Here is a 225,638-nt window from a genome sequence, read left to right on the forward strand (position 1 = left end):
TCACGGATTTCCGCCAGGACGTCGGCAAGGGCTTCCTCGTTTTCGGGGTCTGTGGTGGCGATCAGGGAGTGGTTGTCCTTGCTGTACAGCTCGGCTGGAGTGAGGCCGCCGGGCGGGGCATAGACGTGTTTGTCGAAGGCAGGTTCCCGCATGGGATAGTTTTCCCCCACCAGCCCCATAGTCTCGGCCGTGAGCAGGATATCCGGATAGGTGTAGCTGGTGTAATCGGTGCCTGGCACAGGCGTCCAGGCAGGCGGCATGGCGGCACCCGACAGGGCAATGAGCTTGTTGAACCTGGCGCCTTCCATTTCTGCACCGGTCAGGTTCCGAAGGCCCCAGCTGTGACCGATGCCGACTGCTTGTGCCTGGACTGGCAACTCCAGGGCAACGGCCTGCTGGAAACCGGCGAGGACGGGCGCTGAGCGGGCCACGAAACCGTCGTCCTTTGCTTCCACCAGGAATGCTTCCACAAAACCGCCGTCCGGGAACTCGGACCCCTTGTAGACGAAAGCGGCCGTGCCGCCCGACTTATCCGCCGTGACCAAACGACCCGGTACGTCCTGCAACCGGCCTGCGTAGAACGACGCCTCATTGGTGGTGGTTCCAGGAACGTAGGTGACAACCGTCGTCGTATCCGCGGTGTAGTTGCCAATGAGCTCAATGATGGAACTGTGGGCAGGGTCGTAGGCGGCTAGCTGCACCTTGCCCTCCACAACCTTGTGCAGGTATCCGATACCCTCCTGGCGCTTCCGCCACGCTTCGTGTTCGGCAGCGAAGCGTGCGGGGTAGCTTGAGTCGAAGATCCAGGGGTTCAGCTTGGGTTCCGGATCATTGTTCCGCAGCCAGTCGATCCGGCTTTGCGCGTTGGCGCGGTTCGCTTCGATCCGCGCAGAGAAGGGTATGCCGTTGGTGTTCCCGGCCAAAATAGGATAGCGCCGGATGAAGGCTTGCTGCTGGGAAGCTGTCAGTGCCAGCCACCAAGCGCGGACTTCAGCAGCGGACTTGCCGCTGACGTCGCCCGGACCAGGAGTCGATGCCTGCAGTCCTGCACCTGGACCACCGGCAATAAGACCTCCACTTCCGCCACTCGCCGACTCCTGTTCGTTTGCCTGCCGCACCAACTCCTCGGCCGCCTGCTTGAGGAACAGAGCTGCGGCGGACAGGGAACGGCTATGGCTGGATTTCCACTCCCCGCGGAACCTCTCGGCGTCAGGCCCGGGCCAGAGCGTGCCGTCCACGCCCGCGGCGAGCATTTGTCGTTGTCCATCAAGGCTCCGCCCTGCCGACCGGATGCTGGCAGCCAGTAGCCGCAGCTGGGCGACGTCCGCCCCATAGAAAGTGCCTGCCACTGCTGCCCCCAACCCGCAACGATATTTCTCCAACGACTATAGTAAGTAGCGCCAAAAAATTGGGATGGGCAGAAATGCCCATCCCAATCGGGGTTCTTTAGCGCGAGCCGTAGTTCGGCGCCTCGACGGTCATCTGGATATCGTGCGGGTGCGATTCCTTCAGCCCGGCAGAGGTGATCCGAACGAACTTGCCGCGGACCTTCAGTTCGGGAATGGTGGGCGCGCCGGTGTAGAACATGGTCTGGCGCAGGCCGCCGACCAGCTGGTAGGCCACGGAGGACAGCGGGCCGCGGTAGGCAACCCGGCCTTCGATGCCTTCTGGGATGAGCTTGTCATCGCCGGAGACATCGGCCTGGAAGTAACGGTCCTTGGAGTAGGAGGTGTTCTTGCCGCGCGACTGCATGGCGCCCAGGGAGCCCATGCCGCGGTAGGACTTGAACTGCTTGCCGTTGACGAAGATCAGCTCGCCCGGGGACTCGTCGCAACCGGCGAGCAGGGAACCGAGCATGACCGTGTCGGCTCCGGCAACGAGCGCCTTGCCGATATCGCCGGAGTACTGCAGGCCGCCGTCGGCGATCAGCGGCACGCCGGCCGGAATGGCGGCTTTGGCCGATTCGTAGATGGCGGTGATCTGCGGGACGCCCACGCCGGCAACCACGCGGGTAGTGCAGATGGATCCCGGGCCGACGCCCACCTTGATGCCGTCGGCACCGGCGTCGATCAACGCCTGTGCGCCCTCACGGGTGGCAGCCTGGCCGCCGATGATGTCCACGTGGGCCGCGGCGGGCTCCGACTTCAGGCGGTGGATCATGTCCAGCACGCCCTGGGAGTGGCCGTTGGCGGTGTCCACGAAGAGGGCGTCGACGCCGGCGTCCACCAGGGTCATGGCGCGCTCCCAGCCGTCCCCGAAGAAGCCAATGGCGGCACCGACCCGGAGCCGGCCTTCGTCATCCTTGGTGGCCAGCGGGTACTGCTCGGCCTTGGTGAAGTCCTTGGTGGTGATCAGGCCCTTGAGCCGGCCCTGGTCGTCCACGAGCGGGAGCTTTTCGATCTTGTTGGTGGCCAGCTTGTGCGAGGCTTCCTCGCGGCTGATGCCCACGTGCCCGGTGACCAGGGGCATCTTGGTCATGACGTCGCTGACCAGTCGCAGCGGGAAGTCGGACTCCGGGACGAAGCGGGTGTCGCGGTTGGTGACGATGCCCAGCAGGCGGTTGTCCTCGTCAACGACAGGCAGGCCGGACACGCGGTAGTGGGCGCAAAGATCGTCCAGTTCGCGCAGCGTCGCCTCGGGGCGGATGGTGAGCGGGTTGGTGATCATGCCGGACTCGCTCCGCTTGACCCGGTCAACCTGGTCCGCCTGGTCTGCAATGGACAGGTTGCGGTGCACCACGCCCAGGCCACCCTGGCGGGCCATGGCGATGGCCATGCGGGACTCCGTGACGGTGTCCATGGCGGCGGAGAGCAACGGAGTCTGCACGCTGATGCGCTTGGAGATCCGGGAGGAGGTGTCTGCCTCGGACGGGATGACGTCGGTGTGGCCCGGAAGGAGGAGGACGTCGTCGTAGGTCAGGCCAATGAAGCCAAAGGGGTCGTGTTCGGGCTCGGTCATGAGTGCGCCTCTTACCTTGGTTGCTGGGTCACGGGTAGGGGTTGCAGCCGATGACCAGCCCGTTATTACGGAACTGGCCTGTGCAGACGATCCTGCGGGAGCACCGTGCAACACGGCATTCCGGGGGCAGAAAGTGTTGAGTAAATATTAGAACCTCGGCGCCGATCCCCCTATTCCAGGCTCCGGATGTGAGCAACGGCACTTCCCGCGACTGGCCCGGGCTCAGCTCCAGCCCGTGGCCGCCAGCAGCCGCTGTTCGAACATGGGGATCATGGTCTCCACATACGTCCGGGTCAGGTGGTTGTCGTCCTTGTAGACGTAGACGTTTCCCACCACCGCCGGGCAGACGCCGCGGGCACAGATGAAGTCGCTCATGTCCATCAGGTGCAGCCCCGGCAGCTTGCCGCGGTAATTCTCCAGGGGCGACGGTTCCACCAGGGACTCAGCCAGCGCCGGATTGCAAGCCGGCGCAGTGGCACCGTGCCGCTGGGAGCACTGCGGCATGTTGAACGTGAACCGCGGGTTGTCCCGGATTCCCACCACCTCGATTCCCGCGTCGGCGAATGGCCGCACGCCTTCGAGGTATCCCGGCACTTCGGTTTCGAACGGAGCTTCCTCATGGGTCAGCGACGCCACCGTGAACACAGCATCCGGCATGTGCTCCAGGACGTAGGTGGAACTGGCGCGGTTGTAGGCGTTGCACTCGGCACTCCGCGCCTCCGATTCGGCACCAAACCGGCAGGCCGGCATCAGCAGTGTCACCAGTTCCCAGCCGCGGGCAGCAGCAACCGGGGCCAGCGCGGCGAGGTACTGCTGGGCATGGGAGTCGCCCAGCACCACGATGCGCTTGGAGGAAGGTTCCTCCGGGAGCTCCTGCCGGCAGCCTTCGAGAATTGGATCGCTGGTGGCGTTGGCGCCCGTGCAGGCTGAGTCGATGCCGGCCCAGTCGTTGTCCAGCGCGGTGGGCCCGGGGATGGTCCGGGCCCTGGGGGCGGGAGTGTTTTCGTTCTCCGGGGTGAGTGCCAGCGCCCCTGGCGTCAGCTCCCTCGGTTGTGCCGCCGTCGCGATTTCCTCCTTGCTGAGCGATGTCTGCCAGACGGCAACGGGCCCTGCCAGCAGGGCTCCACACGCAACAATAACGACGGCGGTGCGCCAGGCGCGGAGCTTGGGCCAGTGCCAGTCGCGCAGGGGCTTTTCGACAAAGCGGGTGGTCAGGATGGCGAGCACGATGGAGGCCGCGACGATGCCAAGGCCCTGCCTGAGGTTGGGCGCCTCTACTCCGGTGGCCGCAAGGGCCAGCACCAGGAGGGGCCAGTGCCACAGGTAGAGGGCGTAGGAGTTATCGCCCAGCGCGACGGCGGGCCGGCTGCTGAGGAGGCGGTCCACCCCGAACCTGCTGCCGTTCTGCCCCGCAACAATGATCGCGGCCGCCGACAACGTTGGCCACAGCGCCACGTACCCGGGGAAGGAGCGGTCAACGGTCAGGACCAGCCCGCAGGAAACCATGCCTGCCAGTCCGGCCCAGCCCAGCACCACCCGGAAGATGCGGCCGGGTTTCAGGTACGGCAGCACCAGGGCCAGCAACGACCCAAGCGCAAACTCCCATAGCCGGGCCCGGGTATCGAAGTAGGCGTAGGCCTGGTTGGTGGCGGTCTGCTCCATGGAATAGGCCAGGGACAGCACGAACACGGTCCCGAACACGGCGGCAAGCAGCCCGCGGTAGGTCAGCCCGCGCAGGCGGGGTACCTGGCGCAGCCCGGCCAGCGCAAAGGCCGCGGCGGCGAAGATCAGCGGCCACAGGATGAAGACCTGGCCCTGGATGGACAGCGACCAGAAGTGCTGCAACGGGCTGGCGCCCGCGTGGTCCTGCGCGTAGTAATCAACGGCGGCGTCTGCCAGCAGCCAGTTCTGGCGGTAGAGCAGGGACGCCCACGCCTGGTCGAGCACCTCCGGCCAGCGCCCCTGGGGCAGGATCAGCCAGGTGCCGGCCAGGACTCCGAGGATCACCACGACGACGGCGGGCAGCAGGCGCTTGAACAGGTGCAGCCAGTGCGCCAGGAGTCGGAAGGGCTTGCCTGACTCCGCCTTGCGGATGAAGGAGAGGGTGAGCAGGAAAGCTGAAATCAGGAGGAAAATGTCCACACCGCCGGACACGCGGCCCAGCCAGACGTGATAGGCCACCACCATCAGGACAGCCAGGGCGCGCAGGCCCTGGACTTCAGGGCGGAAGGAGGGCTTTCTGGGCTTCGAAGGCGCCGGGTCTGCTGAGGGGGCTTTGGTGCCTGCTGCCTGCGGCATCAGCCCGCCCAGCCCGCAGCTGCCAGCAGCCGCTTGGCGAACTCGTCCGCCATGCTGGCCGCATATTCGGCGCTTAGGTGGTTGTCGTCCAGGTACACATACACATTGCCCACCACGGCAGGGCACTCCGTCGGGGTGCAGATCCGGTCTGTCAGGTCCACCAGGGACAAGCCGGGCAGACGGGACATGTCCAAGGTCTCGAAGGGGCTGCTGGCCGGAAAATTGTTGCTGACCGGCGGGCGGCAGGCCTGGGCCTCGGCGCCTTCCCGCACCACGCATTCGGCCATGTTGAAGGAAAAACGGGGGTTGTCCCGGAGGGCAACAACCTGGATCCCCTGGCCCAGCCACCCGGAGACCATTTCCTCGAAACCGGGCGTCAGGGCCTCGGCAGGACTCGAGGGCGCCGCCGCAGTTCCCACCACGATGATGGCGTCGGGCTTCAGCCTGGTGATTTCCTTCTGGACGTCCGCATTGAAAGCGTCGCAGTCCGCGCTTCCTCCCAGGTCCCGCGGTGTGGCCTTGCAGGCGCCCTTCAGGATGGAGTACAAAAGCCAGTTCTTTTGGGCTGCCAACGGTTTGACGGCGCCGGACCACTGCTGCGCATGGCTGTCCCCCAGCACCAGGACGCGCTTGGATGGCTCACCTGCGGGGCGCTGTTCGAAGCACGATCCCTTCAGCAGGCGGCTCTCCGGGGCGATCTCCTCCGTACACGGTCCATCCAGGGATACCCAGTTCTTGGTGAGATCCGCCGCCAGCGGCAGGAGGGCCGCATCCGCGGCCGGTGTTCCGGCCGCGTAAGCGGTGTCAAGGACGCGGGAGCCGGGGTTGTTGGCGATCTTCTGCGCCTCCACCGCGCGGCGTTCCATCTCGAGCTGGAAGTTCCAGCCGGAGAGGGGCGCGGCTGCCACAGCCACAGCCAGCATGATGGCCAGGACCGCCCTGCGCTTCCGGACTTCCGGCCATTTCCATTCCCGCCAGGGCTTTTCGATGTAGCGCGTCGTCAGGTAGGCGAGCGCCAGGGCCACCAGGATAATGACTAAACCGGACAGCCAGCCCGCGTGGTCCTTCCCGCTCCAGGCGAGAGCGAGTACCAGGAGCGGCCAGTGCCACAGGTACAGGGCATAGGAGATGTCACCGAGCTTGACGAGTGGCTTGGCGGAGAGGACGCGGTCTATCCCTGCGGCGCTTTCCGTTTGGCCTGCCACGATGACCAAGGCCGCGGCGACGGTGGGCCACAGCGCGGCAATACCGGGGAAAGCCCCCTGCACATCAAGGACAATGCCGCACGCCAGCATGGCCAGGACGCCCACCCAGCCCATGATGACGCGGGTCCGGCGCCGGAAACGCAGGCCGGGGAGGATCAGGGCCACGAGCGTGCCCAAGGCGAATTCCCACAGCCGGGCGCCCGTGTCGAAGTAGGCCTGCACCTGGTTGGTGGCGGTGAAGATGATGGAGTAGCCCAGCGAACCGAGGAAGATGGCGAAGAAAATGTAGGCGAGCAGGGGACGGTAGGACAACCGGTAGCGGCGCGCCGTCCAGCCGGCCAGCGCGAAGATCAGGGGCCACAGGATGAAGACCTGCCCCTGGATGGACAGCGACCAAAAGTGCTGGAAGGGGCTGGCCACGCTGTGGTCGTTGGCGTAGTAGTCCACCGCGTCCCGCTGCAACAGCCGGTTCTCGGAATAGGACAGGGAGGCCCAGCCTTGCGCGATGAGGTCCAGCCACCGCGTCGGTGGAAGCACCAGGGCAGACACGGCCAGGGTTGCCACGATGACCGTGACGGCTGCCGGGAGGAGCCGGCGGAACAGGTGGAGCCAGTGTTTCGCCAAGGCGAAGGGCTGGTTCCGGTCATGGCGTCCAAGGAACTGGAGGGTCATCAGGAAGGCGGAAACGAAGAGGAAGACATCAACCCCGCCGGACACGCGCCCGAACCAGACGTGGTAGGTCACCACCATGAGGACAGCCAGTGACCGCAGGCCCTGGATCTCCGGCCGGAAAGACGGTTTCCGCTGTCTGGGGACAGCATGGGACCTGGGTTCGGGTGCCTTCGGGGTTTCCGTTATCGACACAAGAACCTCTCAAAATCCCGCCAGCCAAAGCAGCAAGCCTAGTCAACCCCGCTGGTAACAGCTAATCAACGCGCCCGTCCGGACTATGCTGGCCACAACCGGCGAAGGGAGCGGGCATGGTTGTCCAGCTGCGGATCTGTGTGCCCGGGGAGCTGTCCGCGGTGACGGTACAGACCTGCCGCGACCAGCGGGGCGTGGCGGAAGTCACGGTGGCCAAGGGGGTGGCTGTGGTGCCTCCCGGCGACGTGATCGAGGTTCTCATCGCCCGGGAGTCGGTGGAGGAACTGCTCGAAAAGCTGGAAATCCTGAAGATCCGGGACGCGGGCTCCATTGCCATGACCACGCCGGAATTCGTCCTTTCCAGGAAGGCAGACCGGGCGGAACGAGCCGCCCCGGGCGACGGGGCCGACGCGGTCATCTGGGACGACGTGACACGGCAAACCGGCGAGGATTCCCGCCTGACATGGAACTTCATCGCTTTCCTGGTCCTGGCCACCCAGCTCGCAGGAATTGGCATTGTGACCGATTCCCCGATTGCCATTGTCGGCGCCATGGCGGTGGGCCCCGAGTTCGGGCCGCTGGCCGCCCTGGCCGTGTCGCTGGCCACCCGGCAGTGGAAGCTTGGCCGGCGCGCCGCCGTCGCGTTGGGTGTCGGGTTCCCCGTTGCCATGCTGCTGGCAGCACTCACTGCGTGGCTTTCGGTGCCGCTGGGGCTGTTCCCGCGCGATGCCCTGGACAAGGGGTCGGCCGTCGAATTCATCTACCACCCCGGGCCGTATTCACTGATTGTCGCGGTGCTGGCCGGGATCGCGGGCATGCTGTCCATCATCGGCCGGCGTTCCGCCGCGCTGATCGGCGTCTTCATCTCCGTGACCACCGTGCCGGCGGCCGGGTACGTGGCGGTGGCCTTGGTGTTGGGCGAATACCAAAAGGCGGCAGGCTCCGCCCTGCAACTGCTGCTCAACCTCGTGGGCATCGTGGTGGCAGCCTTGGCAGTTCTGCTCTTTTACCGGGTGGTCGCCAGGCGCCTGCCGGACGGCGTGGCGCGCAGGCTGCAGCGCCAGCGAAGCGGAGCGCGCCGCTAGCCGCCGAGCTCTCCCCTATGGGCGCAGCAGGCCCCGCAGGGTCTGGATGGTGTCCGCTTCGGCCGGAACCTTGTCATCGCGGTAGCGCTTGACGCGCGCGAAACGGAGCGCGATTCCACCGGGGTAGCGCGGCGACTGCTGCACGCCGTCAATGGCAATTTCGACGACGGTGACAGGCTCCACCCAGACCGTCCCGGCAGTGCGCCGCACCTCAAGCTCCTGGAACCTTTCGGTCTGCCAGCGCAGCAGTTCATCGGTAAGGCCTTTGAAAGTCTTGCCCACCATGACGTAACCGCCGGGTTCACCGAACTCTCCAGCAGGGTCCAGGGCCCCCAAGTGCAGGTTGGACAGCATCCCAGTGCGCCTGCCGGACCCCCATTCGCAGGCCAGCACCACCAGGTCATAGGTCAGGACCGGCTTCACTTTCACCCAGTTCGATCCACGCCGGCCTGCCGCGTAGGCGGACCCGATCGCCTTCACCACAACACCCTCGTGGCCGGCGGCAAGCGCGTCCTGTGAGACACGTTCCGCAACCGCCGGGTCAGCCGTTACCTCCCCCGGGATCCGGTGGGCAGGGGCAATGCGCTCAAGCACCTCGATGCGGTCGGCCAACGGCTCGTCCAGCAGGTCCCTCCCATCGATGTGCAGCACATCGAAGAACCAGGGATGCAGGAGGGTTTCGCGCACTGCATCCGCGCCAAACCGTGCCATGGTTTCCTGGAAGGGCCGCGGGCCGCCTTCCTCATCGAGGGCCAGGGTCTCGCCGTCCAGAATTACGTGCCGCAGCGGCAGGCCACGGACCACTTCCACCACTTCGGGCAGCCGGTGGGTGACGTCGGCCAGGTTGCGGGTGTAAATGCTGACCCGGTCGTCCGCGCGGTGGACCTGGATGCGCGCGCCGTCGAGCTTGTATTCCACGGAGGCCTCCCCCGTGGTTTCCAGTGCTGCACTGGGACTGGCTGCGGTGGAAGCGAGCATGGGCAACACGGGGCGGCCCACCACCAGTCCGACGGCGTCAAGCTCGGCCTGGGTGCCAGTGATGGCCAGGAGGGCTGTTTCGCCGAGGTCTCCGGAGAGCATGGCGGCACGCCGGACGGCTTCCACGGGCTTCCCGGCAGCGCGGGCCACGGCATCAGTCAGGACTCCTTCCAGCGCACCGGTGCGCAGCTCGCCGAGCAGGACTCCGGTGATGAACGACTGTTCCGGCCCGGTGGCCGCCGACAACAGTTTCCGCAGGGTTGCTGTCCGCCCCGCCGCCGATCCCGTACCGCCCGCAGCGAGCAGGCCGTCCAGCGCCGCATCAAAGTCGGCCACCGTCAGGCTCGGCTCCACCGCGGGCTCCTCCTTTGCCGCTGCCACCGCGCTCCATCCCACGCCCACGCGGCCCTGGCGCGGTTTGGCAGTGAGCAGGCCCACCGCCGTCGGGATCTCGGCCGGCTCCAGGCGGCGCAGCAGGCCGGCCAAGGCGTCAACTTTCGCCAGCCGGGAGCGGGTCGACGCAACGGACGCGCTGGTTTCCACAAGCTCAAGGAGCAACATGGGACCATCCTGCCACGGCTCTGGACAGCCTTCCGAAGCTGCTCCACAATGGGCGCGTGGGGATCATTGTCGCGAATTTGTTCATCACCCTCGACGGCGTGTACCAGGCGCCCGGCGGCCGGGAAGAAGACACCGAAGGCGGCTTCGAATTCGGCGGCTGGCAGGCACCTGTGTCCGACGACGAAGCGGGCGCCGCAATTGCTGCCGGGATTAGCCGCATGGATGCCTTGCTTCTGGGCCGGGAGACCTACGACATCTTTTCGTCGTACTGGCCCCACCAGTCCGGTGACATCGCGGACACCCTCAACCGGGTGCCCAGGTTCGTCGTATCCAACACCCTGCACGATCCCACCTGGGCGGGCACCACTGTGCTGCCGGATGCCGCCGCCGCGGGACGGCTGCGGGAGGACTACGGGCAGGTGCACATGTTCGGCAGCGGGGTCCTTATCCGGTCCCTCCTGTCCGAAGGGGTGCTGGACCGCCTTCATCTCTGGCTTTATCCCGTCACGCTCGGACAGGGGAAGCGCCTCTTCGACGACGGCACTGTACCCACCACTTTCCGCCTGGCCGAGCCCGCAGGCAGCTTCCCCAAGGGCGCCGTGTCTTTGGTTTACGAGCCGGTGGGCGGAGTCGAAACGGCAGAGATGACGCCCTAGCCCCACGTCGTCCCCACCGTCCCTAGCCTCGCTACGCTCGGCCAGGGAACCCTGACGCCGTGGGCCCACCCACCGTCAGACATACAAAAAACCGGCCCAGCGGATGCTGGACCGGTTTCTTGTTGCAGCTGGTGCAGCTGGACTTAGCCGCTAGTGGCTGTGGCCTGCGTGCTCGTCCTCTTCGGCCGGCTTCTCCACGACCAGGGTCTCGGTGGTGAGAACCAGTGCGGCGATGGAGGCCGCGTTGCGGAGGGCTGCGCGGGTGACCTTGACGGGGTCGATTACGCCCGCGCCGATCAGGTCCTCGTACTCGCCGGACTTGGCGTTGAAGCCGTGGTTGATCTCGGCGTCGGCAACCTTGGCGGCGACAACGTAGCCGTCGAAGCCGGCGTTCTGGGCGATCCAGCGCAGCGGCTGGACCAGCGCGCGGCGGACGATGCCTACGGCTGCCGCGGCGTCGCCTTCCAGGGCCTTGACCGAGGCGTCCTCATCCAGTGCCTTGAGGGCGTGGACCAGGGCGGAGCCGCCACCGGAGACGATGCCTTCTTCAAGGGCAGCGCGGGTGGAGGACACGGCGTCCTCGATGCGGTGCTTCTTTTCCTTCAGCTCAACCTCGGTGGCCGCGCCGACCTTGATGACGCCGATGCCGCCGGCCAGCTTGGCCAGGCGCTCCTGGAGCTTTTCGCGGTCCCAGTCGGAGTCGGTGCGGGTCAGCTCGGCGCGCAGCTGGGCAACCCGTGCCGCTACGTCCTCGGCCGAACCGGCGCCGTCCACGATGGTGGTGTTGTCCTTGGTGACGGTGATGCGGCGGGCAGTACCCAGCACCTCCAGGCCAACGGAGTCCAGGCTCAGGCCCAGCTCCGGGGAGACAACCTGCGCGCCGGTGAGGGTGGCGATGTCCTGCAGCATGGCCTTGCGGCGGTCACCGAAGCCCGGAGCCTTGACGGCAACGACGTTCAGGGTGCCGCGGATGCGGTTGACGATCAGCGTGGACAGGGCCTCGCCCTCAACGTCTTCGGCAATGATGAACAGCGGCTTGGAGGCCTGCAGCGCCTTTTCGAGCAGCGGCAGGAATTCCTGGATAGAGGAGATCTTGCCCTGGTTGATCAGGATGAGTGCGTCCTCGAGGACAGCTTCCTGGCGCTCCGCGTCGGTGACGAAGTACGGGGACAGGTAGCCCTTGTCGAACTGCATGCCCTCGGTGAGGACCAGTTCGGTCTGCGTGGTGGAGGACTCTTCGATGGTGATGACGCCATCCTTGCCCACCTTGCCGAAGGCCTCGGCGAGGAGCTCGCCGATTTCGTCGCTCTGGGCGGAGATGGCGGCAACGTTTGCCACCTGGGTGCCTTCAACCGGCCGGGCGTTCTCCAGCAGGCGGGCAGCCACGGCTTCAACCGCAACTTCGATGCCGCGCTTGATCTGGCCGGGGGCAGCGCCGGCTGCAACGTTGCGCAGGCCTTCCTTGACCAGGGCCTGGGCCAGGACCGTGGCGGTGGTGGTGCCGTCGCCGGCAACGTCGTTGGTCTTGGTGGCTACTTCCTTGGCCAGCTGGGCGCCAAGGTTCTCGTAGGGATCGTCCAGTTCCACTTCGCGGGCGATGGTGACGCCGTCGTTCGTGATGGTGGGGGCGCCCCACTTCTTGTCCAGGACGACGTTGCGGCCGCGCGGGCCGAGCGTCACCTTGACGGTGTTCGCGAGCTTATCGATGCCGGCCTCAAGGGACCGGCGGGCAGCGTCATTAAACGCAAGCTGCTTTGCCATGGTTTTGTCCTTTCAAAGACAGAACCCCGCACTGCCGGCCAGCATGAGCATGGCCGGCGGCACGGGGATCCGGAAGAGTTACTTTACGACGATCGCCAGGACGTCGCGGGCGGAGAGCACAAGGTACTCGGTGCCGCCGGTCTTGACTTCGGTTCCGCCGTACTTGGAGTAGATGACAACGTCGCCAACGGCTACGTCAACGGGGACGCGGTTGCCGTCTTCGAAGCGGCCGGGGCCTACTGCGACAACTTCGCCTTCCTGCGGCTTCTCCTGTGCGGAGTCCGGGATGACCAGGCCGGAAGCCGTGGTCTGCTCGGCTTCGAGCGGGCGGACAACAATACGATCCTCAAGAGGCTTAATAGAGACCGACACTCGGACCTCTCCTTTTCGTCAGCAAATTCGTGGACTGGAAAGCTTTCCGCCGTAGCTGGCAAACCGTCGTCGCGGTGCCGGCAGCAGCCTGGCTGGCAGCTCTTCATGTGTTAGCACCCTCCTAGGGAGAGTGCTAATGAAGACTCTATGTAAGGGTTAGCACTCGGTCAAGGTGAGTGCCAACGTTTCGTCACGGGCGTACGCCATTAGCAGGACGTACGACGCCGGGTGGCGGGGCCGAAGCCGCAGCGCACCTACCGGCCCAGGTCGTCGAAGTCCACGTCTTCGCCGCCGTCGGAATCGCCGCCACCCTGCTTCCGGCCCCGATAGAGGAACCACCCGGATCCCGCTGCGGTGAGCAGCGCAATAACGAGGAAAACGATGCTCCCCGCCCGGGCGCCGTCGTACAGCCCGCGGATGTCCTTGGCCTCCTGGGTGTTGTCCTGGATGTCGTTGCCGCCCACGGAGTAGACGGTGGCGTTAAAGGTGTCCAGCAGGAAGATGATCACCAGCAGGGCGATGCAGACCACGGCCACCACGGCAGCGGCGATCAGCACGGGACGGGCGAACCTGGCCGGCCCGCTGTGGCGGGGCTCGTGGTCCGCGGTCTCTCCGGGGGCTGCGCTCTCATCCATGGTTTCAACAGTATCCGCATCCCGGCCGCGCGCTCCTCCACTACGCTGGAACCCATGGCTCACGCTCCCCAGGACCAGATTGCACAGGACCAGATCGCACCGCTGTTGACCCCCGAGGGCTGGGAGCTGCTGGCGTCCCTGGGCCCCTACCGGGACGAGGATTCGTTCGAGCTTAATTCCGCCCTCCGCAAGGCCGGGCACTCTCCCGAGCTCGTATCCGCCGTGCTCACGCAGTCCCGGCTGCGGACCCGGGCCGAGGCGAAATTCGGCGAGTTTGCCCGGCAGATGCTCTTCACCCAGGCCGGACTGGAGCAGGCCACGCGCCTGAATGTCGCCGCCCACCACGCACGCAGGTTCGCGGCTGCGGGGATCAACCACGTGGCGGACCTGGGCTGCGGCCTCGGCGCCGACTCACTGGCCCTGGCTTCCCTGGACATCAACGTCACCGCCGTCGAAATGGATGAAACCACCGCGGCCTGCGCCACAGTGAACCTCATCCCGTTCCCCAACGCCACGGTGGTCCACGCGGACGCGGCGGCGGTCCCGCTGGAAGGGATCGACGGCGTCTGGCTGGATCCGGCCCGCCGCGTCACCTCCACCTCCGGCACCAAACGGATCTGGGACCCCGAGGCGTTCTCGCCGCCGTTGTCCTTCGTGGAGTCGCTCGCCGCCGGGGGGAAGGCGGTGGGAGTGAAGATGGGCCCGGGCATGCCGCACGAATCCGTTCCCGCCGGGTGCGAGGCGCAATGGGTGTCGGTAGGCGGCGACGTCACCGAAGTGACCTTGTGGTTCAACGCCGTGCGCAGGCCCGGTGTCCGCCGCGCTGCCCTGGTCCTGGGTTCCCAAGGGCCGGCCGAGCTCACCAGCGGGGAGGACTTCGGCGCCGGCCCGACAGCGCCGGTGGGAGCCGTGGAGGGGTACCTGTACGAACCCGACGGCGCCGTGATCCGCGCCGGGTTGGTGGCGGACGTGGCGCTGGAACTCGGCGGACACTTGGTGGATGAGCACATCGCCTACATCTGCGCCCCGGAGCTCCTGGACACCCCCTTTGCCAGGGCCTACAAGGTCCTGCAGGTCATGCCCTACAACGTCAAAGCGCTGAAGGCGTGGGTGAAGCAGGAGGGAATCACCGTGCTGGACATCAAGAAACGCGGCACCGCGGTGACCCCGGAAGAGCTGCGGAAGCAGCTGCTGCCGGGCGGGAAGAACACCGGCGGCAAGGGCGGAGCCAGGAAGGGCGGCAAAACGGCCACCCTGGTCCTGACCCGCATCGGCGAGGACCGGGTGGCTATCGTGGTGGAACCCGTCTGACTGCCTGGCCGGGAGCCCCTCGCGCAGCTACTGGGCGCGCATGAATTCCTCGGCGGCCCGCACCTGCTCTCCCGTCGGCCTTACCCCCGTGTACAGGACGAACTGCTCCAGCGCCTGGATGGTGGCCACCTCCGCCCCGGTAATGACTGGCTTGCCGGCTGCCCTGGCAGCGCGGATCAGCGGCGTTTCGGCAGGCAGCGCCACCACGTCGAACACCACGCGGGCGGCCTCGATGGCTTCGGCAGGAAAAGCCAGGCTGTCCGCTTCCGCCCCTCCCGCCATGCCGATGGGGGTGACGTTGATGATCAGGTCGGCCGTCCCGCCGTCGAGCGCTGCACGCCACTGGAAGCCGTACTGGTCGGCGAGCGCACGCCCGGCGCCCTCGTTCCGGGCGATGACGGTGACGTCCTTGAAGCCGGCGTCCCGCAGGGCAGCGACCGTGGCCTTCGCCATCCCACCCGCGCCCTGGACCAGCACCGAATAGTCGGTGGGCACCGCATTGGCGGCCAGCAGCTGCTCGATGGCCGTGTAGTCGGTGTTGTACGCCTTGAGGTGCCCGTCCGTGTTCACGATGGTGTTCACGGAGTCGATGGCCTTGGCAGACGGATCCATCTCGTCCACCAGCGCGATGACGTCTTCCTTGTATGGCATGGAGATGGCGCAGCCGCGGATGCCCAGCCCGCGGACACCGGCGATGGCCTGCTCCAGGTTGGTGGGCGCGAACGCCTTGTAGATCCAGTTCAGGTCCAGCTGGCCATACAGGTGGTTGTGGAACCGGGTCCCGTTGTTGCTGGGCCGGGCCGAGAGCGAGATGCAAAGGGTCATGTCTTTATTCAGAATGGGCACCAGACCATTAAACCCGCGTTCGCCCGGCGCCGTGGTGCGGTCAGGGGCAGCCGGTTCCCGCAGGGAAGGGCCCGACGGCGGCGGGAAGCTTCCCAGGGGCGGGCGCCTTCCCAGCCAGGACGGCGGCCAGTGCATCGAAAGCGGCGTCCGTGTGCCCATAAAGAGCCAGCTTCACCGGCGCAGTGGAGCCCTGGAGCGGCCACGGGGCATCCAGGGCCACCGCGATGTCGCCCCCGGCCGGTTTTCCGCCGAAACCGATCAGGTTGACCAGCGGTCCCGAACCGGTCTTGACGCCGGCGCGGGCGGCTGCGGCTTCGAACCGCTCCCGGTCCCCCGGTCCCCCGCCGGCCACACGCACGGAGCCGGGCACCAGCGGTCCGGCGCAGGGGCCGGACACCACCGTGACGGCAGACGCCGACACCTGGGCCGACAAGGCGGCAGCACTTCCGGCCGGAGCACCGGCGCCCGGCGTTCCGGGAGCAGGCTTGGTCCGGGCATGCCAGATCATCATGGTGGCCACCCGCTGCGCTGCCTCATCCAGCCGGGCGGCGGGAAGGGTGCCCGCGGCGACGGCCTGGACGATGGCGGCATGGGCCTGTGCCACGTCCGCCGGCATCAGCAGCAGGTCGGCGCCGGCGGCGAGCGCCTTCACCGCGGCAGCCCCAGCCGGGTATTGGTTGTCCACCGCGCCCATGTTAAGGGCATCAGTCACGGCCACCCCCTTGAAGCCCAGCCCCCTCAGTGCCGCGTAACTCGGGGCAGAGAGCGACGACGGCACGCCGGGTTCCAGCGCAGGCACGGCGATGTGCCCGGTCATGATGATCGGCAGGCCTGCGCCCACGGCGGCCTGGAAGGGCTTCCAGTCCCGGGCCCTGAGAGCGTCGATGCCGGCCGGCTGCACGGGAAGGCTCAGATGCGAATCTGCAGTCACGGATCCGTGTCCCGGGAAGTGCTTGACGCTGGGAAGCACGCCGGCGTCCAGCATGCCCTGCGAAAAGGCCACGCCGTGGGTGGCCGCTGCCACGGGGTCGGCGGACATGGAGCGGGCCCCGATGGTGGGGTCGCTGGGACCGATGGTTACATCGGTGTCGGGGGCGAAGTCCAGATCGAAGCCCAGCGGGGCCAGCTCAGCCGCCAGTCCCTTGCCGCCTTTGCGCGTGAGGTCCGGGTTTCCGGCGGCACCGTAGCTCATGGGAGTGGGCCAGTCGGTAAGGGGCGCCCCGAGGCGTGCCACGGCACCGCCTTCCTGGTCCACCCCGATGATCCCCGGCCAGCGCCGGCCGTCGGCCGCAACAGCCTGCAGCAGCCGCTGGTTCACGGCTCCCATGGCGGCCACGTCGACGTTTCCCTGGCCGTCCAGCGGCACGTTGTCGCCCATGATGATGGACCCCGCAAGATGCAGGCGCTGGATGAGCGCGGCGTGGGCCTCCACCTGATTGCCCTTGAAGAACGGCAGCAGGACCTGGCCGGCCTTTTGCTCCGGCGACATCGCCGCCACGGCCGCCGCGGCGGCGTCCTGGTCCCGCTGCTCCGGTCCCCACCCCAAAGGCCGGGAACCCGGATCGGGTGACGGAGAAGCTGAAGGAGGTTCCGGCGTCGTACTTGCCGGTGCCGCTGGGGACGCCTCGGTGGGCGGCGCGGAGGACGACGGCGGGGCCGCGTTCGGGGATGGGGAACACGAGGCCAGGGCGAGGGCTGACAAGGCCAGGAGGAGGGGGAAGAATTTGGCAGGGCTGTGACGCAGGGGGAATGGTGCCATCAATAGGATGCTACCCCTGCCCTATAGACTTGAAACACCCGTTCGCCTGCCGGCAGCAGCCTGTGAGCGGCATCAGCCAGCGGCAAACCGGAGAGTAAGGAAACGTGTGAAGATCGACTTCGCGTCATCGAGGCAGTCGACCCTCGGTGTTGAGTGGGAGCTTGCCCTGGTGGACGGAAAGACGGGCGAGCTCGCCTCCGTGGCCAACCAGGTGCTCCGCGGCGTGGCCTCCCGCCACCCCGAGCTCAACGAAGACGACGAACATCCGCACATCAAGCAGGAGCTGCTGCTGAACACGGTGGAACTGGTCACGGGTATCTGCGAGACAGCGGCCGAGGCCAAGGAGGACCTCAGCCGGTCCGTCGCCGCTGTCCGCGAAATCACAGATCCCATGGGCGTGGAATTGTTCTGCGCCGGCAGCCATCCCTTCAGCCCGCCGCAGCTGCAGCCGGTCACCGACAAGGCGCGCTACGCCAAGCTCATTGACCGGACCCAGTGGTGGGGCCGGCAGATGGTCATTTACGGCGTCCATGTCCACGTGGGGCTGGACCGCCGGGACAAAGCCCTCCCCGTCCTGGACGGCCTGGTCAACTACTTTCCGCACTTCCAGGCGCTCTCCGCGTCCAGCCCGTTCTGGGGTGGCGAGGACACCGGATATGCGTCCCAGCGGGCCCTGATGTTCCAGCAGCTCCCCACCGCGGGCCTGCCGTTCCAGTTCAGGTCCTGGGAAGAGTACGAGTCCTACGTGCAGGACATGTTCACCACAGGCGTCATCGACACCATCTCGGAGATCCGGTGGGACATCCGGCCTGTTCCGGCCCTGGGCACCATTGAGATGCGCATCTGCGACGGCCTGGCCACGCTGGAGGAAGTGGGCGCCATCGCGGCGCTCACCCAGTGCCTGGTGGACGAGTTCTCCACCATCCTGGACAACGGCGGCACCATCCCCACCATGCCACCGTGGCACGTCCAGGAGAACAAGTGGCGTGCTGCCCGGTACGGCCTGGACGCCATCATCATCATCGACGCCGCAGGCCGCGAGCAGCTGGTCACCGACCACCTGCTGGAAACGCTGAACCGGCTGGAACCGGTGGCGGCCAAGCTGCGCTGCTCCGACGAGCTTGCCGATGTGGAGAAGATCGTCCGCCGCGGTGCCGGTTACCAGCGCCAACGCCGCGTGGCCGAGGAAAACGGCGGAAACCTGCAGGCCGTAGTGCTGGACCTGGTCAAGCAGATGCGCAACGGCCCCACCGCCTGACTTGCCCTATCAAATATGGCTCCCAAACCGCCGGTTTGGGAGCCATATCTGATAGAGCAACTGGTGTTTGAGGGGTTTGATGTGCCTTTGGGCCCTGCCCGGCCCCGCAGTACGGGGCAATTCTTCTTGTAGGCGTGTGAGTTCCTGCGGGAAGGAGGCTGGGTGTCCCCTACGGTTCCTGTGGGCAGCCGGACCGGCCGGCTCCTTCCCCTCATAGGCGTGCTGCTCGTGCTCTTCGCCGTGGCGGCGCTCTGGCCTTTGCTGGCTGCTGCCACGGAGCAGGCCCAGCCTCCGGTTCAGATCGCCGCCAGCCTTGCACCCTTCGTGGTTTCCTTCGGGTCCGTTGCCCTGGCAGGCCGGGCTGAGGGGATCAGGTTCGCCGCCGCCGTCGGGTTCTCCACGCGGCATACCGGGCTGCAGCTTCTGACTGCCCTTGCGCTCCTGGCCGTCACGCTGGCCGTGACCCTGGCCTTGGCTGCGCTGGGCTTCCACATGTTTGGCGAAGGCCAGACCGGATTGCTGCCCTTCCTGTACGCGGCACTGCGCAGCTTTCTGCTGGTGGGGTTTGGCGAGGAGTTCATTTGGCGCGGCTACGTCCTGGGCGCGCTGCGCCGGAACCTGCGCTCCGGGGCAACCGGCGTGCTGCTGTCCTCGGCGCTCTTCGGACTGTGGCATTACCCTGGCGGCCAGGACGTGCTTCAGGTCCTGGTAACCATGTTCTTCGGTGTGCTGTGGAGCGCTGCCCGGATGAAGATCCGGCACTGCTCAACGTTCGCCACCGGAACTGCCCATGGCCTGCACGACGTGGCGTTGCTTGTCATCGCCACTCTCACCGCCTGAGTTGCTCTATCAGATATGGCTCCTAAACCGCCGGTTTGGGAGCCATATCTGATGGAGCATCTGGCGGGTTGAAGGGCTCAGGCCGGAAGGGACACTGCGGTGACCGGCATCGACGAGTCCGGGGCGAACCCGATCCCGCTGGGCTCGACGCCCGCCATCACCAGCTGGGCACCGAGGGCGGCCACCATGGCGCCGTTGTCCGTGCAGAGGTCCAGCGGCGGAACATGCAGCCGGATGCCGGCGGAGGCGCAACGCTGCCCGGTGAGTTCCCGCAGGCGGGAGTTTGCGGCCACGCCGCCGCCCAGCAGGACGTCCTTGATGCCGTGCTCGCGGCAAGCCAGGACCGCCTTGGACGAAACCACGTCCACCACCGCCTCCTGGAACGCCGCCGCGATGTCTGCCACGGGGATCTCTTCCCCGCGCGCCTCGAACTGCTCCACGCACCGGGCTACCGCCGTCTTAAGCCCGCTGAAGGACCAGTCGTACCGGTGCGGCCCGGGCTCATCCGCCGTGCCCATGTACTTGGGCTGGGTGAGGCCGCGGGGAAAGCGGATCGCCTTCGGGTTGCCGCTGCGGGCCATTTTGTCGATGGCGGGTCCGCCCGGGTAGCCGAGCCCCAGGATGCGTGCCACTTTGTCGTATGCCTCGCCGGCGGCGTCGTCGATGGTGGAGCCGAGGAGTTCCACGTCGCTGGTGATGCTGTTGATCCGCAGGATTTCGGTGTGGCCGCCGGACACCAGCAGGGCCCCCAGGTTTTCCGGCAGCTCCTGCTTCCGGCCGCTCGCGCGGTCATCCAGGAGCCCCACGCCGACGTGCGCCACCAGGTGGTTGATCGCGAACAGGGGCTTTCCGGTGGCTACGGCGAGCGCCTTGGCAGCGCACACGCCCACCATCAACGCGCCGGCAAGCCCGGGTCCGGAGGTGACCGCGATGGCGTCCACTTCCTCCAGGCTCACCCCGGCGTCCGCCAGGGCCTGCTCGAGGGTGGGGACGAAGGCGTCCAGGTGCGCCCGGGAAGCGATCTCGGGGATGACCCCACCGAAGCGGACGTGCTCGTCCATGGAGGACGACACCGTGTTGGTCAAGAGTTCAGTGCCACGGACGAGGCCCACGCCGGTTTCGTCGCAGGACGATTCGATGCCCAGTACCAGGGGCTGCGTACGGTTCATGCCTGGCCTGCTTCCGTTGCTTCGTGGCCTTCGGGGTGCGGTGCGGTCAGCTGGAGGCGCATGATGAGGGCGTCCACGCCGTCGCGGTAATAGCGGGGCCGGATATGGATCTGTTCGAAGCCAAACCGCACATACAACTGCTGCGCCCGGGGATTGTCGGCACGGACTTCGAGCAGGACGTCGGCCGCGCCCCGCTGGCGGGCCTCGTCGATCAGGTGCGTGAGCAGCGTGCTGCCGATGCCGCGCCCCTCATAACCAGGGACGACGGCGATGGTTTGGACGTCCGCGATGGGCTCGATGCACATGAGGCCGGCGTACCCTACGATGCCGTCGCTGCCCTCCGCCACCAGGTAGTGGCGGGTCTCCGGCTGGGAGAGCTCGTCCAGGAACATTTGCACGGGCCAGGCGTCAATCGGGAAGAGCTTGTGTTCGAGAACGCCGACGGCGGGCACGTCGTCCAGGGTCATGTCGCGGATGGTGATTCCGGCCATGCGGGGGTCCGGGATGGTGGTCACAATGCCCGCTTCCGTGGTCCGGGAACCTGCGCGTCCGATTCGCGCAGGTAGAGGGGGGTGGAGTCCAGCAAGGTATGTCCGGAGGCGAGCCGCGCGAGGGCGAACTGGCCAAGGTACAGGGCGTCCGGCTGCTCGCCGGCGAACTCGGGGTGGGCCTGGAGCGTCTCGGCGTAGAGCCCGGCACCTGCACCGAAGGCTGGCAGGTCCGGCAGGTCTGCCGCGAACCCGACGTGCGGGCCGTCCTCCAGTTGGGGCAACTGGGCATCACTTAGGCTGTAGCGGGCCCAGTAGACCTCCTTGCGGCGGGCGTCCGTGACCACCAGGAACTCGGAAGGCGCCGCCGTGGACTCGGCAACTTCAAGGGCCACGGCGTCCAGGCTCATCACGCCGTGCAGGGGCTTGCCCCAGACGAATGCCAGGGTGCGCGCCGTGGCAATGCCCGAACGCAGCCCAGTGAAGGGGCCGGGCCCCACGCCCACCACGATGGCGTCGACGTCCTGCCCCTTGACTCCCGCCTCGGACAGCATGGTGTGGATGCCCGGGGCGAGCACCTCCGCGTGGCTGCGGGTGTCCTCCGTGGCGAAGCTTGCCACCACGCTTTCCGGGGCATCGTCCGACACCAGCGCGGCGCTGGCCACGGCCGACGTATCAATGGCGAGGATCAGCACGGGTTGCTCCCTTCCGGGCTTCCGAGTTCGGGAGCGGTTTCCCACCGGGGCCCATAGCCGCGCATCACGATAGTGCGGGGTTCGTCAGTGTCCTCGCCGTCGAAGTCCAGGTTCACGGAGGTTCCCGGCCGGGTGGTCCCCAGCCCGATGCCACCCAGTCCGATGGCACGGTGCAGGTCGATCTCCAGCCGGCTCTCGCTCAGGTGTTCCACCCGTTCGTGCCCCCACTCCACCACCGTGACGGAGGAGTCCATGGTGTTTTCAAGGTCGATGTCATCGATCTCCGCGGCCGAGCCCAGCCGGTACGCATCCACGTGGACCAAGTCCGGGCCGCCGGGACGCGGACCGCCCGGCAGGTTGGGATGGATCCGGACCAGGACGAAGGTGGGCGAGATGATGCCCGGGCGAACCCCCAGGCCCTCGCCCAGCCCCTGCGTGAAGGTGGTCTTCCCGGCACCAAGCTCGCCGGAGAGCACCAGCAGGTCCCCGGCCCGCAGCACCCCCGCCAAGCGGGTACCGAACGCGTGGGTCTGTTCCGCCGTCGTCGCCGTAAACGTCTTTTCCCAGTTGGCCGCCAACTGCCCGGGCGCGCTCATGCGGCTCCTGCCTTGCCGGGCACGCCCGCCAGGCCCTGGCTGTTGTCCGCCGGCTGGTCCTCGTTGATAAAACGGCGGGGAACGCGTGGGCTGATCCGCGTCACCACCTCGTAGTTGATGGTTCCGGCGGCGCGCGCCCAGTCGTCAGCCGTGGGCCCACCGTCCGCGCCGCTACCGAACAGTTCCGCTTCGGTGCCCTGCAGGCCGGCTCCAGAAGTTTCCGGCCCCAGGTCAATAACCATCTGGTCCATGGCGATCCGCCCCACCACGGGGTAGGTCTTGCCGGCGATGCGGACGGGACCGCCGGTGGCGACGCGGGGAACGCCGTCGGCATAACCCATCGGAATGAGCGCGAGGGTGCTGGCTTCCCTGGTGCGGTAGTGCAGCCCGTAGGAGACGCCCTGCCCCGCGGGAACGGCCTTGCACTGCGACACCAAGGTGCGCAGGGTCATGGCCGGGCGGAGGCCCAGCTCAGCGGACGTGGTCCCATCGAACGGCGAAAGCCCGTAAATGCCCAGGCCAACGCGCACCAGGTCGAAGTGGGTGTCCGGCCGGGACAACGTGGCCGGGGTGTTGGCCAGGTGCCGGACCTCAAGGTCCACGCCCGCATCCTCGGCGATAGCGAGCGCCTCACGGAAGGCTGCCACTTGCTGGTCTGTTTCGGGCCGCTCCGGTTCGTCGGCGACGGCCAGGTGGGAGAAGATGCCCACCACGCGCAGCAGTCCCTGGTCCTGGTATTCCACGGCCTCCCCCACCAGCCGGTCCCAGGTCTCAGGGGTGGCGCCGTTGCGGCCAAGCCCGGTGTCCACCTTCAGGTGGATGCGGGCGGGGCGTTCCTGCTCACGTGCCGCGGCAACGATGCGTTCCAGCTCCCAGCCGGAGCAGCCGATGTCGACGCCGGCAGCCACGGCCGCGCCAAAGTTACTGTCCGTGGTGTGCAGCCAGGCGAGCAGCGGCGCATCGATGCCGGCGGCACGCAGCGCGAGGGCCTCGGAAATGTGGGCCACGCCAAGCCAGGAGGCGCCTGCCTGCAGGGCTGCGCGGGCCACTGGAACGGCACCATGCCCGTACGCATCGGCCTTGACGACCGCCATGACTTTTGCGGGGGAAGCAGCGGCGGCAAGCCGGCGGACGTTGTGCCGGATGGCGTCCAGGTCGATTACGGCGGACCGCTCATGGCGGGGGTCCGGCCCGGAGGCAGCACTGAATTCACCGGTTGTTGCGGGGTAGGTCACCTAATTGATTCTAGTGCGGGCACTTCGCGCCGAATAATCAGGGCCTCCAGCATCACTCAGGCATCCGAGAGGTGCGCGATGGTGGCTGAGGCCCGGCGCTGGGCAGCCAACGGCACGTCCTCGATGATGTCCGCCAGGAACCCGAAGCGCCGCAGCCACTGGCTGGTCTGCCGTTCGGGCCGGGCGTTGGCGCGTTTCCACCAGTCGGCGATGTCCCCCCAGCCCGGTGCTGCCAGGGATCCGCCCACCTCCTGCACGGCCAGCGATGCGCACAGGTTGGCAAACCGCAGCCTGTCCCCCAGTGGCCACCCTGCGAGGGTGCCCACGATGAATGCGGCGTCAAAACAGTCGCCGGCTCCCGTGGGGTCGTGGGCCTTGACCGGCAGGGACGGCACCCATTCCTCCTCACCCGTTTCCGAGTCCACCGCCATGGCGCCCTGCGCTCCGAGGGTAACCACGGCCACGGGTACGCGGTCAGCCAGTGCGTAGAGGGCGTTCCACGGGTTGTCCTTGCCGGTGAAGGCCATGGCCTCGCGTTGGTTGGGCAGGAAGGCGTAAAAGTACTGCAGGTTGTCCAGCCGCACCGGCGCCCACTCACCGCTGGGGTCCCATCCCACGTCCCCGAACAGCTTCACTCCGGCCGAATGCGCGGCCCGGGCCCACGGTTCCATCTCCAGGCCCACCTCGGCTATGCCGGCGAGCGTGTTGGGCGGGTCTCCGATCAGTTCGGAGTTTGTCACCGGGGCGGAGTGCCCGTGGGTCACCAGGGAGCGGTCCTGGTCCACGCAGAGGGACACGGTGACGGGCGAGTGCCAGCCCGGGACGCGGCGGGACAGGCTCAGGTCCACATGCTCCTGCCCGGAGAGGATCTTCCAGTTGAAGTCCCCGTAGCCGTCGTCCCCAAATGCAGCCGCTAGACCGGTGCGCAGCCCCAGCCTGGCCGCGGCGATGGCCTGGTTCGCCACCCCGCCGGGGCAGCTGCCCATGCCGTCGCTCCAGATTTCGGTGCCCGGTTCGGGCCCGTGCGGCAGTCCGGTGAAGATGATGTCCTGGAAAACGGTCCCGGCGAGCAGGAGGTCGAACCCCGGCTCGGCGTGCGATCGGACGGCAGCCAGCGGATCGAAGGGGCGGGCTGGCATCGCGTCCATAGTGCGCAGGATACGCCGCACCGCCGTGCTGCGGTAGGGCCTTTGGAACGGCCTGGACACGGTGTCAGAGGCCGGTCCTAGACTTCATGCATGCGGCTGATGATTGCCGGCGGCGGGGGTTTCCGGGTGCCGCTGATATACCGGGCTTTGGTGGCCGGGCCCTTTTCCGGTCTGGTCACCGAGCTGGTGCTGTACGACGTCGATCCCGCCCGGCTGCAGGCAGTCACCTCGGTGCTGCAGAGCATGCCCGCGAGCCAGGGTGCGCGGCTTCCCGTGCGTGCCGCGGCCGATCTTGCCTCCGCCCTTGACGGTACCGACATGGTATTCGCGGCGATCCGCCCGGGCGGCACGGCAGGGCGGGTCGCCGATGAGAAAGCTGCCCAGGACCTTGGGCTGCTGGGGCAGGAAACCACCGGCGCCGGCGGGATTTCCTACGCCCTCCGGACCATTCCGCACATGCTTGTCCTTGCCCGGCTGATGCGGGAGCGCTGCCCGGACGCCTGGCTGATCAACTTCACTAACCCGGCCGGCATGGTTACGGAGGCGCTCCTCCCTGTCCTGGGCAACCGGGTCGTGGGGATCTGCGACTCGGCGGGCGGTCTGGTGCAGCGGGCCGCGCGTGCTGCGGGCGTCCCCTTGTCTAAGGATCGGCTCGACGGCGTGGGCTACTACGGGCTGAACCACTTGGGCTGGCTGTACCGGCTGGAGTCCGGCGGGAGGGATGTGCTGCCTGGCCTGTTGGCAGACGCCGCTGCCCTGCAGTCGTTCGAGGAGGGCAGGCTCTTTCCGCAGCCGTTCCTGGCCGCACTGGGGCTGCTGCCCAACGAGTACCTGTATTACTACTACCAGCAGGGCACCGCCCGGCGGGCGATGCAGGCCATGGCGCAGACCCGCGGTGAAACCATCCACAGCCAGCAGCAGGAGCTGTATCCGCGTCTGGCCGCGGCAGGGCCTGATGCCTACCGGCTGTGGGAGGAGGCCCGGCGGTCGCGGGAGGAGGGGTACCTGGCCGAGGCACGGCGTGACGGCGAACGCCGGACCGAGGAGGACCTTGCCGGTGGCGGGTATGAGCGGGTGGCGCTGGCTGCCATGCGTGCTCTGGCCGGTGGCGGGGAGGCCCAGCTGATCCTGAACACCCGGAACGCACTGCCTCCCTTGGCTAATCCGGAAACGCGGGCACCCGAACCGACCCCGGCCGGCCCAGGCCCTTCCCAACCCGCCATTCCCGGCCTTCCCGCGGACGCCGTCGTCGAAGTCCCCTGCACTGTCACCAGCGCGGGCGCCGTCCCGCTGCCGCAGCAGATGCCCGCCGGCGCGCAGCTCGAGCTGCTTCAGCGGGTCAAGGAGGTGGAGCGGTCCACGGTCCGGGCCGCCACAACCGGGGACCGTGCCGCGGCCCTCGCGGCCTTCGCCCGGCATCCGCTGGTGGATTCGTCGGACCTGGCCGCCAGGCTCCTGGCCGGCTACGAACAGGAATTTCCGGATCTGGGGAAGATGTGGGAGGGCGGTGGGCGTTACGGGAAGGAGTAGTGTTTTACCGAATGCGCACTGAACCGGCTCCGCTCACACGCGCCGGCGCCCGGAAGGAGGTTCCATGGCACTGATCCGCAGGGTCGCTTTGCTCTCCCTCCACACCTCCCCCATGGAACAGCCCGGTTCGGGCGATGCCGGCGGAATGAACGTCTACATCCGCGAGCTGGCGTCCGCGCTGGCCGAGGCGGGTGTTGAGGTGGAGATCTTTACGCGCGCCACTTCCGTCGACCAGCCCGCCGTCGAGCATCCCGACCCCGGGGTGTGCGTGCACAACGTGCTGGCCGGGCCGCCCAGGAAGATCCCCAAGGAGGAGCTGCCAGGGCTGCTGCACGCCATGGTGGCGGAGATCGAGCAGATCCGCCGGCGCCAGCCGCACGGGCGCTATGACGTGATCCATTCGCACTACTGGGTGTCTGGGATCGCGGGGCTGGAGCTGTCCCAGCTGTGGGGCGTCCCGCTGGTGCACACCATGCACACCATGGCCAAGGTCAAGAACCTTCTGTTGGAGTCCGGCGAACAGCCGGAGCCGCGGCGGCGTGAGCTGGGCGAGCACCGCATTGTGGAGGGCGCGTCCAGGCTCATCGCCAACACCAGTTCCGAGGCCGCCGAGCTCGTCTCCCACTACGGGGCCACCTACGACCGCATCGATATCGCGCCGCCGGGCGTGGACCTCGCCACGTTCACCCCGGCGTTCCGGGCACGGTCCAGGGCGGAGCACGGCGTCAGCCCGGACACCTTCCATCTGGTCTTCGCTGGCCGGATCCAGCGGCTGAAAGGTCCGCAGGTGCTGGTCAAGGCCGCCGCGCTGCTGCGGAAGCGCCGCCCCGACATCGACCTGCGCGTCACCATCCTGGGCGCCTTGAGCGGCAACAAGGAATTCAACCTCCGTTGCCTGATTAAGGAGGCGGGAATGGACGACGTCGTCACGCAGCTTCCGCCCGTCAAGGCACCTGAGCTTGCGTCCTGGTTCCGCGCGGCCGACGTTGTGGTGATGCCTTCCTTCAGCGAATCCTTCGGACTGGTGGCCCTCGAGGCCCAGGCCTGCGGCACGCCCGTGGTGGCCACCCGCGTGGGCGGGCTGTCCCGCGCCATCTTCCACGGCCGCACCGGGCTGCTGGTGGACGGCCACCACGCTGCCGACTGGGCCGACGCACTGGAGGCCCTGTACGACGACCCCGCCACCCGCGAGGACCTGGGGCGTGCCGCCGCCATCCGTGCTCAGAACTCCGGCTGGCAGCGCACTGCCGCCATTACGCTGGAAAGCTACCATGCCGCCGTCGACAACTTTGTGGTCCGCCGCCTGGCCCCGGTGGTTCCCGCTTCCTGACGTTCCTTCGTCCTCCGCCCTGCTCCTGTTAGCTTAGGGGCAGGTCTCCGGCGCGGGCCGGTGCAGGAAAGGACAAGGATGTCAGCGTTTCCTTCTGATCTTGAAATAGCACGTGCTGCCCGGATCCGGCCCATTGGGGACATTGCGGCTGCCGCCGGGGTCAATGCCGACGCCTTGGAGATGTACGGGCGGTACAAGGCGAAGATCGATCCTGGCCGCCTCGCTGCCCCCGCTCCGCACGGCAAGGTGGTGCTGGTGTCGGCCATGTCGCCCACTCCGGCGGGCGAGGGCAAATCCACCACCACCGTTGGGCTGGCGGACTCGCTGGCACGGGCGGGGCACAAGGTGATGATCGCGCTGCGGGAGCCGTCGCTGGGCCCGGTCCTGGGCATGAAGGGCGGCGCCACCGGCGGAGGTTATTCGCAGGTGCTGCCCATGGACGAGATCAACCTGCATTTCACCGGGGACTTCCACGCCATCACGTCAGCCAACAACGCCCTGATGGCGCTGGTGGACAACCATATTTATCAGGGCAACGCGCTGAACATCGATCCACGCAGGATGACGTTCAAGCGCGTCCTGGACATAAACGACCGGTCCCTGCGGGAGGTGGTCATTGGCCTGGGCGGTCCCACGCAGGGCGTGCCGCGCCAGGACGGGTTCGATATCACCGTGGCATCGGAGATCATGGCCGTTTTCTGCCTTGCCACGGACCTTGCAGACCTGCGCTCCCGGCTGGGCCGCATCACCTTTGGCTACACGTATGACCGGGCGCCCGTGACCGTGGCGGACCTTGGGGTGGAGGGTGCCTTGACGCTGCTCCTCAAGGAGGCGGTCAAGCCCAATCTGGTGCAGACCATTGCCGGCACTCCTGCGCTGGTGCACGGCGGTCCCTTTGCGAACATCGCGCACGGCTGCAACTCGCTCATCGCCACTCAGACCGCCCGGCGGCTGGCGGACATCGTGGTGACGGAGGCCGGTTTCGGTGCGGACCTGGGCGCCGAGAAGTTCATGGACATCAAGGCGCGGTACGGCGGCCTGGCCCCATCCGCCGTCGTGGTGGTGGCTACCGTGCGTGCCCTGAAGATGCAGGGCGGGGTGGCCAAGGACCAGCTGACCCGGCCGGATGTTGCTGCCCTCGAGGCGGGCGTGGTCAACCTGCGCAGGCATGTGCGCAATGTGGAGAAGTTCGGGGTCACGCCGGTGGTGGCCATCAATCAGTTCTCGTCCGATTCGCCCGAGGAACTCGACTGGCTGCTGGCGTGGTGCGCCGCGGAGGGGGTACGGGCGGCCGTTGCGGACGTGTGGGGCCGCGGCGGCGGTGGCGACGGCGGTGACGAGCTCGCCGCATTGGTGGCCCAGGCAGTGGAGACGCCCAGCAGTTTCCGGCATCTGTACCCGCTGGAGCTGCCTGTGGAGGACAAGATCCGGACCATTGCCCAGGAGATCTACGGTGCCGACGGCGTGGACTTCTCCGTTCCGGCACTGAAGCGCTTGGCCGATATCGAGCGGAACGGCTGGGGCTCCCTGCCGGTCTGCATGGCCAAGACGCAGTACTCGTTCACGGACGATGCCTCCCGCCTCGGCGCACCCAAGGGCTTCACCATCCACGTCCGGGACCTGCTGCCGAAAACCGGTGCGGGCTTTATCGTGGCCCTGACCGGCGCGGTGATGACCATGCCCGGCCTCCCCGCCGCCCCGGCAGCCCTGCGGATGGACGTGGATGCGGAAGGCAACCCCGTGGGCCTCACCTAAAACCCCCGCTCACCTTTGGCGGGACTTTTAGAAACGCCCGCTCACCTTTGGCAAGTCTTTTAGAAACGCCCGCTCACGTTCTACCGCTTGCTGGTCGCCTGTGGATAACCTCAAACAAGCGCCTTCTGTTTGTATGAGAATGCAGTATGCGATTCCGCCCGCCCCTACCCGGTCGATTGGCCAGCAGCCCTTTCACGCTCGAGAATTCCAGGAGTGCAGGGCTACACCGCAACCGCTTGCGGCGCGGGGATATTCAGCACATCAGCCGGGGACTCTACCGTCCGGCCGGCTGGGATTTCTGTCTGGAGGACGCTGCCCGTGCACTATCGGAGGCGACGCCCGGAGCGTGGATTTCACACGTAACCTCAGCCAGGCTCCGAGGTTCCCTCCTGCCCGCATGGCTCTCAGACTCCAACGAGCTGCACCTCAGCAAATCCACTGCCCTTCCCGGAGCACGGAGAAAAGGAATCCATGGCCACCGGGTCATAGTGAAGCCTGGTGAGGTCGAGTTCGTCGAGGGGATTTGGCTCAGCACCAGGGCGCGAACGTGGTTGGACATGGCACGGCAGCTGCCTCTGAACGACTTGGTGGCCATGGGAGACGAACTCGTCCGGAAACCCCGCCTGGAACTCGAGGGCAGGGATGGCGCGTACTCAACAGTTGAGGAACTGCGGTCTTTGGTCGCCCAACACCCAAATCTTCAGGGTGTTGTTCGTGCCAGGCAGGCGCTGGACCTGATGCGGGTCGGATCGGACTCTGCGCCGGAAACGTTCCTTCGATTGTCCATGCTGGAGGCAAGCCTGCCCGAACCCGAGTTGCAGGTTCGGCTTCGCCCGGAGGACGCGCGATCGCCGTCTGCTGACCTCGGTTTTCGACGACGGAGAGTTGCCATCCAATACGACGGCGGCCATCACCTGTTGGAACCGCAGCGCATGAGCGATCGGCGCCGGGACAAGGCCTTCGAAGCGGCTGGGTGGACCGTCGTCATTATCGATAAGGCCGATCAGGAAGATGATTTCGCGGCTGCCATCAAGAAGATCAAGCGGGCTTTGAGTAGTTCAACGGTCGATCCCTCAATCAGCTCAGGGTTCGCCAGCAAGTGATTCAGCAGCTCTTGCCTTTCGCACCTCTGAACATTATTCTCGGCCCTTTTGCGCCTGCCAGAGGACAATACGTTTAGTCACCCGAGCAAGGCCACCGAATGTGAGGGCGTCCAGGCAAGACATGCCAAACGTGAGCGGGCGTCGTCAAAATTCCGGCCAAAAGTGAGCGGGCGTTCCTGGAAGACGCGTCAGAGTTGAGCCGGGGTTAGTAAAAAACATGCCAAATGTGAGCGGGCGTGTTAACGGAGGACGCTCCCCCACAGGTGAACTGGTGAGGGAGCGTCCTAAAGCGGTGCGTAAGGGTTAGCGCTCTACGTCGCCGCGGATGAAGGCTTCGACCTTTTCGCGGGCGAGGTCGTCGTTGAACTGCTCCGGCGGGGACTTCATGAAGTAGCTCGACGCCGACAGCAGCGGGCCGCCGATGCCGCGGTCCAGGCCGATCTTGGCGGCACGGATCGCATCGATGATTACACCGGCGGAGTTCGGGGAATCCCACACCTCCAGCTTGTACTCCAGCGACACGGGGGCGTCACCGAAGTTGCGGCCCTCCAGGCGGACAAAGGCCCACTTGCGGTCATCGAGCCACTGGACGTAGTCGGACGGGCCGATGTGCACGTCCTTGGCAGCCAGTTCGGCCTCAACGTTGGAGGTCACGGCCTGGGTCTTGGAGATCTTCTTGGACTCCAGCCGGTCACGCTCCAGCATGTTCTTGAAGTCCATGTTTCCGCCGACGTTCAGCTGGTAGGTCCGGTCCAGGGTCACGCCCCGGTCCTCGAACAGCTTCGCCATCACGCGGTGGGTGATGGTGGCGCCAATCTGGCTCTTGATGTCATCGCCCACGATGGGCACACCGGCGGCGGTGAACTTGTCAGCCCACTCCTTGGTCCCGGCGATGAAGACCGGCAGGGCGTTCACGAAGGCAACGCCGGCGTCGATCGCTGCCTGGGCGTAGAACTCGGCAGCCTGCTGCGAACCGACCGGCAGGTAGCAGACCATGACGTCAACCTTGGCGTCCTTCAGGGCCTGGACCACGTCCACGGGCTCTTCGGTGGACTGCTCGATGGTCTCCAGGTAGTATTTCCCCAGCCCGTCCAGGGTGTGGCCGCGCTGCACCGTCACACCGGTGGGGGGAACGTCGGCGAGCTTGATGGTGTTGTTCTCGCTCGCCGAGATGGCATCGGAAAGGTCAACGCCGACCTTCTTGCCGTCCACGTCAAACGCGGCGACGAACTCAACATCACCCACGTGGTACGGGCCAAACTCAACATGCATCAGGCCCGGAACGGTATCCGCGGGATCGGCGTCCTTGTAGTACTGGACGCCCTGCACCAGCGAGGCGGCGCAGTTACCCACGCCAACGATTGCAACACGAATGGGATGTGAAGACACAGAACTCCTTTGGGGACAAACGTCAGCCTGCCTGGTTTGCCGCCATGGAATGGACGACGGCGGCCGGCTGGCTTGGCGCCGCGCGGCGCCTTTTCATACTACCCAACACAGCGGGACCGGCAGTTGTTCCGCCGGTCCCGCTGTGTAGTGAAAACAAAGCGCGTCAGGCGTTCTGCTTCCAGAGGTTGATGTCCGACTCCACCGCGAATTCGTCGATGGCGGTCAGTTCGTCATCAGAGAAGCTGAGGTTGTTGATGGCGGACAGGCTGTCCTCCAACTGGCGGACACTGGAGGCACCGATCAGCGCGGACGTGACGGGTGAGCCCTTGGGCTGGTCACGCAGGATCCAGGCGATGGCCATCTGGGCCAGTGTCTGTCCGCGGCCTTCGGCGATCTTCCGCAGCCCACGTACGCGGTCCAGTTTCTCCTCGGTGATGGACTCTTCGGAGAGGAACCGGGCCTTGGCTGCGCGCGAGTCGGCGGGAATGCCGTGGAGGTAGCGGTCCGTGAGCATCCCCTGCGCCAGGGGCGAGAAGGCGATGGATCCGGCCCCGACCTGGTCCAGCACCTCGTACAGGTTGGGCGATCCGTCTTCGGTCCAGCGGTTGAGCATGGAGTAGCTGGGCTGGTGGATCAGCAGCGGCGTGCCGAGTTCCTTGAGGATGCGGGCGGCCTCGAGGGTCTGCTCCGGGGTGTAGGAGGAGATGCCTGCGTACAGGGCCTTGCCGGAGCGAACGGCGTAGTCCAGGGCGCCCATGGTTTCCTCCATGGGCGTCTCGGGATCCGGGCGGTGGCTGTAGAAGATGTCCACGTAGTCCAGGCCCATGCGCTGCAGCGACTGGTCCAGGCTTGAGATCAGGTATTTGCGGGAACCCCATTCACCGTAGGGGCCGGGCCACATGTAGTAGCCGGCCTTGGTGGAGATGACCAGTTCGTCGCGGTAGGGCTTGAAATCGTCCCGCAGGTGCCGGCCAAAGTTCGTTTCCGCGGACCCGTCCGGCGGACCGTAGTTGTTGGCCAGGTCGAAGTGGTTTACACCGAGGTCGAAGGCACGGCGGAGGATGTCGCGCTGTTCCTCGAAGCGCTTGTCGTCGCCGAAGTTGTGCCACAGGCCCAGGGAGATGGCCGGGAGCTTGAGGCCGCTGCGGCCCACCCGGCGGTAGGGCATGGATTCGTAGCGGTTGTCCGCTGCAATATATGTCATACGTTCCATCCTGCCAGTTGTGACCCGCGCTACACGGGAAGTTGTTAGCGCTAAGAGGAAAAGTTACGCCGGGGGCGCATACCCCCGGCGTAACCGCTGATTCAGGACTTGAGGACGGCGGCACTCCACGGCGCCAGGGCGAGGGACCCGCCGTCCAGAGCGTTCCCTTCGTCCGTGGCCAGAAGGAGGTCGCCTGCCGCATCATCCAGCCGTACCTTGGCGTCTGAAAGGTTCACGAGCACCTCCACGGAGCCGCGCCTGAAGCGCAGCCAGCCGGCGTCGTCGTCGAACGATACCTCCGTCTGGCCAAAGCCGGGATCTGCCAGGTCCGGATGCTCGCGGCGCAGCGCCGTCAGCGACTTGTACAGCTCCAGCAGCCGCGCATGGTCACCCGTGGAAGCCTCGGACCAGTCCAGCTTGGAGCGGTTGAAGGTTTCCGGGTCCTGCGGGTCAGGCACGACGGCGGGGTCCCACCCCATGCGCTCGAATTCCTTGATGCGCCCTTCCGCGGTGGCCTTACCAAGCTCCGGTTCGGGGTGCGAGGTAAAGAACTGCCAGGGCGTGGAAGCGCCGTATTCCTCACCCATGAACAGCATGGGCGTGAACGGCGAGGTCAGCGTAAGCACCGCCGCCACAGCCAGCTGCCCGTAGGACAGCGACTGCGACAGCCTGTCCCCCGTGGCCCGGTTGCCGATCTGGTCATGGTTCTGGTTGCAGACCACCAGCGCCGCCGGGTTGGCCAACGATGGGTTGATGGGCCGGCCGTGGTGCCGTCCGCGGAAGCTGGAGTAGCTGCCGTCGTGCAGGAACCCGTCCTTGAGCACCTTGGCCAGCACGCCAAGGGATTCGAAGTCCGAGTAGTAGCCGGTGGTTTCGCCGCTGACGCTGACGTGCACCGCGTGGTGGAAGTCGTCACTCCACTGCCCGGCCAGACCGTACCCGTTGACGTCGCGGGGGTAGATCAGGCGCGGGTTGTTGAGGTCCGATTCCGCGATGAGGGTCTTGGGCAGCCCGGTCTCAGCCGAAATAGCGTCGCCCAAGGCTCCCAGGTCCTCCAGGATGTGCACGGCCCTCTCGTCCCGCAGCGCGTGCACGGCATCGAGTCGCAGCCCGTCCACGTGGTAGTCGCGCAGCCACAGGGCGGCGTTGTCCAGGATGTATTCGCGGACCACATCGGAGCCGGCCCCGTCCAGGTTCACCGAGTCACCCCAGGTGTTGGCGTCGCCCTGTTTCAGGTACGGGCCGAACTTTGGGAGGTAGTTGCCGCTAGGTCCCAGGTGGTTGTACACCACGTCCTGGATGACGCCCAGTCCTGCGGCGTGGGCGGCGTCGACGAACCGCTGGTACGCAGCAGGGCCGCCATAGCCTTCGTGGACGGTGTACCACTGGACGCCGTCGTAGCCCCAATTGTGGGTTCCGTTGAAGCCGTTGACCGGCAGCAGTTCGATGAAGTCGATGCCCAGGTCCACCAGGTAGCTGAGCTTCTCCCCTGCGGCGTCCAAGGTCCCATCGGGCGTGAAGGTGCCCACATGGAGCTCGTAGATGACGGCTCCCTGCAGGTCCTTGCCGCGCCACCCGGAATCCTGCCACGCGTAGGCGGCGGGATCGTAGGTCCGGGACTGCTTGTGGACGCCGGCGGGGAGCCGGCGGGAGCGGGGGTCCGGGACAGGGGTGGTGTCCCCGTCCAGCAGGTAGCCGTAGTCCACATCACCGTCAGCCGGGGCGTCGGACGCCGTCCACCATCCTTCAGAGCCGGGCGCCGTTTCCTTTTTCTGCATGGGGTACTGCCGGCCGTCAGCCACCAACACCATCGACGAAACATCCGGCGCCCACACATCAAAGCGTTCGGGTCCAACGTTGACCAAGGTCATGCCTTTTCTCCATCCACAGGTGCCAGCAGGGCCACCGGGTAGGTACCCAGGACCTCCGCGACCGAAACCTGGCCGGGTCCGTAGCTGGCCCCGGTGAGTTCGTCGCGCATGGCAGTGGAAAGGTCGACGGCGGTGTCCCGCCATCCGCCGCCGGCCTGCAGTCCGGCGGGGAGCCGGGTGGCCAGCGTAAGGGCACCGGAGTCAGCGTCGGTTCCGCGGCTGAAAGCGAGCAGGTGCTCCGCAGCTGCACCGGCGGCGTTCACCGGAGAGTACCCCTGGAACAGCTCCGGCCGGTCCCGGCGCAGGCGCAGTGCCCTCGAGGTGACCAGAAGCTTGCTGGCCTCTGTGCCCGCGTCCGGCAACGCACCGGCGTCGAGCTTTGCCAGTTCCTCCTGCCGGGCACCGAAGTCCACGGGCCGGCGGTTGTCCGGGTCCGTGAGCGAGCGTTCCCAGAACTCGCTGCCCTGGTACACATCAGGCACACCGGGCATGGTCAGCTGGACCAGCTTGGCGGAAACCGAGTTGGCCGCGGAGAAGGCATCAATCTGGGCCACGAAGTCCGTGAGAACCTTGGCGACCTTGGCGTCGTCGAAGACTGCATCGACGGCGGCCTGCACCTTGGACTCGAAGTCCTCGTTGGGGTCGGTCCACTTGGTGGAGTTGCCGGCCTCCCGGGCTGCCTTTTCGGCGTAACCCTGAAGCCGTTCCCGGCTTGCCGGCCAGGCGCCGACGATTGCCTGCCACAGCAGGTTCTCGTACGGGCCGTCCGGGATCGGCGCCAGTTTACGCAGTTCCTCCAGCGTTTCCGCCCACTCCTCCGGCAGCTCGGCGATGACCGAGATCCGGGCCCTGGCATCCTCGCTGCGCTTGGTGTCGTGGGTGGACAACGTGGTCATGGACAGCGGCAGCTCCTGCTGACGGCGCTCCATCCGCTGGTGGAACTCCTCCGGAGACACGGCGAACTCGGTAGGCTCAGCACCCACTTCGGTCAGCGTGCCCAGCCGCGTGTAGCGGTAGAACGCGGTGTCCTCCACGCCCTTGGCCATGACCATGCCGGAGGTCTGCTGGAACCGGATGGCGATGGGGTTGGCGGGATCCAGCAGCAGCGGCAGGAGGGTTCCCACCGCCACTTCCAGGTCCGGCCGGTGCGCGGCGGCGGACTCGCACGCCTCCTTGAGGACATCGGCGCCCACCGGCAGGTAGGAACGGTACACCGGGAACGATGCGATGATTTCCGCGATCGCATCCGCTGCCTGGTCAACGCTGAGCCCGTGGGATTCAGGTACCAGCCGGGCCAGCCGCAGCACCTCGGAGCGCAGGATGCCGTCGGCGATCATGCGCTTGGTGCCGCGGATCATTTCGGCGTAGTCGGCGGGTTCGGAGGTACCCCGCAGGGAAGCATCCAGTGCGTCCAGCGCCTGCTGCCCCGCCGGGTCAACGAAGACCCGGTCCACGTCAGCCAGTGCGTCATATCCGGTGGTGCCTTCGCAGGCGAAGTCCTGCGGCAGCACTTCGCCCGGCTCCAGGATTTTCTCCACCAGGACGTATGCGCCCCCGCTGAGGTCCTTTAGCCAGCGGAGGTAGCCGGCGGGATCGGCGAGTCCGTCCGGGTGGTCTACGCGGAGCCCGTCCACCAGGCCTTCGGTGAACCAGCGGCCCACCTCGGCATGAGCCTTTTCGAAGACAGACGGTTCCTCCACCCGGATGCCGGCCAGCGTGGTCACCGCGAAGAAGCGACGGTAATTCAACTCAGCGTCGGCGCGGCGCCAGTCCATCAGCTGGTAGTGCTGGCGGCTGTGCACCTCCTGCGGGGAGTCACCTTCGCTGTACGTGCCCTCGGCCAGCGGGAACCGGTGGTCGTAGTAGCGGAGTTCGCCGTCCTTGACCTCCAGCTTGTCCAGGTCGTCGTCCGAGCCCAGCATGGGCAGCCGGACCTTTCCGCCGCCCAGGTCCCAGTCGACGTCGAACGCTTCGGCGTAGGGCGATTCGCGGCCCTCCTTGAGCAGGGACCACCACCAGGGATTCTGCACGGGAGTGGCCACACCGACGTGATTGGGCACGATGTCCACCAGGACGCCCATGCCGTGTTCGCGGGCCGCCTTGGACAGGGCCTGCAGGCCTTCCGGCCCGCCACGGTCCGGGTCCACGGCGGAGGGATCGGTCACGTCGTAGCCGTGGTCCGAACCCTTCTCCGCGGTGAGGATGGGCGAGAGGTACACCCAGTCGACGCCGAGGTCCTTCAGGTACAGGACCTGTTCAGCGGCGTCGAACAGGGTGAAGCTGCTGCGGATCTGAAAGCGGTAAGTGGAGACCGGAGTCCTCATGCCTTGGCGTCCTCGTCGGCGCCCGTTGCCCTTGCCTCGCTGGCTTCCGCAGCCTTGGTCTGGGCTTCCACCATCTCCTCCTGGGCTTCCTCCTGCTCGGCCATGGACGCAATGGAGGCCGCTGCGGAGTAGTCGACCTCTTCCTCCGGGCCGGAGTACGCGCGCAGGACCACCATGGACTTCGCGTCCAGCTTCAGCGTGGCACCGGCCTTGAGCGGCTCGTAGTCGTCCGCCTGGGCGGCGGTATCGAACTGGACCTCCCAGTACTGGGAGTACTCCTCGGCGGGAAGGCAGAAGTCCACGGCATCGTCATGGGCGTTGAAGGCCATGATGAAGCTGTCATCGGTGATCCGGCGGCCGCGGGAATCCTGTTCCTGGATGCCGTCACCGTTGTAGAACACGCCGATGGTCCGGCCGAAGCCACTCCCCCAGTCCTCGGGCAGCATCTCGGTGCCGTCGGTCTTCAGCCAGACGATGTCCGGCAGCTTCTCGCCTTCACCACGGCGGACCGGGCGGCCGTCGAAGAAGCGGCTGCGGCGGAACGTGGGGTGGTCGTGGCGGAGCTTGTTGACGAACGCGGTGAATTCCACCAGGGGCTGGTCCATGGCTTCCCAGTGGATCCAGCTGAGCTCCGAGTCCTGGCAGTAGGTGTTGTTGTTGCCCTGCTGGGTGCGGCCCAGCTCGTCGCCGTGCAGCAGCATGGGGACACCCTGGGACAGCAGCAGCGTCCCGATGAAGTTCCGCTGCTGGCGGGCGCGGAGTGCCAACACCTTCTCGTCGTCCGTGTCGCCTTCAACGCCGCAGTTCCAGGAGCGGTTGTGCGATTCGCCGTCGTTGTTGCCTTCGCCGTTGGCGTCGTTGTGCTTCTCGTTGTAGGACACCAGGTCCCGCATGGTGAAGCCGTCGTGGGCGGTGACGAAGTTGATCGACGCCACCGGGCGGCGGGCCGAGCTTTCGTACAGGTCGGCGGAGCCGGTGAGGCGGGACGCGAACTCGCCCAGGGTGGAGGGCTCGCCGCGCCAGAAGTCGCGGACGGTGTCGCGGAACTTGCCGTTCCATTCCGTCCATTGCGGCGGGAAGTTGCCCACCTGATAGCCGCCCGGGCCAACGTCCCACGGCTCGGCAATCAGCTTGACCTGGGAAACTACCGGGTCCTGCTGGATGAGTTCGAAGAAGGTGGAGAGCTTGTCCACGTCATAGAACTCACGGGCCAGGGTGGAGGCGAGGTCGAAGCGGAAGCCGTCCACATGCATCTCGGTGACCCAGTAGCGCAGGGAATCCATGAGCAGCTGCAGGGAGTGCGGGTGGCGGACGTTCAGCGAGTTGCCGGTGCCGGTGTAGTCCATGTAGTGCTTGCAGTCGTTGTCCACCAGCCGGTAGTAGGCCTGGTTGTCGATGCCCTTGAAGGACAGCGTGGGGCCAAGGTGGTTGCCTTCGGCCGTGTGGTTGTAGACGACATCGAGGATCACTTCAATGCCGGCGCGGTGCAGGTCGCGGACCATGGCCTTGAATTCCTGGACCTGGTGCCCCACGTCGCCGGTGGCGCTGTAGGTGTTCTGCGGCGCGAAGAAGCCGATGGTGTTGTAGCCCCAGTAGTTGTTGAGGCCCTTCTCCACCAAGGTGCCATCGTTGACGAACTGGTGGACCGGCATGAGCTCGATGGCGGTGGCGCCCACCTTCTTCAGGTGCTCAATTACGGCGGGGTGTGCCACGCCTGCGTAGGTGCCGCGCTGCTCTTCGGGAATCTCCGGGTGCAGCTGGGTGAGGCCCTTGACGTGCGCTTCGTAGATAACCGACTGGTGGTACGGGATCTTGAGCTGGCGGTCGCCGTCCCACTCGAAGAACGGGTTGATGACCACGCCGTGCATGGTGTGCGGCGCGGAGTCGGCGTCGTTGCGGGAATCGGGGTCGCCAAACTCGTAGGAGAAGAGCGCGGGATCCCAGTCGATCTGTCCCTGGATGGCCTTGGCGTAGGGGTCCATCAGGAGCTTGTTGGGGTTGAAGCGGTTGCCGCTTGCGGGATCGTAGGGTCCGTGCACGCGGTAGCCGTACTTCTGGCCGGGCTGGATGTGCGGCAGGTAGCAGTGCCACACGTAGCCGTCCACCTCGGTCAGCTCGATCCGGGTCTCGGTCAGGTCATCGGCCAGGAGGCAGAGTTCAACCCGCTCTGCCCGTTCGCTGAACAGGGCGAAATTGGTGCCGGTGCCGTCAAAGGTAGCTCCCAGCGGGTAGGCATTTCCAGGCCAGACTTCCATCGTGCTCCTCATTTGTTGGTCAGCAGCAGACGACATTGGAACGCCCCTGCTGCTGGTGCGAACTAATGCCTACCGTAGTGGTTGGCTGTGACTATTACGTTTCCACGCTCCATAGTTACTAAGCATGCTTACTTTACCCCAAGTTTCGGGTAAGGCATCCGCAACGCGGCCTGCGGTGATCGGGCCACCGGACACAGCCTCGGATGCGGCCCGCCCCGCCTGGCCGTGCAGGGCCGCGCCAAGTGCGGCGATAGCGGCCCACCGCCCGTCCGGTTCGACGCCCAGCTGGCGGAAGCGGCCGACGTCGGACCCTGCCTGGGCGAGCAGCGCGCCGATGACGCCGGCCAGGACGTCCCCGCTGCCGGCAGTGGCGAGCCATGGCGTGCCGTCCGCCTGGCTGTAGGTGGCGCCCCAGGGCGCGGCCACGAGCGTCGTGGCGCCCTTGAGCAGGACGGTAGCCCCGGTACGGTCGGCCGCATGGCGGACGGCACCTAGCGTTGCGGCTTCCACCGATTCCCGGTTCTCCCCGCGGCCCAGGCGATGGAACAGCGACGCAAGCTCGCCGGCGTGCGGCGTCAGCACCACATGCGGGGCCAGGATGGCAGGCAGTGCCGGCAGCGCGCCGGCGTCGGCCACCACGGGAAGGTCCGACGCGATCGCGTCCCTGGCGCGGGTGAGTTGTTCGTGGTCATGCGGGCCCATGCCCGAGCCCACCAGCCAGGCCTGCACCCTGCTTTCGGCCACCGTTCCGGTGCTGCAGACAACCTCGGGGCAGGACTGGCGGACCAGGTCGGCCACGGACGGCGGGCCGAGGTACCGGACCATGCCAACCCCTGCGGCCAGCGCACCCCGGCAGGCGAGCACTGCGGCACCGGGATAGTCCTCCGATCCGGCCACCACACCCAGCACGCCGCGGGAGTACTTCTGGGCGCGTCGGGCCGGCTGCGGGAGGAGGCGGGCCAGGTCGGGGCCCTCGAGGCGGCGAAGGGCAGGCTCGGGCAGGTGCTCCTCGATCCCGATCGGCACCACCAGGACCCGCCCGGCGTAGTCCGCGCCGGGATCGGCAAGCAAACCTGACTTTGCACCGCCGAACGTGACGGTCAAATCAGCTGGCAGGACCGGGGCGGCAGCCTCGCCGGTATCAGCGTCCACTCCGCTGGGAAGGTCGCAGGCCACCACAAAGCCGTGGAGGTGCGCGTCCGTGATGGCCTGTATGAGGTCCGCGGCGCTCCCCCGCAGCCCGCCCTTGGCGCCGGTCCCCAGGACGGCATCTATCACGACGTCGGCCGCGGCGGCTTCGGCGGCAAGTCCCGGCAGTGCCGCCTCGGTGAGCCGGTGCACCCTGCCGCCGGCACGCTCAAATGCGGCCAAGCCGGCCGGGTGGGCCGCATCTCCGGTGAGTACCGCCGTCGTTCGCATCCCACGGGACGCGAGGAAAGCGGCGGCATACAAGCCGTCCCCGCCGTTGTTGCCCTTGCCCGCCAGCACCACAACGCGGGCACCGCTCAGGCGGGTGCCGCTGTCCTTCAGTTCATGGACGACGGCGTTGGCCAGCCCACGCGCGGCGCGCTGCATGAGCGCGTCCCCCAGCCCAGCGGCCAGGAGAGGTTCCTCTGCTGCTCGGACCTGCGTTCCGGTGTAGGCGCTGATCATGGCGGCCGCCCGGGTCAGCCCTCGGCCAGGACCGTAGCCGTGGCAATGCCGCCGTCGTGGCTGATGGACAGGTGCCAGCGCTTGACGCCCTTGGCCTCGGCCACCGCCAGGACCGTCCCCTTCACCTGGACGGTGGGTCCGTTCTGGTCGAGGCCGATCCAGCAGTCCTGCCAGTTCATGCCGGCAGGGGCGCCCAGCACCTTTGCTACGGCCTCCTTCGCGGCGAACCGGGCAGCCAGGGAACGGGTGTTCAGGTCCCGTTCCGCAGGTACGAACAGGCGGTCCCTCAGGCCCGGCGTCCGTTCCAGCTGGCGGCCGAACCGCTCGATGTCTACTACGTCTACCCCAATGCCAACGATCATGCGGTTCATTCTACGGTTGTGCCCCTCGGCCGGAAGCCGGTCCACGCCGCTGGCCGCCGCTGTCCGCCATCAGCGCAAAAGCTGGACTTTAACGCGCAAACCCCGGGCCATTGGGGCCCGGGGTTTGTGTCTCACAGCGGTTATTCGACGGTGACGCTCTTGGCGAGGTTGCGGGGCTGGTCCACGTCGTAGCCCTTGGCTGCTGCCAGTTCCGCGGCGAAGATCTGCAGCGGGACGGTGGTCAGCAGGGGCATCAGCAGGGTTGGGGTTTCCGGGACGTAGAAGACGTACTCGGCGTAGGCCTTGACGGCTTCGTCGCCTTCCTCGGCGATGACCAGGGTCCGGGCGCCGCGGGCACGGACTTCCTGGATGTTGGAGACCACCTTGGAGTGCAGCGAATCGCGCCCGCGCGGGGACGGAACCACCACGAACACCGGCTGGCCTTCATCGATCAGGGCGATGGGGCCGTGCTTGAGCTCACCGGCGGCGAAGCCCTCGGCGTGGATGTACGCGATTTCCTTGAGCTTCAGCGCACCTTCCAGGGCCACGGGGTAGCCCACGTGCCGGCCCAGGAACAGCACGGACTTCTCGTCCGCCATGGACCGGGCCAGTTCGCGCAGGGGGCCGGCGTTGTCCAGGATCGTCTGGATCTTGGCGGGGATCTTGTTCAGGTCCGCCAGGACGTCCTTGATCTGGCCCGAGAAAATGTTCCCCCGCAGCTGCGCCAGGTACAGGCCCAGCAGATACGCGGCGGTGATCTGGGCGAGGAACGCCTTGGTGGAGGCCACCGCGATTTCCGGGCCGGCGTGCGTGTACAGCACGGCGTCGGATTCACGCGGGATGGTGGAGCCGTTGGTGTTGCAGATCGAGATGGTCTTCGCGCCCTGTTCCCGGGCGTACCGGACGGCCATCAGGGTGTCCATGGTCTCCCCGGACTGGGAGATGGAGACCACCAGGGTGTTCTCGTCCAGGATCGGGTCCCGGTAGCGGAACTCGTGCGCGAGCTCCACCTCGGTGGGGATCCGGCACCAGTTCTCGATCGCGTACTTAGCCACCGTGCCGGCGTAGGCGGCGGTGCCGCAGGCCAGCACGATGATCTTGTTGACCTGCTTCAGCAGCTCCGGGTCGATCCGCAGCTCATCCAGGGTCAGCTTGCCGTCCAGGTCCGACCGGCCCAGCAGGGTCTGAGCCACCGCATCGGGCTGGTCATGGATTTCCTTCTCCATGAACGAGGAAAAGCCGCCCTTTTCCGCCGAGGCCGGGTCCCAGTCCACGTGGTATTCCTTGCCGGAGGCCGGGTTGCCGAAGAAGTCGGTGATCGCCACGGAGTCCGCGGTGATGGTGACGATCTGGTCCTGGCCCAGCTCCACCGCGCGGCGGGTGTAATCGATGAACCCGGACACGTCCGAGCCCAGGAAGTTCTCCCCCTCGCCCAGGCCCACCACCAGCGGTGAGTTGCGGCGGGCGGCCACGACGACGTCGGGCTGGTCCGCGTGCACGGCCAGCAGGGTGAAGGCACCCTCCAGGCGCTGGCAGGCCAGCTCCATGGCCCGGGTCAGGCCACCGTTGGCCGGGTCCCCGCCCAGCTGGTTGCGGAGGATGTCCGCCAGCAGCGCGGCAGCGACCTCGGTGTCCGTCTCGGACAGGAACTCCACACCCTTCTCCAGCAGCTCCAGCTTGAGTTCGGCGAAGTTCTCGATGATGCCGTTGTGGATCACGGCGAGCTTGCCGCCGTCCGCCAGGTGCGGGTGCGCGTTGCGGTCCGTCGGGCCGCCGTGCGTGGCCCACCGGGTGTGCCCGATCCCGGTCAGGGTCTCCGGCAGCGGCCGGGCCTCCAGCTCACCAATCAGGTTGCTCAGCTTCCCGGACTTCTTACGGGCGTCGATGGTGCCATCAGACACCACAGCCACACCGGCAGAGTCATAACCGCGGTACTCCAGGCGGCGCAGTCCCTCAAGGACAACGTCCAACGCACTGTGACCATTAATTGCACCGTCAACTGAACGGCCTACATACCCCACGATTCCACACATAGGCTCAAGACTATCGGCAGCGTGCCAGTTGCTCTAAACCGGCAGGCCACGCTGCCGGGCGTCTGTGACCTACGCCGCGCTGAGCAGGGGCGTCATTTCGCGATGGGCCGGGCGCGGGGCAGAATCTTTAGGTGACTTCGCAACGCAACGACGCGAACGGGGAGGGTGCCTCGCCGTTCGTGGAGCTGGACCGGCACACCTGGTCCCGCCTCGCCGCCCAGATGGAACAGCCCCTTAATGAAGAGGACGTGCTGCGCCTTCGCGGGCTCGGCGACCCCCTGGACATCAACGAAGTCAGGGACGTTTACCTGCCACTGTCCCGGCTCCTGCACCTGTACGTCGAGGCGGCAGGGCAGCTGCACGCAGCCACCACCACGTTCCTGGGTGAGCAGACCCAGCGCACGCCGTTCGTCATCGGTGTTGCCGGGTCCGTTGCCGTGGGCAAGTCCACCATCGCCCGCGTGCTGCGGGAAATGCTGCGCCGCTGGCCCGGCACCCCCAACGTGGAGCTCATCACCACCGACGGTTTTCTCTATCCCCTGGCTGAGCTCAAGCGCCGGCAGCTGCTGGACAGGAAGGGTTTCCCGGAGTCCTATGACCGCCGGGCGCTGCTGCGGTTTGTGAGCGAGATCAAGGGCGGCGCCGAGGAAGTGCGCGCACCCTGGTACTCCCATGTCACGTACGACATCGTGCCCGGCAAGGAAGTGGTGGTCCGCCGCCCCGACGTGCTCATCGTGGAGGGCCTCAATGTACTGGCCCCGGCGCGGCCCCGGCATGACGGCCGGCAGGGCCTGGCACTGAGCGACTTCTTTGACTTCTCCATCTACGTGGACGCCAAGACCTCCTACATCGAGGAGTGGTACGTGGACCGGTTCCGGAAGCTGCGGAGCACCGCGTTTGCACAGCCGGAGTCCTACTTCCACCGCTACGCCACGCTGTCCGATGAGGAAGCCGAGAGCACGGCCCGGGACATTTGGAAGCGGATCAACGAGCCCAACCTGGAGGAGAACGTGCTTCCCACGCGGGGCCGGGCCCAGCTGGTGCTGACCAAAGAGGCGGACCACTCCATCCGCCGCATGCTGCTCCGGAAGGTGTAGCACAGGTGTGCTACGAATGCGGTTCCACCAGCCGGCGCAGCTTCGCCCAGTTCCTCGCAGCGGGGGCCGGGCTGACTGTCCTGGCAGCCTGCACCCCGGAGGCACCCAAGGCGGCGGCGCCGTCGTCGTCCACTGCTCCCTCCTCGGTTCCCCCCTCCCCTGAGGCGGTTACGGCTTCGGCGGGCGCGACGGCGGATGCGGCCACGGTGGGCCAGTCCCCGGCGGCGCCGTCCCCCACGCCGCCCCCGTCAGCCACCCTGGCGCGGCAGTTCTCGCTGGATGACCCGGCCAGCCCGTGGGTGATCGTTAACAAGCACCGGCCGCTGAAGCCCGCGGACTACGTGCCCGCTGATTTAGTGCGTCCCGCCGTCGCCATTTCTGCCGCCGGTGAGGCCGAGGCGATGTGCGCGGCGGCCGCACGGGATGGCGTTGGGATTGTCCTGGCGAGCGGCTACCGCTCGTACAGCACGCAGGTGACCACCTACAACGGGTACGTCGCGGCGCGCGGACAGGCCGACGCCGACACCGCCAGCGCGCGGCCCGGCCACTCGGAGCACCAGACGGGCTGGGCGTTCGACATTGGTGATGGCGGCGGCGCGTGCAGCTTTGAGCCGTGCTTCGCCGAACAGGCGGCGGCGGCCTGGGCGAAGGCGAACGGGCACCGGTTCGGGTTCGTGGTCCGGTATCCGTGGATGCTGCATCCCATCACGGGGTACTTCTACGAGCCGTGGCACCTGCGGTATGTGGGAGTGGAGGCGGCCACGGACATGCTGAACCGCGGCATCGGCACGCTGGAGGAATACTTCGGTCTGGAAGCGGCGCCCGCTTACTTGTAATGCCGGTGCGCTAGGTTGGTGACCATGCTTACTGGATTCAAGAACTTCATCATGAAGGGCAATGTGGTTGACCTTGCGGTCGCCGTGGTCATGGGTACTGCGTTCGGCGCGGTAGTGACGGCGTTGGTGAACAAGGTGCTGATGCCCTTCGTTTCCGGCCTGGTGGGTGCGCCCAACTTCGACAGCTTCGCCCGCGTGGAACTGAACGGGAACGCCATTGAGTTCGGGGTGCTGCTGACCGCCGTGGTGAACTTCCTGCTGATCGCCGCCGCCATCTACTTTGTGGTGGTGATGCCGATGAACCTGATGATCGAGCGCCGCAACCGCCGGCTGGGAATCAACAAGGATGTGAAGAAGGACGCTGCCGAGGACCCACAGGTGGCGCTGCTGACCGAGATCCGGGACGCGCTGAAAGAGCGCACGCCCTGAGCTTGCCTTGAACGCAAAGTGGCCCGTCTTCCTGCTGGGAGGCGGGCCACTTTTCTTGCTGGGTCTAGTTGTTGGCGAGTTCCAGCGCGAGCTCGGTCCGGACGACCTGGGCCAGGTGCTCGGCGATGGACTGGGCCGTCTCTTCGTCGGCGGCCTCCACCATGACACGGACAACAGGCTCTGTGCCGGAGGGGCGGAGCAGGACGCGGCCGGTTTCACCGAGCGCTGCTTCCGCCGCTGCCACCGCCTGGGCCAGGACGTCATTGCTGCTGACGCGGCTGCGGTCCACGCCCTTGACGTTGATCAGGACCTGCGGCAGCTTGGTCATGACCGTGGACAGCTCCTTGAGCGGCTTTCCGGTCAGGGCCACCTGCGCAGCGAGCTGGAGACCGGTGAGGAGGCCATCACCGGTGGTGGCGTGGTCGGAGAAGATGACGTGGCCGGACTGTTCGCCGCCCAGGTTGTAGCCGCCGTCGCGCATGCTTTCCAGGACGTAGCGGTCCCCCACCGCGGTTTCCACGATGGTGATGCCGGCTTCGCGGAGGGCGATCTTGAGGCCCAGGTTGCTCATGACGGTGGCCACCAGGACGTCGTCCCTCAGCTTGCCGGACTTCTTGAGCGCGACGGCGAGGATGGCCATGATCTGGTCGCCGTCCACCTCATTGCCTTCGTGGTCCACGGCAAGGCAACGGTCCGCGTCGCCGTCGTGGGCGATGCCCAGGTTGGCGCCGTACTTGACCACGGCTTCCTTGAGCGGGCCGAGGTGGGTGGAGCCGACGCCGTCGTTAATGTTCAGGCCATCCGGATCGGCGCCGATGACGATGACCTCGGCGCCGGCGTCCTTGAAGAGCTGGGGCGAGCAGCCGCTGGCGGCACCGTTGGCGCAGTCCAGGACCACCGTGAGGCCGTCTAGGCGGTGCGGCAGGGTGCGGAGCAGGTGGACGATGTAGCGGTCCTCGGCGTCGGAGAAGCGCTGGATGCGGCCAACGTCGGCGCCGGTGGGCCGGACGGCTTCCTTGCTCATCTGGGCCTCGATGGCGTCCTCCACCTCGTCGGGCAGCTTCTGGCCACCTCGGGCGAAGAACTTGATGCCATTGTCCGGCGCCGGGTTGTGGGAGGCGGAGATCATGACACCGAAGTCGGCGTCCAAGTCTGCCACCAGATAGGCGGCGGCGGGGGTAGGCAGGACGCCCGCGTCATAGACGTCGATGCCTGAGCTGGAAAGGCCTGCTTCCACAGCGGCGGCGATGAATTCGCCACTGGCGCGGGGGTCACGGGCCAGCACGGCGCGGGGCCGTGCGCCGTTTGCGGCGCGGTCATGACCAAGCACGACGGCGGCCGCCTGGGCCAGCTGCAGGGCCAGTTCTGCTGTCAGCAGGCCGTTGGCCAGCCCCCGGACACCATCTGTTCCAAATAATCTAGACACCGGTCAAGTGTAGAGGATGGGTGGTCACCCGACCTGCCTAGCCCAAGTGTCAACGCCGGTTCTACGTGTTAAGTACCTACGTGCCGGTTAGAGCAATTACTAGGACTACTTGGTCTATCTCGTTGTTACCTGTCTTTGCCCGAAACCCTCGCCACGCCTATTTGAAGGCCTCTACGATCCATGCATGACACCTAGCTATGGGGGCTTGGCGCTCGAAATTGTAGTACCGGTCTACAACGAAGAAGCGGTACTCGAAAGCAGCATCACAAGGCTCGCCGAATACCTCACGAACGAAATGCCGTCGACGTGGAAAATCACCATCGCCGATAATGCAAGCACCGACAGGACACCGGTGATTGCCGCTCGACTCAGCGAGCACCTGCCGAATGTTGAGTATCGGCGCCTTGACGTCAAAGGACGCGGGTATGCATTGAGGGATGCCTGGACCGCGTCGGAGGCAAAAGTCCTTGCCTACTTGGATGTCGATTTGTCTACGGACCTCGCAGCCCTTCCGCCGCTCGTGGCCCCGTTGCTGTCTGGGCATTCTGACATTTCCATTGGTACACGATTGGGTCAGAGTTCAAGGGTGAGCCGCGGGCCCAAGCGGGAGTTCATTTCCCGGTCATACAACTTTTTGCTTCGGCGCACGATGCACGTCCAGTTCTCCGACGCACAATGTGGATTCAAAGCCATTCGATCAGACGTCGCCAGGCGCCTGCTCCCCCATATTGAGGACAATGGTTGGTTCTTTGACACTGAACTGCTGATCATTGCGGAGCGCTCTGGACTGCGCATTCACGAGATCCCTGTGGACTGGGTGGATGATCCTGACAGTCGGGTAAACATCAAGCAGACGGCCATGGATGATCTGCGAGGAATGGTTCGGGTGGCTGGCTCCCTGTTCAAGGGTGCCATTCCCGTGCAAGCCATCTACGCGGAACTCGGTCGCCGGCCCATTGTGCCCGTGAGCCGGCCGAGTTTCTTCGGACAAGTCCTCCGGTTCGGGCTCGTCGGCGTCGCGTCGACCTTGGCGTTCGCTTTACTCTATCTCTTACTTCAGGGCCCCATCGGTGCACAGGAAGCCAATTTCACGGCGCTCCTATTGACAGCAGTCGGCAACACTGCAGCCAACAGGAGGTTTACGTTTGGCATCAGCGGGCCGGGAAGGCTTTTCACACAGCAGTTCCAAGGATTTGTCGTTTTTCTCCTTGCCTGGGCGCTTACGTCCTCCTCGCTGCTGGTACTCCACACGGTGCACGCTGACGCGGCACCCAACATCGAGCTCCTAGTCCTAAGCACAGCCAACGTGTTGGCCACGCTAATGCGGTTCGTCCTGCTGAGGCTTTGGGTTTTCCGGAATAATCGCGACCATGAGGATGCCCGGCTTCGGCTAGTAGGCAAGGTTGCCGCCAGTGGACGTGTCCTGTGAGTCGGCTTCTGTCTCCCTCCCGAGACTCCACTGGCGACCGCACGGAGAATGTCAGCTGCATACGGGGGCTAACACTCTTTGCGCGATTTCGATCCTTCGTATGCCGACGAAGCGAGGAACCCAAATGGGAGCGTTTTGCTTACCTATGCCTTCTTGCCGCTACGTCAATTAGCTACTTTTGGGCACTGGATGAGAATGGCTGGGCTAATCCCTATTACGCTGCTGCCGCCCAAGCCGGCAGCCAAGATTGGAAAGCCTTCTTTTTTGGATCCCTTGAATCAGGCAATTTGATTACAGTTGATAAGACTCCTCTTAGCCTTTGGGTCATGTCCCTTTCGGTACGCTGTTTTGGTTTGAATAGCTGGAGTCTTCTCGCTCCTCAAGCCCTAATGGGCGTCCTATCTACGGCTTTTCTCTACCACATTGTGCGCCGTAGCTTCGGTGCGCGGACTTCGCTTTTCGCGGCAGCTGCATACGCCAGCACTCCTGTTGTCGTTCTGATGTCAAGGTTCAACAATCCCGAGCCACTTATGGGCCTCCTAACTATCGTTTCAGTTTGGGCAGCCCTAAAGGCGATGGAGTCCGGGCGTCTCCGGTCTTTTGCGGTAGCAGGCTTCCTCCTGGGTTTGGCATTCATGGCCAAACAGGTTCAGGCACTATTGGTGGTGCCCGCGTTGGTCGCTGCTGTGCTCGCGTTCAGCCAAGGAAGTGTTATCGCGCGCATCCGTCAACTGCTGGTGTCAGCCGCCGCCCTGGTCGCTACCGGGAGTGCATGGCTCATTGCAGTGCAAATCATCCCCGCAGCAGCTCGGCCCTATATAGGTGGTTCGGTCACGAACAGCGCCATCGAGTTAACGTTGGATTACAACGGTCTTGCACGTTTCGTACACATTCCGATGAATTCAGCCGGGAATCGAACGAGCGTCAAGGACGATACCGCGCCATATAACGGCGGCCTCACCCGACTCTTTAATGGTAACTTCGCGCCGGAAATCGCTTGGCTCCTATTTGCCGGAATGACGTGTTGCATAATTCTGGTTACTCTTGGCAGGACGGTGAAATTTTCCCAGCGGCAACGCAACATTACCGCTCTAGCTACCGTGTGGTTTTTTACCGCCCTTCTGGTTCTTTCCTTCATGGGAACCATGATTCATACCTATTACACATATTCTCTCGCTGCACCTTTAGCGTTGGTCGTTGCAGTCGGGCTGTCAGTCCTGTGGCAACTCAGGCAACGCTTGGTACTCCGGATCTTGGGAGCTGTCTTGGTGGGTTCAAGCAGCTACATGACAATTAGGATCATGCAGTACGGCGATGAGTGGCCCGCATGGGTGGCGCCAACGATCCTGCTCATGGGATCCATTGCTGCTGTCTTTTGGCTGCTAGCGCCCACTCAAGGACCGATTCCAGCGGTTGGTGCCATCATTTTAGCGGCGGTCCTTTTGGGAGCACCGTCGGCATCCGATATGTTTACCCTTTCAACGCCGCAGCATGGTACCAACCCACTCTCCGGACCGGTGGGAAGTGACCCAATGTCCATGTCGAGACTCATGCTCGCAATCAAAGACGGCAGGCCCCCTTGGGCGCAGCAGACCGCACTTGGAGCGGAGCCCTCAAAGGAGGTTGTGACCTTACTTCGTGACCAAACCGTCGGCCAGACCTGGGGCGCTGCCACCTACTCCGCACAGAACGCGGCCCTATACCAGCTTGAATCGGGCAGACCAGTTATACCTCTGGGCGGCTGGCTCGGAACCGATCCTGCCCCAACGCTTTCGGAATTCCAGGACCTCGTCTCAAAACACCGCATCGGGTTCTTCATCTGGCAGCAAGCCCTTTTGGACCGCGGTGAACTAAGCCCCGAGACCACCAGCATCTCCGAATGGATTCGCGACAACTTCCAAGAGCAGGTGATCGACGGTGTCCATCTTTACGACCTCCGCGGTTAAACCTCAGAAAACCCTCCCAGTAGTTTCACCCCTACTGGTTAGCGCCAGGCTGCGTCGTGCAGTGGCACGCCTGTGGCGCGGATCCAATGAAGATCCGCGCTGGGAGCGACCAGCTCTGCTTCTCATCTTGGCAATGAATACTGTGCTGTACTGCTGGAACCTGGGCATAAATGGCTGGGGAAATTACTTCTATAGTGCCGCCGTGCAGGCAGGCACGATGGACGCGAAGGCATTCTTCTTTGGCTCCTCAGACTGGGGCAATTCCATAACCGTCGATAAACCGCCGTTGAGCCTTTGGATTATGGGCCTATCTGTCCGTATGCTGGGTTTAAATTCGGTAGGCCTTCTGCTTCCACAGGTAGTTATGGGCCTCTTAACGACCCTGTTGATCTATGCGGTTCTGCACCGAACAGTTTCCAGTTGGGCTCGTCTCTTTGGATCCGTCGTCTTTTTCACGACACCAATCATCACGCTTATGTCAAGGTATAACAATCCAGACCCCTTGATGCTCCTCCTTATGGTAACCGGGTTATGGTTCGCAGTTCGGGCCATAGAGACTGGGCGCGACAGGTTATTTGTTTCGACCGGGGCGCTGCTCGGCCTGGCCTTCATGGCCAAGCAGCTGCAGGGCCTGCTTATCCTCCCAGCACTGGGCATGGCGTTCCTTCTCTTCACCCGCCAGAGGTGGCCCAAGCGCATCGCAACAATCGCCTCTGCGGCAGTAGCTATGGTTGTTACCGGGGGATTGTGGATGACCGTCGTGGACCTAGTTCCCGCGAACCAAAGACCGTATGTGGGCGGGTCCGCAAGCAACAGCGTTCTGGACCTAACCTTCGGCTACAACGGCATCGATCGGATTGCTGGTGGCGGCGAGATCGCCGAGGCCATGCAAATACCTGATCAGTACCGAACAGTAGACAGTGATGCCGGTTTGTTTCGGCTGTTAAACGCCAACTACAACCAAGAAAGTTCTTGGCTTCTTTACGCTGCTGTTCTTGCAGTCCTGCTGCTCGCCATCTCATGGAAAGCATTGCCGCGTAGCCGCGCAACGCGTTCGCTGGTTTTCATCTCTTCCGTTTGGCTACTCACTGCGTTCCTGCTTCTCAGCTTCATGGGAAATCAAATCCACACCTATTACACAGCAGCCCTAGGTCCCCCCCTTGCGCTGGTCCTCGGGCTGACCGTTGACTTACTGATTCGCCAAAGGCGCCGCACATGGATTCGCGTAACAGGGACTATTCTGGGGTTGACCGCATTGCTCTCATCATGGCTGATATGCTCCGGAACTACTCTGTGGCCGGAATGGCTGCCGACAACCATCCTGCTAAGTGGCATATGCGCGCTTGCGGCATTGGCAGTCAAAGCACCCAGCCCAAAGATCCACAGAGGAGCTGCGACTTTTCTCGCAGCAGCGCTTCTTACTGGACCGGTTGTAACTTCCGTGTACAACGTGACCGTGGAGTTTACAGGCTCCAACCCTGTTTCAGGGGGGCTGTCTCGGAACCCCGCCTCTATCAATCACCTGTTGCAATCCCTGCGGAACAACGAGTTAGCGCGGGGCCACGACATCGCCTTCGGGAGAGATCCAGACGGCGAGCTGGTCAATGCTGTCGCCAACGCGCAAGGTTGCACCTGGGCAGCTGCAACCTTTGCTAGTCAGACTGCGGCGAGGCTACAACTAGAGTCGAAGCGCCCTGTGATGCCAATTGGCGGCTTCGCTGGAAGCGACCCATCCCCTTCTCTCGACGCGTTCAAAAAGCAGGTCGCGGATGGGGGAATTTGTTACTTCGTGCAGCAGGAAGCCTTCCTTGACGTGCAGGACCAGAACTCCGTTGCGGTCCAGATTTCGAACTGGGTACGAAACAACTTTGAACCGCGTTTACTCGGAGGTACCACAGTATTCCATCTTGTGAAGGGCTGACGAGTACAGAAAAGCCCGCCCCGCCAAACGGCGGGACGGGCTTCTGTGTAAGCGGATTTAGCGCTTGGAGTACTGCTGGGCCTTGCGGGCCTTCTTGAGACCGGCCTTCTTACGCTCGATGACACGGGCGTCGCGGGACAGGTAACCGGCCTTCTTCAGCGTCGGGCGGTTGTTCTCGACGTCGATCTCGTTCAATGAACGGGCGATGCCGAGTCGCAGGGCGCCGGCCTGGCCGGAGATACCGCCGCCGTGGATGCGGGCGATAACGTCGTAGGCGCCTTCGAGATCAAGGATCTTGAAGGGCTCGTTGACGTCCTGCTGGTGCAGCTTGTTGGGGAAGTAGTTCGCCAGCTCGCGGCCGTTGATGGTCCACTTGCCGGAGCCGGGCACGACGCGAACGCGTGCAACGGCTTCCTTGCGGCGGCCAACAGCTGCGCCGGCAACGGTCAGGGCCGGGCGTTCCTTCTTGGGAGCAGCTTCAGTAGCTGAGCTCTCAGAGGTGTAGCTGGTCAGGTTTTCCTCGGCCTCGACGACCTCGGTGGTCTCTTCGTTCTGAGCCACGATTCTCCTTGTATAGATAAGTTGTTTGGTGGCCAGGACTACTGGGCGACCTGGGTGATTTCGAAAGTCTTGGGCTGCTGGGCGGCGTGCGGGTGCTCAGCACCGCGGTACACCTTCAGCTTGCCGAGCTGCTGGGCAGCCAGGGAGTTCTTGGGGAGCATGCCCTTGATGGCCTTCTCAACGGCGCGGACCGGGTTGGTTTCCAGCAGTTCCGCGTAGTTGACCGAGGTCAGGCCGCCCGGGTAGCCGGAGTGGCGGTATGCGCGCTTCTGCTCCAGCTTGGCGCCGGTCAGGGCTACCTTCTCGGCGTTGATAATGATGACAAAGTCGCCCATGTCCATGTGGGATGCGAAAGTGGCCTTGTGCTTGCCGCGCAGCAGGATTGCGGTCTGGCTTGCAAGACGACCAAGGACAACGTCGGTGGCGTCAATGACGTGCCACTGGCGGTTGATATCGCCGGGCTTCGGGGTGTACGTACGCACGGTGTTTGCCTCGTTCTTGTTCTGGCGTTCTTGTTTAGGTGTCGCTAGCTCGCGCACCTACTGTCTGCGCGCTACCGGAACAGAGGTGAGGGCTCCATGTAACCAGTCATCCTGAAGTTCCGAATGTGCACGTTGAGTAGTTATCCTGCAACCGGATTCTCAAGCGGGCACGCACCATCGGAATAGGACACGCACAACGACTACCAAGATTAGCGCGTTAGGTGGTTCAGGGTCAAAATGAGGTAGCCGGAGGTCGCTGGGGCCATGCCGGCCCAATCAGTGCAGGGGGCCGAAGTGGTGTCAGCGGCAAACGGGGAGCCCGTGAGCGTGCTCATAGTCCTTGGCGCCGCCCTATTGGGGGTCATCCTCTCCTCCGTTGCCGAGACCCTCATATCCACGCTGCTTCCCCGCCTCGGTGAAGTGCCACGCCTGCAGGCAAGAATTACGACGGCGGCACTCACCGGCCTCGTCTGCACCGCCTTTGCCCTACATCTTGGAAATACTTTCAGTCTTCCGGCCTTCCTATTCCTGGCCATATTAGGCGTGCAGCTAGCGCGGATAGACGTAGCCCTCCATCTGCTGCCCAATCCCCTCGTATTAATGCTGCTGGCCGGCGGTCTACTACTGCTTTTATTGCCAGGAGTATTTGGTAAGCAATCTGATGATTTGCTTCGCGCAGCCCTCGGAGCCGTCATTTTGTTTGTCAGCTACCTGATTTTGGGACTTATTTCGCCCGGCAGCATCGGAATGGGCGACGTGAAGCTCGCCGCCCCCGTTGGCCTTTACCTGGGGTACCTAGGTTGGAGCCACCTCCTCTACGGAGGCCTGCTGGGCTTCATCCTGAATGGCGTAGTAACAGTGCTGCTAATCAGCAGAAAAGGGCGGAATAAGGCCAGCGAGGTGCCCCACGGACCCTCCATGCTAGGCGCCCTCGCAGCCGTCACGCTCTTCATTGGCTAGTCAGCACGGGGGACTTCTTCCTCGCACTGGCCGCCCCTTCCAGTAGCAGCCCAAGTAGTCCTCCGCGCACCTGCAGGCGCAGCTAAGTACTCACCCAAGTTTCCGAGTACGCACTTTTGGTGTTCCTTAGAAAAGTCGAGTACCACTACGCATTGTTGCCCTAGACCCCCCAGTGACAATCTCTTCTTAGCGAAGTCCAGCCGCTAAAGACTTATGGGGGCAGCTGGAAATTCGTTGAAATCAAATTAGTTCCATTTCACCGAATTAAGGAAAATACAATGACTTCTCTCATGGTCTCGATGATGGCTTTTGTTGCCGGCGTCAAGGATCGCTTTACTTCCGAAAAGGGCGCGACTGCAACCGAGTACTCCCTGCTGGTGGGTCTCATTGCCCTGGTCCTCGTGGTCGGTGTCGGTTTCTTCGGCACCAAGCTGAACACCTGGTTCAGCACCCTTGGTACCACGGTTGCTGGCTGGTAGGTCTAACAAAGTCTGGGGTTTAGAAATGAACAGCATTCGAACCGCATTCCTTGCACTCGAAGCCTGGATTCAGTCCGGCCTCAAGTCCGAAAAGGGCGCAACAGCAACGGAATACTCGCTCCTCGTCGGACTCATCGCGTTGGTTCTGGTTGTTGGCGTCGGCGCCTTTGGTGGCGCACTCAACAGTTGGTTTAGCACTCTGGGTACCACCGTCTCTGGCTGGTAGTTCAAGGTCACAGGTGCGCCGCGCCGCACGGCGCGGCGCACCTTTCTTTTTCAGGCCGTAAAGCTGCAACTACCGAGGGGGATCCTTTGAAACGCAGCAACAGAACGTCAGGCAACGGTGAACGGGGTGCGGTTGCAGTCGAATTCGCTCTTGTCGCCCCGATTCTAGTTGCCTTGATCGTCGCCATCGTCGAGTTCTCGAATGCATACAACATCCAGGTCTCTGTCACGCAGGCGTCACGTGAAGCCGCCCGAACCATGGCTATAACGCATGATGCTGCCAAAGCGACCGCTGCCGGAAAAGCCGGGGCGCCCTCCATCAACACAAGCTTGCTTACTTTCGATTACTCCTCGGCGAGTTGCCCGGTGGCTACGCCTCCTTCAACGGCCAGTGTCACGGTCACCTATACGGGAACGTCTTTGACCGGATTTTTCGGTTCCTCACTAGTCCTCAAAGGCAAAGGAGCCATGCAATGCGGCGGTTAGTCAGGTCCCGACCCAAGAACTCTTCGGAACGCGGTGCTGCCGGCGTTGTCGTCGCCGTCATGATGCTCGTCCTGGTCGGCGCTGGGGCTTTGGCCGTCGACACCGGTCAGATCTACGCTGAACGAGCACAGCTTCAGAATGCCGCCGACTCGGCTGCTATCGCTGTCGCGCAAAGCTGCTCGGTAGGTGCTTGCAAGACAGATTTAACCGGTGCGGGCTCCATCGCTAGACCCCTTGCGGACGCGAATTCTAACGACGGCGCGTCCAAAGTTGTAGCGATCGATACCAGCATCGCTGGTGAAGTCACCGTAACGACCTCAACGCAAAATGGGACAACAGGTGCTGGCTTCCTGTCCAAAATGTTTGCCAGTGCTTTTAGCGCCGCGCCGGCGAAAGTGGGAGCGACCTCAACAGCCGCCTGGGGGTCACCGGGCTCGGGTCCGGCCACCTTGCCTATCACCTTCGCTCCATGCCAGTTCGATGTCGACGGAACTGTTCACACAATTCTGACTCACGGCAGTGAGACCTGTGTCAGTGACAGCCCGTCGGGTGCGGCGATACCAGGCGGATTCGAATGGCTGATGCCGGACCCGGGCAAGTGCCAAGCCACCGTGTATCCGGACGATCCGACAACAGCCGGCGTCACAGACCCATACGCCAAAACGAACACCGGCCTTAGCATCCCGTCGGAGTGTAAGCCACTCATTCCCACGTATTTGAACAAGGTAGTTCTGTTTCCGGTCTTCACGCCCGCCAGTGGCACCGGCGCGGGCGGCAAGTACTACATCAAGGGCTATGCCGCGTTCCTTCTTCTCGGATACAGCTTTCCCGGAGCCGAAGGCGGCGACCTGACAGGCCTTGGCGGCAGTAATCGCGGTGTCCGAGGCAAGTTTGTCGAATGGGTAGCCGATCCGACGCTTTACGGCGGCGGCGGCTATGACGGTGGCGGCGTCGATCTGCCGCCACACCTGGTCAAGTAAAAATCTAAGGGGAAAGTAATGAAAGCACGCCTACTGGGAGGCATCGCCGCGCTGGTTGTCGCAGTCATAGGCACAGTCCTCCTTTTCAATTACGTCCAGGGCGCCGACCGACGCGCGTTGGCCAACACCGAGACCGAGGACGTGTTGGTTGTAAAACAAAACGTTCCGGCTGGCACACCCGCCAGCCAGCTGGCGCAGTACGTCACCACTAAGACCGTGCCTCGCACCGCTGTAGCGGCTGATGGGGTCCACGATCTGACTTCACTTGGCTCCACGGTAACTTCAGTAGCTTTGGTCCCTGGCGAACAACTCCTCAGCAGCCGCCTCGTTGATGCGAATGCCTACCTCGGCCCCTCCCGGGTTGCTGTCCCTGCCGGGCTTCAGGAGATAACTCTTCGCTTGGGTATTGAGAGGGTAGTGGGCGGTAAGATCCAGGCCGGCGACACAGTGGGCGTCTTCATCTCCATGGCCGATCCCGCAGGGGGCAATGGAACTCAGTTGACGTTCCACAAGGTTCTTGTCACCGCCGTTCAATTCAGCTCCGGGGCTGCTGCGCAAACCCAAGCACAGGCAACCCAGGGCAGCTCGTCGGGTGCGTTGAACGCAGCCAGCGAGACAAAACAAGCGTCGAGTGATTCGTATCTCATCACCTTCGCAAGGAACGCCGTCGACACCGAAAAGCTGGTTTACGCAGCTGAATTCGGAAAGGTCTACCTCTCGAAGGAACCGGCTGACGCAACCGAGGGCACCGCTGGCGTCGTCAATCAGACAAAGGTATTCAAATGAGCCGCTTCATATTGATCTCGCCGTCGACTGACTACGAACGGAAAGTTCGCGCGTCAGTAGCGCCCCTCAGCGGCTCATTGCAGTATTTCCAGGCCGCATACCTTCCCGAGTCCCCTGACGATATCCTCCGGCAACAGGCAGGCGAACCACCGGAGGTGCTGATTCTCGGCCCTGGCCTTCCGCAGGACGAAGCTCTCAAATTCGCAGCGGTGATGGATCTCCAATACCCGGAAATCAGCATCGTCCTGGCAGCAGATGATGACGGCGAACTGGCCCTCAACGCCATGCGATCTGGTATCCGCGACCTGATCCCGCCGTCAGCCGATATGGACCAGGTTCGAGCGCTGGTGGAACGGGCAAGTCTAGCCGCCGCTGGTCGTCGCCGCGGTTTGGCCCCCAACACGGCTGAGCGCCCTGCCGCTGAAGGAGGGCGAGTCATCGCCGTTATGTCTCCAAAAGGCGGCGTAGGCAAGACAACGGTCGCCAGCAACCTGGCAATCGGTCTGGGACAGGTTTCACCCATGAGCGTGGTGGTCGTCGACCTTGATCTCCAGTTCGGCGACATCGCAAGCGGCCTGATGCTCGAGCCTGAATTCACCATAACGGACGCTGTGGTTGGTGCAGCGAGCCAGGACGCAATGGTGCTCAAGACATATTTGTCTCTGCACCCCAGCAACATCTACGTCCTGTGTGCGCCCCGTAATCCCATCGACATGGATCGGATCTCCGGCGAAAACATCAGCCATCTCCTGCGCCAGCTGCGGGCTGAGTTCCAATATGTGGTGGTTGATACCGCACCCGGCTTGGGCGAACACGTGCTGGCCACTCTGGAGCAGGCGACAGATGCTGTCTGGGTCTGCGGCATGGATGTGCCCAGTATTCGTGGATTGCGAACCGGGTTCCAAATCCTTTCGGAACTCGACCTGCTTCCCGATAACCGGCACGTTGTACTCAACATGGCTGACCGGCGAACTGGCCTCACGGTCCAGGACGTGGAGGCCACTATTGGTGCTCCGGTTGACGTTGTTTTGCCTAAGTCCCGCGCCGTGCCGTTTTCAACTAACAAGGGAGTCCCCCTTCTTCAGGACGGTAGCCGAGATGGGGTGGCCAAGGGCCTGCGACGGCTGGTGGAGCGTTTCAAACCCAACTGGGAAGCACCACGCAAGAAGGTTCATAGAAGGGCGGTAGTACAGTGAGTCTCTCAAACCGTTTTGCCAAGATGCGCGGCGAGTCCGAGCCCGATGCTCCCACAACCTCCCCGCATGCCGCATCCACCTTGGGAACCATCCAGCAAGCTCAGGCAGCAGAGCAGGCCCAAGCCCCGGTCACAGTTGAAATTATCGGCGGGATTGCGAGTGAGGCACTAGCAGGCCTTAAAGAACGTGCCAGCCAGGCGCTCTACGAGAGGCTAGGTTCTCGTATCACCGACTCATCCCTTGAGGAGGCCGAACTCCATCAGTTTGTGAAGGATGAACTCAAGGTAGTCGTTGATGAGGAGCAGGTACCTCTGTCACAGGGAGAGCGCCAACGACTTACACGGGAGATCATCGACGACGTCTTGGGACACGGGCCGCTTCAGCGGTACCTGGACGACCCGTCAGTCACGGAAATTATGGTCAACAGGGCAGACCAGATTTATGTAGAGCGGAACGGCCACCTGTTCCTCACTGACACTAAGTTCAGTAATGAGGAAGCTCTTCGGAGGGTTATCGAACGCATCGTCACCCGGATCGGTCGGCGGATCGACGAATCCTCCCCACTTGTGGATGCCCGCCTGGCTGATGGGTCGCGCGTAAACGCCATTATTCCTCCGTTGGCCGTCAACGGCGCGTCTCTGACTATTCGAAAGTTCGGGCGGGAGGCGTTGACGGTACAAAAGCTGATCAGTTTCGGAAGCCTGTCTCCGGAGATGGCCGAACTGCTCCAGGCCTGTGTCCTGGCCCGGATGAACATCATCGTCTCCGGCGGTACGGGCACCGGTAAAACGACAATGCTGAATGTTCTTTCGTCCTTTATCCCTGCCACAGACCGCATTGTGACCATTGAGGATGCGGTGGAACTGCAGCTCCAGCAGGACCACGTGGTCAGGCTGGAAAGCCGGCCGGCGAACATTGAGGGCAAAGGTGAAGTGTCCATCCGTGACCTGGTCCGCAACTCCCTCCGCATGAGGCCGGACCGGATCGTGGTTGGTGAGGTCCGCGGTGGCGAATCGTTGGACATGCTGCAAGCCATGAACACCGGTCACGACGGCTCGATTTCAACAGTTCACGCCAATTCACCCCGTGACGCAGTGGCCCGATTGGAAACCCTCGTCCTGATGGCCGGAATGGACCTTCCGCTCAGGGCGATCCGGGAGCAGATCGCATCAGCGGTCAACCTGATCGTGCATATCTCCCGCCTCCGTGACGGAACCCGCCGGGTGACGCACATAACTGAAGTGCAAGGGATGGAAGGCGACATCGTTACGCTTCAAGATGCCTTCGTCTTCGACTACTCTGCGGGCATCGACGCCAACGGCAGATTCCTAGGGAAGCCCGTTCCCACCGGGGTCCGTCCGCGGTTCACGGACAGGTTCGAAGAACTGGGAATCAGGATCTCTCCCTCCGTGTTCGGAGCCCAAGGGCCAAGGAGTCGGTAGATGGAAACTCCTGAAACCCCGCTCGTGATCCTGGTCGCAGGGGTACTGATGATCTTCGCCTCGATCATCGTACTATTTGTTGTCGTGTTGAAGCCCCGACATGCGATCCCGCTGTCAAGGCGTCGGCCGGATGTTCCGTCGGGCGCATCCAAACTGACCGTCCTCACCGATACTGCCGTTGGCGCCATCAACAAGCGCCTCAAAGGAAGAACCGACTTCCTGGTCACCCGTGAAAAGCTGGAACGGGCGGGGCTGAAGGCCCAACCCGCCGACTTCCTGCTCATGATGGGCGCGGGTGCACTGGCTGGCAGCGTCTTGGGCTTCCTTCTCGGAGGACTGTTCTTCGCGATCCTTATGATCGCCGTCGTTCCAGCCGGTATGCTCGCTTACCTTTCGATGCTTAGTTCCAGGCGCAGGAGCAAATTCGACGAGCAACTTCCAGACACTCTGCAGATGCTGACTGGGAGCATGCGAGCCGGCCATTCGCTCCTTAGGGCCATAGACGCCTCCGCCCGGGAAACGGACGCCCCAATGTCCGAAGAGCTGAGCAGGATCGTCAACGAAACCCGGATTGGCCGCGACCTGGGCGAGTCAATGATGGAAGTGTCTGCCCGCACCGGAAGCGAAGACTTCGGCTGGATTTCCCAAGCCATCGAGATCCACAGGGAAGTAGGCGGAGACCTTGCGGAAGTCCTCGACCACGTTGGTGAAACCATCCGCGATCGCAACCAGATCCGTCGCCAAGTAAAAGCCCTGAGTGCAGAGGGAAAGATGTCCGCTGCTGTTCTCATGGGCCTGCCAGTGGTTCTGTTCTTCGCACTCATCCTGATCAACGGTCAATACGCCAAGACATTTACGAGCACGGTTCCCGGGTTCCTGATGCTTGGCGCCGCCGCTGTGATGCTCACTGCCGGCGGGTTCTGGCTCAGCCGGCTGATCAAGCCGAAGTATTAGGAGCGCGATATGTCACCCATAGCACTCGGGGCGATACTGGCCATCGTTCTACCCGTCTCATACCTGGTCTGGTCTGTGGTGGCTACGGACAGGGTTGCCATCCGGAACATACAAGCCAACCTGGGCCAGGGTGCCAGGAACGCTGCCCCACAAACTCTGTCGCTCGAATTCAGCGCCTTCACCCGCAGGGTCACGCCAGTCCGTTACGTCGCCTGGCTGGACAAACAGCTCGCTGCCTTAGGACGCCCCAAGGAGTGGCCCCTCGAACGCCTCCTGGCGGTAAAACCGCTGCTGGCGCTCGGAGCCGCGCTCCTCGGCTTGTTTTACTTCCTTGCCTCGCCGGAGCCGTCACGCTTCGTGATCCTTCTTGCCGCTATTGCTTTTGGCTATTTTGCTCCAGACCTGCTGATACGCACTAACGCTGAGAAACGGAGAGACAAGATTCGGCAGGAGCTGCCGAACACGCTCGACCAGATGCTGATCTCGGTACAGGCGGGGCTCGGGTTTGAAGCTGCCATGGCCCGTACGGCCCAAAATGGCGGCGGCCCCCTCGCGGACGAAATGACGCGCACGCTTCAGGACATGCAGGTGGGGCGTTCGCGGAAGGAAGCGTACTTGGCCATGTCCGATCGCGTTGACGTCCCAGATCTGCGCTCGTTTATACGCGCGATCGTTCAAGCGGATGCATATGGGATTGCGATCGCCAAGGTATTGAAGGTCCAGGCCCATGAAATGCGGATGAAGCGACGCCAACGGGCGGAAGAACACGCAATGAAGATCCCCGTGAAGATTCTTTTCCCGCTCATCTTCTTCATTTTCCCGACCCTCTTCATCATCCTTTTGGGGCCGGCAGTCATGAACATCATCGCTGCGTTCTCCTAGGAGGAGTCATGAGGAATCTGATACGGGCTTTGTCCCTGGTCCGAAACACCATGCGGCAACTGACAGGTGAAGAAGACGGTGCAACCGCCACGGAATACGCGATCACAGTCGGGTTCATAGCAATCGTGGTTGTGGCTGGAGTTGGCTTTTTTGGCCTCTCCTTAAATGGCTACTTTGACCACCTCACCACCGGGGTAAAGACCGCGCTCGGTATCCCCTAACAAAGGCTTGCATCTGCAACGTCCTTTGTCACCCAAAGACCGGACCCCCTCGGCACCCAGAACCGAGGGGGTCCTTTGGTTTAAAAATACTCAATTCCAGATGGCCCGAACAGCGAGCGGCTGACAATGCCGGGTCCATCTACCGCCGATGTTCCTTGGAGGTCAAGATGAAGGTTGTCAGATTCCTTGTGGCACTCCTTGCAGCCAGCGCGTTAACCGGTTGCCTGCCCCAAGGGGCCGACGAGCAAACTCGCCCGCCGGAGAAGCCTCGTTCTACGGAAACTTCCTCAGCGGCCCAGACCCCGCTGTCTCTGCAGGGATCCTTTGGTTTATTCCACATCCTCGACAGCAACGGCCGCGCCTTCGACCTCGCATATGACTACGAGCCCTCGCGAATTAAGACCCGTCCAGTGGACTATGGCGGCGCCGAATTAACAGAGGTACAAGTCGAGGCGGCGTACAGGATGAAAATACTGAACACGTCAGAGACCCAAACCCTGTCCTTCCAACCAACCTCTGTTTGGGAGGCAACTTTCGGGCTTTACGCGCTTTGGGAGTCGCCGAATACGCTTTGCGACGGCCTGCTTGGGCCGGGTCGAAAAGGTAACTGGTGCGGGGTGGAACTAGCTCACTTCCACATCGAACAGAATGTCCTTCCGGGCACCTCATTGCAGCTCACACCGCACCCCGGGTTTTCGGACTCCTACCCCGTGCAAGGTGGGACAGTCGCGGTTGACCCCTCCCACCTGCCAGGAATCAGGAATGCGTTGGCTCGGCCCTACAACATTGCCATCACATACCAGGGCAAGGACGGCGGCCGCTTCGTCAACTCCTGCTATCGGGAAGCCAACCAAAGGTACAACCCACAGCATGCGGCAGACGGCAGACCTGCGGGACTGGGATCTCCTGGTGGCCGCACGCGACGGGGTGTGCCGCCCGTTCATGGACAAGAGCATCTTCCCAGGCATGTCCACCTCCGCGGATCCGGATGGCGGGTACACCTACCTCGACTAAACCGCTGGTCCGGACTCAGGGTAGGCATAGAAAAGACGCAGTGAAAGCGCAGGAAACGTACAAGGCGTAAAGCCTTTGCGCAGGATGTTGCAAGATCGGGTCAACTCCGGATCAAGCGTTGCTAACTTCGATTCAGTGCTGGTGCAGGGCCAGCCAATCCGTCTCGCACAGGAGTCTCAGATGCTTTCTCTCTACACCAACATCATGACCCGCTTCCGCAGCGAAAAGGGCGCAACCGCCGTTGAATACGGCATCATGGTCGCCCTCATCGCGGTCGTCATCATCGTCGCCGTCAGCACCCTCGGAGGCCAGCTCGGCACCCTCTTCACCGGCGTCACGACTGATATCGCACACCCGAGCACTACCGCCGTTCCTTCCCCGTAGTGAACCGCGACCGCCGTTCCGGACCCCATATCGAAACGGCGGCGCTCTGCCCGGCTGAAACAAGCAATCCAAGAGGAGGTGCAGCAGGTGAAACGTGATTCGGAGCGCGGCGCGGCCGCCGTCGAATTCGCGATCCTGCTGCCCCTCCTCTTGATGCTTGTGCTGGGAACCATCGAATTTGGCCGGGCGTACAACGCCCAGATCACCCTGACCAACGCAGCCCGCGACGGGGTACGGGTCATGGCGATCAACAATGATCCAACCGCCGCCAAGAAAGCAGCGCAGAACGCGGCGGCATCGGTCAGCACTATCCCCGTCTCGGACATCACGCTCAGCAGCCCCACCTGCAGCACGGGGAACCAGGTAACGCTGACCATCAAGTACACGCTGTCCACCATCACCGGTATCGCCGGCCCGTTCCCGATGACAGGCAAAGGGGTAATGCTGTGCGGCGGCTGAGTAGGAACAACCGCGCCACTGAGCATGGCGAGCGCGGCGCCATCAGCGTCATCGTTGCCATCCTCCTGGTGACCCTCCTCGGCTTCGTGGCCATCGCAGTCGACGTTGGGGTGATCTATTCCGAGCGTGCGCAGCTGCAGAACGGCGCGGACGCTTCCGCAATCGCCGTCGCACAAAAGTGCGCGCGCAATCCAGCAGACCCGCTGTGTTCGACGACGTCCACGCTCGCCGGCAGCCTGGCGAACCAAAACGCGCTGGACGGCCTGAGCAACGTCAACAACATCCAGTTAGACACAACGGCCAGGACTGTTTCGGTCACCACCACATCCAGGGAAAAGGGAGCTCCGGACAATTCGGTCTCCCTCTTCTTTGCCGGAGTGCTGGGCATCCCCTCCAAAGAGGTTGGGGCGAAGGCGTCGGCTGTTTGGGGCAGCCCCAAAGCCGGACGCACTGCTTTCCCGCTTGCCTTTTCCATCTGCCAGGTCAAGGGCTACGTCGACGGCGGTCTGCAGCTTCTCCAAGACCATGGCCAGAATGCCAATGCCTCCTGCAACTACGGACCCTCCGGAGCGGCGGTATCCGGCGGCTACGGATGGCTGGTCCAGGACGCCGGAAAATGCGGCGGCACCATCGACCTGGCAGTGAGCGAGGGCGGCAGCGACCCGGGCAACAACGCGCCTGGCAACTGCGATGCCACACTTAACGGCTGGGGTGCAGACATCGCGGCCGGCAAGAAGGTCATCGTGCTGCTTCCCGTCTTCAACAAAATCACCGGCACTGGATCGGGAGCGATCTACAGCCTGGTCTCCTTTGCAGCCTTCGACGTCACCGGCTGGAAGTTCAGCGGCGGCACAGGCCTGCCCTATGAATTCCAAAGCACCAAGTCCACCGCTACAGGGGTTACCACGGCTACCCAATGCACCGGAAACTGCCGCGGCATCATCGGCAAGTTCGTCACCTACGTTTCCCTCGCCGACGGCTACACGCTGGGTCCCGTTGACCCTTATGGCGCCACCATCGTCCGTCCTACCCTTTAGCGCTACCCCATCAGGAGAACAACGTGAAGTCTCGCATGCTCGCCGGCACGGCCGCCGTAGCCTTGGCGCTTGTGGGAGCCCTCCTCATAATCGTCTACGCAAACGGCGCGGACGCACGGGCGATGGCCAGCACCAACCCCAAGAAAGTGCTGGTTGTTCAAAAAGCCATCCCGGCCGGAACCCCGGTGAATGACATGACGGCCTCCCTGGTCATCGAGGACGTTCCCGCCGCCGGTGTAGCCACCACCGCACTCACCTCTTTGGACGGCAAGGGCGGAACGGTCGCCGCCGTCGACCTGGTCCCCGGCGAGCAACTACTCGCCGAACGCCTCGTCTCACCAGCAGATGTCAAGAGCAGCAGTGCGGCCAAGGTGCCCGCAGGCATGCAGGAAGTCACGTTTGAGTTGGAGCCGAAAAAGGTAGTGGGCGGCCGTCTCGAAGCTGGAGACCATGTGGCCATTGGATTCAGCTTCCCGGCCGGCGCGGACAAGAGTAAGCCGGGCGAGCCTACCTCGCAGCTCGCTCTTCGCAAGGTCCTGGTCACGGCGGTCCAACGGGCGCCGCAATCCAGCGACGCGAAAAAGACAACCGACGGCACCAACCCCCAGGACACCACCCTTCCCCAAGGCTCCTTCATGATCACTGTGGCGGTGAGTGACGTGGACGCCAACAAAATCATCTTCACCACAATAAATGGCAGCCTCTGGCTCACCAAGGAACCCCTCGATGCCCAGGACAACGGCGGCTTCATCGCCAGGAAGGACAACGTGTACAAATGAGCCGTTTCGTCCTCCTCTCCCCCAACGCCGAGTTCGACCAGAAGCTGCGCGCCGCCGTCGCCCACGGCCTGCGCGGCACCGTGCAGACCATCGCCAGTGACATCCTCCCCGCAGGCCCGGCGGAACTGTTCGGCCTCCTCAACCAGGAACAGCCCGAAGTCCTGATCATCGGCCCGGATGTCCCTTATGAAGAGGCACTGCGGTTCGCCAAGGTCTTTGACGTCCAGCTCCCCGGCCTCAGCCTGGTCCTGGTCAGCGACGTGGACCCGGATTTCCTGCTGCACGCCATGCGCGCCGGCATCCGGGACATCCTCAGCCCGCAGGCCGACCCGGCTGAAATCAGGGTGCTGCTGGAACGCGCCTGCCAGTCCTTCGCCACCCGCCACCGCGGTCCCGAGCAGCAGCAGGCAGAAAACGGCAGGGGCCTGGTCATCGGCGTCTTCTCCCCCAAGGGCGGCGTGGGCAAAACCACCCTGGCCACCAACATTGCCATCGGCCTGGGCCAGATCGCACCCATGAGCGTGGTCATCGTGGACCTCGACCTGCAGTTCGGCGACGTCGCCTCCGGCCTCTACCTCAACCCGCAGCACACCGTCACGGATGCCGTCACCCCCGCAGCTGCCCAGGATTCCCTAGTCCTCAAGGCCTTCCTGACCGTGCACCCGGCCGGCATCTACGCCCTGTGCGCCCCGCCCAACCCGGTGGACGCGGACCATATCACGCCGGAACAGGTCAGCCACCTGCTGGAACAGCTGGCGCAGGAATTCCAGTACGTGGTCGTAGATACAGCCCCCGGCATGCCGGAAATCGGCCTCGCCGCCATGGAACAGTGCACCGACGTGGTCTGGGTCAGCGCCATGGATATCCCCAGCCTGCGCGGCCTCCGCTCCGGCCTGGAGGTCCTCCGCCAGCTGGACATCATGCCCGAATCCCGCCACGTGGTCCTGAACATGGCCGACGCCAAAGCCGGCCTGAACGTCCAGGATGTCGAATCCACTATCGGCGCCCCCGTGGATGTCAGCGTCCCCCGCTCGCGCGCCGTGGCACTGTCCACCAACCGCGGCATCCCCGTCCTCCAGGAATCGAAGAAAGACCCCGCCGTCAAAAGCCTCCGCCAGCTGGTGGAGCGCTTCAACCCGGCGTGGCGCACGCAGACCCAGCGGAAGCTTCACCGAAGGGTGGTTATCTGATGAAACTCTCCGAACGCATCAACGCGGCCCAAAGCCGCCAGTCGTCCGGCACCGCACTGCTCGAGCCCCCGCGCCCGGCGCCGTCGCCGACCCCGGCGGAAAGCACGGAGCGGCACCTTCCGGCGCATGCCGCCGTCGTGCATTCAGCGCACGACGGCGGCACCCAGCAGGTGCCCACGGCACCCAAGGTGGACGTCTTCGCCGCCATGAAGGACAGGGCGGCCACCGCGCTGTTCGAGCGCATGGGAACGCGCTTCAACGATGCCGCCGTCACCGAACAGGAACTGCGGAGCACCGCCAAGGAGGAGCTGACCCGCATCGTCGACGCCGAGCAGGTGCCGCTGACCCCGGAGGAACGCACCCGCCTGGTCCAGGACGTAGCCGACGATGTGCTGGGCTATGGCCCCCTCCAGCGCCTGCTGGACGATCCCGCCGTCACCGAAATCATGGTCAACCGCATGGACCAGATCTATGTGGAACGCAAAGGCAAGCTCACGCTCACCGAGTCCCGGTTCAGCTCCGAGGAACACCTGCGCAAGGTCATCGAACGCATTGTGTCCAAGGTGGGCCGCCGTATCGACGAGTCCTCCCCGCTGGTGGACGCGCGCCTGGAAGACGGCTCCCGTGTCAACGCCGTCATCCCGCCGCTGGCCGTGGGCGGTTCCTCGCTGACCATCCGAAAGTTCAGCAAGACCCCGCTGACGGTCCGCAACCTGATCGACTTCGGCACGCTGACGCCGGAAATGGCCGAACTGTTGAACGCCTGCGTCAAAGCCAAGCTGAACATCATCGTCTCCGGCGGTACCGGCACGGGAAAGACCACGCTGCTGAACGTCCTGTCCTCATTCCTGCCGCACGACGAACGCATTGTGACTATCGAGGACGCCGTGGAACTGCAGATCCAGCAGGACCATGTGGTCCGGCTGGAAAGCCGTCCGCCCAACACTGAGGGCAAGGGCGCGGTGACCATCCGCGAGCTCCTCCGCAACTCCCTCCGAATGCGCCCCGACCGGATCGTGGTGGGCGAGGTCCGTGGCGGCGAGTCCCTGGACATGCTGCAGGCCATGAACACCGGCCACGACGGCTCCCTCTCCACCGTGCACTCCAACTCCCCCCGCGACGCCGTGGCCCGCCTTGAAACCCTGGTGCTGATGGCCGGCATGGACCTTCCGCTGCGCGCCATCCGAGAGCAGATCGCCTCCGCCGTGAACCTCATTGTCCAGATTTCCAGGCTCCGTGATGGCTCCCGCCGCATCACCCACGTCACCGAGGTGCAGGGCATGGAAGGCGACATCGTCACCCTCCAGGACGCTTTCGTCTTCGACTATTCCGCAGGCGTGGACGCCCAGGGGCGGTTCCTTGGCCGACCCGTCGCCACGGGCATCCGGCCGCGGTTCATCGACCGGTTCGAGGACCTGGGCATCCACGTGTCGCCGGCAGTGTTCGCCACTCCGCTGGGCCCCGGCGCGAAGTAGGGACTGAGCCATGATCATCGCCATCGGAAGCGTCATCCTCCTGGCAGCAATCGTCCTGCTCGGGGTCGCCGTGCTCCTGCCGAGCGCACCCTCGGTGCCGCTGGACCGCCGTCGTCCGTTTGAACCCGAGCCGCCGTCCTCCCTGTCCCGCCTGGCGCTGTCCGGCGTCAGGTCCTTTGAGCGGCTGCTCGCGGGCCGGAACGTCAAGCTGTTCTCCCGCGCGGAACTGGAGAACGCGGGCCTGCGCCTCAGCCAGGCCGAATTCTTCCTGCTGGTGGGCATCGGCGCCTGCGTTGGGATGCTGGTGGGCACCGTGACAGTGGGTCCCCTGGTGGGGCTGCTGCTTGCCCTGCTGGCTCCGTTCGTGGGCAAACTGGTCCTCGGCTTCCTGGCTGGCAAGCGCCGCACCGCCTTCGACGGGCAGCTGGGCGATACGCTCCAGCTGCTCTCCGGCGGCCTCCGGGCAGGCCACAGCATCCTGCGCGCCATCGACGCAGCGGCGGCTGAATCCCAAAAGCCGACGTCGGAGGAGATGCGGCGGGTGATCACCGAAACCAGCCTGGGCCGTGACCTGCTCGCCGCCCTCAATGACACCGCCGACCGGATGAAGAACGAGGACTTCATCTGGATCTCCCAGGCAATCCAGATCAACCGCGAAGTGGGCGGCAACCTGGCCGAGGTGCTGGACCAGGTCAACGAGACCATCCGCGAGCGCGCGGAGATCAAGGGCCACATCAAGGCCCTCGCGGCCGAAGGCAAGTTCTCCGCGTACATCCTGATCGCCATGCCCTTTGGCATCGTGGCCATGCTGCTCGCGGTGAGCCCGAACTACATGAACTCGATGTTCACCCATCCCCTGGGCTGGGTGATGATCGGCGCCTCGTTTGTCCTGATGACCATCGGCGCGCTGTGGATGCGCAAGATCATCGACCTGAAGTTCTGAGGAGACCATGAACCTGATAGTCCTCCTCTCCGTCCTGCTGGTCTGCGTCCCGGTGGCGGCACTGGCATGGTCCGTCCTGACCGTGGACAAGCAGGGGCGCGTGGCTGTCACCGAACTGCTCTCCCGCGGCGCACCACCAGTCGCGGTTGCTCCTACCGGAGCGCCGGCGCGTCTCGAAGCCCTGGGCCGGCACCTCACTCCCCCGGCATACGTCGCGCTTCTGGACCGGCTCCTGTCCCTCGCCGGCCGGCCCGCCTCCATGCCGCTGGGAAAGGTGCTGGGATCGAAGATCGGCCTTGGCGTCGCCGGTGCCGCGGCTGGCCTCTATCTGACCTCCATCGGCAGTTCACCGATGATGAAACTAGCCGGGCTCTTCGTCCTGGTCCTCGGCTACTTCATCCCTGACCTCCTCCTTTACAGCAAGGGCCAGGAGCGGCAAAAGGCGATGCAGCTGGAGCTGGCCAACACGCTGGACCAAATGCTCATCTCCGTGGAAGCCGGACTTGGCTTCGAAGGCGCCATGGCCCGCGCCGGCGAGAACGGCAAGGGCCCGCTCGCCGAAGAACTGGTGCGCACCCTGCAGGACATGCAGGTGGGACGCAGCCGGCGCGAGTCCTACATCGCCCTGGCTGAGCGGACCAATATCCCGGAGTTGCGCAGCTTTGTGCAGGCCGTGGTGCAGGCCGACACCTACGGCATCGCCATCAGCCGGGTCCTGCGCGTCCAGGCCAAGGTCATGCGGGTCAAGCGGCGCCAGCGGGCCGAGGAAAAGGCCATGAAACTGCCCGTCATGATCCTTTTCCCGCTGCTGTTCTTCATCTTCCCGGTCCTCTTCATCGCCATTCTGGGACCGGCTGTTATCAATGCGGTGATGACTTTCAGCGGGCAGTAGCGCCTACGCAGGCCGACGGCAAGTTTGCCTCAAGGTTTACACAGAATGATGACAAATAGGCCAACGGCGGATTTCCAGGAAGTAGCCTTGAACAATGCACAGTACCGATCCCGGTCCCGGCGGAAAGAGCCCCGCTGCGGACTCGCCGCTGCCCGGGGTCGCTCTACCTGCTCCTGCCGTTCCCGCTCCCAGCGTGGGACCTTCACTCGAGGCGGCGAATCTGTTGCCACTGATTGATGCCGCAGTCCTTGACGAGCTTGAAGAGGAACTGGCCGGTACCGGACTGGCCCAGCGCTTCGCCCGAGACTATGCCGCCATGTGGGATCTCCGGCTGACCCGGCTGGGAACAGCGGTGGACAGGCGGGATGAGGACTCCGCCCTGGACGCTGTCATCAGCCTCAAAATCAGCTCCGCCATGGTGGGCGGCCTCAGGCTGGCAAGGCTCGCCGAACTCCTGGAAGGCCTGATCCGGCAGGGCGACTTTGCCCAGGGCCAGGCCATGATGGCCGGTGTGGCCCGGGACGGGGCACGCACAGTCTCCGAGCTCCAGGCAACCTACATCCTGGAGAAGGGCTGACCCATCAGTTCCGGGAGTCAGCACCTTGAGGATCGCGGTTAGGCGTCATCAGGACGACGCGGCGCCAACCGGTAGCCGACACCGCGGACCGTCTGCAGCCAGCGTGGCGAGAGCTGGTCCTCCTTGAGCTTGCGCCGCAGGTTTCCCACGTGGACCTCCACGGCGCGCTCGTCCGCTTCGCTGATGTAGGTTTCGCGGTCGTAGAACTCGCCCCGCACGGCCCGCACCAGGTCAGCCCTGGTGCACACGGCACCGCCGCCCTTCAGCAGCACGTGGAGCAGGTCGAACTCACTGCGGGTCAGTCCCAGCGGCTGGCCTTTGATTTCCACGGTGCGCGTCCGGTGGTTCAGGAGGAGTCCGTTGTGCTGCAGGACTCCGGGCTCTGCATGGGCAGCAGGAGCCGGGGCCTGGCCCCAGGACGGGGACGGGTTCTGCCCGTCCGCCTCATGCCGGGGCCTGCGCATCATTGCCGCCACCCGCGCCCGGAGTTCCCTGGGCCTGAAGGGTTTGGCGATGTAGTCGTCCGCGCCCGCATTTAGTGCTGACAGCAGGTCCGGTTCCTCCGTGCGGCCGGTCAGCATCACCACATAAGCGTTGCTGAAATTCCGGATCCGCCGCAAAACCTCAAACCCGTCAATATCCGGCAGGCCAATATCGAGCGTCACGACATTTGCCTGCTTGCTGCGGACAACGTCAACCCCGGTCCGCCCATCTACCGCTGAATGCACTTCGAAGCCCGCCTGGGTCAATACACCTTCCAGGAGGTTACGCACATCGGCGTCATCCTCGATTACTACAGCTACACCAAGATCGTCCATTGCTATCCCTGCGCCAGGCGAAGATGGCCCCCCATTGGCCCAGCGCCAATGCCAATCCCGCTCCAACCATTTATACGCTACTAGTAAGCCTTGCTGATGACACCCGTAACGGCGCCGGAAATTGAAAAGTCAATTATTATGACAAGACGTGTGCAATATCCATGGGAAAGGGTGGTTGCCCAAGGTAACTGGGGGGAATTGATAGACCTTGGCGGCACCTGCCTTCCAAATGCGAAGGGGTACGAGTCAGAAACATGGCTGAGCCGTTGTTCCAGCGTGGACCCGGCCGCATCTTCCGCCGGTTGGGACCCCGTGCCCAAGTGGCGTTGTGTCAGCTCCCCCTTACCTTCCTTGTGGCTGTCATTGCCGTGGCCACACCGTTCGCCTGGCCTTCCCTGACATACAGCCCCCTGTATGTGGCCGGAATTGTCCTGCACGCAATCCTGTTCCTTGGCTGCTTCCTGGTCCCCTGGGAACGGCTGGCACACCGCCCCTACCTGCTGATTCCCGTCCTGGATTTCGCCGCCATCGGTTTCCTCCGCAATGGCGCGGCGCCCCTCTTGCCCGGGCTTGCGGTGCTGGTAGTCTTCCCGGTCATTTGGCTCTCCGCCTCCGGCATGCTGGCCCGCAGCAGCCTGGTGCTCAGCTTCCTCGGGCCGCTGCTGATCATGCTTCCTTCAGCCGCGGCCGACTTCCCAGCTGTCACCGCCTCCGACTTCACCATCGTCGTCCTCTTTCCCGTCATGATGCTGGCCGTGTCCCTGGCCATCCGCTTTGCCAGCGTGAGCCTTCGGCAGCAGCAGGCCGAACTGGCGGACAAGGACCGCGAACTCCGGGACCTGCTGGCCGCAAGCCGGGAACGGGAGAAGCTGCTGGAAACCGTGCTGGACGCCACCGACGTCGGTATTGCCGCCGTCGACCGTTCCGGGCACTTCCTGGTGTCCAACAGCCGGCAGCGCAATTTCCGCCGCGCCACGGGGGCCGACGAAGCCATTCCCGGGCAGGGGCACCAGCTGATCTTTGGGCAGGACCGCCGCACCCTGCTTCCGCGGGACCGCAGGCCTATCAGCCGGGCCATGGCCGGTGAGTCGTTCGCCGACTATCTGGTGTGGGCGGGCGAGGGACCGGAGCAGCGTGCCGTATCCACGGCCGCCCGCCCCCTGGTCAGCGAGGACGGCCGGCTCACCGGCGCCGTGGTGGTCTACAGCGACGTCACCGGTTGGGTGGAATCCCTGGCGGCCAACCAGGAGCTCATCTCCAATGTCACGCACGAATTCAAGACCCCGCTCAATTCGATCCTGGGCAACGTGGACCTGGTGCTGGAAGACCTCGATGAGCTGCCCGCGCACGTCGCCAAGCGTCTGCTGGTGGTGCAGCGCAACGCCGAACGGCTGCTGGACCTGGTGGCCGACCTGACCGCTTCCGCCTCCACCACCCTGAACGTCCATCCCAAGCGGACCGACCTGGCCAGCCTGGTGGAGACCAGCCTGAGTTCCGCCCAGGCTTCGGCCCTGCGGTCCCACGTGGAGATTGCCGCCGATGTCCCCTCGCCCCTGTGGGCCTACGCGGACCCGCTGCGGATCGGGCAGGTGCTGGACAACCTGGTGTCCAACGCCATCAAATACAGTCCCGACGGCGGCAAGGTCAGCATCAGCGCCCAGGCGGACCGGCAGTGGGTCCGCCTGAGCGTCACGGACACCGGGATGGGCATGTCGCACGAGGACGCTGCCAGGGCTTTCAACCGCTTCTTCCGCGCCGAGTCCGCGCAGAAGGCCGCCATTCCCGGGGCAGGACTGGGGCTTTCCATCACCCGCATGATCGTGGAACGGCACGGCGGCAGCATCATGTGCGAGAGCGGCGAAGGCCAGGGCAGCACCTTCACGGTGACGCTGCCGGCAGAAGGCCCGCCCCCGGCGTTCTAATCAGTACTCGCGGACGGCCCTTGTCTGCTCGGCGCGCGCCAGCAACTGGCTGTCCGACGGGTAGGCCACTTCCTCCAGCACCAGGGGGTGCGGAGCGGCCAGGACAGACTTGGCATCGCGCTTCTGCAGCAGCAGCCGCTCGTACAACCAGCCCGGTTCCACCGCCCCCTCCCCCACGTACAGGGCAGAGCCGATCAGGGCGCGGACCATGTTGTGGCAGAAGGCGTCGGCCTGGACGGTGGCCACAATGACGCCGTTCTCGCCTCGCCGGAACTCAAAGCGCTGCAGTTCCCTGATGGTGGTGGCTCCTTCGCGTGGCTTGCAGAAAGACAGGAAGTTCTGCAGGCCCAGCAGTTGCGAGGCGCCCTCGTTGAGCAGGTCAACGTCCAGCGGGCTCTTGTGCCACAGCGTAAAGTACCGCTCCAGCGGGTCCCAGAGGGCGGGCCCGTCCGCGATCCGGTAGCTGTACCGCCGCCAGAGCGCGGAGAAGCGGGCGTCGAAACCCTCAGGCGCCAACCCGATGGAATGCACCTCCACCGCGCCGTGGAGGTCGCCGAGGGCCCGGTTCAGGGCGCCGCGGAGCCTGCGCAACATGGCGACGGCGGGATCCAGCTCATGTCCGCGCGGCAGCCCCAGCCACTCGGCTACGGTGAGGTCCAAGTGCACCACCTGCCCTCGGGCGTGGACTCCGGCGTCGGTCCGCCCCGCAACGGTGACCCGGACCTGGCGGCGGACCAAAAGCTCGATCGCTTCCTCAAGCACGCCCTGGACAGTCCGCAGTCCGGGCTGCACGGCCCACCCGCTGAACGGGCCGCCGTCGTACGAAAGATCAAGCCGGATACGCAAAAACCCGCCGCCCCCTGAAACGGGGGCCGCGGGTTCTTGGTGGTTCACAGACCTAAGTCTATGCGAAGGAAATCAGCGAATTACTTCGCGTCCTTCTCCTCGACTGCGGGAGCCTCGGCAGCTTCCTCAGCGGCCGGAGCCTCTTCGGTTGCAGCTTCCTCAGCAGCGGGTGCCTCTTCGGTTGCAGCAGCTTCCTCAGCGGCCGGAGCCTCTTCAACGGGAGCTTCCTCGGCGGCCGGAGCAGCCTTGGCGGCAGCCTGGGTAGCCTCGGCTACGACGGCCTGCTTGGCGGAAACCGGCTCGAGGACCAGTTCGATGACAGCCATGGGAGCGTTGTCGCCCTTGCGGTTGCCGATCTTGGTGATGCGGGTGTAGCCGCCGTCGCGGTTCTCCACAGCCTGGGCGATGTCGGTGAACAGCTCATGGACGACGCCCTTGTTGCTGATCAGGCCGAGAACGCGGCGGCGGGAAGCGAGGTCGCCACGCTTGGCGAAGGTGACCAGGCGTTCTGCATACGGCTTCAGGCGCTTGGCCTTGGTCACCGTGGTGGTGATCCGCTTGTGCTCGAACAGGGATGCTGCCAGGTTCGCGAGCATGAGGCGCTCGTGAGCCGGGCCGCCGCCGAGGCGCGGACCCTTAGTGGGGGTAGGCATAATTGTTTCTCCTCATGTGGAAGCCGTGGGCGGCACACCATGGTGCTGCCCGCCGGCCAAGGTCTGGTTTAGAGTTCGTCGTCGCCGAACGCGGCGTCGTCCTCTTCGATTGCTGCGGCGCGTGCTGCGAGGTCAAAACCGGGAGGCGAGTCCTTGAGGGACAGGCCCAGTTCAACCAGCTTTGCCTTGACCTCGTCAATGGACTTGGCACCGAAGTTGCGGATGTCCATCAGGTCAGCCTCGGAGCGGGCAACGAGTTCACCCACGGTGTGGATGCCCTCACGCTTGAGGCAGTTGTAGGAACGGACGGTGAGGTCCAGATCCTCGATCGGCAGTGCCATGTCAGCTGCCAGGGCAGCGTCGGTGGGCGACGGGCCGATCTCGATACCTTCAGCTGCGGTGTTCAGCTCACGGGCCAGACCGAACAGTTCCACCAGGGTGGTGCCTGCGGAAGCAACGGCATCGCGCGGGGCGATGGCCTGCTTGGTCTCGACGTCGACAATCAGCTTGTCGAAGTCGGTGCGCTGCTCAACACGGGTTGCTTCCACGCGGAAAGTAACCTTCAGCACCGGCGAGTAGATGGAGTCGACCGGGATGCGGCCGATCTCTGCGTCGCCGGACTTGTTCTGAGCTGCCGAAACGTAGCCGCGGCCGCGCTCGATGGTCAGTTCGAGTTCGAACTTGCCCTTCGAGTTCAGCGTGGCGATGTGCAGATCCGGGTTGTGGAATTCGACGCCGGCCGGCGGAGCGATGTCCGCGGCGGTGACGACTCCGGGGCCCTGCTTGCGCAGGTAAGCCACGACAGGCTCGTCGTGCTCGGAGGAAACCGACAGGCTCTTGATGTTAAGGATGATCTCGGTGACATCTTCCTTGACACCCGGAACCGTGGTGAACTCGTGCAGCACACCATCGATCCGGATGCTGGTTACGGCAGCACCGGGGATGGAGGAGAGCAGGGTACGGCGGAGGGAGTTTCCGAGGGTGTAGCCGAAGCCCGGTTCCAGCGGTTCAATGATGAAACGCGAACGGTTTTCGGAGACGACCTCTTCGGAGAGGGTGGGGCGCTGTGCAATGAGCACTTAGGTTTCCTTTCGGCGAGCATCCGCTATATGACGCAACACAGGTGGTGGAAATTCGGTCTGAAGACTTAACGCGCTGGGCTTGCCCGGACCATCGCTGGTCCGGGCAAGCTCCTGCTGCGGAAAAGAATTAGACGCGGCGGCGCTTCGGCGGGCGACAGCCGTTGTGGGCTGCGGGGGTGACGTCCTGGATGGAGCCAACCTCGAGGCCTGCGGCCTGCAGCGAACGGATGGCGGTCTCGCGTCCGGAACCCGGTCCCTTGACGAAAACGTCTACCTTGCGCATGCCGTGCTCCTGCGCACGCTTGGCAGCGGCTTCGGCAGCCATCTGGGCAGCGAACGGGGTGGACTTACGCGAGCCCTTGAAGCCAACCTCACCGGAGGAAGCCCAGGAAATAACAGCGCCGCTCGGATCCGTGATGGAAACGATGGTGTTGTTAAAGGTGCTCTTGATGTGCGCCTGGCCAAGCGCGATATTCTTCTTGTCCTTCTTACGCGGCTTGCGAACCGCGCCACGAGTCTTCGGGGGCATTTTTTCTCCTACAGAAAGTTATTGGGGAAAGTCCGTAAATCCCGGGCGGGGATTTTAACGGGCCTTCTTCTTGCCGGCGACGGTACGCTTCGGGCCCTTGCGGGTACGTGCGTTGGTCTTCGTACGCTGACCGCGTACGGGCAGGCCCTTGCGGTGGCGCAGGCCTTCGTAGCTGCCGATTTCAACCTTGCGGCGGATATCTGCTGCTACTTCGCGGCGAAGGTCACCCTCAACCTTGTAGTTGCCTTCAATGTAGTCACGCAGCTCAACCAGCTGGGCGTCAGTCAGGTCCTTGACGCGAACGTCAGCGCTGATGCCCGTGGCAGCCAGGGTTTCGTGTGCACGGGTCTTGCCCACGCCGTAGATGTAAGTAAGCGCAATTTCCAGCCGCTTTTCGCGGGGAATGTCTACGCCAGCGAGACGAGCCATAGTGGCAGTACTCCTTGATAAACCGGAGGTCGTAGGCAGTACACCCGCACAATCCGTGCGGCCCCAGCCTCCGACCGGGGGTTAGCTGTCCGGACTCTTTCGAGCTCAATGTTCCAGATCAGCTTGTGCTGCCTTTATTTACTTGCGTGGGTTAGCAACCCAGGATTTCCTTCAGGGAAGGAAATTAGCCCTGGCGCTGCTTGTGGCGCGGGTTCTCGCAGATCACCATGACCCGGCCATTACGGCGGATCACTTTGCACTTTTCGCAGATCTGCTTGACGCTCGGCTTGACCTTCATGGCATTCCTTTGCGTGTAGCAGTTTGGTCAACTGGAGCGGCAGCCAGTTTGTCCTGACGCCGCCCAGCAATTTACTTGTAGCGGTAGACGATACGACCACGGGTGAGGTCGTACGGGCTCAGCTCCACCACTACGCGGTCCTCAGGGAGGATTCGGATGTAGTGCTGACGCATCTTTCCAGAGATGTGTGCCAGAACGATGTGCTTGTTGGTGAGCTCAACGCGAAACATCGCGTTAGGCAGCGCCTCGGTCACAACGCCTTCGATCTCAATGACCCCGTCCTTCTTGGCCATACCCTCCGCTAACTGTTGTTGCCGCGGCCCCGCCGGATTGCACCGGGCATGACCACGAACGTTTTTGTTGGATCGATTGCCGTCTCCAGGCCCAAAAGGGCGTGGCAGTCCAGACAACCAACAAACAACACTACCCCGTCAGCCGGTAAAAGTTAAATCGGCCATAGTAGCCTACGCGGAGCGGTACGCACCATATTCACCCACGGGGGTGGTGATAGTTTCAGCGCTGGCCACGCCGTCAAGGATGGCCAAGCGTACGACGTCGGCTGCCGCACTTTGCAGCGTCATTAGGCTCAGCTGCCGGGCAGCTTCGTCCGAGCGGTCGAGTGCCACGGCACCGGTTGCCAGGCAGAAGACAGTGTCCCCGTCGGCCAGGGTGTGTGAGGGGTTGAGAGCTCTCGCGATCCCCGCGTGAGCCGCCGCGGCAGTCCGCTTACATTCGGCCACATCAAGAACGGCGTTGGTAGCCACAACGACCAAAGTAGTGTTGAAGGGCGGCGCAGCGGCACCCGCTTGAGGTGAATCAGGAACCCGGAAGCGCGCGTCTAAGGTGGGCCCACGCGAGCCGGGTTCCCTGGCCGAGCTTGCGAGGTTAGGGGGCTCGTGGGGAGGAACGACCGAGCGCGCGGAGGGTTCGTGATTCCCCGACGGGGACACCGGCAATCCCAACGCATTCACCACTGCGATTGCCCCCACAACTACACCGTTATTGAGCGTGACCGACGCTGTTCCTACGCCACCTTTGTACTGCCCCCTGCCGATGAGCGCCCCGGTGCCGGCGCCCACGTTGCCGCGTTCGACGTCGTGCCCTTCCTTTTGCCCTGCTGCGGCGGCCGTTGCCGCGTAGCCCATGTCGGGCGTCGGGCGTGCGGAGAAGTCGCCTCCCCTGCCCAAATCGAAGATGGCGGCGGCGGGAACAATGGGCACCACTCCCCCGGGGACGGCGAAGCCGCGGCCGTTTTCCTCGCACCAGCGCTGGGCTCCTGCCGCCGACGTCAGCCCGTACGCACTGCCCCCGGTGAGGACCACCGCGTCGACGCCGCTGACCAGCGTGGTGGGGTCAAGGGCGTCTGTTTCGTGGGTGGCAGGCCCGCCGCCCTGGACATCCACCGAGCCCACCGTCCCCGGCGGCGGCAGGACCACGGTGACCCCCGTCAGCCAGCCGTCGCCGTCGTTCTGGACATGGCCCACGCGAATGCCCGCGACGTCGGTAATGGTTCCCATGCCCCTATTGTCCCCTCTGCTGGCGCGCCCCTGCCGCAGGAGCAAACTTTATGCGAGACTGCAAACAACACAGGGTTAATGGGCAAGGAAGCCTTTGTTAACTATTTGAGGAGAAGGGCTTTTTCAGGGGTTTCGCCCACCGACAATGTGGTGAAGTAATGGCTTGATTCCCCTTACCCGCGAGACCGGCCACAAGCCGGCTCCGAAACCCGTGAGAGATCCGCATGACACGTCAACTCTCCCCGCGGCCCTCCACCAGGCCCGCTGACCCCGCGGCCGGTGCCGCCAAGATACCCCGCAGGCGGTGGACAGCCAGGAGCCGCCGGGACTTCTTCGTTTTCCTTGCCATGGCGTTGCCCAACCTGGTGCTGATCGCCGTCTTCACCTACCGTCCGCTGTTCAGCAACATGTACTACTCCACGCTGGACTGGACGCTGGGCTCCCCCACCGCCAGCGTCGTGGGCCTTGCCAACTACGTCACCTTCTTCAGCAGCAACGATGCGCCGAAGGTCCTGGGCACCACTGCCGTATTCACCCTGGTCACGGTGGGCGGATCCATGCTGCTGGGCCTGCTGGTAGCACTGGCGCTGAACGCGAAGGTCCGCGGCACCACGTTCGCCCGCTCCGCCGTCTTTGCGCCCTATGTACTCTCCGGCGTCGGCGTGGGCCTGGTATGGCTGTTCATCTTCGACCCCGGCTACGGCGTCCTGGCCTGGCTGCTGCGGGGCCTCGGGCAGCAAAGCCCGCAGTGGATCAACGATCCCCAGCTCTCGCTGGTCATGGTGATCCTGGTCTACGTCTGGAAGAACCTGGGCTACTGCGCCGTGGTGTACCTGGCCGGGCTGCAGTCCCTCCCCACGGAGGTCATGGAGGCTGCCTCCCTCGACGGTGCCAACGGGTTCCGGCGCTTCATGAGCATCTCGCTGCCGCTGCTGTCCCCCACCACGTTCTTCCTCCTGATCACCACCATGCTCAGCTCCCTGCAGGCCTTCGACCTGATCCGGATCATGACGCCGCTGGGCACCGGCACCAGCACCCTGATTTACGAGGCCTACCTGCAGGCCTTCGGCGCGTACAACAGGGCCGGCTACTCGGCAGCCATTTCCGTGGTGCTGTTCGCCATCCTCCTGGTCATCACCGTGCTGCAGCTGCGGTTCGTGGAACGAAAGGTGCACTACTCGTGACCTCCCTGTCACCGGTCAACCCGGACCCCGCTGCCCCTGCCGTTCCCGGCCCCGCCCAGGACCTCCGCCGCGACCGCCCGTTCTCGCGCCGCAACCTCATCCAGACGGTGGTGGGCGGCTACCTGCCCCTGCTCATCGCAACACTAGTGGTCTTCCTGCCGCTGCTGTGGATGGTGTTGAGCTCCTTCAAGCAGTCCGGCGAAATCGTCACCACGGACCTGAAGATCCTCCCCGAGAGCCTCAATCTGGAGAACTACCGGACTGCCATGACCACGGTTCCGTTTGGGCAGTTCTTCCTGAACAGCACCATCGTCACCCTGGCCGGCGCCACCATCAAGGTGATCCTGGCGATCCTGACGGCGTACGCCCTGGTCTTTGTCCGCTTCCCGTTCCGGAACTTCATCTTCCTGCTGATCCTGGTAGCCCTCATGGTGCCGCCGCAGGTCTCCATCCTGCCCAACTTCATCCTGATCGCCGGGATGGGCGGCAAGAACACCCTGTGGGGCATCATCCTTCCCGGCCTGGGCACCGCGTTCGGCACCTTCCTGCTGCGCCAGCACTTCCGCACCCTGCCTAATTCGATCCTCGAGTCAGCAGAGATGGACGGCGCCGGCCACTGGCGCCGGCTGTGGCAAATCGTGGTCCCGGTCTCGGTGCCGTCCATCGCCACAGTGGCGCTGGTGACGATCGTGACCGAGTGGAATGACTACATCTGGCCGCTCATCATCACCGACCGCCCGGAAACCATGACCCTTCCCGTGGGGCTGACCCTGCTGCAGAACAACGAGAGCAACGCCGCTGGCTGGGGTGTCCTCATGGCCGGCGCGGTCCTGGTCATCGTCCCCATCCTGATCATCTTCGCCGCCCTGCAGCGCTACATCGTGGCCGGCCTCACCCAAGGGAGCGTGACGGGCTGAGCTGCCAGCCGGCGTCGTACTTTCCAACCCAACTTTCACATTTTCAAAGGCAACAACCGAAAGGAACTGTCATGACACTTCATCTGGACCGGAGGCATTTCCTGGGCCTGGCAGGGGTAACCGCCTCTGCCGCTGCCCTGGCCGCGTGCGGCGGACCCTCAACCACCGGCGGCGGGCAGGCCACCTCCCAGGCGGCCGACATCGACTTCAGCGGCGTGAAGCCGGCGGCCAAGATCGACTTCTGGTCCAGCCACCCCGGCCAGTCGCAGGATGTTGAGAAGAGCCTGATCGAGAAATTCCAGGCCAAGAACCCCGGCATCACCGTCAACCTGGTGACGGCCGGCGCCAACTACGAGGAAATCGCGCAGAAGTTCCAGACGGCGCAGGCCGCCAAGTCGGGCCTTCCGGGCGTGGTGGTCCTCTCGGACGTGTGGTGGTTCCGCTACTACACCAACGGCAGCATCATCCCCGTGGACAGCCTCACCAAGCAGCTGAACATGAAGATGGATGATTTCCAGCAGTCGCTGGTCAACGACTACAAGTACGACGGCAAGCAGTGGGCGCTCCCCTACGGCCGCTCGACCCCGCTGTTCTACTACAACAAGGACCACTTTGCCGCTGCCGGAATTCCGGACCGCGCGCCCAAGACCTGGGACGAATTCGGCCAGTGGGCGCCCAAGTTGAAGGCAGCTTCCGGCGCCCAGTACGCCTACATCTACCCCGCCCTTGCCGGCTACGCGGGCTGGACGCTGCAGAACATGCTGTGGGGCTGGGGCGGCGGCTGGTCCAAGGAATGGGACATTACCTGCGACTCCGCCGACTCCGTTGCCGCCCTGCAGTGGGCACAGGACTCGATCTATAAGGACAAGTGGGCAGGCGTCTCCTCCAAGGAAGCCGCGGACGACTTCTCGGCCGGCCTGACTTCCGCCACCATCGCCTCCACAGGTTCGCTGCTGGGGATCTTGAAGTCGGCCAAGTTCAACGTGGGCGTCGGCTTCCTGCCGGGCGGTCCCAAGGCCACCACCAACGTCTGCCCCACGGGCGGCGCGGGCCTGGGCATCCCCAGCGGGATCACCAAGGAGGAACAGCTCGCCGCAGGGATGTTCCTCGATTTCGTCACCCAGCCGGAGAGCACCGTCGAGTTCTCTGCGGCCACCGGCTACATGCCCACCCGGAAGTCGGCGGACATGAGCGCGGTCCTGGCCAAGACGCCGCAGATCCAGACTGCCGTGGACCAGCTCGCGGTCACCAAGGTCCAGGACAACGCGCGTGTGTTCCTGCCCGGTGCAGACCAGGAGATGGCCAAGGCCGCGGCGAAGATCCTCACCCAGCAGGGCGACGTGAAGTCCACCATGACGGACCTGAAGAACACGCTGCAGAGCATCTACGACCGCGACGTGAAGCCGAAGCTGAAGTCGTAAGAGTTTCTGACCCGCAAAAGCGCTGGCGATACGCAAAATCCCTGTCGACCCCTCTATATGGGGGTCGACAGGGATTTTCTGCGTCGCAAGCGGATGTGCGTGTGCCTTACGGGATCGGCACCGGGGTGACGCCGAGGGGCACCAGGTGCTCCGCGCCGCCGTCGGACGCTGAAAGTACCCAGATGCCCTTCTCGTGCACCGCCACGGAATGCTCCCACTGGCAGGAGCGCTTGCCGTCCGTGGTCACCACAGTCCAGTCATCTTCCAGGACAGCGGTTTCGATGCCGCCGCGGACCAGCATGGGCTCGATGGCGAGGCAGAGGCCCGGCTTGATCTTGGGGCCGCGGTGGTTGGTCCGGTAGTTCAGGACGTCCGGGGCCATGTGCATCTCGGAGCCGATGCCATGGCCCACGTAGTCCTCCAGGATGCCCAGCGGCTTGCCGGGGACGGACGAAACGTAGTCGTCGATCGCCGCGCCGATGTCCCCAACGTGCGAGCCGTTGGCCAGCGCCGCGATGCCGCGCCACATTGCGGCCTGGGTGATATCGGAGAGCCGCTGGTCCTCCGGGTCCGCCGTGCCTATGATCACCGTGCGCGCGGAGTCCGAGTGCCAGCCGTTGACGATGGCCCCGCCGTCGATGGAGATGATGTCCCCGTCCTGCAGGACCCGGCTGCCGGGAATGCCGTGCACCACTTCCTCATTCACGGAGGTGCAGATGGTGGCCGGGAAGCCGTGGTAGCCCAGGAAGTTGGACTTCGCGCCAGCCTCGTTGAGTACAGCGGCGAAGACGTCGTCCAGGTGCTTGGTGGTGACCCCCGGCACCGCGGCGGCAACGGCGGCGTCCAGTGCACGGCTGAGGACCAGGCCTGCCTCGTGCATGGTGCGCATCTGGGCGTTGTTCTTGTATTCGATGCGGGGCTGGCCGAAGGCCATGGTGTTTCCTTTCAAATGGCTGAGGCTCCTCCCGGATGCCGGGAGGAGCCTCGATAAAACCGGGGCCGCCTTTGGTCAGGCTGCCTGTGCTGCCTTAATGGCCTGCATCACGCGGTTGGTGACTTCGTCGATGGGACCGATCCCGTCAACCTGGGTGAGGATGCCGCGCTCGGCGTACTTCGACACCACAGCTTCGGTCTGCTCGTGGTACAGGTCCAGGCGGTGGCGGATGACGGCTTCGTTGTCGTCGCTCCGGCCCGTTTCCTTGGCCCGGCCCAGGAGGCGGTGCACCAGTTCCTCGTCATCGGCGGTCAGCTGGAGGACCACGTCGAGCTTCTCGTCGCCGTCGGCGAGGATCTCGTCAAGGTAATCCACCTGCGCGGTGGTGCGCGGGTAGCCGTCCAGGAGGAAGCCGTTGTTCACGTCGGACTCGCCGAGGCGGTCGCGGACCATCTTGTTGGTCACGCTGTCCGGAACGAAGTCGCCGTTGTCCATGAACTTCTTGGCCTCGAGGCCCAGCGGCGTTTCACCCTTCACGTTGGCACGGAAGATGTCGCCGGTGGAGATGGCCACAACGCCGAGGCGTTCTGAGATCCGCTCCGCCTGCGTTCCTTTTCCGGAACCGGGAGGTCCAATAATCAGCATTCTCGTCATCGCAAAAGCCCTTCGTAGTGACGTTGTTGTAGCTGCGCATCAATCTGCTTTACGGTCTCCAAACCAACGCCCACCATGATCAGGATCGAGGTGCCACCGAACGGGAAGTTCTGGTTCGCGTTGATCAGTACCAGTGCCACCAGCGGAATCAGTGCCACGAAGCCCAGGTAGAGGGCGCCGGGCAGGGTAATCCGTGAGAGCACGTACTGCAGGTAATCAGCGGTCGGCCTGCCGGCGCGGATACCTGGAATGAAGCCGCCGTACTTCTTCATGTTGTCTGAGACTTCTTCAGGGTTGAAGGTAATCGCGACGTAGAAGTAGGTGAAGAACACGATCAGGACGAAGTAAACCGCCATATAGATCGGGTGGTCACCGCGGGTCAGGTTGTTGTTGATCCACTCAACCCACGGCTGGATGGGCTCACCGTTCCGGGGCTGGTTGAACTGTGCAATCAACCCGGGAATGTAGAGCATGGAGGAAGCGAAGATCACCGGAATGACACCGGCCATGTTCACCTTGATGGGAATGTAGGTGCTGGTGCCGCCCACGGTGCGCCGCCCGATCATGCGCTTGGCGTACTGCACGGGGATGCGGCGCTGGGACTGTTCCACGAAGACCACCAGCGCAACGGTGAGCAGGCCCACGGCGAGGACGATGAAGAAAGTCCCGGGACCCTGGGAGGTCCAGATGGCGCCCAGCGAGGTGGGGAACTGCGCGGCGATGGAGGTGAAGATGAGCAGCGACATGCCGTTACCCACGCCCTTCTCCGTGACGAGCTCGCCCATCCACATGATCAGGCCGGTACCGGCCGTCAGCGTGATGATGATCAGGATGGTGGTGATGATGCTGGAGTCCGGGATCACCGGCAGCTGGCAACCTGGCAGCAACTGCCCGGAGCGGGCCAGGGACACCAGGGTGGTGGCGTTGAGCAGGCCAAGGGCGATGGTGAGGTAGCGGGTGTACTGGGTCAGCTTGGACTGGCCCGAGGCGCCCTCTTCATAGAGCTGCTGGAACCGGGGAATGACCACCCGGAGCAGCTGCACGATGATGCTCGCCGTGATGTAAGGCATGATGCCCAGGGCGAAAATGGACACCTGGAGCAACGCGCCGCCGCTGAAGAGGTTAACGAGCTGGTACAACCCGCCGGCGGTCTTACCGCTTTGCAAGCATTGCTGGACATTCTGGTAGTTCACACCTGGCGAGGGGATGAAAGCACCCAAGCGGAAGATAGTGATGATTGCCAGCGTGAACAACAACTTGCGTCGCAGATCAGGCGTACGAAAGGCCCGGCCAAATGCGCTAAGCAAGCGTCCTCCTGTGGTGTCAATAAGGGTGGGGTGGCGGAATTTGATAAATCCCGACAACCGAGTCTAACGGTTGAATGCGCCCTGCGAACAATCCACGGCAGCGCACATGCGCCGGATGGCGGGAATAATTCGCCCGGCGGATATGAAAAACTCCCGGTATCCGGGGCCAAAGCCCACGGATACCGGGAGTTAAACAGCTGGCGCCGTCCCTTACAGGGCGGTGGTGCTTCCGCCTGCTGCAGCAATCTTTTCAGCGGCGCTGGCCGAGAATGCGTGGGCGGTGACGTCAACCTTGACGGTGATGTCGCCGGTGCCCAGCACCTTGACGGGCTGGTTCTTGCGAACGGCACCCTTTTCGACCAGGTTCTCCACGGTGACTGCGCCACCTTCCGGGAACAGCTCGTTGAGCTTGTCCAGGTTTACAACCTGGAACTCGACCCGGAACGGGTTCTTGAAGCCACGCAGCTTAGGCAGGCGCATGTGCAGCGGCAGCTGGCCGCCGGCAAAGCCAGCCTTAACCTGGTAGCGGGCAGCCGTACCCTTGGTACCGCGGCCGGCGGTCTTACCCTTGGATGCCTCACCACGACCAACACGGGTCTTGGCGGTCTTGGCACCCGGGGCGGGACGCAGGTGGTGAACCTTCAGGGCGTTCTGCTTCTCAGCAGCCTGTGCCTTATCAGCAGTGTTCTCTGCCATTTACTTCGCCTCCTCTACCTTTACCAGGTGCGGAACCGTGTTGAGCATTCCAACAGTCACGGCGTCGGCGGTGCGGACAACGGTGTGTCCGATCCGCTTCAGGCCGAGGGACCGCAGGGTGTCGCGCTGGTTCTGCTTGCCGCCAATGGCGGACTTGATCTGAGTGATTTCCAACTGAGCGTCGGAAGGAACCAGGTTCTTAGCCATGACTAAACACCTGCCTTCGGAGCCAGGAGTGCCTTCACCAGTGCCTGGGGAGCAACCTCGTCCAGCGGCAGGCCGCGGCGTGCTGCCACTGCTGCCGGCTCTTCGAGGCGCTTCAGGGCATCAACGGTCGCGTGAACGATGTTGATGGCGTTGGAGGAACCGAGCGACTTGGAGAGGATGTCGTGGATGCCCACGCACTCCAGTACTGCACGGACCGGACCACCGGCGATAACACCGGTACCGGCGGAGGCCGGACGCAGCATAACGACGCCGGCAGCGGCTTCACCCTGAACACGGTGCGGGATGGTGTTGCCAACGCGCGGAACGCGGAAGAAGGACTTCTTGGCCTCTTCAACGCCCTTGGCGATAGCAGCGGGAACTTCCTTGGCCTTGCCGTAGCCCACGCCGACCATGCCGTTACCGTCACCAACGACGACCAGTGCGGTGAAGCTGAAGCGACGACCACCCTTGACGACCTTGGAAACGCGGTTGATGGTGACAACGCGCTCTACGAACTGGTTCTTTTCGGCTTCACGTCCACCGTCGCGGCCACCACGGCCACCGCGGTCGCCGCGGCCCTGGCCGCGGTCGCCACGCTCGCCACGACGGGCGCCACCACGGCGGTCGTCGGCAGCGGGGGCAGTGGTCTCAGCAGCTGCGGCTTCGGGAGCCTTCTGATCTGCAGACACAGTGTCCTTTTCCTTGTTTGCTTCGGTCACAGTGACAGCCCACCTTCGCGTGCACCGTCAGCGACGGCGGCAATCCGGCCGTGGTACTTGTTACCACCACGGTCGAAGACAACAGCCTCGACGCCGGCAGCCTTGGCACGTTCGGCAACGAGCTCGCCGACGCGCTTGGCCTTGGCAGTCTTGTCACCGTCGAATGCACGAAGGTCAGCTTCCAGAGTGGACGCGCTTGCTACGGTCTGGCCAATGGTGTCATCGACAACCTGGACAAATACATGGCGTGCGGAGCGGTTGACCACCAGGCGGGGGCGGGCAGCCGTACCGGAAATGCGCTTGCGGATACGAAGCTGGCGGCGGCTGCGACCAGCAGCCTTGCTCTTGTTCGTACGCTTCTTGTTAATGGAGATGGCCATGGTTACTTACCAGCCTTTCCGACCTTGCGGCGGATGACTTCGCCGGCGTAACGGATGCCCTTGCCCTTGTACGGGTCGGGCTTCCGCAGCTTGCGAATGTTGGCAGCAACTTCGCCGACCTGCTGCTTGTTGATTCCTGAGACAGAGAGCTTGGTCGGTCCCTCTACTGCAAAGGTGATGCCGGCCGGAGCCGAAACGCTGACCGGGTGGCTGTAGCCGAGAGCGAACTCAAGGTCAGAACCCTTGGCCTGAACGCGGTAACCGGTACCGACGATTTCAAGCTTCTTCTCGTAGCCTGCGGTGACGCCCTGGATCATGTTGGCGATCAGGGTGCGGGTCAGGCCGTGGAGCGAACGGGAGGCGCGCTCGTCGTTCGGGCGGGTTACGGTCAGGGTGTTCTCGTCCAGGGCAACCTCGATGGGGCTGGCCACAGTGTGGGTCAGTTCGCCCTTGGAACCCTTGACGCTGACGACAGAGCCGTCAACCTTGACCTCAACGCCGGCAGGAACGGTGATGGGGAGACGTCCAATACGTGACATTATTCTCTTCCTTTCCCGTTACCAGACGTACGCGAGGACTTCGCCGCCCACGCCCTTCTTGCCGGCCTGCTTGTCAGTCAGGAGGCCGGAAGAGGTGGACAGGATTGCGATACCCAGGCCACCCAGCACGTGCGGCAGGTTGGTGGACTTCGCGTAAACGCGGAGGCCCGGCTTGGAGATGCGGCGTACACCGGCGATGGAACGCTCGCGGTTCGGACCGAACTTGAGTTCGAGGGTCAGCTTCTTGCCAACCTCAGCGTCCTCTTCCTTCCAGCCGGCGATGAAACCTTCGGCCTTGAGGATGTCGGCAACGCGTGCCTTGAGCTTGCTGTAAGGCATAGACACGGAGTCGTGGTATGCCGAGTTTGCGTTACGCAGGCGCGTAAGCATATCTGCGACAGGATCTGTCATTGTCATGTGGGCTCATGCCCTTCCTCGTAACGGTTTCCGCCGTTCCGTCCCTTGCGGGGCGCAGCGGCCGGACCTTTTACGTAGTAAATTAAGCTTCGGTTTTGAACGGGAAACCAAGCGCCTTGAGCAGCGCGCGGCCTTCGTCGTCGGTCTTGGCGGTGGTCACAACCGTGATGTCCATACCGCGGACGCGGTCGATCTTGTCCTGGTCGATTTCGTGGAACATAACCTGCTCGGTCAGACCGAAGGTGTAGTTGCCATTGCCATCGAACTGCTTGCCGCTGAGGCCGCGGAAGTCGCGGATACGGGGCAGCGCCAGGCTGACCAGGCGGTCCACGAATTCCCACATGCGGTCGCCACGCAGGGTTGCGTGTGCACCGATGGGCATGCCTTCACGCAGCTTGAACTGTGCGATCGACTTGCGGGCCTTGGTAACCTGCGGCTTCTGGCCGGTGATCTGGGTGAGGTCGCGGACAGCGCCGTCGATCAGCTTGGAGTCCTTGGCGGCATCTCCAACACCCATGTTCACAACAACCTTCACCAAGCGGGGCACCTGGTTCACGTTCTGGTACTTGAACTCATCCTGGAGCTGGCCCTTGATGGTTTCGGCGTACTTGGTCTTCAGACGAGGAACGATCTTCGTTGCCGGAGTCTCGAGAGTCTCAGTCATTAGATGTCCTTCCCGGAGCTCTTGGACACGCGGATACGGACGGTCTTCTTGACACCGTTCTTCTCCACAGTGTCGAGGCGGAAGCCCACGCGGGTCGGCTTCTTGGTCGACGGGTCAACCAGGGCCACGTTGGAAATGTGGATCGGGGCCTCTACGACCTCGATGCCGCCGGTCTTGGTGCCGCGCTGCGACTGTCCAACACGGGTGTGCTTGGTGACGCGGTTGATACCCTCAACCAGCACGCGGTTGGTGTCGGTGAAGACGCGCAGAACCTTGCCCTGCTTGCCACGGTCGCCGCCGCGCTCAGCCTTGGCGCCAGTGATGACCTGAACCAGGTCACCCTTCTTGATCTTTGCAGCCATGGACTAGAGCACCTCCGGAGCCAGAGAAACGATCTTCATGAACTTCTTGTCACGCAGTTCACGACCAACCGGTCCGAAGATACGGGTACCACGGGGGTCACCGTCGTTCTTCAGGATCACAGCTGCGTTCTCGTCAAACTTGATGTAGGAACCATCCGCACGGCGGCGTTCCTTCTTGGTACGGACGATGACGGCCTTGACCACATCGCCCTTCTTTACGTTGCCGCCCGGGATTGCATCCTTGACGGTGGCGACAATGACGTCACCGATGCCTGCGTAGCGACGGCCGGATCCACCGAGAACGCGAATGGTAAGGATTTCCTTAGCACCCGTGTTGTCGGCGACCTTCAGTCGCGACTCCTGCTGAATCACTATTTACTCCTTGCGTCGCGCCGGTTCTCAGGCCGTGGTCTTGCTACGGAATGAGCCTTGCGGAACGGTTGATCGGGGTGTCTCTTGACCTGCCTGGATTTTGCCAGACCAGGCCTAAACGCCCGTGCCAGAAGCAGTTGCTCCCACCCGGTCCGGGACGAAATCCCGGGCGCACAGGGGCACTATGCTGTGGCACGCTTGTTTACGAGGTTGATGATGGCGCGCGAAAGGCGCCATACAAACTCAATATCCTAGCACGTTTTCCGCCGGTTCCCCTATCACCGCTGTCCCTGCTGCCGCAAGCAGGAAGAACATACGAGGGCGTCACGCAGGGCGGCCTTTCGCCGCACCCAGGGTGCCACTCCCCCGCCGAGCCGGGTCCCGCCGTCGAACGCCCGCTCACCTTTGGCGTGTCCCAACACATCGCCCGCTCACCCTTGGCACGTTCCACCACAACGCCCGCTCACTCGCTTGAAGACAGTGAGCGGGCGTCCCTGGAGAAGTTGCCAAAAGTGAGCGCGCGTCGCAAGAAAAGCGGTCAAAAGTGAGCGGGCGTTGGGGCGGGGCGGACGACGGCGTCACGCAGGGCAGCCTTTCGCCGCACCCAGGGTGCCACACCCCCGCCAAGCCGGGTCCCGCCGTCGTCCGCCGAGGCGAAAAGGTGTCTGGCGTGACGCGCAAGTTAAACGAGGAGGCCCCCGCTCCATAAGGAGCAGGGGCCTCAGCTAAGCAGCAGGTGCTACTTGGCCTTCTCGAGGATTTCCACGAGCCGCCAGTTCTTGGTGGCGGACAGCGGACGGGTCTCGGCGATGACAACGAGGTCGCCGATGCCGGCGGTGTTCTCTTCGTCGTGTGCCTTGACCTTGGAGGTACGGCGGATGACCTTGCCGTACAGTGCGTGCTTCACGCGGTCCTCAACCTCGACAACGATGGTCTTTTCCATCTTGTCGGAGACCACGTAGCCGCGACGGGTCTTGCGGTAACCGCGCTGCCCAGCCTTGGCTTCGGTAGCAGTTTCGGTCACGTTCTGGTCCTTTTCACTCACTTGGCGTCCTCCTCGGTCTCAGCCTTTTCAGCCTTGTCGGCCTTCTTGGTTGAAGCCTTCTTGGACTTCTTCTCTTCCTTGGCTTCCACAACCGGTGCGGCAACCTCGGCACGAATGCCCAGCTCGCGTTCGCGGAGAACGGTGTAGATGCGTGCGATGTCCTTCTTTACCGCGCGCAGGCGACCGTGGTTCTCCAGCTGTCCGGTGGCGGACTGGAAACGCAGGTTGAACAGCTCTTCCTTGGCCTTGCGGAGTTCTTCAACGAGACGCTCGTTGTCGAAACCGTCCAGCTGTGCGGGAGCCAGATCCTTGGATCCTACTGCCATTTCTATTCACCACCTTCGCGACGCACAATGCGTGCCTTCAACGGCAGCTTGTGGATTGCCAGGCGCAGGGCCTCGCGAGCTACCTCTTCATTGACACCGGAGAGTTCGAACAGAACCCGGCCCGGCTTGACGTTGGCGACCCACCATTCCGGCGAACCCTTACCGGAACCCATGCGGGTTTCGGCAGGCTTCTTGGTCAGCGGACGGTCCGGGTAGATGTTGATCCAGACCTTACCGCCACGCTTGATGTGGCGGGTCATGGCGATACGAGCGGACTCGATCTGACGGTTGGTGACGTATGCCGGGCTCAGCGCCTGGATACCCCACTCACCGAACGAGACCTCGGTGCCGCCCGTGGCAGCGCCGGAACGACCCGGGTGGTGCTGCTTACGGTGCTTGACTCGACGTGGGATAAGCATTTAAGCCTGTCCTCCTTCTGCTGCTGCAGGTGCAGCTTCAGCTGCCGGTGCTTCGGCAGCAGGAGCTGCGTCAGCGGCCGGGCGGTCGTTGCGACGGCGGCGGTCACCGCGGTCAGCGCCACCCGGGCGGCCGGGACGGTCGCCACGGCCACCGCGGGACGGTGCAGCGGCGGCCTGTGCGGCCAGTTCCTTGGCGGTGACGTCACCCTTGTAGATCCAGACCTTCACACCGATGCGGCCGAAGGTGGTCTTGGCTTCGTAGAAGCCATAGTCGATGTTCGCGCGGAGGGTGTGCAGGGGCACACGGCCTTCGCGGTAGAACTCCGAGCGGGACATTTCAGCGCCACCCAGGCGGCCCGAGCAGGCGATACGGATGCCCTTGGCACCTGCACGCTGTGCGGACTGCATGGCCTTCTTCATCGCACGGCGGAAAGCCACGCGGGAAGTCAGCTGCTCTGCAACGCCCTGGGCAACAAGCTGGGCTTCCATCTCGGGGTTCTTGACCTCGAGGATGTTCAGCTGGACCTGCTTGCCGGTGAGCTTTTCGAGCTCGCCGCGGATGCGGTCTGCTTCTGCTCCACGGCGGCCGATAACGATGCCGGGACGGGCCGTGTGGATGTCCACGCGGACGCGGTCACGGGTGCGCTCGATCTCGACCTTGGCGATGCCGGCGCGCTCCATGCCCGTGGACATGAGCTGGCGGATGCGGATGTCTTCGCGAACGAAGTCCTTGTACCGCTGGCCGGCCTTGGTGCTGTCAGCGAACCAGTGCGATACGTGATCGGTGGTGATGCCGAGTCGGAACCCGTGCGGGTTTACTTTCTGTCCCACTTAGCGAGCCTCCTCTTTCTCCGGGGTAGCGACTACCACGGTGATGTGGCTGGTGCGCTTCTTGATCTGAAATGCACGACCCTGGGCACGCGGCTGGAACCGCTTCATGGTCGGGCCTTCATCAACAAACGCTTCGCTGATGATGAGGTCGCCTTCGTCAAACGCCACGCCATCGCGGTCCGCGAGGACCCGGGCGTTGGCGACTGCCGACTGTACTACCTTGAATACCGGCTCCGAAGCTGCCTGCGGGGCAAACTTCAGAATTGCCAGAGCCTCATTCGCTTGCAATCCACGAACAAGGTTGACGACGCGCCGGGCCTTCATAGGCGTTACGCGGATGTGGCGCGCAATTGCCTTGGCTTCCATTGCTTTCCTTCTCTCGTCTTTGACGTAAACGCAGGCGCCTAGCGGCGCTTGCCCTTACGGTCGTCCTTGACATGGCCGCGGAATGTCCGCGTGGGAGCGAATTCGCCGAGCTTGTGCCCGACCATCGACTCAGTGACAAACACCGGGATGTGCTTGCGTCCGTCGTGTACGGCGATCGTGTGTCCGAGCATGTCGGGGATGATCATCGAACGGCGGGACCAGGTCTTGATGACGTTCTTGGTGCCCTTTTCGTTTTCCCTGGCTACCTTCACAAAGAGGTGCTGGTCAACGAAAGGACCTTTTTTCAGGCTGCGTGGCATGTGTCCAGGCTCCTATCGCTTGTTCTTGCCAGTACGACGGCGACGCACAATAAGCTTGTCGCTCTCTTTGTTGGGGCGGCGGGTGCGGCCTTCACGCTTACCGTTCGGGTTCACGGGGTTACGTCCACCGGAAGTCTTACCTTCACCACCACCATGCGGGTGGTCAACCGGGTTCATGGCGACACCACGGACGGTCGGGCGGACGCCCTTCCACCGCATACGGCCGGCCTTGCCCCAGTTGATGTTCGACTGCTCGGCGTTTCCAACTTCGCCGACGGTTGCGCGGCAGCGCACGTCAACGTTGCGGATTTCACCTGAGGGCAGACGCAGCTGGGCGAAACGGCCTTCCTTGGCAACAAGCTGGATGGATGCGCCGGCGGAGCGGCCCATCTTGGCGCCGCCGCCCGGACGCAGTTCAACTGCGTGGATGACGGTACCCACCGGGATGTTGAGCAGCGGCAGGTTGTTACCGGGCTTGATGTCAGCACCGGCACCTGCCTCTACAACGTCACCCTGGGAGAGCTTGTTGGGAGCGATGATGTAACGCTTGGTGCCATCAACGTAGTGCAGGAGGGCGATGCGAGCCGTGCGGTTCGGATCGTACTCGATTTCGGCAACGCGGGCGTTGACGCCGTCCTTGTCGTGGCGACGGAAGTCGATCAGACGGTACTGGCGCTTGTGTCCACCACCCTTGTGACGCGTGGTGATCTTGCCGGTGTTGTTACGGCCGCCCTTCTTGGGCAGCGGACGTACCAACGACTTTTCCGGCGTCGACCGCGTGATTTCGATAAAGTCCGCTACGCTCGAGCCACGACGGCCCGGGGTAGTCGGCTTGTATTTACGGATTCCCATAATTTATTTCCTCGTTAAAGTGGTCTCCGCTACGCGAGCGGACCGCCGAAGATGTCGATGGTGCCTTCTTTGAGGGTGACAATCGCACGCTTGGTGTTCTTGCGGGTACCCCATCCGAATTTGGTGCGCTTGCGCTTACCGGCACGGTTGATGGTGTTGATCGATTCGACCTTGACGGAGAAGATCTTCTCCACGGCCAGCTTGATCTCGGTCTTGTTCGAACGGGGGTCCACCAGGAAGGTGTACTTGCCCTCGTCGATCAGGCCGTAGCTCTTTTCCGACACGACGGGTGCAAGCACGACGTCGCGGGGATCCTTGATGGTGGCTGCGCTCACTTGGCATCCTCCTCGTTCTTTGCTGCCTTAGCGGCAACGAATGCGTCGTAGGCAGCCTTGGTGAAGACAACGTCATCAGAGACGAGAACGTCGTAGGTGTTCAGCTGGTCTGCGTACAGAACGTGAACGCCGTTGAGGTTGCGCACGGACAGTGCGGCAACATCGTTATCGCGCTCGATGACGACCAGCAGGTTCTTGCGGTCGGAAACGCCGCGGAGCGTTGCCAGGGCAGTCTTGGAAGACGGCTTGTCTCCTGCAACCAGCTCGGAGACAACGTGGATGCGACCGTTGCGGGCCCGGTCAGACAGTGCACCGCGCAGGGCAGCAGCAATCATCTTCTTGGGGGTCCGCTGGCTGTAGTCACGCGGGGTGGGACCGTGGACAATGCCACCGCCGGTCATGTGCGGAGCACGGACGGAACCCTGACGGGCGCGGCCGGTACCCTTCTGCTTGAACGGCTTGCGTCCTGCACCGGAAACTTCAGCGCGGGTCTTGGTCTTGTGGGTTCCCTGGCGGGCAGCAGCGAGCTGGGCAACGACAACCTGGTGCAGCAGGGGCACGTTGGTCTGAACGTCGAAGATCTCTGCAGGCAGGTCAACCTGGACAGTGTTAGCCATTGAACTAGGCTCCCTTCACGGCGGTACGTACGAGTACGACCTGGCCGCGGGCACCGGGAACGGCACCCTTGATCAGGAGCAGCGACTTCTCGACGTCAACCGCGTGAACCGTGAGGTTCAGTGTGGTGTGACGAACGGCGCCCATGCGGCCGGCCATTTTCATGCCCTTGAAGACGCGGCTCGGGGTGGATGCGCCACCGATTGAACCGGGCTTACGGTGGTTCTTGTGGGCACCGTGGGAAGCTCCAACGCCGTGGAAGCCGTGACGCTTCATAACACCGGCGAAGCCCTTACCCTTGGTGGTGCCGACGACGTCGATCTTCTGGCCGGCTTCGAAGAGCTCTACGGAGAGTTCCTGACCCAGCTCGTACTCGGCAGCATCTGCGGTACGGAGTTCGACGACGTGACGGCGAGGCGTGACGCCTGCCTTTTCAAAGTGACCAGCCAGCGGCTTGGTGACCTTGCGGGGATCGATCTGGCCGTAGCCGATCTGAACGGCGACGTAGCCATCAGCGTCTGCATTGCGCAGCTGGGTGATGACGTTCGAGTCTGCCTGGACCACAGTGACGGGGATGAGCTTGTTGTTCTCGTCCCAGACCTGGGTCATGCCGAGCTTCGTGCCCAGCAGGCCCTTTACGTTACGGGTTGCGGTCATAGTTTCTCAGCACCTCCCTACAGCTTGATTTCGATGTTCACGTCAGCCGGCAGGTCGAGACGCATGAGCGAGTCAACAGCCTTCGGCGTGGGATCGATGATGTCGATAAGACGCTTGTGCGTGCGCATTTCAAAGTGCTCGCGGCTGTCCTTGTACTTGTGCGGAGAGCGGATAACGCAGTACACGTTCTTCTCCGTAGGCAGCGGCACGGGGCCAACTACCGTTGCGCCTGCGCGCGTGACCGTCTCAACGATCTTCCGTGCTGAAACGTCAATGACCTCGTGGTCGTATGACTTCAGCCGGATGCGGATTTTTTGTCCCGCCATGTCGCCTGACTCTCTTTCAGTCTGTGCTTCCCCGGTTTAGGGCTGCCCTGTTCACTTACACGTTGTATGGCTGCCGAAGCATTTGAGGTCGTAACCACCATCCGCCGCACAAGCTGAATCCGGATAAATCCGGGTTCCTCAACCTGCCGGCGCAACCGACCCCCGCGGTCGGGCGTGTCGCGCTGAACACGCATACAAATCCGCAATTCCATTGGGGTGGGTTATGTTTGGTCTTCCACTTGGACCCTGCACCCGGCATTATCCGGATCGGGACGCGAAGAAGCGCTTGAACAACTCATCTAGTATGCCGGAAATACGCGGCAGATGCGAATCGGCCCTGGATCGTCGCCGGTCAGGACCATTGCAGCCGGCAGGAACCGGCTGGATGATAGGGGCATGACCCTGGAGAGCACTGAAGCGGTGACGGAACTGGCCGGGCGCGTGCCGCCGTCGTTCATCCTTGGCGTCGCGGCAGCGGCGTTCCAGATTGAAGGCGCACTCAAGGCCGGAGGTCGCGGACCGTCTGGATGGGATGCCTTTGCGGAGAAACCGGGAGCCATCCTGGACGGGCACTCCCCCGCAGTTGCGTGCGATCACTACAACAGGCTTCCCGAAGACGTGGCGCTGCTGAAGGAACTGGGCGTTGATTCCTATCGGTTCTCACTCTCCTGGCCACGCATCCAGCCTGACGGCCGGGGCGGTTTCAATGCCGAAGGCCTGGACTTCTACGACCGCCTGATCGACCAGCTGCTCGAAGCCGGCGTCTCCCCCATGGCAACGCTCTACCACTGGGACACCCCCTTGCCCCTGGAACACCGCGGCGGCTGGCTGAACCGGGACACCGCCGAGCGGTTCGGCGACTACGCCAGGGCCGCCGGCGAGCGGTTCGGGGACCGGGTGGCGCAGTGGGTCACGCTCAACGAACCGGTCTCGGTCACCCTCAATGGGTACGCGCTGGGGGTGCATGCGCCCGGACGCCGGCTCTTGTTCGATGCCCTTCCGGCCATCCACCACCAACTCCTGGCGCATGGACTCGGCGTGCAGGCGCTGCGGGCTGCGGGAGTAGCCGGCGGCATTGGACTGACCAACCTGCACTCCCCCGTCAGCCCCGCCACCCGGAAAATCGGGGACCGGCTGGTGGCGCACCTCTACGACCTGCTGATGAACAGGATCTACGCGGACCCGGTCCTGCTGGGCCGCTACCCATCCCTGCCGTTGTACGCGAAACCCTGGCTGCGCTCCATCGGCAGGATCTCCGACGCCGACCTCAAAACCATCCACCAACCGCTGGACTTCTACGGACTCAACTACTACTTCCCGGTCAAGGTGGCCTTGGGTCCTGGCATCACACCCCTGCCTGCGGACATGCACCAGGAGCTCGCCAAGCTGCCCTTCCACGAGGTGGGCTACCCGGAGTACGGCAGCACGGGCTTCGGCTGGCCCGTGGCGCCGGAACACCTGGGCATACTGCTGCAGGAAATGCGGGACCGGTACGGACAGGCCCTGCCCCCGGTGTACATCACCGAGGGCGGCGCCAGTTTCCCGGAACCTGACCGTGTGTCGGAAACGCTCGAGGATGCCGACCGGGTGGAGTACCTGGCGGGACACCTGGGGGCCGCGCTTGAGGCCACGGCCCCCGGAGGCTTAGCGGAGGGCGTGGACCTGCGCGGCTATTTCGTGTGGACGCTCATGGACAACTTCGAGTGGGCCGCTGGCTATTCGCAGCGCTTTGGCCTGGTGCACGTGGACTTTGAGACGCTCCAGCGGACCCCGAAAAGGTCCTTTTACTGGTACCAGGCGCTGTCACGCGCAAGGCGCGGCCGATCAGACTAGCCTGCCTGGCCCTGCCGGTCACGCGTGCCCGGTGACAGTCAGGAAGATCAGCACGCAGTTCAGTCCCACTATCAGGGTGGCACTGGTCCACCCGGCGATGCGCAGGGGCTTGGAATCAACATGGACACCCATCACCTTGCGGCTTCCGGTAAGCCGGATCAGCGGAATCAGAGCGAACGGGATACCGAAACTCAGGAGGACCTGACTGAGGACCAGAGCCACCGTGGGTTCAATGCCCGCGCCCAGAACCAGCAACGCAGGGATCAGGGTCACCGTCCGGCGGACCAGCAGCGGAATCCTCATCTTCAGCAGGCCGCCCATGATGGTGGCACCTGCATAACAGCCCACGGAGGTGGACGCCAGCCCGGAGGCCAGCAGGCCTACAGCGAATACGACGCCGATGACCGGGCCAAGTGCGGACGTTACGGCCGCATGGGCACCGGCAATGGTGTCAGTGCCTTCCACCCCCCGGAGGCTGGTGGCGGCCAGGAGCAGCATGGCGATATTCACGACGCCGGCAAGCAACAGGGCGCCGGCGACATCCACGCGGGTGGTGCGGATCAACCGCGTCCTGATGGCGGGGTCCTTCGAGAAGCCGTGGCGGTCGCGGGCAAGGGCTGAATGCAGGTAGATTGCATGCGGCATGACGGTTGCCCCGAGCATGCTTGCAGCGAGCAGGACGGTATCAGTTCCCTCGAAGCGGGGCACAAGCCCGCCCAGGGCTCCCCCCGCGTCCGGCGGAGCGACGAACAGGCCCGACACGAACCCCACGGCAATCACACCCAGCAGGGTGAGGATGGCAAGCTCGAAGGATTTCTGGCTCCGGCGGGACTGTAGTGCCAGCAACAGCATGGATGCCAGGCCGATAACGACACCGCCCGCAAGCAGTGGCAGGCCGAACAGCAGGTTGAGCGCCACTGCCCCACCGATGACCTCAGCCAGATCCGTTGCCCCGGCAACGACCTCGGCCTGCACCCAGTAGGCGCGCCGGCGGCGGGTTCCCAGCCGTTGGCCGAGGATTTCCGGCAGGCTCATGCCGGTGGCAAGCCCAAGCTTGGCGGACTGGTACTGGATGAGGACGGCCATCGCGTTGGCCGCCACGAGGACCCAGACCAGCAGATACCCAAAGCTCGCCCCGGCCGTGAGGTTGGCCGCCACGTTTCCGGGGTCCACATACGCAATGGCTGCCACGAAGGCAGGCCCCAGCAGCAGGAGCCGGGACCAGAACCCTGGGGTGGCAGTTTGCGCCGTCATAGTCGATACAGCCCTCACACGTCCTCGTCGTTGCGGCGTCACTAAGACGAGGATACCAAGAATTTAGGTGTACCGAAAAGTAGTTATAAGGGCAACCGGCAGATCGTTGGGCAGCCTCTCTGCTACTGGTTTTTGTTAGCCCTGTTGATCCGCTTGGCCCGGTCGATTTCGTGCCGGAAGTTCCTTCTGACCCAGAACACCCCGCCCACCACCACAACCGCGATGATCAGGATAATAAGCCATCCCATGATGATCTCCTTTCAGTGCTGCAACAGTATCAGTGGCACTTTAACGAAAGAACGACCCCGCTGCTTGAAGCAGCGGGGCCGTCCTAAGAGATCAGTAAGTACTACTTGATGATCTTGGTAACGCGTCCCGAACCAACGGTGCGGCCGCCTTCGCGGATTGCGAAGCCGAGGCCCTCTTCCATGGCGATGGGCTGGATGAGCGCAACGGTCATCTCAGTGTTGTCGCCGGGCATAACCATTTCCGTGCCCTCGGGCAGGGTGATAACGCCGGTTACGTCCGTGGTACGGAAGTAGAACTGCGGGCGGTAGTTCGAGTAGAACGGGTTGTGACGTCCGCCTTCGTCCTTGGAGAGGATGTAGACGTTGGCCTCGAAGTCGGTGTGCGGGGTGATGGAACCCGGCTTGACGACAACCTGGCCACGCTCGACATCGTCGCGCTTCAGACCGCGGAGCAGCAGGCCACAGTTCTCGCCGGCCCATGCTTCGTCGAGCTGCTTGTGGAACATCTCGATACCGGTAACCGTGGTCTTCTGGACCGGGCGGATACCGACGATCTCGACCTCGGAGTTGATGGCGAGGGTTCCACGCTCGGCGCGGCCCGTAACAACGGTGCCACGACCGGTGATGGTGAAGACATCTTCGATCGGCATCAGGAACGGCTTGTCGCGGTCACGTACGGGGTCCGGAACGGACTCGTCGACAGCAGCCATCAGGTCCTCGACGGACTTGACCCACTCGGGGTCGCCTTCCAGGGCCTTCAGGCCGGAAACGCGGACCACCGGAGCGTTGTCGCCATCGAAGCCCTGCGAGCTCAGGAGCTCACGAACTTCCATTTCGACGAGGTCGAGGAGCTCTTCGTCATCGACCATGTCAGCCTTGTTCAGCGCGACCAGCAGGTAGGGAACACCAACCTGGCGGGCGAGCAGAACGTGCTCGCGGGTCTGAGCCATCGGGCCGTCAGTAGCGGCAACCACGAGGATTGCGCCGTCCATCTGAGCAGCACCGGTGATCATGTTCTTGATGTAGTCAGCGTGGCCGGGGGCGTCAACGTGTGCGTAGTGACGCTTCTCGGTCTGGTACTCCACGTGGGAGATGTTGATGGTAATACCGCGCTGACGCTCTTCGGGTGCAGAGTCGATCGACGCGAAGTCACGCTTCTCGTTGAGATCCGGGTACTTGTCGTACAGCACCTTGGAAATGGCGGCCGTCAGCGTCGTCTTACCGTGGTCAACGTGACCAATGGTGCCGATGTTGACGTGCGGCTTAGTCCGCTCGAACTTTGCCTTTGCCACAGGTTCCTCCTAGAACGTTTACAAATAGCTTGCCCTCCAGCCGCGCTTGTCGCGGTAGAACTCAGGCAAGTCTACTTGGGGGGCTTTGGATTGGTGAAATCGCAGATTCAGGAACTAATACTAGTCCCCTGAGCCTGTTCGTGCAGGCGGCCGGCCTGGACCGGCCGGCCCCCTGCACCGGATTCGTTGACCTTGGAGGCCGCCGTACCCGGGGTGTTCGCTTTGAAAGTCCGGAAAGGACTACTCGCCGCGGGACTTCTGGATGATCTCGTCGGCGACAGCCTTCGGGACCTCGGCGTAGCTGTTGAACGTCATGGAGTACACAGCACGGCCCTGGGTCTTGGAGCGCAGGTCACCGATGTAGCCGAACATGCCGGACAGCGGAACGTGCGCACGGATGACCTTGACGCCCTGTGCATCTTCCATGGACTGCATCTGGCCACGACGGGAGTTGAGGTCACCGATAACTTCACCCATGTATTCCTCAGGGGTGCGGACCTCGACATCCATCAGCGGTTCGAGCAGAACCGGGTTCGCCTTGCGTGCAGCTTCCTTGAAAGCCATACGGCCGGCGATCTTGAACGCCATTTCCGAGGAGTCAACATCGTGGTATGCGCCGTCAATCAGCGTTGCCTTGATGCCGACAACCGGGTAGCCAGCCAGGACGCCATCGTTCAGTGCGTCCTGGATGCCCGCGTCAACGGACGGAATGTACTCGCGCGGAACACGGCCACCGGTGACCTTGTTCTCGAACTCGTACAGCTCGCCCTCGGCGGTGTCCAGCGGCTCGATGGCGATCTGGATCTTTGCGAACTGGCCCGAACCACCGGTCTGCTTCTTGTGCGTGTAGTCGTGGCGTTCGACAGCGCGCTTGATGGTCTCGCGGTAGGCAACCTGGGGCTTGCCCACGTTTGCCTCGACCTTGAATTCGCGGCGCATGCGGTCCACCAAGATATCCAGGTGGAGCTCGCCCATGCCGGCGATGATGGTCTGGCCGGTGTCTTCGTTGAGGGACACCTGGAAGGTGGGGTCCTCAGCGGAGAGCTTCTGGATGGCCGTGGAGAGCTTCTCCTGGTCACCCTTGGTGTTCGGCTCGATGGCAACCGAGATCACGGGCTCCGGGAAGCTCATGGACTCAAGCACGATCTGGTTGTTGGCATCACACAGGGTGTCACCCGTGGTGGTGTCCTTCAGGCCGATGGCTGCGTAGATATGGCCGGCGGTAGCGCCCTCAACGGGCATTTCCTTGTTGGCGTGCATCTGGAACAGCTTGCCGATGCGCTCCTTCTTGCCCTTGGTGGAGTTGACCACCTGGGCGCCTGCTTCCACGTGACCGGAGTACACGCGGATGAAGGTGAGCTGACCGAAGAAGGGGTGTGCTGCAATCTTGAACGCCAGAGCCGAGAACGGCTCCTCGGCGGAAGGCTTGCGCGTCAGTTCCTTCTCTTCGTCGCGGGGATCGTGGCCGACCATCGGGGGGACGTCGAGCGGGTTGGGCAGGTAGTCCACAACTGCATCGAGCATCGGCTGAACGCCACGGTTCTTGAAGGCGGAGCCGCAGAAGATCGGGTAGAGCTCAGAGTTGATGGTCATCTTGCGGATGCCGGCCTTGAGCTCGTCGATCGAGATCTCTTCGCCCTCGAGGTACTTCTCCATGAGTTCTTCGGAAGACTCGGCGACGGTCTCAACGAGGTTCGACCGGTATTCCTCGGCCTTTTCCTGGAGGTCGGCCGGGATCTCGCGGATCTCGTACTTGGCACCCATGGTGACGTCACCCTTGGCATCGCCGGGCCACACCAGGGCACGCATGTAAAGCAGGTCGACGACGCCGATGAAGTCGTTCTCGGCACCGATGGGCAGCTGCATGACCAGCGGCTTGGCACCGAGGCGGCTGATGATGGTGTCTACGGTGAAGTAGAAGTCAGCACCGAGCTTGTCCATCTTGTTGACGAAGCAGATACGGGGGACGTTGTACTTGTCAGCTTGGCGCCACACGGTCTCCGACTGCGGCTCAACGCCTTCCTTGCCATCGAAGACGGCAACTGCACCGTCGAGGACGCGCAGGGAGCGCTCAACCTCAACCGTGAAGTCCACGTGGCCCGGGGTGTCGATGATGTTGATCTGGTTGTTTTCCCAGAAGCAGGTCACGGCGGCAGACGTGATGGTGATGCCGCGTTCCTTTTCCTGTTCCATCCAGTCGGTGGTCGAAGCGCCGTCGTGCGTTTCGCCGATCTTGTGGTTCACACCCGTGTAGAACAGGATGCGCTCGGTTGTGGTGGTCTTGCCGGCATCAATGTGGGCCATGATGCCGATGTTGCGGACCTTACTAAGGTCGGTAAGCACGTCCTGTGCCACGGGGTCTCCTTTTGGGATGGACTACACGTTCGCCGCCGGCTCTGTTGAGCCGGCGGCGCCCGGGGAGTATTACCAGCGGTAGTGTGCGAAGGCCTTGTTGGACTCGGCCATCTTGTGGGTGTCTTCGCGACGCTTCACAGCGGCACCGAGACCGTTGGACGCATCCAGGATTTCGTTCTGGAGGCGTTCGGTCATCGTCTTTTCGCGGCGGGCCTTGGAGTAGCCAACCAGCCACCGCAGAGCGAGTGCGGTGGAGCGGCCCGGCTTGACCTCAACCGGAACCTGGTAGGTTGCGCCACCGACACGGCGGGAGCGGACCTCGAGGGAAGGCTTGACGTTGTCCATGGCCTTCTTGAGGGCTGCAACGGGGTCGCCGCCGGACTTGGCGCGGGCGCCTTCGAGTGCACCGTAGACAATGCGCTCTGCCGTGGACTTCTTGCCGTCAACGAGCACCTTGTTGATGAGCTGGGTTACCAGCGGGGAACCGTATACCGGATCCGAAACGAGCGGCCGCTTGGGGGCCGGACCCTTGCGAGGCATATTACTTCTTCTCCATCTTTGCGCCGTAGCGGCTGCGGGCCTGCTTACGGTTCTTCACACCCTGGGTATCGAGGGCGCCACGGACGATCTTGTAGCGGACACCCGGGAGGTCCTTCACACGACCACCGCGAACGAGCACAATGGAGTGCTCCTGCAGGTTGTGGCCAACACCGGGGATGTAGGCGGTAACTTCCACGCCGCCGTTGAGGCGCACACGTGCCACCTTACGCAGAGCCGAGTTCGGCTTCTTCGGGGTGGTGGTGTAGACGCGGGTGCAGACACCGCGGCGCATGGGGCTGCCCTTAAGCGCGGGAGCCTTGGTCTTTGAGACCTTAGGCGTGCGGCCCTTGCGGACCAGCTGGTTAATCGTAGGCACTCTCGTGTTCTCCGTTTTATCCGGAGTGGCTGTTTCCGGCCACTCTCCTGTTGCGTTGCCCCGCCGCCCGGGCCCTGAAGGGAATCTCCATGGCGGCGAAGGCGAAGCCTTAATAGTCGGATCGCATACCGGGACGAAACGTACATTCCTGCAGTTCCCTAGGCATGCAAAAATGTGGCATACGTTGCACAAGAACCCTGCAAACCGGAAACGTCGCTCTGGTCCAGCCTTTCAGCTGATACCGGCGCTCTCATCCACTGCCACAATAACAATTGGTAACAAGTCTAGCACGGACAGGCTCCATGCCTTAATCGGGGCACTCCCCCGGCTTAAACGGGGATGGTCCCCCACCTTGCGGTGCGGGACCATTCCTCTACGTCCTAAGGCGGGGCGGAGGGTCCCTACGTGGCGCGGAACGCGACACGAAAGGGACCGCCCTGCCCGTTACCGGAAGTCGTTGCCCAGGTCGTAGTCATCCAGGGGGATGGCGTGGAACTCGGGAGCTCCGTCACCGCCCAGGGTGTCGTACGAGAAGTCACTGAAAGCGCTGGGGCCGGTGAACAGGTTGGCCTTTGCTTCTTCAGTGGGCTCGACGGTGACCTCGGTGTAGCGCGGGAGGCCCGTGCCGGCCGGGATCAGCTTACCGATGATGACGTTCTCCTTGAGGCCCAGCAGCGGATCGCTCTTGCCTTCCATGGCCGCCTGCGTCAGGACGCGGGTGGTCTCCTGGAAGGAAGCTGCGGACAGCCAGGACTCGGTGGCGAGCGACGCCTTGGTGATGCCCATGAGTTCAGGACGCCCGGAAGCCGGAGTCTTGCCCTCGGACACAACACGGCGGTTGGCTTCCTCGAACCGGCTGCGCTCGGCGAGCTCGCCGGGCAGCAGGTCGGATTCGCCGGACTCGATGACCGTGACGCGGCGCAGCATCTGGCGGACGATAACCTCGACGTGCTTGTCGTGGATACCGATGCCCTGGCTGCGGTACACGCCCTGGACTTCGTCCACCAGGAACTTCTGCGCCGCACGCGGACCCATGATGCGCAGGACCTGCTTGGGGTCCACAGGGCCGTTGATCAGCTTCTGGCCGACGGAGACGTGGTCGCCGTCTTCGATCAGCAGCCGTGAACGGCGCAGCACCGGGTAGGCGATCTCTTCCGAGCCGTCATCCGGGGTGATGACCAGGCGCATCTGGCGCTCGGACTCTTCGATGGTGATGCGGCCGGCTGCTTCAGCAATCGGTGCAACACCCTTCGGAGTGCGGGCTTCGAAGAGCTCCTGGATACGGGGCAGACCCTGGGTGATGTCGTCGCCACCACCGGCGGAAACAGCACCACCGGTGTGGAACGTACGCATGGTCAGCTGGGTACCGGGCTCACCGATGGACTGTGCGGCGATGATGCCCACGGCCTCGCCGATGTCCACGGTCTTGCCGGTGGCCAGCGAGCGGCCGTAGCACAGGGCGCAGGTGCCGACGCTGGACTCACAGGTGAGTACGGAGCGGACCTTGACCTCGGTGATGCCTGCCTTGAAGAGCTCGTCGATAACCACGTCGCCGCAGTCGGTGCCGGCGGCTGCGAGGACGTTGCCCTCGGAGTCCACGACGTCGACAGCCAGCGTACGTGCGTAAGCGCTGTTCTCGACGTTCTCGTCCAGGACCAGCTCACCGTTGGAGTCGGCGACGGCGATGGGCGTGACCAGGCCGCGCTCGGTGCCGCAGTCCTCTTCACGGACGATGACGTCCTGCGAGACGTCCACCAGACGACGGGTCAGGTAACCGGAGTTGGCGGTACGCAGAGCGGTATCGGCGAGGCCCTTACGGGCACCGTGCGTGGCGATGAAGTATTCCAGCACCGACAGGCCCTCACGGTAGGAGGACTTGATGGGGCGCGGGATGATCTCACCCTTCGGGTTGGCCACCAGGCCACGGATACCCGCAATCTGGCGGACCTGCATCCAGTTACCACGTGCACCGGAGGACACCATGCGGTTGATGGTGTTCATCGGGGACAGGCTCTCACGCATCACCGAGGCGATGTCGTTGGTGGCCTTGTTCCAGATCTCGATGAGCTCCTGGCGGCGCTCGTCGTCATCGATCAGGCCCTTGTCGTACTGGCCCTGGATCTTGGCGGCGCGCTCTTCGTACCCGGCAAGGATTTCCGGCTTGGCAGCAGGAACCTCGATGTCGGAGATGGCAACGGTGACGCCTGAACGGGTGGCCCAGTAGAAACCGGCATCCTTCAGGTTGTCCAACGTTGCAGCGGTGACAACCTTCGGGTAGCGCTCGGCGAGGTCGTTGACGATGCGGGACAGTTCGCCCTTGTCGGCAACAGCCTCAACCCACGGGTAGTCCTCGGGCAGGGTCTCGTTGAAGATGACCTGGCCCAGGGAGGTTTCAACCAGTGCGGGCTGACCCTGCTCCCAGCCTTCGGGAGCTTCCCAGCCGGCGTACGGGACGAAGCCTTCAAGGCGGATCTTGACCTGCGAGTTCAGGTGCAGCTCGCGGGCGTCGAAGGCCATGATGGCTTCCGAGACCGAACCGAACACGCGGCCTTCACCAGCTGAACCCTTGCGCTTGGTGGTCAGGTGGTACAGGCCGATGATCATATCCTGCGAAGGCAGGGTGACCGGGCGTCCGTCAGAGGGCTTCAGGATGTTGTTCGAGGACAGCATCAGGATGCGGGCCTCAGCCTGCGCCTCGGGGCTCAGCGGCAGGTGGACTGCCATCTGGTCGCCGTCGAAGTCGGCGTTGAACGCGCCACAAACCAGCGGGTGCAGCTGGATTGCCTTGCCTTCAACAAGCTGCGGCTCGAACGCCTGGATGCCCAGGCGGTGCAGGGTAGGTGCACGGTTGAGCAGCACCGGGTGTTCGGTGATGATCTCTTCGAGCACGTCCCAGACCTGGGGGCGGTAGCGCTCCACCATCCGCTTGGCGGACTTGATGTTCTGGGCGTGGTTGAGGTCAACCAGGCGCTTCATCACGAACGGCTTGAAGAGCTCCAGGGCCATCTGCTTGGGCAGGCCGCACTGGTGCAGCTTCAGCTGCGGGCCGACGACGATGACCGAACGGCCGGAGTAGTCGACGCGCTTGCCGAGGAGGTTCTGGCGGAAACGGCCCTGCTTGCCCTTGAGCATGTCGCTCAGGGACTTCAGCGGACGGTTGCCCGGTCCGGTGACCGGACGGCCGCGGCGGCCGTTGTCGAAGAGGCTGTCAACAGCTTCCTGAAGCATGCGCTTCTCGTTGTTGACGATGATCTCCGGAGCACCCAGGTCAAGCAGGCGCTTGAGGCGGTTGTTGCGGTTGATCACGCGGCGGTACAGGTCGTTGAGGTCCGAGGTCGCAAAGCGGCCACCGTCCAGCTGGACCATGGGGCGCAGTTCCGGCGGGATCACCGGGACGGCGTCGAGGACCATGCCAAGCGGGCTGTTGTTGGTGGTCAGGAATGCATTGACCACCTTCAGGCGCTTGAGGGCACGGGTCTTGCGCTGGCCCTTGCCGTTGGCGATGACGTCGCGCAGTGCCTCGGACTCGGCCTGCATGTCGAAGTTCTCAAGGCGCTTCTTGATGGCTTCGGCACCCATGGAGCCTTCGAAGTACATGCCGTAGCGGTCGCGCAGTTCGCGGTACAGGCCTTCGTCACCTTCAAGGTCGGCGACCTTCAGGTTCTTGAAGCGGTCCCAGACCTGCTCGAGGCGTTCGATGTCGGCGTCGGCACGCTTGCGGACGTTGGCCATCTGGCGGTCGGCGGAGTCGCGGGCCTTCTTCTTGTCCGCAGCCTTGGCGCCTTCGCCCTCAAGGCGGGCGATTTCGCCTTCGAGGTCGCGGGCGATCGCGGCGATATCGGCGTCGCGGTTGTCGATCAGCTGCTTCTTCTCGATGTCGTGCTCAACCTGCAGGTTGGGCAGTTCCTCGTGGCGGGCGGCCTCGTCAACGCTGGTGATCATGTAGGCAGCGAAATAGATGACCTTTTCGAGGTCCTTCGGAGCCAGGTCAAGGAGGTAGCCCAGGCGGGACGGAACACCCTTGAAGTACCAGATGTGCGTGACCGGGGCGGCCAGTTCAATGTGGCCCATGCGCTCACGGCGGACCTTGGCGCGGGTGACTTCGACGCCACAGCGCTCACAGATGATGCCCTTGAAGCGCACGCGCTTGTACTTGCCGCAGTAGCATTCCCAGTCGCGGGACGGGCCGAAGATCTTCTCGCAGAAGAGGCCGTCCTTCTCGGGCTTAAGCGTGCGGTAGTTGATGGTTTCCGGCTTCTTAACCTCGCCGTACGACCAGCCGCGGATGTCTTCCGCGGTGGCGAGGCCGATCTGCATGAGGCCGAAGGAGGATTCGCTGGACATATGGTCCCTGTTCTCTCTTGTTCTCTAAATTCTGAAGTCTTGGTGCGGGATGAGGGAGGCGGCGTACGACGGCGGGTTCCCACCCGCCGTCGTACGGGCGCCTGCTAGACCTCTTCTACGGAGCTGGGCTCTGCGCGAGACAGATCGATGCCCAGTTCCTCCGCAGCCGTGAAGACTGCGTCATCAGAGTCACGCATTTCAATTGTGGTTCCGTCCGTAGAAAGAACTTCCACGTTCAGGCACAGCGACTGCATTTCCTTGATCAAGACCTTGAAGGATTCGGGAACGCCCGGCTCGGGGATGTTCTCGCCCTTGACGATCGCTTCGTAGACCTTCACACGACCGTGGATGTCATCCGACTTGATCGTGAGGAGTTCCTGGAGCGTGTAGGCGGCGCCGTAAGCTTCGAGGGCCCACACTTCCATTTCACCGAAGCGCTGGCCACCGAACTGTGCCTTACCACCCAGCGGCTGCTGCGTGATCATGGAGTACGGACCGGTGGAGCGTGCGTGGATCTTGTCGTCCACCAGGTGGTGGAGCTTCAGGATGTACATGTAGCCGACCGAGATCGGATCCGGGAACGGCTCGCCGGAGCGGCCGTCAAACAGGCGCGTCTTGCCAGACGAGTTGATCAGGCGGTCACCATCGCGGGTTACGTTGGTGGAATCCAGCAGGCCCGTGATTTCCTCTTCGCGGGCGCCATCGAACACCGGCGTTGCAACAGTGGTGGGACCACTCTCACGCGGCAGGTTAGGCAGCTGCTTGACCCATTCGGGCTCGCCTTCGATCTTCCAACCGGTCTTGGCAACCCAGCCGAGGTGCGTTTCGAGCACCTGGCCCACGTTCATACGGCCCGGAACACCCAGCGGGTTCAGGACGATGTCAACGGGCGTGCCGTCGGCAAGGAAGGGCATGTCCTCGATCGGGAGGATCTTGGAGATAACACCCTTGTTGCCGTGGCGGCCGGCGAGCTTGTCGCCGTCGGTGATCTTGCGCTTGGCGGCCACGTAGACGCGGACCAACTGGTTGACGCCCGGGGGCAGTTCGTCGTCGTTGTCGCGGTCGAAGACGCGCACGCCGATAACGGTGCCGGACTCGCCGTGGGGCACCTTCAGGGACGTGTCGCGCACTTCGCGGGACTTCTCGCCGAAGATGGCGCGCAGCAGGCGCTCCTCCGGGGTCAGCTCGGTTTCACCCTTCGGGGTGACCTTTCCGACCAGGATGTCCCCTGCTTCAACCTCGGCACCGATGTGGATGATGCCGCGCTCGTCCAGCCCAGCGAGGACTTCCTCGGACACATTGGGGATGTCACGGGTGATTTCCTCGGCACCAAGCTTGGTGTCGCGGGCATCGATCTCGTGCTCCTCGATGTGGATGGAGGAAAGGACATCCTCGGCAACGATGCGCTGCGAGAGGATGATGGCGTCCTCGAAGTTGTGGCCTTCCCACGACATGAACGCCACGAGCAGGTTCTTGCCGAGTGCCAGTTCACCCTGGTCCGTTGCCGGGCCGTCGGCGATGATGCCGCCAACTTCCAGGCGCTGGCCTTCATTCACCAGGACTCGGTGGTTGTAGCAGTTGCCCTGGTTGGAGCGGGCGAACTTGTTGATGCGGTAGTTGGTCTCGGTGCCGTCGTCGTTGAGCATGATGACGAGCTCGGCGGAAACCTCGGTGACCACACCGGCCTTCTTGGCGATGACAACGTCACCGGCGTCGACGGCGGCGGCGCGCTCCATGCCGGTACCCACAACGGGTGCCTCGGAGCGGACCAGCGGCACAGCCTGGCGCTGCATGTTGGCGCCCATGAGTGCACGGTTGGCGTCGTCGTGCTCCAGGAACGGGATCAGGGCGGTTGCCACGGACACCATCTGGCGCGGGGAAACGTCCATGAACTCAACGTCCTCGGCCGGAACCAGGACGGGCTCGCCTCCACCACCACGGGCACGCACGAGGACAGTGTCTTCGGCGAACTTGTTGTTCTCGTCCAGCGGCGCGTTGGCCTGGGCGATCAGCACCTCGGCTTCGTCGTCGGCCGTCAGGTACTGGACGTCGTCGGACACGACGCCGTCCTTGACCAGGCGGTACGGGGTCTCGATGAAGCCGAACGGGTTGATGCGTCCGTAGGATGCCAGCGAACCGATCAGGCCAATGTTGGGGCCTTCAGGGGTTTCGATGGGGCACATGCGTCCGTAGTGGGACGGGTGCACGTCACGGACTTCCATGCCGGCGCGGTCACGGGACAGACCACCGGGGCCAAGGGCCGACAGGCGGCGCTTGTGGGTCAGGCCCGAGAGCGGGTTGTTCTGGTCCATGAACTGCGACAGCTGGGAGGTTCCGAAGAACTCCTTGATGGCTGCAACCACGGGGCGGATGTTGATCAGGGTCTGCGGCGTGATGGCCTCGACGTCCTGGGTGGTCATACGCTCGCGGACAACGCGCTCCATACGGGACAGGCCGGTGCGGACCTGGTTCTCGATGAGCTCGCCCACGGCGCGGATGCGGCGGTTGCCGAAGTGGTCGATGTCGTCGATTTCGACGCGCAAGTCCACTTCCTGGCCATCGCGGGTGCCCTTGATGGTCTTCTCGCCGGCGTGCAGCGCGACGAGGAACTTGATCATGGCAACGATGTCTTCAACGTGCAGAACCGAAGCTTCCTTGTCGCCAAGGGAGCGGTCGATGCCCAGCTTGCGGTTGATCTTGTAGCGGCCAACCTTGGCCAGATCATAGCGCTTGGAGTTGAAGTACAGGTTGTCCAGCAGGGACTGGGCAGCCTCGACGGTGGGCGGCTCGCCCGGACGCAGCTTGCGGTAGATGTCCAGCAGGGCGTCTTCGCGGGTTTCGGTGGCGTCCTTCTCCAGGGTTGCCCGCATGGAGTCGTACTGGCCGAACTCTTCGAGGATCTGGCCTTCGGTCCAGCCAAGTGCCTTCAGCAGGACGGTGACGGACTGCTTGCGCTTGCGGTCGAGGCGGACACCGACCTGGTCGCGCTTATCGATTTCGAGTTCGAACCAGGCACCGCGGGACGGGATGATCTTGGCGGTGAAGATGTCCTTGTCGCTGGTCTTGTCAGCGGCACGCTCGAAGTAGGCGCCCGGCGAACGGACCAGCTGGGAGACGACGACACGCTCGGTGCCGTTGACGACGAAGGTGCCCTTCTCGGTCATCAGCGGGAAGTCACCCATAAACACGGTCTGCTGCTTGATTTCGCCCGTGTTGTTGTTCATGAACTCGGCCTTGACGTACAGCGGAGCCGAGTAGGTGGCGTCCCGGTCCTTGCACTCAGCCATGGTGTACTTGGGGTCAGCGAACTCCGGATCGGAGAAGCTCAGGGACATGGTGCCCTGGAAATCCTCGATCGGGGAGATCTCTTCGAAGATGTCCGACAGGCCGGACGTGGTGGCGACGCTGAGATCGTTTTCTTCGACAGCCTTTGCCACGCGTGCCTGCCAGCGCTCATTGCCGACCAGCCAGTCAAAGCTGTCCGTCTGCAGGGCAAGCAGATTCGGAACGTCAAGAGGTTCGTGAATCTTTGCGAATGAGAGCCGGCGAGTGGCACCATCAGTGCTGTCGGCAGTGTTAGCGGTTTCGTTATTAGAGGTGCTCGAGGCGACCAAGAGGGATCCTTCCACAGACCTTCAGGCGTTTTCAGATCTCCCCCGCTGTGCACCCTGCGAAGTGACTCCGCAGCGCTACCATCCGGTTCCGCTATATGACCCGGGACCCGAAACTAGCTATGCTGTGACCGTTGTTACGGCACGTTGATTGCCAGCTGCCGGGCGAAGCCCACCGCTATATGAAGGCTGAAGGTAAACAGGGAAGACGCAAATATCTACGATACGGCAAAACAACCTTCGTTGTCTACCCCACATCCGGTCGGATTGCAAGCACCGGATATCCGGCTCCCAGCACAGGCCTCCCGGGCCCCCGAGGTCAAAGCCGGAGCGTTACACCGGCCGCAGTGCACGCCGCGGAGTTGGCGAAGACGGCATCCCTGACTGCGTCCTGGGATTCCTTCGCCGGCTTGCCGCTGGACTCCGCTGCCGAGGACTTGTCCAGCGCCAGCAGGCCGAGGGAACTGAACAGTCCCCGAAGGTCACCGGACACCGTGTCCTTTGCGTCCTGGGCCTTCAGGTACACGTCCTCGTAGCCGTTGGAGTCGGTGGGCGACACGGCGCCATAGTCCGCCACCAGCTTGTTGAAGAGCTCGCAGGCTTCCCGGGTGGCGGCCGCGTTGGCGCCCTGGCTTGCCGTGCCGGTACCTGAAGGGCTGCTGCCCTTCGTTTCGAGGGCCGGGGCCGAAGAAGACGGGCCGGCCTGGGACGATTCCGCCGGGGCGGGCGTGGACACGGAGCAGCCTGCCAGCGCGCAGCCTGCGACTACCGCGACCGCTGCCGTTATCACTGTCTTCTTCACGATCCCCACTCCGTCCGTCCCGCCTGCCGGCCGGTTTCCCCGCAAAGCGCGTCCCCCGCAAGCCTCGCCATCCACCCTACGCAAGCGGCCGCCGTCGTGCACAATGCGCCATTGGGGACCGCTCCCCGGCCAGGAATGCACATAGGCCGGAATGCACATAGGCGTTCCAGCGTTTGAATAGATGGGTGACCAGGCTCACGATAGCCTTGGTGGCCTACACCGGAACCGGATTGAAAGTGGTAACCATGGTCAACTCTCCTGACAGCAGCGACGTTGTCATCCTCGGGGCGGCACGGACTCCGCAGGGCCGGATCAACGGCCAGCTCTCAAGCCTCACGGCAGTGGACCTCGGTGCCCACGCCATCAAGGCCGCGCTGGAAGGCAGCGGCGTGGAGGCCGCCGACGTGGAGGCGGTCATCATGGGGCAGGTGCTCCAGGCGGGCGCCGGACAGAACCCCGCACGGCAGAGCGCCATCGGCGCCGGCATCGGATGGAACGTCCCGGCGGTAACGGTCAACAAGGTGTGCCTTTCCGGCCTGACCGCGGTGATCGACGCCGCCCGGATGATCCGCGCCGGCGAGGCCGCGGTGGTGGTGGCAGGCGGGCAGGAGTCGATGAGCCGGGCCCCGCACCTGCTGCCCGGATCGCGCCAGGGCTGGACCTACGGATCCATCCAGGCGCTGGACGCTGCCGCCCACGACGGCCTGACCGACGCCTTTGACGGACAGTCCATGGGCCTGTCCACCGAGACGCGGAACCTCACGCTGGGCATTGACCGCACGTCGCAGGACAACGTAGCGGCCCAGTCGCACCAGCGCGCGGCGCTTGCGGCAAAGAACGGAACGTTCGACGGCGAGATCGCACCTGTCAGCGTCAAGCAGCGCAAGGGCGATCCGCTGGTAGTTGATACAGATGAAGGCGTCCGCCCCAATACGTCGGTGGAGTCGCTGGCCCGCCTGCGCGCGGCCTTCGTCACCGACGGCACCATCACGGCAGGCAACTCCTCTCCCCTGTCGGACGGGGCTGCCGCCTTGGTCCTCGCGTCCCGCGGCTACGCGGAGGAGCACGGGCTGGAGTACCTGGCGGTGGTGGGAAAGCCCGGGCAGGTTGCCGGTCCTGACAATTCCCTGCACTCGCAGCCCTCGAACGCCATCATGAATGCCCTTGGCAAGGCCGGCTGGAGCACCTCCGACCTTGACTTCATCGAGATCAACGAGGCCTTCGGCTCCGTTGCCGTCCAGTCCCTCAAGGACCTGGACTACCCCCTGGAAAAGTGCAACATCCACGGCGGTGCCATCGCACTGGGGCACCCCATCGGCGCCTCCGGAGCCCGACTGGCCGCCCATGCCGCCCATGAGCTGAAGCGGCGCGGAACCGGCAAGGCTGCCGTATCCCTTTGCGGCGGGGGCGGGCAGGGCGAGGCCCTCCTGCTGTACCGCGACTGATGGCGGGCGCATCCGGAAGCCGAGCGGACGGCGTTGGACAGGAACGGTTCCTGGCCGACGCCGAAGCCCGTGGCCTGCAGGTCGAGGTGGTGGAGCGGCCCGCAGCGAAGAGCCTCGAAGAGGCCGCGGGCATCTTGGGCATCACCCCGGCGGACATCGTCAAATCCCTGGTGGTCAAGCACAAGGACGGGACCTTCCTGTTCGCCCTGATCCCGGGCGACCGGCAGATCTCCTGGCCCAAGCTGCGCACACTGGTTGGCGTGAACAAGCTGTCGCTTCCACCGGCCGAAACGGCGCTGGAGGCGACTGGCTACGAGCGCGGAACCATCACGCCCCTGGGCAGCACCACCGCATGGCCCGTCTACGCGGATGCCACCATCACCGGACGCCGCATCTCCATGGGGGCCGGCGCCCACGGCTACAGTGCCTTTGTCGATGCCGACGCGCTGACCGCCGCCCTGGGTGCCGTGGTGGCTGACATCAGCGAGCCCGGCTAGCGCCGAAACCGGGTTAAAGCAGGAAACCCCGCCCAACTGCTTCGCAGTGGGCGGGGTTTCCGAAGGAAAAGGCGTTGTTACTTGAGGGTAACGGTGGCGCCTGCAGCCTCGAGCTGCTCCTTGGCCTTCTCGGCAGCTTCCTTGTTGGCGCCTTCGAGGACAGCCTTGGGGGCGCTGTCAACCAGGTCCTTGGCTTCCTTGAGGCCGAGGGAGGTGATGGCGCGAACTTCCTTGATGACTGCGATCTTCTTGTCACCGGCAGATTCGAGGATGACGTCGAAGTCGGTCTTCTCTTCAACCTCTTCAGCAGCTCCGCCACCGGCGGGGCCGGCAACGGCTACAGCAGCAGCGGTAACTTCGAAGGTCTCTTCGAAGAGCTTGACGAACTCGGAGAGCTCGATGATGGTCAGTTCCTTGAAAGCTTCAATGAGCTCTTCGTTGCTGAGCTTCGCCATGGTAGGCGTCCTTCCTGTTGTGGTGCCGGAACGGCGCGGGGCCGCACCAACACCGGAGTCTGGTGGGGGTAAGAGAATTAGTTCTCTTCGGCAGCGGGAGCTTCAGCGGGAGCTTCAGCTTCAGCGGCGGGCGCTTCGGCAGCTGCCGGTGCACCGTTCTCTTCTTCAAGCTTGAGGCGCAGTGCGTCGATGATGCGTGCAGCTGCGGCGGCAGGGGCCTTGAGGACGCCTGCAACCTTGGCGAGCTGCAGCTCGCGGGACTCGAGGGCAGCCAGTGCGGCAACCTCGCTGGCGTCCAGCGCCTTGCCCTCGAAGTAACCGGTCTTGATGACCAGCTGCTTGTTGGCCTTGGCAAAATCCGTCAGGCTCTTGGCAGCGGCAACTGCGTCACCCTTGATGAACGCGATTGCAGTGGGGCCGGCAAGCTGGCCGTCGAATGCTTCGACGCCGGCTTCCTTGGCTGCAATGGCGGTCAGGGTGTTCTTGACGACCGCGAACTTGGTGTCCTGGCCGAGAGAAACACGCAGCTGCTTGAGCTGTGCAACGGTGAGCCCGCGGTATTCGGTCAGGACAGCGGCGTTCGATTCCTTGAAATCGTTAGTGATCTCAGCTACTGCTGAAACCTTGGTAGGCGTTGCCATAACCCTCCTTCCGGGGATAGTGCCGGTATTCGACGGTCCCCGCTCAAGAGAGCTAAAACTAAAAACGCCCCGCGCAGATGCACGGGGCTTGGCTCAACACGGCTTTACCGCGGAGCTTTGCTTCGTTCACCTGCGCCGGCCGCCCTGCGTTGAGGGTCCTTCGTCCGGAAAGCCACTGTGGTCCCCAGCGCACGACTACAGAGTTGAGCCATGTTCAGGAGAGTGGATTTCCAACAACCGACGGTCTTTGGTACCCCCAGCTTACGCGAGGCGCCGCCCGTCCGCCAAATCGGCGCTCAACTGGTGCTGGTTCGCAGGGTTGGAAGCTCTTTTTGCCAGATTCCCGTTACCCCCGCCGTCCGGAAACCGAGCTGCTTGTTGACCGTCAGGAGGTACCGGTTCTCCGGCGCATTCCAGGTGTAAATAATGCGTGCATCCGGGAACTGCTCGCTGAGCCGTTCCATATTGGCCACCTTGATCAGCAGGCCCAGCTTGTTGCCGCGGTGCTCCTGCAGGATCAGGGTATCGTCCTGGAACACGACGTCCGCCCGGTGCGCCAGCACCGTGATGGTGGTCAGTCCCACCAGCGTTCCCGTGGCGATGTGCTCCACGGCGGTGACCACCGTCCGCCTCCCCTGCGCGATGGCGACGTCCTCCGCCTCCCGGAGGATGCCGGCGTCGAACACCATGTCCTGCTCAATCGGCGCATCCAGCGACGGGTCAACGTCCACTCCGGCCTGGTTTTCAAGGGCCGCCACGGCCTCCAGCCAGCGTTCCGGGCAACGGTCCGTCCAGTGGTGCAACCGGTACCTGCCGTTGTTGGCCTCCTCCGCTTCGGCCTGGAGGTCAGCCACCAGCTTGGTGTCCAGGGGCAGGAGGCAGGAGCTGAACTGCTCGATGTGCTGCAGTGTGTATCCGGTCTTCCGGGCGAACTCCACTTCCCGGCTCTCCAGCGGCACGAACCCCTGGCCTGACCCGGGGACAAGCTGGGCCTGCTCGAACTCGTGCAGTGACGCGCCGGGGTGGTTGGTGTCCACCAGGATCATGGTGCGGCCTTCGCCCCGGGCCAGGTGTTCGGCCGCCTCCAGCAGCCGGCGCCCCACCCCCTGCCGCTGGTACTCCGGCAGGATGTCCAGGGTGAGCTCGGCCAGGTCGAGGTGGTCGGTCAGGGGCAACGCGATGTCCACCGTACCTACGATGGCGCCGTCCACCTTTGCCACCAGGATCAGCTGGCGCTCATACGGGTCCGCGAACTCCAGCAGCTTCTCGAGCGGACCGTAGGCGAGATCGTCACTTCCCCAGGTCTGCATCCGCACTTTGCGGCCCACTTCCACGGCCGCCAGGAAGTCGGCAGCGTCCGGGGTGTCCAGTGAGTCAGGAATCCAGAGCTGCTCGATCTTAACGTCTATTGCCATTCGGGCATCATCCCAGCCGTTTGTGCCACTCACCTTCATAGCCAGCAGGCTTGAATCCAAGTGCGGTATTTATCGCCAGCATATGCTGGTTTCCGCTGGCATTCCATGCCGGGACCGAGCGCGCCGACGGCCCTTTTTCTCCCCGGGCAGACGGACGGACGACGGCGGCAATCACCATCAAAGGGTCCAAAAAGAAGACCGTCCCGGCGCTGTTGCGCCGGGACGGTCTTCGGGTGCTCCGGAATCAGTCCAGGGCGGGAACTTCAATCAAGGATTACGCCTCGGTGAGCACCTTGGTGACGTTGGGGTCCACGGAGATGCCCGGGCCGAACGTGGTGGCCACGGTGGCCTTCTGGATGTAGCGGCCCTTGGCAGCGGACGGCTTGAGGCGAAGAACCTCTTCCAGGGCTGCTGCGTAGTTCTCGGCCAGCTTCGCGGTGTCGAAGGAAACCTTGCCGATAATGAAGTGCAGGTTGGAGTGCTTGTCGACGCGGAAGTCGATCTTGCCACCTTTGATGTCGTTGACGGCCTTGGTGACATCGGGAGTCACGGTGCCCGTCTTCGGGTTCGGCATCAGGTTACGCGGACCCAGGACCTTACCGAGGCGGCCAACCTTGCCCATGAGGTCAGGGGTGGCAACGGCTGCGTCGAAGTCGGTCCAGCCACCGGCGATCTTTTCGATCAGGTCGTCGGAGCCAACGAAGTCGGCGCCGGCTGCGATTGCGGCCTCTGCCTTGTCGCCCGTGGCGAAGACCAGGACGCGGGCGGTCTTACCGGTGCCGTGGGGCAGGTTGACGGTGCCGCGGACCATCTGGTCAGCCTTGCGGGGGTCGACGCCGAGGCGGAAAGCAACCTCAACGGTGGCGTCGAACTTGGACGGGTTGGTGTCCTTAGCCAGCGTTACTGCCTCGAGCGGTGCGTAGTGCTTGGTTGCATCGATCTTGGCGGCTGCTGCCTCATATGCTTTGCTGCGCTTTGCCATGCTGCTTGTTTCTCCTTGTGCAGTTGTGGTCTGCGGACCGCGCTGGGCCCTGCCACAGTCGCCCAATCCGGTTCGTTATCCGGCCGGATGGCCAACATTTGAATTTTATTGGTGCCGGTTTCCCGGCGGTGCCGCCCGTCGTCGTCAATTACCTGACGCTGGACAGCGGTAAGGGCTACTAGCCCTCGACGGTGATGCCCATGGAGCGGGCGGTGCCGGCGATGATCTTCGCTGCGCCTTCGAGGCTGGTGGCGTTGAGGTCTTCCATCTTGGTGGAGGCGATCTCGTTGACCTGGGCCTGGGTCAGCTTGGCAACCTTGACGGTGTGCGGGGTGGATGAACCCTTGGCAACGCCTGCAGCCTTCTTGATGAGCTCTGCAGCCGGCGGGGTCTTGGTAATGAACGTGAAGGAGCGGTCCTCGTAGACCGTGATTTCCACGGGGATGACGTTTCCGCGCTGGGCTTCCGTTGCAGCGTTGTACGCCTTGCAGAATTCCATGATGTTGACACCGTGCTGGCCAAGCGCAGGACCGATCGGCGGGGCCGGGTTGGCGGCACCTGCCTGGATCTGCAGCTTGATGAGGCCGGTGACCTTCTTCTTGGGAGCCAATGTAGGGTCCTTCTCTCAATAACGTCCTGGGGCACAGGAGCGTGCCTCAGGTTTTTGGCCGCCATGGCAAGGCGGCCGGCCGTTCCGGTGCCGCTAAGCGGGCGGCGCCGGGACGAATTCTAGGATTCTCAGATCTTGGTGACCTGGTTGAACGCGAGGGTGACAGGCGTTTCGCGCTCGAAGATGGAGACCAGCACCACGAGGGTCTGGGACTCGGGCTTGATCTCGGAGATCGTGGCGGGAAGGGTCTCGAACGGGCCTTCCTTGACGATGACGGACTCGCCGACCTCGAAGTCCACGGCCACGGGAGCCTGGTTCTGCTTGTTGACCGGCTTGCCCTTCTCGGCCTGCTCTTCTTCGAAGACAGGAGCGAGCATGGAGAAGACCTCGTCTAGGCGCAGCGGGACCGGGTTGTGTGCGTTGCCGACGAAGCCGGTGACGCCCGGGGTGTGCCGGACGGCGCCCCAGGAAGCGTCGGTCAGGTCCATGCGGACCAGGACGTAGCCGGGGATGCGGACGCGGTTGATCACCTTGCGCTGGGCGTTCTTGATCTCCACGACTTCTTCCATGGGAACCTGGATTTCGAAGATGTAATCTTCCATGTCCAGGGTCTGGATGCGGGTTTCAAGGTTGGCCTTTACGCGGTTTTCGTAACCGGCGTAGGAGTGGATGACGTACCAGTCACCTTCCTGGCGGCGCAGCTTGGCCTTGAATTCCTCGGCCGGGTCTGCAGCTGCAGTGGCGGCCGCGGCGGCAAGGGCGTCGGTCTCTTCGTCGCCGGCTTCTGCGTCTGCGTCGGCAACGTCGGAGGCGGCGTCGTCGGATTCGGGCGCGGAGGACTCAACCTCGGACTCTTCGCCGGCTTCTGCCGTGACGTCCGGGGATTCTTCCAGCCCAGTCTCGGTTACCTCGAGCTCCTGCTCAGACACTTGGTCTCCTGCTTCCTCATTGCCTAACATGCCTATTTAAATGGCTCAATTCCGCACACCGGTGCATCCTTCCCGGTTTCCCGGGCGGAACACGCGGCCTGCGGACCGTGCAGCCTTAGCTGTCCTTGGAGCCGGTACCGCCGAAGATCCAGCTGACAGCGGTTCCAAAACCTATGTCCAGCAGGCTGACGATGACCATCATGATGGCCACGAACACCAGCACCACGAGCGTGTAGTTGATCAGTTCCTTGCGGGTGGGGGCAACGACCTTCTTCAGTTCGCCGATGATCTGGCGGACGAAAAGTGCAATGCGGGCGAAGAAGCTTGCCTTGGCTTCCTTCTTAGCTGGGCGGCCCTTGGAGCTGCTGGCAGCTGTTTCGGTCACCTGGTCCTCGCTCATCTTTGCAATGGTGGATTACCCGGCCCTGATCAGAACCATGGTTGCTGCGCCTGTTCCGGGCTTTCGCCCGGAACAGCTTGCGCAGGGCAGACAGGACTCGAACCTGCAACCTGCGGTTTTGGAGACCGCTGCGCTACCAATTGCGCCACTACCCTATGGAGTGAATGCCACTCTTTGACGACCCAACACCAGTTCGAACTGGGGCACACGTCATCATCCGTGTTTCAACACCGGTGAACCAGTCTACGCAAGAACTTCGCGTAGGTAAAACCAGCCCGTTCCGGCCCGTCCGAACCACCGGCCTGAAACCTGCTGCGCGGGGCAGTCATAAATCAAAACCGGCACCCCGGAGGGTCCGGTGAACAGCATAGAGTAGAAATCGTCGAATCCACATTCCAGCCTCCGGGCTGCAAGCGAAGAACGGACCTGCCATGTCTGCCGCCCGCGTTTCCCAACGCATTTCCGCCATTGCCGAATCCGCAACCCTGGCCGTTGATGCCAAGGCCAAGGCGCTGAAGGCAGCTGGCCGGCCGGTGATTGGCTTCGGTGCGGGCGAACCGGACTTCCCCACCCCGGACTACATCGTCCAGGCAGCCATTGAGGCTGCGGGCCAACCCAAGTTCCACCGCTACTCCCCCGCCGGCGGGCTGCCCGAGCTGAAGAAGGCCATCGCCGAAAAGACCCTGCGCGATTCGGGCTACAAGGTTGACCCGTCACAGGTGCTGGTGACCAACGGCGGCAAGCAGGCCGTGTACAACACGTTCGCCACCCTGGTGGATCCGGGCGACGAAGTCCTTGTGCCTGCCCCGTTCTGGACCACCTACCCGGAAGCCATCCGGCTTGCCGGCGGCGTCCCCGTGGAGGTCTTCGCCGGTCCGGAACAGGACTACCTGGTGACGGTCGACCAGCTCGAAGCAGCCGTGACTGACCGCACCAAGATCCTGCTGTTCGTCTCGCCGTCGAACCCAACGGGCGCTGTCTACTCCCCGGAACAGGTGGCGGAGATTGGCAAATGGGCCGCCGCCAAGGGCCTGTGGGTGGTCACGGACGAGATCTACGAGCACCTGACCTACGACGGCGTCCCCTTTACCTCCATCGCCACCGCTGCCCCGGAACTGGGCGACAAGGTGGTCATCCTCAATGGCGTGGCCAAGACTTATGCCATGACCGGCTGGCGCGTGGGCTGGATGATCGGCCCCACCGACGTCATCAAGGCGGCCACCAACCTGCAGTCGCACGCCACCTCCAACGTGTCCAACATCATGCAGATAGCCGCCCTCGCCGCTGTCTCCGGGCCGCTGACCGCCGTCGACGAGATGAAGGTGGCCTTCGACCGCCGACGCAAGGCCATCGTCGCCGGCCTGAACGCGATCGAGGGAGTGGAATGCCCGACGCCGAAGGGCGCCTTCTACGTGTACGCGGACGTCCGCGCGCTGCTGGGCAAGGAATTCCCGACGGCGTCCGGCACCGCCACGCCGCAGACCTCCGCCGAGCTGGCCTCGCTGATCCTCGACGAGGTTGAGGTGGCAGTGGTTCCGGGCGAGGCCTTCGGACCCTCCGGCTTCCTGCGCCTGTCCTACGCCCTGGGCGACGACGACCTCGCCACCGGTGTGCAGCGCCTGCAGGACTTCCTCGGCAAGGCACAGTAGGACGCCCGCTCACTTTTGGCAGGGACAAACCAAACGCCCGCTCACTTTCTTGGGGAAAGTGAGCGGGCGTTTGGATTTAAGCCGCCAAAGGTGATGGGGCGTTGGGAAAATGGCTGCCAAAAGTGATGGAGCAACTTTGGTTTAGAGGAGGCGGCGCTCCGCGGCCCACTTGGTCAGTTCGTGGCGGCTGGAGAGCTGGAGCTTGCGCAGCACTGCTGACACGTGGGTTTCCACGGTCTTGATGCTGATGAAGAGTTCCTTGGCCACTTCCTTGTAGCTGTAACCGCGGGCTATGAGCCGCATCACCTCGAGTTCGCGGGCGGAGAGCTTGTCCAGTTCATCGTCGGCGATGTCCGCCGGGGCGGTTCCGAAGGCGTCCAGGACGAACCCGGCAAGGCGGGGCGAAAAGACGGCATCGCCGCCGGCCACGCGGAACACGGCGTCTGTGATCTCGGCGCCGGAGATGGTCTTGGTGACGTAGCCCCGGGCACCGGCGCGGATCACGGCCACCACGTCCTCGGCCGCATCGGAGACGCTCAGGGCCAGGAAGCGCGTGGTGGACAGCAATGCCGCGGAACCGGCGATGACTTCCCGGCCGCCGCCGCCAAGGCCGCCGGGCAGGTGTACGTCCAGGAGGACGACGTCGGGCCGCTGTTCCGCGATCACGGCGATGGCCTGTTCAACAGTGGCGGCCTCCCCCACCACCTGGATGCTGGCGTCGAGGTCGGCTTTCAGGCCGGACCGGAAGATGGCATGGTCATCCACGATGACCACCCGCACGGAATTAGCGGGGCGGCCGCTTCCGGCACCTGTCCCGGGTGCACCTGTCCCCTGGGTCGTGTTCATGATTTCCCTTCCGCATGTTCTGCTGCAGCCGGCAGCTTGAGCCGGACCTCGGTGCCGTCCCCCGTGCTGAGGATGGCAGCCGAACCACCGTGGCGTTTCATCCTGCCAACAATCGATTCCCGCACACCGAGCCGGTCCGCCGGTACGTCGCCCAGCTCGAAGCCGGGCCCCCTGTCCTTGATGAAGATCTCTGCCTGCCCGTCCGAAGCCTCAAGGTAGACCGAGACGGTGCCGCCGCCGTGGCGTGACGCGTTGAGCATAGCCTCGCGGCTGGCCTGGACCAGGGCTTCGTGTGCCTCCGTCATGGCCGCATCACCAACGGTGACCACCTCCACGGCGTTGCCCAGCAGGTCCTCCACCTCGGCGGCAACCGCCTTGATGCGGTCTGAGAGTTGCCCGCTTTCGCGGCCCGGGTCCTGGAACAGCCAGCCCCGCAGCTCACGTTCCTGGGCGCGGGCCAGGCGGACGACGTCGTGCTCATTCCCCGCCCGCCGCTGGATCAGGGCGAGCGTCTGCAGCACGGAATCGTGGAGATGGGCAGCGATCTCCGCCCGTTCCGTCTCCCGGATCCTGCCGGCCCGCTCAGCCTCCAGGTCGCGCCAGAACTTCAGCGCCCACGGCAGCAGGACCAGCACCACCCCGCCCAGCACGGCCACGGAGGCAAGCAGCGCGAGCCACGTCTGTTCCCACGATCCGGAGCCGGAGACCATCACCAGCACGCCGGCCACCACCAGGGCCAGTCCGGCGGCGAGCCGCCCCCATCCGCCGGCTTGGTCCGCCTTGGTCTTGTCCACCAGTCCGGCGCGCCGGGTTTCGTCCAGTTGCATCCAGGCGATGGAGGCGCCGCCCAGAACGGCGGCGGCGGGGATCAGCGTGCCGAGGGAGACGTCCACGCCCAGCAGCTGGGCAATCATGATTCCGGCCACCAGCAGGAGCCCGCAGCCCAGGAGGATTTCCTTGCCGTACCGCATGCCGCGCACCCGGAACCATGGTGGGGCGGCGGATGCCGGGCCGTCAGGGACGGAACCGTCGGCTCCTGTTGGCGTCCCGGCGTCGAGCGCTGCTCCCTGCGCCGGATAGCCCGGGGTGGCCGGGCCCTGAATCGGCTGGCCCGGCATTGGCTGGCTTACGGCCGGGGCAATGGGCGACGCCGGGCGGCGGGCATTGCGGCGGGCGGCCTCATCCGCCGTGGGAACCATGATCCACAGCCACGCGTAGAAGACCAGGCCTGCACCGCCAGCGAAGGAGGCGAGAACCATGCCCAACCGGACGTTCTTGACCGGCCAGCCCAGGTGAGCGGCCAGGCCCGAACACACCCCGGCGATGACACGGTCGCTGCTCCGTGCCAGGGGCGGGCGTGCCGGGAGGGTTGTCATGGATCAATCCAAGCACGGATCAGGGTGGCCCGGACCGCATCCGGCCTGTTCCCGGGGACAGCTCAGGGACGGTTCAGGGTTTCCCCCAGTAGAGCGGCAACGGGCCCGGACGGGAGGATCGAGGTATGAACTCGCAGACTCCCTCCCCCGACGACGAACACCCTGCCGAACCTCTCCCTGAAGGGCCGCGAGGTACGGGCAGCGAGCGGCCCACCGAGCCGCTGGCATCTTCCGATTCGACGCCCTCTGCGCCTGCGCCGGATCCCTCCGCTGGAGATAGTGCAGGTTCGGGCCCTGGTGCTGATGCGAACCCCGGCGCTGCTCCCGGCAACGGATACGCCTTCCAAAACAGCCCGCCTCCAGCCCCTTCCACGGACTTCTTCGGCTGGATCCGCAGTCACGGTATCTACCGGGGCAACGACCGGTGGATCGGCGGCGTGTGCAGCGGCATCGCCCACCGGCTGAATGTGGACCCCATCATCATCCGCGGCGTCTTCATCGTCCTGACCCTCTTGGCCGGCATCGGCGTGCTGCTCTACGGCCTGGCATGGGCCTTCCTTCCGGAGCCGGATGGCAGGATCCACGTGCAGGAAGCCGGCGCCGGGCGCTGGTCAAGCGGCATGACGGGCTCCCTGATCGCCACCGTCCTGGGACTAACGGGCCTGGGTGGAGGGTTCTGGGGGTGGAGCCACAACGGGCTGAGCGGCCTGCTGTGGACCGTCTTCTGGGTGGGCGGCGCGATCTACCTGGTCTACTACCTCTCCCAGCGCAACAAGGCCCACCCCACTGTGGCCGGCCACGGACCAGTCCACGGTACGACCCACCCCATGGGACACTCCGGCAGGGGCTACACGTCATCCTTCTCCGCCGGCACGGTTCCGGCACCGGCACCTGGCCAACCTTCGGCGTCCGGCAGCGGTGCGCCTACCTACGGCGGGGCGCCTACCTATGGCAGTGCGCCCACCTATCCCGGTGGCACGGGGTCCAGCCAAGGCGGCTACGGCACCACAGGCGCGGGAACCGGCAGCGGGTATGCCGGCACCGTTCCCCCGGGCAGGGTCCCCGGCGCAGGTGCACCCGGCGGTGGCTCACCGGGCGGCCCCGGCAGCGGAGTACCCGGCGGAAGCAGCTACCCCGCCCCGTGGGTCCCGCCGCGGCCGCCAAAGCCCCGGCCGTCCGGTCCCGGCGCCCCGGCCGTCGCCATCGCAACCGGCTGCGCCCTGCTGGTGGGCGGCGGGCTCAAGGCACTGGACGCCGCCAACCTCATCCACCTGGGCGGGTCCGCAAACGCCATTGTGTGGGCCAGCGCGGCCGCGGTCCTGGGCCTGGGCATCCTGGTGGCGGGCTTCCGCGGCCGGACCGCGGGCATCCTAAGCCTCTTCGCCGTCATCGCCCTTGTTACCGGTGGCGTCTACAACACGGTGGACGACGGCCGGATGCGCTTCCAGCAGGTGGACTGGAACCCGGCAAGCATCGAAGAGGCGCGCGGGGGCATCGACATCACCGCTGGCCGCGGAACCGTGGACCTCACGGGCCTCTCCCCAACCGCCCCCCTGACGTCCGACGTCGTGGTTCCCCTGGACATCACCGCCAGCAACGTGACCGTGGTGATCCCGCAGAACCTGCCCGTTGATATCAAGGCGGACATGACCATGGGCAACCTGAACGAAGGAAGCGGCCAGCGCGGCGGCACCACCACCCGCGAAAGCAGCTACAACACGGACAGGCCGGGCAACCACCTGGTGGTGCAGATCGACGGCACCTTCAGCAACGTCACCATCCAGGAAGGGAACTGACATGGACAGCAGCAACATTACGACGACGGAACCGGGCACCGGGGGCCCGGCACCTGCCAGGGTGGGAACGGTGGTGTGGGGACTGATCGTCCTGGCACTGGCGGCACTGATCATCGTGGCGCAACTGGGCATCGTCACCCTCAACGGCACCTACGTCCTGATCGGCCTCATGATCGGGGCGGGCGTGGCCTTGGTGGTGGGCGGCCTGCTCTCCGCGCGGAAACGTGACAACGAACCAACTACAGGGAAGTCTTGAACCATGGATAAGTTCTTCAGCATTGTCAGGGGCTTTGGCCTGAAGCGCGGCCCGCAGCGCTGGCTTGGCGGGGTGCTGGGTGGCATCGCGGCGCAGCTAAACGTGGACGTAGCCTACGTGCGCATCGCGTTCCTGCTGTTCTGCCTGCTCCCCGGACCCGCCGTGATCTTCTACCTCCTGGCATGGATCATCATTCCGGACCAGCGCAACGAGATCCTGCTCCAGACGTTCCTGGACCGCCGGTCGCTCAACCGGCCCTGACCAGCCCCTGACCCGGCGCTGAAACAGACCCGGCTTCCACCGACCGGACCAAGGCCCCTGCCTGACGCGGATGTTCCGCCCACGCAGGGGCCTTTCGCTGTTCTCCGGTTCTTGACAGCGCACCCTTATGTAACCGGTTTGTGTCGTACCCCACACACCCCACTACACTTCTAGGTGAGCTCAGCGTGGCGCTCTGCCTGTAAACCTTCTCCCAGGATTTGAGCCGAACATGAAAATTGGAATCCTCACCAGCGGTGGCGACTGCCCCGGATTGAACGCCGTCATCCGAGGCGCGGTGCTGAAAGGCATCGCCGTCCATGGCCAGGAATTCGTCGGCTTCCGCGATGGCTGGCGCGGCGTGGTGGAGGGCGACATCATCGACATCCCCCGCACCATGGTCCGCGGCATCGCCAAGCAGGGCGGCACCATTTTGGGCACCTCCCGCACCAACCCGTTCGAAAACGGCGGCGGCCCCGAGGCCATCAAGGCCCATATGGACCGGCTGGGCATCGACGCGATCATCGCCATCGGTGGTGAGGGAACCCTGGCTGCCGCCAAGCGCCTGACCGACGCCGGCCTGAAGATCGTCGGCGTCCCCAAGACGGTGGACAACGACCTTGACGCCACCGACTACACCTTCGGTTTCGACACCGCAGTCCAGATTGCCACCGAGGCCATCGACCGCCTACGCACCACCGGTGAATCGCACCACCGCTGCATGATCGCCGAAGTGATGGGCCGGCACGTGGGCTGGATCGCCTTGCATGCCGGCATGGCCGCCGGCGCCCACGCCATTCTTATCCCGGAGCAGAAGGTCAGCATCGAGCAGATCACCGAATGGGTCAAGGAAGCCCAGCACCGTGGCCGTGCGCCCTTGGTGGTGGTGGCCGAAGGATTCGTGCCGGAACACATGGAGAGCCCGCACTCCGAGCGCGGCCTGGACACCTTCGGCCGGCCGCGCCTGGGCGGCATCGCCGACCAGCTCGCACCCGAACTCGAAGCCCGGACCGGCATCGAAACCCGCGCCACCATCCTGGGCCACATCCAGCGCGGCGGCGTCCCGTCCGCATTCGACCGTGTCCTCGCGACCCGGTTGGGCATGGCCGCCATCGACTCCGTGGTGGAGGGCTACTGGGGCACCATGGTGGCGCTCAAGGGCACTGACATCCGCCACGTGGCCTTCGAGGAGGCGCTGGGCCAGCTCAAGACCGTCCCGCAAAACCGGTACGACGAAGCCGCGGTCCTGTTCGGCTAAGCCTGTCCTGTTCGGCTAAGCCTTCGGGCCGCCCTAGGCTGGGACCATGACACTCGACCCCGGCTCTGCGGCCATCATCCAGCTGGCGTGGGCGCGCCGGCTGGGCCTTGACGACGACGCTTTCGGTGACGCTTTGGTGTCCGGGAAAAGGATTGTCCGCGCCGACGAATCATGCCGCGCCGTGGAGTTCGTTCGGTTGTTCGGGAGTTCGGCGCTGGTGGGCCCACAGAGCGTGATCGATGCCGCTGCGGGCATTCCTGATGAGGAGATGGCCCAGCATGTCACGCTCCTGAAACTGACCAGGGAACGCGGCGGCCACGGGCTGGGTGCAGCTGCCCTGTTCTTCGCGGACGACCTGCCGCTTCAGCAGCCGTCCGAGGAACTGACCGTCTCGCACGGCAACCCCGAGGCGATCGAGCTGGAAGGACGCTGCCCGCCGGACGACGTCAACGAAGTGGGCCTTTCCGACCTGGAGAACCGCTTCACCATCGTGCATCAGCTGGACGGCAGGCGGGTGCCCCTGGCCTGCGGTGCCTACGGGGAATGGGAAGGCCTGCTGGCCAACATGGGCGTGCTGGTGGATCCTGAGTGGCGCCGCCGGGGCCTGGGCGCACTGGCTGGGTCCATCGCGGCCCACGAGGCACTCGCCGCCGGGCTGACCTTGCAATGGCGCGCGGATGTCAGCAACACCGGATGCCTGGCACTTGCCCGGAAACTCGGCCTCTCAGCCGGCGGAATCCAGACCAGCGTCCACCTTCGCTGACGCCTGGCCACCGTCCTGGCCCTGGGCCCCGGCGCCCAGCCGGCCCTGGCTGCTCCAGCCCTGGACCGGCTGGGGCTTGGCGAAGAACAACGCAACCGCCGCCCCCACCAGGATCACCCCGGCGGGCAGCAGGATGGACTGGCCCATCGCCGTCGAAAATCCACTGTGGAGGAACTCGGGCAGCGAGCCGCCCATCGCAAGGCCTTCGCCGGCCGCCCCGCCGGGCCCTCCCTGGGGCAGCTCGGCGGCGAGCCGGGACTGGATCAGCACGGCAATGGCGGCGCTGCCCAGGACCGCGCCGATCTGGCGGGTGGTGTTGTAGACGCCTGACCCGGCGCCGGCCTGGCGCGGGGGCAGGTTCCGGGTGGCCGTGGTGCTCAGCGGAGCCCAGATGCCGGCGTTGGCGAAGCCCAGGACAGCGCTGGGGAGCAGGAACATCAGGATGGGTGTGTCGGGCTGCATCAGTGCCGAGTTCCAGAGCAGCGCCACCGCCATCAGCACCAGGCCGGTGGCCGTAATGAATTTCGGGTTGACCCTGTCCACCAGCTTGCCCACCACCGGGGCAAGTCCGCCGGAGATCAGCGCCATGGGCACCATCATGAGGGCCGATTGCGTGGGGGTGAGGCCACGGACCAGCTGGTAGTAGAAGATCAGCGGCAGGCTGAAGGCCGTCACCGTGAAGCCCACGGTGGTGATGCCGATGTTGGCGAGGGAGAAGTTCCGGTCCCGGAACAGGCCCAGCGGCAGCAGCGGCTCGCCCTTGTTGAACCGCTGCCATGCGACGAAGGCGGCCAGCACCACGATGCCGGCAATGATCAGGCCCCACACGCTGATGGGACCGGCGATGGTGCCCCAGTTGTAGGTTTCGCCCTCCTGGATGCCGAACACCAGCAGGAACAGCCCGACGGCGCTGAGCAGTACGCCGGGGATATCGAACCGGTGCGGGTGGGTGCTGAGGGCCGGCACGTTGCGCAGCGCCAGGATGAAGCCCACGACGCCGACGGGAACGTTGATGAAGAAGATCCACTCCCAGCCAAGGCCGTCCACCAGGACACCGCCGAGGATGGGGCCCACCAGGGTGGCCATGCCGGCAGTTGCGCCCCAGACGGCCATGGCTGAACCGCGGCGGTCCGGCGGGAAGATCCGGGTGATGACGGCCATGGTCTGCGGGGTCATCATCGCCGCGCCAAGGCCTTGCAGGACGCGGGCGGCAATCAGGATCCGGACATCACCGGACAGGCCACACCACAGTGAAGCGAGGGTGAAGACAACCAGGCCGGTGAGGTAGAGCTTCTTCGGACCGAACCTATCGCCCAGGCGGCCGGTGATCAGCAGCGGGACGGCGTATGCCAGCAGATAGGCGCTGGTCACCCAGATCACCGCGTTGATGTCGGCGTGCAGGCCTTCCATAATGCGGGGGTTGGCCACGGACACGATGGTGGTGTCGATCAGGATCATGAAGAACCCGATCACCAGGGACCACAACGCCGGCCAGGGCTTTTCTACGTTTTCCACTCGGTCATCCTTTTGAAGTTGTGGCTGTGCCGCGGGGGGCACGGGGTGAGGCTAGCCCAGCAGGTCCAGGATCTCCGTGCGGGCAAACATTTGCGCGGCGGCACGGGCCGACGGCGCACCGGCGTCCGGATCGGCTCCGGCGCCCAGCAGGACCCGGGCCACGTCCGTGTAACCCTTGAATGCCGCACCGGCGAGGGGTGTCTGCCCCCGGTCATTGGCGGTGTTGGCGTCGGCCCCGTGCTGCAGGAGCAGCTCAACGGTGCCGGCGTGGCCATGGTACGCGGCCAGCATCAGCAGGGAATCCCCCGCAGCGTTCGTCATGGTGGCGGGGGCGCCGGCGTCCAGGTAGGCACCCAGCAGCGCACTGTTGCCCTCCCGCGCAGCCTGGAAGAGCGCATGCGCCAAAGCCAGCGCGTCGTCGTCGGGCCTTTCCGCTGCCTCTGTCCCAACGTGGACGGGCGTGGTGTTTTCGGTCATCAGCGTGGCCCCCTCAGGAATCCGGTCTGGCGCCCCACAACCTGGCCGGCGTCGGGGGCGACGATGAGTTCCTGGGCGGCTGGATACGGCTCGTCGCCGTCCAGGACCGTCAGTATCTCATCGGGGGCAACGGAACGCTTTATGACCGCCAGGGCCACGGGCCCCATCTCGTAGTGCTGCCCCACGGAAGTCACGGTCCCTACTTTCCGCTCCCCCGCCAGGACCGGGCTGCCGGCGGCGGGCAGGGTGTGCTGCGAGCCGTCCAGCTGCAGGAAGACCAACCGGCGCGGTGGATGGCCCAGGTTGTGGACGCGGGCGATGGTTTCCTGCCCCTTGTAGCAGCCCTTGGCCAGATGCACGGCGGTGCGCAGCAGGTCCAGTTCGTGCGGAATGGTCTTGTCATCGGTTTCGGCGCCGATCCGGGGGCGCCAGGCGGCGATGCGCAGGGCCTCGGCGGCGAGCACGCCTGCCAGCGGGCGGCTGGCAACGGCGTCCTCCAGTTCGGCGGCAGGGACGAGGTACTCGAACCAGGGCCGGTCCACGCCTGGATGGTTCTCTTCGGAAACAGTTGCGTAAGAGTAGCCGCCGGCGCCCACGTGCGGCCACGGGTCCTGCCAGGCGAGGTGGCCGGACCATTCGGGCACGGCACGGGTGCTGCCCACAACGGCCCAGTCCGCCGAAACGTCGGCGATCTCCACCCGCAGCATGAACTTCATGCGGTTGAGGTACTCAGCCAGCGGCGCGGCCTCGGCGGCCTCCACGATCAGCCAGGTGGTCCCGCCGTCGTCAACCACCCGGGCGTCGAAGTCGATGCGGCCCTGGACGCTCAGGAGCAGCAGCTCGCTGGACTCGCCGGGCTTGAGGGCTGCCACCTGCTGGGAGGACAGGGTGTTGAGCCAGCTCAGCCGGTCCGGTCCGGTGACGGTAACCACGCCGCGGTGGGAAAGGTCGACGACGGCGGATCCGGCTGCGAGGGCGCGCTGCTCGCGCAGCGGCTCACCGTAGTGGGCGGCGACACCGGCGTCAGGGCCGGCGGCCTCGACGGCGCCGGGTCGCGACAACAAAGGGCTGGGCGTAGTCATATGAAGTAGAAGTCCTCACGGGTCTGCGGTATTCCGGGTTCCCTGGAATTAGGGTGGAACCCTGCTCAGGAAACGCGGTGCAGGAACGCGGAGGCGTGGGCCTCCAACCCCTTACCGGCTTCACCGCCGGTGGCAACGTCCCACCGCCACAACAGGTTGCCGTCCACCAGCCCGAAGATCCGGGTGGCCGCGCTGTAGTCCTTGGAGTGGCTGCCGCGCATCACCATGTCGGTGGTCAGCTGGATCTGCGGGCCCTTGATCTGCCCGTAGTACAGCTCCGAGATCCCGCCCGGGTGCGAAATTGACACGGAGATGTCGAAGCCGCCGTCCTTGTTCCGCAGCGCTTCCACTTCGTCGGCGCTCTTCAACACCGGCACGATGTCTGCCGGCACCAGGCCGGGACCGCCGTCGGCATCCAACTGCTTGCGCTCCAGTGCCCAGAAACCTGTCTCGACGGTCAGCGGCCGCAGCCGCGTCCCTTCGTCGTCGGTCAGCCAGCTTTCGGCGCGGTACTGAAGGTACGGCAGGCCGTTATGGGTAAACGAAACGTGCTGCAGGAAGTGTTCGGAATCCTCGTCGCCGCTGCCGAGGCGGCCGCGGCCCTCCCACTCACCAATGAGCCAGGAAAGGGGGACGAGTTCTGGGGTCAGGTCTGTAGGAATCTCAATAGGCATTGGTCTTACCTCCAGATGCGGCTGGCTCCGGAAAGGGGGTGGCTACTTCTGGCCCTTGAAGAGGCGGTAGACCACGAAACCGGCGAACCAGGCCATGGACAGGCTCGCGATGCCGAGCAGGACAAGGAAGAAGATTTCAAAAGCAAGTACGGACATGGTGCCATCCTAACCCGTTAGTAGATGAGTAGTTTGTCGATGAAGTAGGCGAGGGACCCCACGGCCGAAACCGGGGCAAGGCCCATGCTCAGTGCGGCGGGGATGTTCAGTGGGGCGCCGCGGAGTGTGGCAAGGCGGCGGAAGCTGGCCAGGACCGCGCCGACCACCACGCCGAAGACGGCGGCCGGCAGGACGGCGATATCGGACAGGACCAGTCCGGCCAGCGGACCTGCCAGTCCGGCCAGCACCACTCCCAGCGGCGCCACGATGCTGTCCGGCCAGCGGATGAGCCCGGCAAGCAGGGCCACGGCCGCGCTGATCGCCGCCACCAGGAGCATCTCGCGGACGCCGTTAAAGCGGGCGCCGGCGATCCAGCCCGCTCCCAGGCAGGACAGCAGGACGCCTGCGCAGCATCCGAGGGTGGATTCCAGCCGCTGCGCCTGGCCGGTGCCGCGGATCAACTGCACTACGAAGACGGCCATCATCCCCAGCGCCACAAATGTCGGTGTCCAGTCCAGGTACCCCGGGGCCGGGGCCAGGCCGGCGGCTACTGCCGAGGCCGCGCCGGGCAGGGCGATCACGGCGGCAAGGGTCTTCTTGGCGGGGATGCGCAGGAAGTGCGGCCAGCCAATACCCACAGCCGCGGCGATCAGGATGCCGACGGCCACGAGCGCCTCCGGTGAGGCATAGACCCCGGCGATGATGGCGATGAGCCCGGCGATCCCAACGACGCCGACGGTCCATGAACCAAGCGAACGCGCGGGTGCCTGCAATTCAGCCGTCATGCGCGGCCCGGCCTGTGCTTCGTCGGTGCACTCACTGCGCTGGTTTCCCATCCTGGCGTTCGGCCGGAAGGCTGGTCCGCCCCCTCATGGCAGGGCTGGTCAGCCCTGGTTCAATCCTGCCTTATGTGAACCGGATATGTCGCAAATCGAGCCTGTTCATGGCCGCAATCTGTGGCCGGAAGGGACCCGCCGGGTATACTCAAGGATCAGCTACGCTCCCTGCTGAGGTGGCTGGCCGGCGGCGTGCTGACGGTCCAAAAACCTCCTGCAGGAAGCCAGTACCGGCCGGTGAGAAACCGGTTCAGTCGCCCAATGATGCGCGGACGGCCCTTGGAGGAACAATGTCGCACATCCTGTTACTGACCAACAGCACCGGCTCTTCGGTGGACATCCTGCCTGCCCTCGAATTGCTGAACCACCGGGTCCATATCCTGCCCGCCGAACCCACCGCCCTGCTGGAAACGGACCCCTGCGACATCGTCCTGCTGGACGCCCGCAAGGACCTGGTGGGCGCCCGTTCCCTCACCCAACTCCTTAAAGCCACCGGCCTCAGCGCCCCGCTGGTGCTGATCCTGACCGAAGGCGGCATGGCCGCAGTCTCCTCAGCCTGGGCTGTTGACGATATCGTCCTTGATTCCGCCGGTCCCGCCGAGGTGGAGGCCCGCATCCGGCTGTCCGTTGCCCGTGCCGTCCCGGAACAGGAAGACGCTCCAAGCGAAATCCGCGCCGCCGGCGTCATCATCGACGAAGCCAGCTACACCGCCCGTGTGAATGGGGCGCCACTGAACCTGACCTTCAAGGAGTTCGAGCTCCTGAAGTACCTTGCGCAGCACCCCGGCCGCGTCTTCACCCGCCAGCAGTTGCTCACCGAGGTCTGGGGCTACGACTACTACGGCGGCACCCGCACCGTGGACGTCCACGTCCGGCGCCTGCGGGCCAAGCTTGGGGCGGATCACGAGAACCTCATCAGCACTGTAAGGAACGTCGGCTACCGGCTCACCCTGGTCCGGCAGCAGGAAGACGAACTCACCGAAGCCTGAGCCGCGGCCCGCGTCGACGTATAGCCTTGGCTCATGACTCCAGCGCATCCGCAGAAGTGGCCCGTCCATGTTGTCCGTGGCGGTGTTGACCAGCAACTCCTGAAAGACTGCCGGGATCTCCTGGCCGCCGCCGAGGAATCGGACGGCAACCCCTCCATTTCCGAGCAGACCCTGGTGACCATGCGTGCCGGGGATTCCGCGGAGCACACGCTGCTGACACTGGCCCTGTACGCGCCGGACGAGGACTCCGATCCCGCCACCGCCCAGGACCTGGCAGGTTTCGCTGTGGTGGTCGAAGAGCCGGACGGCAACGGCATCCTGGAAATTGCCGTCCACCCCTCCTACCGGAACCAGGGAGTAGCGGACCGGCTGGTGGGCGCGCTCAAGGAAGTCCGCGGCTTCGACGGGCTGAAAGCCTGGTCCCATGGGAACCATGAGGCCGCTGCCGACCTTGCCTCCCGCTACGGTTACGCGCCCGTGCGCGAGTTGTGGAAGATGCGGATGACGACGGCGGGAGCGGACCTGCCCGACGCCGGCCTGCCGGAGGGTGTGGCCATCCGCACCTTCGTGCCGGGCAAGGATGAGGATTCCTGGCTGGCCGCCAACCGGGCGGCGTTTGCCCACCACCCGGAACAGGGCAACCTGACCAGGGCCGACCTCGAGGCGCGCATGGCGGAAGACTGGTTTGATCCCGCCGGGTTCTTCCTGGCCGAGGACCGGGATGGCCGGCTGCTGGGCTACCACTGGACGAAGGTCCACCCGCGGCATGGTGCGCATCCGGCTATCGGCGAGGTGTATGTGGTGGGAGTGACACCGCAGGCGCAGGGCATGGGCCTGGGCAAGGCCCTGACGATTGCGGGCATCAAGCACCTCCGCGACACGGGATTGAATGCCGTCATGCTCTACGTCGATGCGGACAACACCGCGGCGGTGGCCCTGTACCGGCGGCTGGGTTTCACCCGGTGGGACATGGACGTCATGTACGGCCCGGCGGCGGGTTGAAGAGGGCGGCCCCGACTGACGCCGTCACCGCGCAAAACAAGGGCCGTGGCGCCAGTGAATGCTTGTAAGGTTGAAAGGGAGCCGCGCGGGGCGGAAGCGCCGGCACCAGAGCGCCAGCAAAAGGAGCAGCCATGAACCCGGAACCTTCCGGAACAGCCACGTCCCAGGATGTTGCGGTGCCTGTCAGGGCACGCTTCGGCTCCTCCGAGGTACCGGCATCCAGGGCAACCCAGGACCGGATCGACATCCCGGAGTTCGCGCCGAACCTGCAGCCGGAGGGTGACATCCGCCCGGACCGGTTCCTGGACCGGGAGCTGAGCTGGCTCGCCTTCAATTCCCGGGTGCTGGAGCTGGCCGAGGACCCCACCCTGCACCTGCTGGAGCGCGTCAATTTCCTGTCCATCTTCGCCTCCAACCTGGACGAGTTCTTCATGGTCCGCGTGGCCGGCCTCAAGCGCCGCATCGCCACCGGGCTCGCCGTCCCCTCCCCGGCCGGGCTGAGCCCCGTCGAGGTACTGGAGAGCATCAGCGAGGAAGCCCACCGGCTCCAGGCGCGGCACGCCCAGGTCTATGCGGACCAGATCCGGCCAGCGCTGGCGTACGAGCACATCCACCTCATGCAGTGGGGCGAACTGGACGGTGCCGCCCAGCAGCAGCTGAGCGCCATGTTCGCGGAAAAAGTCTTCCCCATCCTCACCCCCCTGGCCGTTGACCCGGCACATCCCTTCCCTTACATTTCGGGCCTGTCGCTGAACCTGGCCGTGGTGGTCCGGAACCCCGTCAGCGACAAGGAACTCTTCGCCCGCGTCAAGGTCCCGGACCAGCTGCCGCGACTGATCTCCATCGATGGTCCCCGCGCCGGTGCGGTGCCCGGCCGGGTTGCCCGGTTTATTGCGCTTGAGGAAGTCATTGCCGTCCACCTGGACAAGCTGTTCCCGGGGATGGAGGTCCTGGAGCACCACACCTTCCGCGTCACCCGCAACGAGGACGTGGAGGTGGAAGAGGACGACGCCGAAAACCTCCTGCAGGCCCTGGAGAAGGAACTCCTGCGCCGCCGCTTCGGCCCGCCGGTTCGGCTTGAAGTCACCAATGACATCAACCCCAACATCCGGGCGCTCCTGATCCGGGAACTGGGCGTGGAGGAATCCGAGGTGTACTCGGTGCCGGCTCCGCTGGACCTCCGGGGATTGTCGGTCATTGCCGGCATCGACCGGGCCGACCTGCACTACCCCAAGCACGTCCCGCACACCTCCAGGTACCTGAACGAGTCCGAGACCTCCAAGGCCGCGAACGTGTTCGCCGCCATGAGGCGCCGGGACATCCTGCTGCACCACCCCTACGACTCGTTTTCCACCTCGGTGCAGGCGTTCCTGGAACAGGCTGCGGCGGACCCGAAGGTCCAGGCCATCAAGCAGACCCTGTACCGCACGTCCGGCGACTCCCCCATCGTTGATGCCCTGATCGACGCTGCCGAGGCCGGCAAACAGGTCCTGGCCCTGGTGGAGATCAAGGCGCGCTTTGATGAGCAGGCCAACATCTCCTGGGCCCGCAAGCTGGAGCAGGCCGGCGTGCACGTTGTGTACGGCATCGTGGGCCTGAAGACACACTGCAAGCTGTCGCTGGTGGTCCGCCAGGAAGTGGACGGGCTGCGCCGCTACTGCCACATCGGCACGGGCAACTACCATCCCCGCACGGCGCGGTACTACGAGGACCTGGGCCTGCTGACCGCCAACGAGCAGGTGGGCGAGGACCTCTCCAAGTTGTTCAACCAGCTCTCCGGCTACGCACCGAAGTCCACCTTCAAGCGGCTCCTGGTGGCCCCCCGCTCCGTCCGGTCGGGACTCATCGACCGGATCGAGACCGAGATCCGCAACGCCCGTGCGGGAGTGCCGGGGCACGTGCAGATCAAGGTGAACTCCATGGTGGACGAAGCCATCATCGACTCGCTCTACCGCGCATCGCAGGCGGGGGTGAAGGTGGACGTGGTGGTCCGCGGCATCTGCTCCCTGCGCCCCGGCGTTCCCGGCCTGAGCGAGAACATCACGGTCCGTTCCATCCTGGGCCGGTTCCTGGAGCACTCGCGGGTGTTCGCCTTCGCCAACGGCGGTGACCCGGTGGTGTACATCGGCTCCGCTGACATGATGCACCGGAACCTGGACCGCCGGGTGGAGGCCCTGGTCCAGTTGGCAAGCCCGGACGACATCACCTACGTCCTTGACCTCATGCGGCGCTACATGGACCCGGAAACCTCCAGCTGGCACCTGGACAACGAGGGCCACTGGACCCGGCACCACCTGTCCGAGGACGGCAAACCGCTTGAAGACGTCCAGTCCTGGCTGCTGGCATCCCGGCCGCGGCAACGCAGCCTGAGCCGGCGATAGGCAGCCGCGTGTCGAGCGATGCACTCGTAGCTGACCAAACTGACCACCCGGGGGAACCTGTAGCCGTCACCGCTGCGGGGGCCGTCCCCTGGCGGATCAACAAGGACCGCCTTGAAGTCCTGCTGATCCACCGGCCCCGCTACGACGATTGGTCCTGGCCCAAGGGAAAAATCGACGCCGGCGAGACAGTCCCCGAATGCGCTGTCCGTGAAGTATGGGAGGAAATCGGCCTCCGGGCGCCGCTGGGCATACCGCTGCCGCCCATCCACTACCACGTGACGTCGGGCCTCAAGGTGGTCCACTACTGGGCGGTCAAGGTCAACGGCACCACCCTGGTGCCGGACGGCAAGGAGGTGGACAGCGTCATGTGGTGCGCCCCCGAAAAGGCCGCCCGCCTGCTGTCCAACCCGTCCGACGTCGTCCCCCTTGAATACCTGCGGGACGCACACGAACGGGGCGCGCTGGACACCTGGCCGCTGCTGGTTCTGCGGCATGCAAAGGCCAAACCGCGCTCATCCTGGAGCAAGGCCGAGGGCGAGCGTCCGCTCGCAGCCACCGGCACCCGGCAGGCGCAGGCTGTCGGCAGGCTCCTGCAGGCGTGGAAGCCGATGCGGGTGGTCACCAGCCCGTGGCTGCGCTGCGTCGCCACCGTTGCTCCGTACGCACGGGCCACGGGTGCCAAGGTGAAGCTGGCCGAAGGCCTGACCGAGCACAAGCACCAACGCAGTCCGAAGAAGACGGCCGCCGTCATTGAGTCCCTGTTCGACAAGCAGCGCCCGGTGGTGGCCTGCACGCACCGGCCTGCCCTGCCGACCGTGCTCAAGCAACTGGCGGAACACATGCCGTCGCACCTCGCAAAGCTGCTGCCGGCGCACGAGCCGTACTTGTCACCCGGCGAAGTGGTGGTGTGCCACGTGGCCTTGGGCGGCAGGAAACGTGTTGTGGCAGTGGAGCAGTTCAAGCCCTTCGATGACTAGGTCCTGCCGGTCCGGGTTGACCTAACGGTTCTGCCAGCCTTGACTTAGTAAACGACGCACACTTTTGGGGGAAAAGTGCAGGCTGCCACGACTTTAGTTTTCCAGGATATTCCGCCAGTGGCCCTTTTCTGGCCGTTCCTGCTCAGCGGTGCCGTCTTCCTCCTGCTCCGTTACCTGATTCGCGGTACACGCGGCCATGATGTCACCACGGCAGTATCCCGGCATGCGTTCTGCGTCGGACTGATTGGCTGGCTGGTTAGTTCACTGCTCCCGGCGGCCAACGCGGGGATTCTTCCCGTCCCGGGAACCGCCAATCGACCGGTTGAGACTTTGCCGGCGCTTGCGTGGCCGGTTCTCGGTTGCCTGATTGTGCACATCCTCGGCCAACTGAGCTACCCCAGGGCCCAGTTGATGCCCGTGCGGCCTGGGGCTGGCCGAGGCATCCGGCAATTCCTGCCCCGCCGCCTGTTTTGGACCGTTACGGCCATCCTCATGCTTTCCGCCGCGCAAATCGGATGGACATCCACGCTGTCCGGCTTCGCCGCCCGTCGCTACGGCTCACGTCCGGACGGTTCCGGTGGCTATGTCACCTTCGGCGGGGAAGGCCGGATTCCCGGCGTCGAACTCGCGGCCTACCTTGGCGGGGCGCTGCTGGTGCTGGCCGCTGGAACCTTGGCTGTGCTGGCACTGATCGCCCGCCGGCCGCCGTTGGCTGGACTGGCCGCCCATGCTGATGGGCTGCTTAGAACCATTTCCATGAACCGGCTCCTGCGGACGGTCGCAACAGTTGCTGCAGGCCTGGCGGCCATCGCGGGCAACCATTCAGCCCGCCCCGATCCTGCCACCGGACCGGCTAACTGGTTCAACCCTGCCGGGGCCCTGAACCTGGCCATCCTGCTGTTGATGCTGTCATGGGCCCCGCCCAATCTTTCCGGGATATCGCCGGCCCGGAGACATGGCGGCGCCGGGACGCAGCCGGCCACGAAACTGACTGTCTCCGTAGGTGCGGTCATGGGACTGGCCGCATTCCTGCCTGTACCCGCAGCAATCTTTGTCCCGGGAGCGGCAACCGGGCATCCCGCCCTTTTAGTGGCCGCTTCAGCTACCTCGGTCCTGGCGGCTGTATCCCTCGGCGAGCTACTGATGCACCGGAATTACGGGACCGCACGCGAGCCCCGCCACTGGCCGCGCCAAACGGTTTCGCGCACCATGACCGGCACTTTCGTTATTGCTGTGGCCATTCTTGTGGCTGTCATTTCCGTTGTGGCCTGGCGACAAGTTGAGTTGGAAGCGGAGCAGTCGTGGGAAATGACTGCCTGGACCAGCACGGTCATTGCGCTCGTATCCGGGCTTCCCCTGGTGCTGGCCCGCCGGCGCGGAAGTGTTCCGGGACCGCTCCAGGGGCTCGACAGCGCACTCCGCGCGATCACCACGCACCGTGTGGTCCGGACTGTTGCCGCGTCCTTCGCCGCCCAGGCAGGGGTGCTTCTGATGACCGCAGGTCCAAAGCTGCACCGGGCATCGCCAATTGGTCCGGAACCGTGGGACGTCGTGTGGCAGGCGGCCCCTGCCGTCGGGGTTCTTCTGGCCACGGCGGCAGTGGTGATCGCGGTGATCCCAGTTGCAGGAGTTCGCTCCCGCGGAGACGCGCCAGTGCCGCCGGCGAGCAAACCCCAGCAAGTAGACTTGAGGCGTGAGCATCCCAACGCCTTATGAAGACCTCCTGCGCGATGTCCTGGCCAACGGCACCCATAAATCGGACCGCACGGGCACCGGAACCACCAGCGTTTTCGGGCGCCAGATCCGCTTTGACCTTTCCAAGAGCTTCCCGCTGATCACCACCAAGCGCGTCCACTTCAAGTCCGTGGCGGTGGAACTCCTGTGGTTCCTGCGCGGCGAAACCAACATCAAGTGGATGACGGACCAGGGCGTCACCATCTGGAACGAGTGGGCCGATGAGGACGGCGACCTGGGCCCGGTGTACGGCGTGCAGTGGCGCAGCTGGCCCACCCCGGACGGCGGCCACATCGACCAGATCGCCGAACTCATGGAGAACCTGAAGTCCAATCCGGACTCGCGCCGGCACATCGTGTCCGCGTGGAACGTCTCCGAACTGAACGACATGGCGCTCCCTCCCTGCCACGCGTTCTTCCAGTTCTACGTGGCCAACGGCAAGCTCTCCTGCCAGCTCTACCAACGCTCCGCGGACATGTTCCTGGGCGTGCCCTTCAACATCGCCTCCTACGCGCTGCTCACCTGCATGATCGCGCAGCAGTTGGGCCTGGAACCGGGCGAGTTCGTGTGGACCGGCGGGGATGTGCACATCTACGAGAACCACATGGACCAGGTCCTCAAGCAGCTGGAACGCGAGCCCTACGAATACCCGCAGCTGAAGATCACCCGCAAGCCGGCGTCGATCTTTGACTACACGCTGGAGGACTTCGAAGTGGTGGGCTACAAGCACCACCCCACAATCAAGGCACCGATCGCCGTATGAGCACCGAAAACTACACGGATCCCCAGTCCTTCACCGAGGAGCTCGCGGCGTCGATCACAGGCGTCGGGCTGATCTGGGCGCAGACCTCCGACGGCGTGATCGGCAAGGACGGGGACATGCCCTGGCACCTGCCCGAGGATCTCAAGCACTTCACCCGTCTTACCACCGGGCATCCTGTCATCATGGGACGCAAGACCTGGCTGTCCTTCCCGGACAAGTACCGTCCCCTGCCCGGCCGCACCAATATTGTGATCACCCGGCAGAAGAGCTGGGCCGACACGCCTGAGGCGGAGGGCGCCGTCGTGGTTCCCTCGCTGGATGATGCGCTCCTTGAGTCGCAGTTTGTCGACGGCGGCGAGACGGTGTGGATCCTGGGCGGCGGCGAGGTTTTCCGCCAGTCCACCGAGCTCGCCAACGTCGCGGTGGTCACCACCATCGATGTGAAGGCCGACGGCGACACGTTCGCTCCCGAGCTTGGCCCCAGTTGGGAGGCGTCCGCCTCCGTCCCGCCGGACGGATGGCTCACGGCCGCCAACGGCACACGCTACCGATTCACCAAATGGTCACGGACCGAGGGCTAGGAACATGCTGAAGAAACCGGAAACCCTGTTCGTCCTGGGCTACATGCTGCTGCCCCTGCTGGCGCTGCTGTCCGCGATCGTGGGGCTGACCATGATCCTGGGCGGCAACAAGATCGCCGGCGCCATCGTGCTCGTAGTGGTCACGCAGGTCTTCACCTTCGGCGCGTTCTTCGCGCTGCGCGCCCGGAAGGCAGCCGTGCTGGAGCAGTCCGACCAAGGCTAGCTGCGGCCGGTGTGTAGGTTGCATGGGGAGGCCACCCCATCGCGGCTGGCTGTGTCCTGGCCTAGGCTGGGGCACGCAGCACTCTGGGGGCTGTTGAATGAATATTGGGGGGAATCCTGGTGGCAGGAACTTTGTGGGGCGCCGACGTCGAGCAACTGCGGGCCCTCGCGCAGCAGTTCAACAAGACGGCGGATCTGCTGCAGCAGCAGTCGACGCAGCTGAGCAGCCAGATCAACAACAATCCGGCCTGGAAGGGCGCAGATGCCCAGCGGTTCCGCTCTGACTGGAACGCCAGCCACCGCACCCTTCTCCAGCAGACCGTCTCGCGGCTGAAGCAGGAATCAAAGGTGTTGCTCAAGAACGCAGATGAGCAGGAGAAGGCCAGTACCACGGGCCCGGGCGCCGGTTCGCCCGCCGGCAACAACGGTCCGCTCCCGCCAAGCCCGGGGCAGGGCAGCAACGATCCCTGGGGCCCGGACTGGCTCGCTGATCCGGATTCGCCGTTCCGGGACGGCTGGGACATTTATGGTTTGACCAAAGCCCTGCCGAACCTGCGTGCAGGGTTGTTCGATCTTCCCCATTTCATCAGCAAGGCAGACAACCTCGGCGAGTTCCTCTTCTCCAGGGACTTCCGGAGCGTGGCGAAGGCGTTCCAGGACTCGAACATCCTGAGCCAGTATTTCAACACCTCTTCTGAGCTGTTCGACGGCAGGTGGGACACGGCCTTGAACCTTGCCGAGGGCGGCAAGGCGGCCAAGTTCTTCGAGTTCGGCGGTAAAGCCTTGGGCGGAATAGGGGCTGGCCTCGATGCCCTCGACGCTATAAACAACTTCGCCAATGGAAACCCCGACGACAACGGCCAAGCCTGGTATTCGGTGGTCAAGGCAGGCCTGGGCGCGGCCGGCTTCATCCCACCACCAGTTGGGACCGTTGCCATGGTTGCATCCGGAGCGTTGGCCATCTATGACAACGTGCCGATAGTTAAGGAAACCGTCAATGCCATTGGGGGGTCCATAGCTGACGGCGCCAAGGAAGTCTGGGAAGGCGCTGGGGACGCCGCCGAAAAAGTCGGCGACTTCTTTGGATTCTGAGCCCAAAACGAGAGGTATCGACGATGACTGAGATAACGACGGAAGCCGCCACCATCCCCGATGCAATCGGATACGGCTTTGCCGAGATGGTTACTCTCGCAAGCCTTGAGGGTGGGGAAGCCGCGGTCCTCAGCGCTGAAGCACTGAGGGTGGACGGCTATCTGGACAACACGGACATGGTGAGCGCAGGCGCGTCGTCTCTGGTGGCCCGAGGCCTGGCCAAAGCCGAAAACGACGGGCTCCTTTCCGTATCAGGTCCCACTGCCGCCGTGGCTGCCCTGCTCTCCTCCGCCATCCGTCGCATTGAGATCTCGCTGCTGACGGCCGAAGGGGGCGACAGCGTAGTCTTCATGGAAAATGATGACATCCATCTGCTGTTTCAGCCCCGAGCCTACTTCACGTGGTGGGCAATGGCTCAGCGACCGGACGTTACCGCACCCGAGGCCAACCTCATGGTTATCAAGCAGCACCTGGACAGCAACCCCGGGGGCGGCGCCACTCTTCGCCGCCGCGAGGATCCCACCGGACAGACCCTTTACGTGAAGAAGGGTGGACACGGAACATGGACAACCGGCACGGCCGACTCCCGGCAAGAGAACATTGCTGAAACCAAGGACGTCAATGAGGCTTTCCTTCTTGACCAGATCCGCGCCATCCGTCAGGACTGACTGTGACCTTCGACCGAGACCGTGAACGCCGCAACGACGAAGTGTATGCCGAACACAAGGCAGCGCTGGCACGGGGCGAGAAGCGCGTTCTGCGCAGGACAAATACGGGTGAACTGCACAGCTATCCCGGGGACGAGATCGGTTTTTCTCCGGGCCGTGGCCAGGCACAGGTCCGGAGCTGGTGGGGCATGGGTATTGTGTCCGCCTTTCTGGGGCTCATGTTCGTTGGCTCCATGGTGCTGTTCCTCGCCTCGTTCAGGCAGGGCACGAGCCCCGAGTGGGGCGCGCTGTTCGCAATCGGCCTGGGTGGCTTCGGGGCTTGGTTCACCTTTGGCTTGGCAAGGGACGAGTACCGAGCCAAGAAGCTGCGCAAGGAACGAAATGCACCGGAACCTGGAGCAGGACATGTCAACCAGTGATTCTCCGCACAGGCTCCGACCGCCTGCGGCTTCCCGATGAAGCGCGGAAATTGATGGACAACTCCGTTTCTGGACCGACAGGGCCGCGCTCCCGAAACGGCTACTACCGGCAGCAGGTGGAGGTGGAAGCCGAGAGGCAGGGGCTGACGCCCGAGGAATATGGGGTCTACAAGGGCTCAACCGGCAGCGCCATCAGGCCCATCAATTCAGCTGGCGGCCTACTGTTTCTTGCTATTTTGATCTCAGTGTTTTCGGCTGTTGTCTGTGGAGCGGCCATCATTCTGCTCACTGGCGAAGGGGTCACCAACTGGGTGCAATTCGTCGTCGGCTGCGCCATTGTCATCGTCCTGGTGCCCGCCTCATGGGCTTACCACTTCAAGGAGCGCAAGGCTGCACGCCTCCGGAAGGCGGCCGGGAAGACCCTTGAACCTCCTACCCGCCGCTCAAGCCGGCCGGACTGGTAACGGCAGCTGACAGCGCAAACCCGCCTAACGCCGTCGTACTTTATGACCGAACCCCGGCGCGGGGCGTGACGTAACCGACTGCGACCTTCCGGATGCGAAGTCTAAACTGGACCAATGACTACAGCAGCTACCCCTTCCGTCGGCCTGGTCGGATGGCGCGGCATGGTCGGTTCCGTCCTGATGCAGCGCATGCAGGACGAGGGCGACTTCGCCAACATCAACCCGGTGTTCTTCTCCACCTCCAACGCGGGAGGTGCCGCGCCGTCCTTCGCTGACGGCGCCGGCAAGCTCGAGAGCGCGTTCGACCTCGACACCCTGGCAAAGCTGCCCATTATCGTCACCGCGCAGGGCGGCGACTACACAAAGCAGGTCCATGGCGAACTGCGCAGCCGCGGCTGGGACGGCCTCTGGATCGACGCCGCCTCCACCCTGCGCATGAACGATGACTCGATCATCGTGCTGGACCCCATCAACCGGGACGTCATCGACAAAGGCTTGGTCAACGGCACCAAGGACTTCATCGGCGGCAACTGCACCGTCTCCTGCATGCTCATGGGCCTCGGCGGCCTGTTCAAGAACGGGCTGGTCGAATGGGGAACCTCCATGACCTACCAGGCAGCCTCCGGCGGCGGCGCCCGACACATGCGCGAGCTCCTCAGCCAGTTCGGCACGCTCAACGCCGAGGTCAGCACGGAACTGGATGACCCGGCATCGGCCATCCTGGACATCGACCGCAAGGTCCTGGCACACCAGCGCACCGACATCGACGCCACCCAGTTCGGCGTCCCCCTGGCCGGCTCCCTGATCCCCTGGATCGATGCGGACCTGGGCAACGGGCAGTCCAAGGAAGAGTGGAAGGCCGGGGTTGAGACCAACAAGATCCTGGGCACCTCCGAGGAAAACCGCGTGATCATGGACGGCCTCTGCGTCCGGATCGGTGCCATGCGCTCCCACTCCCAGGCCCTGACCCTGAAGCTCCGCGATGACCTGTCCATCGCCGAGATCGAGAAGCTGCTGGACGAGGACAACCAGTGGGCCAAAGTGGTTCCCAACAACAAGGAATCCTCCATGGCCGAGCTGACCCCGGTGGCTGCCTCCGGCACCCTGGACATTCCGGTGGGCCGCATCCGCAAGATGGAGATGGGCCCGCAGTACATCAGCGCGTTCACCGTTGGTGACCAGCTCCTCTGGGGCGCTGCCGAGCCACTGCGCCGCATGCTCAACATCGCCACCGGCAACCTGTAACCGTTACAGCAGAAGAAGGGGCCCGGCCTGCACAAAGCATGCTTGTGCGGGCCGGGCCCCTTTTGGCATTCACTGCTGAAGGGCGGCGGTGCTGGCCGGCGGTGCTGCATTCGGCGAGGTCTGGGCGCTGGCACCCTGGCGGACAGTAACCATTGGCAACCCGCTGTTCTTCACTGCCGCCATATGGGAATCAAGTACGGCAGTGCCCGTATGGTAAATGTCCTGGCCTACGCTCGCTCCGACCTCGTGGTAAACCAATACCAGCCATGTGTTGCTTGCTTTGGCGGTATTGATCCAGCGCTGAACCGTGGCGGTGGAGGTGCTGGAATCGACGTTCTGGACGAGGATGTTGTACGGGTTGAACCCGGGTTGGGCATTGAAACCGTCATCGGTGTTGCGCTGGGTGGCGTAGTGCTTGTGGACGGCCGCAGTGGTGGTCGGGTTGTACGCCCCGTAGGGTGAGGCGAAATCCACTGCCGCGGAGGGACCGAACATCTGTTGCAGCGTGGCTTTGCTCTGCGCAAGCTCATTTTCGAGCTGGGCGGCGGACAGGTTGGTCAGGTCCGGGTGGGTTACCGTGTGGGACGCGATCTCGTCACCCCGGCCCGCGAAGGCCTGGATTTGGGCCTGCGACATGTAATCCGGGGTGTTGATGGATCCCGGGAGGACGTACATCGTGGCCGGAACTCCGTACTTCTCCAGGACGGGCAGTGCATTGTCGTACTGGCTGGCCCAACCGTCGTCGAACGTCACGCTCACCGTTGCGCCTGCGGCATGGGCGGCCGGGGCACCCCCAAGCGAAGCGGCGCACAGTACCAAGGTGACCGAGAAGGAGGCAGCCAACCATTTGAGCGCGCGCCCGCTGTGCAGTAATGCGGCCCCCATCACCCGAATTCGATTCCTGATGTCCATCGTGTCCCCGCCCTGCAGTGTCAGTGGAGACACGGTAAACCCGTCTGACCCGCACGGATAGGGTTGCCACTACGCGAATTGGACGTGGCCGCCCCCATAAACCAAACCCAACCTCGGCGGAATGGCGAACAGGAGGCCCTTGGCCCCTGTGTCAGTTGCCCAGGAAGGCAAGGTAGCGTCTGGCAGCACGGGCGAGGGCGGCCTGCGCTGCGGGGCCCATTGGCTGGTTTCCATTGAAGAGTTCGGGTACGACGACGGCACGCGGCCCCGTGCCCTGCAGCACCCAGGTGCCAACCACCTCCCCCGCGGCAACCACTGTCCTCTTGAAAACGCCGTTTCCGCCGGGCACGATCAGGTCGGCATGCGCGGGGTCCAGGACGTGGATCCGGTCTGTGTAGCCCAGGACGAACTCGTCGAAACCCGGCAGCAGGTACAGGGACCGCGCCCCTGGAAGGCCCGTGTCCAGGAGGGCGGCCACATCCGGTGAGAGCCAGTAGGAGGTGCCCTCGAACTCCAGCTCCACCAACTCGTGGCGGACGTGCTCGAACGCGCTCCGGACCTCGGTCAGCGGCAACTGCGTCCACCAGGCGAAGTCGCGGAGCGTGGCCGGCCCGTGGCTACGGAAGTAGCGGAGGAGGAACCCGGCCAGAGCCTCCTCGCGTGCCGGGGTGCGGGACGCCGGGATCCATTGATCGAGGGCCACGATCAGTTGCTGGTTGCCGGCGAGGGGCCCCAGCACCAGCCACCCGTGCCGGCACAGCGAACCCAGGAGATGGATCCCCCGCTGGCCCTGCGTCGGCTGGCTGCCTGCGTCGAACACCTTGAACAGCTCGGAGCGGCTGATGGGACCGTCAGCCAGGATGCGGTCCAGCGCCAGGTCGCGTGCCTTCTCCACGTCGGTCCATGCGATGTCCAGCTGCCGGTGCCGGGCCGCGATGCTCCTGGCCAGCCGCTCGGCCGTGAGCTCCAGCATCCAGCGCAGGTCCTCGGGAGCCACCAGATGCAGCGTTCCGCGCATGGGCCAGGAGCGGACCACCTCACCATTGTTGATCGCACCCCTGACGTCTGCGATCCCCGCCCCGGGCACCCGGACACCTACCGCCCACAGTGCTGCTTGCAGGTCCTGCGCCTGCATGGCAGTCATCCACCGGACCAGCTCCGCAGCGGACGTGGCACCATTATCGCCAAGTCGTTGGGACGCGAGCCTCAGCCGCCCCACCACCCTGCGGTCGCGGAGAACACCCTGTGCAGCCATGCGCCCATCCTAGGCCCGCTGACGGCGGTGGGAACACGCTGAGTGGTTAGAGCTCCAGGCCGATCAGCAGCGGCTCCGGATGGAGCGAAATGGCAAAGCGGCGTTCGACGCCGGCCCGCACCTCCCGCGCAACGGCCACCATGTCAGCGGCGCTGGCGGAGCCGCGGTTGGTAATGGCCAGGGTGTGCTTAGTGGAGAGCGAGGCGCGGCCACCGGCCACGCCTTCCTGACCCAAACCAAAGCCCTTGCCGAACCCTGCCTGGTCGATCAGCCAAGCTGCCGACAGTTTCACCAGCCCGTCCTGCCCGGCGGGGTAGCGGGGCGCCGTCTCAGGGAGCGTGTCCGCAACCTCAGCCGGAACGATGGGGTTGGTAAAGAACGAGCCGGTGGAGTAGGTGTCCCTGTCCCCGGAGTCCCACACCATGCCCTTGGAGCCCCGCAGCCGGAGCACTTCACGGCGGACATCGTTGGCGTAGGCACGCTTGCCTACCTCCACGCCGAGGGCGCGGGCCAGTTCGGCGTAGCGGATGGGGGCGCTCATCCGCCCCAGCGGCAGCTGGAATTCCACAGTGAGGACCACGTACCGGGGCGAGCCGTTGACGGTGGTCTGCTTGAGGATGGAGTCCCGGTAGCCGAACTTCAGCTCCGAGTTGGTGAAGGTCTGCACGGCATTCCGCTGCCGGTCCCAGGTGCGGACGGCGGCAATGGTCTGGGAAACTTCCGCACCGTAGGCGCCCACGTTCTGGACGGGAGTGGCGCCGGTTGAGCCTGGGATGCCGGAGAGCGCTTCGATGCCGGACCAGGCATGACGGACGGTGTGCTCCACCAACTTGTCCCAGTTATGGCCGGCCTGCACCACCACGGCCACTCCCCCGCAGGAATCCTCCGCGTTGACCGTGAACCCCTCGGAAGCGATCTTGATGACGGTGCCGGGGAACCCGTCGTCGGACACCAGGAGGTTGGATCCGCCGCTGATGATCAGGACCTGTTCACCGGCCGCGTCCGCGGAACGGACGGCCTCGATGATCTCCGCCTCGGTCCGCGCCTCGATGAACGTTCCGGCGGGGCCGCCGACGGCGGAGGTGGTCAGGGAGGAAAGCAGGGTGGGAGTCACCCGTCAACAATACTAGGGAAACCTATGCGGCCTTCCGGGCCACCGGCGACAGCACGAAGCTCACGGCCAGCATCACCATCACGGCCAGGAGTGAGTGCAGGATGCCCACGTGTTCGGCGAGCAGGCCAAGCAGCGGCGGCCCGCACAGGAATGCGCCGTACCCGATGGTGGACACCACCGATACCCGGGCCGCGGCCTTGGCGGGGTCGTCGGCCGCAGCGGACATGCCCACCGGGAAGCCCAGGGAGGCGCCCAGGCCCCATGCCGCCAGCCCAACGTACGCGAGCCACGGCACCGGAGCGAAGACAAACACGGCCAGGCCCAGGACGGCGGCGGCAGCGCACCAGCGCATGACCGGCACCCGTCCGAACCGGTCCAGCAGCGGCGTTCCGGCGAACCGCCCGATGGTCATGAACGTGACAAAGAGGCCATACCCGGCAGCACCTGCGGCGTCGCTTTGCCCGTGGCCGTCCGCCAGGGCCAGGGCCACCCAGTCCCCCGCGGCACCCTCCGCCAGGGCGAGCCCCAGCACCAGGATGCCCAGCAGCAGGGTCCGCCGCTCCCGCCAGGCCTGGGCGATCCTTCGCTTGTTGTCCAGCGGCGCCTCCGCCGCGCCCACGGCAGGGATCACGGGAATGGGCCCTGTGGTGGGGTCCTCGAAGTTGTCCGGGGAGTAGCTGCGCTCCCCCGGCACCGGGATGGCATCGGCACGGAACCAGGACGCCGCCGTCGCCACCGAAACAGCAACCACCGCCCCTGCTGCTGCCAGGTGCCAGAACACGGGCAGGGACACGGCCGCAGCAAGGGCACCCAGTCCGGCACCGGCCACGGTTCCAAGGCTGAACGCGCCGTGGAGCCGGGGCATGATGTGCCGGCCAACGGCCCGTTCCACCGCCGCGCCCTCCACATTGGAGGCAGTGTTCCAACTCCCGGTGCCCAGGCCGATGATGGCCAGACCTATGGCTGTTGCTACGGGGTTTGCCAGCACAGTCGTGCCAAAACCCGTGGTCAGCAGCCCGGCACCCACCATGATGCTGCCGGTGCGGATGGTCCGCTTGGAGCCCAGCCGCAGCACGATCAGTCCTGACATGGAAACGGACGCGAACGAACCCAGCGTCATGCACAGCAGGATGACGCCCACGCTGCCCGGGGTAAGATCCAGCGCGTCCCGGATGGCCGGCAACCGGGAGACCCAGGAGGCAAAGGCAAGTCCGCTGGCGCCGTAGGCAACGACGACGGCGTTGCGCCAGGCAGTGACCTGGGCAGCCGAGGCGGTGGTTCCTGCAGGAGTGGTCAAGGGGTGCAGCTCGTCGTCAGGAACACTCAGGACAGCTTGACGAGTGCCTGGGCCTTCATCAGGACCTTCTGCCCGGCGGAAACCACCGTGAGGTCGATGCGCGCCGTGTTGGCTTCGGCGTCGAGCTTTCCAATAATGCCGCTGACCTCGATGCTGGCTCCAGGCTGGTCCGTGCCGGTGGTGTCGGTGACCAGGACGGGCTTGGTGAAGCGGGTCTGGAAATCGACAACGGCGGCGGGGTCGCCTGCCCAGTCGGTCACCAATTGGACGGCTGAGCCCATGGTGAACATGCCGTGGGCGATCACGCCGGGCAGTTCCACGCTGGTGGCGAAGGCTTCGTTCCAGTGGATGGGGTTAAAGTCTCCGGAAGCGCCGGCATACTTCACCAGGTCTGTCCGGGTCACCTCGATGGTGCGGCTGCCGATCTCCTGGCCGGGGCTGAGTTCATGGATGCTGAGGCTCATGGCTACTGTCCCTCTCCGCGGACCAGGATGGATGACGTGGTGGTGGTGACGGGTTCCCGGGAGTCGCCGGTGCCAAAGGCGAAGATCTCCGAACGGGTGGTGATCATGGCACCGCCGCCCATGGCCCGGACGCCGTCCACGTGCAGTTCCGCCACGAGGCGGTCGCCGGCAACGATGGGCCGGTGGTGGGTGAAGCGCTGGTCGGCGTGGACCACGCGGGAGAAGTCGATGCCCGCTTCCGGATCCTGGATGAGCTGGGCGTCGGCGCGCTGGGCGATGATGATGGCGAAGGTGGGGGGCGCCACCAGGTCACTGTGACCCAGGGCCCTGGCGGCCTCGATGTCGAAGTGTGCAGGGTGGGTGGCCTTCACGGCGCGGGCGAATTCGCGGATTTTCTCGCGGCCAACGTCATACACCTCTGCGGCAGGGTAGCTTCGGCCCTGCAGATCCGGATTGATAGTCATGGATTCCAGCCTATCGCCCGCTTGTTGGCGGGGAGAAAAGGCCCGCCGCGTTTGCTGTCTCCCGCTACCGGCGGAGGTTCCTGCGGATGGCCTGGCCGCGGACCACGAGGCCGACGACGTGCAGGACCAGGCCGAGTCCGATCAGCGGCAGGGAGGCCATGGCCAGTCCCTGGTTGCCGCTGGTGTTGCCGATGAGGGTGAGGATGATGCCGACGGCGATGAGGCCCATCGCGCTGAAAACCAGGACTTTGTAGCGGGTTGGCGCGGTGGCCCAGAATTCGTTCAGCACGATCCAAGTCTACCGGCCGCGGCCGGCTTGGCCCCTGGGAGGGTCAGAACAGGGCTTCCTGCACGGCGGGGACGTCGGAGGCGAAGTCGCCCAGGACAATCGTCCGGGCGGCCAGTTGGGACAGGTTGACCACGAAATCGGTATCCGAGCCGTCCAGCCGGGCCAGGGCGTTCGCGCCGCTCATCGCGGCAATGCCGAACCCGTGCCGACCCGCCTCGAGGGCGTGCGGGTACGCGTGGCGGGGCTTGTTGCCGTAAAGGGCATTCCCGTACAGGGCGTCAGCATGGGCCGGTCTGGCCCACTGCTCCTCCACAGTTTCGAAACCGTCGACGGCGGTGCGCGCCAGGAGCCCGCGAACGTTAGCGGCGGCGCAGGCATTGACGGTGTCCAACGCCGTGGCCAGGCGCGGCTGCAGCAGCGCGTCCGCCTTGGCCGCCGAGCGCACCTGCTGAGTCAGCCCGACGTCGGCCGTCACCAGGTCCTCAAGGATCCGCACCACCCGGCCGTCCTGAGCCCGGGCAACATAACGGGCCACCGCGGCCCCCTGCTCCGCGAGCCGGTTCCACTTCCGCGGGCCGGACGCCGTTCCCACCTTGGTGGCGCCGCCGGCGAAGGTCGCCACATAGAGCCAGTGCTCCTGCATCAGGTAGTCCCGCAGGCCGGGAGTGGTGCGGCCGCCGCGATGGAAGTCATGCATCAGCCGCGACTCGTCCAGCACGAAGCACCGCTCGCACTGCTTTCCCCGTATGGCGGGAGCCCCGGAGGCACAGAGGACGTGGCTACGCGAGCCGGCCTGCTGCATCTGTACATGCCCCAGGCAGAACCTGCCTGGCTCCACCACCTCGAAGCCGAGCCGTTGGCCCCGGCTGAGGGCGATCTCCCGGAACTCCCCCTCCGGTGACTGGAGGCGCAGAACCGGGCGTCCGCCGTCGTCCGGCCGCCCATCCCAAAAGACCCCGTGGACCAGATAGCGTGTATCGGTCAACGGGGTCTCCTGACGTGGTGGGTGGCGCTACAGCGCCGGCTGCACCCCAAAGGCTACCGCGAGCTTCATGATCTTCTCGGCGCGGCCCAGGCGCGGCAGGTCGGAGCCGTCACGGATGACGCGGCCGTTGGCCTCGAAGTCGTTCATGAAGTCCGTGGCCCAGGCGACGTCGGACGGCGTGGGGCTGATGACCTCGTTGATCACCGGGGTCTGGTCGATGGCCAGGCAGAGCTTGCCGGTCATGCCCATCATCACGGTGATGCCGGTCTGCTCGCGCAGGATGGGGTGGTTGGTGCCCACCGTGGGGCCGTCGATGGGGCCCGGCAGGTTGCCAACGCGGCTGGCGACCACTAGCTTGGCGCGGGGATAGGCCATGGCTTCAGGGGTGGCGGCCATGCCGGTGTCGCGGCGGAAGTCGCCGGAGCCGAAGGCCAGGCGGAACGCGCCCTGGGCCTTGGCGATGTGGTTGGCTTCCTCGATGCCGAGGGCGGATTCCACCAGTGGGATGACGGGGGTCTTGCCGTCCATGCGGTGGAAGCTTTCGGTGACCTGGTCCGCGGATTCGGTCTTGGCGAGCATGACGCCCAGCAGGCCGGGGGTGCCGCGAAGGCCGGCAAGGTCATCGGCCCAGAAGGGGCTGGTGGCGTCGTTGATCCGGACCCAGGCCTTGCCGCCGGCGGTCAGCCAGTTGATGACGTTGTCCCGGGCCTGGTCTTTCTGGGACGGGTCCACGGCGTCTTCAATATCCAGGATGATCGAGTCGGCGCGGGACACGGCCGACTGGTCGAAGAGTTCCGGCTTCATGGCATTGACCAGCAGCCAAGAGCGGGCGATCTCTGCGGGGATATTGCGTTCCGGCCTAACAGTTTCGGCGGCGATGGTAGACGTCATGCTTTCTACAGTATCCGGCCCGGAAGCGGCACGGCGAAGAAAACGGCCAGCTTGTGAGGTTCAATACGAACTAAACGCGATGTGACTGGCTTGGTGGGGAAACCAGCTGGCAGTTGTTGCCGTTTTGGAGCTTCAAAACGACAACTACTGCCAGTCAGTTGGGAGGGTCAGGGGATGTTGCTGCCCCGCGCGGTGACCCAGAGTTTGTACCAGTCTGGGCGGGTGAGGGCACCGGCCACGCGGGCGGCATCGCCGCAGGCCCGGATCCGGTCCGGGTTCACCGTGCCGATCACCGGCGCGATCCCGGCCGGATGCTTCATCAGCCACCCCAGGAGGACGGCCTCGCCGGAGGTGCCATACTCCCCGGCCAGCTGGGCCACGAGTTCGGCGGTGGCTGCCTCCGCAGACGTGGGGCTCTCCTGCTCGGCGCCGGTGAAAACGCCCTTGGCCAGCGAGCCGTAGGCCTGCAAAGTGATGTTGTTGCGGGTGCAGTACTCCACGGTGCCGTGGGGGAAGCTGTAGTCCAGGTGTTCCGGGTGGTTGACCAGGACCTGGCTTTCCAGCCACGCCCGCTTGAGCAGGCTCATCTCCAGCTGGTTGGCCACGACGGGCGTCTCCAGCTTGTCCTGCAGCACCTCGATTTGCGCCGCGGACATGTTGGACACGCCCAGTTGCCGGACCTTCCCTTCGGCTATGAGCTGACCGACGGCGGATGCCACCTCCGCAGGGTCCGCCAAGGGGTCCGGGCGGTGCAGCAGGAGGACGTCCACGTAGTCGGTCCGGAGCCGTTGAAGGCTGCCGTTGACCCGCTCCAGGATGGCGTCCCGGCTCAGGTCGTAGTGGGTCTGCAGGCCGCGTTCGTTCAGCCGGATGCCACATTTGGTCTGCAGCCGGATCCGCTCCCGCAGGCCGGGCGTGCCGGCCAGCACCTCGCCGAACACCGCCTCGGACTTGCCGCTGCGGTAAATATCCGCGTGGTCGAACAGCGTGATGCCGGCATCCAGGGCTGCCTGGACGGCAGCAGCAGCCTGGTCCACATGGTGCGTGCCATGCGGCTCATCAGACCAGCTGCCGCCCAGGCCCATGCAGCCGTAAATGACTTCCTGCATCAGTCCCGCAGCCAGGCGGTGGTGTTGGCCGGCAGCTTGCCGTCCTCCAGCGGAGCGCTGCTGACCAGCACCTGGCCCGCGGGAAGGTCCACGGTGGTGGTGCCGAAGTTGGTCACGGAGTGCCAGCCGTTGGGGCGCTTGAAGTGCAGGACGTCCGCGTTGCCGTTTTCAACCCATTCGAGGTCCTCGTCCGTCAGCAGTTCCCGGCGGAGCTTCAGGGCTTTGCGGTAGAGCTCCAGCGTGGAACCGTCGGTGCCGTCCTGGGCCTCGACGGCGTACTTGCTGAACCAATCCGGCTGCGGCAGGTGGGAGCCGCCGTCGCCAAAGCCGAAGGAGGTGCCTTCCAGCTTCCAGGGCAGCGGCACGCGGCAGCCGTCGCGGCCGATCTCGACGCCCTTATTGCGGAAGAAGGACGGGTCCTGCCGCTCCGATTCCGGAATCTCGGCCACTTCCTGCAGCCCCAGTTCCTCGCCCTGGTACAGGTAGGCGGATCCGGGCACGGCAAGCATCAGCAGGGTGGCTGCGCGGGCACGGCGTTCGCCGAGTGCAACGTCCAGCTGGTCCTTGGGGCCGCCGGCGAGGAGCCAGTCCTTGCCATCCTGGCCCTTGGCGCCGGCCTTTTCCTTGGCCACCTGGGGCAGGCCGTAGCGGGTGGCGTGCCGCACCACGTCGTGGTTGGAGAACACCCAGGTGGAGGAGGCGCCGGTGGCAGCTGCCTCGGCAAGGTTGCGGGTGATGATCTCCTTGTATTCGGCGGCATCGAAGTCGGCCTGCAGCAGGTCGAAGTTGAAGGCCTGGCCCAGTCCCTGGGGGCTGGCGTAGCGGGCGCGGCGGGTGGCGTGCACCCAGGCCTCGGCCACGGCAGTGCGGGGCGGGTTGTACTCGTTGAACACCTCGCGCCATTCGGCGTAGATCTCGTGCACTTCGTCGCGGTCCCAGAAAGGGTGCGTGCCGTCATCGAAGCCGTCCACGCCGGTGTTGGCGGCGCTCAGTTCCAGCTTGGACAGCAGCGGTTCGGTGAGGTCCTTGGTGAGGGCGTGTGCCACGTCCACGCGGAAACCGTCAACGCCCCGGTCGGACCAGAAGCGGAGGGTCTTGAGGAAGTCGTCGCGGATTTCGCGGTTGGACCAGTTCAGGTCCGGCTGCTCCTTCGCGAAGATGTGCATGTACCACTGGCCGGGGGTGCCGTCCGGTTCGGTGATGCGCTCCCACGCCGGCCCCCCGAAGACGGAGTCCCAGTCCGACGGCGGGAACTCGCCGTTGGGGCCTTTGCCGTCCCGGAAGATGTAGCGGTCGCGGGCGGCGGAGCCCTTCGGCGAGGCCAGCGCTTCCTGGAACCACTGGTGCCGGTCCGAGGAGTGGTTGGGGACGATGTCGGCAATCAGCTTGATGCCGGCGCCGTGCAGGGTCTTGGCCATCTCGTCGAAGTCGGCCAACGTGCCCAGCTTGGGGTCGACGTCGCGGTAGTCGTCAACGTCATAACCGCCGTCGGCGAGCGCTGACGGGTAGAACGGGCTCAGCCAGACGGCGTCGATTCCCAGCGACTTCAGGTACGGGACCTTGGCGGTGATGCCCTTGAGGTCGCCGATGCCATCGCCGTTGGAGTCGGCGAAACTGCGGGGGTAGATCTGGTAGACGGAGGCCTGGCGCCACCAGTTGGGGTCGGCCAGACGGTCAGAGTCGGACAGGGTTGCCAGCGTGGCAGTGGTGGACAAGGACTAACCCTCTTCTTCAGTGCGGTTATATTTATATTGAGCCTAAATTTACTTCCTCAAGTATTATCTGGTGCTTTGTACAGGAAGGTCAACACCATGCCCGAACCGGTTCCGGCAACTCCCCAGTTGCTGCGGCGCGTAAGTGCCGGCGCGGTACTGGAATTCATGCGCACCGCGGCTGCGGTGACGGTCACGGACGTCATGGCTGCCACCGGGCTGACCCGCGCTACCACCATCGCCGTCTGCGAGGACCTGGTGCGGCGCGGCTGGCTCCTGGAGCTGGAGAACCAACGCGAGTTTGGCGGGTACCAGAAGGGCCGCCCCGCCAGGCGGTTCGAGCTCAACGGGCAGGCGGGCGTGGTCCTGGGAATGGACATCGGCTACTCCAAGGTCACCGTGGTGGTCTCCGATCTACGGGGCAGGACCCTTGGCCGTTCCAGCCAACCGTTCCAGGCCGGCGACGTGGGCTCGAAGGAACGCATCGCCTATATTGACGGCGTGGCCATGGCGGCGCTGCGCTCCGCGGAGACCGGGTCTGAACAGGTGCTGGCCGTCTGCGCCGGGGTGGCGGCGCCCGTGGACCGGCACGGTGATGTGGTGGCCACGCAAAAGTTCTGGGGATTATTCGACCTGGGGTTGGCGCCGGCCCTCAAGGAGACCCGCGGGTGGACAGTGCTGCTGGAGAACGATGCCAACCTTGCCGCCCTTGGCGATCGGTGGCAGGGGGCGGCTGCCGGCGTGGACGACGTTGTGGTGATCCTGGCCAGCGAACGGCTGGGGTCAGGCATCGTGGAGGGCGGCCGGCTGGTGCACGGAAGCCGCGGCAGCGCCGGGGAGCTCGCCTACCTGGACCTGGTGGAAGGCGTAGGTGACACCTACGGCATCGCCCACCTGGCCCGGACGTGGGCAGCCGAGGCACTGGCCACGGACAGGCCCACTGCCCTCCGCGACTTCCGGCCAGGGCGGGTGGAGGCCGAGCAGGTCTTCGCCGCAGCGGCCCGAGGTGATTCTGTGGCCCTGGGCATCCTGGACCGGCTGGCGGACAGGATGGCACGGGTGGTGGGCACTGTGGCAACCCTGCTCAACCCCGAACTGGTGGTGATCGGCGGCGGTGTGGCCGATTCAGCGGACGTCCTCCTGGCGCCGATCAGCGAGCGCCTGAAGGAGTTCACTGCCACCCCCGCACGCGTGGCGGTGTCGCCGCTGGGTGACTCCATCGTGACGGTGGGCGCGGTACGGTGCGCGCTGGACTACGTGGAGAAGAACTCCCTGGACTTGGAGCTGGCGGCGCCCGCTGCTCCGGCCTAGCATTCGCTGCTCCAGTCCAGGGCCGGCTACTCCGGCATAACCATGGTGCGCAGGTCCAGCTGCCGCAGCACCCTGTCCGCCACCTCGGGATCCATGTCCGGTTCGTTCCGCGCCGCCACCACTTCCTGCCGGGCTGCGTCCAGTGCGATGGTCTGCACGGCGATGGCCAGTTCGCGTCCGCGCTGGCGCTTCTCGGCCAAGGGCTCGTTCCGCAGGCTGCCGTCCGTCAGTTCCGCGTGCAGGCGCCGCATCCTGTCCTTGACCAGCGCCACTTTCTCCGGCGGCAGGTCCGTCATCAGGTCGTGCTGTTTCAGGGCCGCCACCGCGGCCGCCTGGGCCCTGGTGGCCAGCAGCCGGACGGCGTCGCGCTCGGCCGTTCCGTCCTCGGAGGCGTTGAGGACCCGCATGAGCCATGGCAGCGTCAGGCCCGGTAGGACCAGCGTGGCAAGGAGCACCGCGCAGGCGATGACCAGCAGATAGTCCCTGCCGGGGAACGGCGTGCCATCGGCCAGGGTCAGCGGCAGCGCCAGGGCCAGCGCCAGGGTGGCCAGGCCGCGCATGCCGCACCACGTCAGGATGAGGACTTCCTTCAGGGATGTGGGCTGCAGCAGGTTCCTGCGTTTCCTGGCGCCCAGGGCCAGGACGCCAAGCCACAGGAACCGGACCGCGAAGACCAGGACACAGACCACAAGGGAAGCCCCGATCATGCCGAAAATTTCCGTTCCCTCGTCCCGGATGACATGGCGGATTTCAAGCCCCACCAAACCGAACGCCAGCCCGGTGGCCAGCAGCTCCACCACATCCCAGAAGGCGTTCCGGGTGACCCGCTCGGCGGCATCCTGCGGGCGGGCGTGGCGCTGCATTTCCAGGGCGGTGACCACCACGGCGATGACGCCGGAGGCATGCACCTCCTCCGCCAGGATGTAGGCGGCGAACGGCACCACCAGGGTCACGGCACTCCGGGCCACCATGGACGTGACCAGCCGGGTGATGAGCGCGATCAGCCAGCCCATGGCGACGCCGACCACGACGGCAAGCGCCGCTCCCACCAGGAACTGCAGGACGACGTCGGGCCCTATCTTGGTGCCGCCCACGGCAGCGGCCACAGCTGCCTGGAAAATGACGATGGCGGCAGCGTCGTTGAACAGGCCCTCACTCTGCAGGACGGTGATCAGGCGGCGCGGCATGTGCACCCGGCCCGCCACGGATTCCACGGCCACCGGATCCGGCGGGGCCACCATGGCTCCGAGGGCGATGGCGGCGGGTATTCCGATGCCGGGGATCATCAGCCAGGCGGCGCCGGCCACCACGGCGGTGCTGATCACCACCAGGGCAACGGCCAGCATAATCAGGGTCCGCCACCGGACGCGGAACACGGCCCACGAGCTTCGCTGGGCGGTGGCGAACAGCAGCGGCGGCAGGAAGATGGGCAGGATCAGCTCGGGTTCAATCTCCAGGTCCGGGAAACCCGGTATGAACGTGAGGGCCACCGCCAGGAGGAGCATCAGGACCGGGTACGGCAACCGCAACCTGTCCCCCAGGCCCACGGCCACCACCGTGGCCAGCAGCAGTCCGACTATTAGTGCGAGCTGATCCATAAGCCTCTTTCCTGCCGGCGTCTACGGGCGCGGTTCCAGGGCAGCGGCCACCGGCAGGGTGCCGTCGCGGAACTCGATGGTCCGGCCTGCGGTCTGCGGCAGGTCCAGCACCGCCGCCGCCACGATCGCCACATTGGCCCGGGAGGTTTCCCTTTCCCCTTCCGGCGAGGGGTCGACGTCGATCCGTCCCGTTCCAGGGTTGTCCGTCAGCGCGCCGGGCCCCAGGATGGTCCACGCCAGCCCGGTGCCGCGCAGGTACTCGTCCGCAGCTGCCTTGGCTTCGGCGTAGGCAAAGAAGCTGCTGTCCTCCGGCACGCCGTGGTCCTTGCCGGCGCCGAAGTAGGACACCATGACGTAACGGTTCACCCCGGCCTGGGCAGCGGCATCCATGGACCGGATGGCAGCATCCTTATCCACGGCGTAGGTGCGGTCCGGGTTGCCGCCGCCGGCGCCTGCCGACCAGACCACGGCGTCGTGCCCGGCGAGCGCCTCGGCGATGGCCGCCGTCGTGGAATTTTCCACGTCCAGGACGGACGGCGTGGCGCCGGTGGCAGTGACGTCGCCGGCATGATCCGGGTTTCGGATGAACGAGGTCACGGAGTGTCCCTCGCCGGTGAGCAGTTCGGACAGGAGGAGGGCCACTTTCCCGTGGCCGCCAAAGATGGCGATGCGTGTCATGCACCCATTCTGCCCGCTATGGCAGACATTGGTAGCGCAGGTACACCACGCCGTTGCCGAACCGGCGCTCCTCCAGCAGTTCCAGCTTCAGGTCCAAGCCGTCGGGCAGGAAACGCAGGCCATCCCCTATGGCTACCGGATTGATGAACAGCTGGCACTCGTCCACGAGCCCGGCCCTAAAGGCGTGTGCGGCGAGGGTGGGGCCGCCTATGCTGATGTTCCTGTCGCTGGCGGCCTTCAGGTCCTGCACGGCTTCCGGGACGAACTGCCGCTCCAGCCTCGTCCTTGGCGTTGCGACGGTGTCCAGGGACGCCGAGTACACCACCTTGTCCGCCGCCGCCCACAAGCGGGCGTAGTCCTGGATCACCGGCGGGTCTTCGGGTGTGCCCATGGTTTCCCAGACCGACATCACCCCGTAAATCCGGCGGCCCATGAGGTAGGTGCCCACGTCCCGCTCCAGGTCGTTGATGAAGGCGTGGATTTCCTCGTCCGGCGCCGACCAGGCGAAGTTGCCGTCTGTGTCTGCCGTATAGCCGTCCAGGGACATGATTGCGGAGTAGATCAGCTGCGCCATGGGCCCATTCTGCCGGTGGGCATCAGTTCTGGATAGGTTTTCGGGACACCAGGAACTGCTGCCCCAGGGTCCAAAGGTTGGAGACCGTCCAATAGACCAGGACACCGATGGGGAAAAAGATCCCGCCAACACCGAAAACCACCGGCAGGACGTAGAGGAGGACCCTCTGCTGGCGCATCAGGGGGCTTTCGCTGTCCTGCCCGGCTAGGCTCCGTGCCGCCACCAGTTTCTGGGTCAGCAGCTGCGCGGCGATCAACACCAGGATCATGACGAAGGCAAGGACGGCCACCGCGGTGCTGTCACCGCCGCCGTGCAGCACCGAGGCGGACAGCGGAGCGCCAAAAATACTGGCGGAATCGAACTGGACCACCTGGTCCCGGCCCAGCGCGCCGATACCTTGGCCCTGCGGCGCGGCGCTGGAAATTCCGGACAGTACCTGGAACAGGGCCAGGAAGAACGGCGCCTGGATCAGCAGCGGCAGGCAGGCGGAGAACGGATTGGTGCCGTGCTTTTTGTACAGGGCCATCTGCTCCTGCGCCATGGCCTGCCGGGATGCCTGGTCCGTCCTTCCCTTGTACCTGTCCTGGACCTCCTTCAGCTCCGGCTGCAGGAGGCGCATCCGGCGCTGGGTGCGGACCTGCGCCAGGAAAACGGGGATCAGCGCGGCGCGGATAACCAGGACCAGTCCGACGATGGCCAGCGTCCACGTCCAGCCACCCGCTGCCGGCATGCCCGCCGCAGCCAGGCCATCATGGAAAGCCACCAGGATGACGGACACCAGCCACCGGAACGGCTCCATCACGGCCGTGAAAAAGTCCACCGAATCCCCCATCCGCCAGTTGCTGCAAAGCTACCGGGCATCAGGGAAACAGGAAAGCCCCCGGAATCTCACGGATTCCGGGGGCTTAGCCTGTAGCGGTGGGGAGGCTCGATCTCCCGACCTCACGATTATGAGTCGTGCGCTCTAACCAACTGAGCTACACCGCCACGAATGAGAAGAACCTGCGTCAAGCCGGTCAAACCGCCTTGACGCAGGCCCTCATTCAGAGCCCCCCACCGGAATCGATCCGGTGACCTCGTTCTTACCAAGAACGCGCTCTACCACTGAGCTAGGGGGGCAACGAGTAAATACTCTACCGGAAGATTTCCGCACCAACAAATCGGCATCCGGCGGGCTCGCGGAGCCGGGAAGTGCCCCCAGTTCCGGGGCCCGGAAGGCCCGTTTTCCGCGGATTTCCGGGGCTGGAGGGGCCATCGACAACAGGGCTTACGACGGCGGGAGGCACCCTTCGGACGACCCACGGCTCCATGCCGGGAGCGGAATGTGTCCATCCCCACACTCGATTGCTTAAAAGCCGATGGGCCGGCTCGAAAGCCGGCCCATCGCCGTCGTCAATCATTCAAACCTGCGAAAGGTTTACCACTTGCCCTTGCGGTTGAAGTCGCCCTGGCGGGGCTTGCGGGAGCCGTCGCCGTGGCCGCTGAAGGAACGCTCGGAACGCTCGCTGTACGAACGGCCGCCACGGTCAGCCGAGGACCGCTCGCCGTCGTTCTTCCGGAATTCCTTCTTGAAGCCGCCGTTACCCTTGAAGTTGCCGCCGCGGTTGCCCTGGTAGCTGGGGCGGTCGCCGGAGGGACGGCGGCCGTTGTCCAGTTCCAGGTGGATCAGCTCGCCGCCGATCCGGGTGCGGGACAGTGCGCGCAGCTGGTCCTGGCTCAGGTCCGCGGGCAGCTCCACCAGGGAGTGGTCCGAACGGATGTCGATGCCGCCGATCTGCGCGGAAGAGATGCCGCCCTCGTTGGCGATGGCGCCCACGATCGAGCCGGGCATGACCCGCTGGCGGCGTCCCACCGCGATGCGGTAGGTGGCGTTGCCTTCGGTCAGCGTGCGGCTGGGGCCGCGTGAGCCGAAGCCGTCCTTGGAGCGCTCGCGCTTCTGGAACTCGGGAGCAGCAGGCAGTTCCTTGACCAGCAGCGGCTGCCCGCCCTGGGCCATGACGGCCAGTGCCGCAGCGATTTCTGCTGCCGGCACCTTGTGCTCTTCCTCGTAGGAAGCGATGAGGTCGCGGAAAGCGGCAACGTCCTCGGAGGCGAGGGTCTCGGTGATCTTGTCAGCGAACTTGCCCAGGCGCAGGGTATTCACGGTCTCCGCGGTGGGCAGGTGCATCTGCTCCACCGGCTGGCGGGTGGCCTTCTCGATGGAACGCAGCAGGTACTTCTCGCGCGGAGTCATGAACAGGATTGCTTCGCCGGAGCGGCCGGCACGGCCAGTGCGGCCGATGCGGTGCACGTAGGACTCGGTGTCGTGCGGGATGTCGTAGTTGATGACGTGGCTGATGCGCTCCACGTCCAGGCCGCGGGCGGCAACGTCGGTGGCTACCAGGATGTCGATGCGGCCTTCCTTCAGCGCGTCAACGGTACGCTCACGCTGCTGCTGCGGGATGTCGCCGTTGATGGCGGCAGCCTGGAAACCACGGGACTTCAGCTTGTCAGCCAGGTCCTCGGTTGCCATCTTGGTGCGCACGAACGCGATGACACCGTCGAACTCTTCCACCTCGAGGATGCGGGTCATGGCGTCCAGCTTCTGCGGGCCCATGATCTGCAGGTAGCGCTGGCGGGTGTTGGCACCGGTGGTGGTCTTGGACTTGACCTGGACCTCGGCGGGATCGTTCAGGTACTGCTTGGACATCCGGCGGATCTGGCCCGGCATGGTGGCCGAGAACAGCGCCACCTGGCGGTCCTCGGGGGTCTGCTGGAAGATCTGCTCCACGTCTTCGGCGAAGCCCATGCGCAGCATCTCGTCAGCCTCGTCCAGCACCAGGTACTGGAGTTCGGACAGGTCCAGGGAGCCCTTGGAGATGTGGTCGATCACGCGGCCGGGGGTACCGACGACCACCTGGGCGCCGCGGCGCAGGCCGGCCAGCTGGGGACCGTAGGCGGAGCCGCCGTAGACGGGCAGCACGGTGAAGTCATCGATGTGCTTGGCGTAGGAGGTGAAGGCCTCGGCGACCTGGAGGGCCAGCTCGCGGGTGGGGGCCAGGACCAGGGCCTGGGTCTTGCGGGACGGTCCGTTGAGGTCGTGGAGTTCGGCCAGGCGGGACAGCGCCGGCACTGCGAATGCTGCAGTCTTGCCGGTACCGGTCTGTGCCAGGCCCACGACGTCGCGGCCTTCGAGCAGCAGCGGGATGGTGGCTGCCTGGATGGGGGACGGCTTTTCGTAGCCGACATCCTGGAGGGCGGCAAGGACGCGGGCGTCGATGCCGAGGTCGGTGAACTTCACGGTGTTCTCGTCAGCGTCCGCGGCAGGTGCCTCAGCTGCGGGAGCCTCTGCGGCGGCCACGGGGGCGTCCTCGATAACGGCGGTGGTTTCGTTCTGGTTTTCGGGCATAGGGAGATTCCTCATCCATAGGGGGCCAGGCGGCACTACCCAAGGTGAGCGGAGCCGCAGTACACGTGCCGATGGTGCCGGGCAAACGTTGACCGGCCGGTCACAGAAGTCCGGCGCTTTCGCAATCCCATGGCAGGACTTCGCGCTGCATCTCTTGGCTGCTATCCCAGCAGTCTGTACAGCGTTTCTCTTTAGCCGGCTCTCCCTATGAAAATGCCCGCATCGCTTGCGCGGGCCCCAACACTTGCCAGTCCTGCCTCAAAAATTGGGCAGGAATAAGGGATTTCCGGAGTGGGGGATGTTTCAAGTGTAGGGCACGCAGGCGCCGCGGCGTTAATCGAACGGGCGACGGCGGCGGTGAGCTTGCGCACACAGCTCACCCTGGGCGGCACCCGGGGTAGCCGGGCTACCGTGCCAGCCGCCGCAGCAGCACCTCAAACCTGGCGTGGTACTCGTCCTGGAGCCGGATCTCGCCGTCGGCCTCTGCACAGCGGAGGGCCTCGATGGCCTCTGCGTCGGGCGCACTGAACCACCTGCCTATGGTGATGCCGTGGCGCGGGACAAAGGTCCGCTCGATGGTGTCGCCGGCCCGGATGCTGCCGGTGCGGATGACGCGCAGGTACGTCCCCACGCGTCCCTCGTCCGTGAACCGCTTGACCCACTGCGGCTCCTTCATCCGGCGCTGGAAGGTGGCGCAGGGGGTGCGCGGGGAGGTGACTTCGAGTTCGACGCCGGACCCCACCTTCCAGCGCTCCCCGATCACGGCGTGCGTGGCTTCGATGCCGGTCACCCGCAGGTTCTCGCCGAAGATGCCCGGCGGCAGCTCCCGGCCCAAGGTGCCGGCCCAGTAATCGGCGTCGGCCTGGGAATAGGCGTAGACGGCCTGGTCCTCCCCGCCGTGGTGTGCCCGGTTGGCCTGGATGTCCCCGCGCAGGCCCAGCTTGTGGACCTTGACGGCACCACTTGCCGGACGCTTGTCGATGGCGGTGACGCCGATGCTTCCCTGGTCCCCCACGAGCTGGTGGACGCAGCAGACGGCAAGGACAGAACCTGATTCCATGGCATCAGTCTAGGGTTCCCCGGGACGCCGTCCCCGACCGCCGGCCATGGGCAGTTCTCCCCTGCTGCCGCACTGCGTTCCTACTCGCAGGCGGCACCGGCAGGGACTACGCTGATTCGAGACTTGCATTGGGGGGCAGTGCTGCGCCCAAATCGTGCGGACAACTGAGGGGGACGCCGTGGACTCGAACCAGAAAAACCCACAAGGGGAATCGGAGGACGGGCCGCCGAATGGGGCGGACAGCGCCGGGGGCAGCAGTGGTGCGGGCAGCAGTGCCAAGCCGCCGCCCTGGCAGGTGCCCAAGCCTGAACTGCGCCCCGACCTCCTCAACGAACCCGTCACTCCCGTTGACCCGTTTGCGCGCGAGCGGGAAAAGCAGCTCAACAATGCTGCGGCGCGGAAGAAGCGCTCCCAGCGCCGCGCGGTGGTGGTGGGCCTCGGCGTGACTGCCCTCCTCGCCGGCACCATTACCGCCGTGGTGGCCAGCAACGAGGATGATCCCGAGTATGCCCAGGTGTGCTTCAACGATGAAACCGGCGAGCGCGTTGAGGACAGGAACTGCGACAGCTCGGCCGGCCGCGGCGGCGGCATCTACGCCTGGTACTTCTACTCCCGCGGAGCCAGCGTCCCCTCGATTGGCCAGAACCGGTCCACCGCACCCAACTACACGCGGACTGTTCCCAGCGGGGCCAAGGCCTCCACGGGGTACAGCAGCAAGGGCGGCACGGTGAGCCGTGGAGGTTTTGGGTCAAGCGCCAAGAGCGGCTCGAGCGGCGGCGGAAAGGTTTCGGGGGGCTGACGGATGAAGAGAATGTTGTCTGAGCCAAGGGCGGACTGGAAGCAAAAGATTGAAGAGCAGGGCCTGGTCTTCTCCACCACCACGATGGATGACGGGCGCCGCATCGAGTACTGGAACGAGTCGGCGTACTACGAGTTCACCATGGACGAGGTGGAGACCCTCGAGGTGGTGGCCGAGGACATGCACCGGATGTGCCTGGAGGCCGCGAAGTTCCTGGCCACCGGCGCCATGGGCAGCATCGGCATCGGTCCGCAGGCCCTGGAGCTGGCGGCAGAATCCCTGCAGGCGGGCGACGTGGATGTCTACGGCAGGTTCGACTTCATCTATGACGGCCAGGGCGGGCCGGCCAAAATGCTGGAATACAACGCCGACACCCCCACCGGGCTCATCGAGGCCGCGGTGGCCCAGTGGTTTTGGCTGCAGGACGTCCACCCGGAGAAGGACCAGTGGAACGGCATCCACGAGGCCCTGATCCGGCAGTGGAAGAAATTCCAGTACCGCACGGGAATGAGCACTTTGCACGTCGCCCATTCGGAGGTGGAGGAGTCCGGCGAGGACTGGATGACCGCCGCCTATATGCGGGACGTGGCCAGCCAGGCCGGGTGGACCACCATCGGCATCAATATGTCCGATATTGGGTGGGACCCCAACCTGAACCGCTTCGTGGACCTGGACAATTTCATGATCAGCACCATCTTCAAGCTCTATCCCTGGGAGCTGATGGTGAAGGAGGAGTTCGGCCCGCGGCTGCTGCAGCGTGCCCACAACCCGCGTTGGGTGGAACCTGCCTGGAAGATGCTGCTCTCCAACAAAGCCCTGCTGGCCGCCCTCTGGCACCTCTACCCCAACCACCCCAACCTGCTGCCGGCCTACCTCACCGATCCGGGACCGTTGAAGGAATGGGTGGCCAAGCCGCTGCACGGCCGCGAAGGCGACAACATCCGCATCCACGCGGACGGCATCAACCTGGAGCAGCCCGGCGGGTACGGCCGCGAGGGTTGGTGCTACCAGCAATACCACCCGCTGCCGGATTTCGACGGCAACCGTCCCGTCCTGGGGCTCTGGGTGGTGGACGGCGAGTCCGTGGGCTGCGGCATCCGGGAATCCGACGGACCGGTCACGGACTACTTCTGCCGCTTCGTCCCCAACACGATTGATGCACCGGCGCCGCTTTCAGCGGTGGCCGACTCCACCAAGGCAGGTATCACCCTATGAGTACGGACATGACGACGACGGGCGCCTCCGGAGGCGGACCGGGCACCCCGGTGCCGGCCAAGGGGCTGCGGGCCGGGATCCTGGACCTGGGCGACTCGGTGATGCTGGGGCTGGCCTCCACCGCGCCGGTGTACTCGCTGGCCGCCACCCTGGGCCTGATCGTTGCTGTCAACGGCAACTACACTCCCCTGATCCTCCTGCTGGGCTTCATCCCGGTCCTTTTCATCGCGTACGCCTTCCGCGAGCTCAACAGCGCCATCCCTGACTGCGGCACCACGTTCACCTGGTCCCGCCAGGCCTTCGGCCCCTGGGCGGGCTGGCTGGGCGGGTGGGGCGTGGCGCTTGCCGGAATCGTGGTCCTGGCCAACCTGGCACAGGTGGCCGGGCAGTACCTGTGGCTGCTGGTGGGCGACGGGTCACTGGCGCAGAACAAGGTTCTGGTCACCGGGACGGGCCTGCTGTTCATCGTGCTGATGACCGTGGTGAACTACCGCGGGATCCGGCTGGGCGAGCATGTCCAGCGGGTGCTCACGTACGTCCAGTACATTGCGCTGGGCATTTTCGCGCTGGCCATCGTGGTGCGGATTGTTGGTGGTGCCCCGGAGGGCCAGGCCTTCGACTTTGAGTGGTTCAACCCGGTAGGTGCCTTCACCGACCCCGGCGCCGTGGTGCACGGAGCCCTGCTGGCGCTGTTCATCTACTGGGGCTGGGACACCTGCCTGGCTGTGAACGAGGAAACCGAGGAGCCGTCAAAGACCCCCGGCCGCGGTGCCGTGATCTCGGCCTTCGTCCTGGTGGCGATCTATGTTTCCGTGGCGCTCCTGGTGATGATGTACGCCACGGTGGGCTCGGAGGGCATCGGCCTGGGCAACGAGGCAAACAAGGACGACGTGTTCCTGGCCATGAAGGACGTGGTGCTGGGACCCTGGGGCTGGCTGATCGTCGTCGCGGTTCTGGCCTCTGTCTTGTCCTCCACGCAGACCACCATCCTCCCCACCGCCCGCGGCACCCTGTCCATGGGGGTCCACGGCGCCCTGCCATCCAGGTTCGCAGAGGTACACCCGCGCAACCAGACTCCCGGGTTCTCCACACAGGTGATGGGCGGGGCTGCGGCAGCCTACTACGTGGCCATGAGCTTCCTGAGCGAAAACCTGCTGGCAGACTCCATCAGTGCCATCAGCCTGTTCATCGCCTTCTACTACGCCCTCACCGGCTTCGCCTGCTTCTGGTACTTCCGGGGAACACTTCGGGAATCCGCCCGCAACCTCTGGTTCCGCGGGATTCTCCCCCTGGTGGGCGCGCTGCTGTTGACCGCCGCGTTCTTCATTTCCGCCGTGCAGATGTGGGACCCGGCGTACGGCGATACGCAGATCTTCGGCGTCGGTGGGGCGTTTGTGAGCGGTGTGGTGCTGCTGGCACTCGGAGTTGTGCTGGCTGCCGTATGCCGGTTCCTGCCCGCCACCCACGGCTACTTCGAGGTTAAGCGTTGAGCACCAACCCATCCGACATCCTGGACCTCGATGCCCTGTTATCAGCGGAGGAGCGGGAACTCCGGCAGAAGGTCGGCGACTTCACCCGGCAGCGCATCAAGCCGGACATAGCCCGCTGGTACGAGGACGCCGTCTTTCCCCTGGAGCTGGCGCCGGAACTGGGCGAGCTGGGCGTCCTGGGCATGCACCTGGAGGGCTACGGCTGCCCGGGCCGGTCCGCCGTCGAATACGGCCTTGCCGCGATGGAACTGGAAGCCGGCGACTCCGGCATCCGCACGTTTGTATCCGTCCAGGGTTCGCTGGCCATGACCGCCATCCACACTTGGGGCTCGGAGGAGCAGAAGCAGGAATGGCTGCCGCGGATGGCGGCGGGCGAAGTCATTGGGTGCTTTGCCCTGACCGAGCCCACCGCGGGTTCGGACCCGGCGTCCATGGCCACCTTTGCCCAGCGCGACGGCACCGGGGACGACGCCGGCTGGGTCCTGAACGGGGCAAAGCGCTGGATCGGCCTGGCGTCGGTGGCGGGCGTAATGGTGGTGTGGGCCATGACGGATGACGGCGTCCACGGCTTCCTGGTGCCGGCCGGAACCCCCGGCGTGACCGCCACACCCATCACACAGAAGCTGTCCATGCGTGCGTCCATCCAGTGCGACGTGGTGTTCGACGACGTCCGGCTGGGTCCCGAGGCCCTCTTGCCGGGAGCGCGGGGGCTGCGCGGCCCGTTCACCTGCCTGAACGAGGCCCGGTACGGCATCGCGTGGGGCGCCATGGGCGCGGCCCGCGATTCCTATGAGGCGGCACTGGCGTACTCGCAGGACCGGCTGCAGTTCGGCAAGCCGCTGGCCGGCTACCAGCTCACGCAGGAGAAGCTGGTGAACATGCTGGTGGAGATCCAGAAGGGCACGCTGCTGGCACTGCACCTGGGCCGGCTCAAGGACGCGGGGACCATCAGGCCGGAGCAAATTTCTATGGGCAAGCTCAACAACGTGCGGGAGGCCATCGCCGTGGCGCGGGAGGCCCGCTCCGTTCTGGGCGGCAACGGCATCACCACCGACTACTCCCCGCTGCGGCACGCCGCTAATCTCGAATCAGTGCGGACCTATGAGGGCACCGACGAGGTGCACACCCTGATCCTCGGCAGGCACATCACCGGACTGGGCGCTTTCCACTAAGCGCGGGTTGGCCCGGCTGGTCAGGCCGAGAAGCCGCCGTCGGCCTTGATCAGCTGTCCCGACACCCAGCGGCCGGCCGGCGAGAGCAGGAAGGCAACGGTTCCGGCGACGTCGGCCGGGGTGCCCAGGCGGCCGGTAGGCTGCTGCGCGGTGAGCTCCTCGCGGACGTCCGTGGTCATCCAGCCCGTATCCACCGGGCCCGGGTTCAGCACGTTCGCCGAGATCCCCTGCGGGCCCAGTTCGCGGGCGGCGGCAATCACAATCCTGTCCAGCGCCCCCTTCGAGGCGCCGTAAGGAAGGTTGAACGCTGTGTGGTCGCTGGTCAGCGCAACGATCGCGCCGCCGTCGTCCGTTGCCTGCCGTGCGAACGCGGCAATCAGCTGCCAGCTGGCGCGGGTGTTCACCGCGAAGTGCCGGTCAAAGGATTCGATGGTGGTGTCCAGCACGCCCGAATCCACCGACTCCGCGTGGCTGAGCACCAGGCCCTGCAATGGTCCGGCCAGCTGCGCGGACTCTGCAACCAGCCGGTCCGGGACGCCGGGGTCCTGGAGATCGGCCGACAGGACGTGGACCTTGGCGCCGATGGCTTCCAGCTCGGCGGTGAGCCGGACCACGTCCTCCGGTTCGCTTCCCCAGGGCATGCGGGCGTCGTAGTCTGCCCAGTAGGACAGGACCAGGTCCCAGCCGTCCGCAGCGAGCTGCCGGGCGATGCCGGCGCCGATGGCGGCCAGGCGCCCCACTCCGGTGACCAGGGCAACGGGGCGGGTGGGGACGGGTGCGACGGATTCCATCCGACCAGCCTAGCGGCGGCTGGTGCCCGCGCTGTTCAGGCCGCTGCCGGCTCTGCCCCTGCCGTCGTCCCCGCTGAGCCTTTGTGCCGGCGGATGGTGGCGCTGATGACGGCGGCAATGGTGCACATAGCCGCGGCCCCCAGCCACGCGTAGGTGTAGTGACCGGTGGCGTCGCGGAGGGCGCCGGCAGCGATGGCGGCCGCGGCAGCCCCGAGCTGGTGGGCGGCGAAGACCCACCCGAAAACCACGCTGCCGTCAGCCCCGAACGTCTCCCGGCAAATGGCGGCCGTGGGCGGGACGGTGGCTACCCAGTCGAGGCCGTAGATCACAACGAACACGATCATGCTGGGCTGCACCTCGGCGTTGAGCAGCAGCGGGAGCACCAGCAGGCCGATGCCGCGGAACTGGTAGTAGACGGCCAGCAGGATGCGGGGGTTGAAGCGGTCCGTCAGCCAGCCGGAGGCGATGGTGCCGATGATGTCGAAAATCCCGACGACGGCGGGCAGCCCCGCCGCGGTGGTTTCCGGCATGCCGTGGTCATGGGCGGAGGGGATGAAGTGGGTGCCGATCAGGCCATTGGTGGTGGCGCCGCAGATGGCGAATCCGGATGCGAGAGCCCAGAAGGTCCGGACCTTGCTGGCGCGTCGGAGCACCTGCAGGGCACGGATGGCGGCGTTGGTCCGGGGGCCATTGTCCGGAACCGTGGCGGTTTCCGGTTCCGGGGCTTCCAGGGCCGCTGGCTCCGCCCCGTACGGCAGGACCCCGACGTCGGCAGGCGAGTTCTTGAGGAACTTCAACACCAGCGGGACAACGGCGAGCGCGCCGGCGGCAATCAGCAGGGAGGCCTGCCGCCAGCCCGGGTCCTGGGCCAGCATGGCGATGAAGGGCAGGAACACCAGCTGTCCGGCCGCGCTGCCGGCGGTGAGGATGCCGATCACCAGGCCGCGGCTCCTGGTGAACCAGGTGTTGGCGATGGTGGCGGCAAAGACCAGGGCCATGGAACCGGTACCCAGCCCAATCAGCAGCCCCCACGTTAGCAGGATCTGCCAGGACTGGTTCACCAGCACGGTCAAGGCGCTGCCCATGCCGATCAGGACCAGTGCCGTTGCGGTGACGGCCCGGACGCCGAACCGTTCCATCAGGGCGGCGGCGAACGGGGCGGTCAGGCCGAAGAGCACCAGGTTGATGCTCACGGCCGCGGACAGCACGGTGGTGGACCAGCCGAACTCCTGCTGGAGCGGGACCATGAGGACACCCGGGGCGGCCCGGAACCCGGCTGCCCCGACGAGGGCCAGGAACGCGACGGCGGCCACCGTCCAGGCGGGGTGCAGGTGCCTGCGCTTACGGGGCGGCGAGGCGAGGGCAACAGAGTCCGCGGGAATTTGGGAGGCCTCTTCAGGCAGGATGCTCATGCGGCTGATCCCTTCGCGGAAGCAGTGGACAACGGAATGGGCTGCTCAGACCTGGCCCGGCTGTGCCAGCTGGTGTTAGCCGCGGTCAGCCTTTCCCCGCATTCCGTGCAGGTGTCCGCCGAGGTGGTGGGATTCCCGCACCCGGCGTGGATGACGTAGAGGTGCGCCTTGTCCGAGGGCGCCGGCAGGTGCTTCTCCGCCCAGATGGTCACCGCGTTCAGGACCGGGAGCGCGTCCTCACCCATGGGAGTGAGGACGTACTCCTGGCGGGAGCGGCCGCCGTCGTCATATGCCTTTTTCCCCAGCAGCCCCGACTCAACAAGGCCTGCCAGGCGCTTGGTGAGGACCGAGTCCGCCACCTCCAGCCGGTCCTTCATGGCATCAAAGCGGCCGTTTCCGAAGAAGACCTCGCGCAGCACCAGGATGCTCCAGGGGTCGCCCAGGATGTCCAGGCCGCGGGCCATGCTGCAGTTGCGTTGGGACCAGTCGGATCGAAGAGGCATACGGAAAAAGCTAGCTGACTTTCTTTAAGAAAGCCAGGGTTTCCGGAGGGATGTTAAGAGATGTTGGAGAACGCCCGGTCCAGGTCCGCGATCAGGTCCTCCGCGTCCTCGATGCCGCAAGAGAGGCGCAGCAGGTTCACGGGGACGGCCAGCTCGGTGCCCTTAACCGAAGCGTGGGTCATCTCGGAGGGGTAGTTCATGAGCGACTCGATCCCGCCCAGGGACTCCGCCAGCGTGAACACGGACGTGGACTCGGCCACCTTCCTGGCAGCAGCTTCACCGCCCTTGAACTGGACGGACACCATGCCGCCGAACTTGCGCATCTGGCGCTTGGCCAGCTCGTGGCCCGGGTGGTTTGGCAGGCCCGGGTAGAGGACGGCCTCCACCTCGGGGCGTTCCAGCAGCCATTCGGCCACGGCCTGCCCGTTCTCGCTGTGCCGGTCCATCCGGACGCCCAGCGTCTTCAGGCCGCGGGTGGTCAGGAACGCATCCATCGGCCCGGACACGGCGCCCACGGCGAACTGCACGAAGCCGATCTTCTCGGCCAGCTCTGCGTCCTTCACCACGACGGCGCCGCCCACCACGTCGGAGTGGCCGCCGATGTACTTGGTGGTGGAGTGGACCACCACGTCGGCACCCAGGGCGAGCGGGTTCTGCAGGTACGGGGACGCGAAGGTGTTGTCGACGACAAGGAGGGCCCCGGCGTCGTGCGCAATGTCGGCGAGCGCCACGATGTCGGTGATCTTCATCAGCGGGTTGGACGGCGTCTCCACCCACACGAACCGGGTCTTGTGGGCTTCCACCGCGTGGCGGACCCGGTCCAGGTTGGCCATGTCCACCGGGGTGTTGCCGATCCCCCAGTCCCCCAGAACCCGGCTGATCAACCGGTACGTGCCGCCGTACGCGTCGTTGCCCAGCACAATGTGGTCCCCGGGCCGGGTCAGCGCGCGGATGAGCGCGTCCTCCGCAGCAAGGCCCGAGCTGAAGCTGTAGGCGTGGGTGCCCAGTTCCAGCGCGGCGAGCTGTTCCTGCAGCGCATCCCTGGTGGGGTTGCCGCCGCGGCCGTACTCGTAGCCGCTGCGCAGGCCGCCGATGCCGTCCTGCGCATACGTGGAGCTGAAGTGCAGCGGCGGCACCACGGCACCGGTGCGGGGCTCGAAGTCCTGGCCGGCGTGCACGGCACGGGTGTTGAAACCCTGGTTTTCAGAGGCAGGCATGATGCTCCTTATCGGGGTTGGCTGATCGGGGTCAGGCAGTTCAGTTGCTGAGATAGGCCAGCAGGTCGTGCCGGGTGAGGATGCCCACGGGCGCGCCCACGAAGGTGACCATCAGGGTGTCCGAGTCCGAGAGCAGTTCCCTGGCCGCGGAAATGGTTTCCAGTGACCCGATGACGGGAAGTTTGGGTCCCATGTGCTCGGAGATCTTGTCCGTGAGCTTGGCTTCGCCGCGGAACAGCTTGGCGGTGAGGGTGCGTTCGTCCACGGCGCCCAGGACCTCGCCCATGACCACGGGCGGTTCCTGTGACAGGACCGGGATGTGGCTGACGCCGAACTCGTTCATGATGTTGATGACGTCGCGGACGGACTCGTTGGGGTGGATGTGCACCAGGTCCGGCAGCTCGCCGTTCTTGGATTTGATGACCTCCCCCACGGACGTTTCCTCGCCACCGGAGAGGAACCCGTAGGAACGCATCCACTGGTCGTTGAAGATCTTGGCCAGGTAGCCGCGGCCCGAGTCGGGAAGGATGACCACGACGACGGCACTTTCCGGCAGGTCCCTGGCCGCCTGGAGCGCGGCTACTACGGCCATGCCGGAAGAGCCGCCCACCAGCAGCCCCTCTTCCCGGGCCAGGCGGCGGGTCATGGCGAAGGAATCGGCGTCGGTGACCGCGATGACGTCGTCGGGGATGGTCTTGTCGTAGTTCGCCGGCCACATGTCCTCGCCGACGCCCTCGACAAAGTACGGGCGGCCGGTGCCGCCTGAGTAGACCGAACCCGCGGGGTCCGCGCCGATGATCCGGACCACCCCGCCGTCGGACTCCGGCCTGTCAGCCGAAACCTCCTTGAGGTACCGCCCGGTGCCGGTGATGGTGCCGCCTGTACCGGCGCCGATGACGACGTGGGTAACCTTGCCGTCGGTGTCCCGCCAGATTTCGGGGCCCGTGGTCTTGTAGTGGCTGCCCGGTGCCGCAGGATTGGAGAACTGGTCCGGCTTGAAGGCGCCAGGAGTCTCGCGCGTGATCCGGTCGGACACACCGTAGTAGCTTTGCGGGCTGTCCGGCGGGACGGAAGTTGGCGTCACCACCACTTCGGCGCCGTAGGCCTGGAGCACGGCACGCTTGTCCTCGCCCACCTTGTCCGGGACCACGAAGACGCACTTGTAGCCCTTCTGCTGCGCCACCAGCGCCAGGCCCACCCCGGTGTTGCCGGACGTGGGCTCCACAATGGTGCCGCCGGGCTTCAGCTTGCCCTCGCGTTCGGCGTCCTCGATCATCTGCGCCGCGATGCGGTCCTTGATGGAGCCGCCGGGATTCAGGTACTCCAGCTTGACCAGGACGGTGGCTTTGATGCCTTCGGTCACGTGGTTGAGTTTGATGAGCGGGGTATTGCCGATGAGGTCCAGGATGGACTGGGCGTACTTCATAGGTACAAAACTACCGCTTCCTGTGAGCCCTTCCCTGCCGGGGGTGCGAGGATAGCCCGGTGAAGCAGTTCGCATGGCTCGAAGCCGCCCGGAGTTACCTGCTGCCCGGCGCCATCCTGGCAGCAGGCGTGGCCACCCTTGCATGGGGCGTACTCCCCCTTCCCGCGTTCGGGGAGCTGGCCACCCGCACCATTCCCATCCTTGCCTTCGTGCTGGCCATGTCCCTGGTCACCGAACTGGTGGACGAGGCTGGGCTGTTCCGGGTGGTGACGGACCGGCTTGCTGCCCTGGGCCGGGGCCGCGTCTTTCTCCTGTGGCTCCTGGTGGTGGCGGTCGCGACGATATCCACCGTCTTTCTGTCCCTGGATACCACCGCCGTGCTGGTGACACCCGTGGTGGTCCTCCTGGCGGTCCACGCCCGGATCCCGCCGCTGCCGTTTGCGCTGACCAGCATCTGGCTGGCCAACACCGCTTCCCTGCTGCTGCCGGTCTCCAACCTGACCAACCTCCTGGCCCAGGACCGGCTGGGCCTGACCCCCTGGCGCTTTGCGGGTCTGGTCTGGGCCCCTGCCCTGGTTGGCCTGCTGGTCCCGCTTGCCCTGCTCTGGCTCGCGTTCCGCCGGGACCTGCGCGGCACCTACGGGCCGCGCACGGCGCATCCCGTCCGGGACAACACTCTGTTGAAGGCCGCGGCCGTCACGCTCCTGGTCCTGCTGCCCGCGCTGGTGTCCGGGATACCCGTCCAGTACCCGGCGCTCGCCGCGGCCGCCGTCCTGCTGGCGGTCTTCCTCCGCCGCAGGCCCTCCGTGCTGCGGTGGTCCATGGTCCCCTGGCGGCCGCTGATGCTGACGGTGGGCCTGTTCATGCTGATGGAGGCCCTGCACGCGCACGGGCTCACCACCCTGCTGGCGGGCGTGGCCGGGTCCGGGTCCGGGGACACCCTGCCCGCACTGCTGCAACTGGCCGGCGTCGGGGCGGCCGCGGCCAACGCAGCCAACAACCTTCCCGCCTACCTGGCACTGGAACCGGTGGCGGGATCGCCGGCCAGACTGGCCGCCCTGCTGATCGGAGTGAACCTGGGCCCGCTGGTGACCCCGTGGGCCTCGCTGGCCACGCTGCTGTGGCACGAGCGGCTGCGCGTCCTGAACGTGCCCATCAGGTGGGGCGGGTTTGCCGCCGCGGGCCTGGTGGCCGTTGCGCTGACCGTCCCGCTGGCCGTCCTGGCGCTGTGGGCGGCTGCCGGGATGCCCTGAGTTTTGGGGTGCCTTGCGTTGCGGCGGCCGGCGCCCGGCTCCCGGCTCCCGATCAGCTGCCTGCGCCCGGCCCCTCGCCGGGAAGGTTCTGCCAAAGACCCATGACGTTGCCCTCGGGATCCTTGAAGTACGCCGTGTAGCCCATTCCGGGTATCTCGTTCTTCGGCATGACCACCGAGCCGCCCAGCTCCTCGACGCTCTTGAGGGTGGCGTTAATGTCCGGAACGTCGACGGTGATGACCGGGGCGGTGATCCGGCCGTCCCTGGCCATCATTCCCCCGTTGATGGCGCCCGCGGCCGCCGGCCGGCCGTCGTCGTCCATGTCCGTGGTGATGACCATGCTGTAGTCCATCCCCGGCACTGCTTCGATCCGCCAGCCCAGTGCCTCCTGGTAGAACTTCCTTGCCCGCTTCTGGTCGTCCGCGGGGATCTCGAAATGCACTACTCCGCCCATGGGGCCCTCCGAATCTTGTGATGCGCGGTCTATTGGCTTGCCCGGTCCCGGGTTCCTGTGCTGCTTGCCCGAGTGCCACGCGGCGATCGTAATCCGGGCCCGGAAGGCGCAGAAGGGCCGATGGTCCCGCCGGTGTCGGTGGTCCATGGGACGATGGAAGGCATGACGATCGCAGAGGCACCTCCCCGGCTGGCAGCCGCGGCGGACATGTCCCTGCGGTGGTATCCGGAGGCTCCCTACAGCCTTTCCCGCACTCTTGCACCGCTCCTGCGCGGCAACAGCGATCCTTCGTTCAGCGTCCAGGGGGACGTCATCTGGAACGCATTTACGACGCCGGCCGGCCCGGCAACCCTGCGGCTCGCCCCGGCGGGCGGCGGCGAAGCAGGCGGGCCGCTGGTGGACATCCAGGCGTGGGGCCCCGGGGCTGCGGCCGCCGTGCAGGCGGCACCCCGGCTGCTGGGTGCGGAAGACGACTGGGGCGGTTTTGACGACCCCTCCTTCCACGCCACCCTCCCCCGCATGGTGCGGGAGGCGCGGCGGCGCTGCCTGGCGGTGCGGCTGCCGTCCAGCGGCCGCATGGTGGACCAACTGGTGCCGATCATCCTGGAGCAGAAGGTAACGGTGATCGAGGCACGGCGCGCCTACCGCTACCTGGTGCACCGCTATGGAACGCCGGCTCCCCCGGCCGGAACGTCCACACCGGCTGGCCTCGTCGTGCCGCCGACCGCGGCGCAGTGGCTGCAGGTTCCCAGCTGGCAGTGGCACAAGGCCGGCGTAGGACCCCAGCGTTCGGCCACGGTCATGCGGGCGTTGCGTTCCGCCGTCGCGCTCGAACGCCTCGCCGCCCTGCCGGCCGGGCAGGCAGCCCAAAAGATGCAGGTAATCCCCGGCATCGGGGTGTGGACCGCGGCGGAGGTGGTGCAGCGCACCCATGGCTGCCCGGACTCGATTTCGGTGGGCGACTACCACCTGGCGGCCTACGTGGGGGCGGCACTGACCGGACGCCGGACGGACGACGCCGGCATGCTCCGGCTGCTGGAACCATGGCGCGGGCACCGGCAGCGCGTGGTCCGGATGATCCAGAGCACCGGCTTCCGCAAGCCCACCTTCGGCCCGCGCATGACCATCCAGGACCACCGCGGGCACTGACCTGCGGACCGTTATCCGAGCCCGCACCACGGGGTCCTTCTTTTCCATCAGGGCGCTTGATCCGCCGGGCAATGGGTACGGCCATGGGTGAAAGCCGCCCGAGAGGCGGAGGGCTGCAACAGGACGGAAGGGACCCCATGAGCACCAACCCAGTCAGCATGAACCGGGCCAGCAGCGAGCGGCAGGCCGCGAATCCCGCCGCCTTGGACCCCGAGGCGCAGGACCCCACCGCCAATGACCCGGCCGCTGATGATCCCACCGTCGCAGACCCGATGGGGGACGAGAAGGTGCGGCTTCAGCTGGCCATCTTCGAGGTCACCCGGGACGCCGACGGCAGGAGCCTCGGCGACATCCAGGAGATGCTGCGCGCTGCCTTCGCGCGGCACGGCGTCGAGACACCCCCAGGCACCTGGCTGGAATCGGTGGCATCCTCAGCCTTTTACGGTGAGCCATATATTGTGAACCTTCCTGCTGCCGTGGTCGCAGATACGATCGTGCCCGCCCCGAATCAGGAGGTCCGGGACCGGCTGGCCGCCCAGCGTGAGCTCCAGCAGGAGAAGCTCCCGGCCGGCATCTTCCCATCCCAGGAAGACTGGAACATCCCCGGCAGCGGGACGACCGGCGGCAGCACCCGCACGCTGTCGCTGCCGCAGTGGGAAAGCGGGGCGGTCCTGGCCCTGGCGGCACTGGCAGCGGTTGCCGTTGCCGCCGTCGTGGCTGTCCGGGCGGGAACCCGCCGCCGGCGCCGCGTCAACGCCTAGAGGCCCAGCCGGGCCACGGCTTCCTCGCGCATCTGGACCTTCCGGATCTTCCCCGAAACCGTCATGGGGAAGCTCTCCCTGACTTCCACATAGCGGGGGATCTTGTAGTGGGCCAGCTGCCCGCGGCAGAACTCGGTGAGGGATTCAGCAGTCAGCGGCCCGGCCCCTGGCTTGAGGATGACGCAGGCCATCAGTTCCTCGCCGTACCGCGGATCCGGGACGCCGATCACCTGCACGTCCTGGATGTCGGGGTGGGTGTACAGGAACTCCTCGATCTCGCGTGGGTAGATGTTCTCGCCGCCCCTAATGACCATGTCCTTGATCCGGCCTTCCACCACCACGTACCCGTCGTCGTCCATGCGGGCAAGGTCTCCGGTGTGCATCCACCCGTCGGCGTCGATGGCTTCGGCCGTCTTGTCCGGCTGGTTCCAGTACCCGGCCATCACGGCATAGCCGCGGGTGCAGAGTTCGCCGATCTGCCCGCGCTCCAGCTCCTCGCCGGTGGCAGGGTCCACGATCCGGCTCTCCAGCTGCGGCATGGTGCGGCCCACTGTCTCGGTGCGCTGCTGGAGCGTGTCCCCCTTGCGGGTCATGGTGGACACCGGCGAGGTCTCGGTCATGCCGTAGCAGATGGCCACATCCACCATGTTCATCTCCGAAATCACCCGGTTCATCACCTCGATGGGGCACAGCGAACCCGCCATCACTCCGGTGCGGAGCGTGGACAGGTCATAGCTGCCGAAGTCGGGCAGGGCCAACTCGGCAATGAACATGGTGGGCACGCCGTACAGCGACGTCCCCTCAAAGTCCTGGACAGCCTCAAGTGCGGCAGAGGGTGAAAAGCCGCGTCCCGGGATGATCGTGGCGGCACCGTGGCTGAGCGCGTTGAGGTTGCCGATCACCATGCCGAAGCAGTGGTAGAACGGCACGGTGATGACTACCCGGTCCCGTTCCGTGTAGCCCAGCAGCTCGCCGATCGCGAAGCCGTTGTTCAGGATGTTGTGGTGCGTCAGCGTGGCACCTTTGGGGAATCCGGTGGTGCCGGAGGTGTACTGCAGGTTGATGGGGTCGTGCGGCGAAAGTTCGGCCATGCGGGCTTTCAGAACCGAATGCCCGACGCCGTCCGCCCGGGTGAGCAATTCGCCATACGTAAGTTCCGCGTCACTTTGGGGGCTGCCGACCTTGAGGGAGTCCAGTCCGTGGTCCGGGAGGAAGACGAGCTCCCGCAGGTCCGGGCAGGTAAGGAGCGCCTGGCGGGCCATGTCCACGTAGGCGCTGTTGCTGTCAGACGGCGCGGTGACCAGCATGCGCATGCCGTTCTGCTTGACCACGAATTCGAGTTCATGGCTGCGGTAGGCAGGGTTGACGTTGACCAGGATGGCGCCCACTTTCGCGGTGGCGTACTGCAACAGCGTCCATTCGGCACAGTTAGGGCTCCAGATGCCCACCCTCTCCCCCTTGTCGACGCCCAAGGCGAGGAGCGCGCGTGCCAGCCGGTCGACGTCGTCGTTCATCTTGGTGTAGCTCCAGCGGCGGGCGTCACCGCCTGGCACCGGGGCGGCCTCGATCAGGGCGTCATGCAGCGGAAACTGCGCCACCACCCGCTCAAAGTTGGCGCCGATGGTTTCCCCCAGGAGCGGGACGTCAGTGTCCCCGGCTGTGTAAGCACGCATGAAGGCACGCTACCAACAGGATCACGGCAGGAGAAGGACGACAGGCGGGGAAACGGACGCAACAGAACCGGCAGGCCGGAGGCGCCCGGTATTGTGAAAACCATGAGTGCACCCATTGACCTGATAGCAACGTTCATCCCCAACGAGGGCGAGTTCCACCGCGTGAAATTGGCCCTGGATATCGCGATCGATGAGGTGGTGAAGGAGCCCGGCTGCATCCGTTACGAGCTGACCGAGGCCACCGAGGAAAAGCTGGTCCTGACCGAGCAGTGGGCGTCCCAGGAGGAGCTGGACAAGCATTCCAAGGGCACCGCAGTGCAGGACCTGAACGAGTCGCTCAGCGCGCTGCTGGCCGAGCCGGTTAAGGTGGAACGCGTCTAGCGCTGACTCTTAAACGCAGAATGCGGGACCTCCCATGGGAGGTCCCGCATTTGCTTTAAGACGAGTCTTAGAAGTCGGGGATCTGCGTGCCGTCCTGCGTGCCGCCCTGGGATCCGGCGGGCTTGCTTGCTGCCGCTTCTGCTTCCTCCCGCTGCTTGGCGACGTGGGCGTGGACCTCTTCCATGTCCAGCGCCTTCACGGCGTCCACCACCTGTTCCAACTGCTGGGCGTTCAGCGCGCCGGGCTGGGAGAACACCAGCACCTTTTCGCGGAAGGCCATCAGCGTGGGGATTGAGGTAATGCCTGCCTCCGCCGCAAGCTGCTGCTCGGCTTCGGTGTCCACCTTGGTGAAGAGGACGTCGGGGTGCTTCTCCGAAACCGCGGAGTACGTGGGGCCGAACTGCTTGCAGGGACCGCACCATTCTGCCCAGAAATCGACCAGGACAATGTCGTTGCCTTCGATCGTGGATGCGAACTTTTCACCTGTGATGTCAAGGGTAGCCATGTGTCCACGGTACGCGCCCGGCCCGTCCCTGTCGCGCCTGTTCGCTCCCCGCGTCATTGGGAACAACAGGGAGTACGACGCCGGCACCCGGCCTTTAGGCGCCCGTCTTCCATAGGTGCGGCGCGGGTGTGCGGCTGCCGGGGAGAGCGCTGGAGGCGCGCCATTCGTGGATCCATTCGGGGAGCATGAGGTCCGCAGGCGGGGTGCCGAATTCGGCGAGGATGTCCTCCTGGCCCACCGGGCCGGCCTTGGTGACCAGCCGGGTGGCGATGTAGGCACGTGCGTAAATCTCGCCGTCGGCCACCATGCGCTGCTCGAAGAAGATCGCCTTGGTGTCCAGCCCGATGATGCGGGTCTCGATGGTGTACTCCTGCCATAGCTGGAGTGACTTGCGGAAGGAGATGGTTTCCGCGGACACCACCGGGCTCCACCCGCGCCGGCGCATCCGCTTCCAGACGCCGCTGCGCACCATCAGGTCGAACCTGCCCAGGTCCATCAGGGACAGGTACATGCCGTTGTTGACGTGCATGGCGATATCGATGTCCGTTGGCAGGACCCGCAGCGGCAGCGACGACGCTTCCCAGACAGCGAGCGGCGGGCGCCGGGACGAACGGAAGAGCAGAAGAAGGGTTCTCAGGAGCAAGTGCATGTACCAATGTTACCCGCCAGTAACATCTTGCGGCCTGCCGGCCGGGGCCATCCGCCGTAGGATTTTCTGCATGACGCAGCAACGCTACCGGGCCCTGGCGGAGTGGCCCCTGATGGCTACGGCGCTGGTGTTCCTGGCCGCCTATGCGTGGCAGGTGATCGGCCGGGTTGAGGGCACCGGCGCCGACTGGCTTGAGGCCATCATGTGGGTGACCTGGTGCATCTTCGTCCTGGATTATGCGGCGAACCTGTGGCTGGCAGAGAACCGCCGGCAATGGTTCGTCCGGAACCTGCACGAGCTGGTGATCGTGGCGCTGCCGTTCTTCCGGCCCCTGCGCCTGCTGCGCCTGGTGACGCTGTTGTCCGTGCTGCACCGGACCGTGGGCGAAACACTGCGCGGCCGGGTGGTCACCTATGTCGCGGCGTCCGCGGCGCTGCTGGTCTTTGTGGGGGCGCTGGCGGTCCTGGATGTGGAGCAGTGGGCGCCTGATGCCAAGATCACCACGTTCGGCGACGCCCTGTGGTGGGCCACCGCCACCATCACCACGGTGGGTTACGGGGACATGTATCCGATCGGCCGCTTGGTGGCCACGGCGCTGATGATGAGCGGGATCGCTGTGCTGGGTGTGGTCACCGCCTCCATCGCGTCGTGGCTGGTCCAACGCGTGGAGGACACCGCTGAATCTGTGGCTGAGGCAGTGGAGGAACCGGTCCGGGTTGAGGTGGCGGAACTGGTGGCGGAGATCGCCCTGCTGCGGCGGGAAATCGCTGAACTGCGGGAACACCGCCCGCTGTAACGGCAAGTATCGGGCCTTCGGGGGTTGAGTAGCGGGTCCCGCGCGGGCGAGTACCGGGCCGGAAAAGTCGGGTAATTCCTACTGGTGCGTGCCCCTTGGCGTGATTTCTAGACTCGGGATTCCTAGGACCAACACGCACTGGCAGGTCCCCCGGGTGGCTTCCGGGAGTTTTGCCTTCATGCGGAGCTCTGCATTTTCTGGGTGTGCGGATGCCTCCAACCTGTACCGCCAACCGCCCCGTCGTTCGCCGGGGCCGGCGGTGCAATGACATCTCGCTCCGTCCAGTCCTGGCCTGCACCGCATGCCCGGACGGGACCGCACCTGATGGGCAACCCATGAACAAGCCTTCCCTCACCTCCCCCGACGGCACCAGCCGAAGCTTCGCCACCGACGAACCCCGCACGGACCTCAGCACCGGCCATCCGGTCATCAGCAACAAGCTGTGGGCCGGCATGGCCACGGCGGCAGTGGTAGCGGCCGTGGGCGTCGGCGCCCTGGCGGCACCGCCCGCCTCCCTCAATGGAAGTACGACGGCGGCCGCCCAGGTCGCGGAAGCCGCCTCACCGCCGTCGCCCGGCACGCCCGCCGAAGCGTCTTCCGGCGCCGCGTCCGGGCAGGGGGACCAAGGCGCCGTTGCCGCGGTGGCGGCCCAGGCAGCCGCCCCGGCTGCGGAGGCGCAGCCTGCCCCTCCCACGGAACCTGTGCCGGCGGCCGAACCCGTGCCCCCTGCTGAGCCCGCGCCCGCACCAGCCCCCGAACCTGCCGGTGATCCCAACCTCTACACCGTGGTACCCGGCGACACCGTGGGCGCGATCGCCGCGGGCCATGGCGTGGACATGAATGTGATGCTGGCAGCCAACGGACTGAGCGCCTACAGCATCATCTACCCGGGCGAAACGCTGCTGCTGACCGGGCCGCCGGTAGCGGTAGCCGCCCCTGCACCGGCACCAGCTGCCGCACCTGAGCCTGCCGCGGCACCGGCACCAGCCGCCGCACCCGCTCCTGCTCCCGCACCCGCGGCCGTGCCGGCAGCGCCTGCCGTCCGCACCATCTACGTTGCGGGCTCCGGCGGCCAATCGATGGTGGACGCCTGCATCGGGCCCATCCACTACACCCCGAACGACGGCTACTCGCTGTTCATCACCGAGCACGACTTCTGCGGCGGGTGGGCCCGGTTCTCCGGGATCGGGGTGGGCGAGACGGTGAGCATTCCGGGCTACGGCACCTACACGGTGACGGGTCGCGGCACGGTTCCCAACCCGGGAACCACCAATGACGTCATCGCGGTGTTCGGCGGCTTCCCCCGGGCCATCCTGCAGACCTGCATCCCGGGGACCAGCACGATGCTCCTGATCGCGCTGAACTGAACCTGTCCCACGGCAGGTCTTCCTAAGCTTGTCCGCGGGTCCTGGCCTTCAGGGGCTGGATCCGCGGACAAGGCCATGATTGCCTGCGCTAGATGCCGTGGCGTTCTGAGATGTGTTCCACCAGTTCGCCCACGCGCTGTTCGGAGTAGTTGCGCGCAATGTCGCCCTGGCTGATGATGCCCACCAGCTTGTGGTCCGAGATCACCGGGAGCCTGCGGACCTGGTGCTGTTCCATCATGTCGATGGCTGCATCAACGTTGGCGTCGGCCTCAATGCAGTACGGCTTGCCGGAGGCAAGGTCACGGGCCATCATTTGGCCCGGGTCCCGGCCGGCGGCGACGCACTTGAGCACAATGTCACGATCGGTGATCATGCCCTTCAACTTGCCGTCGTCACCGCAGATGGGAAGAGCTCCGCAATCGAGGTCCCGCATCATCCGGGCAGCCTCAAGAAGGGACTCATTTTCCCCGACACATCGCGCATCAGTAGTCATGAATTCGCGTACGGCACTCATTGAATCCTCCTTCATCGATATTGGATATCGACGCAGGGCATCGGAGCACATGCGCCGATGCTGCCAGATTACGCCCGCCCCAACATCGTGTCGACGGCGCGGTATCACCTCCCGGGGCCCGACGGGTGTGCACCGGCGCCCGGACGATGCACCCCCGCACCCGCGGGTGCGTCGTCCGGACCGGGGTGCAACCCGAGGGTGGTGCCGAAGCACGAAAAAACCTCCGGAACCTGATGGTTCCGGAGGTTTTCCTTGGGTGGCAGATGAGGGATTCGAACCCCCGTAGGCGTTGCCAGCTGATTTACAGTCAGCCCCCTTTGGCCGCTCGGGTAATCTGCCGAACTTCAAAAGAAGTACCCGCCGATGCAGTGTTCGGAAGGGCCGTTTCCGGTCCGTTCCGCTTCAGTAACCGCGGGCAAGACAACTTTACAGAACTTCGGGCGAAGAATCGAATCGGGCCCTACGGCACCTCAAAAGCCCCGAAAATACGCCAAAACCCGAACCTAGGCCTGGCCCAGGATGCGCCCCGCCAGCTTGGCCTCGAAGCTGAGCGCCTGTTCTTCGGTGATCTGGTTCAACTGGACTGCGCGCTGGAGGTCTGCGCGCACGCCGTCCATCCGGGATGAGGCGTCTGCCGCCGGGCTGAGGACAATGGAGGCCGCCACCGCTGCCGCGGCCACTGACGTTGCGGCTGTTGCCACCGCCCCGGCTGCTGCCGTGGTGGTGCGGGTGACGTAACGGGCGGCTTTGCGGTGCATCGTGGTGTTCCCTTCAACTGCTGTACATCTGGTCCAACTCTGGCCACCCCTCCTTCGTTCCGCCGGTGCTTCCGCTGAGAGGGAACTGTGAAATGCGCATCCCACCGGGCGGGGCATCCGTATTAGGCTGGAACGCAGGAATCCAGGCCCTGTCCTTCGCGCAGGGCTCCCATCAGCAAAAGGAGAGTCATGGCAGGCGAGTCAACGTTCGACGTCGTAAGCAAAGTGGACAAGCAGGAAGTGGCCAACGCGCTCAACCAGTCCCAGAAGGAAATCGCCCAGCGCTATGACTTCAAGGGCGTTGGCGCCGAGATCGACTTCAGCGGCGAAAAAATCCTCATGAAGGCCAACTCGGAGGAACGCGTCAAGGCCGTCCTGGACGTCTTCCAGTCCAAGCTGATCAAGCGCGGCATCTCGCTGAAGTCCCTGGACGAGGGCGAGCCCTACGCCTCCGGCAAGGAGTACCGCCTGGAGGCCTCCATCAAGGAGGGCATTGCCCAGGACCTGGCCAAGAAGATCAACAAGCTGATCCGCGACGAAGGCCCCAAGTCCGTCAAGTCCCAGATCCAGGGCGACGAACTCCGTGTCTCGTCCAAGTCCCGTGACGATCTGCAGGCTACCATGGCCTTGCTGAAGGACTTCGAGGAAGCCGACCTGCAGTTCGTGAACTTCCGCAGCTAGCCCTCCGGCGTCTTTTTCGACGCGCGAGAGGATCCTCGCTGCGCAAAAAGGCCGGCGCACCCGGGATTTGGGGTACGCCGGCCTTTTTGCGCGTCACAGGCGAATTCGCGCGTCGGCAGAACAGGGGCGCGTCGCAGGCGGCAGGGGACGCGTCCGACGGCGGGGTCCCGGCTACAGCTGCCGGCCAGCCATCCGCTCCAGCCGGACGATCCGGTCCCGCATGGGCGGGTGCGTGGCGAAGAGCTTGTTCATCGCCCCGCCGCGGAACGGGTTGGCGATCATCAGGTGCGAGGCGTTCACCAGCCGCTGGTCCTGCGGCAGCGGCGCAAGGCTGACGCCGCGCTCGATCTTGCCCAGGGCTGAGGCGAGCGCCAGCGGATCTCCCGTAAGCTGCGAACCGTCCTCGTCGGCGTCGTACTCCCTGGTGCGGGAGATGGCCATCTGGATGAGCGACGCCGCGAAGGGTGCCAGCAAAGCCATGGCGATCATGGCCAGCGGGTTGGCGTTGCGCCGGTCGCCGCCGCCGAAGAACAGCAGCATCTGGCCCACCGAGGTGATCACGCCGGCAACGGCGGCCGCCACAGACGAGGTGAGGATGTCGCGGTTGTAGACGTGCATGAGCTCGTGTCCCAGGACGCCGCGGAGTTCTCGCGGGTCCAGCAGCTGAAGGATGCCCTCCGTGCAGCAGACGGCGGCATTTTGCGGGTTGCGGCCGGTGGCGAAGGCGTTGGGGTTCATCGTGGGCGAGACGTAGATGCGCGGCATGGGCTGGTTGGCGCGCATGGAGAGCTCGCGGACGATCTGGTAGAGCTGCGGGGCCTGGGCTTCGGTCACCGGGAAGGCCTGCATGGACCTGATGGCGATCTTGTCGCTGTTCCAGTAGCCGTAGAACGTGGTCCCGACGCCGATCAGCGCCATGATCCAAATGGGCGCCGAGCTGCGGGTACCGACGCCGATCAGGCCGCCAAGGCCGAGCAGCACGGCCCACAGCACGCCGAACAGTGCCGCGGTCTTCAGGCCGTTGTGATGGTTGTGCACGTTTCCTCCTTACTAAGGGAACGGCTTGCTAGGGCACCGGGTTCCGCGCATCGTACTTCCCGAAGCCCGGCTGCAGTTTCGCCGCCAGCCACGCCACCGCGATGCACAGCACACCGCCGAACAGCAGGACCCAGCCCTCACTCAAAATTTTAGTCGCGCCGCCCGCCAGTAGGTCCCCGATCCGCGGACCGCCGGCCACCACCACGATGAACACGCCCTGCAGCCGTCCGCGCAGGTGGTCGGGGGCTGCGGCCTGGAGGATGGTGTTCCGGAAGACGCTGCTGATGGAGTCCGCGATGCCGGCGAGGGCGCAGCACACGGCGGCGGGCAGCAGCCACACGGTCACCGCGCCATCCGGTGCCGGGCCGGCGAGCAGCACCACCAGGCCGAACGCCCCGATGGATGCACCCCAGCCCATGACGGATACGACGACGGCGGTCCCCTGGCGGCGGACGCTGCCCAGAGGTCCGGAGAACAGGCCGGCCAGGAAAGCCCCGACGGCGGTGCACGCCAGCAGGATGCCCACGGTTGCCTCGCCGCCGCCGATCATCAGCGCCGCGACGGCCGGGAGCAGCGCCCGCGGCTGGGCAAGGACCATGGCCAACAGGTCGATGATGAAGGTCATGCGGAGGTTGGGACGGGTACCCAGGAACCGGAAACCCTCGATCACGGAACGAATCCCCACTTTGCTGCGGGTTCCGGCAGGAGGCATCGGCGGAAGCTGGTACACAGCCCAGAGAACGAAGGCAAAGCTGACGAAGTCGATGGTGTAGGTCCAGCCGAACCCGAGGCAGGCCACGAGCACGCCGGCCAGCAGGGGCCCTGCGGTCATGGCCAGGCCCATGGACAGCATGCTGAGCGCGTTGGCCGCGGGCAGGAGTTCCTTGCGGATGAGCATGGGGATGATGGCGCTGCGGGCCGGCTGGTTGATGGCCTGCGCCCCGCTCTGCAGTGCCACAAGCAGGTACAGCAGCCAGACGTTGCCCAGGTGCAGCCAGGCCTGCAGCGCGATCAGGCCGGTGGTCAGCCACAGCACCGCGGAAGCGAGCAGGGCGATGCGGCGGCGGTCATGGGCGTCGGCGATGGACCCGCCCATCAGGCCGCTTATCACCAGCGGAACCAATGCGAAGATGCCCAGCAGGCCCACGTAGAAGCTGTCCGAGGTTAGCCGGTACACCTCCAGGCTCACCGCCACCAAAGTCAGCTGGCTGCCGACGGCGGACACGGCGGATCCGAGCCAGAGCCGGCGGAATGCGGGGCTTTCCTTGAGCGGCGTGACATCGGCAAGTAATTTCCCCACTCCGTAACACTAGCGGGACACGTGGAGAGGTTAGCCAAGCCTTATTGTGAGTTGCTCAAAATAAGTGTTTCAATGGAGCCATGACGGAGCACTTTGACGGCCAGGAAGCATGGGCTGCAGCCCTGCGCGCCCACGGCCGCAGGGTGACCAAGCAGCGGCTCGCTGTCCTCGCCGCCGTCGAACGCCACCCGCATTCCCCTGCCGAAAGCATCCTTGCCGCAGCCCGCGCCGAGCTTCCCGAACTGACGGCCCAGTCCGTGTACGTCGTCCTCGGCGACCTGACGGACCTGCACATGCTGCGCCGCTTCGAGCCGCCGCACTCCCCCGCCCTGTATGAAACGCGCGTAGGCGACAACCACCACCACGCCATCTGCATCAGCTGCGGCCGCGTGGAAGACGTGGACTGCGCCGTCGGCCACGCCCCCTGCCTCACACCGCACTGGAATCCGGACGCCAAGCCCATGACCATCCAGATCGCCGATGTCATGTACCAGGGCATCTGCCAGGAATGCCAGCAGGCCCAGCAACTTCCTCCCCACAGTCCCTCGCAAGAAAAAGAGAAATAGGAGAACAATGACTGCCGTTTCCACAACCCAGTCAGGTGCGCCGGTTACATCCGACGCACACTCGAAGTCAGTTGGTGCCGATGGTGCCATCATCCTGACTGACCACTACCTGGTGGAGAAGCTCGCCCAGTTCAACCGTGAGCGGGTTCCGGAGCGCGTAGTGCACGCCAAGGGCGGCGGTGCATTCGGCACGTTCAAGACCACCGAGGATGTTTCCAAGTACACCAAGGCCGCATTCCTGCAGCCGGGCGTCGAGACCGAGATGCTGATCCGCTTCTCCTCCGTGGCCGGCGAGAACGGCTCCCCGGACACCTGGCGCGACCCGCGCGGTTTTGCGGTGAAGTTCTACACCAGCGAGGGCAACTACGACCTGGTGGGCAACAACACCCCCGTCTTCTTCATCCGCGACGGCATCAAGTTCCCGGACTTCATCCACTCGCAGAAGCGCCTCCCGGGCACGCACCTGCGTGACGCCGACATGCAGTGGGACTTCTGGACCCTGTCCCCCGAGTCCGCCCACCAGGTCACCTGGCTGATGGGTGACCGCGGCCTGCCCGCCTCCTGGCGCGAAATGCAGGGCTACGGCTCGCACACCTACCAGTGGATCAACGCCGAGGGTGAGCGTTTCTGGGTCAAATACCACTTCAAGTCCAACCAGGGCGTGAACTCCATGACCTCCGAGCAGGCCGAGCAGCTTGCCGGCTCCGACGCGGACTTCTACATCCGCGACCTGTCCGAGAACATCGAGGCCGGCAACTTCCCGTCCTGGGACCTGCACGTGCAGGTCATGCCGTACGAGGATGCCAAGACCTACCGCTTCAACCCGTTCGACCTGACCAAGGTCTGGCCGCACGCGGACTACCCGCTGATCAAGGTGGGCACCATGGAGCTGAACAAGAACCCGGAGAACTACTTCGCGCAGATCGAGCAGGCCACCTTCGCGCCGTCGAACTTCGTCCCGGGCATCGCCGCTTCCCCGGACAAGATGCTGCAGGCCCGCATCTTCTCCTACGCGGATGCGCACCGCTACCGCGTGGGCACCAACCACGCCCAGATCCCGGTGAACCAGCCCAAGAACCAGGTCAACAACTACAGCCAGGACGGCCAGGGACGCTTCCTGTTCAACGCGCCGTCCGTTCCGGTCTACGCCCCCAACACCTTCGGCGGCCCGGCCGCGGTTGAGCCGCAGAACGCGGCAGGCGGCTGGGAGAACGACGGCGAGCTGACGCTCGCCGCGCACTCCCTCCACGCCGAGGACGGCGACTTCGTCCAGGCCGGCGCGCTGTACCGCGAGGTCTACAACGAAGGTGAAAAGGCCCGCTTCCTGGAGACCATCACCGGCGCCGTGGGCGGCGTGAAGCGCTCCGACATCAAGGAACGCGCCATCCAGTACTGGACCAATGTGGATGCCGAACTCGGCGCCAAGCTGCGCGCCAACCTCGGCGCCGGCGCTGCCCCGTCGGCTCCGGCCTCCGATGCAGAGTCCGCCAACAAGATCGGCTAGCCAGGCTTCCTGCAGGCTGAACTGAAAGACCACCCCTCCACGGGCTTTTCGTGGAGGGGTGGTCTTTTTGCACATACGGTCCTGGTCCCCTGGCGTGCTCCCCGTGGGCCCTCCTAGGCTCCGTTCATGGACACATTTGCAGGCATTCCCCCGGAAGCCTTCCGGTTTTATGCGGAGCTGGAAGAGAACAACAACCGCGAGTGGTGGCTTGGCCACAAGGACGTGTATGACGCCGCAGTCAAGGAGCCGCTGGGGGCACTTCTGGCTGGGCTGGAGCCGGAGTTTGGTCCCGCCAGGCTGTTCCGCCCATACCGGGACGTCCGCTTTTCGCAGGACAAGTCTCCCTACAAGACCGCCCAGGGTGTCTTTGCCACCCGGCAGGAAGGGGTGGGCTACTACCTCCAGGTCAGCGCCGACGGGCTGCTGGTGGGAGGCGGTTACCGTTCCCATACGCCTGCGCAGCTGGCCAGGTTCCGGGCGGCAGCAGACGCCTCGGGGAGCGGCACTGCCCTGCAGGAGATCGTGGATGCAATTGCGGCGGCCGGCTTCCTCACCGAAGGCGAGAAGCTCAAGACAGTCCCCCGCGGCTTCGACCGGGACCATCCGCGGGCTGAGCTCCTCAAGCACAAGACCCTGTATACGGGAGTGGACCTGGGCCAGCCGGAGTGGACGGCCACGGAGGCTGCCGCGGAGGAGATCGCCGGCAGGTGGCGGCAGCTGCGCCCGCTCGTCGAGTGGGTGGGGAGGTACGCGGCACCGTGAACAGGATCGGATCTGCCGGCGGAAACGCGACTGCCCGCCCGGCAGAGGCCGGGCGGGCAGTTCAACAGCTGGGGAGGCGGGCCGTCAGGTGCGGCTCAGCTCGTCCTCGTCATCGGGCTCAGCTGCCGTGTGCGAAGCCTTGCCGGCGGTGCCGTTGACCGTGGCGTTGGCCTCGGCGAAGCGCTCGTTGAGCCGCGAGTGGCGCTGGCCGTAGGCGAAGTAGATCGCCAGGCCCAGGACCAGCCAGAACGCGAAAAAGATCCAGGTCTCCACGGCCAGGTTGGTCATCAGGTACAGGCACAGCACGGCAGAGACCACCGGCACCACCTTGCCGAACGGGACGCGGAAGGCAGGCTTCAGGTCCGGGCGCTTCTTGCGGAGCACCAGGATGCCCAGGCTGACCACCACGAACGCGGACAGCGTGCCGATGTTGATCATCTCCTCGAGCAGGTCCACGTTGGTGAGGCCTGCCACCAGGGCAACCGCGGTGCCGCAGATGATCTGGAGTCGGACCGGAGTGGAACGTTTGTCGCTGGTCTTGGACAGCGCGCGCGGCAGCAGGCCGTCACGGCTCATGGCCAGCACCACGCGGGACAGGCCCATGAGGAGCACCATGATCACGGTGGTCAGGCCCACCAGGGAACCAAAGGCAATGACCTTGGCGGCGGACGTGTCGCCCACGGCTTCGAAGGCGGTGGTGAGGGTGGGGCTCTTGGCCTCGGCCAGCTGCGTGTAGGACACCATGCCGGTCAGGGCCAGGGAAACCAGGATGTAGAGCAGCGTCACCAGGGCCAGGCCGCCGAAGATTCCGCGGGGCAGGGTCTTCTGCGGATTCTTCACTTCTTCAGCCGAAGTGGCCACCACGTCGAAGCCGATGAAGGCGAAGAACACCAGGGCCGCACCGGCAAAGATGCCCATGGTGCCGTACTGGGCGGGAGCAGCGCCGGTCAGGAAGCCGAAGAAGGACTGCTTCAGGACGTCCGCGGCACCGGTGCCCGACGTGGGCTCGGCTGCGGGAACGAAGGGGGTGTAGTTTTCGAACTTCACGTAGGTGAAGCCCACCACGATCACGAACAGCACCACGGCGATCTTGATCAGCGTGAAGATGTTGCCCACGCGGGCGGAGAGCTTGGTGCCGAGCACCAGCAGCACGGTGAAGATGGCCACGATCAGGAACGCGCCCCAGTAGAGGTCCACGCCGCCCAGCGAGATGGCCGGCGGGATGTCCAGGCCCGTCAGGGCAAACACCTTGCTGAGGTAGATGCCCCAGTATTTGGCGATCACGGCCGCTGCCGTGAAGAGTTCAAGGATCAGGTTCCAGCCGATGATCCAGGCAAGGAGTTCGCCCATGGTGGCGTAGGTGAAGACGTAGGCCGATCCCGCCACGGGGATGGCGGTGGCGAACTCGGCGTAGCACATGATGGCCAGCGCGCACGTGACGGCGGCGATGGCGAAGGAGAGCGTCACGGCGGGACCGGCAAAGTTGGCCGCGGCCTTGGCACCGACCGAGAAGATGCCGGCGCCGACAGCAACGGCGACGCCCATGATCATGAGGTCCCAGGTGCTGAGGGAACGCTTAAGTTTGCGTCCGGGCTCATCGGCGTCGGCGATCGACTGCTCGATGGATTTTGTCCGCAGAAGGTTCATTTGGGGGTCACAATCCTGGTTTGTGAGGGAAACAGACCTATCAACGATACTGTCCATCCACTGGACGGTCCCAATTGTCCCGAATAGTGAGACGCCCTTACGGCCGAACATTCTTCTGTGAACGACCTCGGGGCCCTCCGATTGGAGAGCCCCGAGGCGTTGTTGGTCGAACTTCCTAGGACGGCCAATCCATCAGCATTGACCGAATCAGGAAGCGTTTACCCTCAGGCGCTTCAACGGAAAATCCGCTGCCCCGGCCCGGTACGACATCGACGGTCAGGTGGGTGTGGCTCCAGTAGTTGAACTGCTCCCGGGACATCCAGAATTCCAGTGGCCGGGGCTGCAGCCCGTCCGCCAGGTCGAACAGCCCCAGCAGCACGTCCGAGTCACCCGTGATGAAGTCCCCTGCCGGATAGCACATGGGCGACGACCCGTCGCAGCAGCCGCCGGACTGGTGGAACATAAGCGGTCCGTGCCTGTCCCACAGCATCCGGAGCAGGTCCACGGCAGCCGGCGTGAGCGCCACCCGGGAAAAGTCTTCCCCGGGCAGCGTCACGGCGGCAGCCAACCCTTCAGCGGGCATCAGAACCTCAGCACCACGCGGCCGTCGATCTTGGCGTGCTTCATCTCATCGAAAACCGCGTTGACCTCGGACAGCTCCCGCACGGACACCGTGGGATGGATCTTTCCGCGGGCATAGAAGTCCAGGGCTTCTTCAAGATCCTGCCGGGTGCCCACGATGGAACCGCGGACGGTCAGTCCCTTGAGCACTATCTCGAAGATCGGAGCCGGAAAGTCCCCCGGGGGCAGCCCGTTGAACACGATGGTTCCGCCGCGCCGGGCCATGCCGATGGCCTGTCCGAACGCCGACGGGTGCACCGCCGTAACCAGCACTCCGTGGCAGCCTCCCGTTTCCCGCTGGATCACTTCGGCCGGGTCCTCGTGCAGCGCGTTGACCGTGAGTTCGGCGCCATGGGCCTTGGCCAGGGCCAGTTTGTCGTCGGCGATGTCCACGGCGGCGACACGAAGCCCCATTGCCACGGCATACTGCACGGCTATGTGCCCCAAGCCGCCGATGCCCGATATGGTGACCCACTGCCCCGGCCGGGTCTCGGTCATCTTCAGGCCCTTGTAGACGGTGACGCCGGCGCACAGCACCGGCGCCACCTCGACGGGGTCGGATCCCGCCGGTATCCGGGCCGCGAACCGCGAGTCCACCAACATGTATTCGCCGAAGGAGCCGTCCACGCTGTAGCCGCCGTTCTGCTGCGCCTCGCACAGTGTTTCCCACCCGGTGCGGCAGTACTGGCAGTCGCCGCAGGCTGACCACAGCCAGGCGTTGCCCACCAGGTCACCGATGGCGAGGTCGGTGACACCCTCGCCGAGGGCCACCACTTCGCCCACGCCCTCATGGCCGGGAACAAATGGAGGGGATGGTTTGACCGGCCAGTCGCCTTCCGCGGCGTGGAGGTCGGTGTGGCAGACGCCGGTGGTCAGGACCTTGACCAGCGCCTGTCCGGGCCCCGGCTGGGGAATGGCGATGTCCTTGACCTTCAGGTCGGTGCCGAATTCGGTTACTACTGCTGCTTGCATTGTCGTCGTCATTGGCGAAATCCTTGCGTCGTTGTAGTGGTACGGGCTGGCCTAGAAGAAGCCCAGCTTGTTTTCGTCGTAGCTGACCAGCAGGTTCTTGGTCTGCTGGTAGTGGTCCAGCATCATGGCGTGGTTCTCACGCCCGATGCCCGAGGACTTGTAGCCGCCGAAGGCGGCACCTGCCGGGTAGGCGTGGTAGTTGTTGATCCAGACGCGGCCGGCCTGGATTTCGCGGCCCGCCCGGTAGGCAACGTTGCCGCTGCGGGACCAGACCCCCGCGCCAAGTCCGTAGAGCGTGTCGTTGGCAATGCCCATGGCGTCGTTGTAGTCGCTGAACCGGGTCACGGCCACGACGGGTCCGAAGATCTCCTCCTGGAAAATGCGCATCCGGTTGTGGCCCTCGAACACGGTGGGCTGGACGTAGAAGCCCCCGGCTAGGTCGCCCGGAAGCTCGGCACGGGCACCGCCGGTGAGTATCTTGGCACCTTCCTGCTTTCCGATGTCGATGTAGGACAGGATCTTCTCCAGCTGGTCGTTGGAAGCCTGGGCGCCCACCTGCGTTTCCGTGTCCAGCGGGTTGCCCTGGATCATCTTTTCCACCCGGGCCACCGCGTCCGCCATGAAGGATTCGTAAATGTCCTCCTGGACCAGCGCCCGTGACGGGCACGTGCAGACTTCACCCTGGTTGAAGGCGAACAGTGCGAAGCCTTCCTGTGCTTTGTCGTAGAAGGCGTCGTTTTCCTGGGCGACATCGTTAAAGAAGATGTTCGGGCTCTTGCCGCCAAGTTCCAGGGTGACGGGGATGAGGTTCTGGCTGGCGTACTGGCTGATGAGCCGGCCCGTGGTGGTCTCGCCGGTGAAGGCGATCTTCCGGATCCGGGAACTGGACGCCAGCGGCTTGCCGGCCTCCACACCGAAGCCATTGACCACGTTGACCACACCGGCGGGCAGCAGGTCCGCGATGAGCTCCATCAGCACCAGGATGGACGACGGCGTCTGCTCCGCGGGCTTGAGCACCACGGTGTTGCCGGCAGCGAGCGCTGGCGCGAGCTTCCAGACCGCCATGAGGATCGGGAAGTTCCAGGGGATGATCTGGCCCACCACGCCGAGGGGTTCGTGGAAGTGGTAGGCGGTGGTGTTGTCATCGAGCTGGGAGAGGCTGCCCTCCTGTGCCCGGACTGCGGAGGCGAAGTAGCGGAAGTGGTCCGAGGCAAGGGGCAGGTCGGCGTTGAGGGTTTCCCGGACCGGCTTGCCGTTGTCCCAGGTTTCGGCGACGGCGAGCATCTCGAGGTTCTCGTCGATGCGGTCGGCGATCTTATTCAGGATGGCGGCCCGTTCTGCCACGGACGTCTTGCCCCACGAAGGTGCGGCCTTGTGTGCCGCGTCCAGGGCCAGTTCGATGTCCTCGGCGGTGCCGCGGGCCACCTCGCAGAACGCCTTGCCGGTCACCGGGGTGATGTTCTCGAAGTACTGGCCCTTCACGGGGGCCACCCATTCGCCCCCAATCCAATTCTCGTACCGGTCCTTGAAGGTGACCTTCGAACCGTCGGTTCCCGGCTGTGCGTAAACGGTCATGTGCTTAGCTCCTTTGCTGTGCAGAAGGCTGGCCCATAAGGGCGCTCGCCGATGAAGCCAGCGTAGGAGCGGGGAGGTTGCAGCAAGGTTGCAACGATGCGACGCAGGTCACAACAGGTGCCGGTGAGCCGGCTTTCAGGCGCGGAGTTCGGCTTCCAGCCGTTCCAGGTCGGCCACGACGGCGGCCCGCTTGGGTGAGCGCGGCGGCAGGAGGCGGAGCGCGGCACGGCGGATGACGACGTCGTCCCTCGCCTCCGGAAGCGCAGCGTACTTGAGCAGGGACTCCGCGTTGCCGTCCGTGAGGACCGCTTCCCGGAGCAGGGAGGACACCCTGTTCCGAAGGTCGAGGATGCCCGGGGCCTCCGAGCGCGGCAGGACCGCGCCGCGGTAGATCTCCAGGGCTATCCGATGCGCACCGCGCTGCAGGCAGCTGAGCACCTGGCCGGTGTCCGGCACCAGGTCCAGCGGGAGCCGGTACGGGCGGGAGCCTGGGACGGCGTCGGGACTCAGCTGCTGGACGACCTTGCGGAGCCGGACCATCTCCGCCCGCAGCGTGATGGTGGAGCCCTCCCCCGGGTACAGCAGCGAACAGAGTTCCTCGGCGCTGAGCCCTTCCGGATGCGCGCTCAGCAGGGCCAGGATCTCGCTGTGCCGGGCGGACAGGGAAACGGTCCTGCCACCCAGGCTGAGCAGGGCCTGGTCGCGCCCCAGCAGCTGGAGGCTGTTGCGGTAGAGGCTGCCTTCCGTGGCACCGCCGCTGCGTCCGGCGGCATCCGTAGACCGTCGCCGGACAGGTTTCCTAGCAAGCTCCGCCGCAAGCTGCAGCCGCTCCACCCGCAGCTGCGCCTGGGCGGCGGCCACGGTGGCCTCCACCAGCGACAACGTGTGGGGAGCCACCGCGGTGGCCGTTCCGGTAATGTCCACGACGCCGAGCACGGCACCGGAGTCGGGGTCGTGGAAGGGGACGGCGGTGCAGCTCCAAGGATGGACTGTCCGCTGGTAGTGCTCGGCGCCGGCGATCTGGATCCCCCGGCCCAGGGCAAGGGCGGTGCCGGGTGCGCTGGTGCCCACGCTGGCCTCGGACCAGTCCGCGCCGGGAACGAACATCATGCCTTCGGCGCGGCGCTGCAGGGTGGGGTCGCCATCCACCCACAGCAGCCGGCCCACCTCGTCGCCCACCGCAACCAGGAGCCCGCTGTCATGGCTGGGCTGGACCAGCAGTTTGTTGATGACCGGCATGATCGCTGCCAGTGGGTGCTGGCGGCGGTAGTCCTCCAGCTCGTCCCAGTCGAGGGCCAGCGGAGCCGCCGCATTGTCAGGGTTGGCCTTGAAGCCCGCCGAGCGCTGCCAGGACTCCCTGATGAGGTTGCGCAGCCCGGGGATCTCGGGGGCCGGCGCGCCCGGGTCCGATCCCAGGCGCTCGTGGCCGGCCAGCGCGGCACGCTGGCGCGGTTCTGGGTGGAGCAGGTTCGTCATCGAACTCCCGTTCCGGAGTCTTGTCCGGCGAGGCAGGGCTGGAGGGTGGCCCAGCCAGCATAGCCGGACAGCACCCCCGTGTCACAGGCACACCCGGATCAGTTCCTCCAGTGCATCCGCCCCTGCCGCCGCTCCCCCGGCAGCGGCGTAGCCGGCGGCCACCCGCCGCGCGCCCGGCGCCTTGCCCAGGGCCCGGTGGACGGCTGCCCGGAGCCGCTCCGGGGTGAGGTTTTTCCGGCTCAGCCGCACCCCGGCGTCGGCTGCTGCCACCCGGGCTGCCACCTCGTGCTGGTCGCGGCCGAACGGAACCACCACCACGGGCACTCCTTGTGCCAGCGCCTTCTGTGTGGCCCCCATGCCGCCGTGGGTGATGGCGACCGCCGCCCGCTCGAGGACAGGCCCGTGCGGGACGAAATGCTCCAGCCGCGCATTGGCAGGCGGCGGCCCGAACTGGTCCGTGCCGGCGGCTTTGGCGGCGCCCGCCGAGCCCGCCTGGGCTGCAGGGAGGGTAGCGACGACGGTGAAGGGCTCCCCGGCAAGTCCGGCCATGGCGGTCCGGACAATGGCTTCGTCCGCCTGGTACTCGGAGGACGTGGTCACCAGGACCACGGGGTGGGTGGCCTCGACGAGCCAGGCGGGAGGTTCGGCCGGCGGCTCCCATGCGAGTGCGCCGATCATCCGCACATCCGGGCCCCAGTCCGGATGCGGGTACTCGAACGGCTGCGACGTGGCCACGAGCATCAGCGGCGAGGTCCGGAACATCTCGTCGGCACCGCTGACCGGCGAAAGCTTGCCGCCGGACAGTTCAGCCCGCAGGGAGTTGATGTTCGGCAGCATCAACTTTTCGACGGCGCCGATCACCAGCCGCCGGGCCAGCGCGTCCCGGGCCCTCCCCAGCGGCCCGGGCATGGGTGCGAGTCCGGGACCAAACGGAGGCGTGCCCTTCGACTGCAGCGGCGGGGTGTAGGGGCTGAATGTGGCCCACGGCAGTCCCGATGCCTCCGCCTGGATGCGCGCCCCCCACGCGTTGATGTCGATGAGCAGCAGGTCGGGGTCCACATCATCGATGGCTTTCTGGAGGTCAGGGGCGTCGAAGCGGGCGCGGGCAGTGAAGGTCTCCACGCTGGAAGCCAGGGCCGCTTTCGCGCTGCCGGCCTGATAATCCGCGGCCTCCACCGCGAGGATCCTGTCATCCAGCGGCCGGGCCTGGAGTCCTTCCGCAAGGAGCACGGGAACCTGCCGGCGGAGAGTGCGGACATGGACCTCGTGCCCGCGGGCCTTCAACTCCTGAAGCAGCGGGACCATCGGGAAGAGGTGGCCGATGGCGGGTGAAGTGTAGGCAAGGACAGTGGACATCAGGACCTCCGCGTGAAGGGTTCCAGCATTTCGAGCAGGGAATGTGCCACCTGGTTCCGGCTGAGCCCAGCGTCGAGGCGGAGCAGCTTCCAGGTGTAGACGTCGCAAAGCGCGACGAACTGGGCCAGCCGGCGGTCGTGCTCGGGGCTGTCCTCCAGGGGTTCCAGGAACGGGGCGAAGACCATGGCGCACCACTGGCGGTGCAGGCGGCGGCCCCCTTCGGTGATCCGGCCCAGTTCAGGCGAGGAGTGTTCCTCCGCGAGCAGCTTCAGGGCCAGGCTGCCGGTGGTTTCGTAGTGCTGCAGGAGATTGTCGACGGCGGCCGGCACGTCGCCGGGAGGAGCAGCGTTGCGCTCGCTGCCCACGCGGTCCATGGCGGCCGCGCTGCAGGCCCCGATGAGGCTTGCCCGGTCTCCGAACCTGCGGATGACGGTCTGGACCGTCACCCCGGCCCGCGCTGCAACGGCGCTCAGCGTGACGTCGGCGAGCGGGCCCTCCATGAAGAGGTCCTCGGTAGCCTGCAGGATGCGGCGCCCCGTTTGGGCGGCGGCGGAAGTCCGCTTGGGCGAATCGTAGGCCCGGCTCCTGGCCGCCGCCGTATTCATGTTAATCAGATTAACTCGAATACGGCCCGCGGGACAGGGCCCAAAGTCCCGGGATAGGGTCAGCTGCGCGAGATGCGGATCATGTCCTCGCGCGGCACCACCTTGATGCGTTCGCGCACCACGTGGTCCAGTTCTTCAGGGCCGGTCCAGGCCGCGCCCAGGCCTGCCTCGTGCGCATCGAGCTTGTTCCACCCTTCCCAGGTGGTGTATTCGATGCCGCGTTCCTCAAGGAGATCGATGATGGCCTGCGGATCCGGGTTGCTGGCCGCCGGCAGGTTCAGCCGGTCCTCCAGCAGGAAGCCGATGGTCTCCAACGCGTCACCCTTGGTGTGCCCGATCAACCCGACGGGACCGCGCTTGATCCAACCCGTGGTGTAGACACCGGGGACCGGGTTGCCCTCGGCGTCCAAAACGCGGCCGCCCTCATTGGGGATGACGCCGCGCTTGGCGTCGTATTCCAGTTCGTCCAGGGCCGAGCCGTGGTAGCCAATGGCCCGGTAGACGGCCTGGACCGGGTACTCGACATACTCCCCCGTCCCCTTGGCGTTGCCTGTCCCGTCCAGCTGCATGCGCTCAAACTTGATGCCGCCCACCTTGCCTGTGCCGTCGTCGAGCACTTCAACGGGGTTGTGCAGGAAGTGCAGGTGCAGCCTGCGGGAGGAGGGGTTTTCGGATTCCGTGTGCTCCTCCACCAGCCAGTTGGTGAGGGTGTTCACCATGGTCTTAACCTGGTTGTTGGTGCGGATGGCCTCGTCCGAGGCATCGTCGAATTCGAAGTCCTCGGGGTACAGGACGATGTCCACGTCGTCCATGTGGCTGAGCTCGCGCAGCTCCAGCGGCGTGAACTTGACCTGGGCCGGCCCGCGGCGGCCGAAGACGTGCACGTCGGTGACGGGTGAGGACTTGAGGCCGCCGTAAACGTTGTCCGGGATCTCGGTGGTAAGTAGTTCCTCGGGGTGCTTGACCAGCATGCGGGCCACGTCCAGGGCCACGTTGCCGTTGCCGATGACAGCGATTTCCCTGGCTTCAAGGTGCCACTCGCGGGGGACGTCCGGGTGGCCGTCATACCAGGAGACGAAGTCGGCGCCGCCAAAGGAGCCCTGCAGGTTGATGCCCGGGATGTCCAGGTCAGCGTCCTTGACGGCACCCGTGGAGAAGATGACGGCGTCGTAGAAGGCGCGGAAATCGTGCAGCGTGAGGTCCCGGCCGTAGGTCACGTTGCCCAGGAAGCGGATGTCCCCGCGGTCCAGGACCTTGTGCAGGGCGTTGACGATGCCCTTGATGCGCGGGTGGTCAGGGGCCACCCCGTACCTGATCAGGCCGTAGGGCGCAGGGTAGGCCTCGAAAAGGTCGATGCTGACCTGGAAGTCCCCGTCCTTCACGCCGCTGGACTTGGTGAGGATGTCCGCAGCATAGACTCCTGCCGGTCCCGCGCCGACGATGGCAACGCGGAGGGGACGGTTGGCTGGGGTTTCGCTGTGGTTGGACACCGGGAGCCCTTCTGACTGGTCCTGCTCATGATCCATGAGGGTGCGCGGCATGGTGCAGCGCACAGTCCCCCATTCTAGTTGGCGGCCAGGGGCACAACCTTGCCTTCGCGATACAGTAGCGCGCGCAGTTCGGCTTCCGCAGAGTCCGGCCGTTTCGGGTCGATGGTTTCGCCGTCGTGGTAGTGGTCCACCACCCGCGGATCCACATAGCTCTTCCGGGCGATGGAAGGGGTGTTGCCCAGCGTCTGCGCGGCGTCGTACATGGCCCGGCTGATGGCTCGCTTGCGTTTGGCGGCGGTGCGCTGCGGGCCGGTGCGGGCCAAACTTTCGGCGGCCGCTACCGTCCCGCGCAGCGTCCGGAAGTCCTTGGCCGTGAAATCGTCCCCGGTGCGCTCCTTCACGTAGGCATTGATGTCCGCGCTGGTGACCGGGCGCCAGGTCCTGCCCTCCTTGTAGGCCAGGAGCCTGGCGTTGGAGCCGCGGCGCTTCAGCAGGCGCAGCAGGACAGCGAGATCGGGGTCGCGCATTTCGGACTCCCAGTCCTTGCCGCTCTTGGCCGGGAAACGCAGCACGATCCGGTCCTTGCGCACCTGGACGTGGGCGCACAGGAGCGTGGCCAGGCCTCGGCTGCCGTTCTCATTGGTGTACCGCTCGGAACCCACCCGGAGCGATCCGCTGTCCAGCATCCGGAAGGCTGCTGCCAGGACGCGGTCGCGGGTAAAGCCGTCGCTGCGCAGGTCCATGGTAACCCGCCGCCGGGCTGCCGGCAGCGACTCCGCAAGCTGGAGCGAGCGGTCGAACTTCACCCGGTCCTTACGCTCGCGCCACTCCGGATGGTAGATGTACTGGCGGCGGCCTACCCCGTCCACGCCGGTGGCCTGGATGTGCCCGTTCTCGAACGGTGCGATCCAAACGTCGGTCCATGCCGGTGGGATGCCGATGCTTTCCAGCCGGTCGCGGATGGGACCGGGCGGAAGCGTGGAGCCGTCCAGGTCCCGGTAACTGAAGCCCTTGCCGGCGGCCACCCTGCGGTAGCCGCGGCCCGAGGCATTGCTGCGCCGGAGCCTCATGGGGCGGGCTTCGGCAGAGGCGCACGTGTCATGAAAGCAAGCCTACTGACTATTTTCCGGATTGCCGCCTGCCTGCTGGAATACCTGCCGTCTGGATGCTGTTATTGAGAGCGTGCCCACGCCAGAAGGAACCTCTCCAGCCACGCCCGTCGCCACCCCAGCCGCCGCTCCCCCGGTGGCGAAATCCACCGCAGGTGCACCGGCAGGCCCCGGGCCTGTTGGCAAGGACACGACGGCGGGAATGCTGTTCGGCATCGGCGCCTACGTTTTGTGGGGGTTGCTCCCCCTGTACTTCTTCATCCTCATGCCGGCGGGCGCCGTCGAAATTGTCGCCAACCGCGTGGTCTGGTCGCTGCTGTTCTGCGCACTCCTGATCACCGTCACCAGGACGTGGCGGGTGCTTGCCGCGGCCTTGAAGGACCGGCGGGTTTTCGGCTCCCTGGCGCTGGCAGCGTTCCTGATCGCCATCAACTGGCTGACCTACACGTACGGCGTAACCACGGGGCAGGCCGTGGAAACGTCCCTGGGCTACTTCATCAACCCGCTGGTCTCGGTCCTGCTGGGCGTGCTGGTCCTGAAGGAAAAGCTGCGGCCGCTGCAGTGGGCTGCGGTGGTTGTCGGCTTCGTGGCGGTGGGTGTCCTCACCTACTCCTACGGGAAGCTGCCCTGGATCGCCCTGACGCTGGCGTTCAGCTTTGGCCTGTACGGCTTCGTGAAGAACCGGGTGGGCTCGAAAGTGGATGCCATCACCAGCCTCAGCGTCGAGACCATGGTGCTCGCCCCGCTGGCCGCGGTGGCCATGGTGGTCCTGGCAGCCGGCGGCGGTTCGACCCTGACATCCCAGGGTGCGGGACACTTCTGGTTGCTGCTGGCCTCCGGCGTGATCACTGCCGTGCCGCTGCTCTTCTTCGGCGCCTCCGCACGCCGGCTGCCCATGACAACCATCGGGCTGCTCCAGTACTTCGCCCCCGTCCTGCAGTTCCTGGTGGCCCTGTTCGTGTTCCGTGAAGCGATGACCATTGAGCGCTGGATCGGGTTCGGGGTGGTGTGGCTTGCCCTGGTGCTGCTGACCCTGGACATGCTTCGGGCGGCGCGAAGGAACTCGCTGGCCCGGAGGGCGCTCCGCAAGGCCGCCTGATCAGCCGCCCAAGGCCCGCTTCGCGGCGTCGTACGCGGGCGTAGGCTTCCCGTCGTTGAACAGGTGGTCGTGGCCTTGGCGGAGGCTCCCGTCGTCGTCAATCCACCAGTCGTAACGGTCGTCAACGCCCCAGGTGGTGTAGGAGACGCAGGTCCGCGAGCGCAGGCAGGTGGCCAGGACCGTGGCGTACTGCTTAGCCTGGGCGTCCGTCCCCTGATCGTCCGTGACGTCGTTTTCGGAAATGCGGACGTGCAGCCCGGCGTCCCCAAAGGTTTTGAGCGTTCGACTGAGGTCATCGGCGGAGATGGCGTCGGTCTTGAGGTCGTAGACGTGCGCCTGCAGGCCTGCACCATAGATGTGGCCGCCCTGCGCATTGGTGTCGAGGATGAGCTTGAGCAGGGCGTCCTGGCGCCGTCCCGGCACGTCGGCGCCGTTCTCGTTGATGTACTGCTTGACCTGCGGGTCGGCGGCGTACACAGCCTTGGAGACCACCGCGGGATACCCGGGCCCGAAGGCGCGGTACCAGATGTTCTGCTGCATGCTGGTCCCCTGGTTGACGTCGAACGGCTCGTTCACCACGTCCAGGGAAGCCAGCCTGCCCTTGAAGTGCGCCACCACGGTGCTGACGTAGTCCAGCAGTGCGGCGCCGGTGGCCTGTCGTTCCGCCTCGGAGCCGGTGGGCAGCTCCTGCATCCAGCGGGGCATGGCCTCCGTGAAGGCGATGGTGTGGCCGTGCACCGCCATGCCCTTGCTTTGGGCAATGGCCAGGATGGCATCGGCCTCTTCGAAGGTGTAGACGCCCTGCTGCGGGGAGAGGAACTGCGGCTTCATGGCGTTTTCCGGGGTGAGCGCCCCGAAGTTTCCCACGAACTCCCGCGCGTAGTCCTCGTCGCCGGTGAGGGGTCCAAGGGCCACGGCTGCGCCGACCAGGAAGTCGGGACGGATCTTGGCGGCCAGGGCCTGGAGCCCGTCGGCCGACCGCTGTGCGTCTGCCGCCGCGGCCCCCGACGTGCGCAGTCCGGTACTTCCCGGGGCCACGGCCGTCAACGAGGTGATGTCAAAGTCCCCGGAGTCGCTGGAGAACCCCAGCCACAGTTGCCCTGATGAGAAGACCTTGCCCAGGGGCAGCGAGGAGAGCGTGTCACTGCCGCTGGCGACGGCCAGTGTGTCGCCGGACCGGCGAACCGTGAGCGGAGCGGCCGCGTCTTTCACCGTTACGTGCTCGTCATGGACGGGCACCGGCTGGGTCACGTCCTTCTTCTGCGCCCCGTCAAAGACTGCGATCCTCAACCCGTTGCCCTGGAGCGTAAGCCGCACGCCGGCCGGCTCCACGCGGAACTCATCCGCAATGACTGGCGGCTGGTTGTATATGGCCCAGGATGCGTCCGCGGTGACATCCGCGAACGTGGCGCTCAGCGAAAAATCCCCGCCCACCACAAGGTGGGTGCCGGCCAGGTTGAGCGGAGGGTTCGGCTGGCCCCCTTGCCCGCTTTGCTCCACGATCCGCCTGGCAGTGGGCGTCACCTGCAGGCCGCTGCTGCCGGCCCGGACGCCCGGAACGTCCTGCCAGTCCACATGCAGCAGGTCCAGCGTCACGTCCGGTTTGGGCGGGGAGCAGGAAGCGAGGATGACGAGGAGGGCGGACGCCAGCACCACCGTCACTGCGTGCAGGCGTCCGGCCATCCTTCGTCTTCTTCCCTGTAACCAGGACTTGGTGCGGCTACGACTTGGTCCAGCGGACGTCGTCGAAATACGCCTGCAGCCCTGAATTGCCCTGGACGATGACCTGCAGACTCGCCTTGGCCACCGCGGTGCTGCTCGGCGAGTACGTCAGGTCCACATTGGTCACGCCGCCGGCCGAGACACCGAGTTTCCACTGCCCGGAGATCCACTGCCCGGCGGAGTTGTATTCGTCAATGTAGAAGCCCATCTCGCCGCTGATCCGCGCCGTGATGTTGAGGTAGCTGGCAATCCTGTAGCTGCCGGCGGCCACCGCCACCTGCGGGGAGAACAGGTGCCTGTTGGCCGTGGTGGCCGCCATCTTGACCGAGTTCACCGGGTTGGCCGGGCTCCCGTGGTTCCCTCCGTCAGCCAGTATGGTGGACGCCGAGTCCGTCCTCCAGCCCGAGCCGATGCCGGCGTCAAACGTGCCGTTGGCCACCAGGTTCGGGGACTGCGTGGGAGGGGCTGCCGCCCCAAGGGCCATCATCTGCATGTTGTCCAGGTAGGCGGTGATGCCTGTGCCAGTCACGTAGACCTGCAGGCTGGCAGACGCCACAGAGGTGGAGCTGGGAGTGTAGGTGAAGTTCATCGACTCCACCCAGCGGCTGTTTTCCCGCTTGCGGAACTGCCCGGAAATCCACTGCCCGGCCGCATTGTATTCGTCCACGTAGAAGCCAACTTCGCCGGAGGAGATTGAGGCGACGTTGAGGTAGGCCTTGTACAGGTAGCTGTTGGCTGCCGAGACCGGAACCTTCGGCGAGAACAGGTGGCCTGCGGCGGAACCGGACACCAGCTTCACGGATTTGGCTGGGTCGGGGTAGCTGCCATGGTTCCCGGAGTCAGCGGTGACCGCTGCCGGGGCGTCGGTCCGCCACCCGTCGGCAATGCCGTTATTGAACGTCGGGTTCGGGAGCAGGTTGGGGCTGCCGTTCACCAGGCCCTTGCTGACATTGACGTTCCTGATCTGGCCGGCCGCCACCTTGGTTTGCACATAAGCAGCCAGCTGGTCCAGCTCCGCCGTCCCGTACTGGTAGTCGTCCGGGGTCTTGCTCGGCGAAGGCCTGATGTCATGGAACGTGAAGATCGCCCAGGTCTTGTTCGCGATCGCCTCGTCCACCTTGGCCTTCAGGGTGGCCACCGGGGTGGTCACCTCCTGCACGGGGGTGTTGTGGAGCAGGAGGTCGCCCAGCGGCCAGATGTTGTTGCCCACGTCGGCGAAGCCACGCATGGAGCTGTAGTACTTGGCGATCTGGGCAAGTGTCGACATGTCGTAGTCGCCGTATGGCGTGGCGAGGGCTGTGGCGGTAAAGCCATGCGCCGCCAGCGCTGCCCGGCTGTTGGCCAGTTCGGCATCCACCTGGGCAGCCGTCAGTTTGGTCGCCTGGCAGTCATTGCCCACGCTCACAAGGCACTGGTGGTCCACGGTGTGCGAGCCGATCTCCCAGCCGTAAGTGTTCTGCAGCTGGGTGATCTGGTCCCACGTCATGTACGGAACGTCCGTGTTGGCGCGGCAGTTGTTCGGCACCGTGGTCATGCCCACGCAGTTGGTAATGATGTAGCTGGTCCCGGTGAGTCCATACTTCTTGAGTGTGGGGGCCGCCTGCGTCAGGGCATTCTGCATGCCGTCGTCGAAGGTGAAGGACACGAGCGGAGTTGGGGCGGGATTGTCCACCGCGGCATTGGCGGCCGCAGGGGACAGGAGTGCGGCCGCTATGGCCCACACCGCCGCCCCAATGGTCAATAGCTTGGCGCGGTGCCGCGCCAGGCTGGATCTTGATCTGATCATGACTTTCTCCTTCTTTCGGATGGCGAAGGCGCCGCGTTTCACCGCCTGGTGGTGGTCACGGGCCCTGCAACTGCTCGAACGCCTGGGCGACCGGTTTAACCTGGATGCCGCTTTCGTCGATGAGCTGCAGCTGGGTTGCGAGGACGGTGCTGGTGATGGTGCTCCTGTCCGCCGCAATAGTGTTTTTCTGGGTACCCGACGAGTCGGGGGCCGCGATCTGGTGGTACACGAGGATGAGCCAGCCATTGGACCGGGAGGTTTCGGCGAGCGCTTCCTTGAGGATCTCCGGCGTGGTTGTGTCCGTCACGTAGAGGACCTTCAGATCGCGCGGGTTGATGTTCTGCCTGGTGTTGATGCCGTCGCCCGTGCCGCGGACCATCTTGAAGTACTTGGCGGCGTACCAGTCCACCTGCGCGTCGGAACGTCCGTACGGGGGTGCCAGGTCATCGGTGGGCAGGCCCGCTGCTGCCAGGGCGTCCTCGCTCTTGCGCAGCTCGTCGTCCAGCCTCCCGGTGCCCACGGAGGTGAGGTCCACGTGCTGGAAGCTGTGGGCGGCAATCTCGTGTCCTGCCTGGTTCATCTGCTGGACCTCAGCCGCGGTGATGAAGTTCGGCGTCTCGATGGAACTGGGATTGACGTACTGGGTGGACTTGAAGCCGTGCTTGTCCAGCAGCGGCAGGGCGCGATCGTACACCGACTGCCAGCCGTCGTCGAACGTGATCGAGACCATGGGCTGCTGCCAGCGCAGCGCTCCCGGCCTGGTGACATCCATCAGCGAGAAGTCGCGGACGGCGGTGGTGCCGTTCCCGTGGGAAATGACGGTGACCATCGCGGTCTCCGCCCCGTCCGGGACCTGGAACGATTCCCTGATGGTGGTCCACTCCCCCGCCGGGGGCACCGTCTCCAGGTTCCGGAATTTCCGCCCGCCGCCGGCAAGCTCAAACTCGGCCACCACATCCGCCTTGGAATCCGACTTGTAGGCCGCGCTGAAGGTGAAATAGCGGTCGGCGGCCACCGGGATGGGCTCGTACTGCCACTTCGCTTCCCCGTTCTGGTAGTTGCCCACGCGGGTCCACAGGAAGCTGCCGCGCCCGTCCTCGCCGCGCCCGGACTCAACCGTCGATGTCCCGGACGAGTACGGGGACCAGAAGGCGGGCCGGGCCGGATCGGTACCGGCAAACCCCGGGTTGGGGATCACGTTGGGGCCACCTGCTCCGGATGCGGGAAGCTGGACGTCCTCGGCTGCTTCCAGGTACACGCCCTCCACCTGGAATGTGCCCGCTGAGGCGAAGCGGAAGACGTACTGCACCGCCGTCGACGTGTCCCCGCTGTTGAACGCGTCGCTGACCGTAAACGCCGAGGTGCCCGGGCGTTCCAGCGGATTCCGCAACTGCTCCAGGGTGGTGCTGCCGTCCTTGTGGTACTTCCGGGCCAGCAACCGGAAATCGGGGTCGGTGGTGGTGAACGCCTTGAAGAAGTAATTCTTGCCGGGGGCGAGGTCCACCCGCGGGCTGCTGAGGGTGACGTCGCCTGAGGCGTACTGGCTGATCGTGAGCTTAAGCGCCTGCCCGCCCATCTGCCCGGCCGCCAACTCAAGAGAAGTCTTGGCGTCACCGCTATGCCCGGCGGTCCAGCCGCCGGCAGGATCCAGGGAGGAACCGGCCGACGGCGACGGGCCGGGTGTGGCGGACGGTCCGGCCAGGGCGGGGAAGAGTGCCGGCAGCAGGTTGGCTCCCGGCCGGGGCTGGGCGAAGCTGCCCGTCTTACCCGTGTACGCCAGCCAGCCGGCGCTGATCAGGAGGACCAGGACGGTGATGACGACGAGGGGATTCAGAAGTACCCGGCGAACCCTATGGCGCTTAGGCGGCACTGGTCACCACCCCCACGCTGCCGGCCCGCTGCGGGGACTTCCAGGTGTTGGTCTCGGGACGCCGGACCAAGCCCCTCGATCGGGTGATGCAGCGGACGGCCGCCACGAGCTGCACCAAGTCCATGATGTAGAAGAGGAAGTAGGCAGTGGGTGCATACATGCAGAGCCTGGTGCGTTCCCCCGCCGTGAGGTTTTCATCCATCAGGACCGTCAGCAGCGTGTACGCGGTGATGGTGGCATACGAACCGATGATCAGGGCCGGCGTGTACGTGGCCAGCGACCAATAGACGGCGTACGTCCAGGCCAGGGGCGAGACCAGCAGCGTGAACTCACTCAGCAGGGCCATCGGCATCCGGTAGTACGCCAGGGTGCGGCTGTACCGGCGGCTGGGGTTAAGCACCATGCCGCGGTACTTGATGAGGTTCTGGATGCTTCCGTACTTCCAGCGGTAGCGCTGTTTGGCCAGGGCCCGGAACGTGAGCACACCTTCGGTCCTGGCCACCACGTCCGCACCGTAGACCATCCGGAACCGCCGGTTGCCCAGGTGGGTAATTTTCGTACTGAGCCCGATGTCCTCAGTCACTGTGTCTGTATCGTAGAAGTCCACCTTGCGCAGCACGCGCATCCGGTAGGTGGAGGCCACACCGCCCACCACGAACTCGCAGTTCAGTAGCGAGTAGAGCTTCTTGGAGCGGTAACCGATCATGTGCTCGAAGCGCTGCAGGATGCCCAGGGCTGTGGTCTCCTCGATGATCTGGACGTTCGCCGCAACACCGGCCACGTACGGGTCGTCGAAGTAGGACAGCGCATTGGTGATGGCGTCCGGCTGGATGACCGAGTCGGCGTCGAGCGTCATCACGTACTGGCCGCGGGCAAACCGCCGGAGCACGGCGTTGAGTGCGGCGCCCTTCCCCACGTTCCTGTGCATCCGCACCAGGCGCAGGTTCATTTCCGGATGGCGCAGTTGGAAGTCGCGGACCAGGCGGCCGGTAAGGTCGCTGGATGCGTCGTCCGCCACAAGGACCTCGAAGGAGCGGTAGTTGTTGCGCCGGATGGAGTCGAGCGTCCGGACGATCACTGCTTCCTCGTTGTGCGCGGCAATGACGATGGACACCAGGCCGGGTACCTCGGGGAGCGCCCTGAGGGTCCAGGTGGCCGTGGCCGCGCACTCGGGCTGGAAAGCGGTGGGGAGCCGGACGCCCCTAATCCCTTTCCGCCGCTGCTGCCAGATGTCATAGAAATTGGCACCGGCCAGGTAGAGGCCAAAGTGCACCACGTAGAGGATGCTGACGCCCGCGAACAGCCAGAAGACCAGGAGCGCGATGTCCATTAGTTCACCCGTCCACTGATTGGCTGGCCAGCACGTTCGTCACGGCCTCGGGCAGCGGAACGTTGGCCGGCTGGAGCAGGTCCAGCCCGGCCCTGATCACCGGAACCACGGCGATGGCAGGCAGGACAACCGGTGGGACTGCAGGTTTCGCGGAAGGTTTGGCGGCAGCCTCCTTCGGTCCGAAAACGTCGGTGCCGGAACCCGTTGCGGCGCCGGCAGGGCCGGGGGCCGAAGCATTGGCGGCCGCGATCCGGGCCAGGGCCCTGCGGGCGGCGCGCCGGTAGAAGCGGATGCCGATGAAGCGGATGACCACGGTGAGGGTGACCACGCTCCACAGCACCAGGCTCAGCTGGGCCACGAAACCCAGCAGGCTTTCAAACATCGCTCCGTCCCGGCCGAAGGTGGCCTGTGCCGGCACTGCTGCAGGTATTGCGAAACTTCCCGGATGCGTCACTGCCATTCCCCTTGTCTCAAGCAAGAAGTCCGTCATTGGGCTTTGGGGTATCACCACCTGGGGTGCCCAAACACCAGGCGTTGGTTGAAGTACCTGTCATTAGCGCCAAGGGAGGGCAGCGTCATTACCCTGCGGCTGACACGATTGGAGCGTGAGTGGCTCCGCTTTTTGGGGTGTGGGGGCGGCGCCTTAGGCAACCGGCGTCGCGCGCAGCCCAACCCGTTTATAGGTTCAAAATTACGTATCCCTGCGGAGGACGGACACGAGTAACGGGTACTCAATAAACAATTTGAGGGTTACCTACCGACACCGCCGTTGGGGGCACCGCTGCTTTGCCGCTGGCGCTGGCCTGTTGTTAGGTAGTTGACGCCGTGCGGCGAGGGGGCGTAGGTACCCCCGGTACCCCCCAAGCAAGGCTTTCCCGGCAGCACAAAAGGGCAGCACCCCCCCCGGGGGGGTGCTGCCCTTTTATTGGTGCGGGTTTTGGTCCTCTACGCGTTGGCCTTGATGGCGCCGGCGAGGACTTCCAGGCCGTCTGCGAGCAGTTCATCGGTAATGACCAGCGGGGGAAGCAGGCGGATGACGTTGCCGTAGGTGCCGCAGGTGAGGATGATGACGCCCTCATTCAGGCAGGCGGCGGCAACAGCCTTGGTCAGCTCCGGGTTCGGTTCCTTGGAGCCTGCCTGGACAAGTTCGACGGCGAGCATGGCACCGCGGCCACGGACGTCACCGATAACGTCGGTTCCGGCGCCGGCCAGTTCAGCCTGGAGCTCGCTCAGGCGCGCCGTGGCGATGGATTCGATGTGGCGGGCACGGCCGTTGAGGTCGTATTCCTCCATGGACCCGATGGCGGCCAGCGCAGCGGCGCACGCCACCGGGTTGCCGCCGTAGGTGCCGCCCAGGCCACCCGGGTGCACGGCGTCCAGGAGGTCGGCTCGGCCGGTGATGGCGGACAGCGGCATGCCGCCGGCAATGCCCTTGGCCATGGTGATGATGTCCGGGACGACGCCCTCGTGGTTGACGGCGAACCATTCACCGGTGCGGCAGAAGCCGGACTGGACTTCGTCGGCGATGAAGACGATGCCCTTCTCCTTGGCCCAGGCGGCCAGCGCGGGCAGGAAGCCCTCGGCCGGGACGATGAAGCCGCCCTCACCCTGGATGGGTTCGATGATGATCGCGGCAACCTGGTCGCCGCCGATCTGCTTCTCGATCATGGTGATGGCGCGCTTGGCGGCCTCGGCACCCGTGATGGCGGGGTTTTCCTCGCGGAACGGGTAGCTCATGGGCATCCGGTAGACCTCGGGCGCGAACGGGCCGAAGTTGGTCTTGTACGGCATGGCCTTGGCAGTGAGCGCCATGGTCAGGTTGGTGCGGCCGTGGTAGGCGTGGTCAAAGGCGACGACGGCGTCGCGTCCGGTTGCCAGGCGGGCCACCTTGACGGCGTTTTCCACTGCCTCAGCGCCGGAGTTGAAGAGGACGGTGCGCTTTTCGTGGTCGCCCGGGGTGAGGCGGTTCAGCTGCTCGGCGACGGCCACGTAGCCTTCGTACGGGGTGACCATGAAGCAGGTGTGGGTGAAGTGCTCCACGGCTTCCTTGACGGCCCCGACCACGGCGGGGTCGGAGGCGCCCACGCTGGTCACGGCGATGCCTGAGCCGAGGTCGATGAAGGAGTTGCCGTCGACGTCCTGGATGATGCCGCCGTCGGCGTCGGCCACGTAGACCGGAACGCTGGAGGCGACGCCGGCAGCCACCACGGACTTGCGGCGCTCGGTCAGGGCCACGGACTTGGGGCCCGGGAAGTCGGCCTGGACGCGGCGCTTCTGCTCCAGGCGGTAGGTGGGGTCTGCTGCGGTGGTGGTCATGGGTTTTCTTTCTTGCTAACGGTGGGGAGGGAAGCGGTTGGCGTCAGGAATCGAGCGCGGACATGACGTGCTTGATGCGGGTGTAGTCCTCCACGCCGTACATGGAGAGGTCCTTGCCGTAGCCGGACTGCTTGAAGCCGCCGTGCGGCATTTCGGCGGTGAGGAGGATGTGGGTGTTGATCCAGACGGCGCCGAAGTCCAGGTCGCGGCTGAGCCGCATGGCGGTGCCGTGGTTGGTGGTCCAGACGCTTGAGGCCAGCGCGTAGTCGACGTCGTTGGCCATGGCCACGGCTTCTTCCTCGGTGCTGAACTTCTGGACGGTGATGACAGGGCCGAATGTTTCCTTCTGCACCACGTCGTCGGTCTGGTTGGCGCCGGTGATGATGGTGGGCTCGAAGAAGAAGCCCTTCTCCCCCGCGCGGTGCCCGCCGGTCTCGATCCGGCAGTTGGCGGGCAGGTTCTCCACCACGGAGGTGACGGCGTTGAAGTGGTTGATGTTGTTCAGCGGCCCGAAGTAGTTGTCTTCGTCGTTCTGCGAGCCGGTGTGCAGGGTCCTGGTGTGCTCCACCATGGCTGCCACGACGTCGTCGTGGACGGACTCCTCCACCAGCACGCGGGTGATGGCGGTGCAGTCCTGGCCGGCGTTGAAGAAGGCGAACTCGGCGATGGCCGCGGCGCTCTTCTTAATGTCGGCGTCCTTGAAGACGATGGCCGGTGCCTTGCCGCCCAGTTCCAGGTGGGCGCGCTTGAGGCCCTTCGCGGCGCCGGAGGCGACGGCGATGCCGGCCCGGACCGAACCGGTGATGGACACCAGGCCGGGGACCTTGTGCTCCACCATCATGGCGCCGGTTTCGCCGGTGCCGAGTACCACGTTCAGCACGCCGGTGGGCAGGATCTCCCCGGCGAGGCGGGCCAGCACCAGGGTGGATTCGGGGGTGGTGTCGGAAGGCTTGAGCACCACGGTGTTGCCGGCGGCGAGCGCGGGACCGATCTTCCAGATGGCCATCAGGAAGGGGTAGTTCCACGGGGCCACCTGGGCCACCACGCCGATGGGCTCGCGGCGGACGTAGGAGGTATGGCCCTCGAAGTACTCGCCGGCGGACTTGCCCTCCAGGATGCGGGCAGCACCGGCGAAGAAGCGCAGCTGGTCGGCGCCGGCGGCCACTTCCTCGGAGGCAATGAGCGACCGGACCTGGCCGGTGTTGCGGTGCTGGGCTTCGACCAGTTCGTCGCTGTTGGCCTCGATGGCGTCCGCGAGCTTGAGCAACATCAGCTGGCGCTGGCCCGGGGTGACGTGCTTCCAGGTCCGAAAGGCGTCCTTGGCGGCCGCCATGGCGGCGTCCACATCCGCCTGCACCGACACGGGAGCCTGTGCCACCACTTCGCCGTTGGCGGGGTTGACCACGTCCAGCAGGGTGGTGCCGGCGGGTGTAACGAACTTCCCGTTGATGAAGTTCTGCAAGGTTTGGACCACGGTGTGCAACCTCTTTCGTATGGGCCATCTGCTGCCGGGCGGAGACCAGGACGGATGGATGGAACTGCATTGAGCCTATGCCAGCGCCCAAGCCGGGTGAATAGCCACCTGCACACCCTTGCCAAAGGGGTTTAGTGCGGTTGCCCAGCTCACGTTTATCCTTGCTTCATGGCCATTTCCCTTGCTGCCCTGGTGGGCGTGACGTCCTTGAATCTGTCCAAGGCGGGCGTGGCGGAGACTACCTGGAACCAGGACATCAACTGGGTTGCGGTGACCGAACTGGAGGATCCCCAGCGGTTCCTCAACGGCGGCGAACTGGTCCTCACCACGGGCCTGCGGCTGCGCTCGGCACCCGAGCAGCGCCGCTTTGTCCGCCAGGTGCAGCGCGCCGGAGCGGTGGGCATTGGCTTCGGTGTTGGACTGTCGCACGAAGCGGTGCCGCCGGCCCTGCTGGCGGAGGCCAACCGGTGGGGGCTCCCGGTGGTGGAGGTCCCGTACGAGACCCCGTTCATCGCCATCACCAAGCTGGTGGCGGACGCCCAGTCCGCCGACCACTACGCCAAGCTGGAGAGGCTGATCGCCGGGCACCAGGTGCTGGCCCGGGCGCTGCTGACCGGCGGCGGGCTCGCGGAGCTGCTGAAGAACCTTGGTGGCATGCTGCGCACGGACATTGCGCTCACCCAGTTCACGGCCCAGCTCTACAACAGCAGCAGCACCCACCCCTCGGCGGACAGCTGGTCCAGCTATCCCGTGCCCACCGGCCGGCGTGACGCCTGCACCCTGTGGGTGCGCCAGCCCTTCGAGGACACCGGCATCATCGGCTACGCGCAGAACCTCATCAGCGTGGAGCTGAACAACATGGTCAAGCAGCGGCAGGCCCAGCGAGCCCTCTGCGGCCAGGTGCTGGAGGACGTCATCCACGGGGCGCTGGAGACCAGCGAGGCTCAGCGCAGGCTGGCCGGCGTTGGCGTGAACAGCACCCGCAAGAACGTGGTGCTGCTGGCTGTATCCGCCGCCCACGGCAAGGCCCTGGGGAGCACCTCGGTGCCGCAGGAACTGGAGAAGGCAGTCGCCGCCGTCGTGGGCAAGGACCTGGTGCTGGTGGTCAATGACGACGGCGGGACGGCGCCGTCGCTGGCCCGGAGGCTCAGCGACCACCTCGCCGAGGCCGGGATCCATGCCACGATCGGCATCGGCGGGGCATACACCAAGCCCAACGGGCTCCGCTGGAGCTATTTCGAGGCCCGCGACGCCGCCAGCCATGGCCTGCCCGTCAACGAGCCGGAGCGGCTGAGCCTGACGTCCCTGCTGCTGGCCAGCGAGGACGTGCCGCTGGCGGACATGGCGCACGAGTCGCTGAACCCACTGCGGTCCTTCGACGCCGCGCACGGCTCCGAACTCATGGCCACGCTGGAAAGCTACCTGAACAACAACGGCTCCGTGGCGGCGGTGGCGGAGGAACTCACGCTGCACCGCAACACGGTCCGCTACCGGCTGGCCCAGATCACCGAGCTCACCGGCTACGATCCCGCGGTCACCGCGGACCGGGTGCAGCTGTGGCTTGCGCTGGCGGTGGCGCGGTTGTCGGCGCGGCAGGGCAAGTAGCCCCGTACACAACCTCAGATCACGCCGTGACCCAATAGGTCGCGCGACTTCTTCCACGCCTTCCGGGACCCGGCCTTTGCCGCCAGCATCCGTTCTTCCTGCTGGTTGAGCAGGTCCGCGTAGATGGCTGCCGTGGCCGGATCGCTGTAGTCCGCGGCGATGGCGGCGAGCAGGTCGCGGGCCACGACGGCGTCCTGGAAGCGGCCCAGGATTTTTTGCTGCCGGTGCGCGGCCTTGACCACCTTGCCGGCGCGCTTGCCGTGCACCAGGGCCGCCGATTCGGCCACGTGGCGCAGCCGCTTTGCGTCTTTGCGGACGCGGTGGAGGGCAAGCTCCTCCTCCCTGCCGCGCCGGGCCCGCTTCACGGCTTTATGCGAACGGCGCAGGCGTTTGGCGGCTTTGTCCACCGCCTTCGCGGCAGCCCGGCGTCCGGGAGTCACTGCTTCGGCGCGCACGGGCGGGTTGTCCCGGAAATCCTCGAGCTTGTCCAGCAGCCGGAAGTAGCGGGCCGATCCCAGGGCTTCCCGCAGGAGCCGGTAGGCTGCGTCATAATCGCTGCCGGTACGCTGTTCCACGCTGGAGGTGGCGCCGGCGATGCCCTCCCCCGGCGGCAGTGCGCCCAGTTGTTCGCGGAGCTGTTTCCCCAGGACCTCGGCGTCGCGCGGCTGGCCCAGCAACTGGCCCAGCCATTTCAGCTCGCTCCGCAGCTTGCGCACCGGCGACGCCCGGTAGAGCCGGCCGTAGGCGGCCAGAACGGAGCGGATGCGGCGCGTCGCCGAACGCATGGCGTGCACGGCGTCCGGTTCCTCGTTCCGGACGTCCGCGTCCCTTGCGAGGATCTGGTCGATCTGCGCGGCCACATAGACGGTGACGACGGCGGCAGCCGGGGCACGCTTTCCGGCCAGAAGGGCGGAGCTGCTTTCGGCCCCGCCGGCATCGCCGGGAGCCTCTTCGCCGGCGGCGGTCCCAGCCCTGGCAGCAACCCGCTTCCCCGCCTTGGTGCCACTGCCCAAGGCGCGCGCCAGTTTGGAGGCGTGGCCGGCGGGCCGGGCACCGGCGGCGGTGAGCAGTTCCTCCACGGGGACGAAGAGGCCAGGGTCACCGTGGACCAGTTCCAGCTCCCAATCACGCCATTCCTGCCGGGGCGCGTCCGGCCCGTCCTCCAGCCGGGCGGCGGTGACGTGGTCGTCGGCGAGGTCGGCCAGGTGCACGCCGTCTTCCCCATAGAGGGGGTAGGTAGTGCGCCGGGTTTCCAGCCGGACCACCGGAGCCGGGACAGTCCCCCGCAGGTAGGCGTGGAGGTGGGTGAGCAGGCTGTCCGGGACGACGTCGGGCCGGCCGAGCGGTGCGTGCAACTCCGTCCGGTGCTGCGGGCCTTCCCCGGCTGCGGCGCCCTGCGGCGGCAGCTTCAGGTGCCACCCGGCGTCCTTGCCTCCGGTGCGGCGGCGAAGCGTGATGCGGCGGGCGGCCAAGCCATGTTTGGGAGTGTCGAAGTACACCGCCTCCAGCAGGTCCGTGTGCGGCTTGCCCGTCCGGGCTACCCCGGGAGCCTGCTCCAGTGCCGGCACTTCGGCGGCGGTGTCGACGTCGTACTTCTTCTCGATCTCAAGTCCCCGGGAAGCCTCCACAGCCGTCCTTCCAGCGCCGCCTGGTCATCGCCAGGCCCTCCGACAGTCCGTTGGCAGTCTATTGCAGGCGCCCGCTGGAGGGAGAGGTTGGCCACAAATACGCAAACATCAAACGTCTAACCTTTACGGTGGAGGGTATGCCCGCCACTCCCCCTTCCCCCGCCCCCGTCACCGCCGACGCCCCCACGGCCGCTCAGGCCGCTCCCGCCGCACCGGATCCCGGGACTGTTCCTGCGAAGCCGCGCTCCGCCGTCGTGTTTGGTGTCATTGCGCTGGTGCTGATCGGGCTGAACCTGCGCGCAGGCATCACCGGGGCCTCCGCGCTGCTGCACGACCTCCAGGCCGTGCTGGGTTATGGGGCGCTGGTGGCGGCCAGCATCCCGTCCATCCCCACGCTCTGCTTCGCGGTGGCCGGGGCAGCGACATCATGGCTCAGCGGCAAGGTGGGGGTGGAGAAGGCCATCCTGCTGTCGCTGGCGCTGCTGGCCGGCGGGCTGCTGCTGCGCGGCATCCCCGCCACCGGAATGCTGGTGGCCGGCAGCGTGGTGGGCATGTCCGGGCTGGCCATCTGCAATGTGGCCATGCCCTCCTTCATCCGCGAGCACTTCGCCTCCCGGACCTCCCTCATGACCGCCGTCTACACGGTGACCATGACCACCGGCGGCACCCTGACCTCGGTCCTGGTGGTCCCGCTGGCGCAGGCCCTGGGATCCCCGTCCGCCGCCGTGGGTGCTGTGGGCATCGCCGCCGTCGCAGCCTTCCTGGGATTCCTGCCCGTGGCCCTGCACGCCCACCGCCACACCGTCCGGACCGCGGCCGGGCACGTTTCCCCGTGGCCGTTGCTGCGCACCCGCAAGGGCCAGCTCCTTACCGCCATCTTCACCCTGCAGGCATTGCTGGCGTATGCCCTGCTGAGCTGGTTCCCGTACATGCTGACCACCATGGGACTGGGCGCGTCGGAGAGCGGGCTGATGTTCGGGCTGATGCAGCTTGTTTCCGTCCCGGCAGGCATGGTGCTGATTGCCATCGGAGCCCGGCCGGGCATGCTGCGCCCCGCCTTCTACCTGGTGAGCATCACCATGGTGGTGGGCATCGCGGCACTGCTGGTCCTGCCCGTGGGATTGGCAGCCATCCCCGCTGTCCTGCTCGGTTTTGGCCTGGGCATCTTCCCGCTGGTGATGGTGATGATCAGCCGCAGCGGAACCAGCACCGCCGAAACCACCGCTTTGTCCACCCTGGCCCAGTCCTCGGGATACCTGCTGGCCACCGTGGGCCCGTTCGGCATGGGGCTGCTGCACAGCGCCACCGGTGGCTGGTCACTGCCCCTTGCGCTGCTGCTGGGGCTCGCACTGGTGCAGATCGTGGTGTCCCATCTGCTTACCGGGAAGGCCATGTCGGTTAAACCCGCTGAGGCTGCCGGCACTATTGCCGGGCGACCCAACCGTTCGGAAGGAAAATAGCATCATGTCGCTGAGCCCTTCGGTACGTCCGCCGCTCGCCGCCGAAGTCACGGCCAAGCTGCGGGAAATGGTGCACTCCGGCGAGTGGCCGCTGAACCAGCGCATCCCGCCCGAACCCGAGCTCGTGGCCAGGCTGGGCGTTTCCCGCGGCACCCTCCGCGAAGCGGTCAAGGCCCTGGCCCACGGCGGCATGCTGGAGGTGCGGCGCGGGGATGGCACCTACGTGCGCGCCACCAGCGAGATGTCCGGCGCGGCCCGCCGCATGTACCAGGACCATACCGAACAGCACATCCTGGAGGTCCGGCTGGGCCTGGACACCCAGGCTGCCCGGCTGGCCGCACGCAATGCAACGGACGACGACGTCACGGCCCTGCGCGCGCTCCTCGCCACCCGGGACCAGGCTTGGAAGAACGGCGACTTCGAACCCTGGGCGGACGCCGACTGGCACTTCCACGAAGGCATTGCGCGGGCGTCCGGCAACCCCCTGCTGCACGAGCTCTACGCGAGCTTTGGGACCGTGTTCCACCAGGACCTGCTGACCCAGCAGCGCCGGCCGGGCTTCAACGGGCTGCCCCGGGACGGCCACGAAACCCTGCTCGAGGCCATCGAACGGCGGGATGAGGACGCCGCCGTGGCCACCGTGAGCCGGAACCTGAACTCTTGTGCGGAGTGGCTGGCGGAATAAGCCGGCACACAAACAGCGGCCCGGCACTGTGGTGCCGGACCGCCGTCGTACGCCGTGTGTTTCTTATTCGCCTTAGTCGCCGCGCAGGCCCGCGAAGACGTTCTTGGGCCGCTGCATCTCGCCGTGCTTGGCGCCAAGGATGATCACCAGGGCAGCGAAGCCGGGAATGGCCCACTGCAGGAGCTTGAGCTGCTGCTGGGCGGTCTTCAGTTCGTCCGAGGCAGCGCCGTGCGGCTCGGTTGCGCCCTCTGCACCTTCACCGGCGAGCTTGTCCACCTTCTTGCCCAGGATGCCCGAGTACAGGGTCACCGCGGCGCCCACCACCGTGACGGCGGTCTTGATGACGGTGTCGCGGGCCACGCCCTCCTGCTTGGCGATCCGGCCCTTGTTCTCCCAGGCGATGGCGAGGTCCGCCACCAGGTGGGAGGCGAAGGCAGCGGTCTGGAACGGAGCCCACTTCATCCAGCCGGCGCTGGAAAGCCGGGTGCGCTCGGAGGGGTCCTTGGCCTGGGCCGCAGCCCCGTTGAGCCCGATGGCACCCATCAGGGATCCACCAAACCATGCTGCTGCCGTCAGGTCGTGAACTGAACGGGCAATGAGATTTCCTGCCATGATGTGCATTCCTAACGTTGTGAACTGGTTCCGGGTTGCCGCTGCGCGGCAGACTTCACTTGCCTTGGTTCCATCGAGGTATGGTCGGCCCATCGTAAGCACACTTACTAATATTACGAAAGCCCGTCCCGGACAGGGCGCACCGCGTAATATCGTCGCCATGGGAAACACAGGGACATTGTTCGGCTGGGCCTTCGGGAACCCCGCCCGCGAAAGTGACAGCGGCTACGTGGACGGGCTGGAGCGCGAGGCGCTGCGGAATGCCAAACAAACGGCAAAGGCCAAGGGCGTGGACGTTGTGGCGGGTTCTGAAGTGTTCACCGTCCTCAGCGCAGACGAATCCCTGGTGGAGCTGGACAACGCCCCCGGCCAGCTGGTGGTCCGCTGCACCGTGCACGTCGAGGGACCGGGCGCAGAAAAGCTGCGGGCCGAAGGGCCCATGAACGGCTGACGGATGTCCAACGGCGAATCCACGCTCAGGCAGGCAGCGGACGCTGTCGAGGAGGCCTCCAACCACAAGGTCCTGGATGTGCTGGCCCGCGCCGGGTTTGCCGTCATGGCCCTGCTCCACGTCATCCTCGGTGCCATCGCCATTGCCATCGCTTTCGGGCATCCGGGCGAGGCCGAACCCACCGGCGCCATCGCCCAACTGGCGGACAACCCGTGGGGCCCGTTCGTCATGTGGGGGTGCGTGGTGGCCTGCCTCGGCCTTGCCCTGTGGCAGGCCAGTGAAGCGACCCTGCGGGCTCGAAGCCTCCCGCGCAAGGAACGGCTGGCCAAGCTGGTTTCCTCAGGGTTCCTTGCTGTCGCGTACGGCAGCGTGGGCCTGACTTTTGCAGGATTCGCGCTGGGCCAGCGCAGCGACTCGGGCGACAACACGCGCGACTTCAGCGCCAGCCTGATGGACCACCCGGTGGGGCCATGGCTCCTGGTGGCCCTGGGCCTGACCATCCTGGGCATCGGCATCTACTTCGTCGTCAAGGGGTTGCGGCGCGGCTTCAAGGAAGAACTGTTCCATTTTGAGGGCACCCGGCGCGGCAGGCTTATCGACAGCCTGGGCGTCACCGGCCATGTCGCCAAAGGCATCGCCCTGGACCTCACCGGACTGCTGTTCATCATTGCCGCGGCCAAGCACCGGCCCGAGGAATCGACGGGGCTGGACGGCAGCCTCAAAGCCCTACAGGACCACCCCTTCGGACCCACCCTGCTGGTGGCGATCGGTGCCGGGTTTATCGCTTACGGGATTTTCGCACTGATCCGGGCCCGGTTCGGCCGCATGTAGTCCCGGGGTTTGTGGGTAGGAAGGAAGTATGACCCAACAACTGCGCGCAGTTTCCGCCGTCACCGGGAGTGCCGGGCAGGCCTTTGCCGCCCTCTTCCGGCTCCTGAAACTCGCGCGGCCTGACCGGCCCATCCACCCGGAGGGCCTCGGCCTGGCCGGAGTACTCACCAGGACCGGCAACCCGGCCGGCCCCAGCGGCATCGACTGGCTGGACTCCCCCGGCACTGACCAGGTGGTGGCCCGCTTCTCGCGGTCCGTGGGCCTGCCGCAGGCGCTGCCGGACATCCTGGGCCTGGCCCTTCGGGTTTCCCCGTCCGGCGATGCTGCTGCCGCCGATGCCGGTCCGGCTGACGTGCTGTTTGCCTCCACCGGGTGGGGCATGCCGGGCCGGTTCCTGCTTGTGCCGCGGCTGGACGTCGCCGGAGCCACCATGACCACGCTGATGCCATACCGGGGCCAGCGCGGTCCCGTCCTGCTGGGCGTGCGGACGCGGAGCCTCCCGCCGGGTTCGCTGGCGTCCGGGGAATGGGTGCTGGGGCTGCACTGGGCCTCACCGGGCGGACCCTGGCGGGAGTGCGGCGAGCTGCGGCTGCACGCCGGCGGCAACCCCGCTGACATCCCCCTGCGGTTCGATCCCCTGGAGAACCAGCCGCCCGGCGCCGAGGCCTACGGATGGACCCGGCGCCTGCGGAAGCCCTCCTACCGGGCCGCACGGCGGCCCGCACCTCCCGCCGTCGTACGCGCCAAGCAACCTGCGCGCCCAAAGAACGCTCCCGTAACACTTCAGCAAAGCACCACCGGAACCGGAAGGAACACCATGTCCACCGTCTCGCTGCTGTTCAACGCATCCTCCGCCGACGTCTGGCGGGTCATCTCTGACGGCTGGCTCTATTCGGGCTGGGTGGTGGGAGCCTCCCGGATCAGGGACGTGGACGCCGAATGGCCGCAGGCCGGCGCCCAGCTGCACCACTCCGTGGGGACCTGGCCGCTGGTCATTGACGACAGCACCAAGGTGGCCGCCGTGGAGCCCGGCCGCTCCCTGGAACTCGTTGCACGCGGCTGGCCCATGGGCGAGGCCAAGGTGGAGATTACGCTGGAGGACCGCGGGAACCAGTGCCGGGTGACCATCGCCGAGGACGCCATCCGCGGGCCGGGCAAGCTGATGCCCAAGTTCCTGCGCGATCCGCTGATTTCTGCCCGGAACCGCGAAACCCTCCGGCGCCTGGAGCTGATGGCGATCGGCGGCGCGGGGAAGTAGCGCAGCCCGGTTAACACAGCTTAAATGCCGGAACCGCGGGCCCATTGGCCCCGCGGTTCCTGCATTTAGGTTCTAGACCTGGGCGGCTACGCCGTCGCGGGAGATGTCCACCATGTCCCCGCGCGGCACCACCTTGATGCGCTCACGCTTGACTTCAACGCCGTGCGAGCCGCCGGCCTCCGTGGCTGCTGCGCCGAGGGCGAGCTCGTGGGCATCGAGGGCCAGCCAGCCTTCCCAGCTGGTGAACTTCACGCCGCGGGCATCGAGGAGTTCGGTGACCGCGTCCTCTGCGGGTGCCTCGGCGACCGGAAGGTTTTCGCGGTCTTCCAGCAGGTACGTGACGGTCTCCAGGGCGTCGCCCTTGGTGTGACCGATGAGCCCGACAGGTCCGCGCTTGATCCAGCCCGTGGCGTAGAGACCCGGCACGTGGGTGCCCGACGCGTCCAGGACGCGGCCGCCGTCGTTCGTCACCACGCCCTTCTTGTGGTCGAACTCAACGTCCGGCAGGGCGGAACCGAAGTAGCCAATGGCGCGGTACACAGCCTGGACCGGGTAGTCCACGTACTCGCCGGTGCCACGGGCGTTGCCGGTGCCGTCCAGCTCGGTGCGCTCAAACTTGATGCCGGCCACCTTGCCTGGGGTCTCGGCGTCGTCGTAGATCTCCACCGGGCTGTGCAGGAAGTGCAGGTGCAGGCGGCGCGAAGCCTTGAGCTCGGAGAGGTCCTCGGGCTGCTCAGCGATCCAGTTGGTGAGCGTGCCCACCATGGTCTTGGTCTGGTTGTTCGTCTGGATCTGGCGGTCCGATTCCTCGTCGAACTCGAAGTCCTCCGGGTACAGGATGATGTCCACGTCCTTGGAGTGGGACAGCTCGCGCAGCTCCAGCGGGGTGAACTTGACCTGGGCGGGGCCGCGGCGGCCGAAGACGTGGACGTCGGTGACCGGGGACGCCTTCAGGCCCGCGTAGACGTTGTCCGGGATTTCGGTGACCAGCAGGTCGTCGGCGTGCTTGGACAGGACGCGGGCCACGTCCAGGGCCACGTTGCCGTTGCCGATCACGGCGATTTCCTTGGCCTCCAGGGGCCACTCCCGGGGCACGTCGGGGTGGCCGTCGTACCAGGAGACGAAGTCGGCGCCGCCGAAGGAGCCCTCCAGCTCGACGCCGGGGATGTTCAGGTCCGCGTCCTTGATGGCGCCGGTGGCGAAGATGACGGCGTCGTAGTGCTTGCGGAGATCCTCGATGGTGAGGTCCGTGCCGTAGTCGACATTGCCGAAAAAGCGGATGTCGCCGCGGTCCAGCACCTTGTGCAGGGCGTTCACGATGCCCTTGATGCGGGGGTGGTCCGGGGCCACGCCGTAGCGGATCAGGCCGTAGGGTGCCGGGTAGCGGTCAAAGAGGTCGATGCTGACGGTCAGCTCGCCGCTCTTGACGGCTTCGCTCTTGGTGAGGATGTCGGCGGCGTAGACGCCGGCCGGGCCGGAGCCCACGACGGCGACGCGCAGCGGACGCTCAGCAGATCCTACGGTGGTGCTGGATGACACGGCTGTGTTCCTTTTCTTCTGCATCGACTGCTGAGTACTTGTCGTTTTGAACGCTCATAACGACAAGTACGGAGCAATCGATGGGTTTCAGGTGGTGAGGGCGGTCTTGCGGGGGCTGTTCGGGGTGGTGGTGCTGTAGTCAACGGTTTTGAAGTGCGACGGCGCGAACGGGCTCACGCGCACCACGTCACCGATGACAATCACGGCAGGATTTGCGACGCCGGCCGCCTTGGCCTGGTCGGCGATGGAACCGAGCGTGCCAATGGTGACGCGCTGGTCCGGCAAATAGCCGTTTTCCACGATACCAACAGGTGTGTCCAGCGGCAGTCCAGCTTCGCGTAGCGCGGACGCGGATTCCCGCAGCTGGCCGACGCCCATGAGCAGGACAATCGTGTGGTCCGGGCGGGCCGGGATCTCGGAGAGTTCCTCGTGGCCGGTGACCACGCTGAAGCCCTTGGCCAGGCCGCGGTGCGTGACCGGAATACCTGCGGCTGCCGGGACGGAGATGGCGGACGTGACGCCGGAGACCACCTCAACCTCGACGCCGTTCTGCCGGCAGTACTCTGCTTCCTCGCCGCCGCGTCCCAGCACGTACGGGTCGCCGCCCTTGAGCCGGACAACGCGGTGGCCCTTGAGCGCTTCCTCCACGAGGAGGCGGTTGATGTCTGCCTGCGGGACGGGGTGGTGGCCGGGGGTTTTGCCCACTTCGATGACGCGGACATCCGGGGCGAGTTCGTTCAGCAGTTCGCGGGGGCCGAGGCGGTCCGCAACAACGACGTCGGCCTGGCCCAGGAGCCGGCGGCCGCGGACGGTGATGAGGCCGGTGTCGCCAGGGCCGCCACCCACGAGGGCGACTGACCCGCGGTGCGCGCGGCGGCGGCGCAAGGGCAGGTCGCCGGCCTCCAGGGCTGTGGCCACGGCGTCGCGGACGGCCATGGCCCGGCGCGGGTCTCCCCCGGCGTTGACGGCGATCTTGACGTCGTCCACCACGGCGACGGCGGGGGTCCAGGCGGCGGAGGCTTCATGGTCGGAGGCGTTGACGCACCACACCCGCTGCGCCTCGGCGTCGGCCGATACCCGGGCGTCCACTTCCGGGGTGCCCGTGGCAGTCTGGACAAACCAGACGCCGTCGACATCGCTTGAAAGGTAGGGGCGCGCCTCCCAGATGAGCAGGCCGGCGTCGACCAACTCCTGCAGCGCGGGCGAGGCAACCGGGGCCACGACGGTGACCAGGGCACCGGCGTCGAGCAGTCCCTTGGCGCGGCGGGCAGCGACGGGTCCGCCGCCCACCACCAGCACGGGGCGGCCGAGCAGCCGCAGCGCCGTGGGGTATATGTCCTGAATTGCCATGAATCAACGGTAGGGCGGCGTCACATTCGCCAACAAAGGCCCAGCAACACCAGTTCACGTAAGGTAACGCTGCGTCACAAAGGATTTTCAGGCTCGCGCGGCCAGGAAGCTGCCGCGGTCCCGGATGAGCCGCTCCAGGTAGCGGCGCAGGATGAGCCGCTCGACGCCGCGGCCCAGGACTCCCAGCGGGGCGGTGAACTCCACCCGGTCCGTCATGATGCTTCCGGCGGCCGTGGGCTCGAATTCATGGACGTGCCGGAAGGCCTTGAAAGGGCCCTTCACCTGCTCATCGGTGAAGCTGCGGGGGAAATCCAGGTGGGTGACCCGGCTGGTCATGGTGAGCGGAATACCGAAGTGCTTCGCCCGCCAGGTCACCTCCTGGCCCTCCCCGATCAGCCCACTGGTGACGCCGGCAACCGCCCGCTCCCCCGAGTCCTTCTGGGAGTCCACGTGAAGGTCGATGCTGCGGGCCAAGTCGAACAGCTGCTCCACGGGGAGCTGGGACTCAGTGCGGCACGTGAAGCTGGCGGTCATGGCGCCAGTCTGCCATGCGGCAGGAAACAGCAGAGCCCGACGGCGGAAGGTCGCCGTCGGGCTTTGCTTGCGGTGTGTTGGGGCTAGCGGGTGCTGCCGGCCAGGAGGCCGCGTCGGCGCAGGAGGCGCTTCTCGATGGGGCCGAAGACCAGCAGCTCGATGAGGATGCCGACGGCGAGGATCAGCAGGATGGCGGCCATGACGATAGTCATGTCGGACAGGTCCCGTCCCTGGTCCAGCAGGGAGCCCAGGCCGAAGCCGATGGTGCCGCCCACGGCAATGATCTCCGCGGCCATGAGTGAGCGCCAGGAGAAGGCCCATCCCTGTTTGAGGCCGCTGAGGTAGCCGGGCAGTGCGGCCGGGAGGATCACCTGCAGGGCCATCTGCAGCCGCGATGCGCCCAGGACAGTGCCCACCCGGCGGTACTGCGGCGGGATCTGGTCCACGCCCGAAATCAGGCCGTTGATGATGGACGGGATGGCGCCCATGAACACCACGAAGTACACGGTGGCGTCGGT

Annotated in this window: 218 protein-coding genes, 4 tRNA genes and 1 pseudogene (2 of these 223 cut by a window edge); 84 read left to right on the forward strand and 139 right to left on the reverse strand. The window is 65.3% G+C overall.

Translation table 11 applies throughout. The features are described from left to right. From ACFO0G_RS02225 to ACFO0G_RS02240, 4 genes are all read right to left on the reverse strand, one after another. Positions 1-1,349 carry the 5' portion of a hypothetical protein gene (locus tag ACFO0G_RS02225; protein ID WP_376976292.1) on the reverse strand. 7 nt of this gene lie to the left of the window's left edge, so the window shows 1,349 of its 1,356 coding nt (coding positions 1-1,349); it begins with the start codon at positions 1,347-1,349; its stop codon lies beyond the left edge, outside the window. A 97-nt stretch (positions 1,350-1,446) separates the two neighbouring features. Continuing rightward, a complete protein-coding gene (gene guaB, locus ACFO0G_RS02230; protein ID WP_376976293.1) occupies positions 1,447-2,958 on the reverse strand; it encodes an IMP dehydrogenase in 1,512 nt (503 codons plus the stop codon). A 222-nt stretch (positions 2,959-3,180) separates the two neighbouring features. Continuing rightward, entirely contained in the window at positions 3,181-5,256 is a 2,076-nt protein-coding gene (locus ACFO0G_RS02235) for an acyltransferase family protein (RefSeq protein WP_376976294.1), read from the reverse strand. Beyond that, positions 5,256-7,325 (reverse strand): acyltransferase family protein, encoded by a 2,070-nt coding sequence (locus ACFO0G_RS02240; protein ID WP_376976295.1) that lies wholly within the window; start codon positions 7,323-7,325, stop codon positions 5,256-5,258. The genes ACFO0G_RS02235 and ACFO0G_RS02240 overlap by 1 nt, the downstream gene beginning before the upstream one ends. Positions 7,326-7,441: 116 nt before the next feature. On the opposite strand from ACFO0G_RS02240, the gene ACFO0G_RS02245 reads away from it, so the two are divergent. Next, a complete protein-coding gene (locus tag ACFO0G_RS02245) occupies positions 7,442-8,410 on the forward strand; it encodes a DUF389 domain-containing protein (RefSeq protein ID WP_376976296.1) in 969 nt (322 codons plus the stop codon). Between the two features lie 15 nt (positions 8,411-8,425). Here ACFO0G_RS02245 and ACFO0G_RS02250 read toward each other — a convergent pair whose 3' ends face one another. Continuing rightward, positions 8,426-9,949: an ATP-dependent DNA ligase gene (locus ACFO0G_RS02250; protein WP_376976297.1), complete on the reverse strand. Its 1,524-nt coding sequence runs from the start codon at positions 9,947-9,949 to the stop codon at positions 8,426-8,428. Between the two features lie 56 nt (positions 9,950-10,005). On the opposite strand from ACFO0G_RS02250, the gene ACFO0G_RS02255 reads away from it, so the two are divergent. Beyond that, positions 10,006-10,605 carry a dihydrofolate reductase family protein gene (locus ACFO0G_RS02255; RefSeq protein ID WP_376976298.1) on the forward strand — a complete coding sequence of 200 codons (600 nt, stop codon included), beginning with the start codon at positions 10,006-10,008 and terminating at the stop codon, positions 10,603-10,605. A gap of 150 nt (positions 10,606-10,755) precedes the next feature. Here ACFO0G_RS02255 and groL read toward each other — a convergent pair whose 3' ends face one another. The 3 genes from groL to ACFO0G_RS02270 all read right to left on the reverse strand — a co-directional run bounded on the left by groL (position 10,756) and on the right by ACFO0G_RS02270 (position 13,373). Then, positions 10,756-12,366: a chaperonin GroEL gene (groL, locus tag ACFO0G_RS02260; RefSeq protein WP_376976299.1), complete on the reverse strand. Its 1,611-nt coding sequence runs from the start codon at positions 12,364-12,366 to the stop codon at positions 10,756-10,758. Between the two features lie 78 nt (positions 12,367-12,444). Then, entirely contained in the window at positions 12,445-12,738 is a 294-nt protein-coding gene (gene groES, locus ACFO0G_RS02265; protein ID WP_003805290.1) for a co-chaperone GroES, read from the reverse strand. Positions 12,739-12,992: 254 nt separating this feature from the next. Further along, positions 12,993-13,373 (reverse strand): hypothetical protein, encoded by a 381-nt coding sequence (locus ACFO0G_RS02270; protein WP_376976300.1) that lies wholly within the window; start codon positions 13,371-13,373, stop codon positions 12,993-12,995. Positions 13,374-13,427: 54 nt separating this feature from the next. Between ACFO0G_RS02270 and ACFO0G_RS02275 the strand changes: the two genes are divergently transcribed. Continuing rightward, positions 13,428-14,684, forward strand: a complete 1,257-nt coding sequence (locus ACFO0G_RS02275) for a class I SAM-dependent methyltransferase (RefSeq protein ID WP_376976301.1) — start codon at positions 13,428-13,430, stop codon at positions 14,682-14,684. A 27-nt stretch (positions 14,685-14,711) separates the two neighbouring features. On the opposite strand, the gene ACFO0G_RS02280 is transcribed toward ACFO0G_RS02275, so the two are convergent. Continuing rightward, on the reverse strand, positions 14,712-15,530 hold the full coding sequence (locus tag ACFO0G_RS02280) for a shikimate 5-dehydrogenase (RefSeq protein ID WP_286398110.1): 819 nt from the start codon (positions 15,528-15,530) through the stop codon (positions 14,712-14,714). A 40-nt stretch (positions 15,531-15,570) separates the two neighbouring features. Then, complete coding sequence (locus ACFO0G_RS02285; protein ID WP_286404510.1) at positions 15,571-17,019, reverse strand: glycoside hydrolase family 3 N-terminal domain-containing protein; 1,449 nt, start codon at positions 17,017-17,019, stop codon at positions 15,571-15,573. Positions 17,020-17,395: 376 nt separating this feature from the next. Between ACFO0G_RS02285 and ACFO0G_RS02290 the strand changes: the two genes are divergently transcribed. Continuing rightward, positions 17,396-18,547 carry a glutamate--cysteine ligase gene (locus ACFO0G_RS02290; protein WP_376976302.1) on the forward strand — a complete coding sequence of 384 codons (1,152 nt, stop codon included), beginning with the start codon at positions 17,396-17,398 and terminating at the stop codon, positions 18,545-18,547. A 162-nt stretch (positions 18,548-18,709) separates the two neighbouring features. Then, entirely contained in the window at positions 18,710-19,387 is a 678-nt protein-coding gene (locus tag ACFO0G_RS02295; protein ID WP_376976303.1) for a CPBP family intramembrane glutamic endopeptidase, read from the forward strand. 77 nt (positions 19,388-19,464) lie between these two features. Here ACFO0G_RS02295 and tsaD read toward each other — a convergent pair whose 3' ends face one another. The 6 genes from tsaD to ACFO0G_RS02325 are packed head-to-tail and all read right to left on the reverse strand — an operon-like array spanning position 19,465 to position 24,718. Beyond that, positions 19,465-20,556, reverse strand: a complete 1,092-nt coding sequence (tsaD, locus tag ACFO0G_RS02300) for a tRNA (adenosine(37)-N6)-threonylcarbamoyltransferase complex transferase subunit TsaD (RefSeq protein WP_286398114.1) — start codon at positions 20,554-20,556, stop codon at positions 19,465-19,467. Next, positions 20,553-21,047, reverse strand: coding sequence for a ribosomal protein S18-alanine N-acetyltransferase (gene rimI / locus ACFO0G_RS02305; protein ID WP_376976658.1), 495 nt, complete (start codon positions 21,045-21,047; stop codon positions 20,553-20,555). Before rimI ends, tsaD begins: the two co-directional genes overlap by 4 nt. 20 nt (positions 21,048-21,067) lie before the next feature. Beyond that, positions 21,068-21,739, reverse strand: coding sequence for a tRNA (adenosine(37)-N6)-threonylcarbamoyltransferase complex dimerization subunit type 1 TsaB (tsaB, locus tag ACFO0G_RS02310; protein ID WP_286398116.1), 672 nt, complete (start codon positions 21,737-21,739; stop codon positions 21,068-21,070). Further along, complete coding sequence (gene tsaE, locus ACFO0G_RS02315; RefSeq protein ID WP_376976304.1) at positions 21,733-22,335, reverse strand: tRNA (adenosine(37)-N6)-threonylcarbamoyltransferase complex ATPase subunit type 1 TsaE; 603 nt, start codon at positions 22,333-22,335, stop codon at positions 21,733-21,735. Before tsaE ends, tsaB begins: the two co-directional genes overlap by 7 nt. Next, a complete protein-coding gene (gene alr, locus ACFO0G_RS02320; protein WP_286398120.1) occupies positions 22,332-23,570 on the reverse strand; it encodes an alanine racemase in 1,239 nt (412 codons plus the stop codon). Before alr ends, tsaE begins: the two co-directional genes overlap by 4 nt. A gap of 56 nt (positions 23,571-23,626) precedes the next feature. Continuing rightward, positions 23,627-24,718: a carbohydrate kinase family protein gene (locus ACFO0G_RS02325; protein WP_376976305.1), complete on the reverse strand. Its 1,092-nt coding sequence runs from the start codon at positions 24,716-24,718 to the stop codon at positions 23,627-23,629. Positions 24,719-24,808: 90 nt separating this feature from the next. Here ACFO0G_RS02325 and ACFO0G_RS02330 point away from each other — a divergent pair, with 90 nt between their 5' ends. From ACFO0G_RS02330 to ACFO0G_RS02345, 4 genes are all read left to right on the forward strand, one after another. Next, positions 24,809-26,248, forward strand: a complete 1,440-nt coding sequence (locus ACFO0G_RS02330; protein ID WP_376976306.1) for a family 4 glycosyl hydrolase — start codon at positions 24,809-24,811, stop codon at positions 26,246-26,248. A 64-nt stretch (positions 26,249-26,312) separates the two neighbouring features. Continuing rightward, a complete protein-coding gene (mshA, locus tag ACFO0G_RS02335; protein ID WP_286398125.1) occupies positions 26,313-27,578 on the forward strand; it encodes a D-inositol-3-phosphate glycosyltransferase in 1,266 nt (421 codons plus the stop codon). 78 nt (positions 27,579-27,656) lie between these two features. Further along, complete coding sequence (locus tag ACFO0G_RS02340; RefSeq protein ID WP_376976307.1) at positions 27,657-29,333, forward strand: formate--tetrahydrofolate ligase; 1,677 nt, start codon at positions 27,657-27,659, stop codon at positions 29,331-29,333. Positions 29,334-29,890: 557 nt separating this feature from the next. After that, positions 29,891-30,436, forward strand: coding sequence for an endonuclease domain-containing protein (locus ACFO0G_RS02345; protein ID WP_376976308.1), 546 nt, complete (start codon positions 29,891-29,893; stop codon positions 30,434-30,436). Between the two features lie 303 nt (positions 30,437-30,739). On the opposite strand, the gene ACFO0G_RS02350 is transcribed toward ACFO0G_RS02345, so the two are convergent. The 8 genes from ACFO0G_RS02350 to glmS all read right to left on the reverse strand — a co-directional run bounded on the left by ACFO0G_RS02350 (position 30,740) and on the right by glmS (position 43,527). Continuing rightward, the gene (locus tag ACFO0G_RS02350; protein ID WP_376976309.1) at positions 30,740-31,825 is read right to left on the reverse strand and encodes an inositol-3-phosphate synthase; all 1,086 of its coding nucleotides are present in this window, start codon (positions 31,823-31,825) and stop codon (positions 30,740-30,742) included. Between the two features lie 163 nt (positions 31,826-31,988). Further along, positions 31,989-33,029 (reverse strand): L-glyceraldehyde 3-phosphate reductase, encoded by a 1,041-nt coding sequence (gene mgrA, locus ACFO0G_RS02355; protein WP_376976310.1) that lies wholly within the window; start codon positions 33,027-33,029, stop codon positions 31,989-31,991. A gap of 101 nt (positions 33,030-33,130) precedes the next feature. Next, complete coding sequence (gene treZ / locus ACFO0G_RS02360) at positions 33,131-34,900, reverse strand: malto-oligosyltrehalose trehalohydrolase (RefSeq protein ID WP_376976311.1); 1,770 nt, start codon at positions 34,898-34,900, stop codon at positions 33,131-33,133. After that, a complete protein-coding gene (gene treY / locus ACFO0G_RS02365; RefSeq protein ID WP_376976312.1) occupies positions 34,897-37,224 on the reverse strand; it encodes a malto-oligosyltrehalose synthase in 2,328 nt (775 codons plus the stop codon). Before treY ends, treZ begins: the two co-directional genes overlap by 4 nt. Continuing rightward, positions 37,221-39,479: a glycogen debranching protein GlgX gene (glgX, locus tag ACFO0G_RS02370; RefSeq protein ID WP_286398138.1), complete on the reverse strand. Its 2,259-nt coding sequence runs from the start codon at positions 39,477-39,479 to the stop codon at positions 37,221-37,223. Before glgX ends, treY begins: the two co-directional genes overlap by 4 nt. Positions 39,480-39,548: 69 nt before the next feature. Continuing rightward, on the reverse strand, positions 39,549-41,132 hold the full coding sequence (locus ACFO0G_RS02375; RefSeq protein WP_376976313.1) for an NAD(P)H-hydrate epimerase: 1,584 nt from the start codon (positions 41,130-41,132) through the stop codon (positions 39,549-39,551). Between the two features lie 14 nt (positions 41,133-41,146). Beyond that, positions 41,147-41,494 carry a holo-ACP synthase gene (locus ACFO0G_RS02380; RefSeq protein WP_141942574.1) on the reverse strand — a complete coding sequence of 116 codons (348 nt, stop codon included), beginning with the start codon at positions 41,492-41,494 and terminating at the stop codon, positions 41,147-41,149. Between the two features lie 140 nt (positions 41,495-41,634). Continuing rightward, positions 41,635-43,527: a glutamine--fructose-6-phosphate transaminase (isomerizing) gene (gene glmS / locus ACFO0G_RS02385; protein WP_376976314.1), complete on the reverse strand. Its 1,893-nt coding sequence runs from the start codon at positions 43,525-43,527 to the stop codon at positions 41,635-41,637. Between the two features lie 131 nt (positions 43,528-43,658). Between glmS and coaA the strand changes: the two genes are divergently transcribed. The 3 genes from coaA to mscL are packed head-to-tail and all read left to right on the forward strand — an operon-like array spanning position 43,659 to position 45,889. Beyond that, the gene (gene coaA / locus ACFO0G_RS02390) at positions 43,659-44,624 is read left to right on the forward strand and encodes a type I pantothenate kinase (RefSeq protein WP_142133124.1); all 966 of its coding nucleotides are present in this window, start codon (positions 43,659-43,661) and stop codon (positions 44,622-44,624) included. A 5-nt stretch (positions 44,625-44,629) separates the two neighbouring features. Continuing rightward, positions 44,630-45,460: a M15 family metallopeptidase gene (locus ACFO0G_RS02395; RefSeq protein WP_376976315.1), complete on the forward strand. Its 831-nt coding sequence runs from the start codon at positions 44,630-44,632 to the stop codon at positions 45,458-45,460. A 24-nt stretch (positions 45,461-45,484) separates the two neighbouring features. After that, complete coding sequence (gene mscL / locus ACFO0G_RS02400; RefSeq protein ID WP_286398145.1) at positions 45,485-45,889, forward strand: large conductance mechanosensitive channel protein MscL; 405 nt, start codon at positions 45,485-45,487, stop codon at positions 45,887-45,889. Between the two features lie 64 nt (positions 45,890-45,953). On the opposite strand, the gene glmM is transcribed toward mscL, so the two are convergent. Further along, positions 45,954-47,315: a phosphoglucosamine mutase gene (gene glmM / locus ACFO0G_RS02405; protein WP_376976316.1), complete on the reverse strand. Its 1,362-nt coding sequence runs from the start codon at positions 47,313-47,315 to the stop codon at positions 45,954-45,956. 184 nt (positions 47,316-47,499) lie between these two features. On the opposite strand from glmM, the gene ACFO0G_RS02410 reads away from it, so the two are divergent. The 3 genes from ACFO0G_RS02410 (at position 47,500) to ACFO0G_RS02420 (ending at position 52,611) form a co-directional block, all read left to right on the forward strand. Further along, the gene (locus ACFO0G_RS02410; protein ID WP_376976317.1) at positions 47,500-48,744 is read left to right on the forward strand and encodes a bifunctional glycosyltransferase family 2/GtrA family protein; all 1,245 of its coding nucleotides are present in this window, start codon (positions 47,500-47,502) and stop codon (positions 48,742-48,744) included. Positions 48,745-48,803: 59 nt separating this feature from the next. After that, on the forward strand, positions 48,804-50,690 hold the full coding sequence (locus ACFO0G_RS02415) for a glycosyltransferase family 39 protein (RefSeq protein WP_465251108.1): 1,887 nt from the start codon (positions 48,804-48,806) through the stop codon (positions 50,688-50,690). A 133-nt stretch (positions 50,691-50,823) separates the two neighbouring features. Then, the gene (locus tag ACFO0G_RS02420; protein WP_376976318.1) at positions 50,824-52,611 is read left to right on the forward strand and encodes an ArnT family glycosyltransferase; all 1,788 of its coding nucleotides are present in this window, start codon (positions 50,824-50,826) and stop codon (positions 52,609-52,611) included. Between the two features lie 57 nt (positions 52,612-52,668). On the opposite strand, the gene rpsI is transcribed toward ACFO0G_RS02420, so the two are convergent. Continuing rightward, the gene (gene rpsI / locus ACFO0G_RS02425) at positions 52,669-53,172 is read right to left on the reverse strand and encodes a 30S ribosomal protein S9 (RefSeq protein ID WP_376976319.1); all 504 of its coding nucleotides are present in this window, start codon (positions 53,170-53,172) and stop codon (positions 52,669-52,671) included. A gap of 38 nt (positions 53,173-53,210) precedes the next feature. Then, a complete protein-coding gene (rplM, locus tag ACFO0G_RS02430; RefSeq protein WP_043454696.1) occupies positions 53,211-53,654 on the reverse strand; it encodes a 50S ribosomal protein L13 in 444 nt (147 codons plus the stop codon). Between the two features lie 321 nt (positions 53,655-53,975). Here rplM and ACFO0G_RS02435 point away from each other — a divergent pair, with 321 nt between their 5' ends. The 21 genes from ACFO0G_RS02435 to ACFO0G_RS02535 all read left to right on the forward strand — a co-directional run bounded on the left by ACFO0G_RS02435 (position 53,976) and on the right by ACFO0G_RS02535 (position 71,015). Continuing rightward, entirely contained in the window at positions 53,976-54,614 is a 639-nt protein-coding gene (locus ACFO0G_RS02435; protein WP_376976320.1) for a prepilin peptidase, read from the forward strand. A 278-nt stretch (positions 54,615-54,892) separates the two neighbouring features. After that, positions 54,893-55,093, forward strand: coding sequence for a Flp family type IVb pilin (locus ACFO0G_RS02440; RefSeq protein ID WP_376976321.1), 201 nt, complete (start codon positions 54,893-54,895; stop codon positions 55,091-55,093). 25 nt (positions 55,094-55,118) lie between these two features. Continuing rightward, entirely contained in the window at positions 55,119-55,319 is a 201-nt protein-coding gene (locus ACFO0G_RS02445) for a Flp family type IVb pilin (protein WP_376976322.1), read from the forward strand. 86 nt (positions 55,320-55,405) lie between these two features. Then, positions 55,406-55,804 carry a TadE/TadG family type IV pilus assembly protein gene (locus ACFO0G_RS02450; protein WP_376976323.1) on the forward strand — a complete coding sequence of 133 codons (399 nt, stop codon included), beginning with the start codon at positions 55,406-55,408 and terminating at the stop codon, positions 55,802-55,804. Beyond that, entirely contained in the window at positions 55,792-56,784 is a 993-nt protein-coding gene (locus ACFO0G_RS02455; RefSeq protein ID WP_376976324.1) for a pilus assembly protein TadG-related protein, read from the forward strand. The genes ACFO0G_RS02450 and ACFO0G_RS02455 overlap by 13 nt, the downstream gene beginning before the upstream one ends. Positions 56,785-56,802: 18 nt before the next feature. After that, complete coding sequence (gene cpaB, locus ACFO0G_RS02460) at positions 56,803-57,570, forward strand: Flp pilus assembly protein CpaB (protein WP_376976325.1); 768 nt, start codon at positions 56,803-56,805, stop codon at positions 57,568-57,570. Next, on the forward strand, positions 57,567-58,766 hold the full coding sequence (locus ACFO0G_RS02465; protein WP_376976326.1) for an AAA family ATPase: 1,200 nt from the start codon (positions 57,567-57,569) through the stop codon (positions 58,764-58,766). The genes cpaB (ACFO0G_RS02460) and ACFO0G_RS02465 overlap by 4 nt, the downstream gene beginning before the upstream one ends. Then, a complete protein-coding gene (locus tag ACFO0G_RS02470) occupies positions 58,763-60,208 on the forward strand; it encodes a CpaF family protein (RefSeq protein ID WP_376976327.1) in 1,446 nt (481 codons plus the stop codon). The genes ACFO0G_RS02465 and ACFO0G_RS02470 overlap by 4 nt, the downstream gene beginning before the upstream one ends. Then, entirely contained in the window at positions 60,209-61,162 is a 954-nt protein-coding gene (locus ACFO0G_RS02475) for a type II secretion system F family protein (RefSeq protein ID WP_376976328.1), read from the forward strand. It abuts the gene before it with no gap. Positions 61,163-61,171: 9 nt separating this feature from the next. Further along, on the forward strand, positions 61,172-62,044 hold the full coding sequence (locus tag ACFO0G_RS02480) for a type II secretion system F family protein (RefSeq protein WP_376976329.1): 873 nt from the start codon (positions 61,172-61,174) through the stop codon (positions 62,042-62,044). 8 nt (positions 62,045-62,052) lie between these two features. Next, positions 62,053-62,265, forward strand: coding sequence for a Flp family type IVb pilin (locus ACFO0G_RS02485; RefSeq protein WP_376976330.1), 213 nt, complete (start codon positions 62,053-62,055; stop codon positions 62,263-62,265). An 870-nt stretch (positions 62,266-63,135) separates the two neighbouring features. Next, positions 63,136-63,279 (forward strand): hypothetical protein, encoded by a 144-nt coding sequence (locus tag ACFO0G_RS02490; RefSeq protein WP_376976331.1) that lies wholly within the window; start codon positions 63,136-63,138, stop codon positions 63,277-63,279. Positions 63,280-63,459: 180 nt separating this feature from the next. Continuing rightward, the gene (locus ACFO0G_RS02495; RefSeq protein ID WP_286398173.1) at positions 63,460-63,663 is read left to right on the forward strand and encodes a Flp family type IVb pilin; all 204 of its coding nucleotides are present in this window, start codon (positions 63,460-63,462) and stop codon (positions 63,661-63,663) included. A gap of 87 nt (positions 63,664-63,750) precedes the next feature. Then, on the forward strand, positions 63,751-64,122 hold the full coding sequence (locus ACFO0G_RS02500; RefSeq protein ID WP_376976332.1) for a TadE/TadG family type IV pilus assembly protein: 372 nt from the start codon (positions 63,751-63,753) through the stop codon (positions 64,120-64,122). Continuing rightward, a complete protein-coding gene (locus ACFO0G_RS02505; protein ID WP_376976333.1) occupies positions 64,110-65,159 on the forward strand; it encodes a pilus assembly protein TadG-related protein in 1,050 nt (349 codons plus the stop codon). Before ACFO0G_RS02500 ends, ACFO0G_RS02505 begins: the two co-directional genes overlap by 13 nt. A 23-nt stretch (positions 65,160-65,182) precedes the next feature. Further along, positions 65,183-65,938, forward strand: coding sequence for a Flp pilus assembly protein CpaB (gene cpaB, locus ACFO0G_RS02510; protein ID WP_376976334.1), 756 nt, complete (start codon positions 65,183-65,185; stop codon positions 65,936-65,938). Continuing rightward, complete coding sequence (locus ACFO0G_RS02515; RefSeq protein WP_376976335.1) at positions 65,935-67,128, forward strand: AAA family ATPase; 1,194 nt, start codon at positions 65,935-65,937, stop codon at positions 67,126-67,128. Before cpaB (ACFO0G_RS02510) ends, ACFO0G_RS02515 begins: the two co-directional genes overlap by 4 nt. Next, positions 67,128-68,603, forward strand: coding sequence for a CpaF family protein (locus ACFO0G_RS02520; RefSeq protein ID WP_286398183.1), 1,476 nt, complete (start codon positions 67,128-67,130; stop codon positions 68,601-68,603). The genes ACFO0G_RS02515 and ACFO0G_RS02520 overlap by 1 nt, the downstream gene beginning before the upstream one ends. 10 nt (positions 68,604-68,613) lie before the next feature. Beyond that, entirely contained in the window at positions 68,614-69,546 is a 933-nt protein-coding gene (locus ACFO0G_RS02525) for a type II secretion system F family protein (protein WP_376976336.1), read from the forward strand. A gap of 7 nt (positions 69,547-69,553) precedes the next feature. Next, positions 69,554-70,438, forward strand: coding sequence for a type II secretion system F family protein (locus ACFO0G_RS02530; protein ID WP_376976337.1), 885 nt, complete (start codon positions 69,554-69,556; stop codon positions 70,436-70,438). Positions 70,439-70,532: 94 nt separating this feature from the next. Beyond that, positions 70,533-71,015: an Hpt domain-containing protein gene (locus tag ACFO0G_RS02535; RefSeq protein WP_376976338.1), complete on the forward strand. Its 483-nt coding sequence runs from the start codon at positions 70,533-70,535 to the stop codon at positions 71,013-71,015. Between the two features lie 38 nt (positions 71,016-71,053). Here the strand turns inward: ACFO0G_RS02535 and ACFO0G_RS02540 are convergent, their stop codons facing one another. Beyond that, positions 71,054-71,833 (reverse strand): response regulator transcription factor, encoded by a 780-nt coding sequence (locus ACFO0G_RS02540; RefSeq protein WP_376976339.1) that lies wholly within the window; start codon positions 71,831-71,833, stop codon positions 71,054-71,056. 254 nt (positions 71,834-72,087) lie between these two features. Here ACFO0G_RS02540 and ACFO0G_RS02545 point away from each other — a divergent pair, with 254 nt between their 5' ends. After that, positions 72,088-73,755, forward strand: a complete 1,668-nt coding sequence (locus tag ACFO0G_RS02545; RefSeq protein ID WP_376976340.1) for a sensor histidine kinase — start codon at positions 72,088-72,090, stop codon at positions 73,753-73,755. Here the strand turns inward: ACFO0G_RS02545 and ACFO0G_RS02550 are convergent, their stop codons facing one another. From ACFO0G_RS02550 to ACFO0G_RS02585, 8 genes are all read right to left on the reverse strand, one after another. Continuing rightward, the gene (locus ACFO0G_RS02550; RefSeq protein WP_376976341.1) at positions 73,756-74,649 is read right to left on the reverse strand and encodes a tRNA pseudouridine synthase A; all 894 of its coding nucleotides are present in this window, start codon (positions 74,647-74,649) and stop codon (positions 73,756-73,758) included. It abuts the gene before it with no gap. A gap of 32 nt (positions 74,650-74,681) precedes the next feature. Then, the gene (gene rplQ, locus ACFO0G_RS02555; protein WP_376976342.1) at positions 74,682-75,254 is read right to left on the reverse strand and encodes a 50S ribosomal protein L17; all 573 of its coding nucleotides are present in this window, start codon (positions 75,252-75,254) and stop codon (positions 74,682-74,684) included. A gap of 68 nt (positions 75,255-75,322) precedes the next feature. Next, positions 75,323-76,333 (reverse strand): DNA-directed RNA polymerase subunit alpha, encoded by a 1,011-nt coding sequence (locus ACFO0G_RS02560; protein WP_013601812.1) that lies wholly within the window; start codon positions 76,331-76,333, stop codon positions 75,323-75,325. A 130-nt stretch (positions 76,334-76,463) separates the two neighbouring features. Continuing rightward, positions 76,464-76,865: a 30S ribosomal protein S11 gene (gene rpsK / locus ACFO0G_RS02565; RefSeq protein WP_018760435.1), complete on the reverse strand. Its 402-nt coding sequence runs from the start codon at positions 76,863-76,865 to the stop codon at positions 76,464-76,466. 54 nt (positions 76,866-76,919) lie between these two features. After that, the gene (gene rpsM, locus ACFO0G_RS02570) at positions 76,920-77,294 is read right to left on the reverse strand and encodes a 30S ribosomal protein S13 (protein WP_003803743.1); all 375 of its coding nucleotides are present in this window, start codon (positions 77,292-77,294) and stop codon (positions 76,920-76,922) included. 184 nt (positions 77,295-77,478) lie between these two features. After that, entirely contained in the window at positions 77,479-77,592 is a 114-nt protein-coding gene (rpmJ, locus tag ACFO0G_RS02575; RefSeq protein ID WP_009358722.1) for a 50S ribosomal protein L36, read from the reverse strand. 71 nt (positions 77,593-77,663) lie between these two features. Beyond that, positions 77,664-77,885, reverse strand: a complete 222-nt coding sequence (infA, locus tag ACFO0G_RS02580) for a translation initiation factor IF-1 (protein WP_009358723.1) — start codon at positions 77,883-77,885, stop codon at positions 77,664-77,666. Positions 77,886-78,056: 171 nt separating this feature from the next. Further along, positions 78,057-79,109 (reverse strand): P1 family peptidase, encoded by a 1,053-nt coding sequence (locus ACFO0G_RS02585; protein WP_376976343.1) that lies wholly within the window; start codon positions 79,107-79,109, stop codon positions 78,057-78,059. A 224-nt stretch (positions 79,110-79,333) separates the two neighbouring features. Between ACFO0G_RS02585 and ACFO0G_RS02590 the strand changes: the two genes are divergently transcribed. The 3 genes from ACFO0G_RS02590 (at position 79,334) to ACFO0G_RS02600 (ending at position 82,631) form a co-directional block, all read left to right on the forward strand. Continuing rightward, the gene (locus tag ACFO0G_RS02590; RefSeq protein WP_376976344.1) at positions 79,334-80,293 is read left to right on the forward strand and encodes a carbohydrate ABC transporter permease; all 960 of its coding nucleotides are present in this window, start codon (positions 79,334-79,336) and stop codon (positions 80,291-80,293) included. After that, complete coding sequence (locus tag ACFO0G_RS02595; RefSeq protein WP_286398199.1) at positions 80,290-81,210, forward strand: carbohydrate ABC transporter permease; 921 nt, start codon at positions 80,290-80,292, stop codon at positions 81,208-81,210. The genes ACFO0G_RS02590 and ACFO0G_RS02595 overlap by 4 nt, the downstream gene beginning before the upstream one ends. A gap of 71 nt (positions 81,211-81,281) precedes the next feature. Beyond that, the gene (locus ACFO0G_RS02600; protein WP_376976345.1) at positions 81,282-82,631 is read left to right on the forward strand and encodes an ABC transporter substrate-binding protein; all 1,350 of its coding nucleotides are present in this window, start codon (positions 81,282-81,284) and stop codon (positions 82,629-82,631) included. Between the two features lie 106 nt (positions 82,632-82,737). Here the strand turns inward: ACFO0G_RS02600 and map are convergent, their stop codons facing one another. From map to rpsJ, 23 genes are all read right to left on the reverse strand, one after another. Continuing rightward, positions 82,738-83,565, reverse strand: coding sequence for a type I methionyl aminopeptidase (gene map, locus ACFO0G_RS02605; protein WP_376976346.1), 828 nt, complete (start codon positions 83,563-83,565; stop codon positions 82,738-82,740). A gap of 75 nt (positions 83,566-83,640) precedes the next feature. Continuing rightward, positions 83,641-84,210, reverse strand: coding sequence for an adenylate kinase (locus tag ACFO0G_RS02610; protein WP_286398204.1), 570 nt, complete (start codon positions 84,208-84,210; stop codon positions 83,641-83,643). Between the two features lie 5 nt (positions 84,211-84,215). Then, positions 84,216-85,526, reverse strand: coding sequence for a preprotein translocase subunit SecY (gene secY / locus ACFO0G_RS02615; RefSeq protein ID WP_142133092.1), 1,311 nt, complete (start codon positions 85,524-85,526; stop codon positions 84,216-84,218). Between the two features lie 210 nt (positions 85,527-85,736). Continuing rightward, entirely contained in the window at positions 85,737-86,222 is a 486-nt protein-coding gene (rplO, locus tag ACFO0G_RS02620; protein ID WP_013601817.1) for a 50S ribosomal protein L15, read from the reverse strand. Beyond that, entirely contained in the window at positions 86,223-86,429 is a 207-nt protein-coding gene (gene rpmD, locus ACFO0G_RS02625; RefSeq protein WP_009358731.1) for a 50S ribosomal protein L30, read from the reverse strand. A 2-nt stretch (positions 86,430-86,431) separates the two neighbouring features. Beyond that, positions 86,432-87,148, reverse strand: a complete 717-nt coding sequence (rpsE, locus tag ACFO0G_RS02630; protein ID WP_142133091.1) for a 30S ribosomal protein S5 — start codon at positions 87,146-87,148, stop codon at positions 86,432-86,434. Beyond that, positions 87,145-87,528 (reverse strand): 50S ribosomal protein L18, encoded by a 384-nt coding sequence (gene rplR, locus ACFO0G_RS02635; RefSeq protein ID WP_141159771.1) that lies wholly within the window; start codon positions 87,526-87,528, stop codon positions 87,145-87,147. Before rplR ends, rpsE begins: the two co-directional genes overlap by 4 nt. A gap of 2 nt (positions 87,529-87,530) precedes the next feature. After that, positions 87,531-88,067, reverse strand: coding sequence for a 50S ribosomal protein L6 (gene rplF, locus ACFO0G_RS02640; RefSeq protein WP_142133090.1), 537 nt, complete (start codon positions 88,065-88,067; stop codon positions 87,531-87,533). A gap of 18 nt (positions 88,068-88,085) precedes the next feature. Beyond that, the gene (gene rpsH / locus ACFO0G_RS02645; RefSeq protein WP_018769139.1) at positions 88,086-88,484 is read right to left on the reverse strand and encodes a 30S ribosomal protein S8; all 399 of its coding nucleotides are present in this window, start codon (positions 88,482-88,484) and stop codon (positions 88,086-88,088) included. A gap of 82 nt (positions 88,485-88,566) precedes the next feature. Then, the gene (gene rplE / locus ACFO0G_RS02650) at positions 88,567-89,148 is read right to left on the reverse strand and encodes a 50S ribosomal protein L5 (RefSeq protein ID WP_142133089.1); all 582 of its coding nucleotides are present in this window, start codon (positions 89,146-89,148) and stop codon (positions 88,567-88,569) included. Next, positions 89,148-89,510, reverse strand: coding sequence for a 50S ribosomal protein L24 (gene rplX, locus ACFO0G_RS02655; RefSeq protein ID WP_015937845.1), 363 nt, complete (start codon positions 89,508-89,510; stop codon positions 89,148-89,150). The genes rplE and rplX overlap by 1 nt, the downstream gene beginning before the upstream one ends. 3 nt (positions 89,511-89,513) lie before the next feature. Beyond that, positions 89,514-89,882, reverse strand: coding sequence for a 50S ribosomal protein L14 (gene rplN / locus ACFO0G_RS02660; RefSeq protein WP_003803789.1), 369 nt, complete (start codon positions 89,880-89,882; stop codon positions 89,514-89,516). Positions 89,883-90,621: 739 nt separating this feature from the next. After that, positions 90,622-90,927, reverse strand: coding sequence for a 30S ribosomal protein S17 (rpsQ, locus tag ACFO0G_RS02665; RefSeq protein WP_043454607.1), 306 nt, complete (start codon positions 90,925-90,927; stop codon positions 90,622-90,624). Beyond that, positions 90,924-91,253, reverse strand: a complete 330-nt coding sequence (gene rpmC / locus ACFO0G_RS02670; protein WP_018769136.1) for a 50S ribosomal protein L29 — start codon at positions 91,251-91,253, stop codon at positions 90,924-90,926. Before rpmC ends, rpsQ begins: the two co-directional genes overlap by 4 nt. Before the next feature lie 2 nt (positions 91,254-91,255). Further along, the gene (rplP, locus tag ACFO0G_RS02675; RefSeq protein ID WP_015937848.1) at positions 91,256-91,672 is read right to left on the reverse strand and encodes a 50S ribosomal protein L16; all 417 of its coding nucleotides are present in this window, start codon (positions 91,670-91,672) and stop codon (positions 91,256-91,258) included. After that, positions 91,673-92,503 (reverse strand): 30S ribosomal protein S3, encoded by an 831-nt coding sequence (gene rpsC / locus ACFO0G_RS02680; RefSeq protein WP_286398212.1) that lies wholly within the window; start codon positions 92,501-92,503, stop codon positions 91,673-91,675. It lies immediately after the preceding gene. Next, positions 92,504-92,869: a 50S ribosomal protein L22 gene (gene rplV, locus ACFO0G_RS02685; RefSeq protein ID WP_050054313.1), complete on the reverse strand. Its 366-nt coding sequence runs from the start codon at positions 92,867-92,869 to the stop codon at positions 92,504-92,506. It lies immediately after the preceding gene. Positions 92,870-92,907: 38 nt separating this feature from the next. Beyond that, positions 92,908-93,189 (reverse strand): 30S ribosomal protein S19, encoded by a 282-nt coding sequence (rpsS, locus tag ACFO0G_RS02690; protein WP_003803803.1) that lies wholly within the window; start codon positions 93,187-93,189, stop codon positions 92,908-92,910. A 12-nt stretch (positions 93,190-93,201) separates the two neighbouring features. Then, a complete protein-coding gene (gene rplB, locus ACFO0G_RS02695; protein WP_026264302.1) occupies positions 93,202-94,041 on the reverse strand; it encodes a 50S ribosomal protein L2 in 840 nt (279 codons plus the stop codon). A 29-nt stretch (positions 94,042-94,070) separates the two neighbouring features. After that, entirely contained in the window at positions 94,071-94,376 is a 306-nt protein-coding gene (rplW, locus tag ACFO0G_RS02700) for a 50S ribosomal protein L23 (RefSeq protein ID WP_011692807.1), read from the reverse strand. Beyond that, positions 94,373-94,993 carry a 50S ribosomal protein L4 gene (rplD, locus tag ACFO0G_RS02705; protein WP_286398215.1) on the reverse strand — a complete coding sequence of 207 codons (621 nt, stop codon included), beginning with the start codon at positions 94,991-94,993 and terminating at the stop codon, positions 94,373-94,375. The genes rplW and rplD overlap by 4 nt, the downstream gene beginning before the upstream one ends. A gap of 4 nt (positions 94,994-94,997) precedes the next feature. After that, positions 94,998-95,648 carry a 50S ribosomal protein L3 gene (gene rplC, locus ACFO0G_RS02710; protein ID WP_142133086.1) on the reverse strand — a complete coding sequence of 217 codons (651 nt, stop codon included), beginning with the start codon at positions 95,646-95,648 and terminating at the stop codon, positions 94,998-95,000. Positions 95,649-95,665: 17 nt separating this feature from the next. Then, on the reverse strand, positions 95,666-95,974 hold the full coding sequence (rpsJ, locus tag ACFO0G_RS02715) for a 30S ribosomal protein S10 (protein ID WP_003803825.1): 309 nt from the start codon (positions 95,972-95,974) through the stop codon (positions 95,666-95,668). 396 nt (positions 95,975-96,370) lie between these two features. On the opposite strand from rpsJ, the gene ACFO0G_RS02720 reads away from it, so the two are divergent. Further along, entirely contained in the window at positions 96,371-97,807 is a 1,437-nt protein-coding gene (locus ACFO0G_RS02720; RefSeq protein ID WP_376976347.1) for a GH1 family beta-glucosidase, read from the forward strand. An 18-nt stretch (positions 97,808-97,825) separates the two neighbouring features. Here ACFO0G_RS02720 and ACFO0G_RS02725 read toward each other — a convergent pair whose 3' ends face one another. The 9 genes from ACFO0G_RS02725 to ACFO0G_RS02765 all read right to left on the reverse strand — a co-directional run bounded on the left by ACFO0G_RS02725 (position 97,826) and on the right by ACFO0G_RS02765 (position 112,629). Next, entirely contained in the window at positions 97,826-99,061 is a 1,236-nt protein-coding gene (locus tag ACFO0G_RS02725) for an Nramp family divalent metal transporter (protein ID WP_376976348.1), read from the reverse strand. A gap of 122 nt (positions 99,062-99,183) precedes the next feature. Continuing rightward, a complete protein-coding gene (locus ACFO0G_RS02730; protein ID WP_286398220.1) occupies positions 99,184-99,309 on the reverse strand; it encodes a hypothetical protein in 126 nt (41 codons plus the stop codon). A gap of 101 nt (positions 99,310-99,410) precedes the next feature. Then, positions 99,411-100,601 carry an elongation factor Tu gene (gene tuf, locus ACFO0G_RS02735; RefSeq protein WP_141159762.1) on the reverse strand — a complete coding sequence of 397 codons (1,191 nt, stop codon included), beginning with the start codon at positions 100,599-100,601 and terminating at the stop codon, positions 99,411-99,413. Positions 100,602-100,841: 240 nt separating this feature from the next. Further along, the gene (gene fusA, locus ACFO0G_RS02740; RefSeq protein ID WP_286398223.1) at positions 100,842-102,956 is read right to left on the reverse strand and encodes an elongation factor G; all 2,115 of its coding nucleotides are present in this window, start codon (positions 102,954-102,956) and stop codon (positions 100,842-100,844) included. A gap of 69 nt (positions 102,957-103,025) precedes the next feature. Next, complete coding sequence (rpsG, locus tag ACFO0G_RS02745; RefSeq protein ID WP_003803829.1) at positions 103,026-103,496, reverse strand: 30S ribosomal protein S7; 471 nt, start codon at positions 103,494-103,496, stop codon at positions 103,026-103,028. A 1-nt stretch (position 103,497) separates the two neighbouring features. Next, complete coding sequence (gene rpsL, locus ACFO0G_RS02750; RefSeq protein WP_009358312.1) at positions 103,498-103,872, reverse strand: 30S ribosomal protein S12; 375 nt, start codon at positions 103,870-103,872, stop codon at positions 103,498-103,500. 444 nt (positions 103,873-104,316) lie between these two features. Then, positions 104,317-108,216, reverse strand: a complete 3,900-nt coding sequence (locus ACFO0G_RS02755) for a DNA-directed RNA polymerase subunit beta' (RefSeq protein WP_142133083.1) — start codon at positions 108,214-108,216, stop codon at positions 104,317-104,319. 104 nt (positions 108,217-108,320) lie between these two features. Beyond that, positions 108,321-111,830 (reverse strand): DNA-directed RNA polymerase subunit beta, encoded by a 3,510-nt coding sequence (gene rpoB, locus ACFO0G_RS02760; RefSeq protein WP_236799115.1) that lies wholly within the window; start codon positions 111,828-111,830, stop codon positions 108,321-108,323. A gap of 316 nt (positions 111,831-112,146) precedes the next feature. After that, positions 112,147-112,629: a hypothetical protein gene (locus ACFO0G_RS02765; protein ID WP_286398225.1), complete on the reverse strand. Its 483-nt coding sequence runs from the start codon at positions 112,627-112,629 to the stop codon at positions 112,147-112,149. A 245-nt stretch (positions 112,630-112,874) separates the two neighbouring features. On the opposite strand from ACFO0G_RS02765, the gene ACFO0G_RS02770 reads away from it, so the two are divergent. Next, positions 112,875-114,074, forward strand: coding sequence for an acetyl-CoA C-acetyltransferase (locus ACFO0G_RS02770; protein WP_286404517.1), 1,200 nt, complete (start codon positions 112,875-112,877; stop codon positions 114,072-114,074). Continuing rightward, on the forward strand, positions 114,074-114,571 hold the full coding sequence (locus ACFO0G_RS02775) for an aminoacyl-tRNA deacylase (RefSeq protein ID WP_286398227.1): 498 nt from the start codon (positions 114,074-114,076) through the stop codon (positions 114,569-114,571). Before ACFO0G_RS02770 ends, ACFO0G_RS02775 begins: the two co-directional genes overlap by 1 nt. 77 nt (positions 114,572-114,648) lie before the next feature. Here the strand turns inward: ACFO0G_RS02775 and rplL are convergent, their stop codons facing one another. The 9 genes and pseudogenes from rplL to ACFO0G_RS02820 all read right to left on the reverse strand — a co-directional run bounded on the left by rplL (position 114,649) and on the right by ACFO0G_RS02820 (position 120,158). After that, entirely contained in the window at positions 114,649-115,026 is a 378-nt protein-coding gene (gene rplL, locus ACFO0G_RS02780) for a 50S ribosomal protein L7/L12 (protein ID WP_018760467.1), read from the reverse strand. Positions 115,027-115,103: 77 nt separating this feature from the next. After that, a complete protein-coding gene (gene rplJ / locus ACFO0G_RS02785; RefSeq protein ID WP_376976349.1) occupies positions 115,104-115,667 on the reverse strand; it encodes a 50S ribosomal protein L10 in 564 nt (187 codons plus the stop codon). 296 nt (positions 115,668-115,963) lie between these two features. Then, entirely contained in the window at positions 115,964-117,082 is a 1,119-nt protein-coding gene (locus ACFO0G_RS02790) for a GNAT family N-acetyltransferase (protein WP_376976350.1), read from the reverse strand. A gap of 7 nt (positions 117,083-117,089) precedes the next feature. Further along, positions 117,090-117,221, reverse strand: a pseudogene (locus tag ACFO0G_RS02795) (GNAT family N-acetyltransferase); the annotation flags it as partial. Between the two features lie 135 nt (positions 117,222-117,356). Next, on the reverse strand, positions 117,357-118,064 hold the full coding sequence (rplA, locus tag ACFO0G_RS02800) for a 50S ribosomal protein L1 (RefSeq protein WP_286398230.1): 708 nt from the start codon (positions 118,062-118,064) through the stop codon (positions 117,357-117,359). Positions 118,065-118,242: 178 nt separating this feature from the next. Further along, the gene (rplK, locus tag ACFO0G_RS02805; protein WP_018760472.1) at positions 118,243-118,674 is read right to left on the reverse strand and encodes a 50S ribosomal protein L11; all 432 of its coding nucleotides are present in this window, start codon (positions 118,672-118,674) and stop codon (positions 118,243-118,245) included. A gap of 128 nt (positions 118,675-118,802) precedes the next feature. Beyond that, complete coding sequence (gene nusG, locus ACFO0G_RS02810; RefSeq protein WP_142133077.1) at positions 118,803-119,603, reverse strand: transcription termination/antitermination protein NusG; 801 nt, start codon at positions 119,601-119,603, stop codon at positions 118,803-118,805. 115 nt (positions 119,604-119,718) lie between these two features. Then, the gene (gene secE / locus ACFO0G_RS02815) at positions 119,719-120,003 is read right to left on the reverse strand and encodes a preprotein translocase subunit SecE (RefSeq protein WP_286398234.1); all 285 of its coding nucleotides are present in this window, start codon (positions 120,001-120,003) and stop codon (positions 119,719-119,721) included. A gap of 82 nt (positions 120,004-120,085) precedes the next feature. Further along, positions 120,086-120,158 (reverse strand) — tRNA-Trp (locus tag ACFO0G_RS02820). 276 nt (positions 120,159-120,434) lie between these two features. Between ACFO0G_RS02820 and ACFO0G_RS02825 the strand changes: the two genes are divergently transcribed. Continuing rightward, positions 120,435-121,652 carry a pyridoxal phosphate-dependent aminotransferase gene (locus ACFO0G_RS02825; RefSeq protein ID WP_286398236.1) on the forward strand — a complete coding sequence of 406 codons (1,218 nt, stop codon included), beginning with the start codon at positions 120,435-120,437 and terminating at the stop codon, positions 121,650-121,652. A 141-nt stretch (positions 121,653-121,793) separates the two neighbouring features. Here ACFO0G_RS02825 and ACFO0G_RS02830 read toward each other — a convergent pair whose 3' ends face one another. After that, entirely contained in the window at positions 121,794-122,498 is a 705-nt protein-coding gene (locus ACFO0G_RS02830; protein ID WP_286398238.1) for a LuxR C-terminal-related transcriptional regulator, read from the reverse strand. Then, positions 122,495-123,874, reverse strand: a complete 1,380-nt coding sequence (locus ACFO0G_RS02835) for an ATP-binding protein (protein WP_376976351.1) — start codon at positions 123,872-123,874, stop codon at positions 122,495-122,497. Before ACFO0G_RS02835 ends, ACFO0G_RS02830 begins: the two co-directional genes overlap by 4 nt. Before the next feature lie 125 nt (positions 123,875-123,999). Between ACFO0G_RS02835 and ACFO0G_RS02840 the strand changes: the two genes are divergently transcribed. The 5 genes from ACFO0G_RS02840 to ACFO0G_RS02860 all read left to right on the forward strand — a co-directional run bounded on the left by ACFO0G_RS02840 (position 124,000) and on the right by ACFO0G_RS02860 (position 128,205). After that, positions 124,000-125,670, forward strand: coding sequence for a PspC domain-containing protein (locus tag ACFO0G_RS02840; RefSeq protein ID WP_376976352.1), 1,671 nt, complete (start codon positions 124,000-124,002; stop codon positions 125,668-125,670). A gap of 1 nt (position 125,671) precedes the next feature. Beyond that, entirely contained in the window at positions 125,672-125,926 is a 255-nt protein-coding gene (locus tag ACFO0G_RS02845; RefSeq protein WP_286398242.1) for a hypothetical protein, read from the forward strand. A gap of 3 nt (positions 125,927-125,929) precedes the next feature. Further along, entirely contained in the window at positions 125,930-126,187 is a 258-nt protein-coding gene (locus ACFO0G_RS02850; RefSeq protein ID WP_142133071.1) for a PspC domain-containing protein, read from the forward strand. Positions 126,188-126,416: 229 nt separating this feature from the next. Continuing rightward, complete coding sequence (locus ACFO0G_RS02855; RefSeq protein ID WP_236799129.1) at positions 126,417-127,442, forward strand: ATP-dependent 6-phosphofructokinase; 1,026 nt, start codon at positions 126,417-126,419, stop codon at positions 127,440-127,442. A 46-nt stretch (positions 127,443-127,488) separates the two neighbouring features. Beyond that, positions 127,489-128,205 carry a GNAT family N-acetyltransferase gene (locus tag ACFO0G_RS02860; protein WP_376976353.1) on the forward strand — a complete coding sequence of 239 codons (717 nt, stop codon included), beginning with the start codon at positions 127,489-127,491 and terminating at the stop codon, positions 128,203-128,205. Here ACFO0G_RS02860 and ACFO0G_RS02865 read toward each other — a convergent pair. The 5 genes from ACFO0G_RS02865 to ACFO0G_RS02885 all read right to left on the reverse strand — a co-directional run bounded on the left by ACFO0G_RS02865 (position 128,167) and on the right by ACFO0G_RS02885 (position 132,894). Further along, positions 128,167-129,720 carry a DHA2 family efflux MFS transporter permease subunit gene (locus ACFO0G_RS02865; RefSeq protein WP_286398248.1) on the reverse strand — a complete coding sequence of 518 codons (1,554 nt, stop codon included), beginning with the start codon at positions 129,718-129,720 and terminating at the stop codon, positions 128,167-128,169. The genes ACFO0G_RS02860 and ACFO0G_RS02865 overlap by 39 nt on opposite strands. Before the next feature lie 51 nt (positions 129,721-129,771). Next, positions 129,772-130,197, reverse strand: coding sequence for an ankyrin repeat domain-containing protein (locus ACFO0G_RS02870; RefSeq protein WP_286398250.1), 426 nt, complete (start codon positions 130,195-130,197; stop codon positions 129,772-129,774). Further along, a complete protein-coding gene (gene ygfZ, locus ACFO0G_RS02875; protein WP_376976354.1) occupies positions 130,197-131,279 on the reverse strand; it encodes a CAF17-like 4Fe-4S cluster assembly/insertion protein YgfZ in 1,083 nt (360 codons plus the stop codon). Before ygfZ ends, ACFO0G_RS02870 begins: the two co-directional genes overlap by 1 nt. Before the next feature lie 65 nt (positions 131,280-131,344). Then, positions 131,345-131,953, reverse strand: a complete 609-nt coding sequence (locus ACFO0G_RS02880) for a nitrobindin family protein (protein ID WP_142133067.1) — start codon at positions 131,951-131,953, stop codon at positions 131,345-131,347. A gap of 173 nt (positions 131,954-132,126) precedes the next feature. Beyond that, positions 132,127-132,894, reverse strand: coding sequence for a permease (locus ACFO0G_RS02885; RefSeq protein ID WP_286398254.1), 768 nt, complete (start codon positions 132,892-132,894; stop codon positions 132,127-132,129). 341 nt (positions 132,895-133,235) lie between these two features. On the opposite strand from ACFO0G_RS02885, the gene ACFO0G_RS02890 reads away from it, so the two are divergent. The 13 genes from ACFO0G_RS02890 to asd all read left to right on the forward strand — a co-directional run bounded on the left by ACFO0G_RS02890 (position 133,236) and on the right by asd (position 145,482). Next, positions 133,236-133,934 (forward strand): winged helix-turn-helix transcriptional regulator, encoded by a 699-nt coding sequence (locus ACFO0G_RS02890; RefSeq protein ID WP_018769102.1) that lies wholly within the window; start codon positions 133,236-133,238, stop codon positions 133,932-133,934. A 33-nt stretch (positions 133,935-133,967) separates the two neighbouring features. After that, positions 133,968-134,936, forward strand: coding sequence for a mycothiol synthase (mshD, locus tag ACFO0G_RS02895; RefSeq protein ID WP_376976355.1), 969 nt, complete (start codon positions 133,968-133,970; stop codon positions 134,934-134,936). Between the two features lie 131 nt (positions 134,937-135,067). After that, complete coding sequence (locus ACFO0G_RS02900; protein WP_376976356.1) at positions 135,068-137,317, forward strand: RNA degradosome polyphosphate kinase; 2,250 nt, start codon at positions 135,068-135,070, stop codon at positions 137,315-137,317. Positions 137,318-137,325: 8 nt separating this feature from the next. Then, positions 137,326-138,294 carry an NUDIX hydrolase gene (locus ACFO0G_RS02905; RefSeq protein ID WP_376976357.1) on the forward strand — a complete coding sequence of 323 codons (969 nt, stop codon included), beginning with the start codon at positions 137,326-137,328 and terminating at the stop codon, positions 138,292-138,294. Between the two features lie 117 nt (positions 138,295-138,411). Continuing rightward, positions 138,412-140,010: a hypothetical protein gene (locus tag ACFO0G_RS02910; protein ID WP_376976358.1), complete on the forward strand. Its 1,599-nt coding sequence runs from the start codon at positions 138,412-138,414 to the stop codon at positions 140,008-140,010. Beyond that, positions 139,988-140,791 (forward strand): thymidylate synthase, encoded by an 804-nt coding sequence (locus ACFO0G_RS02915; protein ID WP_286398265.1) that lies wholly within the window; start codon positions 139,988-139,990, stop codon positions 140,789-140,791. The genes ACFO0G_RS02910 and ACFO0G_RS02915 overlap by 23 nt, the downstream gene beginning before the upstream one ends. Further along, positions 140,788-141,372 carry a dihydrofolate reductase gene (locus ACFO0G_RS02920; protein ID WP_286398267.1) on the forward strand — a complete coding sequence of 195 codons (585 nt, stop codon included), beginning with the start codon at positions 140,788-140,790 and terminating at the stop codon, positions 141,370-141,372. The genes ACFO0G_RS02915 and ACFO0G_RS02920 overlap by 4 nt, the downstream gene beginning before the upstream one ends. Positions 141,373-141,376: 4 nt before the next feature. Beyond that, on the forward strand, positions 141,377-141,595 hold the full coding sequence (locus tag ACFO0G_RS02925; RefSeq protein ID WP_141159734.1) for an NF038396 family protein: 219 nt from the start codon (positions 141,377-141,379) through the stop codon (positions 141,593-141,595). A 119-nt stretch (positions 141,596-141,714) separates the two neighbouring features. After that, entirely contained in the window at positions 141,715-142,686 is a 972-nt protein-coding gene (locus tag ACFO0G_RS02930; RefSeq protein ID WP_376976359.1) for a hypothetical protein, read from the forward strand. A 23-nt stretch (positions 142,687-142,709) separates the two neighbouring features. Continuing rightward, positions 142,710-143,354 carry a hypothetical protein gene (locus tag ACFO0G_RS02935; protein WP_286398271.1) on the forward strand — a complete coding sequence of 215 codons (645 nt, stop codon included), beginning with the start codon at positions 142,710-142,712 and terminating at the stop codon, positions 143,352-143,354. A gap of 2 nt (positions 143,355-143,356) precedes the next feature. After that, entirely contained in the window at positions 143,357-143,773 is a 417-nt protein-coding gene (locus ACFO0G_RS02940; protein ID WP_376976360.1) for a hypothetical protein, read from the forward strand. Between the two features lie 53 nt (positions 143,774-143,826). Beyond that, positions 143,827-144,237 (forward strand): hypothetical protein, encoded by a 411-nt coding sequence (locus ACFO0G_RS02945; protein ID WP_376976361.1) that lies wholly within the window; start codon positions 143,827-143,829, stop codon positions 144,235-144,237. A gap of 114 nt (positions 144,238-144,351) precedes the next feature. Further along, positions 144,352-145,482, forward strand: a complete 1,131-nt coding sequence (gene asd / locus ACFO0G_RS02950) for an aspartate-semialdehyde dehydrogenase (RefSeq protein ID WP_376976362.1) — start codon at positions 144,352-144,354, stop codon at positions 145,480-145,482. Between the two features lie 69 nt (positions 145,483-145,551). Here the strand turns inward: asd and ACFO0G_RS02955 are convergent, their stop codons facing one another. From ACFO0G_RS02955 to ACFO0G_RS03005, 11 genes are all read right to left on the reverse strand, one after another. Then, entirely contained in the window at positions 145,552-146,367 is an 816-nt protein-coding gene (locus ACFO0G_RS02955) for a polysaccharide deacetylase family protein (RefSeq protein ID WP_376976363.1), read from the reverse strand. Positions 146,368-146,545: 178 nt separating this feature from the next. Continuing rightward, the gene (locus ACFO0G_RS02960) at positions 146,546-147,649 is read right to left on the reverse strand and encodes a winged helix DNA-binding domain-containing protein (protein ID WP_376976364.1); all 1,104 of its coding nucleotides are present in this window, start codon (positions 147,647-147,649) and stop codon (positions 146,546-146,548) included. Positions 147,650-147,695: 46 nt separating this feature from the next. Continuing rightward, positions 147,696-148,763 (reverse strand): UDP-N-acetylmuramate dehydrogenase, encoded by a 1,068-nt coding sequence (locus ACFO0G_RS02965; RefSeq protein WP_376976365.1) that lies wholly within the window; start codon positions 148,761-148,763, stop codon positions 147,696-147,698. A 22-nt stretch (positions 148,764-148,785) separates the two neighbouring features. Next, on the reverse strand, positions 148,786-150,060 hold the full coding sequence (locus ACFO0G_RS02970; protein WP_376976366.1) for an MFS transporter: 1,275 nt from the start codon (positions 150,058-150,060) through the stop codon (positions 148,786-148,788). Positions 150,061-150,086: 26 nt separating this feature from the next. Continuing rightward, complete coding sequence (locus ACFO0G_RS02975) at positions 150,087-150,524, reverse strand: MaoC family dehydratase (RefSeq protein WP_236820196.1); 438 nt, start codon at positions 150,522-150,524, stop codon at positions 150,087-150,089. Between the two features lie 2 nt (positions 150,525-150,526). Further along, positions 150,527-150,988 (reverse strand): FAS1-like dehydratase domain-containing protein, encoded by a 462-nt coding sequence (locus ACFO0G_RS02980; protein ID WP_376976367.1) that lies wholly within the window; start codon positions 150,986-150,988, stop codon positions 150,527-150,529. A 64-nt stretch (positions 150,989-151,052) separates the two neighbouring features. Beyond that, on the reverse strand, positions 151,053-151,277 hold the full coding sequence (locus ACFO0G_RS02985) for a DUF3188 domain-containing protein (protein ID WP_286398287.1): 225 nt from the start codon (positions 151,275-151,277) through the stop codon (positions 151,053-151,055). Positions 151,278-151,320: 43 nt separating this feature from the next. Continuing rightward, positions 151,321-152,262 (reverse strand): DUF2797 domain-containing protein, encoded by a 942-nt coding sequence (locus tag ACFO0G_RS02990; RefSeq protein WP_286398289.1) that lies wholly within the window; start codon positions 152,260-152,262, stop codon positions 151,321-151,323. A gap of 27 nt (positions 152,263-152,289) precedes the next feature. Further along, positions 152,290-153,153: an HpcH/HpaI aldolase/citrate lyase family protein gene (locus tag ACFO0G_RS02995; protein ID WP_286398291.1), complete on the reverse strand. Its 864-nt coding sequence runs from the start codon at positions 153,151-153,153 to the stop codon at positions 152,290-152,292. Between the two features lie 167 nt (positions 153,154-153,320). Next, a complete protein-coding gene (locus ACFO0G_RS03000) occupies positions 153,321-154,262 on the reverse strand; it encodes an aldo/keto reductase (protein ID WP_376976368.1) in 942 nt (313 codons plus the stop codon). Next, positions 154,262-155,977 (reverse strand): glycoside hydrolase family 13 protein, encoded by a 1,716-nt coding sequence (locus ACFO0G_RS03005; protein WP_376976369.1) that lies wholly within the window; start codon positions 155,975-155,977, stop codon positions 154,262-154,264. The genes ACFO0G_RS03000 and ACFO0G_RS03005 overlap by 1 nt, the downstream gene beginning before the upstream one ends. 96 nt (positions 155,978-156,073) lie before the next feature. On the opposite strand from ACFO0G_RS03005, the gene ACFO0G_RS03010 reads away from it, so the two are divergent. Beyond that, complete coding sequence (locus ACFO0G_RS03010) at positions 156,074-157,285, forward strand: ROK family protein (protein WP_286398297.1); 1,212 nt, start codon at positions 156,074-156,076, stop codon at positions 157,283-157,285. A 26-nt stretch (positions 157,286-157,311) separates the two neighbouring features. Here ACFO0G_RS03010 and ACFO0G_RS03015 read toward each other — a convergent pair whose 3' ends face one another. The 8 genes from ACFO0G_RS03015 to ACFO0G_RS03050 form a co-directional block, all read right to left on the reverse strand. Beyond that, positions 157,312-158,883: a Na+/H+ antiporter gene (locus ACFO0G_RS03015; RefSeq protein ID WP_376976370.1), complete on the reverse strand. Its 1,572-nt coding sequence runs from the start codon at positions 158,881-158,883 to the stop codon at positions 157,312-157,314. Between the two features lie 21 nt (positions 158,884-158,904). Further along, on the reverse strand, positions 158,905-159,561 hold the full coding sequence (locus ACFO0G_RS03020) for an NAD(P)H-binding protein (protein WP_376976371.1): 657 nt from the start codon (positions 159,559-159,561) through the stop codon (positions 158,905-158,907). A 16-nt stretch (positions 159,562-159,577) separates the two neighbouring features. Beyond that, positions 159,578-160,135, reverse strand: a complete 558-nt coding sequence (locus ACFO0G_RS03025; protein ID WP_376976372.1) for a dihydrofolate reductase family protein — start codon at positions 160,133-160,135, stop codon at positions 159,578-159,580. A 22-nt stretch (positions 160,136-160,157) separates the two neighbouring features. Further along, positions 160,158-160,955: a membrane protein insertase YidC gene (gene yidC, locus ACFO0G_RS03030; protein ID WP_376976373.1), complete on the reverse strand. Its 798-nt coding sequence runs from the start codon at positions 160,953-160,955 to the stop codon at positions 160,158-160,160. A gap of 93 nt (positions 160,956-161,048) precedes the next feature. Next, positions 161,049-161,122: transfer RNA gene (locus ACFO0G_RS03035), tRNA-Met, on the reverse strand. 60 nt (positions 161,123-161,182) lie between these two features. After that, positions 161,183-161,254 (reverse strand) — tRNA-Thr (locus tag ACFO0G_RS03040). A 298-nt stretch (positions 161,255-161,552) separates the two neighbouring features. Then, positions 161,553-163,523: a DEAD/DEAH box helicase gene (locus tag ACFO0G_RS03045; protein WP_376976374.1), complete on the reverse strand. Its 1,971-nt coding sequence runs from the start codon at positions 163,521-163,523 to the stop codon at positions 161,553-161,555. A gap of 406 nt (positions 163,524-163,929) precedes the next feature. Then, the gene (locus tag ACFO0G_RS03050) at positions 163,930-164,583 is read right to left on the reverse strand and encodes an MOSC domain-containing protein (protein WP_376976375.1); all 654 of its coding nucleotides are present in this window, start codon (positions 164,581-164,583) and stop codon (positions 163,930-163,932) included. Between the two features lie 178 nt (positions 164,584-164,761). Between ACFO0G_RS03050 and ACFO0G_RS03055 the strand changes: the two genes are divergently transcribed. The 4 genes from ACFO0G_RS03055 to ACFO0G_RS03070 are packed head-to-tail and all read left to right on the forward strand — an operon-like array spanning position 164,762 to position 169,259. Further along, positions 164,762-165,382, forward strand: coding sequence for a Tat pathway signal protein (locus ACFO0G_RS03055; protein WP_376976376.1), 621 nt, complete (start codon positions 164,762-164,764; stop codon positions 165,380-165,382). Between the two features lie 3 nt (positions 165,383-165,385). Then, positions 165,386-166,597: a glutathionylspermidine synthase family protein gene (locus tag ACFO0G_RS03060; RefSeq protein ID WP_376976377.1), complete on the forward strand. Its 1,212-nt coding sequence runs from the start codon at positions 165,386-165,388 to the stop codon at positions 166,595-166,597. Continuing rightward, the gene (locus tag ACFO0G_RS03065) at positions 166,594-168,087 is read left to right on the forward strand and encodes an APC family permease (protein ID WP_376976378.1); all 1,494 of its coding nucleotides are present in this window, start codon (positions 166,594-166,596) and stop codon (positions 168,085-168,087) included. The genes ACFO0G_RS03060 and ACFO0G_RS03065 overlap by 4 nt, the downstream gene beginning before the upstream one ends. After that, on the forward strand, positions 168,084-169,259 hold the full coding sequence (locus ACFO0G_RS03070) for an acyl-CoA dehydrogenase family protein (protein WP_376976379.1): 1,176 nt from the start codon (positions 168,084-168,086) through the stop codon (positions 169,257-169,259). Before ACFO0G_RS03065 ends, ACFO0G_RS03070 begins: the two co-directional genes overlap by 4 nt. A 20-nt stretch (positions 169,260-169,279) precedes the next feature. On the opposite strand, the gene ACFO0G_RS03075 is transcribed toward ACFO0G_RS03070, so the two are convergent. The 5 genes from ACFO0G_RS03075 to ACFO0G_RS03095 are packed head-to-tail and all read right to left on the reverse strand — an operon-like array spanning position 169,280 to position 174,608. Continuing rightward, complete coding sequence (locus ACFO0G_RS03075) at positions 169,280-170,050, reverse strand: SDR family oxidoreductase (RefSeq protein ID WP_286398326.1); 771 nt, start codon at positions 170,048-170,050, stop codon at positions 169,280-169,282. A 35-nt stretch (positions 170,051-170,085) separates the two neighbouring features. Then, on the reverse strand, positions 170,086-171,462 hold the full coding sequence (locus ACFO0G_RS03080) for an MFS transporter (protein WP_376976380.1): 1,377 nt from the start codon (positions 171,460-171,462) through the stop codon (positions 170,086-170,088). Then, positions 171,459-171,965, reverse strand: a complete 507-nt coding sequence (locus ACFO0G_RS03085; protein ID WP_376976381.1) for a winged helix-turn-helix transcriptional regulator — start codon at positions 171,963-171,965, stop codon at positions 171,459-171,461. Before ACFO0G_RS03085 ends, ACFO0G_RS03080 begins: the two co-directional genes overlap by 4 nt. A 53-nt stretch (positions 171,966-172,018) precedes the next feature. Continuing rightward, positions 172,019-173,182, reverse strand: a complete 1,164-nt coding sequence (locus ACFO0G_RS03090; RefSeq protein WP_376976382.1) for a cystathionine gamma-synthase — start codon at positions 173,180-173,182, stop codon at positions 172,019-172,021. A 40-nt stretch (positions 173,183-173,222) separates the two neighbouring features. Continuing rightward, entirely contained in the window at positions 173,223-174,608 is a 1,386-nt protein-coding gene (locus ACFO0G_RS03095) for a cystathionine beta-synthase (RefSeq protein ID WP_142133021.1), read from the reverse strand. A 59-nt stretch (positions 174,609-174,667) separates the two neighbouring features. On the opposite strand from ACFO0G_RS03095, the gene ACFO0G_RS03100 reads away from it, so the two are divergent. Further along, entirely contained in the window at positions 174,668-175,861 is a 1,194-nt protein-coding gene (locus ACFO0G_RS03100; RefSeq protein ID WP_376976383.1) for an ArsB/NhaD family transporter, read from the forward strand. Positions 175,862-175,913: 52 nt separating this feature from the next. Here the strand turns inward: ACFO0G_RS03100 and ACFO0G_RS03105 are convergent, their stop codons facing one another. Next, a complete protein-coding gene (locus tag ACFO0G_RS03105) occupies positions 175,914-176,315 on the reverse strand; it encodes a VOC family protein (protein ID WP_286398335.1) in 402 nt (133 codons plus the stop codon). Between the two features lie 162 nt (positions 176,316-176,477). Between ACFO0G_RS03105 and ACFO0G_RS03110 the strand changes: the two genes are divergently transcribed. Then, entirely contained in the window at positions 176,478-177,464 is a 987-nt protein-coding gene (locus tag ACFO0G_RS03110; protein WP_376976384.1) for a DNA-3-methyladenine glycosylase family protein, read from the forward strand. A 137-nt stretch (positions 177,465-177,601) separates the two neighbouring features. Continuing rightward, complete coding sequence (locus ACFO0G_RS03115; RefSeq protein ID WP_376976385.1) at positions 177,602-178,225, forward strand: hypothetical protein; 624 nt, start codon at positions 177,602-177,604, stop codon at positions 178,223-178,225. Here the strand turns inward: ACFO0G_RS03115 and ACFO0G_RS03120 are convergent. Further along, positions 178,222-179,898, reverse strand: coding sequence for an AMP-binding protein (locus ACFO0G_RS03120; protein ID WP_376976386.1), 1,677 nt, complete (start codon positions 179,896-179,898; stop codon positions 178,222-178,224). The genes ACFO0G_RS03115 and ACFO0G_RS03120 overlap by 4 nt on opposite strands. Before the next feature lie 102 nt (positions 179,899-180,000). Between ACFO0G_RS03120 and ACFO0G_RS03125 the strand changes: the two genes are divergently transcribed. Continuing rightward, positions 180,001-180,279 carry a putative quinol monooxygenase gene (locus tag ACFO0G_RS03125; RefSeq protein WP_286398342.1) on the forward strand — a complete coding sequence of 93 codons (279 nt, stop codon included), beginning with the start codon at positions 180,001-180,003 and terminating at the stop codon, positions 180,277-180,279. A gap of 67 nt (positions 180,280-180,346) precedes the next feature. Here ACFO0G_RS03125 and ACFO0G_RS03130 read toward each other — a convergent pair whose 3' ends face one another. Both ACFO0G_RS03130 and ACFO0G_RS03135 read right to left on the reverse strand, forming a co-directional pair. Further along, positions 180,347-180,784, reverse strand: coding sequence for a thioredoxin family protein (locus tag ACFO0G_RS03130; protein ID WP_236799181.1), 438 nt, complete (start codon positions 180,782-180,784; stop codon positions 180,347-180,349). Between the two features lie 94 nt (positions 180,785-180,878). Then, positions 180,879-181,433: an acyl-CoA thioesterase gene (locus ACFO0G_RS03135; protein ID WP_376976387.1), complete on the reverse strand. Its 555-nt coding sequence runs from the start codon at positions 181,431-181,433 to the stop codon at positions 180,879-180,881. Between the two features lie 70 nt (positions 181,434-181,503). On the opposite strand from ACFO0G_RS03135, the gene ACFO0G_RS03140 reads away from it, so the two are divergent. After that, entirely contained in the window at positions 181,504-182,229 is a 726-nt protein-coding gene (locus ACFO0G_RS03140) for a potassium channel family protein (protein WP_376976388.1), read from the forward strand. Positions 182,230-182,564: 335 nt separating this feature from the next. Further along, the gene (locus tag ACFO0G_RS03145; RefSeq protein ID WP_286398349.1) at positions 182,565-183,596 is read left to right on the forward strand and encodes a LysM peptidoglycan-binding domain-containing protein; all 1,032 of its coding nucleotides are present in this window, start codon (positions 182,565-182,567) and stop codon (positions 183,594-183,596) included. Between the two features lie 88 nt (positions 183,597-183,684). Here the strand turns inward: ACFO0G_RS03145 and ACFO0G_RS03150 are convergent, their stop codons facing one another. From ACFO0G_RS03150 to ACFO0G_RS03160, 3 genes are all read right to left on the reverse strand, one after another. Beyond that, positions 183,685-184,110 (reverse strand): CBS domain-containing protein, encoded by a 426-nt coding sequence (locus ACFO0G_RS03150; RefSeq protein WP_376976389.1) that lies wholly within the window; start codon positions 184,108-184,110, stop codon positions 183,685-183,687. 257 nt (positions 184,111-184,367) lie between these two features. After that, positions 184,368-184,449: transfer RNA gene (locus ACFO0G_RS03155), tRNA-Tyr, on the reverse strand. Between the two features lie 164 nt (positions 184,450-184,613). Then, positions 184,614-184,868, reverse strand: coding sequence for a hypothetical protein (locus tag ACFO0G_RS03160; protein WP_376976390.1), 255 nt, complete (start codon positions 184,866-184,868; stop codon positions 184,614-184,616). A 189-nt stretch (positions 184,869-185,057) separates the two neighbouring features. Here ACFO0G_RS03160 and ACFO0G_RS03165 point away from each other — a divergent pair, with 189 nt between their 5' ends. Continuing rightward, the gene (locus tag ACFO0G_RS03165; RefSeq protein ID WP_141159686.1) at positions 185,058-185,549 is read left to right on the forward strand and encodes a YajQ family cyclic di-GMP-binding protein; all 492 of its coding nucleotides are present in this window, start codon (positions 185,058-185,060) and stop codon (positions 185,547-185,549) included. 171 nt (positions 185,550-185,720) lie between these two features. Here ACFO0G_RS03165 and htpX read toward each other — a convergent pair whose 3' ends face one another. Both htpX and ACFO0G_RS03175 read right to left on the reverse strand, forming a co-directional pair. Continuing rightward, positions 185,721-186,587, reverse strand: coding sequence for a zinc metalloprotease HtpX (htpX, locus tag ACFO0G_RS03170; protein ID WP_376976391.1), 867 nt, complete (start codon positions 186,585-186,587; stop codon positions 185,721-185,723). A gap of 28 nt (positions 186,588-186,615) precedes the next feature. After that, positions 186,616-187,887 carry an MFS transporter gene (locus ACFO0G_RS03175; RefSeq protein WP_376976392.1) on the reverse strand — a complete coding sequence of 424 codons (1,272 nt, stop codon included), beginning with the start codon at positions 187,885-187,887 and terminating at the stop codon, positions 186,616-186,618. Positions 187,888-187,967: 80 nt separating this feature from the next. On the opposite strand from ACFO0G_RS03175, the gene ACFO0G_RS03180 reads away from it, so the two are divergent. From ACFO0G_RS03180 to ACFO0G_RS03190, 3 genes are all read left to right on the forward strand, one after another. Then, a complete protein-coding gene (locus ACFO0G_RS03180) occupies positions 187,968-188,453 on the forward strand; it encodes a Fur family transcriptional regulator (RefSeq protein ID WP_142133005.1) in 486 nt (161 codons plus the stop codon). A gap of 7 nt (positions 188,454-188,460) precedes the next feature. After that, positions 188,461-189,957 (forward strand): catalase, encoded by a 1,497-nt coding sequence (locus ACFO0G_RS03185; RefSeq protein WP_376976393.1) that lies wholly within the window; start codon positions 188,461-188,463, stop codon positions 189,955-189,957. 126 nt (positions 189,958-190,083) lie between these two features. Next, complete coding sequence (locus ACFO0G_RS03190; RefSeq protein WP_376976394.1) at positions 190,084-190,719, forward strand: DUF2461 domain-containing protein; 636 nt, start codon at positions 190,084-190,086, stop codon at positions 190,717-190,719. An 84-nt stretch (positions 190,720-190,803) separates the two neighbouring features. Here ACFO0G_RS03190 and ACFO0G_RS03195 read toward each other — a convergent pair whose 3' ends face one another. The 9 genes from ACFO0G_RS03195 to ACFO0G_RS03235 all read right to left on the reverse strand — a co-directional run bounded on the left by ACFO0G_RS03195 (position 190,804) and on the right by ACFO0G_RS03235 (position 201,531). Next, positions 190,804-192,366, reverse strand: a complete 1,563-nt coding sequence (locus ACFO0G_RS03195; protein ID WP_376976395.1) for an APC family permease — start codon at positions 192,364-192,366, stop codon at positions 190,804-190,806. Positions 192,367-192,541: 175 nt separating this feature from the next. Continuing rightward, on the reverse strand, positions 192,542-192,949 hold the full coding sequence (locus ACFO0G_RS03200) for a DUF779 domain-containing protein (protein WP_286398377.1): 408 nt from the start codon (positions 192,947-192,949) through the stop codon (positions 192,542-192,544). Beyond that, on the reverse strand, positions 192,949-193,971 hold the full coding sequence (gene adhP / locus ACFO0G_RS03205; RefSeq protein WP_376976396.1) for an alcohol dehydrogenase AdhP: 1,023 nt from the start codon (positions 193,969-193,971) through the stop codon (positions 192,949-192,951). The genes ACFO0G_RS03200 and adhP overlap by 1 nt, the downstream gene beginning before the upstream one ends. Before the next feature lie 39 nt (positions 193,972-194,010). Continuing rightward, on the reverse strand, positions 194,011-195,534 hold the full coding sequence (gene exaC / locus ACFO0G_RS03210; protein WP_376976397.1) for an acetaldehyde dehydrogenase ExaC: 1,524 nt from the start codon (positions 195,532-195,534) through the stop codon (positions 194,011-194,013). 135 nt (positions 195,535-195,669) lie between these two features. Next, positions 195,670-197,010, reverse strand: a complete 1,341-nt coding sequence (locus tag ACFO0G_RS03215) for a GAF domain-containing protein (RefSeq protein WP_376976398.1) — start codon at positions 197,008-197,010, stop codon at positions 195,670-195,672. A gap of 81 nt (positions 197,011-197,091) precedes the next feature. Further along, positions 197,092-198,366: a glycosyltransferase gene (locus tag ACFO0G_RS03220; RefSeq protein ID WP_376976399.1), complete on the reverse strand. Its 1,275-nt coding sequence runs from the start codon at positions 198,364-198,366 to the stop codon at positions 197,092-197,094. Then, a complete protein-coding gene (locus ACFO0G_RS03225; RefSeq protein ID WP_376976400.1) occupies positions 198,366-198,971 on the reverse strand; it encodes a TetR/AcrR family transcriptional regulator in 606 nt (201 codons plus the stop codon). Before ACFO0G_RS03225 ends, ACFO0G_RS03220 begins: the two co-directional genes overlap by 1 nt. A 59-nt stretch (positions 198,972-199,030) precedes the next feature. Continuing rightward, positions 199,031-200,497: an FAD-dependent oxidoreductase gene (locus ACFO0G_RS03230; RefSeq protein ID WP_376976660.1), complete on the reverse strand. Its 1,467-nt coding sequence runs from the start codon at positions 200,495-200,497 to the stop codon at positions 199,031-199,033. A gap of 38 nt (positions 200,498-200,535) precedes the next feature. Then, on the reverse strand, positions 200,536-201,531 hold the full coding sequence (locus tag ACFO0G_RS03235; protein ID WP_376976401.1) for a DNA topoisomerase IB: 996 nt from the start codon (positions 201,529-201,531) through the stop codon (positions 200,536-200,538). Positions 201,532-201,634: 103 nt separating this feature from the next. Here ACFO0G_RS03235 and rarD point away from each other — a divergent pair, with 103 nt between their 5' ends. Next, positions 201,635-202,669: an EamA family transporter RarD gene (gene rarD, locus ACFO0G_RS03240; protein WP_286404526.1), complete on the forward strand. Its 1,035-nt coding sequence runs from the start codon at positions 201,635-201,637 to the stop codon at positions 202,667-202,669. Here rarD and ACFO0G_RS03245 read toward each other — a convergent pair whose 3' ends face one another. The 7 genes from ACFO0G_RS03245 to ACFO0G_RS03275 form a co-directional block, all read right to left on the reverse strand. Next, positions 202,670-204,352, reverse strand: coding sequence for an endo-1,4-beta-xylanase (locus ACFO0G_RS03245; RefSeq protein ID WP_376976402.1), 1,683 nt, complete (start codon positions 204,350-204,352; stop codon positions 202,670-202,672). Positions 204,353-204,389: 37 nt separating this feature from the next. Then, a complete protein-coding gene (locus ACFO0G_RS03250; protein ID WP_376976403.1) occupies positions 204,390-206,177 on the reverse strand; it encodes a polysaccharide deacetylase family protein in 1,788 nt (595 codons plus the stop codon). 55 nt (positions 206,178-206,232) lie between these two features. Further along, positions 206,233-208,047: a polysaccharide deacetylase family protein gene (locus tag ACFO0G_RS03255; RefSeq protein ID WP_376976404.1), complete on the reverse strand. Its 1,815-nt coding sequence runs from the start codon at positions 208,045-208,047 to the stop codon at positions 206,233-206,235. After that, positions 208,037-209,377 (reverse strand): glycosyltransferase family 2 protein, encoded by a 1,341-nt coding sequence (locus ACFO0G_RS03260; protein WP_286398395.1) that lies wholly within the window; start codon positions 209,375-209,377, stop codon positions 208,037-208,039. The genes ACFO0G_RS03255 and ACFO0G_RS03260 overlap by 11 nt, the downstream gene beginning before the upstream one ends. A 4-nt stretch (positions 209,378-209,381) precedes the next feature. Continuing rightward, positions 209,382-209,831, reverse strand: coding sequence for a hypothetical protein (locus ACFO0G_RS03265; RefSeq protein WP_286398397.1), 450 nt, complete (start codon positions 209,829-209,831; stop codon positions 209,382-209,384). A 491-nt stretch (positions 209,832-210,322) separates the two neighbouring features. Next, positions 210,323-211,693, reverse strand: coding sequence for a 4-aminobutyrate--2-oxoglutarate transaminase (gene gabT, locus ACFO0G_RS03270; RefSeq protein ID WP_286398399.1), 1,371 nt, complete (start codon positions 211,691-211,693; stop codon positions 210,323-210,325). A 43-nt stretch (positions 211,694-211,736) separates the two neighbouring features. Next, entirely contained in the window at positions 211,737-213,167 is a 1,431-nt protein-coding gene (locus ACFO0G_RS03275) for an aminobutyraldehyde dehydrogenase (protein ID WP_286398401.1), read from the reverse strand. A 168-nt stretch (positions 213,168-213,335) separates the two neighbouring features. Between ACFO0G_RS03275 and ACFO0G_RS03280 the strand changes: the two genes are divergently transcribed. Beyond that, positions 213,336-214,772 (forward strand): PucR family transcriptional regulator, encoded by a 1,437-nt coding sequence (locus tag ACFO0G_RS03280; protein ID WP_376976405.1) that lies wholly within the window; start codon positions 213,336-213,338, stop codon positions 214,770-214,772. Positions 214,773-214,786: 14 nt separating this feature from the next. Here ACFO0G_RS03280 and ACFO0G_RS03285 read toward each other — a convergent pair whose 3' ends face one another. Further along, complete coding sequence (locus tag ACFO0G_RS03285) at positions 214,787-216,400, reverse strand: CYTH and CHAD domain-containing protein (RefSeq protein WP_376976406.1); 1,614 nt, start codon at positions 216,398-216,400, stop codon at positions 214,787-214,789. Between the two features lie 137 nt (positions 216,401-216,537). Between ACFO0G_RS03285 and ACFO0G_RS03290 the strand changes: the two genes are divergently transcribed. Together ACFO0G_RS03290 and ACFO0G_RS03295 are read left to right on the forward strand one after the other, a co-directional pair. Next, entirely contained in the window at positions 216,538-217,860 is a 1,323-nt protein-coding gene (locus ACFO0G_RS03290) for an MFS transporter (protein WP_286398407.1), read from the forward strand. Between the two features lie 4 nt (positions 217,861-217,864). Beyond that, positions 217,865-218,545, forward strand: coding sequence for a FadR/GntR family transcriptional regulator (locus ACFO0G_RS03295; protein ID WP_286398409.1), 681 nt, complete (start codon positions 217,865-217,867; stop codon positions 218,543-218,545). Between the two features lie 72 nt (positions 218,546-218,617). On the opposite strand, the gene ACFO0G_RS03300 is transcribed toward ACFO0G_RS03295, so the two are convergent. Then, positions 218,618-219,157, reverse strand: a complete 540-nt coding sequence (locus ACFO0G_RS03300) for a hypothetical protein (protein WP_286398411.1) — start codon at positions 219,155-219,157, stop codon at positions 218,618-218,620. A 160-nt stretch (positions 219,158-219,317) separates the two neighbouring features. On the opposite strand from ACFO0G_RS03300, the gene ACFO0G_RS03305 reads away from it, so the two are divergent. From ACFO0G_RS03305 to ACFO0G_RS03315, 3 genes are read left to right on the forward strand one after another with little or no spacing between them, the layout of a single operon-like run. After that, positions 219,318-219,608 carry a hypothetical protein gene (locus tag ACFO0G_RS03305; RefSeq protein WP_236799207.1) on the forward strand — a complete coding sequence of 97 codons (291 nt, stop codon included), beginning with the start codon at positions 219,318-219,320 and terminating at the stop codon, positions 219,606-219,608. Between the two features lie 3 nt (positions 219,609-219,611). After that, entirely contained in the window at positions 219,612-220,439 is an 828-nt protein-coding gene (locus ACFO0G_RS03310; protein ID WP_376976407.1) for a DUF1206 domain-containing protein, read from the forward strand. Positions 220,440-220,467: 28 nt separating this feature from the next. Continuing rightward, the gene (locus ACFO0G_RS03315) at positions 220,468-221,697 is read left to right on the forward strand and encodes an SRPBCC family protein (protein WP_376976408.1); all 1,230 of its coding nucleotides are present in this window, start codon (positions 220,468-220,470) and stop codon (positions 221,695-221,697) included. A gap of 72 nt (positions 221,698-221,769) precedes the next feature. On the opposite strand, the gene ACFO0G_RS03320 is transcribed toward ACFO0G_RS03315, so the two are convergent. The 4 genes from ACFO0G_RS03320 to ACFO0G_RS03335 form a co-directional block, all read right to left on the reverse strand. Further along, on the reverse strand, positions 221,770-223,236 hold the full coding sequence (locus ACFO0G_RS03320) for an FAD-dependent oxidoreductase (RefSeq protein ID WP_376976409.1): 1,467 nt from the start codon (positions 223,234-223,236) through the stop codon (positions 221,770-221,772). Between the two features lie 87 nt (positions 223,237-223,323). Further along, positions 223,324-224,586, reverse strand: a complete 1,263-nt coding sequence (cobA, locus tag ACFO0G_RS03325) for a uroporphyrinogen-III C-methyltransferase (protein ID WP_376976410.1) — start codon at positions 224,584-224,586, stop codon at positions 223,324-223,326. 87 nt (positions 224,587-224,673) lie between these two features. Next, on the reverse strand, positions 224,674-225,120 hold the full coding sequence (locus ACFO0G_RS03330) for an SRPBCC family protein (RefSeq protein WP_376976411.1): 447 nt from the start codon (positions 225,118-225,120) through the stop codon (positions 224,674-224,676). Between the two features lie 83 nt (positions 225,121-225,203). After that, on the reverse strand, positions 225,204-225,638 hold the final stretch of the coding sequence (locus ACFO0G_RS03335; protein ID WP_376976412.1) for an ABC transporter permease. Its footprint extends 636 nt past the window's final position; the window shows 435 of its 1,071 coding nt (coding positions 637-1,071); the start codon falls outside the window, past its right edge; the stop codon is at positions 225,204-225,206.

Source organism: Arthrobacter sedimenti, assembly GCF_042652025.1.
In the GTDB taxonomy this organism is placed as follows: Bacteria; Actinomycetota; Actinomycetes; order Actinomycetales; family Micrococcaceae; genus Arthrobacter; species Arthrobacter sedimenti.

Excerpts from the sequence above, each read along its gene's own strand:
- ACFO0G_RS02420 (WP_376976318.1), top strand. The coding sequence starts at position 50,824 with ATGAATACTGTGCTGTACTGCTGGAACCTGGGCATAAATGGCTGGGGA.
- ACFO0G_RS03195 (WP_376976395.1), bottom strand. The coding sequence starts at position 192,366 with ATGAACCTTCTGCGGACAAAATCCATCGAGCAGTCGATCGCCGACGCC.
- rplJ (WP_376976349.1), bottom strand. The coding sequence starts at position 115,667 with ATGGCAACGCCTACCAAGGTTTCAGCAGTAGCTGAGATCACTAACGAT.
- ACFO0G_RS02455 (WP_376976324.1), top strand. The coding sequence starts at position 55,792 with ATGCGGCGGTTAGTCAGGTCCCGACCCAAGAACTCTTCGGAACGCGGT.
- ACFO0G_RS03075 (WP_286398326.1), bottom strand. The coding sequence starts at position 170,050 with ATGGAATCCGTCGCACCCGTCCCCACCCGCCCCGTTGCCCTGGTCACC.
- ACFO0G_RS02340 (WP_376976307.1), top strand. The coding sequence starts at position 27,657 with ATGTCAGCGTTTCCTTCTGATCTTGAAATAGCACGTGCTGCCCGGATC.
- ACFO0G_RS03315 (WP_376976408.1), top strand. The coding sequence starts at position 220,468 with ATGACCCAACAACTGCGCGCAGTTTCCGCCGTCACCGGGAGTGCCGGG.
- ACFO0G_RS03165 (WP_141159686.1), top strand. The coding sequence starts at position 185,058 with ATGGCAGGCGAGTCAACGTTCGACGTCGTAAGCAAAGTGGACAAGCAG.
- ACFO0G_RS03290 (WP_286398407.1), top strand. The coding sequence starts at position 216,538 with ATGCCCGCCACTCCCCCTTCCCCCGCCCCCGTCACCGCCGACGCCCCC.
- map (WP_376976346.1), bottom strand. The coding sequence starts at position 83,565 with ATGGCCTTCGGCCAGCCCCGCATCGAATACAAGAACAACGCCCAGATG.
- tsaD (WP_286398114.1), bottom strand. The coding sequence starts at position 20,556 with ATGAACCGTACGCAGCCCCTGGTACTGGGCATCGAATCGTCCTGCGAC.
- ACFO0G_RS03010 (WP_286398297.1), top strand. The coding sequence starts at position 156,074 with ATGCCCGAACCGGTTCCGGCAACTCCCCAGTTGCTGCGGCGCGTAAGT.
- ACFO0G_RS03180 (WP_142133005.1), top strand. The coding sequence starts at position 187,968 with ATGACGGAGCACTTTGACGGCCAGGAAGCATGGGCTGCAGCCCTGCGC.
- guaB (WP_376976293.1), bottom strand. The coding sequence starts at position 2,958 with ATGACCGAGCCCGAACACGACCCCTTTGGCTTCATTGGCCTGACCTAC.
- ACFO0G_RS02590 (WP_376976344.1), top strand. The coding sequence starts at position 79,334 with ATGACACGTCAACTCTCCCCGCGGCCCTCCACCAGGCCCGCTGACCCC.
- ACFO0G_RS03220 (WP_376976399.1), bottom strand. The coding sequence starts at position 198,366 with ATGTCCACTGTCCTTGCCTACACTTCACCCGCCATCGGCCACCTCTTC.
- cpaB (WP_376976325.1), top strand. The coding sequence starts at position 56,803 with ATGAAAGCACGCCTACTGGGAGGCATCGCCGCGCTGGTTGTCGCAGTC.
- ACFO0G_RS02545 (WP_376976340.1), top strand. The coding sequence starts at position 72,088 with ATGGCTGAGCCGTTGTTCCAGCGTGGACCCGGCCGCATCTTCCGCCGG.
- ACFO0G_RS02275 (WP_376976301.1), top strand. The coding sequence starts at position 13,428 with ATGGCTCACGCTCCCCAGGACCAGATTGCACAGGACCAGATCGCACCG.
- ACFO0G_RS03135 (WP_376976387.1), bottom strand. The coding sequence starts at position 181,433 with ATGCACTTGCTCCTGAGAACCCTTCTTCTGCTCTTCCGTTCGTCCCGG.
- ACFO0G_RS03225 (WP_376976400.1), bottom strand. The coding sequence starts at position 198,971 with ATGAATACGGCGGCGGCCAGGAGCCGGGCCTACGATTCGCCCAAGCGG.
- ACFO0G_RS02960 (WP_376976364.1), bottom strand. The coding sequence starts at position 147,649 with ATGGCTGCACAGGGTGTTCTCCGCGACCGCAGGGTGGTGGGGCGGCTG.
- rpsS (WP_003803803.1), bottom strand. The coding sequence starts at position 93,189 with ATGCCACGCAGCCTGAAAAAAGGTCCTTTCGTTGACCAGCACCTCTTT.
- ACFO0G_RS02380 (WP_141942574.1), bottom strand. The coding sequence starts at position 41,494 with ATGATCGTTGGCATTGGGGTAGACGTAGTAGACATCGAGCGGTTCGGC.
- ACFO0G_RS02955 (WP_376976363.1), bottom strand. The coding sequence starts at position 146,367 with ATGGGGGCCGCATTACTGCACAGCGGGCGCGCGCTCAAATGGTTGGCT.
- secE (WP_286398234.1), bottom strand. The coding sequence starts at position 120,003 with ATGAGCGAGGACCAGGTGACCGAAACAGCTGCCAGCAGCTCCAAGGGC.
- ACFO0G_RS03160 (WP_376976390.1), bottom strand. The coding sequence starts at position 184,868 with ATGCACCGCAAAGCCGCCCGTTACGTCACCCGCACCACCACGGCAGCA.
- ACFO0G_RS02830 (WP_286398238.1), bottom strand. The coding sequence starts at position 122,498 with ATGAACACGACCCAGGGGACAGGTGCACCCGGGACAGGTGCCGGAAGC.
- rpsG (WP_003803829.1), bottom strand. The coding sequence starts at position 103,496 with ATGCCTCGCAAGGGTCCGGCCCCCAAGCGGCCGCTCGTTTCGGATCCG.
- ygfZ (WP_376976354.1), bottom strand. The coding sequence starts at position 131,279 with ATGACTACGCCCAGCCCTTTGTTGTCGCGACCCGGCGCCGTCGAGGCC.
- ACFO0G_RS03085 (WP_376976381.1), bottom strand. The coding sequence starts at position 171,965 with ATGCCTCTTCGATCCGACTGGTCCCAACGCAACTGCAGCATGGCCCGC.
- ACFO0G_RS03190 (WP_376976394.1), top strand. The coding sequence starts at position 190,084 with ATGGACACATTTGCAGGCATTCCCCCGGAAGCCTTCCGGTTTTATGCG.
- rplD (WP_286398215.1), bottom strand. The coding sequence starts at position 94,993 with ATGGCTAACACTGTCCAGGTTGACCTGCCTGCAGAGATCTTCGACGTT.
- infA (WP_009358723.1), bottom strand. The coding sequence starts at position 77,885 with ATGGCCAAGAAGGACGGGGTCATTGAGATCGAAGGCGTTGTGACCGAG.
- asd (WP_376976362.1), top strand. The coding sequence starts at position 144,352 with ATGACTACAGCAGCTACCCCTTCCGTCGGCCTGGTCGGATGGCGCGGC.
- glmS (WP_376976314.1), bottom strand. The coding sequence starts at position 43,527 with ATGTGTGGAATCGTGGGGTATGTAGGCCGTTCAGTTGACGGTGCAATT.
- rplE (WP_142133089.1), bottom strand. The coding sequence starts at position 89,148 with ATGACTGAGACTCTCGAGACTCCGGCAACGAAGATCGTTCCTCGTCTG.
- ACFO0G_RS02235 (WP_376976294.1), bottom strand. The coding sequence starts at position 5,256 with ATGCCGCAGGCAGCAGGCACCAAAGCCCCCTCAGCAGACCCGGCGCCT.
- ACFO0G_RS02530 (WP_376976337.1), top strand. The coding sequence starts at position 69,554 with ATGAACCTGATAGTCCTCCTCTCCGTCCTGCTGGTCTGCGTCCCGGTG.
- ACFO0G_RS02920 (WP_286398267.1), top strand. The coding sequence starts at position 140,788 with ATGAGCACCGAAAACTACACGGATCCCCAGTCCTTCACCGAGGAGCTC.
- ACFO0G_RS02880 (WP_142133067.1), bottom strand. The coding sequence starts at position 131,953 with ATGCCTATTGAGATTCCTACAGACCTGACCCCAGAACTCGTCCCCCTT.
- ACFO0G_RS03090 (WP_376976382.1), bottom strand. The coding sequence starts at position 173,182 with ATGCCTGCCTCTGAAAACCAGGGTTTCAACACCCGTGCCGTGCACGCC.
- ACFO0G_RS02600 (WP_376976345.1), top strand. The coding sequence starts at position 81,282 with ATGACACTTCATCTGGACCGGAGGCATTTCCTGGGCCTGGCAGGGGTA.
- rplX (WP_015937845.1), bottom strand. The coding sequence starts at position 89,510 with ATGGCTGCAAAGATCAAGAAGGGTGACCTGGTTCAGGTCATCACTGGC.
- adhP (WP_376976396.1), bottom strand. The coding sequence starts at position 193,971 with ATGACGACGACAATGCAAGCAGCAGTAGTAACCGAATTCGGCACCGAC.
- rplO (WP_013601817.1), bottom strand. The coding sequence starts at position 86,222 with ATGGCAGAGAACACTGCTGATAAGGCACAGGCTGCTGAGAAGCAGAAC.
- rpsJ (WP_003803825.1), bottom strand. The coding sequence starts at position 95,974 with ATGGCGGGACAAAAAATCCGCATCCGGCTGAAGTCATACGACCACGAG.
- ACFO0G_RS02270 (WP_376976300.1), bottom strand. The coding sequence starts at position 13,373 with ATGGATGAGAGCGCAGCCCCCGGAGAGACCGCGGACCACGAGCCCCGC.
- ACFO0G_RS02850 (WP_142133071.1), top strand. The coding sequence starts at position 125,930 with ATGGATAAGTTCTTCAGCATTGTCAGGGGCTTTGGCCTGAAGCGCGGC.
- rplV (WP_050054313.1), bottom strand. The coding sequence starts at position 92,869 with ATGGAAGCCAAGGCAATTGCGCGCCACATCCGCGTAACGCCTATGAAG.
- exaC (WP_376976397.1), bottom strand. The coding sequence starts at position 195,534 with ATGACCGTTTACGCACAGCCGGGAACCGACGGTTCGAAGGTCACCTTC.
- ACFO0G_RS03060 (WP_376976377.1), top strand. The coding sequence starts at position 165,386 with ATGAAGAGAATGTTGTCTGAGCCAAGGGCGGACTGGAAGCAAAAGATT.
- glgX (WP_286398138.1), bottom strand. The coding sequence starts at position 39,479 with ATGGAAGTCTGGCCTGGAAATGCCTACCCGCTGGGAGCTACCTTTGAC.
- ACFO0G_RS03235 (WP_376976401.1), bottom strand. The coding sequence starts at position 201,531 with ATGAGGCTCCGGCGCAGCAATGCCTCGGGCCGCGGCTACCGCAGGGTG.
- ACFO0G_RS02770 (WP_286404517.1), top strand. The coding sequence starts at position 112,875 with ATGGTCAACTCTCCTGACAGCAGCGACGTTGTCATCCTCGGGGCGGCA.
- ACFO0G_RS02610 (WP_286398204.1), bottom strand. The coding sequence starts at position 84,210 with ATGCTGATTATTGGACCTCCCGGTTCCGGAAAAGGAACGCAGGCGGAG.
- ACFO0G_RS02480 (WP_376976329.1), top strand. The coding sequence starts at position 61,172 with ATGTCACCCATAGCACTCGGGGCGATACTGGCCATCGTTCTACCCGTC.
- rpmC (WP_018769136.1), bottom strand. The coding sequence starts at position 91,253 with ATGGCAGTAGGATCCAAGGATCTGGCTCCCGCACAGCTGGACGGTTTC.
- ACFO0G_RS03280 (WP_376976405.1), top strand. The coding sequence starts at position 213,336 with ATGGCCATTTCCCTTGCTGCCCTGGTGGGCGTGACGTCCTTGAATCTG.
- mgrA (WP_376976310.1), bottom strand. The coding sequence starts at position 33,029 with ATGACATATATTGCAGCGGACAACCGCTACGAATCCATGCCCTACCGC.
- ACFO0G_RS03200 (WP_286398377.1), bottom strand. The coding sequence starts at position 192,949 with ATGCCCGCTGAAGGGTTGGCTGCCGCCGTGACGCTGCCCGGGGAAGAC.
- ACFO0G_RS03015 (WP_376976370.1), bottom strand. The coding sequence starts at position 158,883 with ATGGATCAGCTCGCACTAATAGTCGGACTGCTGCTGGCCACGGTGGTG.
- ACFO0G_RS02285 (WP_286404510.1), bottom strand. The coding sequence starts at position 17,019 with ATGTCGCCGGAGCAAAAGGCCGGCCAGGTCCTGCTGCCGTTCTTCAAG.
- ACFO0G_RS03080 (WP_376976380.1), bottom strand. The coding sequence starts at position 171,462 with ATGAGCATCCTGCCTGAAGAGGCCTCCCAAATTCCCGCGGACTCTGTT.
- cobA (WP_376976410.1), bottom strand. The coding sequence starts at position 224,586 with ATGGCAATTCAGGACATATACCCCACGGCGCTGCGGCTGCTCGGCCGC.
- ACFO0G_RS02330 (WP_376976306.1), top strand. The coding sequence starts at position 24,809 with ATGCGGCTGATGATTGCCGGCGGCGGGGGTTTCCGGGTGCCGCTGATA.
- ACFO0G_RS02250 (WP_376976297.1), bottom strand. The coding sequence starts at position 9,949 with ATGTTGCTCCTTGAGCTTGTGGAAACCAGCGCGTCCGTTGCGTCGACC.
- mshA (WP_286398125.1), top strand. The coding sequence starts at position 26,313 with ATGGCACTGATCCGCAGGGTCGCTTTGCTCTCCCTCCACACCTCCCCC.
- ACFO0G_RS02825 (WP_286398236.1), top strand. The coding sequence starts at position 120,435 with ATGTCTGCCGCCCGCGTTTCCCAACGCATTTCCGCCATTGCCGAATCC.
- ACFO0G_RS02840 (WP_376976352.1), top strand. The coding sequence starts at position 124,000 with ATGAACTCGCAGACTCCCTCCCCCGACGACGAACACCCTGCCGAACCT.
- ACFO0G_RS03105 (WP_286398335.1), bottom strand. The coding sequence starts at position 176,315 with ATGGGCGGAGTAGTGCATTTCGAGATCCCCGCGGACGACCAGAAGCGG.
- ACFO0G_RS02245 (WP_376976296.1), top strand. The coding sequence starts at position 7,442 with ATGGTTGTCCAGCTGCGGATCTGTGTGCCCGGGGAGCTGTCCGCGGTG.
- ACFO0G_RS02870 (WP_286398250.1), bottom strand. The coding sequence starts at position 130,197 with ATGACCGAAAACACCACGCCCGTCCACGTTGGGACAGAGGCAGCGGAA.
- ACFO0G_RS03125 (WP_286398342.1), top strand. The coding sequence starts at position 180,001 with ATGAGTGCACCCATTGACCTGATAGCAACGTTCATCCCCAACGAGGGC.
- rplQ (WP_376976342.1), bottom strand. The coding sequence starts at position 75,254 with ATGCCTACCCCCACTAAGGGTCCGCGCCTCGGCGGCGGCCCGGCTCAC.
- ACFO0G_RS02375 (WP_376976313.1), bottom strand. The coding sequence starts at position 41,132 with ATGATCAGCGCCTACACCGGAACGCAGGTCCGAGCAGCAGAGGAACCT.
- ACFO0G_RS03295 (WP_286398409.1), top strand. The coding sequence starts at position 217,865 with ATGTCGCTGAGCCCTTCGGTACGTCCGCCGCTCGCCGCCGAAGTCACG.
- ACFO0G_RS03310 (WP_376976407.1), top strand. The coding sequence starts at position 219,612 with ATGTCCAACGGCGAATCCACGCTCAGGCAGGCAGCGGACGCTGTCGAG.
- ACFO0G_RS02980 (WP_376976367.1), bottom strand. The coding sequence starts at position 150,988 with ATGACTATCAATCCGGATCTGCAGGGCCGAAGCTACCCTGCCGCAGAG.
- ACFO0G_RS03215 (WP_376976398.1), bottom strand. The coding sequence starts at position 197,010 with ATGACGAACCTGCTCCACCCAGAACCGCGCCAGCGTGCCGCGCTGGCC.
- ACFO0G_RS02845 (WP_286398242.1), top strand. The coding sequence starts at position 125,672 with ATGGACAGCAGCAACATTACGACGACGGAACCGGGCACCGGGGGCCCG.
- ACFO0G_RS03050 (WP_376976375.1), bottom strand. The coding sequence starts at position 164,583 with ATGGAATCAGGTTCTGTCCTTGCCGTCTGCTGCGTCCACCAGCTCGTG.
- ACFO0G_RS02440 (WP_376976321.1), top strand. The coding sequence starts at position 54,893 with ATGACTTCTCTCATGGTCTCGATGATGGCTTTTGTTGCCGGCGTCAAG.
- ACFO0G_RS03025 (WP_376976372.1), bottom strand. The coding sequence starts at position 160,135 with ATGGCGCAGCTGATCTACTCCGCAATCATGTCCCTGGACGGCTATACG.
- ACFO0G_RS02520 (WP_286398183.1), top strand. The coding sequence starts at position 67,128 with ATGAAACTCTCCGAACGCATCAACGCGGCCCAAAGCCGCCAGTCGTCC.
- ACFO0G_RS02465 (WP_376976326.1), top strand. The coding sequence starts at position 57,567 with ATGAGCCGCTTCATATTGATCTCGCCGTCGACTGACTACGAACGGAAA.
- ACFO0G_RS02490 (WP_376976331.1), top strand. The coding sequence starts at position 63,136 with ATGCGGCAGACGGCAGACCTGCGGGACTGGGATCTCCTGGTGGCCGCA.
- ACFO0G_RS02585 (WP_376976343.1), bottom strand. The coding sequence starts at position 79,109 with ATGGGAACCATTACCGACGTCGCGGGCATTCGCGTGGGCCATGTCCAG.
- ACFO0G_RS02515 (WP_376976335.1), top strand. The coding sequence starts at position 65,935 with ATGAGCCGTTTCGTCCTCCTCTCCCCCAACGCCGAGTTCGACCAGAAG.
- ACFO0G_RS02900 (WP_376976356.1), top strand. The coding sequence starts at position 135,068 with ATGAACCCGGAACCTTCCGGAACAGCCACGTCCCAGGATGTTGCGGTG.
- ACFO0G_RS02790 (WP_376976350.1), bottom strand. The coding sequence starts at position 117,082 with ATGGCAATAGACGTTAAGATCGAGCAGCTCTGGATTCCTGACTCACTG.
- rplB (WP_026264302.1), bottom strand. The coding sequence starts at position 94,041 with ATGGGAATCCGTAAATACAAGCCGACTACCCCGGGCCGTCGTGGCTCG.
- ACFO0G_RS03250 (WP_376976403.1), bottom strand. The coding sequence starts at position 206,177 with ATGATCAGATCAAGATCCAGCCTGGCGCGGCACCGCGCCAAGCTATTG.
- rplA (WP_286398230.1), bottom strand. The coding sequence starts at position 118,064 with ATGGCAAAGCGCAGCAAAGCATATGAGGCAGCAGCCGCCAAGATCGAT.
- rimI (WP_376976658.1), bottom strand. The coding sequence starts at position 21,047 with ATGGCCGGAATCACCATCCGCGACATGACCCTGGACGACGTGCCCGCC.
- ACFO0G_RS03110 (WP_376976384.1), top strand. The coding sequence starts at position 176,478 with ATGACGATCGCAGAGGCACCTCCCCGGCTGGCAGCCGCGGCGGACATG.
- ACFO0G_RS02925 (WP_141159734.1), top strand. The coding sequence starts at position 141,377 with ATGCTGAAGAAACCGGAAACCCTGTTCGTCCTGGGCTACATGCTGCTG.
- ACFO0G_RS02975 (WP_236820196.1), bottom strand. The coding sequence starts at position 150,524 with ATGAGCCTCAGCATCCATGAACTCAGCCCCGGCCAGGAGATCGGCAGC.
- ACFO0G_RS03130 (WP_236799181.1), bottom strand. The coding sequence starts at position 180,784 with ATGGCTACCCTTGACATCACAGGTGAAAAGTTCGCATCCACGATCGAA.
- ACFO0G_RS03245 (WP_376976402.1), bottom strand. The coding sequence starts at position 204,352 with ATGGCCGGACGCCTGCACGCAGTGACGGTGGTGCTGGCGTCCGCCCTC.
- ACFO0G_RS03140 (WP_376976388.1), top strand. The coding sequence starts at position 181,504 with ATGACGCAGCAACGCTACCGGGCCCTGGCGGAGTGGCCCCTGATGGCT.
- ACFO0G_RS02945 (WP_376976361.1), top strand. The coding sequence starts at position 143,827 with ATGGACAACTCCGTTTCTGGACCGACAGGGCCGCGCTCCCGAAACGGC.
- ACFO0G_RS02485 (WP_376976330.1), top strand. The coding sequence starts at position 62,053 with ATGAGGAATCTGATACGGGCTTTGTCCCTGGTCCGAAACACCATGCGG.
- ACFO0G_RS03145 (WP_286398349.1), top strand. The coding sequence starts at position 182,565 with ATGAACAAGCCTTCCCTCACCTCCCCCGACGGCACCAGCCGAAGCTTC.
- ACFO0G_RS03330 (WP_376976411.1), bottom strand. The coding sequence starts at position 225,120 with ATGACCGCCAGCTTCACGTGCCGCACTGAGTCCCAGCTCCCCGTGGAG.
- rplR (WP_141159771.1), bottom strand. The coding sequence starts at position 87,528 with ATGGCCATCTCCATTAACAAGAAGCGTACGAACAAGAGCAAGGCTGCT.
- treZ (WP_376976311.1), bottom strand. The coding sequence starts at position 34,900 with ATGACCTTGGTCAACGTTGGACCCGAACGCTTTGATGTGTGGGCGCCG.
- mshD (WP_376976355.1), top strand. The coding sequence starts at position 133,968 with ATGACTCCAGCGCATCCGCAGAAGTGGCCCGTCCATGTTGTCCGTGGC.
- ACFO0G_RS02525 (WP_376976336.1), top strand. The coding sequence starts at position 68,614 with ATGATCATCGCCATCGGAAGCGTCATCCTCCTGGCAGCAATCGTCCTG.
- ACFO0G_RS02835 (WP_376976351.1), bottom strand. The coding sequence starts at position 123,874 with ATGACAACCCTCCCGGCACGCCCGCCCCTGGCACGGAGCAGCGACCGT.
- rplC (WP_142133086.1), bottom strand. The coding sequence starts at position 95,648 with ATGACCGCAACCCGTAACGTAAAGGGCCTGCTGGGCACGAAGCTCGGC.
- ACFO0G_RS02535 (WP_376976338.1), top strand. The coding sequence starts at position 70,533 with ATGCACAGTACCGATCCCGGTCCCGGCGGAAAGAGCCCCGCTGCGGAC.
- ACFO0G_RS02885 (WP_286398254.1), bottom strand. The coding sequence starts at position 132,894 with ATGACGGCTGAATTGCAGGCACCCGCGCGTTCGCTTGGTTCATGGACC.
- gabT (WP_286398399.1), bottom strand. The coding sequence starts at position 211,693 with ATGACCACCACCGCAGCAGACCCCACCTACCGCCTGGAGCAGAAGCGC.
- ACFO0G_RS02720 (WP_376976347.1), top strand. The coding sequence starts at position 96,371 with ATGACCCTGGAGAGCACTGAAGCGGTGACGGAACTGGCCGGGCGCGTG.
- ACFO0G_RS02890 (WP_018769102.1), top strand. The coding sequence starts at position 133,236 with ATGTCGCACATCCTGTTACTGACCAACAGCACCGGCTCTTCGGTGGAC.
- rplL (WP_018760467.1), bottom strand. The coding sequence starts at position 115,026 with ATGGCGAAGCTCAGCAACGAAGAGCTCATTGAAGCTTTCAAGGAACTG.
- ACFO0G_RS03150 (WP_376976389.1), bottom strand. The coding sequence starts at position 184,110 with ATGAGTGCCGTACGCGAATTCATGACTACTGATGCGCGATGTGTCGGG.
- groL (WP_376976299.1), bottom strand. The coding sequence starts at position 12,366 with ATGGCAAAGCAGCTTGCGTTTAATGACGCTGCCCGCCGGTCCCTTGAG.
- ACFO0G_RS02935 (WP_286398271.1), top strand. The coding sequence starts at position 142,710 with ATGACTGAGATAACGACGGAAGCCGCCACCATCCCCGATGCAATCGGA.
- ACFO0G_RS02325 (WP_376976305.1), bottom strand. The coding sequence starts at position 24,718 with ATGGACGCGATGCCAGCCCGCCCCTTCGATCCGCTGGCTGCCGTCCGA.
- ACFO0G_RS03300 (WP_286398411.1), bottom strand. The coding sequence starts at position 219,157 with ATGGCAGGAAATCTCATTGCCCGTTCAGTTCACGACCTGACGGCAGCA.
- ACFO0G_RS02725 (WP_376976348.1), bottom strand. The coding sequence starts at position 99,061 with ATGACGGCGCAAACTGCCACCCCAGGGTTCTGGTCCCGGCTCCTGCTG.
- ACFO0G_RS03020 (WP_376976371.1), bottom strand. The coding sequence starts at position 159,561 with ATGACACGCATCGCCATCTTTGGCGGCCACGGGAAAGTGGCCCTCCTC.
- ACFO0G_RS02755 (WP_142133083.1), bottom strand. The coding sequence starts at position 108,216 with ATGTCCAGCGAATCCTCCTTCGGCCTCATGCAGATCGGCCTCGCCACC.
- rpsM (WP_003803743.1), bottom strand. The coding sequence starts at position 77,294 with ATGGCTCGTCTCGCTGGCGTAGACATTCCCCGCGAAAAGCGGCTGGAA.
- ACFO0G_RS03115 (WP_376976385.1), top strand. The coding sequence starts at position 177,602 with ATGAGCACCAACCCAGTCAGCATGAACCGGGCCAGCAGCGAGCGGCAG.
- ACFO0G_RS02410 (WP_376976317.1), top strand. The coding sequence starts at position 47,500 with ATGACACCTAGCTATGGGGGCTTGGCGCTCGAAATTGTAGTACCGGTC.
- ACFO0G_RS03045 (WP_376976374.1), bottom strand. The coding sequence starts at position 163,523 with ATGCCCGAAAACCAGAACGAAACCACCGCCGTTATCGAGGACGCCCCC.
- ACFO0G_RS02345 (WP_376976308.1), top strand. The coding sequence starts at position 29,891 with ATGGCACGGCAGCTGCCTCTGAACGACTTGGTGGCCATGGGAGACGAA.
- ACFO0G_RS03000 (WP_376976368.1), bottom strand. The coding sequence starts at position 154,262 with ATGCAGGAAGTCATTTACGGCTGCATGGGCCTGGGCGGCAGCTGGTCT.
- rplP (WP_015937848.1), bottom strand. The coding sequence starts at position 91,672 with ATGCTTATCCCACGTCGAGTCAAGCACCGTAAGCAGCACCACCCGGGT.
- ACFO0G_RS02860 (WP_376976353.1), top strand. The coding sequence starts at position 127,489 with ATGACACTCGACCCCGGCTCTGCGGCCATCATCCAGCTGGCGTGGGCG.
- ACFO0G_RS02475 (WP_376976328.1), top strand. The coding sequence starts at position 60,209 with ATGGAAACTCCTGAAACCCCGCTCGTGATCCTGGTCGCAGGGGTACTG.
- ACFO0G_RS03120 (WP_376976386.1), bottom strand. The coding sequence starts at position 179,898 with ATGCGTGCTTACACAGCCGGGGACACTGACGTCCCGCTCCTGGGGGAA.
- ACFO0G_RS02775 (WP_286398227.1), top strand. The coding sequence starts at position 114,074 with ATGGCGGGCGCATCCGGAAGCCGAGCGGACGGCGTTGGACAGGAACGG.
- ACFO0G_RS03305 (WP_236799207.1), top strand. The coding sequence starts at position 219,318 with ATGGGAAACACAGGGACATTGTTCGGCTGGGCCTTCGGGAACCCCGCC.
- ACFO0G_RS03185 (WP_376976393.1), top strand. The coding sequence starts at position 188,461 with ATGACTGCCGTTTCCACAACCCAGTCAGGTGCGCCGGTTACATCCGAC.
- ACFO0G_RS02495 (WP_286398173.1), top strand. The coding sequence starts at position 63,460 with ATGCTTTCTCTCTACACCAACATCATGACCCGCTTCCGCAGCGAAAAG.
- tsaE (WP_376976304.1), bottom strand. The coding sequence starts at position 22,335 with ATGAGCGCGCCCGGGCAGTTGGCGGCCAACTGGGAAAAGACGTTTACG.
- rpmD (WP_009358731.1), bottom strand. The coding sequence starts at position 86,429 with ATGGCTAAGAACCTGGTTCCTTCCGACGCTCAGTTGGAAATCACTCAG.
- treY (WP_376976312.1), bottom strand. The coding sequence starts at position 37,224 with ATGAGGACTCCGGTCTCCACTTACCGCTTTCAGATCCGCAGCAGCTTC.
- mscL (WP_286398145.1), top strand. The coding sequence starts at position 45,485 with ATGCTTACTGGATTCAAGAACTTCATCATGAAGGGCAATGTGGTTGAC.
- rpsH (WP_018769139.1), bottom strand. The coding sequence starts at position 88,484 with ATGACAATGACAGATCCTGTCGCAGATATGCTTACGCGCCTGCGTAAC.
- rpmJ (WP_009358722.1), bottom strand. The coding sequence starts at position 77,592 with ATGAAGGTCAAGCCGAGCGTCAAGCAGATCTGCGAAAAGTGCAAAGTG.
- rpsK (WP_018760435.1), bottom strand. The coding sequence starts at position 76,865 with ATGCCCCCGAAGACTCGTGGCGCGGTTCGCAAGCCGCGTAAGAAGGAC.
- ACFO0G_RS02540 (WP_376976339.1), bottom strand. The coding sequence starts at position 71,833 with ATGGACGATCTTGGTGTAGCTGTAGTAATCGAGGATGACGCCGATGTG.
- ACFO0G_RS03095 (WP_142133021.1), bottom strand. The coding sequence starts at position 174,608 with ATGAAGTACGCCCAGTCCATCCTGGACCTCATCGGCAATACCCCGCTC.
- ACFO0G_RS03260 (WP_286398395.1), bottom strand. The coding sequence starts at position 209,377 with ATGGACATCGCGCTCCTGGTCTTCTGGCTGTTCGCGGGCGTCAGCATC.
- ACFO0G_RS02995 (WP_286398291.1), bottom strand. The coding sequence starts at position 153,153 with ATGACGTCTACCATCGCCGCCGAAACTGTTAGGCCGGAACGCAATATC.
- ACFO0G_RS03230 (WP_376976660.1), bottom strand. The coding sequence starts at position 200,497 with ATGGATCATGAGCAGGACCAGTCAGAAGGGCTCCCGGTGTCCAACCAC.
- ACFO0G_RS03065 (WP_376976378.1), top strand. The coding sequence starts at position 166,594 with ATGAGTACGGACATGACGACGACGGGCGCCTCCGGAGGCGGACCGGGC.
- ACFO0G_RS02445 (WP_376976322.1), top strand. The coding sequence starts at position 55,119 with ATGAACAGCATTCGAACCGCATTCCTTGCACTCGAAGCCTGGATTCAG.
- ACFO0G_RS02855 (WP_236799129.1), top strand. The coding sequence starts at position 126,417 with ATGAAAATTGGAATCCTCACCAGCGGTGGCGACTGCCCCGGATTGAAC.
- rplF (WP_142133090.1), bottom strand. The coding sequence starts at position 88,067 with ATGTCACGTATTGGACGTCTCCCCATCACCGTTCCTGCCGGCGTTGAG.
- ACFO0G_RS02730 (WP_286398220.1), bottom strand. The coding sequence starts at position 99,309 with ATGGGATGGCTTATTATCCTGATCATCGCGGTTGTGGTGGTGGGCGGG.